A 230686-nucleotide genomic window follows, 5' to 3' on the forward strand; every position below is an offset into this window, starting at 1 on the left:
CTCGAAAGCGACGTCTGCACGCTGATCGAGGCAGCCGAGGACGTGTACCAGATTCGTTTCAAGAACCGCGCGGCGAACGCCTATCTGGTGCGCGGCAGCTCGCGGACCATCATGATCGATGTCGGCCTGTCATCGAACTATCCGCATCTGCTGAAATGTCTGCAACACGTCAATTGTCCGCCCGAGAAAATCGACATGGTGGTGCTGAGCCATGAGCACCTCGACCATATCGGCGCCGCCTATCATTTCAATGGCCGCGCCTTCATCGCCGCGCATCGGCTGGCCGCCAACAAGATCATGCTGCGCGACGATTTCTCGATGCTGCGCAAGATGTTCAACGAACCGAATATCCCGATCAATGTCGACATCTGGCTCGAGGAAGGCAATCTGCTCGACCTCGGCAATTTCCGCCTCAACGTGATGTACACGCCCGGCCATACCTCAGCCTGCATCACGCTGTTCGATCAGGACAAGGGCCTGTTGTTCGCCAGCGACACGCTGATGCCCGGCGGCGTGATGGGCGGCGTATTCGGCTCCGGCAGCATCGCCGACTATATCCAGTCGCTGGAGCGGCTGAAGGGGTTGAACTCGAAGATCCTGCTGTCCGGCCACGGCCGCCTCTCCGACACGCCGCAGGACGATGTACGGGTCGCCATTCAACGTTCGCACAACCTGCTGTCCGACACGGCGCAATTGTTCGACGCGCTGGATGCGCGCTCGAATTTCGAACCGATCATGCAGTCGGTGCGAGACCTCAACAAGCTGGATGATGGCTAGGCAGCCAACGCTGCCGAATAATTGCGCCATCCGGAATTATTTCCCGCCTGACAGATCTTGACGTGATTCCAAATCACGCTCGCCGGCCTTCGGCTGCGATCCATCCATTTGACAAAATTTATGGCGGCCTGTTCAACAACAGCAACAACGACGCCTCCAAGAGGCATGGGGAGAGAGCACCATGAAACTTTACGACTCGGTCGGACCGAATCCGCGCATTGTCCGCCAGTTCATGGCGGAGAAGGGCATCGAGATGCCGAAGCAGACGGTCGACCTGCGCAAGGGCGAAAACCGCGAGGCCGAGCACCTGAAGCGCAATCCGCACGGCCAGATGCCGGCGCTTGAACTCGACAATGGCAGCTATCTCTCGGAAGTCATCCCGATCTGCGAATATCTCGAGGAGAAGAACCCGACGCCTGCGATGATCGGGACGACGCCGGAAGAGCGCGCCGAATGCCGGATGTGGACGCGCCGCGTCGATCTCAACATCTGCGAGCATCTCGCCAATGGCTTTCGCTTCGGCGAGGGTCTGAAGTTTTTCGAGAAACGCATCCTCTGCGCGCCCGAAGCCTCGCCCGGCCTGAAGATGATCGCGGCCAACCGCCTGCAATGGCTCGACGGACAAATGGCCGGCAAGGACTATCTCTGCGGCAAGCGCTTCACGATGGCCGACATCCTGCTCTATTGCTGGCTCGATTTCGCCGGCACGGTCGGCCAGCCGCTGGATCAGACCAACGCCAATATCGTGGTGTGGATGGCGCGAGTTGCGGAACGGCCGTCGGTGAAGGCGTAGGTAAGGCCCGTGTCTTACCCTCCCCTGGAGGGGGAGGGTCGACTCGCATGGAGCGAAGCGAAATGCGAGAAACGGGGTGGGGTGAAGGTCCCTCAACTCGGGCACCGCTCGCGAGGAGAGACTGTCACCCCACCCCGCCGCTTCGCGTCGACCCTCGAGCAAGCTTCGCTTGTCTCGGACCCCTCCAGGGGAGGGTAAGAGCTAAATCACCACCGGCTTGTCCGGCAGCTCATTCATCCCGCCGCCCTGCGGCGGAAAATGCGCTGCCAGTTGCCTCGACACGGCCTCGATCCCCTTGATCACGCCGCGTTCGAAATTTCCCGCCCGAAATTCCGTTTCCATCTCGACGCAGATTTTCTCCCAGCCGGCGGTGCCGACATGTGCGTGGATGCCGCGGTCGGCGACGATTTCGACGTCGCGGTCGGCCAGCAGGAGATAGATCAGCACGCCATTGTTGTGCGCGGTGTCCCAGATCCGCAGTTGCGAGAAAACATCCAGCGCGCGTTCCCGCGCCGGCTGGTTCCGGAACAGCGGCGCGCCGTCGAGCGCGCCTTCCACCACGAATCGGACCTGGCCTGAATGCGTGGCCTCACCCGCCCTAATCGCCGCCTCGATCGCGGCCAGCACCTTCGGCGGAAAGTCGCGCCGCTCTCGCCAGCGGTGTTGGAGCAGATGCCTGCCAATGCGTTTGATGCCCATATCTACCAGCTCCCCGACGCGCCGCCGCCGCCGAAACTGCCACCCCCGCCGCCGCTATCGCTTGAGCTGCTGCTGCTCGAACCACCTCCGGACCATGAGCCGCCGCTGCTGCCGCCAGACCACCCGCCGCTTCCACTACTGCCTGGCGACGACGACACAATGGTGTCGCTGAACAGCACGAAAAACACTGCGATCAGCCCCGCGAATATGGCCGCGGCCAACGAGCCGAACAGGAACCAGGCGATCAGCATCACCACGCCGCCGCCAACGCCCGCCCCGACCAGCCGCCCGAGCATGGTCCGCATCAATCCGCCGAACAGGAACACCGGGATCAGGAGAAACGGATTGAACATGGCGTCGACGTCGAACAGCCCTGACTGATGTTGCCAATGCGGCGGCTCCGGCTCCGGCAGTTTCTCGCCATCGATGATCCGGATCATCTTGTTGAGGCCGGCCGAGACGCCGCCGGCGAAATTGCCGGACTTGAATTTCGGCGTGATCTCCTCGTCGATGATGCGCTTGGTGGTGACGTCGGTCAGCGCGCCTTCGAGGCCATAGCCGACCTCGATGCGAAGATGACGATCGTTCTTGGCGATGACGAGCACTGCGCCGTCGTCGATCTTCTTGCGGCCGATCTTCCAGGCTTCCGCCACCCGGAGTGAGAATTGCTCGATCGCCTCGCCGTCCGTCGTCGGCACAACCAGCACTGCGATCTGGCTGCCCTTTCGCGCCTCGAAACTTCGGATGGTCTGGTTAAGCGAATCGATATCGCCGCTGGTGAGCGTCCCGGTCTGATCGACCACGCGCCCGACGAGCGGCGGCACCGCGACGACGGCCAGGGCTGAAGCAGCCCAGAACACGAGCAGCGCAAGAATGGAAACTCTTGCAGCATTCATTGCGATTGATCTTTGATCCGCTACTTCGCGGGCGCGGCCGGTGTCGGATTGAAATCCACCTTCGGCGCCGTGGATATTTCCTTCTCGTTCTCGACCGCGAAGTTCGGCTTTTCCTTGTAGCCGAACATCATCGCCGTCATGTTGTTCGGGAAGGTGCGGATACCGACGTTGTAGTCCTGCACCGCCTTGATGTAGCGGTTGCGCGCCACGGTAATGCGGTTCTCGGTGCCTTCGAGCTGCGCCATCAAATCCTTGAACAGCGCGTCGGATTTCAGCTGCGGATAGTTTTCGGTCACGACCAACAGGCGCGAAAGCGCGCTGGAGAGTTCACCCTGGGCGGCCGTGAATTTCTGGAACGCGGCGGGATCGTTCAGCAGTTCGGGTGTCGCCTGAATGCTGCCGACCTTGGCGCGGGCGTTGGTGACCCCGAGCAGCACGTCCTTTTCCTGCTGCGCAAAGCCCTTCACCGAATTGACGAGGTTGGGCACGAGATCAGCGCGCCGCTGGTACTGGTTCACCACCTCCGACCAACCCGCCTTGACCTGCTCGTCGGTGGTCTGGATGGCGTTGTAGCCGCAATTGGTCAGGCTCAGCGTCGCCAGCGCCGCCAGCACGGTCCATAATCTGCGCATAAAACACTCCCGGTATTATTTCGTGTCACGGTATCAGAATGTCGTGCTTTCACACAATTATTCCGGGGCTGGGCCTAATGACCCATCCCGGAATGACGGCGGTGATTGAATGAACTTCGGGCCGCTTTCGTTCCGATGGCTCTTGCCTATCGTCGGCTGAAATAGTCACATGGCCGAATAATAATAACGGGAGGGCCCATGACCGCATTCGAAACCATCGTCGTGGAGCGGCCGGAGCCGCGCATCGCGCGGATCGTGATGAACCGGCCCGAGGCGCGCAACGCGCAGAACCTGCAAATGACCTACGACCTCAACGCCGCCTTCGATGCGGCCGTGCAGGACGACGCGGTCAAGGTCATCATTCTCGCAGGGAGCGGCCCTCATTTTTCCGCCGGCCACGATCTGCGGCCGGGCAGCAAAAATGAAGCCGGGGTGGATTTTCCGCCGGTCGGAAATTGGGGTGGCTTTGCCGAACCCAACGCCCATGGCCGCTTCGCCCGCGAACAGGAGATCTATCTGCAGATCACGCGGCGCTGGCGCAACCTGGCGAAGCCGACCATCGCGGAAGTGCACGGCAAATGCATTGCCGGCGGGCTGATGCTGGCCTGGGCCTGCGACATGATCGTCGCCAGCGCCGATGCCGAGTTCTGCGATCCCGTGGTCACCATGGGTGTCTGCGGCGTCGAATGGTTCGTGCATCCCTGGGAACTCGGCCCACGCAAGGCCAAGGAATTGCTGTTCACGGCGGATACCTGGAGCGCGGACGAGGCGCACCGGCTCGGCATGGTCAACCACGTCGTGCCGCGCGCGGAGCTTTCCTCGTTCGTGATGGCGCTGGCGCAGAAGATCGCGGCGAAGCCATCGTTCGCGCTGAAGCTGACCAAGGAGGCCGTCAACCGCTCGGTCGACGTAATGGGACAGCCCGCGGCGATCGACCAGGCGTTCGCGCTGCATCAGCTCTGCCATGCGCATAATCTTCAGGAATTCGGAATGGTGGTGGACCCCGCGGGGCTTCATCCTTCCGTCAGGAAGCAGGCATCGGTGAAGTAGAGCTATGGACCTTACATTGAGCGATGAGCAGCGGTTGGTGCGAGAGAGTGCCGAACGTTTTGTGGCCGGAACTTATAACGCCGAGCATCGCCGCCGGATGGCGAGCGAACCGCTCGGCTTCAGCGCCGAAATCTGGAAGCAGTTCGCCGAGCTCGGTTGGCTGGCGTTGCCGATCGCCGAGGAGCATGGCGGGCTCGGCGGCGGCGCGGTCGAGGTCGGCATCCTGATGGAAGCGTTCGGCCGCGGGCTGGTGTCCGAACCCTATCTCTCGACGGTCGTGATCGGCGCGGAATTGATCGGCGCCTGCGGCAGCGAGGCGCAGAAGCAGGCGCTGCTGCCCAAGGTCGCCGACGGTTCGCTCTATCTGGCATTCGCACATTCGGAACGCGCGGCGCGGTTCGATCTGGCTGAGGTCGCGACCACGGCGTGGAAGACGGCAGAGGGATGGCGCCTCGACGGCCGCAAGACCGCGGTGCTCGACGGTAATGCCGCCGGGCAGATCATTGTTTCGGCGCAGGTCGCCGACGACAATGGGGTGGGAGAGCTCGGCCTGTTCCTGGTGCCGGCGGAGGCGGCTGGTCTCACCAAGCGCGATTTCCCGCGACTCGGCGGCGGCCGCGCATGCAACCTCGAACTTCGCGGCGTCCACGTGAGCGCCGACGCCGTGCTCGGCGACGGCAGCGATGCGCTGCCTGTTATCGAGGCCGTGGTCGACCGCGCAATGGCCGCACTCGGCGCGGAAGCCGTCGGCATCATGCAGACGCTGCTGGATCAGACGCTCGAATACACGAAGATTCGGAAACAGTTCGGCCGGCCCCTGTCGGCCAATCAGGTGATCCGCCATCGGCTGGCCGACATGGCGATGAACTGCGACGAGGCCCGCTCGATGGCGCTGCGCGCCGCGCTGATGATCGATGCCGAACCGGTCGCGCGCGGCCGCGCCGCCTCGGGCGCCAAGGCCAAGATCGGCAAATGCGCGCGCTTCGTGGCCGAACAATCCGTGCAGTTGCACGGCGCGATGGGCGTCACCGAAGAGCTCGACATCGGTTCCTACTTCAAGCGGCTGCTCGCTTTCGACACGTTGTTCGGCGGCAGCGCCCATCATTATCGCCGCCACGCCGCCCTCGGCGGCCGAACCATTCAAGCCTAGCGGGAGCGCCACATGGATCTCACCTTCAACGCCGAGGAGCGCGCCTTCGAACAGGAAGTCCGCGACTTCATCGCGCAGAATCTGCCGGCGGAAATGAAGCACGCGCAGTCGCTGACCCCATCGGTGTTTTCCGATCCCGATATCGGGATCGCCTGGCAGAAGGCGCTGCACGCCAAGGGCTGGGGCGCGCCGGGATGGCCGGTCGAGCATGGCGGGCCGGACTGGACCCCGGCGCAGCGCTGGATTTTTGAAGCCGAATGCGCCCGTGCCGGTGCGCCGAACGTCAATGTGATGGGCGTCAAGATGGTCGGCCCCGTCATCATCGGCTTCGGCTCGCCGGAGCAGCAGAATTTTTACCTGCCGCGGATTCGCTCCGGCGAGGATTATTGGTGCCAGGGCTATTCCGAGCCCGGCTCCGGCTCCGATCTCGCCTCGCTGAAGACGCGCGCGGTGCGCGACGGCGACGATTACATCATCAACGGCACCAAGATCTGGACCACGCACGCCCACCACGCCAACCGCATGTTCGCGCTGGTGCGCACCAACGAGACCGAACGGCAGCAGGACGGCATCTCCTTCATCCTGATCGACATGAAGAGCCCGGGCATCACGACAAGGCCGATCCTCACGATCGGCGGCGACCACGAGGTCAACCAGGTGTTCTTCGACGATGTGCGCGTGCCTGTCGCCAACCGGGTCGGCGAGGAAGGCAAGGGCTGGACCTACGGCAAATACCTGCTCGAGTTCGAACGCGGCTCCGGCATCGCCTCCGCCAAGTTGCGCGAGGCGCTGAAGACGGTATCCGACCTTGCCGAATCCGAGGCCACCGGCCGCGCTATCGACGATCCCGATATTTCGATGCGGATGTCGGAGATCGAGGTCGATATCGACACGCTCGAGATGACCGAATTGCGCGTGCTGTCAGCGCTGCAGACCGGGCAGAGTCCCGGCGCGGTGTCCTCGCTGCTCAAGCTGCGCAACAGCGAAATCCGCCAGGCGGTCACGCGGCTCGGCGTCGATGTGATCGGCCATGACGGGCTCTATGTCGAGCCGATGCGGCCGTTCTACAAGCTCAACGAGGCGCCGGGAATTCCCGAGGAGATGCTGCCGGTGGTGCCGGAATATCTCAACAGCCGGGCGTACACGATCTTCGGCGGCTCGTCGGAGATCCAGCGCGATATTATCGCGAAGATGGTGTTGGGATTGTAGGACGATCAGGCCACTTCCTGCCGCCGGCCGACGATTTCGTGGGCCGTTGAGGCGTTGCCGAGGCCGATTGCCGTGAGCAGCTTCAGCATCTCCAGCCGCGCGGTGACGTGCGACATGGTGGGGCGGCTGCCGAGCGTGATCTCGTCGAGATCGTCGACGGCGGTGAGGCCCCGCGGATAGAATTCGCGGAAGATCACCCGTTCGGCCAGACCGTCGACGCAGCGGAAGTTCAGCCGCTGTGACAGCTGCTGGATGCTCTCGCCAACAAGGCGCTTGTTGCGCGAGCCGAGCGTCGAGAGCCGGTTGCGCAGCACGATCCAGTCGGTGACGCCGAGATAGCGCACGCGGCGCCTGCCGCGCGCTTCTTCCACCATCTCGGCATAATGGCTGGTGCTGGTGACGCGGAAGGATTCCGGATCGACGGTGCCGAGCACATCGAGATCGACGAAGCTGTCGTTGAGCGGCGTGATCAGCGTGTCCGCCATCGCATGCGCGACGTGCGTCAGATAATCGTCGTGACCGGGGGTGTCGATGATGACGACGCCGTAGCGGCCGGCGAGCGTCTCGACGGTCTTCTCCAGCGCCCGGCAGCCGGCGGCTTGTTCGTCGGCCGAGGGATAATCGAGCTGCTGGAAGCAGAAATGCTGGGGCATGCCGAGGTCGCGGCCGACATGACGCGCCCAGGCGCGCCGGTTCTCGATGTGATGGGTGAGGCTTTTCTGCCTGGTATCGAGATCGATGGTGGCAACCGCCTGGCCCGACTTGATCAGGGCGATCGCGATATGCATGGCGACGGTGGATTTTCCCGACCCGCCCTTCTCATTGCCGACGACGATCACACGAGCAGACAGTGCCCGCATCGCACCTTCAACCGACATCGGATCGCCCCCGAGAGTCTGATTACGTTCTTGCTTCTTGCTCTGCGATCATTGGGCTTGATTCGGCGGAATCCCGCAACCGTGAGGGGTGCTGATTTTTGAGGCGTGCTGCTTTGAGTCGCACTCATTTCAAGCCAGCACCTCTAACTGTCATGGCCGGGCTTGACCCGGCCATCCACGTCTTGCTTGTTCGTACACAGTGAAGACGTGGATGCCCGGGACAAGCCCGGGCATGACGACCTTTTTGCCGTTACGCCCCCGCCCTCGCATCCCGGATCGCCTGCCAGACCTTGGCCGGCGTCAGCGGGGTGTTGAGCTGCTTGATGCCGAGCTCACTCAAGGCATCCATCACGCCGTTGGTGATGCAGGGCGGGCCGCCGATGGCGCCGGATTCGCCGCAGCCTTTGGCGCCCAGGGGATTGGTGCGGCACGGCGCGGAATCATCCAGCGTCACCTCGATGGGCGGAATGTCGTCGGCGCGCGGCACGCAGTAATCCTGATAGCTCGCGGTCAGCAATTGTCCTTCCTCGTTGTAGGACACGCCTTCATACAGCGCCTGCCCGATGCCCTGCGCGACGCCGCCATGCACCTGGCCGGTGACCAGCATCGGATTGACGGCGATGCCGACATCGTCGACCGTGGTGTAGCGCACCACCTTGCTGACGCCGGTTTCGGGATCGATCTCGACCTCGCAGATGTGCGTGCCGTTCGGCCAGCTCGGGCCGTCAACCTCGCCCTCGCTGTCGACGCTGAGCCGCGCGCCGTCTTCCTTCTTGGCGATCTCGAACAGGCTGATCCGCCTGTCGGTGCCGACCACCGTGAGAAAGCCGCCCTGATACTCGATATCGTCGATCGAGGTCTCCAGGACATTCGACGCCTTCTCGCGCGCCTTGTTGATCATGTCGTTGGTGGAAACGGCCACCGCCGTGCCGCCGACGAACAGCGAGCGCGATCCGACGCTGCCGAAACCGGTGGCGAGATCGGTGTCGCCCTGCACGACGTCGATCTTGTCCATGGGAATACCGAGCGTATCCGACACCATCTGGGTGTAGGTGGTCTGCAGGCCCTGCCCCATCGCCATGGTGCCGGAATGCAGGATGATGCGGCCTTCTGCCGTCGCGTGCAGTGAGACCTTTTCGGTGTGCGCGCGGCCGCCGGTCCATTCGATGTAGCTGGTGAGGCCGCGGCCGTAGAGCAGGCCCTTCTTCCTCGCGGCTTTCTTGCGCGCATTGAAACCGTCCCAATCGGCGAGATCGGAGGCGCGTTGCATCATGTGCGCGAACGCGCCGGAATCGTACACCTGGCCGGCGGCGTTGGTGTAGGGCAATTGCGCCGGCTTGATGTAATTGACCTTGCGGATAGCGCGCGGGTCCATGCCGATCTGGCGCGCGGCGGCGTCCATCAGCCGCTCGACGATGAACACGGCTTCCGGCCGGCCCGCGCCGCGATAGGCGCCAACCGGCGCGGTGTTGGTCATCACGGATTTGACTTCGAAATGCACCAGCGGAAGATCATAGACGCCGGTCTGCACGAACGGCCCGAGCACCAGCGGGATGATGTTGCCGGCGCCGCTGCTGTAGGCGCCGGTGCCGCCGATCGAGCGCACGCGATAGGCCAGCACGCGGCCCTTGGCGTCGAGCGCGAACTCGCCGGTCGAGGTGAGGTCGCGGCCATGGGTTCCGCCGACGAATTCATCGGTGCGATCGCCGCGCCAGCGGATCTTCTTGCCGAGCTTGGTCGCGGCATAGGCCACCACGCCGTCTTCCGGATAAAGGCTGGTCTTCTGCCCAAAACCGCCGCCGATATCGCCGACCAGCACGCGCACGCTTTCCTTCGGCCGCTTCAAAATCGATTCGGCGAGCAGATCGCGGGTCGAGCCCGGCGTTTGCGATTGCACGTGCAGGATCAGCCGGCCGGATTTCTTCTCGATCTCGGCAATGGTCGAGCGCGGCTCCATCGCCGATGGAATCAGCCGCTGGCTGACCAGGTCGAGCGACACGGTATGCGCAGCGCTGGCGAAGGCCGCTTCGACCTTGGCGGCATCGCCATAGCTCATGGCGCCGACGATGTTGTCGGGCGCTTCGGGCCACACGACAGGCGCGCCGGGCTTGACCGCTTCGACGGGATCGACCACCGATGGCAGCACCTCGTAATCGACCGCGATCGCTTCCGCCGCGTTCTGCGCCAGCACCCGTGAGGTCGCAACCACAGCTGCGACCGGCTCGCCGGCGAAGCGCACGATTTCATGCGCCAGCAGCCGCCGCGGCGGCACCGTCATCGGCGAGCCGTCCGGCCGCTTGAAGATCGCCAGCGTCGGGATGGTGCCGATATCGTCCCTGACCAGGTCGGCGCCGGTATAGATCGCTTCCACGCCCGGCAGCTCCGCCGCGGCCCTGGTATCGATCGAGACGATTTTGGCGTGGGCATGGGGTGAGCGCAGCACGTGCAGCCACAGCGCGCCCTCCTCCGGCCTGTCGTCGATGAACTGCCCCTTCCCGGTAAGCAGCCTCTGGTCTTCCAAACGCTTGACCGGCTGGCTCGCACCAAAACGCATATTGCCGGGAAGAATGTTCATCAGTTGGTCCTTCGATTTTCTTCGCAAGAGTTGGGCTGGTTCTAGCCGATAGATAGGGTGCGAGCCAACCCTATGGAAGCGCCTGAGAAATGGGCAATGGTCTTGCTCAGCTTCGTCCCGGCCTCACTATCGTCGTCCCGGCCTTGAGCTCAGATGCGCAATTGCGCATCGGGGGACCCATACGCCGCGGCGCTCGTTGTTGCGGAAGGTCTCTAACAGTGGCGCTCTCGTTGATGGGCCGCGGCGTATGGGTCCCGGGTCAAGCCCGGGACGACGGCGGTGTATGTTGTTACACCATCCAAACGCAATTTCGCGATCTCGCGGCACAATGCGCCCGAGTTTTGCTATTGAACTTCCCGCCCTCGAAGACAGAGGGCGCAGGGAATGCCGGATGCGCGCTGCACCCGCGGTCCCGTGTGCGATTGTGCTAAGAAAGCTGCACACGAGCATACAGGGCAGCGGAGAACATCCGACATTCCCTGCGCAGTGGCTTTACGGCTTATGACGCGCTCTCCCCGGTGAGACGGCCTCTATTGCCACCGTCGCCCTTCGGGAGCGTTAGCTCCCGAAAGACTTGACGCCGTTACGGGCGCCAGGACCACACGCTTTCGCCGTACGCTTCAGCCGCGACCGTCAATCGCAACCTCAGCGTCCACCGCGACCCGCCCCTCGTTGTGACGATGGCCAACGCCCCTCTGAGTGGGACGGGATGGCCATTGATGTGCCGGTGATTTGGGGTCGAAGGAAAGGGAAATATTTTTGATTTTCGGAAATTCTTGACTTGACACGATTTCCGTAAATCGGAATTGATTTGCCCGTCGGGTTGTTTTGTCGCACCGCGGGTTCCGAACTGTGCTTGCCGGCGGGGCGAAGCAGTTTGCGGTCTGCAACATCAACCTGAAGGCCAAAGCAGATTTGAGCGGGCTGGCGACACGGCGTCGCGCAGAATCACACCCGATTCTGCCGGACGTTATCCACCCCCGGAACCGCATGTCTGTTCCCGGAGGTAATGTCAGTAACCAGATCACGACGCCGATCACATCACCAGAACAGCGATGCGATCATGGAATCCTCTACACCCGCGGTGGCAGATAGATGCACACCGGGAGGTTGGCGACGCAGACATGACAATTACCATCGGGCGAGGCGCGCAGCGTCCATCTCGGAAACGTCCTGTCTCGCCAGCGCCAGCCGTCATCGCCGAGATCGATCACCTCGTTGCACGGCACCGGGCGGCAATGATGATCTTCGCAACATTCGTGCGAATACAGCATGTGGATGAGGATCAGCACCGTCTTCATCTTCGTCATCCTTGGCGATGATAGCTGGTGACGTTCACCATCAGCAGTCGGTTTGTCCGATGGCCGTCCTATCCGCACACCGCAGTTTGCCTTAAATGTGACCTGTGGATCACCGACAGCTATTGTGCACTGAGCGGACGAGATGCGCTCCACGCTTGATGTCAGTTCACGGCGTCAGAGCGGACATCACTGATGCGAGGACCGACTTTCGTTTTTGCCCCGAAGCGGACGTGTCGTCGACGCTACCTTGTGGGTTCGTCAGCCCTCTCGCGGTTGCGAGATGGACAGCCATTCTCTTGATCGTTGGCTCGCGTTGAAAATCAAACGTCTGCAGATGGCTGTTTAAACGTCGAAAGCGAAGAAAGCTCTGGTCGCGGTCATGATTTGCGATAGGGTGCGGAAGCTTGTCCGATGGTTCAGCGATTAGGACGTTACCGGTGCAGTCAGCCGCACCTGTGCAGGAGCCCTGACCCTATCGGTGTGAAGTACATTGCAGACCCGCGCGGTTGGGTATGCTATTAACCATTTCAGTTTCTCGCGATCTTACGTGCCGACCAGTGGACGCTTCGGTTGTCCTTGGGTCGCCTACACCAGTTACATGGAAATAGGGCTGCCTGTAAAACGGGAGGAGAGACTATGGATCGCCGCCAATTCGTTGCGGGCGCGAGCATTGCGGTCGCAGCCGCTTCTGCCTTTCCAGCGCCTGCCATCGCCCAAGGCGCACGCGAACTCAAGATGGTCACCATATGGCCGAAGGGCTTGCCGGGCCTGCAGTCAGGCGCCGAACGTGTCGCACAGTCGATTACGACGCTGTCGGGCGGCCGAATGCAAGTCAACGTCTTCCCCGCCGGTCAGCTGGTCGGCGCAATGGAATCGTTCGATGCCGTCTCCTCCGGACTGGCTGATCTCTACCACGCATCAGAAGTCACATGGGCGGGCAAGTCCGCCACCTTCGCCTATTTCTGCAACGTCCCGTTTGGATTTACCCCGGACGAGATCAACGCATGGGTTTACTACGGCGGTGGTCAGGCGCTGTGGGACGAGCTGAGCGCCGGGTTCGGCCTCAAGGCGTTCCTGTGCGGCAATACCGGTCCTCAGATGGGCGGCTGGTTCACCAAGGAGCTCACAAGCATCGATGCCTTCAAGGGCCTGCGCTATCGCATGCCCGGCCTGGGCGGCGACGTGTTGCGCCGGCTGGGCGCCGTGGTGGTTACCTTGCCGGGCGGCGAGATCATTTCGTCACTTCGATCAGGCGCGATCGACGCGAGCGAATTCGTGGGTCCCTGGGTTGACATGGCGTTAGGCCTGCACAAGGCGGCCAAGTACTACTACTATCCGGGCTTCCATGAGCCGGGGGCGGCGGTCTCGCTTGCCGTAAACAAGAAACTTTGGGAAAGCCTCGGCAGCACCGACAAAAGCATAATCGAGGGTGCCGCCGCGCTCGAGAACACACGTTCCCTTGCTGAGGCCACCGCCGCTAACGCCACTGCACTCGAGGAGCTTGTCAAAGATCCCGCGATCCAGATCCGCAAGGTCGATGACGCGATCTTGCTGGAGTTCGGCAAGATCTCCGGCGAAGTTCTATTCGAGTTAAGCCGCAAGGACGACCTGGCGCGGCGGGTCTACGACAGCTTCATGAAGTTCCGTACCGCGGCCGTTCGCTGGAGCGACGTTTCGGAACGCGCGTTCCTGAATGCGCGGGCGCTGCCGTATCCATTTGGAGGGTGACGGAGGCATTTCGCACCCTCAGGCCAAGGCGAGAACATGGGTCTGGCGAGGTCTAGCCGGTCAACAGCGCTCATGAGTCCGAACCTGCGGACATGGGTGCCATCTCGGCTCGGCGTAGCAAACCGACTGCTATTGGCCTTCCTCGGAATCAGCGGCCTGGGTGTCGTCGGTGCGACCGTTGCAATCTTCTCCTTCCGCGATATCGGCCAGGCTCTCGATCGCATCACGGCACGACGCGTGCCCGCCGCATTGGCTTCAGTGGAAGTATCGCGACGGGTCGAACGGATTGTTTCCGCCGCGCCGGCCCTGCTCTCTGCTGCCACGCCAGCCGATCACAACGAGAGTTCGCAGAGGATAGGCGTCGAGATGCAGGAGCTCGCCGCACTGCTGGAAAGCCTCGAGCACCGTGGAGCCGACAGCGATGCCCTCGGCTCAATGCGATCGGCCGTTGGTCGTCTGCGGACCAATCTTGAATCGCTGGACAAGCTGGTCGCGGATCGCATGATCGTAAGCGCGCTGAAGCGCGGCCATTCGAGCAACGCGCTCAGTACTCACAATGAAAGCCAAAGCCTGCTGGCACCCTGGCTCCAGATTGTCGAGGGGGAGGTCGCGCAATCGCGCCGCGCGTTCGACGACGCCAAGACAAGCGCCCAGGAACGGATTGCGGCCGGCAGCGGGCTGGTCCGCTCCACGGCGTCCTATCATGCACTCCAGCGCGTGCAGTTTCTCATTACGTCGGTAAGTGATAGGTTGCAGCAGATCTCGGCAGCAAGCGATTCAGACAGCGTGCGTGTGCAAATGTTTCGAATCCAGCAATCCCTGCGTGAGACGAGGCAGATAACACCCAACCTGGATCCGAGATTGCAACCGCTTCTGATTGGCAGGCTCGAGGAATTCCGTGCACTTGTCGAGGGGATCAACAGCATTCCCGAGTTGCGGTTGCAAGAGCTTGGCATCGTTGCTCAGGCTACCCGCAACCTGACGGAGAATGCTGCGCTCTCGCGAGACCTCACTCAGGCGGCGAATCGCCTCGTCTCAATTGCAAACCGCGATATCGTGCAGGCTAATGATGAGGCGTTCGCGGTTCAGCGATTCAGTTCGACCGTCCTGATCGCAGCGGTAGCGCTCAGCCTACTCAGCTCTATCGGGATAGTTTGGTTGTATGTGGGGCGCAACATCGTCTCGCGGTTGACCGCACTTAGCCGCAGCATGCTGGCGATTGCCGAGGGCAATCTTGCGACCAGCGTACCGACCGGGGGTAGCGACGAGATCTCGGAGATGGGCAGAGTAGTCGAGGTTTTGCGTAAGAACACGCTCGAACGGAACGAATTGCTGATAGAGAGAGAGCAAACGGCCGTGCGGCTCGAGAAGCAAGTCGAGGCGCGCACCATCGAGCTGGCCCGGTCGGTTGAGGAGCTTCGCGCCCTCGGCGAGGTCAGCCAGGCGGTCAACTCGACCATTGATTTGCAAACGGTGCTGTCCACGATCATCTCGAAAGCGGTCCAACTATCGGGCACCGACGCCGGCACAATCTATGCGTTCGACGATGCCCGTCAGGAATTCCGATTGCGCGCCAGCTACGGCATGGACGAGGCGTTGGTCGCAGCCATAAAGGACCGCAACGTCCGCCTGGGCGAGACCCTGATCAGTGAGGCGGCGATACAGCGCAGGCCCGTTCAGGTTGCCGACATTAGCAAGGATCCTACGTTGGTCCTCGACATCATCAGGCGCGCTGGATTCCGTGCGCTGCTGGCTGTCCCGCTGTTAGGCGCAGACCGGATCGTCGGCGCGCTGGTGGTCCGTCGCAAGCAGCCGGGCGACTTCCCCCAAGGCACGGTTAACCTATTGCAGACCTTCGGGGCACAATCGGTACTAGCCATCCAGAACGCTCGCCTCTTTGACGAGGTACAGTCGCGCACACGCGAATTGGCGAAGTCGCTGGAGGGCCTGCGGGCCACGCAAGACCGTCTCGTCCAGACTGAGAAGCTTGCCTCGCTCGGCCAGTTGACGGCCGGCATCGCGCACGAGATCAAGAATCCGCTCAATTTCGTAAACAATTTTTCGGCCGTTTCCGTCGAGCTTGTCGATGAACTGCGGGAGGCACTTGCAAGGGCCAGCCTTGCTCCCCAGTTGCGAGGCGAGATCAGCGAGATTTCGGATATGCTGCAGGACAATCTTGACAGGGTTGTGCAGCACGGCAAACGGGCCGACTCGATCGTCAAGAATATGTTGCTGCACTCGCGCCAGGGATCCGGGGAGCATCAGCCCACCGATATCAATGCCGTCGTCGAGGAGAGTCTCAATCTCGCATACCACGGTGCACGGGCAGAGAAGCAGGATTTCAACGTCACGCTGGAGAAGTCCTTCGATCCTGCGGCCGGCGAGGTCGATATGTTTCCACAGGAGATTACGCGCGTGCTGCTTAACCTCATCTCGAACGGTTTTTATGCGGCGACGAAACGGAATTTGGAAGCCAACGGACGCGGCTATGAACCCACGCTTGCCGTTCTGACCAGAAATCTGGGTGAGAGCGTCGAAATCAAAATTCACGATAACGGTACGGGAATTCCAGCCGAGGTGAAGGAAAAGATGTTCGATCCGTTTTTCACCACAAAACCCCCGGGCGAGGGGACAGGCCTCGGTCTTTCGCTCAGTTACGACATCATCGTAAAACAGCATGCGGGATCGATTGAGGTCGATACGCAGCCCGGCCAATTTACCGAATTCCGGATTGTCTTGCCGCGGCGCGCTGCGAAGCTCGCCCAATTGGGAGAGCGCTCGTGAACCTTCTTATTCTTGTTGTCGACGACGAACCGGATGTGGAGGCGCTTTTTCGCCAACAGTTTCGGCGCGATATCCGCGCAGGCCGGTTCACGATGGAATTTGCGCAGTCTGGTGACGTCGCGCTCTCGCGCATAAGCGAAGCGCGTGAGCAATCGCTCATTCTGATCCTGTCGGACATCAACATGCCGGGAATGAGCGGCCTGGAAATGCTTCCCAAAGCGAAGGCGATACGGCCGGATGTCCCGATCATCATGATCACGGCCTATGGCGATGCAGAAACCAAACGCCGGGCGCTGGATGGTGGCGCCGAGGCGCTTCTGACAAAGCCGATCGACTTTGGGGCACTCCGTGGCAAGATTGACAGTCGTGTTGAAAGGGCTGCGTGACTGGACGAATGTCCGTTGTTGGGCACGAAGCGGACCCAAGTCATTGTCCGCTCTTCTTTGGCTTTTGGCGGAACGGCGGACATGGGCGCCATCGATCCAGCCCGATTTATGATTGCACGACCTGGCAAGCCAGCTAGCTGACATCCCTTAACGCTGCCTCGACCACCTTGCGCTGCTCCGCCGTCAGCGCCGCCTGCGGCGGGACGGGGTCGCCGACGGCGTAGCCTTGAATCTCAAGGCCGGCCTTGATGCAGGCCGCGAGGTTGAAGCGGGCGAAGGCTTCGTTGATGCGCCACAGCTTGCGCTGCAGTGTCAGCGCCTCATCCCAGCGCTTGGCGTGGCAGAGGTTGTAAAGCTCGACGCTCTGGCGCGGGATGATGCAGGCCGGGCCCGCCATCCAGCCGAGGCCACCGATCAGCATCACCGCCGCCGGAATGTGGGCCGAGGCCGAGAACACTTTGATGCTGTCGCCGCAGCGGTTCATGATCGACAGCAGCCGCCCGGTGTTGGTCGAGGCGTCCTTGATGTAACCGATGCGCGGATGGGCGGCGAGCCGCTCGATCACGTCGAGCGTCAGATCGGAGCGCTGGAATTGCGGGTTGGTGTAGATCACGACGGGAATCTCGACCGCGTCCGCAATGGCGCGGAAATACGATTCGACCTGCGCGTCCGAGATCGGAAAATATGCTTCGAGGATTGCAAGGATGCCGTCGGCGCCGAGCTTCTGGTACGCCTTCGCCTGTGCCACCGCATCCGCCGTCGAGGTTGAGGCGACGCCGGCAATGACAGGCACGCGGCCTTTGGCTGCCTCGATCGTGGTCTGCACCACGGCGGTGCGCTGCTTCTCGTTGAGATAGGCGAACTCGCCGGTCGACCCGAGCGGTGTCAGACCGTGCACGCCTGAGATGATGAGGTCATCGCATAGCCGGCTGAGGACCTCGGTGCGGATGTCGCCTTCGGGGCCAATCGGTGAAACGAGGTAAGGGAAGACGCCGTGCAGATCAGCCATTGAGAGAAACGCCTTTTGAAACCCGGGAACGAATGGAAGCGATCGCCCGTATATCAAACGGGCATGGTCGTTCAAGTTCAGGAAGCCGTAAGCGCCATACCGTCGGTTGCTGGATCAGCGCCACCTTGCAGCCCTTCAGAAGAAATCTTGATACCGTGTACCCAACCGAATGTGTGGCTAAGCGCGGATCGTACCGTCTGATATCCGAGCCCATTCAGCGCGCGCTCAGCGGAGCGCGGGATCCGGTTCGAGAGATCGATGACATCGCTGGTAGCCGAAAAGCGGGGCGCTGAGACCGCCTCCAGCATCGACATTTCGAAGTCGAGGACGTTCAACGATACCTGGAGCACACCCATGGCAATCTGGGTCGCACCAGGCGCTCCGATCACCAGGATGGGCTTGTCATCCCTGAAGACGATCGACGGGCAAATGGAGGAGAATCTCGCCTTTCCGGGCGCCAGCGAGCCGGCTCGCCCGGGCCGCGGATCAAAAACCCCCATGCATCCATTGTACATGAAGCCCAGTCCCTCAGTGATCACGCCAGATGGCAACCCAAGCGAATGGGTCATCGAGATGCAGTTGCCGTCGGCATCGCAAATCGAAACCTGCGTCGTATCCTTGCTCGGGAGGCCGGCATTGAGCCTGACGACGTTGACCTTGTCGCCACGCTTGATGCCTTCAGCGATTTCGGCGCAGTGCTCCTTCGAGATCAAACGGTCGGTCGGAACGTCAACAAAGGAGGGATCACCGACAAACAGATCCTTGTCGCGGGTTGCGGCCTTCATGGCTTCTGCAACGACGCGAATGTATTCGACGCTGTTGTGACCGATGGACTTCAAATCGAAATTTTCGAGCGTGCGAAGCATCTCCAGCAGCATGATGCCGCCGCCGGGCGCCTGATTTGTCGTAACCCGGGAGTTTCGATAGGTGGCGGAGAGCGGCTTGTTCCTTACGGTCTGCAGCTTTTCGAGATCGGAGCGGCGCAACAGACCGCCGTGGGCCCGCATGTCCGCGTCGATGGCATCGGCGATCTCGCCGCGAAAGAACGCGTCGGGTCCGTCCTTCGCGATAATTCGCAGCACGTTCCCATAGTCCCGATTGACGACGCGATCTCCCACACGCTTCGGCGACCCATCCGCTCTGCAATAAAGCGCCTTGGCCGATGGGACGAATGAAATTCGATTGGCGTTGCCCACGCGTCCCATCGTTCCTTCTTCCGACCACCAGCTGTAGACATGCGGCCGGACGTTCCAGCCGCTTTCCGCGTAATCAATGGCCGGGCCGAACAATTCCGACCAGGGCAGTTTGCCGAGATCACGGTGCGCGTCGGCAAAGGCTCTGAGCGAGGAAGGCACGCAGATCGATTGATAACCGATGTCGTTCACGTTCCCTTTGAGAATAAAGCCGTATCCGTCACGCGCTTCGCCCTCGATCAGATCCTGCCACATGTCAGGTCGTACGGCTGATGGCGCAGGGGCATGGAAATCGTAGTAGGTGTGCACCTTCTTCGACGGGAAATAGGCGGCCAGGCTTCCGAAGCCGGCAATTCCGCACATCATGGGGTCAACGACGGTCTGAACCAGCGCGGCCGCGATGGCAGCATCGATCGCATTGCCGCCGGCGACGAGGATGTCCCTGCCCGCCTCTGTGGCCTCGGGTTGCGGAGTTACCACCATGCCCTTGTGCGTCACGTTCTTCTCCCTGGCGCCGTGAGTTGACATCCGGTCGCTGCAAGGAGCGAAGCAGCTAGGAATTCTTTTGGCAACAGATGGATCGGCATGGGCCTCTGCGAGACAAGGCAAGTTGCTGGGTTTGCCCCTTAGCAGAAAATCCACAAGGCTCATTGCTCGGTCGAAATGATCTCCCCAACGTCAGTTGCCCATGCCAGCAACGAGCACGCCATAGCGAAGATCACCGCAAAAACGCCAAATACCCAAGCGCCAGTGAAAAGAGCACACGTCACACCAGATGCAAGGAGGGAAGCAGCTCCGACGCATAAGAGCCGCCCCCAACCTCCCGCATTCCTCAACGCCTGATCAAAAGAGGCGCAGAGAAGGAGCAACAGCAGTTCAGCTAAATTGATGGAGGGGTGGGGCCACCACCATCGCCGGCAGTTTTCGTTGCCAAAATAGACACTCAGGAAGGTGCCTGCAGGGCCGAGCAAACCAAAGATCAAAAATCGCTTCATGCTGCAAAGTCTAGTTTAGCGACATGATCGCCGCCAAGATCGATTCACCCTTAACAGGCGCTGTATTCGATCCTCCGACGGACAGACCTTCGGACATGCCCGGCCATGACGGAATATCAAAACGCCTTCGCGATCGCGGCCCTGGCATCGCTCTGGATTTTGCCCAGATGATCCTTGTCGCGAAAACTCTCGGCGTAGATCTTGTAGACGTCTTCGGTGCCCGACGGCCGTGCCGCGAACCAGCCCTGATCGGTCTCGACCTTGATGCCGCCGAACGGCTGATCGTTGCCGGGCGCCTTGGTCCGGATCGCCGTCACCGGATCGCCAGCCATTTCCTTCAGGCCAAGCTGTTCCGGCCCGAGCGCCTTGAGCGCGTTCTTCTGCTTCGGCGTCGCCGGCACGTCGATCCGCGCGTAGACGGGCGTGCCGAGTTCGGCGGTCAGTCCCGCAAACAGCTCGCTGGGATTGCGGCCGGTCTTGGCGAGGATTTCGGCCGCCAGCAGCCCCATCACGACGCCGTCCTTGTCGGTGGTCCACACCGATCCGTCCCGCTTGAGGAATGAGGCGCCGGCGCTTTCCTCGCCGGCAAAGCCGAATGCGCCGCTGCCGAGCCCCTCGACGAACCATTTGAATCCGACGGGGGTCTCGACCAGCTTGCGGCTCAGCTTTTTCGCGACGCGATCGATGATCGAACTGGAAACGATGGTCTTGCCGATCGCGGCATCCCTGCCCCATTGCGGCCGGTGCTCGAACAGATAGGCGATCGCGGCGGCGAGGAAATGATTCGGGTTCATGAGGCCGCCGGTGCGGGTGACGATGCCGTGGCGATCGGCGTCGGTATCGTTGGCGAAGGCGACGTCGAACCTGTCGCGCATCTGGATCAGGCTCGCCATCGCGTAAGGCGAGGAGCAATCCATCCGGATCTTGCCGTCCCAGTCCGCGGTCATGAAGCGGAAGGTGGGATCGACGACATCGTTCACAACAGTGGCGTTGATGCCGTAATGCTCGATGAGCGGCTGCCAATAGTGCACGGCGGCGCCGCCGAGCGGATCGATGCCGATTTTCACGCCGGATGATTTGATCAGCGCCATATCAACGGCATTGCAGAGGTCGGCGACATAGGGGCGGATATAATCATACAGATGCGTCGTCGGCGCCTTGCGGGCGCGCTCATACGGCATCCGCGCCACACCCCTCATGTCCGCCGCCATAAAGGCGTTCGCGGCTTTTTCCACCCTGGCCGTGACATCGGTATCGGCCGGCCCGCCATGGGGCGGGTTGTATTTGTAGCCACCGTCCTCGGGTGGATTATGCGACGGCGTGATGACGACGCCATCGGCAAGGCCGCTCGTCCTGCCCTTGTTGTAGCTCAGGATCGCGTGCGAGATCACCGGCGTCGGCGTGTAGCCGCCGCGATCGTCGATCATGATATCGACGCCGTTGGCGGCAAACACTTCCACCGCGCTCACCAGCGCCGATTCCGCCAGCGCGTGGGTGTCGATGCCGATGAACAGCGGGCCGGTCAGCCCGGTTTCGCGGCGGTAGTCGCAGATCGCCTGCGTCGTCGCCAGAATGTGGTTTTCGTTGAAGGAGTTTTTCAGCGACGTGCCGCGATGACCCGAGGTGCCGAAAGCGACGCGCTGCGCGGGATCGGCCGGATCGGGCTTTCCGGCGAAATAGGCCGTCATCAGGCGCGGAACATTGACGAGATCAGCGGAACCGACCGGTTTACCCGCGGCAGGATTGGTTGCAGTCACATGGCCTCTCAGGAAGGAGTGGTTTCCTGAGAACATACGCGAAAGGACGGCGGCGACAAAGGCGCTTTCGGCCGCTCACCATGCCGGAAATGCAAGCAGGAACCGCCATGACGATGCCTTGATCGTCACAGCCGCGGAATATTCGCTGTCTTGATCACGTCGGCCCATTTTACGATTTGCGACTGGATCAGCGCGCGCATCTCCTCCGGCGTACTGCCCTGCACGTCGCCGCCGATCGCGGTCTCCAGCGCCGCCCTGGTTTCGGGATCGGCGAGGGTTTCCAGAACAGCCTTGTTGAGGCGCTTGATGATCGCCGGTGGCGTGCCCTTCGGCGCCAGCAGGCCCGCCCAAGTGCGCACATCGAATCCCCTGACGCCGGATTCATCGGCCGTCGGAACGTTTGGCAAGAGTTTGCTGCGCGCAGGTGACGTCACGGCCAGCCCGCGAATGGCCCCGCTCTCGATCTGTGGCGCCAGCAGCACCGGCGTTCCCACGATCATTGGAATCTCGCCGCCGAGCAGCGCGGTGACGGTGAGCGAATCGCCGCGATAGGGAACGTGCACCATCTTGATGCCGGCCGTGGTTTCCAGAAGTGCGCCGGCCAGATGGTGGGTGCTGCCAAATCCAACCGAAGCGTAATTGAGCTCGCCGGGCTTTGCTCTCGCGAGCGCGATCAATTCGCCAAGTGATTTGGCCTCGTAATCGGCGCGAACCGCGATCACGAGCGCGTAGTAGACGGCGGTCGAGATCATCTCAAAGCTGTCGACGGAATCGTAAGGCAGCGACTTGTAGAGTGCCGGGGATATGGCGTGGGCGCCAGTGACGAGCCCGATCGTGTAGCCGTCGGGCTCGGCCTTGGCGATCTGGGCCGCGGCGAGATTGCCGCCCGAGCCAGGCTTGGCCTCGATCACGATCGGCTGGCCCAGCCGCTTCGCGAGCCCGTTCGCCAGGATGCGCGACAGGGTGTCGGCTGCGCCGCCGGCGGCGAAACCGTGGAGCAACCGGATCGGCCGGGTCGGATAATCCTGGGCGCTGGCAGCGCTAATCGATCCCGCGATCGTGGCGATGAACAGCATCGCGAACAGTCGCCCGAACGAATAGCGACGAACTGAACTGCGCGCTGATCCCGCCATTTTCGTCTCTCCCCATATCGATCATTGTGTTCGTGTTAGCCGTGGAAGTTCCGCGCACTTACTTCCCGCCGCGCATCTTCGGCGAGAACTCCGCCGCATCAGGCGAAGGACCCACGCCCCAGATGTCGCGCGGCAATCCGATCCAGGTCTTCGGACGCTGCGGCCGGTCGCGATGCCAGGGACGCGGCTCGAAATAGCCGAGCTCCTCGTCGGCCATGCGGTCCATGTCGTAGAACAGCTCGATGAGATAGCCATCGGGATCGCGATGATAGGTCGCGATGTTGTGCCCGGGGCCGTGGCGCACCGGTCCCCATAGCAGCGGGATCTTTCGTCGTCCGAGCAGGTCGCAGGCCTGCTGCATGTGGGAAGCATCGCGCAGTTCGAACGCCATGTGATGCAGCCGCGCGTCAGTGCCGCGCGCGAAATTGACGGCGTGATGCTCGAACCCGCAGCGCATGAAGACGAAGTTTTCCTCGATCCGGTCTGAATCGCGGAAACCCAAAACGTCGGAATAAAATCTTGCGGTCCGGTCCGGATCGGGCGCGTACATCGCCATGTGGCCGAGCTTGCTGACGACGATGCCCCGCACCTGTTCGCTCGGCGGGGTGAATTGCCACTGCGTGAACAGCTCGATCTGCCGGCCGTCGACATCTGAGAAAACCAGCGTCCGCGGTATTCCCGGCGCGGAATCGGAGCGGATCTCGGATTTGATGCCGAGATCATTGAGCTCTTTGCCGACGTCCGCCAGCTCGACATCGGGGCCGATCTCGAAGGCCATGGCCTTGCAGGAGGAAGCCGTATCCTGCTCCAGAACCAGCGTGAGTTCGCCGGACTCCGAGGCGAACAGCGCGCGACCGGCCTGCCTTTCGACAATGCCGAGACCGATGATCGCTTGATAATATTCGATCTGCTGTTCGATATCGGCAGTCGCGAACGTCGCGTGCCTGATGCGCTTGACTTTTATCATCGCACTCTTCCCCGTCAGTCCCGCGTCATGATGATCTTGCCGAGCGCCTGGCCGGAATCCAGCAGCTCATGGGCCCGGCGCACCTCGGACAGCTTGAAGCGGGCAAAGATCGCCGGCTTGATGGTTCCGTCAGCCAGATGGCCGATCATGCGCTTCATGATGGCGCGCCGGCCTTCGCGGTCGTGGTCGTAGATGTGGAACGAGAAACAGCGGATCGCGGGGCAGACATCGAGATGCTTGCGCATCTCCTCCATCATGTTCTGCGTCGGCAGACCGTCGAACGCGTTGTAGGAAACCACCGTTCCCCACTTGGCCAGCGCGCGCAGATGGGTGAAGAAATCAGGACCGCCGACGTGATCGAGCACGAGATCGACGCCACGTCCGCCGGTCAGTTCACGCACGCGCGCGACGACGTCTTCGCCGCGATAGTAGATGATGCCGTCGGCGCCCATCGCGCTGGCGAAGACCGCCTTCTCCTCCGAGCTGACGGTGCCGATCACGGTCATGCCTGCAAGCTTTGCAAGTTGCACCAGCGACGAGCCGACGCCGCCGGCCGCGCCGATGACGAGCACCGATTTCGGCAGACGCGCCGATCCGCATTCATTCAGCAGCGCCCACGCCACCTGGTAATTGGCAAGGCAAACCGCGGCCTCAAGATCAACCTGCTCGGGCAGCAGATGAACGGCATCCGCCGGGGCTGCGACCATCTCGGCGTAGCAGCCACCGCGCTGCGCCAGATCGCGGGCGCTCAGCAGCACCTTTTGTCCGACCTTGATGTCACGCACTCCGCTGCCGACGGCCTCGATCCGGCCCGCCACGTCGTTGCCGGGGTTGGCCGGCAGCGGCGGCATCCATTTGTAGACGCCGCTGCGGATCAGCTTGTCGGGTTGCCCGACCCCGAAGGTTTCAGCCCGGATCAGCACGTCGGTTTCGCCGGGCACAGGCATCGGAACGTCCTGATACTCCAGGGCGTCCGGCCCTCCCGGGCGGTGTACCAAGACAGCCTTCATGCGCGCTCCCACCCGTCCTCAAGCCATATTTTCGAAAATACTACCGCTTACGAAAATTATTGCAACAGCATTCTCGCCTCGATAGACTCGAAGGACGATCGGAGAGCGATTCCAATATGAACGTCACGGCCTTCAAGCGCCGAAAGGAATTCGGCAAGACGCTGGCGTCCGATATCGCGCACCGGATGCGCAACGAGATCGTGACCTGCCGGCTCAAGCCCGGCGAGGTGCTGAAATTCGACACGCTGCGGCTGGCCTATGGCGCGAGCTTCACGACACTGCGCGAGGCGCTGACGTGTCTGGCCGCCGAGGGGCTGGTGGTGGCAGAGGAGCAGCGCGGCTTCAAGGTGGCGCCGATCAGCCTTTCGGATTTGATCGACCTGACGCGCGCCCGCATCCTGATCGAGGTCGATTTGATCCGCCGCTCGATCGAAAATGGCAATGATGACTGGGAAATCGCGGTTATTTCGTCGATCCACCGGCTTGGAATCATCGAGGGGCGCGAGGTCGAGGACTACGCCGACAATCCGGAATGGAAGCTGGCGCACCGGGAGTTTCACGAATCCCTGGTGGCGGCATGCGGCTCGCCAACCCTACTTGGCATCCGGCAATCACTGTTCGAACGCGCCGAGCGCTATCGCAATATCTCGGCAAGGTTCCGGCCACGTCCGCGCGACAAGGCCGGCGAGCACCGTGCGCTGATGAAGGCCGCCGTCGGCCGCGATGCCGACCGCGCCTGCGAGCTGATCGCAAGGCACATCCAGAACACGACCGACAACGTCATCAAATACGCTTCGGAATTGTTCAGCCAGAATTGAATTGATCGGGCCTCGGCAACCGCGCGAGAATGCGTGCTCCCGAGCCGAAATTGAATTTCGCTTGTATCATTTTCGAAAATAGTGTCTTTTACGGAAATCTCAAATCAGGGTCCGAGGATCGCGTTCATGAAGCTCATATCTTTCCTGCGGCAGCAGACCGAAACATGGGGCACCGTGCGCGGCGACGAGGTCATCGACCTCGGCAAGGTGCTCGGCGGGACGCTGGCGGATTTCATCGGCAGCGCGAAATTCGCCGAGCGGGAGCAGATCGCCGCCGCCCACACGCCGGACCTGAAACTGAGCGAGATCAGTTTTCTGCCTGTGATCCCGCGGCCCGAAAAGATCGTCTGCGCCGTACGCAACTACCTCGATCACCACAACGAGGCTGTCGCATTCGGCATGAAGCGCGAGATCACCGAATTTCCGCCGATCTTCCTGCGGGTCTGGCGCTCGCAGGTCGCGCACAACGCGCCGGTGATCCGGCCAAAAGTTTCCGACAATCTGGACTGGGAGGGCGAACTCGCCGTCGTGATCGGCAAGGGCGGCCGCCACATCAGCCAGGCCGACGCCTGGAATCATGTCGCCGGCTATTCGATCTACAATGACGTCAGCGTCCGCGACTGGCAGCGGCATGCGCAGCAGATCGCATCCGGCAAGAATTTCGTCGGCACCGGCCCGTTCGGTCCATGGCTGGTGACGCCTGACGAGATCGCCGATCCCACCAATCTGAAGCTTGAGACCCGCGTCAATGGCGAGACGGTGCAGTCGAGCAATACGTCGATGCTGATCTTCTCGATCCCGCGGCTGATCGAATACTCCTCGACCATTTTCGACCTCGTGCCGGGCGACGTCATCGCCACCGGCACGCCGGCCGGCGTCGGTTTCACGCGCAAGCCGCCGATCTTCCTCAAGCCCGGCGACGTCGTCGAGGTCGAGATCGAACAGATCGGCGTGCTCCGCAATCCGGTCATCGACGAGTGAACCGATGACGCCATCGTCCGCAGCCTATGAAATCCGCAAGACGTCGCTGAGCGTCGAAACGATCTGGCACGAGCGTGGGCCACGGCTGGCAATGCCGCTGCTCGTCGGCACGGCAATCGCAGTGGTCCGCAATCCCTTTGCCGGCCGCTACGAGCCGGACCTGATGCCGTTCCAGGCGTCGCTCCGCGAACTCGGCCGCGAGCTTGCGGCCGGGTTGATGGAGCGGCTCGGCGGCAGCGCCATGATCGAGGCCTATGGAAAGGGCATCGTCGTCGGCGAGGAAGGCGAGCTGGAGCATGGCGCAGTGTGGCACGAGGCCGGCGGCCAGGGCATGCGCGAGGTACTTGGCCAGCCCAAGGCCATCGTTCCCGCGGCGAAGACGATCGGCGGCCCGGGCACACGCCTGATGGTGCCGCTCGGCCACGTCCACGCCGCCTATGTGCGCAGCCACTTCGGCACCGCCGAGATGACGATGTGGGACGCGCCACGCCGCGACGAAATCGCGTTCGGCCTCGTGATGGCAACCGGCGGCCGGCCGCACGCCCGCATCGGCGGATTGTCGGCCGATGCGATTTCAGTCCACGACGGCCAGCGCTGACTTCACTTGCTGTCCGGCTGTTCGCTCAGCCGCCCTGCAGGCCTGTTTCCTTGATCAGCGGACCCCATTTGAGCCGCTCCCGTTTTTCGAACTGGGTCAGCTCGGCGGGCGTTCCGCCGCCGGGATCAAATCCGAGTTCCAGCAGGCGCTTCTTCGTTTCCGGTTCGGCAAGCGCCTTGGCCAGTTCCTTGTTCAGGAGATCGATGATCGGCTGCGGCGTGTCGCGCGGCGCGTAGAACGCGTTCCAGGCGGTCACCTCGAAATCGGCCACGCCCTGCTCGGCGATGGATTTTACACCCGGCATCAGCTCGGTCGATTTCAGCGAGGTGATCCCGAGCGCCTTCAACTTGCCGCCGGCGACATGGCCGCGCAGTGCCGTCACCGTGTCGATGATCAGCGGCACCTGGCCGCCGAGGACGTCGGTCGTAGCCGTCGCCGATCCCTTGTAGGGCACGGAAAACAACGACGCACCGCTCCGCCCTTTGAGGAACTCGAAGACGATGCGGGCCGTCGTGCTCGGCAGCGCGATGTCGACCTTGTCGGGCGTCGCCTTGGCCGCGGCAACCAGGTCGGCCAGCGAATTTCCTGAAAACGACGGATTGGCCGCGAGCACCATGGGCAGCTTGCCCACCAGGATGATCGGCGCAAAATCCTTGGCCGGATCGAATCCCGGCGATGCGTACATGAACTCGTTCATGCTCTGGGTGGCATTGGTGCCCATCATCAGCGTGTATCCGTCAGCGTCCGAACGCGCGGCCTGCTCGGCGCCGATGTTGCCGCCGGCGCCGGGCTTGTTCTCGACATAGAACCGCTGGCCCATCGTCCGCGACAATTGCTCGGCGAAGTATCGCGCCACCACGTCGGTGCCCTGGCCTGCCTGGTACGGCACGATGATCCGCACCGGCCTCGACGGATAGGTCTGCGCAACCGCCGCGCAACTCCATAGCAAAGCCAGCAATCCTGCGGCCCATTTTGCAAATCTCGGCATGACGGTTTCCTCTCCTGATGATTTTATTTTTTGTTGTCGGTCTTCTTATCGTTGGGTGAGACGATGCCGGTCTCGATCAAACCGTCGATGGCCGTTTGATCGAAGCCGGCCTCGCCCAGGATTTCGCGGACATGTTCACCGAAGCGCGGTGGCCGCCGTCCCGCGCCGCCGGGCGTCTGCGCAAGTTTTATGGGGATGCCGGGCGCGCGGTGGCCTTCGCTTTCGATCAGCATGTCGCGGTGCGCCACATGCGGCTGCGCGAACGCCTGCGCCACATTGTTCACGGGCCCTGCCGGCACGCCCGCGCGCATCAGATCGCGGCAGAGATCGTCGGACTTGAATCCGGCCAGCGTGCGCTCGAGTTCGGCGCGAAGGGATCCAACGTGTTTCAGCCGGTCGGCGTTGGTGCGGAAGCGCGGATCGTCGAGCAGATCTTCGCGCGCCACCTTCTGGCAGAAACGGCGGAACTGGCCGTCGTTGAGAATACCCAGAAAAACCTCACCATCGCTGGCTGCGAATTTGTCGTAGGGCGCGATGTTGGGATGGGCGCTGCCGAGCCGGCCGGGGACGACGTCCGAGCAAAGCCAGTTGGCTGCGTGCGGAACCAGCAAATTGAGTGCGGTGTCGAACAGCGTCACCTCGACGCGCTGCCCCATCCCGGTGCGCTCGCGCGCCGCCAGCGCCAGCAGGACGCCGGTCAGCGCATTATATCCGGTGACGTAATCGACAATGGGAACGCCGACGCGGGTGGCGCCGGATTGCTGTGTGCCGTTGATGCTCATCAGCCCGCACATCGCCTGCAGCACCGCGTCGTAACCGGGCAGCCCGCCAAGCGGCCCATCGGCGCCGAAGCCGGAGATGGCGCAGTACACCAGCCGCGGAAAGCGCGTCGACAGAACATCAAAGCCGATACCCCAGCGCTCCATGGTGCCGGGCAGGAAATTCTCCACCAGCACGTCCGCATCTCTGAGCAGGGCTTCGAGCACGGCGCGCCCCCCGGCACGCGAAAGGTCGAGCGCCATGCCGCGCTTGCCGCGGTTGACGGCGCTGAAGTAGGCCGCCTGCCCGGCCGCATCGAACGGCGGCCCGAGACCACGGGTCTCGTCGCCCGCCGGCGGCTCGATCTTGACGACATCGGCGCCATGATCGGCCAGCATCTGCGTGCACAGCGGCCCGGCGAGCACACGCGACAGATCGACGACCTTGAGGCCGGTCATCGCTCCGCGCGTGAGCTCGTTTGCGGGCATGGTCAGTGGACCGTTCGGTTGTCAGGAACTTCTTCAGGAACGGCTTGGCAATTCCACGATGCCGGTCCCCAGGACCGATACTTCATTGTCCTGATTGTAGGCTTCCTGCTCGATCTCGACGAGGTGACGCCCGCCCTCGACGAACTTGCGCTTCACCTTGCCCTTGATGAACAGCATGTCGCCCTCGGGATTGTGCCGGCGGATCTTGCAAGTCGCGCGGCGCAGGAAGCCATCGTCGCCCATCCAGTTGGTGAGATGATGGGTCAGCCAGGAGCAGCGTTCCGGACCGTAATCGTAGGCGCCGGGCGCGCCGACTTCGAGCGCGAACTCCTCTTCCCAATGCACGCGCTCGGGACAGTCAGGAATATTGAAGCGGTTGGGAATACCGAGACCGCGATGGGCGTCCTGCAGCTTCCAGGCGAGCTTGTTGGCACGGATGTAGAGGCCGCCCCACCCTTGCGCATAGGCGATGAAGCCGGTGACCGTCATCGGCCCCTTGAACATCACGGGCAGCGCCTCGCCCTCGGTGACGTCTTGCCAGTAGCGCTTGCGCGAACCCTGAATCCGCTCCTCGGCATAGAGCTTGTAGGCCTCGGCCAGTTCCTGCTCGCTGTAACGGCGCGGCGCGCGGGCCTTGACCTCCTTGTACTTGGTGCCCTGCTCGCGCGCGTGGTCGCGCTCGGTGCGGAAGCACCAGCTATCCGCCTCGGCGACGAGGTCGCCCTGCTGGTTGAAGAAATCGACGTGATAGGTCTGCTGGATCGCGCGGCCGGCAAAGCGCGTCTGGTGCTCGACGAGGTCCTTCAGCTTGGCCTCGGTCGAAATCACGTCGTTGCGACGGACAGGCTTGTGCCAGGTCCAGTCGGCGCCCGACCACATCGCGTGGACCCCGGGCAAACCGCCGACATAACCTGACACGATGCGGCTGGTCGAGAACAGGAAGCTCGGCAGCGCGATGATGCCGCCATGGTTGGTCTTGGCGGCGTAATCAGGGTCGCACCACAGCGGATTGTCATCGCCGATGCCGTGCGCGTAGTGACGGATGTTGTCGCGCGTCGCCTCGTAGCACCATGGCTCGGCGGTGACGCCGATCGAGACGCCGATGCGCTTGCGCAGATCGTCGAGGCCGTCCTCGGTGATCTTCGGAAATCTGGTTTCAACGGTATCGAGCATGTGACGTTCCTTCCTTCAGGCTCTTGCCTCTATCTGGCTTCTGATTTCGTGATGGCCTGCTCGCGGTCGCGCAGCACCTTGCGGTTGACCTTGCCGGCCGGTGTCTTGGGCAGTTCGGTGACGAAACTGACGACGCGCGGATATTCGTGATGGCTGAGGCGCTGGCGCACGACGTCCTGGATCTCGTGCTGGAACGCCTCATCGCCAGCCCGGTCGGTGACGACGAAGGCTTTCACGACTTGCCCGCGCAGCGGATCGGCGACGCCGATCGCGGCCGCCTCACGCACTTGCGGATGCTTGAGGATCGCATCCTCGATTTCGACGGCACTCATGGTCCAGCCGGCGGAGATGATCACATCGTCGGCGCGGCCGCCGTGATAGAAATAACCATCCTCGTCGATGCGGCCGAGATCCTTGGTCGCGATCCACTGTCCGTGGCGCCAGACCTTCAGTTCGCCGGCGACGCCGGGCGGGCATTGCCGGCCCTCGGCATCGTGGACCTCGACGCGCCCGCCGGGAATCGGTTTACCCAATGAACCGGGCTTGACGACGAAATCGCCGGCGCCGGGATAGCTCACCAGGATCACGCCGATCTCGGTGGTGCCGTACATGCTGCAGGCCGGCCGGCCAAAAATGTCCTCGACGAACGAAGCGGTCTCGCTGTCGATCGGCTCGCCGGTGAAGGACAGTTTCTCGATGGCGTAGCGATAATTCGGCGCCGCGCCGGAATTCCGCATCATGCGATAATGCGTGGCGGCCGCCGAGATGTTGGTGAACTGGTGCTGCTGCAGCGCCGCCAGCAGCCGCTCCGGATTGAACTTGCCGGCATAGGCGCCAATGGTGATGCCGAGCGCCAGCGGCGCCAGCGTGCCGTGCCAGAGACCATGGCCCCATGCCGGCGACGACGGGCAGATGAAACGATCGCCGGGACGAAGGCCGGTGCCGTACAGCGCCGCCACCATCAGCGTCACGATCGCACGATGGGTGTGCTTGACCGCCTCGGGAAGCTCGCGCGTCGTCCCCGACGTATATTGGAACAGCGCCAGCGCGTCGGCCGCCGTGTTGGGCGTAAAGTGCGGCGAGAAGCGCTCAAGTCCTTTCAGGAACGCATCGTCGGCGACCACGATTTTCGCTTCCATGCCGTCCAGGCTTGGCGCCTTTTCGGCGTTCGTCACAATCAGTCGCGGCGTGCAGTCGTTGACGCGCAGCTTGACGCCATCGGGTCCGAACAGCGTGAACAAGGGCACGGCGACGGCGCCCGCCTTCATCGTGCCGAACACCGCCACATAGAACGCCCGCGACGGCTCCAGCATGATCGCCACGCGATCACCGGCCTTGACGCCTTCGCTCGCGAGATAATGGGCGAAGCGCGACGAGGCTTCCGAGATCTCGCGAAAGTTCAACAGTTCATCCGGCCCGTCGGCGTGAACGACAATGACAGCCGGATTGGAGCGCCCGGCATGCCGGTCGATGCATTCATGGGCGATGTTCAGGCGTTCGCGATTGCCCGCGAATAGTTCCCAGAGTCTGGCGGAGGAAAATTCCGCCTGCGCATCCGCGTAGCTCGTGAAGTAGGTCAGCTTGGTCATGGCGGCAAAATACCGAAGTCGAACTAATTGTCAAATAGCGTTTCTGATTGTATATATACAATCAATCTCGCCTCGTTGTTGCGCCGCAATCATTGTTGTACAGAGACAATCATGCCGAATCCCAAATCGCCGCGGGTCCGCGCGGTACCTGCCGTCACCCGCGCCATCGCCATTCTGCGGCTGCTCAGCCGCAGCCGTTCGCCGCAAAGCCTCAAGGCGATTGCGGAGAGTCTCGAACTGGTGCCCAGCACCGCGCTGCACATCGCGCGCGCGCTCGTTGCCGAAGACCTGCTGCAGGTCGATCCCTTGACCAAGCGCTACAGGCTCGGTGTCGGCATGCTGCCGCTGGCGCGCGCCGTGCTCGAGAACAGCGACTTTCCGAACCTGGTGCGGCCGAAGCTGGATGATCTCTCACACCGCTACGGCGTCATGGCGATCGGCGTCGAAGTGCCCGACCTCGACAACATGATCGTGATCGCCCTTGCCCGCAGCCAGGCGCCGGTGCGCCTGCATGTCGATGTCGGGAGCCGGTTTCCCGCGCTGATCAGCGCCACGGGGCGATGCGTCGCCGCGTTTTGCGGGCAACCGCAGAAGGAGATCGAGAAGCGATTTCGCCTGCTGCGCTGGCACAACGCGCCGAGCTACGATTCCTGGCGCAAGGAAGTCGAGCTGGTACGCCGTCAGGGATTCAGCATCGACCGCGGCAATTACATCGACGGTGTCACCATCGTGGCGGTGCCGGTTCTGAACAGCCAGGGCACGATCTCGCACACCATCGCGGCTGTCGGCCTCGGCAGCCAGCTCGATCGTGCACGCTCGCTGGCGCTGGCGAACGACATGAGCATCGCCGCGCGCGAGGTCGCCGCACAGCTGCCGCCGCAGTTTTAGCGACAGTTTACGGAATCATCTGCAGGCGCCCAGATCTGCTGCCTGCGCTCAAGTCCGCGCAGGGCAAACGTGCCGACCAGCTGCAGCGGACGCGCACAGCGTTCGGCGAACGTATCGGAGACCAGCACAGGGCGGCCTGCGTCGTCGCACAGTTCCTCGATCCGGCTGGCTTCGTTCACCGCGCGGCCGATCACCGTGAAGTCGAGCCGCCGGCTGGTCCCGACATTGCCGTAGACCACCTGACCGAAATGCAAGGCCAGATGGACCTCCAATTGTGGCAGTCCCGCCTGGCGACGTCGCTCATTCAAGGCACGGTTGGATGCCAGCGCCCAGTCCGCGGCATCCAGCGCAACGCCACAGGTCGCGCATGGCTGATTCTTCGGATCCGACACCGGAAAGATCGCCAGGAAGCCGTCTCCCATGAATTTCAGGATTTCGCCGCCGCAGCGCGTGACGGGCTCGCCGATGGCATCGAAGTGCTCGTCCAGCCAGCCGACGACCTTCACAGGATCGTCCTGGTCCGTGAGGGTCGTGAAGCCACGGAAATCGGCCAGCAGGATCGCGGCGGCAACCGTCTTGCCTTCACCGCGGCGAATATTGCCTTCGAGCACCCGCGTGCTCGTCTCCGAGCCGAGATAGGTCGCGAGCGCTTCCTGCAATGTCCGCGACAGGCTGAGTTTGCAGATGGCAAGCCCGAGCGCGGGAAGCACTTCGTCCAGCACAGCCATGTCGTCGTTGCTGAAACCGGACGGCGCGTCGGTCGCGAACGAAATGGCGACGCCTTTCAGCGCGGTTCCCGGCGCGAACCAGATCAGATGCAGGACATAATCGGTGCCGCCTTCCGCGCGCAGGTCGAGAAGTTCGGGAACAGCGCTTGCGGCATTCAGATCATCCCCAAGACGCCATCGGGCGAAGGTCCGGCCGTCGGCCAGCAACGCGTGGAGCGGACTACGTTCGAACGCGTCGAAATCCTCGGCGCCATAGCTTGCGGAGGCCAGCGATGCGCCGCGGTCGCTGTGCCAGTCGAAGCTGAACCCGCGCACGGACGGATCGAGCGCGTTGGTCACCACGCTCATGCGCCAGAGCGGCAGCGCCTGATCGCGCAAGGCCTTGCAGAAACCGTCGAGCAAAGCGACGCCGTCATCCAGTACCGTCGCTTGTTCGGTGATCCAGCGAACGATCTGCCGGGTGCACGGCTTCTTGCGGCTATGACTTCCAACGATCATCTGAGGATCTGTGAACCGTCGGGACTGCGTGGCGAATGAAGGAAGCCCGCCGATACGATGTGTCATCATTGCAATTGCGCCATCAGCGCTTCGGCGCCCTTGTCGATCCCGGCCTCCGCCGCCGTCAGCCGTCCCACGCTGGCCTTGACGTCATACGGGCTCGGATATTGCTTGGTGACGAAGGCGCTGAGCAGGCGTGACGTTCCCGCGTCGAAGATTTCGACGGCATAGACGACCGAGCCTGTCAGCGATCCCTCCCCGTCACGCGCGGTCTGCACGCCGTTATAAACCAGGCCGGCAACATCGAACCGCGACAGCGTGCCGAGCACCGGCGTGTTGGTGACGGCCCCCGTCAGCGTCAACCGCACGCGCAACGTGTTTGGCGCACGCTGACTTGTAAGCGTGAAGCGGCCGCCCAGCTCTTTCGCGAACCGCGTCCGCATATAGTTCGCGAGCGTGGTCTTGTCGGTTCCGGACAGCTCGCCGAATTGCTGGTCCGGACCCCGGTAGATCACGACCGGATCGAGAATCACCTTGTTGTAGGGGCGCCAGTCCACGTCGGTCGAGTAGCGATACGGAATTCGCCCGGACGGATCGGATGGATTTGGCGCGAGATAGGACGATGAAGCCATTTCCGAATAAGGGATCGGCGTCACGCTGGCGCATCCGCTCAAGGCAGCAGCAAGGGCCAGGGCCGCCAGACGGCGGTCCGCTCGCGAGAGGGCAGACATTTCAAACTCCAGTTTGGATATGTTGGGTAAGCGTCAGCGAAGCAGATCGAAACGGCGCGAATTGAATCGCCGATTCTATTTTGCGGCTCTTGCCATTGTCGGTGGATTCACCTGCGCCCACTCCCTGTCCGCCCTGGGTCCGGTGGGATCACCGGTCATACCGACCAACTGGCCGGGCAAGGCATTCGTGGTCTGGGTCCAGGTCTGGGTGGCGCACAGAATCGACAGCATGCAGCCGGTGACGTTGAGGTCCCTGGCGCCGCGCGATAGCGAGATTTCGTAGCTCTTGCCGTTCTCGGCATTGTAGATCTGACCGTTGAAACGTCCTTCAGCGACGGGCTTCAGACCCAGGATCAGCTGGTGACCGAGAAGCGGCCTCGACCGCTTCGCGGGGTCCGGATTGTTCTGATCCTTCAGCGGCTGCCCGTTCGCGTCCACCGGCTCCTTCATCCAGACGATAAAGCCGCAAACCTGTTCCAGCCTGGCACCGCAGCGCTCGATGCGAACGCGCGCGCGGCCATCTTGCGTAAGCCAGGTGCCGCTTGGATCGGCCGCACCGGCGGCGTTGCCGGGCCCCGCGATCAGTATCTGAAAGAGTGCGAGCGCGGTGCGCAGTATCGTCCGGGAAATCAACGTCATCAGCTTCATTTCCAGTTCCTTTCGGGGGACGCAGGCGCAGGTTTCCCTTCGCCCCGAAACGGCTGCCGCCGCCCGAAACGTCCTGCGCGATTAATCAAACGATATCGTACTATTATACACTTCCGTAGCCGGGCGCAAGCCGGTATGAGAAGTATCTGACGATGCGACCGCGCAGCCGGACAGGCCGCGCGGGCAAATGCCCCGGAGAGAACCAGCTAGATGAATGTCACCAAGGCCAAGCCGGCCAAGACCGTGCGACGACACAGCGGACGGCCGACCAAGGAGCAGGCCGGACAGATCACCGGGCACCTTGTCGACGTGGCGACACGGCTGTTTTTGGAATCGAGTTTTGAGGCGGTCAGCATCGATCTCATCGCGGCGACGGCGCGGGTCTCGAAGCAGACCTTCTACGCCCGCTTCGCTTCCAAGGAAGAGCTGTTTGCGGCTGTCATCCACAAAGGGGTGAACGATCTCCTGGCGCCCGAAGTCACTGAATCCAACCGCGACGCGCCGATCGAAGCAACCCTGGTCCGGATCGGCATCGAGCTTTCAAAGCGTGCGCTGGCGCCGGCGGCGATCGCGCTGGACCGGCTCATCACCTCAGAAGCGCATCAGTTTCCGGAGTTGGCCCTCGCCTGCCACGAGAACGCCAATCACGCGCGGGAGCTGATTGCCGACATTTTCTCCAACGCCATGCGCGACGGCCAGATCCGATCAACGACGGATGCGCGCTTCGCCGCCGAGCAATTCCTCTACGCGGTGGTCGATGGCCCCGCCCGCACCGCGATCCTCAGCGGCAAGACCGTCAGGTCGGAAAAGGACTTGCGTGAGCGCGTCACGGCCGCGGTCCAATTGTTTCTGGATGGATGTCGCGACTAGAGCCTGTTCCGTTCCGATTGGATCGGAACGGGGGCTCTAGATTCTTTATTTGACGCGTTTTCTTGACGCGAACCGGTGTCCACTTCGCTGGAAAACGCTCTAGAAGGCGCGGCCGTAACTCAGCGGCGCCAGACCTGATCCTCGCTCCAGCCGAGCTCCGCGAACTCGCCTGCGCGCAGCGGCGCCTCTTCCGCGGCAAAGAACTCGTCGAGCTGCGGCGGCTTGACACCGGTCGCGCTCAACATCGCATGCGCCTGGCCGCGATGATGGATCTGATGCTGGAACAGATGAAGCAGCAGCCGGTCCATTCGCTCATGCTGAATGCGACTGCCGCGGTGAACGTTGACGATGCGATCGAGATCTTCAGCGCCGAGGCGCTCGACGAAGGTGATCAACCGGCGGTCCATCTCGCCTTGCGCGTCGCGGAGAATGCTGACGGTTTCGCACGGCTCCTCGTTGGCCCAGGCCGCCGGCCCAAGGGTGCCACCTTCCAGAGCATCGATGTAAAAGCGGTCGATGATCAGGATGTGATTGAGGGTGGCGCGCAGGCTCGGAAAGAAGCCGGTGCGCGGCGCGGTGAAATCCGCCTGCGAGAGCGCTGCACAGGCGGTCAGCAGGCGATGATTGGCCCAGCCATTGTTGTAGGCCATGGTACGAAAAGGAAGCACGGCATCCATCGCATCTGCTCCCGCCTGATGGCTCAGACCTTGACGAGGCGCACGCGCGTGCCCCAGGGGTCGGCGGCCTCGAGGCCACCGGCAACAGATGCGACCTGGACGCCGGCCTGACGCAGGCGTTCTTCTTTTGCCATGAACAAATCCGCCTTCTCGATCTCCAGCGAAAACCAGGCGAGGCCGGTGGCCGCGTCGTCACGGCGGCCGGCACCGGCACTTTGCCAGACGTTGAGACCGAGATGGTGATGGTAGCGCCCCGAGGACAGGAACGCGGCGCCGCTGCGCGCCCGCGTCGGATCGAAGCCGAGCGTGCCGCGGTAGAAGCCGTCGGCCTTGGCGAGATCGCCGACGCGCAGATGCATGTGGCCGATGCGCAAGCCGTCGGGCGCCTTTGCATAATCGCTGACGTTGGTATTGGTGAGCGAGACGAGGTTGTCGATATCGAGCTGGTCGGTCCCCATCGTCACGGTGCCCTCGCTCCATTGCCAGAGCGAGGGATCGCGATCGGCGTAGACCTCGATGCCATTGCCCTCGGGGTCGTCGAGATAGACGGATTCGCTGACGCGGTGGTCGGCAAAGCCCGACAGCGGCACGCGGTGGATCGCGGCATTGACCAGCCAGCGCGCGAGATCCTTGCGCGTCGGCATCAGAAAGGCGGTGTGATAGAGCCCGGCTGCGTTGCGGGCTTCGTTCGCGGCATCCGGGCGAGCCTCGAGCGCCAGCAATTTCACCCCGCCGGCGCCGAGCACCGCGCCGGTGGCCGAGCGTTCCATCACGGCTAGCCCGAGCACGTCGCGGTAATAGTCCGCTACCACATCGAGCTTGCGGACCCGGATCGTCACCGTGCCGATCCGCATCGGCGTGCGGTTGGCGAAAGTCGGCCCCCCGCCGCTACCACCTTCCTCGGCGCGCGCCGCGGCCGCGGCGGCCGCCGCGAGTGAGGATGCGCCGGCGAGATGCAGCAAGGTGCGGCGGGTCATATCGAGGTTCATGGTGAGCGTGTTACCTGTTTTCGGACGGGAATGACGGCGGTCTATCATATTTTCGATCCACGAACTGCCCGCCATGGGCGCGTTTCGATCACATCTACGTCGGCGGAATGGCAGTCACCCGGAGGTGACTAGGCCGCCCCCAGCGCGCGATAAATCCCGCGCTCGAACTGCCGGTAGGCCACCAGCGCCTGTTTGTCGACGAAGGGCAGGATCTGCATCATGATCACGCCCGCAATGCGTTTTTTCGGATCGATCCAGTAATAGGTGTTGAACAGGCCGGCCCAGGTGAGACTGCCGGCGGCGCGGCCCTCACGCACCGGATCGACATTGATCATATGGCCGAGCCCCCAGCGCAGATGGACGCCCGGGAAGAAATCCACGTCGTTTGAAAGCGCCGGATTGGCCGTCTTGAGAATTCCTGCTTCGATATTGCCGATCTGGTTGGTCGACATCATTGCGACGGTATCCGGCCGCAACAGGCTTATGCCACGAAAACGTCCGCCGTTCAGCAACGCCTGCAGCAGGACAAGATAGTCCGGCGCGGTCGAATAGATGCCGCCGCCGCCGGAAAAGGCTGATGTCGGGGCCAGCTTCTCGAACGGTTTTGGGACGAGCTTTCCACCGGCGTCGCGCACATGCAGGCTGGCCTGACGCGCGCGCTGCTGCTCGGTGATGACAAAGCCGGTGTCGTTCATGCCGAGCGGGCCGGTGATGTGTTCACTGAAATAGCGATCGATGCTTTGCCCGCTGGCGATCTCAACCAGCTGGCTGACATTGTCGATACTGCCGCCATAGGCCCATCGTGCGCCCGGCTCGAACATCAGCGGCCGGCGCGGCAGCGCCGGATCGGCCCGCGCCGCTTTCTGGTAGCGAACCACATTCGGATCCCACAGCGGGTAGCTGAAGCCGGATGTGTGCGTCAGCAGGTTTCGCAGCGTGATCGGCTTGTGCGCCGGTCGCAGCTGTGGAACGCCTTTGGCATCGAATCCCTCAAGGACCTGGGGCGCGGCAAGCGTCGGATCGATATTGGCTGATGGTTCATCCAGTTTCAGTTTGCCGCGCTCGACCAGCTGCAATGCCGCCACCGACGTCAGCAGCTTGACCATCGAGGCAATACGAAAAACCGTATCTGGTGACATTGGCATTGCGGCCGCGACATTGCGCGCGCCGAACGCGCCCTGATAGACGACCGAGCTTTCGTTCGCGGCCATCGCGACCACGCCGGGGATTTCCCTCGCCGCGACCTTCGCCTGCAACGCGGCGTCGATCGCCTCGCCGGGAACTTGCTTGCGGGCGGGTGCGGCAAAGCCGGCACCAGGAACCAGGCTTGCTGCCGCAAGCCCTGCGCTCCGCAACAACGCATCACGCCGACTGAGCAGGCCCGCCATTCGTAGTCCCGAATCCCGCGCCGAGATTCGGGCATTCTAGACGCTTCGAAACCGATGACGCCAGTGGGCTAAACCGGCGCGGCGATGCCGCGCCGGCGCCGGCCACCTCTTACTATTTCCATTTCGCCAGATAGAAGCGCGGCAGCTCGTCCGAATAGGGGGTGAAGTCGAGCTGCTTGGAATAGCCGTAGGTCGTCACATAGGTGTGCAGCGGCGCGAAATAGGCCTGCTGGGTGATGCGCTGGATCACGGCCGAGTAGGCCTTGTTGCGCACTTCAGCGTCATTGGTCGATCCGCCCTCGATCAGCCATTTCTGCACGTCCGGATCGCGCGCATAATCGTCGGCGCCGCCGTCAAAGAAGTTCGGCAGGAAGGCCGAGACGTCATTGATCGAATAACTGCCCCAGGTGCCGAGATAGGCGCGCAGTTCCCCTGCCTTCGCGCGCTGTATCAGCGCGCCGACCTGGAGCTGGTTGAGCTTGGCGCGGATGCCGACCGCCATCAGATAGTTCTGAATCGCCGAGCCCCATTGCGGCAATATATAGCTGGCCAGATCGACTTCGAAGCCATCCGGATAGCCGGCTTCCGCGAGAAGCTGCTTCGCCTTGGCGGGATTGTAGTCGTAAAGCGTCGCGGCCTCGCCGTTGCAGCCGAATTGAGTCGGGAAGCAGGGAGCCCCCGGAACGCGGCTTCCGCCGGTGACGAGCTTGTCGGCAATCGTCTGCCGGTCGATCGCGTGCCAGATCGCCTGGCGCACCTTGAGCTTGGTCAAAGGATTGTCGGCGCCGGTGCGGCCGGCGGCGTCAAGCGAGAGATAGCCTACCCGCATTGACTCCTTGCGCACGGCCGCCAGATTCGGGAACTTGTTGACGCTATCGAACTGGTCGGGGTTCAGATTCCAGATCCAGTCCGCACGACCGGAGAGCAGTTCGGTCATTTCGGTGGCGGCATCCGGCACGAAGCGCACGCTCATCTTCTTGATCGCGGCTTTACCCTTGGGGCTGCCGGCCCAATAATCCTCGAAGCGTTCGAAGTCGATGGAGACGCCCGACTCGACCTTGGTCATCTTGTAGGGGCCGGCGCCGACCGGCGCCTTGGCATAGGCTTCCGCACCGACCTTCTCGCGATAGGCCTTGGGGTAGATCGGGACAACCATCGCGAAATAATCCAGCGCCGCCGGCGTCGGCCGCTTGAGTTTGACGCGAACCGACATGTCGCCGGTCTTCTCTGCCTTGTCGATCCAGTTGTAGTTCGCCGGGGTCGACACCTTGCTCGCGGGATCGGATATGAGATTGAGCGTGTAGACGACGTCATCGGCGGTGAACGCGCTGCCGTCGTGGAATTTGACGCCGGGCCTGAGCGTAAACTCGATCGTGGTCGTATCCGGCAGCTTCCACTCGGTGGCGAGCAGCGGCTCGACCTTGAAGGATTCGGGGTTGCGGTAGACCAACCCGTCCCAACCCTGGTGGTGCATCACCACGCCAGTGCGCTCGTTGTTATAGTAGGGGTCGATGTTCGACAACGCGGCGCGCATCGTGATCCGCAACGTGTCGGCGGACTTCTGCGCCAGCGCCGGGGAAGCGCCGGCACCGACCAGTGCCGCCGCGAGGATCGCCGCACCAAATCTCAATTGCACGCCCATGCCGTCCTCCTTTGGTTCCGATCGCAAGACCGATTTCAAGCACACACTATGCCAGATGGCACTCTACCATTCCCTGGGGGGCGCGGACCATGGGCGTTGGTGCCACACGGCGGCAGCGCTCGACGGCGATGCCGCAACGCGGGTTGAACCGGCAGCCCGGCGGAATATTGGCCGGATCCGGCATGGCGTCGCCGAGGCCGATATCGGGCACGCCGCGGCCCGGCTCCGGCGTCAGCACGCTTTGCAGCAACGCCTGCGTGTAGGGATGACCGGGCGCACGAAACAACGCGTCGGTTTCGTTGCGCTCGACGAAACGACCGAGATACATCACCGCGACCTCGCTCGCGACATGCTCCACGACAGCCAGATTGTGGCTGATGAATAGATAGGTCAGTCCGAGATCGCGGCGCAGATCGGCGAGCAGGTTGAGGATTTGCGCCTGCACGGAAACGTCGAGTGCGCTGGTCGGCTCGTCGCAGATCACGATCCGCGGCTCGAGCACCAGCGCACGGGCAATCGCCGCCCGCTGGCGTTGCCCGCCGGAGAGTTGCGAGGGCATGCGCTCGCCCATCGCCGCCGAAAGCCCGACGCGTTCGAGAATTTGAGCGACCCGGCGCTCGATTTCCGCGCGTGAGAAGGTACCCTGGGCGGTCAATGGCAGCGCGACGATGTCCTTGATGCGGTGCCGCGGATTGAGCGAGGCGAACGGATCCTGGAACACCGGCTGGATCAATCGCGCCCGCGCCTTGCGGTCGAGATCGAACAGGCGCTTGCCGTCGACCAGCACGGTCCCCGCGGTCGGCTTCAGCAGCCCGAGGATCAGCCGCGCGAGGGTGGATTTCCCGCAGCCGGATTCGCCGACAATGCCGAGCACGCTGCCCGCCGGCACGCTGAAGGTAACGTCGTCGACCGCGATCACGCGTTTTTCCGCCGCGAACCAGCCGGCGTTGACCCGGAACTCGCACCGCAAATTCTGGACTTCGATCGCGACGCTCATGCGGGCTGCGGCTCCGAGAATTCCGGTGCGAGCCGGCAAAGATAGTCGTGCGCGCTACCTGCCTGACGGCGCGGGATTTCGCGTTCGCAGCTGGCGTCGGCGTGGGAACAGCGCGAACGGAACGCGCAGCCCGCAAAGCCGGGTCCAATCGCCGGCACCACGCCCGGGATCGAGCCGAGCGGCCGGTCGCGCTGCACCCGGCCCGGCACCGGCACGCAGGACAGCAATCCGCGCGTATAGGGGTGTTGGGGGCTGCGGAACAATTCCGCGGTCGGCGCGCGCTCGACCACCTCGCCCGCATACATCACCGAAACCCGGTCGGCGACGCGGGCGACGATGCCGAGGTCATGGGTGATCAGCAGGATCGCAAGGCCGAGTTCGCGCTTCAAGGTCGCCAGCAGCCGCAGGATCTGCGCCTGCACGGTAACGTCGAGCGCGGTGGTCGGCTCGTCGGCGACCAGCAGCTCGGGATCGCACATCAACGCCATCGCGATCATGACGCGCTGACGCAAGCCGCCGGAAAGCTGGTGCGGGAACTGGCCGAGCCGCATCTCCGGCGCGGTGATACCGACGCGGCCCATCAGTTCGACCGCGCGCTCGAGCGCGGCGGTGCGCGAGCCGCCCTTGTGGCGGGTCAGCACCTCAGCCATTTGCGAGCCGATCGTGAAGGCCGGGTTGAGGCTGGTCATCGGCTCCTGGAAGATCATCGAGATCCGATTGCCGCGCAGGCGTGCCATCTCGCGGTCGGACAGCGAAAGGAGGTCCGTGCCGGCAAAGCTCATGCGTTTGGCGGAGCGCCGGCCGCCGCGCGCGAGCAGGTTCATGATCGACAGCGCGGTCACCGATTTGCCGCACCCGGATTCGCCGACCAGGCAATGGGTCTCGCCCTTCTCGACCTGCAACGAGGCGCCGCGTACCGCCGCGCTGCGGCCGCCGAACATCACTTCGAGATCCTCGATGTCAAGCAATGCGCTCATCGCGACCGCTCCGAGCCGAGCAGATTGCGCAATCCGTCGCCGACCAGGTTGATGCCGAGCACCAGGATGAACAGCGCGACGCCGGGCACCATGATCACCCAGGGTGAGAAGAACATGTAATCCTTGCCCTCGGCGATCATCAGACCCCAGGACGGCAGCGGCGGCGGCACGCCGAGGCCGAGGAACGACAGCGCCGCCTCGAGCAGGATCGCGAGCGCCATCTCCAATGTTGCCACCACGGCAAGATGGCTCGCGATGTTCGGCAATATCTCCTTGACCAGCAGATGCAACGTCGAGGCGCCGGCGCAGCGGGCGGCGTTGACGTAATCGAGGCCGCGAATCTGCATCGTGGTCGCGCGCGCCACGACCGCAAAACGGTCCCACAACAGAAGCCCGAGCGTTGCGACGACGAGGCCTAGCCCCGACCCCATCAGCCCGACCACCGCCAGCGCGACCAGCACCACCGGGATCGACAGCCGCGTGGTGATGGCGAACAGCACGGCGTCGTCGACGCGGCCGCCGAAGAAGCCGCCGAGCACGCCGAGCGTGATGCCGATCAGTCCCGACGTGATCACGGTCATGATGCCGATCAGCAGCGAAATGCGCGCGCCGTACACCAGCCGCGCCAGATAGTCGCGGCCGAGCTGATCGGTGCCGAGCAGATGCCCGGCCTGAGTGCCCTCCATCCAGAACGGCGGCTTGAGGCGGTTGCCGAGGTCCTGGGTGAAGGCATCATGCGGCACCAGCTGATTGCCTGTTATCGCGGCCACCGCGATGATGCCGACGATGACGATCCCGACCGTGAAGCCGGCCACGCCGACCCGCGACGTCAGCGGCGCATGGATTGCAATCGGTTCGCTCATCCGGTCCGGAGCCTCGGATCAAGCAGCGCATTGAGGATGTCGGAAAGCAGCGTGAGCCCGATATAGATCGCGGCCAGCACCAGCACCACCGCCTGTACGACCGGAAAATCATTCTTCGCGATGCTCTCCCAGCCAAGATAGCCGACGCCATGCAGCGCAAACACCGTTTCGATAACGATCGAGCCGCCGAGCATGAAGCCGAGCTGGACGGCGGCGATCGACACGACAGGGATCGCGGCATTGCGAAGCGCGTGCTTGAAGATGATGCGCGCGCGCGACAGGCCCTTGGCGCGTGCGGTGCGGATGTAGTCGGACGCCATCGCCTCGATCATGCCGGAGCGCGTGAGCCGTGTAAGGGCGGGGATTGCCGTAAAAGCGAGCACGATGCCCGGCATTACAAAGTGCTGCCAGGTTCCGGTCCCTGAGATCGGCAGGATGCCGAGATTGAGACCGAGCACGATCATCAGGATCAGGGCGAGCCAGAAGCTCGGGATCGCCTGCCCCACCATCGTGAACATGGTGACACCGCGGTCGAGCCAGGTGTTCTCGCGGACCGCCGCAAGGATGCCGAGCGGGATCGAGATGATCAGGGCCAGGCTCAGGCCCACGAGGCCGAGCGTAAGCGTGATGGGCAGGCGTCGTGCGATCAGGTTGGAAACGCTGTCCTTGAAGAAATAGCTCTGGCCGAAATCGCCGACCATGGCGCGGCCGACCCAGCTGAAGAACTGGACGTAGAGCGGACGATCGAGGCCGTAGGCCTTGCGAATGATTTCGACGTCGGCCTGCGTCGCGGAAGGCCCGGCGATTGAAATGGCAAGGTCGCCCGACAGCCGCGTCAGCATGAATGCAAGCGTCATCACCGTGAGCGCGACCAGGAGGCCGAGACCGAGACGCCGGGCAATCAGAAGCAGCATCGAGAAGTCCAATACCGAAACGCAACGAGAGTGTTCAGGTCGGTGTCCCCTACCCGAAGCGACCGCACGGTGTCATCAAACAGACCCTCCATGCAAGAGCACGACTTGCCACATGCAAGAGCCGCGCCGCGGCAACGAGCAAGAGCCGCGCCGCGCCGCGCGCAGGTTTCAGGGTGCGGCCTTGCCCGATGCAGCTTCAAGCGTCGCGTACGGCCACGCGAACTTCGGCTTGATTTGAGACCTTCAGGCGACTTCCGGGCTCATCAACGTCTCCAGCTTCGCCTTCAAGGCCGCGCCGTCGGCGCACTGGCGCAGCGGTGGACGCACCCGCAGCCAGCCGGCGTCGCCGCTCTGCGCGGCGATAATTGCCTTCAACGTCGAGGGGAACGACGGCCCGCTGGCGACGACGTCGATGGCGGCCTGCATGCGCGCTTCCGCGCCGGTCCCGTTGATCATGACCTGAACCAGGCCAGGCACGACATTGCCCATTCCGCAGATCGTGCCGGCGCCGCCGGCTGCGATGGCGCGGGCGATATCGGTTTCGTTGCCGACCGTAATCGCAAGCTCGGGCGCGGCGGCACGAAACGCCTGGAATTGCCTGAAGTCGCCGCTTGAGTCCTTGAGACCTGCGACGACAACGCCGTAGCGCTTGCGCAAACTGGCCGCCACCGCGACCGGCACGGCGACGCCGGACACCTGCGGGATATGATAGAGCGTGGCGCGAAGGCGGTCGTCAGCCACGGCATCGAAAATCGCGGCGAACGCATCCTCGATTCCCTCAGGCGTGACGTCACGGTCGAAATAGGGCGGCAGGATCAGCACATGGTTCAATCCCAGGCTCAGTGCCGAACGCGCCAGTGCAATGCTGTCGGTGATGGCGGGAAAGCCGCCGCCAAGCCCGATGCGCGACGACGCCACGCCGGCCTTGAGCAACGCCTCGACGGTCGCGATCCGCTCGGCCATACCGAATGAGGTGCCCTCGCCGGTGGTGCCGAACAGCACGACGCCGTCTACGCCCTTTTTGAAGAGGTTGAGGGCGTGGCCCGCGAGCTTCGCGTGATCCACGGTCCCACTGGTCGTCAGCGGTGTGGGCGCAGCCGCCCAAAACCCGCGAATTGCTGCTGTCATGACCTCTCCCATTGCATCTGGACGCCCCAAGCGGCATCCGCGTAGAATTCTTGACTTCTGTTGTACCTTACATACAAGAACACCTCAACTCGGTATTGAGCAGGCCGCGCTGCCAAAAACGCATGGACGCGCGACGGACCAACAAAGGCTCCGCCATGGATGCGATGACGAGACCCGAACGACCGCTGGAGCTGCTCAGCGCCTTGCAGCTCAAACTCGGCGCACAGGCGGTGCTGACCGGCGCCGATATTCCCACCCGCAATTGCAACGACTGGAGCGCGAGCCTGCCGCAAACACCGATCGCGGTGGTTCGGCCGCTGGACGCAGCCGGCGTATCGGAGGCGATCGCGACATGCCGCAAGGCGCGGCTGCCGTTCGTGCCGCAAGGCGGATTGACCGGCCTGTGCGGCGGTGCTTCTCCGGAACCGGGCTGGGTCGCCATTTCGCTGGAGCGCATGGTCGGCATTGAAGAGATCGATCGCGCCAGCTCGACCATGACGGTCAAGGCCGGCACGCCGCTGGAGACGATCCAGAAGGCAGCGGATGAAGAGGGCTTCTTCTTTCCGCTCGATCTGGGATCGCGCGGCTCCTGCGCGATCGGCGGCAATCTTTCCACCAATGCCGGCGGCAATCGCGTCATTCGTTACGGCATGACGCGCGAGCTGGTGCTTGGCCTCGAAGTAGTGCTGCCGGACGGCACCATCGTCACCAACCTCAACAAGCTCCTGAAGAACAATGCCGGCTACGATCTGAAGCATCTGTTCATCGGCTCGGAAGGCACGCTCGGCATCATCACGCGCGTCGTATTGCGGCTGTTTCCGAAACCGCGCTCGACCATGGCGGCACTCTGCGCAGTGGCGGACTATCCTGCGGTGCTTGATCTGCTCGACGCGGCACGTGGCGGGCTCGGTCCGCTGCTGTCGGCGTTCGAAGTGATGTGGCCGGACTATTGGGAGGTGATTACGGCGCGGGCCGGCGTGCGCGCGCCGGTCGGCACCGGTCATGGTCTCTATGTGCTGGTGGAGGCGCAAGGCACCAATGAGAGCGTTGATGCGCCGCAGTTCGAAGCCTGGCTCGAAGGCCTGATGGCGCGCGGACTGCTGCTAGACGCCGCCGTCTCGCAATCGGTGGCGCAGACCAAGGCGTTCTGGGCGGTGCGCGACATCTGTTCGGAATTCGGCCAGGTGCTCGGCCCGCACATTTCCTACGATATCGGGCTTGCGGTGGCGCGCATGGATGAGTTCGTCAGCCGCTGCAAGTCAGCGCTGGCCACCGGCATCGCCGGATGCGAGAGCGTCTATTACGGCCATATCGGCGACGGCAATTTGCATCTGGTGTCCTGGGTCGCGGGCCTGCCGGTCGAGCGCCAGCCAAAGGAGGAAATGGACGCGATCATCTACGGCCTGGTGCGCGACCTGGGCGGCAGCGTCTCCGCCGAACACGGCATCGGAACGATGAAGAAAAAATGGCTCGGCCATGCGCGCAGCGAAGCGGAGATCGCGCTGATGCGCACGCTGAAGGCAGCGCTCGATCCCGATCATTTGCTTAATCCCGGAAAGGTGATCTGATCGGGGCGGAGGCAAGAGGGCCCATGAAATCGCTCAAGCTCGATGCACCGAAGTCGCTGTCGCAGCGGGTCATGCTGCGGCTGCGTCAGGCCATCATCGACGGCGAATTCGGACTGGGCGCGGTCATTTCCGAAGAGATGATCGCGCAATCGTTCGGCGTCAGCCGAACGCCGGTGCGCGAAGCGATGGGTCTGTTGCAATCGCAGGGGCTCGTGGTGATAAGGCCGCAGGTCGGCAGCTTTGTCTTTACCCCGAGCGCTGCCGACATCTCGGCGCTTTGCGCGTTCAGGATCATCATCGAACCCAAGGCCGCCGAGCTCGCCTATCGTCATGACCGCGCCGGCGCGGTCGCGGCGATGCAGTCCGCAATCTCGGAGATGGAGCAGGCGCTGGCGGACAAGGACAACGTCGCCTATGGGCGAGCGGATACCGCGCTGCATGAAGCCTTCTTCGCGCACTGCGGCAATCGCTATCTTGTCGAGTCCTATCAATTGGTATCGGGACGCGTGGCCGCGCTGCGCACCAATTTGAGCGCACCGGTCGACGTCCAGACACCGGCCTCGTTCGACGAGCACCGCAAGCTGCTCCAGCTGTTCGAGCGCGGCGAACTCGCGGCTTTCGAGACACTGATGACGTCGCACATCGCCAATTCAGGGCTGACCTACGCGCGGGCGCTGGAAGTGGCTTAAGCGCCCGCCGTTGCGCCGCTCAAGCGATCGGCGGACGCGCGGAGGCCCATGGGCGTGCGGCCTCGAACGCCGCGGACATTTGCAGCACTCCGAGATCGTCGCAGCGCCGGCCGACGATCTGCAGCCCGACCGGCAGGCCTGATGGCGTGAACCCGCAGGGAATGGATGCTGCTGGATTCTGTGCCAGGTTGAAGGGATAGGAAAATTCCGCCCACGACATCCAGTCCCACGGATGCTGCGGCCAGTGATCGGGCTGCAACAGCGTGGCGGGGAATGCCGCGACCGACACCGCCGGTGTCAGGAGAAAATCCCATTCCTCGAAAAAATGGTGGATCTCCGCGCAATAGGCGAGTTTTGCGACCTTCATTTTCAAATAGTCTGACAGCGTGATGTGCTGTCCGGCTTCGAAACATGCGACAAAGCCCGGATCCAGCCGGTCGCGGAATTCAGCGATGCGGTCCGCGTAACGGCTGTAATGCGCCGGCCAGAAGAAGCGCGCCAGCTCCGGGCCCTTCGGTCCCCACGGCGTTGCGACCTGTTCGACGCGCCAGCCGAGCTCGGTTTCGAACGCCTCTGCGGCCTTGCGCACCAATGCCGCCACATCAGGGTCGACGCGGGCATGGCCGAGATCCGGACTGAACGCGATGCGCGGCGCGCGCGGCCGGCTCGCGAGCTGGCCGGGATAGTCGGCCGGCGGCCCTTCAAGGCTCGACTGATCATCGGGATGGCGGCCGGCCATCACTTTTAGCATCAGGGCAGCGTCAGCGACCGTGCGCGTCAAAGGACCGAGGTGCACGGTGTTATCGCTCGGTGTCATCGGCGATTGCGGCACGCGACCGTAGGTCGGCTTGATTCCGTAGACGCCGCAGAAATGCGCGGGCATGCGGATCGAGCCCGCGCCGTCACTGCCTTGATGGAGCGGGCCATAACCAGCGGCGGCGCCTACGCCCGCGCCCGAAGAAGACGCGCCGGCGTTCAAGCCGAGCTTCCAGGGATTATGCGTGACGCCGGTCAGCGGACTGTGGCTGACGCCCTTCCAGCCGAACTCGGGCGTGGTGGTCTTGCCGAGAATGATGGCGCCCGCGTTGCGAAGCCGCGCGACCGCGACGTTATCTGCGGGCGCGACCTCGCCGCGAAACAAATAGGTCCCGCGTTCGAACGGCATGCCGCGCACCGGTTCGAGATCCTTGATGGTTACGGGAATGCCGTGCAGCGACCCAAGCGAATCGCCCTTGGCGAGCGCGCTGTCGGCCGCCGCCGCGGCGTCCATCGCCTGCGCTGCCGCCAGATGCGCGAAGGCATTCAGTTTGGGCTCAAGGGCTGTGATGCGCTCCAGCACCGTCGACGTGATTTCGACGGATGAGAGTTTCTTGGCGCGGATCGCGCCTGCCAGCTCCGTTGCCGGCGTGAAGCAGAGATCGACCTTGTCCATCGCTCAGCTTCCGCGTTTCGCGGTCACGGGCGGATCGTAGGCCTGGATCGGCGGCAGATTGCCGGTGAAGCGTTCCACCTCGGCGGTCGTCAGTTGCCCGGTGCAGCCCTGCGCCAGAGAGGACGTGCCGACGTCCCGCGTCAGCACGTTCGGGTTGCCGTGCACGCAAAGCGAGGCCTCTTCCTGGGGATCGGCGGGATCATACCAGGCGCCGGTGGCCAACTGGATTACGCCCTGCCGGATGCCGTCGGTAACACGCACGCCCGCAAGGCATGCACCACGCTCGTTGAACAATCGAATGATGTCGCCGTCGCTGATCCCGCGCGCGGCGGCGTCGATCGGATTCATGCATGCGACCTCGCGTCCGCGATGCTTGGAGGCTGCACTGTGGCCACCGAAGTCGAGCTGGCTGTGCAGCCGCGTTGCCGGCTGGTTGGCGACAAGGATCAGCGGCGCCGAAGGCGCCGGCACCTGCACCCGCTCCAGCCAGGCCGGATGACCCGGACAGTCGGCCTCGCCAAAGCCCGCGATGGTCTCCGAGAAAATCTCGAGCTTGCCGCTGGGCGTCGGCAGTTTTGCTCCATCCGGATCTTCGCGGAAACGGCGCAGCTGCCCGCCATCGTCGGGGTGTTGCGGCATGACCAGGCCGTCGCCCTTCCAGAATTCGTCGAAACTCGGCGCCGCTAATCCGCGCTCCGCCAGCCCTTTCCGCGTCGGCTCATACAGATACTCCAGCCATTGGCGAACATTGCGGCCTTCGGTGAATTCCTCGCGCTTACCGAGGCGTTCGGCGAGATCGGAGAAGATCGCGTAATCGTCCCGCGCTTCACCATAAGGCGGCGCAATCTGCTGCATCGGCACCAGCAAGGGATCGTTGGCGTTGGCGCCGATATCCTCGCGCTCCAGCGTCATGGTCGCGGGAAGCACGAAATCGGCATGCCTCGCCGTCGCGGTCCAGCCCAATTCATGCACCACCAACGTATCGACCTGCGCGAAAGCCTTCCTCAGGCGATTGATGTCCTGATGATGATGGAACGGATTGCCGCCGGCCCAATAGACCAGTCGGATGTCGGGATAGGTCCTGGTCTTGCCGTTGTAGCGATAGGTGCCGCCGGGATTGAGCAGCATGTCGGCGATGCGGGCGACCGGAATGAATTCGGTGACGCCGTTGCGGCCCTGCGACAGCGTCGGCGTCGGCACGGCGTTGTAGCGCCGTCCGTAATAGGCGATGGCCCCGAGCGCATAGGCGTAACCGCCGCCCGGCAGGCCGATCTGCCCCAGCGCTGCGGCAAGCACCGCGCCCATCCAGACCGGTTGCTCGCCATGTTCGGCCCGTTGCAGCGAGTGCGAGACCACGATCAGCGCGCGGCGGCCGTGGAGCTGTCGGGCGAGCGCCACGATGGTGTCGGCCGCAACGCCTGAAATCGCGGCGGCCCATGCCGCGTCCTTGGGCTGGCCGTCCGTCTCGCCGAGGACGTAACGCTCGAACACCGGCCAGCCAACCGTGAAGCGATCGAGGAAAGCGCGATCGTGCAGTCCCTCGACGACCAGCGTATGCACCAGCGCCAGCATCAAGGCGACATCGGTGCCCGGGATGTTGCTGATCCACTGCGAGCGGGCCTCGTCCGGCAAATCGCCGCGCAGCGGGCTCACATGGACGAACTGGCAGCCGCGAGCGGCGGCGCGCACCATGGCGCCACGCTCGACATGCTTGCTGGTGCCGCCGCCGGCCACCATGCTGTTCTTCAGCGCCATGCCGCCGAAGGCGAGCACGACATCGCTATGCTCGGCAATCTGTTCCCAGGAGACGTTGCGCTTGGTCAAATCCTCGTAGTCGCCGATGATGTGAGGCACCACGACAGTGGCGGCGCCGGAACTGTATGAATTGACCGACTTGACGTAGCCGCCCATCGCGACGTTCAGGAAGCGATGGACCTGGCTTTGCGCATGGTGAAAGCGGCCCGCGCTCGACCAGCCGTAGGATCCACCGAACACCGCGCCCGGGCCATAATTATCCCGCACGCGGGCGAGTTCCGCGCCGAGCAGGTCCAGCGCGTCCTTCCACGACATCGGGACAAATTCATCACGCCCGCGGCGCGCGTCCGGCCCGCGCTTTCCTTCGAGCCAGCCGCGGCGCACCATCGGCTGCGCGACCCGCGCGCGATGACGCAAGGCGCCGGGAAAATTGTCGATGATCTGGTTCGGATCGGGATCGTCAGGATGCGGCCGAACCTCGAGTTCATCACCCCGCCAGCGCGCCGAAAACACGCCCCAATGCGACGAATGCGGCCGGAAAGATGCGTCGGCCGGGGAAGCGGGAGGGGTTTTCTCGGTCACATCGGTCATTCGAAATCTCTCATCGCCATTTGGTGCATGCCAGCACAAATCTGCCGCCGACAGTGTAGACCCATCGGGCGCTGAGAGTATTGCGAAATTAGGGAGAGAGGCCTGCTTGACCCGCGCCCCGGGCGAACGCCGCCGCGCGCGAGTTGCATCGATTCGGTTTACAGCTGACGCCTGTGGGGGTTCATTGGAGCTTCCCCGTGCCCATCAATCCGGAAAGCCAAATAGCCTGGCTGGATTGGTCACCAGAATTTTCTCAAGCTCCGCTTCATCGGGCGCATAGCGATAGAGCAGCTCCAGCAGATCCGCATCGTTGGGCGGCTGGACCACCGAAACCGGGTGCGGCCAGTCGCTGGCCCATACACAGCGGTCGGGCGCCGCCTCGATATAGGCGCGGGCGATCGGAATGACGTCGTCCCACGGAGGGCCGGCCTTCGAGGTCTTCTCGCCGAGCGACAGCATCACCCAGAAATTGCCCTTTGAGAGCAGGTCGAGCACCGCGCGCAAATTCGGGTCGTCCTTGCCGCGCAGCGGATCGGGTCGCCCCATGTGATCGATCAGGACAGGCACGTTCAGCCCGCGGATCTTGTCGAGATTCCCGACGATGCCATCCTTCTCGGGCTGGAACTTCGCGTACCAGCCGAGCTCGCGGATGCGCGCGATGGCGCGCTCGAAATCCTTGTCGGACAGCACCGCGCCAAGCTCTTTTCGGAAACTAAAGCGTGCCCCGCCGACACCTGCGGCATCAAGCCTGGCAAGATAGGAATCATCGGCTTCTGCAAAGACGAGTGCGTTGGCGCAGGCGCGATAGTTCGACCCCATCGCGGCCAAGCCATCCAGCACCACGGAATGATCAGCGCCATAGGTCGTGGTTTGCACAATGATGCCGCGCTCGATGCCGAGCGCCTTGTGGACGCGCAGCGCCGCCTCCCAGGTCGCGGATGGCATCTGGTAGGCCGCCCCTGCCCGGATCGGATATTTTTCCACCGGCCCCAGCACGTGAAACTGGCTGTCGATGCTCTTCGGCGGCGGCAGCCTCAAAGGACGGCGCGGGTTCGGATCGAACGGAAGGTAGCTCGGCATGGTTTGTCCTCTTCTCGATGCCTTCAATCGATCACGGCGGTGAAGTCGCACTGCACCAGCGCGCCGCCATCCATGTTCATCTGCAGCGCATGACGGGCGGGGCGCGAATGCTCGTCGGGAAACATCTTCAGCCACTCCACATTGACCGGCGCGCGCTGGGTGCGATCCTGCAACCACACCGTCATCTTGATGATGTCGTCGGTGCTGCCGCCGCCGGCGTCCACGATGGCCTTCATGTGGGCGAACATGTTGGCGCACTGGTCCTCGATACGATCAGGCATGACGCCGGTTGCGGGATCGCGACCGAGGATGACGCCGGACATCAAGAGATTGCCGATCCGGCATGCATTCGGAATCGGGTTGGCATGCTTGAACTCGCCGATATGGATGCTCTTGCGTCGCGCCATTTACACACCTCGTTTTGAAAAATGTTCGCTCAGACGAATTGGCAGGAAACCGATCCGAACGGACCGTAATCGGCATGAAACGTATCGCCCTTGCTGATTTCGACCGGGCGCGTAAAGGATCCCGCCAACACCACTTCGCCCGCAGCCAGGTGCTCGTCATGGAGAGCCAGCCGGTTGGCGAGCCACGCCACGCCATTGGCCGGGTGGTTGAGGACGCCGGCCGCGATCCCGGTCTCTTCGATTTGCCCGTTGCGAAACAGCAATGCTCCGATCCAGCGCAGATCGGCCTCCAGCGGCCGGAACGGCCGGCCGCCGACCACCAGCGCCGCGTTCGCCGCGTTGTCGGAGATCGTATCGGTGACCTTGCGCGGCGCCTTTGTCTGAGGATCGACCCGGTGCATGCGCGTTTCCAAAATTTCCAGCGCAGGTGTGACGTAGTCGGTGGCGTTGAGCACGTCGAACAGCGTGCAGTCCGGCCCCTCCAGCGGCGCCTTCAGGACGAACGCCAGTTCGACCTCGATGCGCGGGGCGTGAAAGCGGTCGAACGGGATGGTGCCGGCGTCCGAATAGAACATGTCCGCGAACAGCACGCCGAAGTCCGGCTCGGAGATACCCACCGCGTTCTGCATCGCCTTCGACGTCAGGCCGATCTTGTGGCCCTTGATGATGCGGCCGCGGATGAGCTGCAGCCTGGTCCACGCCCGCTGGATCGCATAGGCATCCTCGATCGTCAGTTCCGGATATTCCGACGTGAACGCAGGGATCAGCGATTTGCTGCGTTCGGCCTCGTCGAGACGCTGCGCGAGGCGGTCGATGGTTTGCTGGTCGAGCATGATCTAGGCCTCCGCGGCAACGACGTTGCGCAGGATACCGATGCGGGAGGATTCCACCTCGACCACGTCGCCGGGCTTCAGCCAGCGGGGCGGATCGAACCGCGCACCCGCGCCGGTCGGGGTGCCGGTTGCGATCATGTCGCCCGGCTTCAGGGTCGCGAAGGTGGAGAGATAGGCGATCAGGAAGTCGAACGGAAACATCAGCCGCTCGGTGGAATCGCTCTGCCGCACCTCGCCGTTGACGCGGGTGACGATATCGTGCGGCCCGCGCGGATCGCATTCGTCGGAACTGACAATCCACGGCCCGACGCTGCCGGAGCGATCGAAATTCTTGCCCTGCGTGACGTTGAATTTGCCGTGATGCAGCCAGTCGCGCACGCTGCCTTCGTTGCACAGCGTCATGCCGAAGATGTGGTCGAAGGCCCGCTCGCGCGGGATATGGCGCCCCGCCTTGCCGATCACGATGACGAGTTCGCCCTCGTAATCCAGTTGCTCGGAAATTTTCGGCTTCTCGATCGGCTGACCGGAGCCGACCACCGAGGACGGATTACGGACGAACAGGCTGGGATATTTCGGCAGGTCCGAATTGTCTTTGTATTCAGCGTTGCGATCCCGGTAGTTGACGCCGATGCACCACAGCTTTTCCGGGGCCGGGATCGGCGACCGCAAGGTGAGATCGCCGAGCGCATGGTCCGGCGCTTGTCCGGCGATGGCGGCACGCGCGGCCTCGAGGCCGTCGCCGGCAATCAAGGTCCGCAAGTCGGGAAACTTGGTGCCAATTCGGCTGCTCAGATCGACGACACCGCCGGCAACGGCCGCGCCGAAGCACGGTCGTCCGTTGGCGTGATAGCTCAGGAGACGCATTTGGCTTCCTTCAGGATTCGGATTTCGAGGTCTGGAAAACTGGCTTCAGGGTGACGATCTCGCCGAGCCGCGCGTAGCGCGGACCGCCGATGCGTGCGATGGGGTCCAGCGCCTCGGTCTCGATCTTGCCGTTCTGCAGCAGCCCGTCGCGGACGTGGAACACCAGCACTTCGCCGACAATCAGCCGGCTGCGGGTTTCGCCGAATTCGAGGCATTGCCGAAAGCGGCACTCCATCGCGATCGGTGCTGCGGCCAGATGGGGCACCCTAATGCGCTCGCTCGGCAGCGTCTCGAGTTGCAACTCCTCGACCTCACTGACTTCGGGCGGATGCTCGGTGGAACTCTCATGCACCGCAATCATCAGGCTCGAATCGGCGATGTGGACGACGTATTCCTCGTTGTTGAGAATATTATGTGCCGTGTCCTTGTAGATTCCAGCCTTGCGGCCGACGCTGATCGCCAGCATCGGCGGCTTCGGCGAGACAAAGGTAAAGGCGCTGAACGGCGCAAGGTTGACGGTGCCGCCGCCCGACAGGCTGGTGACCCAGGCGATCGGACGCGGCACCACGATGCCGGTGATCAGCCGGTAGGCCCGCTCGGCATCGAGGTCTGACGGATCGATCCGCATCGCAGGCCCCTCAATCGGACTTGATGTTCGCCTTGCGGACCACCGGGATCCATTTGGCGTCCTCGGCCTCGAGATAGCTCTTGAACGCCGCCGGCGTCATCGTGACGGCCTCGGCGCCGAGCGTATTGAACTTTTCGACGATCGCGGGATCCTTCAGGATCGTCGCCATCGTATCGTGCAGCTTCGTCACGATCTCAGCGGGCGTACCTGATGGTGCGAACAGGCCGGTAAAGGTCTGGCCGTCGAATTCCTTGTAACCGAGTTCGGCGAAGGTCGGCACGTCAGGTATCCACGAGGCGCGGTGGCTGCCGGTGACGGCAAGTGCGCGCACATTTCCATTCTTGATGAAGGGCAGTCCGACCGAAATCTGGTCAAAGGCAAACTGCACCTGGCCCCCGATCAGATCGTTGATGGCGGGCGCGTTGCCGCGGTAATGCGCCGTCACCCATTGGATGCCGAGCGTCGACTGTACGAGTTCGCTGAGCAAATGATTGGTGGTGCCGGCGCCGGGCGAGGCCATCGTCATCTTGCCGGGCTCGCGGCGAGCGAGATCGAAGAATTCCTTCAGATCCTTTGCCGCGACCGACGGATGCACCTCGAGCACCAATGGCGTCATCGAAATCGAGGAGATGGGCAGGAAATCGCGTTTCCAGTTGTAGGCGTCGCGCTTGGCGATCTCGGGGGCGAACAGCACCGGTCCGTTGGCGCCGACAAACAGCGTGTAGCCGTCGGGCGTCGACTTCGCGAATGCCTCGCCGGCAATCAGACCGCCGGCACCGGCCTTGTTTTCCACGATGAAGGGCTGCCCCAGCATCGTTTGCAGCTTGTCGGCGATGATGCGCGCGGCTCCATCGACATTGCCGCCGGCCGGATAGGGCACGATGAGCTTCACCGACCGTGCCGGCCATTGCTGGGCCGCGACCGGAGCGCTCGACAGCGCCGTCATCAATGCCGTGACCGCGATGCCGGCGATGGCGAAAAATCTCATTGCATCCTCCCGAAAGGCCTAAGCAGCTGGAGCAATCCGCTGCCTCGTTGTTGTGGGCGAGCTTCAGCCCGTCCGCCTATACGTTGATCCGATCTTGCCCCGCGGGCTTCCCTTGTCGATGGAATTGTGGTGTTTTTGTCCACATTATGGACATCGGACGAACCTGGATGACGGATGGACGGCGGCGTGACAGACCGGAGCCGCAGCAGGGCGGGCAGGCGATCCGCCGCGCCTTGACCGTGTTGCGGATTCTAGCGGCCGGCCGGGAAACCGGCGTGCCGTTGTCGGAGGTCGTTCGGGCAACGTCCCTCACCCGTCCCACCGTCCACCGGATCGCGCAGGTGCTGATCGAGGAAGGCATTGTCGAGCGCAGCGCCCAGACCGGACGCTACGCGATCGGCCGCCAGGTGGCGGAACTGGCGCTGGCGCGGCAATCGCGCTCGCCGCTGCTGGTCGCGGCCGAGCCTTATCTGGCGCGGGCGTCCGCACAGCTCGGCGATACCTTGTTCCTGACGGTGCGCACCGGGCTCGATACGCTGTGCGTCGCGCGGCGCATCGGCTCATATCCGATCCAGGTGCTGTCGATCGAGGTCGGCGCGCGGCGGCCACTCGGGGTCTCCAGCGCGGGCGTGGCCATTCTGGCCGCGATGCCGGCTCCGGAGGCGCGCGGGATCGTCCTCGCCAACGAGGCACGATTCATGGCCTATCGCACCGACCTGCCGACGGTACTGGGACAAATCCGGCTCGCGCGGCGCCGGGGCTATAATTTGCGCGACGTCGGCCTCGTGCAAGGAACGAAATCGCTCTCGGCCTGGATCAGGAGTCCCGACGGTCAGCCCGCGGCGGCGATTACCCTTTCCGCGGTAAGAAACAGGCTGAGCCCGCGCCGTGCCGTCGAAGTGTCGGATGTCCTCATCGCCGCTGCACGAGAGATCGAGCGAACCATACCGAATGCGTCAGGCGGCTAACGGGCGGACTTCCGAACGAAACACAGCGTAACATCGGACTCTAGTCTAGGACTTGTCTTTCAAAAACACCCGGCTGGCGAGCACGTCCGACGCCTGCAGCGACATCACGTCGTCGGCGTCCAGCATGCGGTCGAGATCGGCGACGAGACGATTGGCCTGCCGCAGCCGCATGCGGTCGAGCGCGTTCCGGATCGAGCGCGCGTTGGAGAACAGCGGCTGGGTGACGCGTGCCGCGATGTAGCGGGTGAACGCCTCCCGCGCCTCGTCGCTGAACTTGTAGTTCATGTCGTGCAGCATCAGCTCGGCGATGGCGAGCAGCTCATCATTGGAATAATCCGGAAAATCGATGTGATGGGCGATGCGGGAGCGGAAGCCCGGATTGCTGGCGAAGAATTTTTCCATGCGGTCGCCATAGCCGGCAAGGATCACCACCAGATCCTCGCGCTGCGATTCCATCACCTGCAGCAATATCTCGATCGCTTCCTGGCCGTAGTCGCGTTCATTGTCCGGCCGATTGAGGTAATAGGCCTCATCGATGAACAGCACGCCGCCCATCGCCTTCTTCAGCACCTCCTTGGTCTTGGGCGCGGTGTGGCCGATATATTGCCCCACCAGCTCATCGCGGGTGACCGAGACGACATGGCCGCGGCGGGCGAAACCCAGCCGGTGGAGAATGCCCGCGATCCGCAGCGCCACCGTGGTCTTGCCGGTGCCGGGATTGCCGGTGAACGACATGTGCAGCGTCGGCGTGTCCGTGGTCAGATTCATGCGCTTGCGGATACGTTCGATCAATAGCAGCGACGCGATCTCGCGAATGCGGGTCTTGACCGGCTTCAGCCCGATCAGCTCGCGGTCGAGCTGGGTCAGGATCTCCTCGATGCCGACGGCCTCGAGCTCTTCGCGGAGATTGACCCGGTCTGTCATTGGTGAGGCATCCAAATCCATGTGCGAACCACCTTTCGAGAAAAAAACTCCGTCGCCACCCTTATGGCGACGGAGCAGTACTTCCGGCTGGGGTCGATGAGGGAGCACCGCCGGCCGGCAGGGTAAAAGGTGAGCTAGCCGTAACGACCGCCTTCCGGGCGATCGACCGCGTAGGACTTCGTGGTGTAGCGAATGTTGCGGCCGGCCATCTCGTGCCGCTCGAGGCGGAAGCCGGGTTCGTCCTTTGGCCGGTTGACGATGAAGGACAGCCGCACCGATTCCCAGCCGTGGCTGTTATCGAACGCCGACATTCGGATGTAGCTGTTGCCATATACCTTGCGGCATTGAGCGAGCTCCATCATCACGCCGGCAGCGTCGCGGAGATCGAACATCGGCAATCCCCACATCTCCCAAAAACTGTTGCGGGGATGGGGGTCGTCGGTGAATTCGATGTTCACCGCCCAGCCCTTCTCCAGGCAATACTGGACCTGGCGGGTGATCTGCTCGTCGGTGAGGTCAGGCAGGAACGAGAAGCAGCCCTGGGTGACACGCATAATATCAGCTCCTTACATTGCGACGCTGGGTGTGGGGACGTAGTCCGGCATGTCGGTCGATTCATAATTGAAGGTGACGTTCTTCCAGACCTCGAGCGCCGATTTCAGCGGCGTGCAGGTCTCTGCCGCCTTGGCGAGAATTTCCGGCCCTTCGCGCAGATAGTCGCGGCCCTCGTTGCGCGCGAGGATCATCGCTTCCAGCGCCACGCGGTTGGCGGTAGCGCCAGCCTGAATGCCCATCGGGTGACCGATGGTGCCGCCGCCGAACTGCAGGATCACGTCTTCGCCGAGATGATCGAGCAGCTGGTGCATCTGCCCGGCGTGAATGCCGCCGGATGCGACCGGCATCATCCGGTTGAGGCTGGCCCAGTTCTGGTCGAAGAACACGCCGTGCTCGAGCCGCACCGGATTGTAGTCCTCGCGGCAGATGTCGTAATAGCCGCGCGTGGTCGCCGGATCGCCCTCGAGTTTGCCGACCACGGTGCCGGCATGAATATGATCGACACCCGCGAGCCGCATCCATTTCGCGATGACGCGGAACGAAACACCATGACTGCGCTGCCGCGTATAGGTCGAATGCCCTGCCCGATGCAGATGCAGGATCATGTCGTTGCGGCGCGCCCATTTCGCCATCGACTGGATCGCGGTGTAGCCGATGACGAGATCGATCATGATGATGACCGAACCGAGTTCCTTGGCGAATTCGGCGCGTTCGTACATGTCCTCCATGGTTCCGGCGGTGACGTTGAGATAGGTACCCTTGATCTCGCCGGACGCGGCCTGCGCCTTGTTGACCGCCTCCATGCAATAGAGGAAGCGCTCGCGCCAATGCATGAACGGCTGCGAGTTGATGTTCTCGTCGTCCTTGGTGAAGTCGAGCCCGCCCTTGAGCGCCTCATAGACCACGCGTCCGTAGTTGCGGCCGGAGAGCCCAAGCTTCGGCTTCACGGTGGCCCCGAGCAGCGGGCGGCCGAACTTGTCCATGCGCTCGCGCTCGACCACGATGCCAGTCGCGGGGCCCTGGAATGTTTTGACATAGGCCACCGGCAGCCGCATGTCTTCCAGCCGCAACGCCTTCAGCGGCTTGAAGCCGAACACGTTGCCGATGATCGACGCCGACAGATTGGCGATCGATCCATTCTCGAACAGGTCGAGATCGTAAGCGATGTAGGCAAAATATTGCCCCGGCGAGTTCGGCACCGGATCGACGCGGTAGCACTTTGCGCGGTATTTCTCCGCCGCCGTCAGCCGGTCGGTCCACACCACGGTCCAGGTCGCGGTCGAGGATTCGCCGGCCACCGCCGCCGCGGCTTCGATCGGGTCGACACCATCCTGCGGCGTGACCCGGAACAGCGCGATGATGTCGGTGTCCTTTGGCACATAGTCGGGCTCCCAATAGCCCATCTTCTTGTATTCCATAACGCCTGACTTGTAGCGTTCCTTGCCGCGAATGGTCATCGAGTGCTGGTTCATACTGGTTTCCTCATGTTGCGTGCGGCGGCTGGTCGGGACCGTGGGGATCAAAAGGTCATGCGGCATTGGTCATCTCCCCGATGCGTGGATCGAGCGCGCCGGAGCGATAGCGTCTCGCCATCTCGGCCAAGGGAACGACCTTGATCTTCGAGGCGTGACCAGCGGTGCCGAATTGCTCGAAGCGCTCACGGCAAAGGTCGCGCAGCGCGTCCATCGCGTGCTTGAGGAATTTGCGTGGGTCGAATTCGCTTCGGCTTTGCGTCGCGACCTTGCGGAACGCCGCGGCCATCGCCAGCCGGCAGTCGGTGTCGATATTGACCTTGCGGACGCCATGCTTGATGCCGCGGACGATCTCCTCGACCGGCACGCCCCAGGTCTGCGGCATCTCGCCGCCGAACTGGTTGAACATGTCCTGCAGCGGCTGCGGCACCGAGGAGGAACCGTGCATCACCAGATGCGTATTTGGCAGCCGGCGATGGATCTCCTCGACCACCCGCATCGCGAGGATATCCCCGTCCGGCTTGCGCGAGAACTTGTACGCCCCGTGCGAAGTGCCCATCGCGATCGCCAGCGCATCGACTTTGGTGGCGCGGACGAAATCGACCGCCTGGTCGGGGTCGGTCAGCAGCTGATCGCGGCTGACCTCACCCTCGACGCCGTGACCGTCCTCCTGTTCGCCGCCGCCATGCTCCAGTGAACCGAGCACCCCCAGTTCGCCCTCGACCGAGGCGCCGATCCAGTGCGCCATGTCGACCACGCGGCGGGTGATGTTAACGTTGTAGTCGTAATCCGCCGCAGTCTTGGCGTCGGCCTTGAGCGAGCCGTCCATCATGACGGACGTGAAGCCATGCTTGATCGCGGTGGCACAGGTTGCTTCCTCGTTGCCGTGGTCCTGATGCAGACAGAGCGGAATCTGCGGATGCATCTCCTCCAGCGCGTCGATCATCTTCGAGAGCATGATGTCGTTGGCGTAGGAGCGCGCACCGCGCGAGGCCTGGATGATGACGGGCGCATCGACGGCAGCCGCCGCCTCCATGATCGCAAGGCCCTGCTCCATATTGTTGATGTTGAACGCCGGCACGCCGTAGCCGCGCTCGGCGGCATGATCCAGCAATTGCCTCAATGTGATCCTGGCCATCGGCCCCTCCGTGTCGTTGTCTGTTTGCAGGCGATCATGTGTCGTTCACCGCCATTCTCGCGCGCGCGATGCAGCGCAGGGCAGCCTTCGCTACTCCGTCAGCGGTGATGCCGAACTCGCGGTAGAGCGTTTCGGCCGGTGCGGAGGCGCCAAAGCCGGTCATGCCGACGAATTCGCCGTCATCGCCGAGCCAGCGCGCCCAGTCGCCTTCGACCGCGGCTTCGACACCGACCCGCGGCACGCGTCCGAGCACCGCGGTCCGATATTCGCGCGATTGCTGGCGAAACAATTCGAAGCACGGCGCCGAGACCACGGCCGCGCGGACGTCGACGCTTGCCAGCAGTTCGGCCGCGTGCATGGCGATCGATACTTCCGAGCCGGTGGCGATCAGGGTGACGTCACGGCCTTCCTCCGGATCGACCACGACGTAAGCGCCGAACGCGACCAGATTCTGCTCGCCGGCTTCGCGGAACGTCGGCATCGCCTGCCGCGACAGGCACAGCAGCGACGGGCTATTTTGGGCGCGCAACGCACAATCCCAGGCTTCTGCGGTCTCAATGGCATCGCCGGGGCGAAACACCAGCAGGTTGGGGATCGCCCGCAGCGATGCCAGATGCTCGACCGGCTGGTGAGTGGGGCCATCCTCGCCCAACCCGATCGAGTCGTGCGTCATCACATGGATGACGCGGATACCCATCAACGCCGCCAGCCTGATCGCGGGGCGGCTGTAGTCGGCGAAGCTGAGAAACGTACCGCCATAGGGAATGAAGCCGCCATGCAACGCGATACCGTTCATCGCCGCCGCCATCGCGTGCTCGCGGACGCCGTAGTGAATGTAGCTGCCGTTGAGACAATCGGCCTGCACCGGCCGATGTGTCTTGGCGCGCGTCAGGTTGGAATGAGTCAGATCGGCGGAGCCGCCGAGCAGGTTCGGCAACGCCTCGGCGATTCCGTCGATCACCAGCTGCGAGGCCTGCCGGGTCGCGATATCAGGCCGCTCGGCGGCGAAGCGATCGCGCAGGCCCGCCATCGCGTCGACGTAGCCGCACGGCAGATTGCGATTGAGGGCATCGTGAAACGGCGAGCGCGCCACGGCACAGCGCTTGGTCCGCTCGATCCAGCTGCGGCGGGCGGCATGCCCGCGTGCGCCGGCGTTGCGCCATTGCGTCGCGATATGCTCCGGAACCTGGAACGGCGGATGCGGCCAGTTCAGCGCATCGCGGGTCTTTGCGACTTCATCGGCGCCGAGCGGCGCGCCATGGGCTTTTTCGCTGCCCTGGCGGTTCGGCGCCCCGAAGCCGATCAGCGTGCGGCAGGCGATCAGCGACGGCCGGTCGCTGGTGCGGGCCCGTTCGATGGCAGCGGCGATGGCTTCGGGGTCGTGGCCGTCCATCCGGCAGGCCGACCATCCGGAGGCCTTGAACCGTGCGAGCTGGTCATCCGAACACGACAGCGAGGTCGCGCCGTCGATCGAAATCTCATTGTCGTCGAACAGCACGATCAGGCGATTGAGCCTGAGATGGCCCGCCAGCGAGATCGCCTCATGGCTGAGGCCCTCCATCAGGCAGCCATCGCCTGATATCACATAGGTGAAGTGATCGACGTAGTCGTCGCCGAAGCGCGCGTTCATCAGCCGTTCGGCGAGCGCCATCCCCACGGCCGTGGCGATGCCCTGCCCGAGCGGCCCGGTGGTGGTCTCGACGCCGGGGGTATGGCCATACTCGGGATGTCCCGGCGTTTTCGATCCCCATTGCCGAAAGGCTCTGAGCTCGTCCGAGGTCACGCCCTCATAGCCCGTCAGGTGCAGCAGCGCATACAGCAGCATCGAGCCGTGACCGGCTGATAGCACGAAGCGATCGCGGTCAGGCCATGCCGGGTCGGCCGGATCGAATTTGAGGAATCGCGAAAACAGAACGGTGGCGACGTCAGCCATGCCCATCGGCATGCCCGGATGACCGGATTTCGCCTGCTCGACCGCATCGATCGCCAGAAAGCGGATCGCATTGGCCATCTCCGCGTGCGAAACATCCGGATAGCCGGCAATACGGGACAGGGGAGCGTTCATGTCGTGCGCCTCTTGCGTTCCATCAGTTGCAGGATCAGCGGGGTGAGAATGAGCTGCATCGCCAGATCGAGTTTCGCGCCGTGGATCACGATCGAATTGGCGCGCGACATGAAGCTGTGCGGAATCATCGACAGCAGGTACGGAAAATCGATGCCGCGCGGATTCCTCAGGCGGATCACCACCATCGATTCATCCGGCGTTGGAATCCAACGCGCGATGAACGGGTTCGACGTATCGACGGTCGGCACGCGCTGGAAGTTGATGTCGGTCTCGGCGAATTGCGGACAGATGTAGTTCACGTAGTCGGGCATGCGCCGCAGGATGGTGTCGGTCACCGCCTCCGCGGTATAGCCGCGGGCGCTGCGGTCGCGGTGCAGCTTCTGGATCCATTCCAGGTTGATGACCGGCACGACGCCGATTTTGAGATCGGCATGCTGTGCGACGTTGACCTTGTCGGTGACCACAGCGCCGTGCAGTCCTTCGTAGAACAGCAGGTCGGAATTCTCAGGCAATCGGCGCCAGTCGGTGAACGTGCCCGGTTCGGCGCCGTACAGTTTCGCCTCTTCGTCGTCGTGGATGTAGTGACGCGTCGTTCCGGTGCCGGACTCGCCGTAGTCCCGGAACACCCGTTCCAGCTCGACGAACAGGTTGGTTTCCGGGCTGAAATGGCTGAAATGCTTGTTGCCGCGCTCTGCTTCCTCCAGCATTTTCGTGCGCATCTCGAAGCGATTGTAGCGGTGGAAGGCATCGCCTTCGATATAGGCCGCAACCACCTTTTCGCGGCGGAAGATCTGCTCGAACGTCTTCTTCACCGACGTCGTGCCGGCGCCCGACGAACCCGTGATTGATATGATGGGATGAGCCCGCGACATGTCGTTCGCCTCGTCAGAGAAACAGACCGCGCCGCGCAAACAGCGGTGCGTCGCTATTGTCGAACATCGGTTCGATCCTGTCGTGAATGGCCGTAACGTCGCGCACGTGGTGCACGGATCCCATGATCAGCGGCACCCGCTGATGCGGGGTTTTCGCAGCCAGTTCCAGAATTCGCCGGCGCCCGGTCGACGCCGCGCCTCCCGCCCATTCCATGATCAGCGCCATTGGATGGGCTTCGTACAGCAGGCGAAGCCGCCCTTCCCGATAGCTCGGGCGGGCATCGGCCGGATAAAGGAACACGCCGCCACGCACCAGGATGCGAAGCGCTTCGGCCACCAGCGAACCGATCCAGCGCATGTTGAAATCCGCCTCGCCTCCGCCGCTGGTGCCGGAGAGGCACTCGTCGATATAGGTGCGGACCGGCCCGTGCCAGTGGCGGTGATTGGACGCGTTGATGGCGAACTCCGGCATATTGCGAGCGATCTGCACGGCCTGCCGGGTCTGCACGAACTCCTGCGCGTGGCGGTCGAGCATAAAGACATCGACGCGCGCATTGAGCGCGAGGACGAGCGTGGTCTGCGGACCGTAGACGATGAAACCCGCGGCGCACTGCGCCGTGCCGGGCTCGAAGAAGGTCGAAAGCAGGTCGTTGCCCCTGGGGCGGATCGAAAAGATGGTGCCCACCGAGATATTGTTGTCGAGGTTGGCCGATCCATCGAGCGGATCGATCGCAACACAGAACGGCGCCGAGGGACGCAAGGTTTCCGGCAGCGCCGCTTCCTCGGAAAGAACCGCCGCCACCGGGGTGCCGCGCAAGGCGCGCCGTATCATTTCATCGGCGGCGACATCGATATCCTTTTGCTGATCGCCGTCAGGATTGATGCCGCCGTTCTGCCCGGTGATGCCTGCGAACGGTCCATCCGCGATCACCCCGGCAAGTTCGATGGAAGCGGCGGCAATCGCCTTGATCACGTCGGCAAGCGCAGCGCCATGCAGCGGCGTCTGCAACGCGGACCGATCGAGATGTGAACGCAGCGTCACGCGCTCGTCCATGGCCGTCTCCCCTGTGCCCTCTTTCGGGGGCTCTCAAGCGTCTCGCCGGTTTGGCAATCCGCGATGTCAAAGGAAACGCAGTTTGCCGAATTAGTAAAATTTTGTTATCTTTGGTCTGAGCAAAGTTTTTGTTATAAAGGGTGCGGCGATGGCAGGCCGGTTATTGCGAGAAGTGACGATCCGCCAGTTGCGTGCACTGGCCGCTGTTCAAAAAAGCCGATCGGTCACATCAGCGGCCAAACAGCTCCATCTCACCCAGCCCGCGGTCACGCTGCAGCTTCGTAATTTGCAGGCACTCGCCGGGCTGCCGCTGATCCAGCGCACCGGCGACGGCATGCTGCTGACGGATGCCGGGCGCGAAGTGCTGGCGCTGACTGAGCGGATCGAGGCGGCGATATCAGATTGCGAAACCACGATGGCGATGATGGCGGGGAAGACGGCCGGCCGCATCTCGATCGGCGCCGTCAGCACCGCGAAATATTTCGTGCCGTTCATGATTTCAGGATTTTCGAAGCGTCACCCGGACGTCGAAGTCACGCTCTCGATCGGTAACCGGCAGGAGATCGGCACGGCGCTACGCGGCTACGATCTCGACTTTGCGATCATGGGCCGCCCGCCGGCCGACATCGACATGAACGTTCACCTTATCGGCGATCACCCCCACGTCATCATCGCGCCGACGGGACATCGGCTGGCGCGAAAATCCCGCATCGCGCCGGGCGAGCTTGCGAGCGAGACTTTCCTGACGCGCGAACCCGGATCCGGAACGCGCGGCCTGATGGAGCAGCTGTTCGAATCCGCCGGCATTCGTCCCAAGATCGGCCTTGCCATGACCAGCAACGAGACCATCAAGCAGGCCGTGATCGCAGGTTTGGGCATTGCATTCATTTCCGCGCACACGGTGGCTACCGAACTCGATGAACGGCGATTGACTGTGCTCGACGTTGACGGCCTTCCCGTGGTCCGGCAATGGTTCGTGCTCGCCCGCAAGGACAAGGTCTTGCTGCCGCCGGCGCAGGCGATGCTCGATTTCCTCAGCACCAGGGGCAAGCAGTTTCTGCCGCGCACCTATGGCCGCCTGCGTCTCACCCGGTCGTCAACCCGCAAAAAGCGCGGCTGAGATGCGCCGCAAGTTCTGCTCACGCTGCTACCTTGGCCAAGGAATCCGGTACACTGGAAGGCGCAATGCTCTCTCGTATCAAATCGTGGGCCAAGGGCCTGAAACGCGACGCTCACGCGATCTATCTCGCGTCCCGCGATCCGCGCGTGCCGTGGTACGCGAAGGCGCTCGCCATTGCCGTTGCCGGATATGCGCTGTCGCCGATTGACCTCATTCCGGACTTCATCCCCATCATCGGTTATCTCGACGAGTTGATCCTGCTCCCTTTGGGCATCTGGCTCGTGGTGACGCTGATTCCCGATGAGATCATGGTCGAGTATCGCGCCAAGGCGAACGCGGCCGCGCAGCGTCCGACCAGCCGGGCCGGAATGGCTGTTATCATCCTGTTGTGGATTGCAGGCGCATTGGTGTTGGGATGGATCGGCCATGCCTGGTGGAACCGGCCGTGAAGGCCGGCTTTGATCGGCATCCCGTGACGCGCCGTTCGTTTAGAACGTCGCCTTCAGGCCTGCGTAGAAGGCGCGCGGCCGCGCCGGGCTGAGCGAACGCGCATCGGTGAAGGGCGCACCGCCATTGGCGAAGTTGGGCACGTCGCCCGTATCGAAGAAGGTGCCGAAGGTCGCATAGCGGTTGTCGAAGATGTTGTCCGCACGGGCGTAGATCTGGAACGTCTTGTTGATCTGATACGAGGTGTGCAGGTTGAAAACCGCATAGGACGGCAGGCGCTGCGCCTGATTGGATTCGTCGCCCGCAAAGTACTGGTTGCCGACGAACAGCGCATCGCCTCCGACCTTGAAGGCGTCTGTGACCGAATAGTCGATGCCGAACTTGATCCGGTTGCGGGGGATCGCCGGAATTCGATTGCCCGGCAGGATCTGGACATTGCCGTTGTCGTCGGCGAACGGGCTGTTGGAGCCGACCTGCAGCACATCGAGGAAGCGCGCATCCACGAGGGCATAGCTGGCATAAAGTTGCAGTGTCTTCGACGTCAGATTGACCTGGGCCTCGATGCCCTGGCGCCGTGTCGAACCCACGTTCTGGAAGTAACCAAATCCCTGCAGCTCCGGGCTCGGAATCGCGAGGATATCATCGGCATTGGTGGCGCGGAACGCACCAACTTTCCAACTCAACGTTCCGATATTCAGCTCCGACGTTCCGCGGAAGCCTGCCTCGATGGTGCGGGACACGACTTGTTTCAGCGGCGGGTCGGCGATGAGGAATGCGGCAATGAGACAGGGGCGCAAGGGGTCGGCGCACGCAAGCTCCAGCGGGGTCGGTGCTCGATTGGCCTCGGAATACCCCGCATAGGCAGTCAAGGCGGGTGTGATCTTGTAGGTGCCGCCGATCATCGGATTGAAGCGGGTAAACGTATGCTCGCCGTTGAGCGCCGTACCGATCTGATCCTCCAGCTTAATATGCGCATGGTTGAACCGGCCGCCGCCCGTGATCGAAAATCTATCGGTAACGTCGAACGTGTCTGACGCGTAGAGCCCGGTGTAGCGGTTGGTGGCGCGAAGCGAAACCGGGCCGATCGCGATCGGCTCGCCGGATGGTCCGAGATAGATGCCGCTGCCGTTGACGACGTAGTTCGAACCGATGGTGCCGAGTTCGGCGCTGGCCCCGAACCGGGTGACGCCGGAGTCGATACTGGCGCCGACCATGAACTGATTGTTGTGCCCGAACAGCTGATCGGTATTGGTTGCCTGCAGGGTTGCCCCCGTCGTGACCGAACGGGTTGTGGTCCGGTCGATCTGTCCCAGCACGGCGTTGTCAGGGAAGGGATTGGCAAGCTGGACGCCGTTCAGGCCATTCGCCGGGACGTCGTCGTCGTTAAAGCAAAGCAGGCCCGGATCGGCCGCGCATCGCTCCGTCTCGGTCGGATTGCCATCCACCGTTTTTTGCCTGAAAGCGCGGACGCGCGCCGAGCCTTCGATCGTCCAGGTCGGCGTGGCCTCGACCTTTCCGGTCAGATTGGCATATGCAACCTGGTTGGATGTCGTCTGCGGCGTGGTGTAGGTGGCGCCCCAGTAGTTCTGCAGCAGTTCAGCCGGCACCGTCGCAGCCGCGCCGAAATTGTTCTTGGCGACGCCCACATTGAGGTGAAATTCACTGCTATCGGTCCGGTAGCCGACATCGCCGTAGAACCGGCGAATGGCCGACTCCGAAAAATTGCGAAAGCCATTGTCACGCACGCCTTCCAGCGCGCCATAGACGGAAAAATTGTCGATCTGCTTGCCATACTGCGCCGAACTCTGGATGCGCCCGAACGAACCGCCCATCGTGTTGATTTCGGCGCCGCGATAGTTGAAGCCATCCTTCATCTGAACGTTGACGGCGCCGCCCAGCGCATTGAGACCGAAGGCGGGATTGTTGGTGACGACGGTGACCGACCTGATCGCGGCCGTCGGGATCAAGTCCCAGTTGACGGTGTCGCCGAACGCTTCGTTGACGCGCACGCCGTTCTGGTAAACCGCCAGTCCCTGAGGCGTACCGGCGACCGGAGATGCGACGAAACCCCGAAACTGAATATCGGGCATGAACGGATTTCCGGTCGTATCACTGATGATGATACCCGGCACCTGTTGCTGTAATGCGTCCGCGATGTTGAGCGAGCCGGTGCGCGTAATCTGTCCGGCTCCGACCGCATTGACGCTTGCCGCCACCTTGTCGACATCCATTCCAGAACCCGCCGTCGGCGTGGGCGCGGTCGGATAGACGAAAACCCTGCGGACGTTCCTGGTCGCCCGGGGCGCATTTCTGCTGCGGGCGGGCCTGGCAGCTGTCCCCGGCGAAACCACCTCGATCGCGGGTAGGACCTCGGTCGCACCGGGCGCGTCCTGGGCTTGAGCACAGTCACTCCCGGGAACCAGACACAGTGATATTGTCCCGATAAACAGGAATCGCGCGCCCATTTTACTTCGTCCCGTCCCAATCCGGCTGCATTGATGTCTGCCGGTACGCCGCCGGCGATCTTAGGGCGTCAAAAAAAGTTGCGCACCATACAAAACGTCCCGAACGAGTTCGGGAAAAATTCCCGAATTAGCGCCCCACGTCCCGGGGAACCAAGGCCTCGACCGTTACCCCGCTATCTCCTGATGCAATCGTAAGCGAGCCGCCCAGCGCCAAAATGCGCTCGCGCATGCCGGTTAACCCGAAGCCCAGCTTGTGATCGGGCCCCAATCCGTTGCCATTGTCACGAACCCGCACCAGCGCGCCGCCGCGGCCGGTACGCGCAAGGCCCACAGGCAGTTCGGCCGGTTCAACGCTTACCTTGATGCTGGTGGCGCCGGCGTGGCGAAATACATTGGTCAGCGCTTCCTGGATGGTGCGGTAGATCGTCAGGTCAGCCGTCTCGCCGGTGTCGCCCAACGAGGGCGAGATCGCCGTTTCGATAGCGACTTCGGGGTGAGACTCTCCCCACAGGCGCAGCAGCGCGCCGAGCGCCTCGCGAAGGCCGAGTTCCGTCAGTCCCACCGGACGCAATTTTTCAAGAACCCGGCGATTGGACTGCTGCAAGGCATTCAGCTGTTCCAATATGGCACTGCCGTGCCTTCGCGTGGCCTCCGCGCTCGGATCTCCCGCATCCGCAATCCGCGTCAGGGCGCTGGCGTGCACCCGCAAAGCGAAGAGATAGGGTCCAAATTCATCATGCAGTTCGCGGGCAATTTCCTTGCGTTCGACATCCTGCAGCGAGACGACGCGCTCGGCCAGGCGCCGCTTGTCTTCAACCGCATCGCCCAGAGTGGCCGCAAGGTGATTCAACTTGTCGCAAATGGCAACGAGTTCCGGCGGCCCGTCCGGTTTCACGCGCGTGTCGTAACCGCCGGCCTCGATCTTCGCCATCGCACCCGAAAGGGTCTGGATCGGCGCGAGCGCCCGGCCAACGACCCTGCTGGTAATGAGGAAAAGAACGATCGCAATCGCGGCGCCGATCAGGAGCTGGGTGAATATCCCGTCCCAGATTTCGGCCACCTCGTCGTTCGGATGCGACGTGATCAGCAGCGCGTCCGGTTTTCCCTTGATCGAAATCGGCACGTTCACCGTGGTCTGTTCGGGGTGAACAAGCCTGACAAACCATGCCGGCGGCGAGCGTACGTCGGCATTGTCGTCCGGCTTGTCCGCGATCCCGGATCTTGCGATGGCTTCGCTCTGTCGCGTGATGCTGACGTGACGCAGCTTGTTGAGGTCGTGGACAATCTGGTTCAGTCGCGCTTCGGGATCCGGCGCCTCTTTTAGTCCTGCAACGATCGTATCGATGAACTCGCGCGCCAATCGTATGACGCTTTGATCTTCAGCCTGAACCCGGGGCCCGGCCTCGAGCACCAACCGCGCAACATTGATGGCCAGACCAAGCGTGAGGACGAGCGCGAGCAGCAGGTTGATCCGGGCACGTAACGAAAGCTTTTGCCACATATCATTTGTCCAGGAGTGAAATCGCCTTTGCCTGAGAGCGAACTCGTCTTCAATTCATCATCGAGCAGAGCGTTGACAGATAAAACCGGCGTCTATCTAATCGAAGCGTATAGCAACATCGCCCGGGTTGCATGACCATCGACGGCAGGTATCGCCCCGAAGTCTGCGCCGGTGTTTCACCTGATGCGGTGCACAACGGGATTGACGCGGCTATTCGGGACCAATGCCAATGCGCGTTCTGATCGTAGATGATCATCGCATCGTCGCTTCGGGCTGTCGTGCCTTGTTCGCGGACGAGCCGGAGATCGATGTCGTGGAAGCCTCCGACGCGGAGAGCGGCGAGCGCGTGTTCGGCGAACTGCATCCCGATATCTGCGTGCTCGATATCAACCTGCCGACGGTGTCCGGCTTCGAACTGGCGCGACGCCTGCTTGGGCGCGATGCGTCGGCGCGTATCATCATGTTCAGCATGAACGATGACCCGGTATTCGCCGTGCGCGCCATCGACGTCGGCGCCAAGGGTTTTGTCTCCAAGACCGGAGATCCCCAGGATCTTGTTGACGCCATCCGCGAGGTAGCAAAGGGCGGGGTCTATTTGCCGCCGGCGATCGCGCAAAGCATTGCATTCGCCGGACCCTCGTACGCAAGGAGCCCGCTTTCAAAACTGACGGCGCGCGAGATGGAGATACTTCGCCTGCTCAGCGCAGGCAAATGCCTGTCCGAAATCGCGTGGCTGATCCATTCCTCCTACAAGACCGTCGCCAATACATCCTCGATCATGCGCCACAAACTCGGCGTGCGCACATCCGCCGAACTGGTGCGGTTGGCCATCGACAACGGCGTGGCCTAAAGACGGCGCGACGCGGCACGGCAACGGAGAGTTCATGACAATTCAAACGGTTTCGCTCAACAAGTCGCATGGCGGCACGCAAGGCGTTTACAAGCACGCCAGCGCCGAGACCGGGACCGACATGACGTTTTCGGTCTATGTCCCTCCCCATCAGGATGGCGCAAGGCTGCCGGTGGTCTGGTATCTGTCGGGACTGACCTGCACCCACGCCAACGTCACGGAAAAAGGCGAGTTCCGCAGCGCCTGCGCTGAACTCGGACTGGTCTTCGTCGCGCCGGACACCAGCCCGCGCGGCGACAAGGTGCCCGGTGATCCCGCCGGTGCCTACGATTTCGGGCTCGGCGCCGGCTTTTATGTCGACGCAACACAGGCGCCGTTCGCGCGTAACTACCGGATGTGGAGTTATGTCACGGAAGAACTGCCGAAACTGGTCGCCGCGAATTTCCCCGTCGATGCCGGGCGGCAATCCATCCTCGGTCATTCGATGGGCGGCCATGGTGCACTGACCGTCGCACTGCGCCATCCCGACCGGTACCGCGCCGCCAGCGCCTTTGCGCCGATCGTTGCTCCCTCACAAGTACCGTGGGGCATCAAGGCGCTGGGAGGCTATCTCGGCGGCGACGGGCAGGCCTGGCGCAAACATGATGCGGTTGCGTTGATCGAGGACGGCGCCAGATTCTCCGATCTACTGGTGGATTATGGCGACGCCGATTCGTTTCTTGCCGAACAGCTTCGTCCCGAGTTGCTGAAAAGCGCCTGCGAGAAGGCTAACATTCCGCTCACGCTGCGCCGCCAGGGTGGTTACGACCACAGCTATTTCTTCATCTCCAGCTTCATGGGCGACCATCTGCGCTGGCACGCCGCGCGCCTGAGAGCCTGAAATTTTGCGCAGTCCATTATGGCTGGGGCCTGCCATAATTGGGCGCCAGCAGCCGGTTGCGCACGAGATAGCTCGTCGCCCGTGTCCAGGATTCATCGGTGTTGCCGCGAAAATCGGCATTCATTGCGGTGATGAGCTGTCCGGTGTGGGCGTCGCGCACGAAGATGGTCAGGTTGAGAATAAGGGTCGAGATCTTCTTCATGACACCTGTGATGACGAGATCCGCGCCGATGCGCTGCGCATACTGGACGTCGCAACCACCGCATGCCTGCAGATTGCTGCCCTCAGCGGCAGCTTTCACCGGCGAGATGTCCAGAAGCTCGAACTTGCTGGATTCCGTCAACTGCCGGCGCACCAGATCGCTGATGCGGATCAGTCGATCATGCTCGTCGGCCTGAGGCCCCCTCATTTCGCCTTCGAGGCTGGTGTCCAACAGCTCGAAATCGAAAATCGCGAGCTTCGGCGGATCGGCACGCGCCGGCACCGACACCAGCAGCATCAGCGCGGCAAAGACAAACTGCGCTCTCATGATCGTGATCCCTCACATCGACGGTCGAACAACGACGAAATGCGGACTTGCAAGCTAGAACAATTCAGTCAAGTTTCAAGTCGAGTGTGCTTGCGAGACAAGTATCCCTCCATCGTCGTCAAGTCGAGGAGGAGAATTCAGGGAGCGTCCATGATCCGATGGCTGATCGGCGCAATCGGACTAAGCATCGTGGCCAGTTCCGCGTTCGCGGCCGACCCGATCGACATCCGCGTCGGCTATCTCGGTCAGGCCGGCATCAAATCGAAACTGTCCCTTGTCGAGCAACCGTCGGAAAATGACGGCATCGCCGGTGCGCGGCTGGCGATCGAGGACAACAACACCACCGGCAAATTCCTCAATCAGCGTTTCTTCCTTGAGGAAATTCGCCTGAAAGATGGCGAGGATGTCGCCAAGGCGGCGATGGCCCTCGCCGACCGCAATGGCATCATCATCGCCGATCTGCCCGCCGACGCGCTGTTAAAGGCGGCCGATGCACTGCGCGATCGCAAAACCGTGCTGCTCAACGCCGGAGCGATCGACGACCGGCTGCGTGAGCAGGATTGCCGTGCCAATGTGATCCATGTTGCCCCGACCCGCTCGATGCTCGCTGACGCACTGGCCCAGTATCTGGTGTGGAAGCAGTGGAAGCGCTGGCTGCTGGTGGTGGGCTCACACGAGCCCGACAAGCTTTACGCCGATGCGCTGCGGCGCGCGGCGACCCGCTTCGGCGCCAAGATCGTTCAGGAGCGGGTCTTCGAGGATACCGGCGGCGCGCGGCGCACCGACAGCGGTGTCACGCTGATCCAGCGCCAAATGCCGGTGTTTACGCAAGCTGCGCCGGCCTATGACGTCCTCGTCGCGGCGGACGAAAGCGAAGTGTTCGCATCCTATCTGCCCTACCGGACCTGGGACCCGCGTCCGATCGCCGGCTCGGCCGGCCTTGTGCCGACGAGCTGGGACGCGGCGCACGACCAGTGGGGCGCGATCCAGATCCAGAACCGCTTCGTCAAACTGAATTCGCGGCGCATGACGGCGCGGGACATGCAGGCCTGGACCGCCGCGCGCATGATCGGCGAAGCGACATCGCGCACCAACTCCGGCGACCCGAAATCGGTGTTTGATTTTCTCAAGCGACCGGATTTTTCGGTTGCGGCGTTCAAGGGACAACGGCTGACGCTGCGGGACTGGAACCTGCAACTACGCCAGCCGATCCTGCTGGTCGACGGCCGCATGATCGTCTCGGTTTCGCCGCAGGAGGGTTTCTTGCATCAGTACTCCGAACTCGACACACTCGGCGTCGACCGGCCCGAAACCAAATGCAAACTGAACTGAAAACGGAGGAATGGCGGATGTGGCGTCGGTGTCTGCTTTCCGGAATGGCAGTGTGGCTCGCGGCCACCAGCCCCGCTTTGGCCTTCGTCGCCTATGTATCGAATGAGAAAAGCAACACCGTATCGGTGATCGATACCGACAAATGGGCCGTCACCCATACCATCAAGGTCGGTCAGCGCCCGCGCGGTATCGAATTCACGAAGAACGGCAAATTCGTGATGGTCGCGGTCGGCGATGACGACAAGATCGAAGTGATCGATACCGCGACCCATCAGGTGGTGGACAGCCTGCCCTCCGGTCCCGATCCGGAACTGTTCACCCAGGATGCCGCCGGCAAACTCCTCTATGTCGCCAACGAGAACGACAACACGGTGACCATCATCGACCTGGAAAAGCGCGTCCGCCTGGGTGACATCCAGGTCGGCGTCGAGCCGGAAGGCATGGCCCTCAGCCCGGACGGCAAGATCCTGATCAATACTTCAGAGACCACCAACATGGCGCATTTCATCGACACCGCCACGCGCGAGATCGTCGCCAACGTGCTGGTCGATGCGCGGCCGCGCTATGCCGAGTTCAAGCGCGACAGCTCCGAACTGTGGGTGTCGTCGGAGATCGGCGGCACCGTTTCCATCCTCGACCCCGCCAAGCGCACCATCACCGGCAAGATCGAGTTCAACATTCCCGGCCTGCGGCGCGAAGCGATCCAGCCCGTCGGCATCGCCATCACCAAGGACGGCAAGACCGGCTTCATTGCGCTCGGCCCCGCCAACCGCGTTGCCGTCGTCGATGCCACCACGCACAAGGTCACGAAGTATCTTCTGGTCGGTCAACGGGTCTGGCACATGGCCTTCACGCCGGACGAAAAATATCTGCTGGTGACCAACGGCGTATCCAACGACGTCTCTGTCATCGACGTGCCGGCGCAAAAAGTGATCAAGACAATCCAGGTCGGCGAGCTGCCCTGGGGGATTACGTTTGCTCAGCCATGACAGCAATCGACGCACACAGCACAGGACCCGTCTTGCCGGACCCCCGTCCCCGGGACGATCCAGCGGCTACTCCCGCATTGTCGATCGAAGGCATCAGCCATTCTTACGGCACAAGGCGCGCTTTGATCGACGTCAGCTTCGCGGTTGCACCGGCAAGCTTCACGGCGCTGCTTGGCCTCAATGGCGCCGGCAAGAGCACGTTGTTCGCGCTGATCACGCGGCTGTTCGGAACTCAGGCTGGACGCATCGGCATTTTCGGCCACGACATCAGCCGTGCGCCAGGCGAAGCGCTGCGGCTGCTCGGCGTGGTATTCCAGTCACGGACGCTCGATCTCGACCTCTCGGTGACGCAAAACCTGCTCTATCACGCCGCCCTGCATGGCATCGCCAAGCGCGAGGCACGGCTGCGCAGCGACGAAGTGCTGACGCGCATCGCCCTTGCCGACCGTGCCGGCAGCAAGGTTCGCGACCTCTCGGGCGGCCAGATGCGACGGCTGGAAATCGCACGCGCCTTGCTGCATCGCCCGCGCTTGCTGTTGCTTGACGAGGCGACCGTCGGGCTCGACGTCAAGGCCCGCGCCGACATTCTGGGCCACGTCCGGCAGCTCGTTATCGAGCAGGATATCGGCGTGCTATGGGCCACCCATCTGTTCGACGAGATCGTGCCCGGCGACGACCTCGTGGTCCTGCATCAAGGCCGGGTCCTTGCGCATGGCCCGGTCGAGGATATCATCGCCGACGCCGGAGCCCGTGACATCAATTCCGCATTCATGCGCTTGACCGGCGCTGCGGTGGATTCCGGGAGCCCCGCGTCATGAGCTCCACGACCGTCAGCCGACACCACAGCGGCTTCTCGCTCGCGCAATATGTCACCTGCCTGAACGGCATCGTGTGGCGCGAGGCGCTGCGCTTCGTGCACCAGCGCGAACGTTTCGTTTCGGCGCTGGTCAGGCCGCTGGTGTGGCTGTTCATCTTCGCCGCCGGCTTTCGTCAGGTCCTCGGCATCTCCATCATCCCGCCATACGAAACCTACATTCTCTATGAGGTCTATATCGCGCCGGGATTGATGGCGATGATCCAGCTGTTCAACGGCATGCAGTCGTCGCTCTCGATGGTCTACGACCGCGAGATGGGCAATATGCGCACTCTCCTGGTGAGCCCGTTGCCGCGCTGGTATCTCTTGTTCTGCAAATTGGTTGCGGGAACCGCAGTGTCATTGCTCCAGGTCTACGCCTTCCTCCTGATCGCGTGGTTCTGGGATATCGCGCCGCCGCCGATCGGCTATCTCACGGTGCTGCCGGCGCTGATCGTTTCGGGCTTGATGCTCGGCGCGCTCGGCATGCTGATCTCCTCCGGCATCAAGCAGCTCGAGAACTTTGCCGGTGTGATGAACTTCGTGATTTTTCCGATGTTCTTCGCTTCGTCCGCGCTCTACCCGCTGTGGCGGGTGCAGGAGGGAAGCCCCTTGCTCTACTATGTCTGCCTGTTCAATCCATTTACCCATGCCGTCGAACTGATACGCTTTGCGCTGTACGGACAGATGAACTGGATTTCACTGGCCGTCGTGGTTTGCTGCACAACGGCTTTCATGATCGGTGCGATATACGCCTATGACCCATCGCGCGGCCTGGTTCGCCGCGGGCCCGCCGGAGGCGAAGCATGAGATGGCAGATCGCAATCGGGACGCTCTTCCTTGTCGCGGCATCGACCAAGGCCGGCTTGGCCGCCGATCCGCGCTATCCGGACTGGCCGTGCACCCAGGCCAAAGTCCCGGAAATCTCGCTCACCGCGGTGTGGGCCGGTCCGCCGCTCGACGACGTCAAGGACAAATGGAAGGACGATGCCAAGGTGAGCCCGCTGGTGTCGAGGCTGGCCGCAAGACGGACTTCCCTTGACGACGCCCAGAAACTGATCACGGAATTTCTTGGCAGCCCGGCGACCGACAAGGCCACGACAGGCAAGCTGCTGTTCGCCGGACTGTTCGACAGCCTCAACGCGCAGCGCGCGTCGGTCATGAACGGATTGGAACGGATCACCCGCAAGCAGCGCGAGGCCGCCGACAAGATCCGGTCCGACGTGTCCGCCCTGCATGCCCTGCAGGGTGCGTCCCCGCCCGATCAGCCCAAGATCGACGAACTCAGCAATCAAATGGTCTGGCAAACCCGGATCTTTGAGGACCGGCAGCGCGTGGTCAAATTCGTCTGCGAGGTGCCCACCGCGATCGACCAGCGGTTGTTCGCGCTCGGCCGCATGATTCAGCAGGAGATCGAGTAACGAACGCGCCGCCCATTCTACTTTGCATGGGGTTGTTTTCGCAATTTTGCGTCAGGCCCTTCATCTGCCCCCTTCCTCATCGGTTCTGGGCTCAGGCGTCGCTTCGGCGACCGGCAGGCTGGCGCGCTCCCAACCTTCGGTTCCGTCCGGGTACCAGGCCACATTGGGATAGCCGTAGGACAGGACCCGCTTCGCCGCGTTCCACGACATCCAGCAATTCTCCTGACAGTAGATCACAAGCAACGCGGCCTTGTTGCCATGAGACACCCGCTCTAGCCCGCGCCGCAGATAGGCCTCGGTTGGCTCTGCCAGTTTGCCGTACCCCGTATCGGGCAACCAGATGCTGCCGGGGATGTTGGGCCGCGGCTTGTCACGCCAGACCGTGCCGGCGGGAAGATTTGGCGGCTTCGGCGCACGCGGCAGCACGTCGATAAACACACCGCTGCCGGCGCGCCAGATCGCTTCGGCCTCTGCCGTCGTAAGGACGCGTACGCCGGCGAGGGTCGCTGGAACAGCCGCGCGATAATTATCCGTGCGATATCCGTCCGGCTCCGGCACATTCTGCTGCGCGAGAACGTTGGCTGCGAGGACAAAGGTAGCAACGACCGCGCACGCCAGCGTTCGTATCACGGTGACTTCTTCGCCGTCTCTGCGCCGATCGGCCGGTCATTCTCGTCGAGCAAGGGAACGCCGAAGTCGAGCAGTATCCTGTTGATGGCCGGCTGGTTCTCCTGGATCAGACGGTTGAGCATCCGCTTCCAGTTCTGGTCGGCCGGCCGGACGCCCATGCCGATGCGATAGACGAGCCGAGGCCCCGTGGTTTCCTTGACGAGCGGCGTGACGTGAAGCGGCGGGTTTGCCTTCCCGGCGTAAAAGCCAGCGAGCGGTCCCCACAGAATGGCGGCGTCGATCTTTCCCGACGTCAGATCCTTGATCATGACTTCTGCCGATGAATCGATCCGCGTATCGACCATCAGTGGATAGGACTTGGCTTCCGCCATCAAACCATTTGCTGTCATGTTGGTGGCGGGCGGCGTGCCGGCAACAATGCCGATATGCTTGCCCTTGAGGCGCGCGTCACCCAGTGTCGCGACCTCGTCAAGGCCGCTGCCTTGCCTGACCACCAGCGCGTAGGCGGTCCGGTAGTAGGGATTGGTGCCCTGCACCAGGTCGTCGCCTTGCGGATAGCCCATGATGACGTCGCAACGATGAGCGGCAAGCGTCATCCGGACAAAGCCGGCCGCCTGCGGGTAGTAAGCATAGTCCAGCTTTTTCTGCAGCTTTTCGGCGAACAGCTCACCGAGCTTGTTTTCGATTCCCTCGCCCTTGTCGTTCGAGAACGGCAAATTGCGCGGGTCGGCGCAAACCCGCAGCACCTTGGGATCGATGAGCTCGATGGACAGGTCGGTGCTGTCGTTGGTCTGCGCTCCGGCGATATCGCGGCCGGCGAATACTGCTGTGATCGCCAGCAGCGAGACCAGCAAGCGGCGGCGTTGTCCCCAATCTGTCATCATGCATTCCCTTCTTGATCGAACGCCCGCTATCCATCAATTGCTCAGCGTGCCAGAGCGTGCAACAGGAATATCCCCGTGCTGGATTTGCGTTGCATGCTGCGACGCAAACCAGCTCGACGAAACCCGAGATCGCTTCCGGACGAGACTGAGGCAGAAACATGGCTCATGGCGTTTCGGTTCTTGCCTTGCTCGTGGTTTTCGCGACGTCGACCCTAGCGCAGGCGAAGGCGCAAGAATTGCCTGTGAGCGAAGTCGCTCCCGGAATATTCGCGCACCAGGGCCAGACCGCGCTGATGACGGGCGAGAACGAAGGCGCGACCGCCAACATCGGATTTATCATCGGCGAGAGCGCGGTGGCGGTCATCGACACCGGGGGCAGCGTTCGCGAGGGTCAACGGCTGCTTGCGGCGATCCGTGCGCGAACCGACAAACCGATCCGCTACGTCATCTACACACACGGCCATCCGGACCATGTCTTTGGCGGCGCCGCATTCGCAGGCGATGGAACCGAGTTCGTCGGTCATCGGAACCTGCCGCGCGCGCTGGCGGCGCGCGGACAATTCTATCTAGACGCATTTCGCCGGATCATGGGCGAGAAGTCCATGGATGGGGTGCGCATGATACCGCCCACGCTCCTTGTCGATGGCACGGTCAAGCTCGACCTCGGCTCGCGAATCCTGACCTTGAAGTCGTGGCCGGCGGCGCACAGCGACAACGACGTTACTGTGCTCGACGAGCAAACCAAAACCCTGTTCGCGGGCGATCTGGTGTTCCTTGGCCACATTCCGGTGCTGGACGGCAGTATTCGCGGATGGCTCGCCGTGACCGACGAACTCGGCACGCTTCCCGCGCAACGCGTGATTCCCGGTCACGGACCTGTGAGCGAATGGCCGGGCGCCCTCGCCGACCAACGCCGTTACCTCGAAACGCTGGCGGCCGATGTCCGCAAGCTTATCGCCCGTGGCGCTCCGATCACGGTCGCCGCCGACACCGCCGCGGCCAGCGAGCGACCGCGATGGCAACTGTTCGACGACTACAATGCACGCAATGCAACAACCGCATTTTCGGAAATTGAATGGGAATAGCCCGCCCGATGACGTATACTGGCGACGCTACGTTCCATCCCAGCGAAGGGGTGCCGCCATGCCCGGACGTCGTTTCCACCTGCTCTGCATCGCCAGCCTCCTGAGCGTCATGCTCGTCGGCGCGCGCATTGCGCCTGCGGCAACGCCCGAGGCTAACGATCCGTGGCCCGGACTGGTACAGGACATCTTCAACAACCGCCCGATGAACGACGGCGCAGACGTGATCGCCATCGAGATGCCGTACCGCGCCGAGGATGCAGCGATCGTTCCCGTCACCCTGCGCACCAAGCTCCCGCCTGGCGACAGCCGCCGCGTGTTGAGAATCACGCTGGTGATCGACCAGAATCCGGCGCCGATGGCGGCAAAGTTCGAACTGGGGCCGGACGCCAATGTGACGGAAATCTCGACGCGCGTGCGCGTCAACAACTACACCGATGTTCATGCCGTGGCCGAACTGAGCGACGGCAAGCTCTATATGACGAAGACTTATGTGAAGGCCTCCGGCGGCTGCTCCGCACCGGCCACCAAGGTCGCCGACGAAGCCAAGAGCCGCCTTGGGCAGATGCGATACCGGCAATTCGCGCGTGCTGGTCAAGGATCTGGCCAGGGACCCACCAGCGGCACCCGCGAGGCGCAGATCATGATCGGTCATCCCAGCCATTCCGGCCTTCAGATGGATCAGGTGACCCAGCTCTACATCCCGGCCTTCTTCGTCGACCAGTTGCGGCTGTGGCAGGACGATAGTCTGGTGCTGGCGATGGAAGGCGGAATCTCGATCTCGGAAGATCCTAACATCCGCTTTACCTATGTTTCGAACGGCGCGACGCGCTTCCGTGCCGAAGCCAGGGATACCAAAGGCCACGTATTCCAGAAGGAATGGAAGGTCGACGATTCCGGGATCTGACGCAACGCGGCGGGGCAATACCGCCAGCACATCGCGACGACGTCTAGAAACATCGTACTTCTAGAAACATCGCACTTCCGCTTCGGCCTGTGCGCGCCTGAGATCATTGAGCGCGTTCGCCGCCTGCTCTGACGTGCGGAACTGCCCGCCCAGATTGCCCCTGACCTGCGCCATGCTCAGGACGGTTTCAGCCGAGACATAGCGCTCATAGGGTACGATCGACGCGATGATATCGATCGAGCAGGAGCATTGTTCGATCGCCTGCCGCGTCTCGCCATTCGCCTTGAGACAACCAAAGACGTATTCGGCGCGCGCCGACGTCGGATAGTCGTTGATCACTTCGGCCCGCGCCATCGTTGCCATCGCCGTCAACGCTGACAACGCGGCGACAATACGTCGTACCGATCCGACAGCTGTCATGATCTTCCTCCCGCTACGAAGCGTGGAAGCTATGCTATGACAGTCCTCAAGAAAAGATGCGCGCGGAAACGGCTCACCATGACAATTTGCATTCGCATGCTGCTGGCTGCGGTTATTTTGGCCCTTGCGCAGGTCGGTACATGCCACAGCGCCGAGACCGTGCGGGTTGCGGTGCAAAAAACCGGAACATTTGCCTGGGAACTTGCTGTGATCCGCGCCCATGGTCTGGACAAACAGGCCAATCTCTCGGTGGGAGTCGTTGAGCTCGCGAGCCCGGAGGCGGGCAAGATCGCGCTTCGCGCCGGCAACGCCGACATCATCGTCTCCGACTGGCTGTGGGTATCGCGCGAACGCACACTTGGCGCCAAGCTGACATTCTATCCCTATTCGAGCGCGCTCGGCGCCGTCATGGTACCGGCCGCGTCGCCGATCCAGACCTTGGCCGACCTCAAGGGCCGCAAGCTCGCCGTTGCCGGCGGCCCGATCGACAAGAACTGGCTGCTGTTGCAAGCGTGGCTGAAACAGGGCGGCATCGACCTGAAGTCGGAGGCGACCATTGCTTACGGCGCGCCGCCGCTGCTGACGGCAAAGACGCTCAGCGGGGAAATGGATGCCACCATGAACTACTGGAATTTCTGCGCCGTGCTGGAAGCGAAAGGCTTCCGCCGCGTCGCCGGCGTTGAGGATCTGCTGCCGAAACTTGGCGCCACCGGCCGCACCGCGATGATCGGCTACGTCTTCGACGAAGCATGGGCGAACGCCAACCAGGACACGGTGGCCCGCTTTATCGCCATGACCCGCATGGCGAAAGAGATCCTGTCGACCTCGGATGCCGAGTGGGAGAAAATTGCGCCGCTGACCGGCGCCCCCGACACCGCAACGCTCCGCGTCTATCGCGATCGCTACCGGGAGGGAATTCCACGTCGCCCGATCGCCGACGAGGAAGCCGACGCGCGCATCCTCTACCGCGTGCTGGCTGGGATCGGTGGCCGCGAACTTGTCGGGGCGGCGCCAGAACTCGCTTCCGGCACCTTCTATCACGCGATCCCGGGAGACTGAGGTGCCGCGTCTGTTTTCATTCGCCGTGTTTTTCGCAACCTGGTGGATCGCCTCGCTGCTCGCCGGCGATGCGAAGCTGCCGCCTCCGCCCACCGTGCTCGCGGCCATGCTTGCGGAAGCGAAGTCGGGCGCCTTGTTCCTCAACCTCGGCGTGACATTGGCGCGCGTGGCGCTCGCCTTCACCCTGGCGATGACGCTGGGTGCCGCCATCGGCTACCTGATGGGCCGGGTGCGGCTTGCCGATCGGCTGGGTGACCCCTGGCTGATCCTGCTGCTCAATCTGCCGGCGCTCGTGGTCATCGTGCTCGCCTACATCTGGGCCGGATTGACCGAAGTCGCCGCAATTGCGGCAATTGCCATCAACAAGCTGCCGACCGCCGTCGTTACGCTGCGTGAGGGCGCGCGGGCGCTCGACGCGGCGCTCGACGAAATGGCGACAGTATTTGCGTTGCCGCGCGGAAGGACGTTCCGGCACGTCATCTTGCCGCAACTGGCGCCCTATATCGCAGCCGCTGCGCGATCGGGACTTTCCCTGGTCTGGAAGATCGTCCTTGTTGCGGAGTTGCTTGGACGCCCGAACGGCGTTGGCTTCGAGATTGGCGTGGCGTTCCAATTGTTCGACATCCCGCTTTTGCTGGCCTATTCACTGAGCTTCGCGGCTGTCGTGCTCGTCATCGAAACCGTGTTGGTGCAGCCATTTGAGGCCCGGCTATCCCGGTGGCGCCCCCGTGCGGCTTGAGGTTGATATCGCCAGCAAGAAGTTCAGGAACGCGGCGGGCGAACAGCACGACGTGATCGCCGGCGTGGCCTTTGCGCTCGATGCAGGAGAGGTTGGCGTGTTCGTCGGTCCATCCGGCTGCGGCAAGAGCACCATGCTGAGGATTCTCGCCGGCCTTGACCACGACTTTCAAGGGCGCGTCGTGCGTCCCGCCGGCGCACGGATCGGCGTCGTGTTCCAGGAACCTCGGCTGCTGCCATGGCGATCGGTCGAGGAAAACGTGCGGCTTGTCGCACCTCTGGCCGACGAGGCGAAGCTATCAGCGCTGTTCGAAATTCTGGAATTGGGCGCACATCGCAAGCATTTTCCCGGCGAATTATCACTCGGCCTTGCCCGGCGCGTCGCGCTCGCCCGCGCATTCGCCATCGAGCCGGATTTCCTGATTCTCGACGAACCGCTGGCCTCGCTCGATGACGCGCTCGCCGTCCGTCTGCGCGATCAGATTGCCATGCTGGTCGACGGCCGTTCCGTGATGACGCTGCTGGTGACCCATGACGTGGACGATGCGGCTCGTCTCGGCGACCGCCTGTTCCTGCTGTCGCCGCGACCGGCTCGGGTTGTTGCCGAGCTACCCATCCGCACGCCCCGTCGCGCACGGGACGACGCCGAGATCGCTGCGATCAAGTCCGACATCATGCGGCTGATCAACGGTGGTCTCACCGAGCGGGATGCCTGATAGGTGCTTGATCTCAGCGAGATTGAAGGCACCAAAATTTCGAGACGGCGAAAAACCGGAAACGTCTGATAAGGTAGGAAGAGCTTGAGGTTGCCGCGGGAGGATCTGATAATGCGATGGATACTGGCCTTGGTCGTGCTGTTGTCGGCGGGCGCCGGCGAACTCGCCGCGCAGAGCAAGGGCAAGGGCATCCGGCTCTGGAACCTGACCACCTCGACGATATCGGGTTTCCAGCTGTCGCCGGCCGGGAAGGACACCTGGGGACCTAACCTGACCCTGAATGACAAGGACAAGGAGGTCGATCACGACGAACGCCTGCGCATCACGGGCGTGGAGCCCGGACGCTACGATGCCAAGGTGAGCTATCCCGACGCAAGGCAATGTCTGGTGAGAGATATCGAAATCAAGGCGGATGCCGTATTTTCGATTGCCGACAAGGATTTAAAGGACTGCAACAAGTAGACCTTGCGACGCCCTGACAAGATGGCTTCAGCCTGCGGGCGCAGCTTCGCCCTTATCCGCCCGGTCGTTGGGGCGCGGATATTCGCAACGCCACTTCACCGCGGTCCATTTCGGATGCTCGCCGACCCATTGCGCGATATAGGGCTGCGCAGCCATGACGCATTGCCGCGGGGAAACATCCGAGGAAAACACAAGGTGCCTCTCCTCGCAGGTGGCCGGCGACAGCACGGCACACACTGTCAGTACCAAATCGATCGCATTCATGCCCGAGATCCCAGAGCTAGTGCGTTGAATAGATAACACAAACAGCTACGTAACAGGCAGCGAAAAGTTTCACCACACCGCCAAAATCCGGTACCCGGCGACCTCGTGTCAGCCGCACAGGCTCAAAAGTTAACGCCGAAAATCAGCCGCGCGTGATGGCGTTCGAAGTTGACGAGATCGAGCGCCGCATTCGATCCGGCCGGACGTCCCCATGCCTGAACGCTCCAGGCCGCGGTCAATCGTGAGCGCGGCGACAATTGAAAATAGGCCGTGGGCCCGACAAACAGTGCCTGGCCTGCGAGTTCCTGCAACCCGATCCCTTCATATTGCCGCAGGTAGCGTGCTTCACCGCCGAGAAAGAAACCCGGACGTGTTTGCACCATCAAGGCGAGCGCAGCGCCGAAGGTTGATTCCTGGTCTGCGGCTCCGGTGCCGACAACGCGCGTCCATTCCGGCTGGTAGATCAGATTGAGTGCAGCGACGGCGACGTTCGGAACTATCTCGCGGTCGAACGCCAGCGTCAGTCCGCCCCCGTAGCTTCGCACCGCCGCCGCCGTAGTCTCGTCAATGCGGCTGGCGTGGCTTTCTACCGCGACGGTAAAGCCAAATGGGGCCGCGTCCCGATCGAGAAACCGGTAGCGCAGGTCCACCGACACGCCTTCCCACGACAACTGGCGCCGATCCTCCAGACCTGGAACGCCGCGGATGTAATGGGACGCAAAGCTGGTTCCCAACTCCACCCGAACATTTTTGGCAGGCACGAATTCCAATTCGAATTCCTGGCCGATCGCGCGATACTTTCCGCCATTCTTGGAAAATCGTCCGGTGGTCTCGCTCTGCAGCTCGCGCTCGCCGACGCTGCCGATATCCGTGCCGATCATGAAGCCGAACAGATGCTCGGTATCAATCCCCTCCGCGCAAACACCACCCGGAAGCAGCACGGAGAGACAGACGAGTACCGCCCGGCAGGTGTTCGAACGAATTGGCATCCACAAGCCACAGGAATGAAAACGACGGGAATGAAACGAGGTCTCACTGCCGGCACCCTAGCATGGCGCAGAGGGCGGCGGCCAAGGAATCGGAATCCGAAATCCCTGAATTCCGGACCATGGCAGCGGGTGCCGACGCGAGGGCGCCAATGAGGGAAACTCGAATGGCAAAGCTTCTTCTGCCAGAAGGCAGACGGCTTCGAGCCTTCGACACAAGCCGGTCAATGAAGGGAAGTTTGGGGGCTGCGTGATTTCGCGAGGCGATGCTCTGAAATACTGAGCCGGACTAAATCTCGAGCAGGACTCAATCTCGAGCCGGACTGGATCTTGAACCGGACGCCTGCCGCGGCTCGTAGCAGCAGAGTGCAGCCAGAGCCGGGCAGAACGTTTCGATGCAGTCTATTTGCGCGATGCGCAGGCGTACATGTTGATTTCCATGCCCACCGACACTTCGACGATTTTCGGAGTCTTCCAAGTCATTCGGGGTCCTCCCAACTAGTTTGGCGCGACGTTCACGCCGGGGCAGAACCTAGGGCGGCCCCGGACGCAGCGCAAGTACGGAACATCGACCGCACAACGCTGGATTGCCGCACTTACGCTCGAAATTTCTCTCTCGGACAAAGTTACTTCCCTCTTGGGCAAATGCGAAACACCGGATCGTCTCGCGGCATGAGCGCAATAGCGCACGGGCCGTGAAAGACCTTGTGCCCAACGGAAGCTTGAATCGACATTTGACGAATTCGGTTTGCCTGCCCATGCGACATGTGGAAGGTTGGCGTTCTCTTGGGTCGAGGTTCTTGGGTCCAGGTTCTTGGGTCGAGGTGTCCGGATGCCAACGGCGAGTGGCGATCTTGATTCTTTTGGTGACCGCGGGCCTCTGTTGCGATGGCTGGTCTTCACCGGGCTGTGGATTTTTGCGTTCTTTCTTTTGTGGCGCTTCGGCCTCGTTCGGCAGATGGTCGCTGGCGATCGTACCTATCTTTCGCCGATCATCGCTCTGCTCTATTTTGCGACGTCGCTACACTGCCTGTGGCGCACGATCGTGATCGCACGCGAGGGCGATGCGGCGCGCCGCACCGGCGCATTGATCGCGTCTGGATCGGGTCGCTTTGATCTTGACGGCGACGCCGTCGTCGTCGAAGGCGCCGGCCAGCTTCCAACCGGTCTGGTCGCGGCTCACATTCGCGACCTTGCCGTCAAGGCACGCCTGCAGGGATCCCGGAAGCTCGATCAGACGCTGCTGCTGCGCGGGCTGGCCAGCCGGCTCCGCGGCTCCAACCAGTTTGGCGCCTTCGCCAGCGACACGCTGATGAAGCTGGGCCTGCTCGGCACGATCATCGGCTTCATCATGATGCTGGCGCCAATTGCAGGGTTAGATCCCAGCGACCGCAGCACGGTCAGGTCTTCGATGAATCTGATGAGCGACGGCATGGCGGTTGCCATGTACACGACGCTCGCCGGTCTCGTCGGTTCCATCCTCGTCAGGATCCAGTACTACATGCTCGACGATGCGACCGCGAAGCTGTTTGCCTTCGCCGTCGGGCTGACGGAAGTCCGCGTGGTTTCGATCCTGGAGAATCGACCCGAGGCGGCGGAATGATCGACGAATATGACCTCATGCCGCAGGAGGAGCCGTTCGATCCGTTCGCGGTCATGCTGTTCAAGGCGTTACAGGTCCTCGCCTTCCTGTTCTTCGTCGCATTGCTGGCCATCGCGCCCGAGGCAAAGGATGGCAAGATCGACAGCAAGGCGGAATTCCTCGTCACGATGGCCTGGCCCGACCAGCATCCTGATGACTTCGACATGTTCGTCCAGGACCCGCTTGGCAATATGGTCTGGTATCGGCGGCGCGAGGCTGGATTCATGCTGCTCGACCGCGACGATCGTGGTGGCGCCAACGATTTCATTCTGGTCAATGGCCGCAAGGTCCTGTCGCCGATCCGCCAGGAGACGGTCAGCATCCGCGGCATCGTCGCCGGCGAATACACCGTGAATATCTACCATTTTATCGCGATGGGCCGCGAACCCGTGCCGGTCTCGGTGAAGGTCGAGAAGCTCAATCCGACGGTTCAGGTCGTCCACTACGACAAGATGGTGATGCAAAGCGCGGGCACCGAACGCACCGCCGTCCGCTTTTCGATCGACGCCAGCGGCGGCATCGTCGACGTCAACCATCACGAAAAGTCGCTGCTGCAGACGCTGCGCAACCGGCTCAGCAAGAGTGGCTGACCATGGAATTGCAGAAGGAAATCCTGGGTCTGTCGATCGCCTACGCGCTGCTGGCGGCGTTGTTGCTGATATTTGTGCTGCGCGCCCGCGTATCCTGGCAGCTCAAGGCCGCGGCCGTGCTTGTCACCAGCGTCTACTACTGCGTGGCGTTCTTCCGCATCGAAGGCCTGGCCGGCTGGTCGGCGCCCGCACCGCTGCCGTCGCAGTTCCAGTTGTTGTGGGCGCGGGTCGTCGAGCCGAACCCGCTCGATCGCGATCCCGGCGCGGTGCATATCTGGGTCGAGGAACTCGATGCCGCCAATCTTCCGAGCGGTCAGCCGCGGGCCCATCGCCTGCCCTATTCCGCGGCACTCGCGCACAAGGTGACCGCGGCGCGCGACGAGATCATGAAAGGCCATCCGCAGGGCGGACGCGCGGCCGATTACGGATCCGGCAATGGACAACCCGCGCCTGAGGGACCCTCCGATGTCTCGACACTTCGCCCGACGGCTGCACCGGGCGGCGATCCGATGAGCGGCGGTCCGCTCGATCTATCGTTCCTGACCGGTGAAGCCGGCAACATCGAATTCGCGCCGCTACCCGCTCCGATTCTTCCACCCAAGGACGGGCCCTGAAGCTGATCGACGCGGCGGCGTGCCGGTCAGTGAGCACGCCGAACACCTCTGTTCTGTCGCGGCTAGCCGCGGCCGATCATGATCGGCGGTCCCGGCTTAATTACAGCTGGCCTAATCGCAAGCCTTTTCGGCCATTTGCTGATCAGACTTGTGCTGATCAGACTTGGCGCCTTGGGCCTGCTGCGCCGCCGTCGGCTGACCTTGCATCTGCTTTTGCGTATCCTGCGAAGACGCTGCGACATCGCTGGCTGCACGATTCATCGTGCTGGTTGGCGCGTGTTCCTTGGCATCGGAAGCCATGCCGGTGGTCTGGCCGGTGCCAACCGATGCGGGTCCGGAACCCGCGTCCTTCAGATTTGCGGCGCGACCGGTGGTGTCGCAGGGGGCTGCCAATGCGGTGCCGATGCTCAAAACAGCGATCGAGCAAGCCGCGAGAATGAGTCGTTTCGTGTTCATCTAATCCTCCTTGGACCTGCCGCGCGCCCCAGCACGTCAGGACGGAGGAGCAACCGGCTCGGAGGCCACGGGTTCCGGGTGGCGGGTCGAATCTCGCTGTTGTTTAATCGGGCACACCTCATGTTTCCGATATCAGTGTCTACAATTTGCGAGGCTAATCACATGCGACCATTGATCTGCGGAACGCTCGGAGCCCTCCTCGCGATTTGCCTCGTGCCAGCGGTCGACGCCCAGGACAACTCGCAACTCAAGCAGCCGGCACCGGGCTCGGCAAACCCGCCTGCAACGCTGACCGGCAAGGAACGGCTCGGCAGGAAATGGATGGACGAGCAGCGGATCGACGATTGCAATGTGCCTATCGACAAGCGTGGGTCCCAGAAGCGGTCAAGCATCTGTCCGCATGTTCCTATGGGCTGATCAAGCGCTCATACGCCGCCGGGCTGGACGTAACAGAACACGTGACCGTTGCGGTTCATGAAAACGATGCCGTGACCCGTGGGATTCGACTGGTCCCATTTGAGCTTGTAGTGCGGGATTTCGATTTCCGTTCCGTTCTTGACGTGGGGCCGGCCGAGCGGTTCATCCGGCCGGTCATCGGTGATGCGCACGTAGGTCTTGCCATCCCGGACGTGGATTTCATCGGCCCAGTAGGCGTCAGCTTCGCCGCAGCACGATGCGCTGGGAGCGTCGGGCTGCATCAGCGATTGGTACCACTGCCGGATCGCAGGATCCGCGTTTTCCCATTGACCAAGGTCGCGCGCGCCGAGCGCTGTAACGGAACAACCGAAAATTCCGAGAAAAAGGATGATTCGCTTCATCCGTCCCGCTCCTGTGTTCTCCGGCGGGATGATCAAAGCAATGTTCGTGCCGCCAAAAGCCCGTATGGAACCGGGCCAAGCAAGGCTCCGACTGGGCGACGAGCCGCTGCGCTATCGGAGCTTCGATCTACGGATCGGGTTCAGATCAGGAGAGTTGAGGAACTCAGGAAGCGTCTGGAGCCGGGCTGCTGTGCTGCGCCTTCTGGATCGAAGACGGAACAATGCCGAAATACCTGCGGAAGACCCGGCTGAAGTGGGACGAACTCGAAAAGCCCCATGAGAATGCGACATCCGTGACGGTCTTGCCGCCGTGCGTCTCCAGTTCATGGCGGCAGTTCTGCAACCGTGCCTGCCAGATATAGTCGCTGACGGTCATGCCCCGGTCGCTGAACAGCATGTGCAGATAACGCTTGGTGCAGCCCAGCGCCGCGGAGATCTGATCGATGCAGAGATCAGGGTCGCGCAGATGTTCGCGGATGAAGGCCTGAGCGCGAATATACATCGCCTCGGGGCCACCGCGATCGAAACTCGCGTCCGCCTCGCGCAGCGGCAACAGCAACAGATCGATCAGCGAATCGGCGACGACGACCGCGTTGTTCGGCGACAGTCTCGCAGCCTGGTCAAATGCGGCATGAACGAAGTCATAGGCGATCCGGCCGGTGCCTGTGCGCGCTGAGAGCTTGCACGCCGACATCCGCGCCGTATGGAAGCCGCGCTCCTGCAGCAGCGCCTTCGGCACGATGACGACTTCGTGCCGCGTCAGCGCCGGGCTGACGATCGTATGCGGACAGGATACATCGTAGGCAAGACAATCGCCGGGCATCAGATCGATACGCCGGCCCTCCTGCTCGAAATAGGAAACGCCATGCGTCTGAAACAATATCTTGACGTAGGGATGCTCGCTGGCTTTTGAACGGGACACGGTGTGCGCGATGCGATGCTGGCTGACCTCGATCTGACAGAGCTTCAGCTTTGAGACCGTCGTATAGTTGACACGCGCTTCGAGCGACGAAGCCTTCAGCGGATCTATGTCAAATTGGCCGCAAAGATCCGTCAGCGCATCCGACCAGCACTGGATCTGCTTCTTCGGCGACAATCCCGAAGTGGTAAGCGAGTGGAGCGTATCAACCATTTCCAGCCACCGATTCGAGAAACGTAACTGTTGCCGCGGGAGACTCGGTCACGGTGAAGTTTGATTTACCTCAATTTAGAACGGTCGTTGTTGCCTAAGCAACGTATGTCCCGGCATCCACTTGACAATCCTCCGACTTAGTTTCTGCGCCGTCAAGGGGAAGGTTCGCCTCGATCGTGCGACATCCGTCGTAGTGCGCCGCACAGCGGCGGTCAAAACCACTGCCTTATGTGTGGCAACGCCCCAGGCGATCGGCAGGAAAACAGAAATCTCGCCGAGGTTCGCTTTGGAGCAAATGCCCTTCCCTCTTGGGCAAGTTTCCCATTCCCGAACGGGATAAAGATACGGGACAAAATCGAAAAAGTGGACCGCCACCTCGGCGGTACCTGGGCTTCATCAGTGGGAGGACGCAATGCGCAGACTGCTATTTGCAACTTGTCTTGGTTCCATGGCGGCGTTCGCTGTGGGCAGCGCCGTAGCCAACGAGGAATTGATCAAAATGTCGCAGAACCCGAAGGATTGGGTGATGCCGGCAGGCGACTACGCCAATACACGCTACTCGAAACTCAACCAGATCACGGCAGCCAATGTCGGCAAGCTCCAGGTCGCCTGGACCTTCTCGACCGGCGTGCTGCGTGGCCACGAAGGCGGACCGCTCATCATCGGCAACATGATGTATGTCCACACGCCGTTCCCAAACAAGGTCTATGCCCTTGACCTATCCAAGGACCAACAGATCGTCTGGAAGTACGAGCCGAAGCAGGATCCGAACGTCATTCCGGTGATGTGCTGCGACACCGTAAACCGTGGCGTGGCCTACGGCGACGGCAAGATCTTCCTGCACCAGGCCGACACCACGCTGGTCGCTCTCGACGCCAAGACCGGTAAACTTGAGTGGTCGGTGAAGAACGGCGATCCCGGCAAGGGCGCAACCGGCACTTCCGCACCGCTCGTCATCAAGGACAAGGTCCTGGTTGGCATCTCCGGCGGCGAGTTCGGCGTGCAGTGTCACGTCACCGCCTACGATCTCAAGTCAGGCAAGCAGGTGTGGCGGGCGTTCTCCGAAGGGCCGGATGATCAGCTCTTGGTCGACCCCGAGAAGACGACCGATCTCGGCAAGCCGATCGGCAAGGACTCGAGCATCAAGACCTGGCAAGGTGATCAGTGGAAGATCGGCGGCGGCTGCACATGGGGCTGGCTGTCCTATGACCCCGCGCTCAACATGGTCTACTACGGCTCGGGAAATCCCTCGACCTGGAACCCGAAGCAGCGCCCGGGCGACAACAAGTGGTCAATGACCATTTTTGCGCGCAATGCCGATACCGGGATGGCCCGCTGGGTCTACCAGATGACGCCCCATGATGAATGGGACTATGACGGCGTCAACGAAATGATCCTGAGCGATCAGCAGTTCAATGGCGCGGAGCGCAAGCTTCTCACCCATTTCGACCGGAACGGGCTCGCCTATACGCTCGACCGCGTCAACGGTGAATTGCTGGTGGCCGAGAAGTACGACCCGAAGGTCAACTGGACCACCGGCGTCGACATGAACAAGAGCTCGCCGACCTACGGTCGTCCCAAGGTCGTCAGTCAATATTCGACAGAACAGACCGGCGAGGACAAGAATACCAAGGGCATCTGCCCGGCCGCGCTCGGTACCAAGGACGAGCAGCCGGCAGCCTACTCGCCGGACACCCAGCTGTTCTATGTGCCGACCAACCACGTCTGCATGGACTATGAGCCGTTCAAGGTGAGCTACACCGCAGGCCAGCCCTATGTCGGGGCGACGCTCTCGATGTACCCGCCCCCCGGCGAATCCCACATGGGCAACTTCATTGCCTGGGACAACAAGACCGGCAAGATCGTGTGGTCGAACAAGGAGCAGTTCTCGGTGTGGTCCGGTGCGCTCGCCACCGCCGGCGGCGTGGTGTTCTACGGAACGCTCGAAGGTTACCTCAAGGCGGTCGATGCCAAGACGGGCAAGGAACTCTACAAGTTCAGGACCCCGTCCGGCATCATCGGCAACGTCACGACCTATGAGCAGGGCGGCCGGCAGTATGTCGCAATTCTGTCCGGCGTCGGTGGCTGGGCAGGCATCGGCCTTGCGGCCGGTCTGACCGATCCGACCGATGGTCTCGGCGCGGTCGGCGGCTACGCTGCGCTTAGCAACTACACGGCGCTTGGCGGATCACTGACCGTATTCGCCCTGCCGCAATAAACTGAACGATCTACCCTTCCGGCGCATGGACTGGCTCCATGCGCCGGAGCACTTCCCAACAAATCCCGAGGACAAGCTCTTGCGTACAATCTGGTTTGTGGGTGCCGCGATGATCTTCGTGGTATCTGGCGGAATTACTCTCGCTGCAGACGCGGTCGATCCGACTGCCGTCAAGTCCGAGGACGGAAAGTACTTCGACAAGGAAGGCACCCCGACCTTCAAGGTCGCCCCTGACGGCACGGTGGATTGGTACACCTACTCCGGATACCGCCGCTATCACTCGGAATGCCATGTCTGCCATGGCCCCGACGGGATGGGATCGACCTACGCCCCCGCCCTCACGGATTCGGTCAAGACCATGAGCTACGGAGACTTCGTCGGCGTTGTCGCGAGCGGCCGCAAGAACGTGAGTTCGTCGCAGGAGAACGTGATGCCGGCGCTCGGCGATAATCCGAACGTCGCCTGCTACATGGACGACCTCTACATCTATCTGCGCGCCCGCGCCAATAACGCGGTCGGACGCGTGCGTCCTGCCAAGAAGGAAGACAAGCCTGACGCCTACACCGAGGCGGAGAATTCCTGCATGGGCAAGAAATGATCATCCGGAGTGAGCGCGGGGGACAGGTGTCCTTGCAGCGCCCTCAAGACGAAAAGTGGAGTTGAGAATGAAGACGCGCGCTGCTGTGGCTTTCGAAGCAAAAAAGCCGCTGGAAATCGTCGAGGTCGACCTCGACGGGCCGAAGGCTGGTGAGGTCCTTGTCGAGATCAAGGCGACCGGGATTTGCCACACCGACGCCTACACGCTTGACGGTTTCGACAGCGAGGGAATCTTTCCTTCGATCCTCGGCCATGAGGGCGCCGGCATCGTTCGCGAGGTCGGCGCGGGTGTCACGTCACTGAAGCCGGGCGACCATGTGATCCCGCTTTACACACCCGAATGCCGCCAGTGCAAAAGCTGCCTGAGCGGCAAAACCAACCTCTGCACCTCGATACGCGCCACGCAGGGCAAGGGCGTGATGCCCGACGGCACGTCGCGGTTCAGCTACAAGGGCAAGCCCGTCTTCCACTACATGGGCTGCTCGACGTTTTCGAACTTTACCGTGCTGCCGGAAATTGCACTGGCGAAGATCCGCGAAGACGCCCCGTTCGACAAGAGCTGCTACATCGGCTGCGGCGTGACGACCGGGGTCGGCGCGGTGGTCAACACCGCCAAGGTCACGCCGGGCGCCAATGTGGTGGTGTTCGGACTTGGCGGAATCGGGCTCAACGTGATTCAGGGCGCCAAAATGGTCGGCGCCGACAAGATCATCGGGGTCGACATCAACGACAGCAAGGAAGCATGGGGCCGCCGCTTCGGCATGACCCATTTCGTCAACCCGACCAAGGTCGGCGGCGACATCGTTGCGCATTTGGTCACGCTCACCGACGGCGGCGCCGACTACACCTTCGACTGCACCGGCAACACCACCGTGATGCGCCAGGCGCTGGAGGCGTGCCATCGCGGCTGGGGCGTCTCTGTCGTGATCGGGGTGGCGGAATCCGGCAAGGAAATCGCGACCCGGCCGTTCCAGCTGGTGACCGGCCGGGTTTGGAAAGGTACTGCGTTCGGCGGCGCGCGCGGCCGTACCGATGTCCCGAAGATCGTTGACTGGTACATGAACGGAAAGATCGAGATCGACCCGATGATCACCCACGTTCTCACGCTGGAGGAGATCAACAAGGGTTTCGATCTGATGCACGAAGGCAAGTCGATCCGTTCGGTCGTCGTTTTCTAAAGCCAAAGAACGTCAAACATAAGGAGGATAGGCCCATGACTGTTCACATCCACCCATCGGTCGACAACGGCGTCAAGAAAGGATCGGGCAGCTTTGCCGGCGGCACCCTTGTCTGCAAGTGCGCGGACAAGGCGGTCAAGGTCGGCATCAAGGGTGATGTCGCCCACAACCACGCCTGCGGCTGCACCAAATGCTGGAAGCCGGCAGGGGCAACCTTCTCGGTGGTGGCGGTCGTGCCACGCGAGAATGTGTCGGTGCTGGAAAACGGCGACAAGCTGCAAATCGTCGATGCGTCGGCGGCGATCCAACGCCACGCCTGCAAGGCCTGCGGCACGCATATGTACGGCCGGATCGAGAACAAGGGACATCCCTTCTACGGCCTCGACTTCATCCACCCCGAACTATTCCAGGAAGCCGGTTCGGCGGCACCAGGGTTTGCCGCGTTTGTATCGTCCGTGATCGAAGCCGGCGTCGCTCCGTCCGACATGTCGGGGATCAGATCCCGCCTCACGGAGCTAGGGCTGGAGCCCTATGATTGCCTGTCTCCGCCGCTGATGGATGCGATCGCTACCCACGTGGCGAAATCGAAACCCAAAGCGGCCTGACCTCACAATCGTCTGCGACCGCCGGTGAGCTTACTGCCACCGGCGGAGCCGCGATCAGCCGCGCAAGATTCGGCCTCGCCGAAGACCGTAGTTTGGCTCAGGAAATCGCAGGCTTTTGGTAGCGGGGGAGCGCCACACCCCCTCTGCTGCATGAATTCCTCGTTCGTAAGCTGTACCAGCGAGGCTGCGCGAGTGCGCCGTGGCGGGTGACCTTTCTCGACCTCCGATAACCTACCTGCCAGCAAGTCAAGCCCTCTCGAAGTCGGCTGAAACGCATACTGAAGATGCATTTCTCGAGATTTGATGGCATAATCATCAAGGGCTGCTGAGGCTCCGAGTCCGAGGATTGCGCGTACGCGATCAATCCCGGCCAAAGCGATGCGCCCAAAGAGATGCACTCCAGAATCCAGCGAACGATCGCGGCTGCGGTCAGACGGCGAGAGAAATGGAGGACCCTATGGCGTCGTGGCGTGACGACAAGGCCCGGGCGACCCTGATCCGCGAAGCCGCGGGCAACGTGCAGCCGGGCAAGGCGCCCCGATCCTTTGCCGAGCATCTGTTCGGCCATACCAACCTTGAGGACCTCGCCAACTACGATGCGGCCTCCCTGGCCTTCCTGGCGGAACAGGCCTGGGAGCATGTGCAGCAACGCACGACGGGCCGTGCCGACATCCGTGTCGTCAATCCGATGATGCCCGACGGGCGCGAGATTTCCGTGCTCGAAGTTCTCAACGACAACATGCCCTTCCTGTTCGATTCCACCATGGCGGAGCTCGCCGAGCGGGGCATCGAGGTCACGCTGGTTGCCCACCCGATCATCGCCGTGGAGCGCAACGAGCAAGGCAAGCTGGTGCATTTCTACGGCGAAGCGCTGCCCGAGGGAGCAAAGGGCGAACGCGAAAGCCTGATTCATTTCCACATCGCGCGCCTGGACGCCGATGCCGACCGCCAGAAGCTGATCGAGGGCCTGACCAGGACGCTTAACGACGTGCGCGCCTGCGTCGCCGACTGGCGGGCCATGCGCGCCCGGGTCGAGCAGGCGATCATGACCTTCCGCTCCAATCCGCCGCCGCTGCCGATCGACGAGGTCGCCGAAGCCAACCAGTTCCTGCAATGGCTGTGCGCCGACAATTTCACCTTCCTGGGCTTGCGCGAATATCGATTCTCGCCCGACGCCGATGCGCCGGACGACATCAGCACGGGCGAAGGCCTCGGCATCCTGCGTGATCCCGATGTGAAGGTTCTTCGCCGCGGCGCCGAAATGGTAGTCATGACGCCGGAAATCCGCGAATTCATGCGCGAGCCGACCGTCCTGATGGTGGTCAAGGCCAATGTGAACAGCCGTGTTCATCGGCGCGTCCGCATGGACTATGTCGGCATCAAACTCTATGCGCCCGACGGGCGGCTCGAGGGCGAGTTGCGCCTCGTCGGCCTGTTCACCTCGGGTGCCTATACCCGCTCGGCGCGGCAGATCCCCTATGTCCGCCACAAGGTCGAACAGGTGTTGCAGCGCGCCGGCTTCGACCCGGCCAGTCATTCAGGCAAGGCGGTCCTGCATATCCTCGAAGAGTATCCACGCGACGAACTCTTCCAGCTCGATGCCACAACGCTCTACAATTTCGTCATGGAAGTCCTGACGCTCTATGAGCGTCCCCGCGTGCGGGCGCTGACACGGGCCGACAAGTTCGACCGTTTCGTCTCCATCCTCGCCTTCATTCCGCGCGAGAAATACGACACCGATGTGCGCACGCGCGTCGGGGACTTCCTGGCGCAGGTCTATAAGGGGCGCTTGGCGGCCTCCTACGCTTCCTTCCCCGAGGGATCGCTTGCGCGCGTCCACTACATCATCGGGCGCTATGAAGGCAAAACACCTGTCGTCGAGCGCGCTGCGCTGGAAGCCGAGATCAGCACCATCGCCGCGACCTGGGGCGACAAGCTGAAGGCGGCGCTCGCCGCCTCCACCGACGGCATGCGAGCGCGCATGCTCGCCAACCGTTACGCCCAGGCGTTCACTGGCGGCTACACCGAGGCCTTCGGCACCTCGCAGGCGATTGCCGATATCGCCACCATCGAAAAGCTCACCCCGGCGCGACCGGTGGCGATTTCGGCCCACCGCATCGAGGGCGAGGACGATCCAACGCGCTTCGGTCTCAAGGTCTTCTCGCTTGGCGCGCCCCTGTCGCTGTCGTACCGGGTGCCGGTGATCGAACACCACGGCCTGCGCGTCGTCAACGAGCGCACCTATCAGATCGTGCCTCGCGCCGTGCCGGCGCCGGCGCCGGTATGGCTGCACGACATGACGATCGAGGCCAACGACGGCAAGCCGATCGTGATCAGCTCGGAATTCGGCCATCGCCTGGAAGCCTCCATCATGGCGGTGGTCGGCGATCGGGCCGAATCCGACGGATACAACGCCCTCATCCTGCGTACGGACCTGAGCTGGCGCGAGGTTTCAACCATCCGCGCGCTCTCCCGCTACCTGCACCAGATCCGCGCGCCGTTCAGCCAGGACTACATGTGGGAGACCTTGCGCAAGAACACCGCGATCACCGCCAGCATGGTCGCGCTGTTCCAGGCCCGCCTCGATCCGCGCCTCGCCGCCACCGAAGCCGAGCGCTCGGCACGTGAGGCGACCCTCCTCACCGAGATCGAGGAGCAACTCCAATCCGTCGCTTCGCTCGACGAAGACCGCATCCTGCGCCGCTTCACGAATCTGGTGCAGGCAACCATCCGCACCAATCTGTGGCAGATCGGCCAGGACGGACATCCGCGTCCGGTGATCTCGTTCAAGTTCGACGCGCGCAAGATCGAGGACCTGCCGGCCCCGCGGCCGCTCTACGAGATCTTCGTCTATTCGCCGCGTGTCGAAGGCATTCATCTGCGCTTCGGCAAGGTCGCACGCGGCGGGTTGCGCTGGTCTGACCGGCCGCAGGACTTCCGCACCGAGATCCTCGGCCTGGTCAAGGCCCAGCAGGTCAAGAACGCCGTGATCGTGCCAGTCGGCGCCAAGGGCGGGTTCGTGCCAAAACGCCTGCCGCCACCCGCCAATCGCGACGCCTTCATGGCCGAAGGCACCGAAGCCTATCGCATCTTCGTTCGCTCCATGCTCGAACTCACCGACAATTTCGACGGCGACGTCATCGTGTCGCCCGACTCCACCGTGAGGCACGACGGCGACGACCCCTACCTCGTCGTCGCCGCCGACAAGGGCACCGCCACCTTTTCCGACATCGCCAACGCGATCTCGACCGAGAAGAACCATTGGCTCGGCGATGCCTTCGCCTCCGGTGGCAGCCAGGGCTATGACCACAAGAAGATGGGGATCACGGCGCGCGGCGCCTGGGAGGCGGTGAAGCGCCACTTCCGCGAGCTCGGCACCGACATTCAGACCATGCCGTTCACCGCCGCCGGCGTAGGCGACATGTCCGGCGATGTGTTCGGCAATGGCATGCTGCTCTCGCCGGCGACCAGGCTGGTCGCGGCTTTCGATCACCGCGACATCTTCATCGATCCCTCGCCCGACCCGGCCGTCAGCCACGCCGAACGCCTGCGCATGTTCAACCTGCCGCGGTCGAGTTGGCAGGATTACAACAAGGGGCTGATCTCGCAAGGCGGCGGCGTGTTCTCGCGCTCTCTCAAGGCGATTGCGCTCGCTCCGGAAGTGCGCAGCCTGCTTGATCTCGACAAGCCGCTAGCCACGCCGTTCGAGGTGATGACGGCGATTCTGAAAGCGCGCGTCGACCTGCTCTGGTTTGGCGGCATCGGCAGCTATATCCGCGCGTCGGGGGAAAGCGACGATCAGGTCGGCGATCGCGCCAACGATCCGATCCGCGTCACCGGCTCCGATATCCGCGCCCGGGTGATCGGCGAGGGCGCCAACCTTGGCGTGACCCAGCGCGGCCGCATCGAAGCCGCGCAGAAAGGCGTCAAGCTCAACACCGACGCGATCGACAATTCGGCCGGCGTGAACACCTCCGACGTCGAGGTCAATATCAAGATCGCGCTGGCGCGCCCCGAGCGCGAGGGACACCTCAGTGCGGCTGACCGCAACACCCTGCTGGCGGCGATGACCGACGAGGTCGGCGCCCTGGTGCTACGCAACAATTATCTGCAGACGCTGGCGCTTTCTCTGGCCGAACGCAAGGGCTTGGCAGAGACCGGCTTCCTCGCGCGCCTGATGCAGTCGCTCGAGCAGCGCGGCCTTCTCAGCCGCGCCGTGGAATTCCTGCCCGACGACGCGGCGATCGCCGAACGCGCCCGGCGCGGCCAATCCCTGACCCGGCCGGAACTTGCCGTGCTGCTCGCTTACGCCAAGCTGACGCTTTACGACGATCTGCTCGCCGCCAGCGTGCCTGACGATCCGTATCTTGCCCGCGAATTGTCTCAGTACTTCCCGCGCGAGCTTGAGGACAAATTCCCCGCTGCAGTGGAGCAGCATCGCCTTCGGCGGGAGATTATCGCCACCAGTCTCGCCAATGCCGTCATCAATCGCGGCGGCCCGGCGTGTGTCGTGCGCCTGATCGACGAGACGGACGCCGAGGTGTCGACCATTGTCATGGCCTTCGTGGCGGTGGATGAATCCTACGGTCTGAAGCGGCTGAACGACGCAATCGATGCGCTCGACACCCGCATCGACGGGCAATTGCAACTTACCCTCTACGCGGCGATTCAGGATCTCCTGCTCTCCCGAATGGTCTGGTATGTGCGCAACGTCGATTTCAAGGCCGGTCTGGACCCGGTCATCGCGCGCTTCGGCCCGAGCATCCGCGAGATCGTCGCTGGACTCGACAAGACCCTTCCGGAGGACATGCAGGCCGGACGCAGTAAACGACGGCAGGACCTGATCGATGCCGGCGTCCCAGCCGACCTCGCAGGCGAGATCGCCGATCTCGACGCCTTGGTCTCGGCACCGGATATCGTGACGGTAGCGGAGCGCACCAGCCGGACCATCGGCGACGCCGCCGCTACCTTCTTCGCCGCCGAGGCTAATTTCCGTCTCGATCGCCTTATCGCCGCGGCACGCAGCGTCCCGGCCAACGATAATTACGAACGTCTCGCCATTGATCGCGCCATTGACCAGATTGCAGCCGCCGAAAGAAGACTGGCTGCGGACATGCTGGCGACCGGCCAATGCGGCCAGGAGGCAGCCGGGAACTGGCTGGCGGCTCACCCTGAAGCGACGCGCATCCGCCGCTCGGTCGAGGAGATTGTGGCCAGCGGCCTGACGCTCGCGAAGCTGACGGTGGCGGCGAACCTGCTCGGGGATATGGTGAAGGGCTGAGTAAGGCGCTCACGATGAGCGATTCGGGATATGAGAACTCGTAGATATATGAGCACTCGTAGAGCGTCGGTGCGTGTGGGAAACCGGGTTTCGCCAGCAGACGCTTAGCGATCGGGCCCCTCGCGCTCCCCGCGCTGGAGCGGCCTCACATCCTCACCGCGCCTCATGGTGTCCAGCCGCCGTCGCACGACTGCAAATCACTTCGAGCGCAAAACTTCACTCATCCAATTTCTTGCTCAGTTCAGGATCGAGCTTGTTCCGGTCGACAGACTGATAGAACGTGATGGGTCTGCATTTTCCCTCGAAATCGGCCAGGACGATGGCCGTCCACGGATTCGTGGTCTCGCCCGAATTGTCGCGGAGGTCCGGCATGACCTTGCGAGCTGCGATCACATACCAAGCGCGACCAGTCGTTGCGGCCTTCGCAGCCGCAGCGAACTCATCCAGTATTCCGCGCAGGTTTTTGCGCATTTCTTCTTCAGTGTCTCCGCGGAGGTATTTTCGAGACGACTTTCCCGCTTCTCCGTACTCATGATGAATGTTCAACTGCAGTCGGGCATCGTCCACTTCGATCTTGGTCACCCGTATCGCCGCGCCGCCTTCGCGAAGATAGTCTCGCACCCGGACATCGCAGGCCAAAAATCTGTCCGCGGGCGGCTGAGCGACGCTCCCTGCAGGGTTCTTTTTTCGAGGAGCAGCATCCGCAGGCGTCGTGGCGATGGCGGTGCTGAAGAGCGCCGCGGCAAGCACGACTGGAAGAGGGATACTCATGAGTGCGCTGCCAATATGGTATTTTTAGAACGACTGGCCGCAGCGTTGGTTCCGTGGCCCGGCCAGGTCGGAGCGGTGCTGAAGGTCCGGAAAAGCGGACGGCGGCGCCTCGGGAACTTTTTCCTCAACACAGCCTTGTTTATAATATCGTTCTACAAGAACGGGACCTTACGGAGGCGGCTGTCTCGACCGTCGGCAGGTCATGGACACGATTCTCATCAAGATCTTCGCCACGGCGCTGGCCTTCAGCCAGGTCACTACCCGGCCGGATGCAGTCAAGACCGAGTTCGATGCGGTGCGTGACCGCTTCGAGGTGGCGCAGCTTTTGAATGCCGGCTGCGCCCACATGCGCAAGGCTTTCGACATCGAGGACATCAACCTCGACGATCTGATTGCCACTGCCATGGATGACAAGGAGGCACTGAGCAGCGAGATCAAGGCGCTCAAAGGACTGAACCTGGCCGACCTCCACGTGACCTACAAGGAGTTCTGCAAAGTCGAAAAAGTTGAACGATCGCCGGTCGATCTCGGTCAGGTCATCGCTTTCTACAACAGCGCGGTGAAGGATCTGCCCGACGCCGTGCAGCTCAAGCACCTCAGGCTTCCTGGCACCAGCGTAGTCCTCGACAACAAGCGCGAACGCCTTGCCGAGATTTACGAACCGAACAATCGCCGCGTCTGGGTCACGCTTGCGGATATCCCAGAAGAGGTGCGCAACGCATTCATCGCCGCGGAGGACAGGCGTTTTTTCCAACACGCGGGCATTGACGAGCGCGGACTGGTCCGCGCCTTCATCGGCAACTTCACGCAGCCGGGCCGGCCGCAGGGCGGCTCAACCATTACACAGCAGGTCGCGAAGAATCTGCTGGTGGGCAACGACATCACTTACGAAAGAAAACTGCGCGAGATGATCGTCGCCTCGCGGATGGAGCGCGCCCTGACCAAGGCGGAAATCCTCGAGCTCTATCTCAACTCGATTTATCTCGGTCGCGGAGCCTGGGGCATCGAGATGGCGGCGCGCAGCTATTTCGGTAAACCAGCCAAGGCGCTCTCCGCCGTCGAGGGCGCGCTACTCGCCGGGCTCGCCAAGGGACCGAACTACTTCAATCCTGACCGCCACCCTGAGCGCGCGCGCGAGCGCCTTGCCTACGTGCTTGGCCGCATGCAGAACGACGCGATGATCGACGCCGCCGCGGCGCAAGCAGTATTGCCGCAGCTTGTCGAGTACCGGCCGACGCGACGGGACTTCGGCTTTCACTTCGTCGATCAGATCGCCCGCGAGGCAAAGGTGGTCGCAGGCCTCGATACTCTCACCAAATCCTCCTACACGGTGCGCTCGACCGTCAACTCGGCCTTGCAGCGCACAGTCGAAGTAACATTGCAGGAGGGCCTCGCGCGGTACGAGCTGAACACCAATCGGTACAAATTTGAGGGACCCGAGGCGAACATTTCCAATGCTGTCCGTCTGAGTGCGGCTGACCTGAGGGCCACGGAACCGGCCTGGCTCGTGGCGTTGAAGACGACGCGGCTACCTCTCTATGACGTTCACTGGGAATCGGCGGTCGTCCTGGAGAATACGCGTGGCAAAAGCGGCCATGCGATCAACGTCGGTCTGACCGATGGAAGCATCCTGCCGCTGAACACCTGGAGCGCCGCGATCCGGCGCAGTCTCAAGCCGTACGACGTGATCTACGTGCAGGTGCGCAAAGCCAATGCTAAGCAAGCGGCGCGTGCCGATCTGCGCATTCGACCGACCGTGCAGGGAGCGGCACTCGTACTCGAGAACGAAACCGGCCGCATTCTCGCGATGGCGGGCGGCTTTTCCTATCCGGCGAGCCAGCTCAACCGCGTCGTTCAGAGCCTGCGGCAACCCGGCTCCACCTTCAAGCCGCTGACCTACCTCGCCGCCCTTCGGAAGGGATTGCAGCCGAACACGCTGGTGCTGGACGAACCTCTGACGCTGGCACCGATCGGGGCGGCGGCCTCCGGCCAGCGCGGTTTCTGGTCGCCGAAGAACTATGACGGCGGCGCTTCGGGCGCCATTACACTGCGGAGTGCGCTGGAAAACTCCCGGAATCTCGCCACCGCGCAACTGCTCGCGACCGGTCTCGCCGACAGCGCCGAGCGAGGCCTCGACCAGGTCTGCTTGCTCGCGATGGAAGCGCAGCTCTACAAAGAATGCATGCGCTACTACCCGTTCGTGCTCGGTGCCCAATCGGTGCGGCTCATCGACCTTGCGGCGTTCTATGCAGCGATCGCCAACGAAGGCGCACGACCCCAGCCCCATGCGATCGAAACGATCGAACAGGACGGCCGCCCAATCTACCGGCACGATCCGCATGCGCTGTCCTGGATCGGCTTCGCCGACCGCGCATCATTTTACCAGTTGAAATCAATGCTGCAGGGCGTGCTCGCGCGCGGAACTGCGCGCGGAGTGAAGCATCTCTCGCCCTATGCCGGCGGCAAGACTGGTACCACCGATAATTCGGCCGATGCCTGGTTCGTCGGTTTCACAAATGACGTTACCATCGCCATCTGGGTCGGCTACGACAATGGCGACGGCGGGCGCCGCACCCTTGGGCGCGGCCAGACCGGAGGAAAAGTGGCGCTGCCGATGTTCGAGCCGATCGTGCAGGCAGCCTGGGAGCTGCACGCTCCCAAGACGGCGTTGAACGGCCCTTCGCGCGAAGCTTTGCATCAGCTCGTTGCTCTGTCGATCGATCCCCATACCGGCGATCCTGCACCGGCCGGCTCCGGGCGCGCTTTCACCGAGTACCTCAAGAGGGATCCGTCGGGCAGAATCGATGATACGCAATTTCGGATCGTCTCGCGTGCAGAAAGCTACGCCCATCGTGGCAGTCATGACGGAGACGACGGGCCATTCCAGCCGTGGTCCTACGATAATCGCCATTACGGCGATAACCGGCGGCCCTTTCAATTCCCGAACTGGCGTCTTGGTCCGCGCGAGTATCCCTCCTGGCGCGGATATCCCGATGACGAGGACCGCCTCCCGCGACCGCCGCTCCGAGTCGATCCCGATTATTTCTCGCGGCGGCTGAATTGAGTATTGATGCCATGAGACTGCATCGTGCCGCTGCCCTCATCGCCGCCTGCGTGGCCACTTGCGCGGGCGCGGCCGCGCAGGAATTCCAGCTGGAGGACGTGCCCGCAGCCGCCAGCATTCCGATCGCCCAGATCAAACCTCGCACAGTCATCTTCGCTGACCAACGCAACGACAAACTCGCCGATTCCGCGACGGGACTTATTCCTTTCGACGATTGGGCCCGCTCGCGTCCGGTTCAGCGGCGCTTCCTCTCGCTCTTCCCGAGCTTCGTTGAGCCCACGCTCAACCAACAAACGAAGCTGACGCTCTCGGTCTACCAGGCGGAGGCGCGGTTTCGACTTCCAAGACCGGCAGCGGCACTGGATCTGTCGCGGTATGCGAACGTCGCGTTCCTCGAGCAGATCGATCCGGCGGTCAAGCACCGGCCGATCACGGCGGGCGATGCTGTTCCCAACAAGGACACGGGTGTCGCCGCGCACAACCGTCCGCCGAATCGCCGCTGGTGCGAGGACGCGAAGGCGATCTGCGTGCAGTCCCGCTACATGTTCGAAGGGAAAATTCCGGCGGGCATTCACCTTGCCAACAAGCTGCGCGAGGAGAGCAAAAGGCCCATTCCAGATTTCATCGAGTTCCAGAGTGAGATCGGGCTGGTCACGCAGCCGCACCTTGCCGAGCTGCCGAGCCTGACAGGACTCGACTCCACAGTCACCGGTGGGCTCGAGCAGAACATCTTTTGGGTGAACCAAGTCATCCAGTTCGGCAAGCTGCTTGCGATCCTGCAACAACATCCGACCGAGCGGGACGCCGCCATCGCGACGGTCTACATCCTGATTGTGGTCAGGAACGACGTGCTGAACAAGCAAAGGGAGTACAGCAAAACACCCGTTCTGCGAAACCTCGTGCCCGCGCAACTGCTCATGGGCAACAGCTCCTTCAACAGCGGCGATTCGCTGAGCGCCGGCCTACCGAAATACGCCAGAAGCCGCATCAAGGCGATCGCCGACATGATGGAGCGGGAATGAGCAGATCGTGTGCGGCGACGAATGGACGCCGGTGTGGTGAAGGACTGAGTAAGCGCGCTCACAAGCGTTTCGTGCGTTGCGATGACACTCTTGGTTAGCCCGACCACTCCTCGCCCCAGACCTGGACGACGTGGCCCGGGCTGACCTCGCGGTACTGGCGAACCGGAGGCTGGTAGTCGGGGGCGCGCACCGGACTTTTGATTTCCTCGTTGGATACACCGCGCTTCTCGGCGCGGCGCGCAGGATCAGGGATCGGTACGGCCGCCATCAGCTTCCTGGTATAGGGATGCTGCGGATTCCCGAACACCGCCGCGCGGGGTCCAATCTCGACAATTTCGCCGAGATACATGACGGCGACACGGTGGCTCATCCGCTCGACCACCGCGATGTCATGGGAGATGAAGAGATAGGCCAGACCCATGCTCGCCTGAAGGTCGAGCATCAGATTAACCACCTGCGCCTTGACCGAGACGTCGAGCGCCGAGACCGCCTCGTCGGCGATGATCAGCCTGGGCCCGAGCGCCAGCGCGCGGGCGATGCAGATGCGCTGGCGTTGCCCGCCGGAGAACTCGTGCGGAAAGCGCGACGCCATATCTGCTGTCAGTCCGACGCGAGCCAACAGATCGGCAACCTTGTCGCGCGCCTGCGACGAAGAAGCCAGTCCATGGGCATAGAGCGGCGCGGCGACCGCCGAGCCGACCGACATGCGCGGATTGAGACTCGCGAACGGATCCTGGAAGACGATCTGCATGCGCTTGCGCAACGCACGCAGGGCCCAGGCGCCCATGCCGAGGACATCCTCGCCATCGACCAGCACGGAGCCGCTGTCCGGCTCGACGAGCTTGAGGATGGATCGGCCCGTCGTCGACTTGCCGCAGCCGGACTCACCGACAAGCGCCAGTGTTTCGCCGGCGTGCACGCTGAAGGATATGTTCTCCACCGCATGGACGCGGCCCGAGACCTTGCCGAACAGGCCGGAACGGATCGGAAACCGCGTGGTCAGGTTGGCGACGTCGAGCACCGGCCGCTCTGATGCGGCGACCGTATCGGGCGTCTCCGTCGGTTCATCCGACGTTCCCGTCACCTTGTCGACGATCGGAAATCGCATCGGCCGCGCCCGCCCTTCCATGGAGCCGAGACGCGGCACGGCGGAGAGAAGCGCGCGGGTATAAGGATGCGAAGGCGCGGCGAAGATCCGTGCGGTGCTGTCAGCCTCCACCGCCTGTCCGTCATACATCACCACGGTGCGGTCCGCGATCTCGGCCACCACGCCCATGTCATGGGTGATGAAGAGGATCGCCATATCCTCTTCTTCCTGCAGAACCTTGAGCAGCTCGAGGATCTGCGCCTGGATCGTGACGTCGAGCGCGGTGGTCGGCTCGTCGGCGATGAGCAGCTTCGGCCTGCAGGCCAGCGCCATGGCGATCATCACGCGCTGGCGCATGCCGCCGGAGAAGCGGTGCGGATGTTCGTGGAAACGCGACTTCGCCGCCGGGATGCGGACCCTCTCGAGCAGACGAACGGTCTCGGCCTCGGCCGCCGCGCGCGACATGCCCCGATGGTAGATCAGCGCTTCGGCGATCTGGAAGCCGATGGTCAGCACCGGATTGAGGCTGGTCATCGGTTCCTGAAAGATCATGGCAACTTCATTGCCGCGCACATCCTGCATGGTCTGTTCAGGCAGCGTCAGGAGATCGCGGCCCGCGAGCTTGATGCTGCCCTCGATGCGGCCGCTTTCCTGCGGAATGAGCCGCATGATCGAGAGCGCGGTGACGCTCTTGCCCGAGCCAGATTCCCCGACGATCGCCACCGTCTCTTTCGCGGCAACGTCGAACGATACGTTGCGGACGACGGGAATCCATTGCCCATCGCGGATGAACGAGGTGGTCAGACCCGCGATCGACAGCACCGGGGCCTGTGCTGCTGCGAACGAACCCGTTGCCTGGGGCGGCTTTGCGCCGGTGGCGAGAGGGTCAGGTCCGCTTGGGCCAATACTCATCCTGAAGCTTTCAATGCACGGTTTCAGTAGCCGCGTTTACGATCGACACGACCCGGCAAGGTTTCACCGCGGCGGTGGCGACCGATGGTTTCGAGTACGAATTCAACCGCCGTTTCCGGCGTCGTCATGCTCGCAATATGCGGTGTGAGGAGAATGCGCGGATGGCTCCAGAACGGGTGGCCTGCCGGCAGCGGCTCCTGTTCGGCGACGTCGAGAACGGCTGACGACAACAGGCCGCGCTCCAGAGCCGCAATGAGGTCTGCCTCGACCAGATGCCCGCCCCGCCCGACATTGACGAGTTGAGCACCACGCGGCAGCGCCTCGAACAAACCAGTATTCAGGATGCCGCGGGTTTCATCGGTCAGCGGCAGCAGGCAGACAAGGATGTCGGTCTGCGCGAGGAAATCGGGCAATGTCTCCCGGCCGGCATGGCAAGTGACACCCTCTATGCTGCGCAGGGAGCGGTTCCAGCCGGCAAGCGGAAAACCGAATGGCTTGAGCCGTTCAAGCACCGCCTGACCGAGCAGACCGAGGCCCATCACGCCGACGCGCCGTTTCGCCGCCGGCGTGATCCGGATCTCGCGCCACGTCTGCTGCCGCTGCTGGGCGATGAAGTGCACGAGATCGCGGTGCAGCGCGAGCACGGCCATGGTGGCGTATTCAACCATGCTCTCCGTGATGCCGGGCTCCAGCATGCGGATCAGCGGAACATGGGGTGGGAGCTGCGAGAAATCGAATTGATCGACCCCTGCTCCGACCGAGAAGACGAGCTCGAGATTGCGAAAGGTTGCGGCGATGTTTTCCGGCGGGCTCCACACCGCCAGATAGCGCACCTCTGCCGGATCGCCGACATCGGGCCAGAGCCGGAACGGCAGCTCCGGGGCGCGCGCCGCAAAATGGCGGGCCCATTCGAGGCCGCGGGTCGCGTTCGCCTTGTAAAGGAATGTCATGGCGCGGGCCCGATCCGATACCACTAGAACAGGCTGACCGGCGCCAGCGGCCGGCCGTCGATCAGGCGCGTATGGCTGTAGGCCGCCGGATCGACCAGTGGCGTTTCGCCCGTGACGAGGTCGGCAGCGAGCTTGCCGGCTGCCGGGCCAATGCCAAATCCATGACCGCTGAAACCGGTCGCGAGAAAAAAGCCCGGCAGGGAGTCGACGGGAGAAATCACCGGAATGGTGTCGGGCGTCGTATCGATTGTGCCTCCCCAGGCCTCCGCGACTTCGATGCCCTTTAAATCAGGGTTTGACTTGATCAGCGCCGCGAGCGCCGAAGTGACCAGCGACATATCAGGCGCGGGATCGCGCACCCGCTCGGTCTCGAACGGCGAAGGCTTGTCGAGGCTCCAGTTGGTGCCGCGCATGATCTGATCGAAGAACGACTTTCCGAACGACAGCTTCAGTCCCTTGCGGCGCTGCTTGTAGGTCGGCCAGAAGGTTTTGGCATAGCGAAACAGATCCGGCGACACTTCCACCGTGCCGCGCCCGCGCAGCGCCAGCGTGAAGCCGCCATCGAGGCGGCGGCGAATGCAATAGAAGTCGGTGCCGAGCGCGCCCATCGTGATTTCCGGCGCCGGCGTGGTGCGGCACGCGGTGGCGTTGACGAGGCCGATCGGCAGCTCGATGCCGTGGCGCCGGCAGAACAGCGACGACCACGCCCCTCCCGCCAGCAGCACGGACTGCGTGCGAATGGCGCCCTTCTCGGTGACGACCGCGCTCACCTGTCCGCCCTGGGTTTCGAGCCCGCGCGCGGCGCAGCCCTGGTGAATCGTCACACCGTGCTTGCGCGCGGCGGCCGCGAGCGCCGGCACCGCCATCGAAGGCTCGGCGCGCCCGTCACTCGGCGTGTGCAAACCGCCGACCCAGCTATCTGCATTGCCGGGCACGCGCTCAGCGACCTCGGCCGCCGACAAGACGGTTGAATGAACCTGCTGTTCGCGGGCGATCTCGGCCCACTTCTCCCAAGCGGCCAGTTCCTGCGGGTTCTTGGTCAGGAACAAGACACCGGTGCGCCGAAAGCCGGCATCGACGCCGGCGTCGTTCTGCATGTCCTCCCACAACCGCAGCGCCTCGCGGGCCAGCGGGATCTCGGCGCGGGCACGGCCCTGCTGGCGGCACCAGCCCCAGTTGCGGCTCGACTGCTCCGCGCCGACATACCCCTTCTCGATCAGCGCGACGGAGTGTCCTTTCTTCGCCAGATGATACGCCGCCGAAACGCCGATGACGCCACCGCCGATGACGACAACATCGGCTTGCGCCGGCAAGCGTTCGTCGCTCGTGATGCGGCTGAGTGGCGGGGACATGAGACTCTCCTGACAGTAAAGTTTATGGACGCCCGTACGGGCTTCATGGGATGTTCATGCGCGGATCGAGCGCGTCGCGCAGTCCGTCGCCGAGGAAGTTGAAGCTGGTCACGGCCAGCGTGATGGCAACGCCCGGCGCAATCGCAAGCCAGGGCGCACTCGTCATATAGATTTGCGCATTGTTGAGCATGTTGCCCCAGCTCGCGGCCGGCGGCTGAATGCCGAATCCGAGGTAGCTGACATAGGATTCGAGCAGGATCGCCTTGGCGACGTTGAGCGTGGCCGCAACCACGATCGGCGCCATTGCGTTGGGCACGAGTTCGCGGAACATGATCCGCAGGTTAGACGACCCGAAGGCGACGGCGGCGATCGCGAACTCGCGTTCGCGAAGCGAACGGACCTGCGCTTCGACAACGCGGGCGACGCTCATCCACGCCGTGGCCGCGATCAGCAAGGTGGTGGTCATCAAGCCCGGCTCGGTGAGCGCCGCGAGCGCCAGCAGCAGAAAGATCGCCGGAAAGCACAGCACGGCATCGACGAACCGCATCAGCACGGCGCCGATGACGCCGCCATAGAAGCCCGCGAAAGCGCCGACAAGGATCCCGACCGCCATGGCGATGGTCATGGCGACGATGCCGATGGAGAGCGACACGCGACCTCCCATCATCAGCCGCGCCAGCACGTCGCGGCCAAGTTCGTCGGTGCCAAGGATGTGGGCCCCCGACAACGGCGGCGCGAACCGCTTCATGATGTCGATAAAGGTGTCGTCGAACGGCAAAAGATAAGGGCCGAACGCCGAACCCAGCACGAGGATGACGATGGTCACCGCACCCGCCAAGGCCAGCTTGTGACGCCGGAAGCGCTGCCAGGCGGCTTGGCCAGGAGCAAGTTGGACGGTCTGCAAGGCTGCGGTGCCCATCGCCTATCCCACCCTGATCCGAGGATCGACGACGGCATAGAGGATGTCGGCGAGAAGCGAGCCTATCAGCACCATCATGGCCGAAAACATCAGGATGCCCATCACGACCGGATAATCGCGATAGCCGATGGAATCGAGGAACAGCCGGCCCATGCCGGGCCAGGTGAACACGGTCTCGGTGACCAGCGCGCCGCCGAGCAATGTCGGAAACTGGAGGCCCGCAACTGTTATCATCGGCAGCAGGGCGTTGCGCAAGGCATGCACGGTCAGGATGCGCCACTCCGGCATCCCCTTGGCGCGCGCCGTGCGGATGTAATCCTGGTTGATGACCTCGAGCATGGAGGAGCGCATGAAGCGTCCCCAGATGGCGGTCTCGACAAGCGCCAGCACGACGGCCGGTGCGATCAGATGATGCAGGAGATCGAGAAATGAGCCGTCACCGATCGTATGCCGGTTGCCGGACGGCAACCAGCCGAGCTTCACCGAAAACAGATAGATCGTGACGAGCCCAAACCAGAACGTCGGAATGGAGAGCGCGATCATGGCGCCGACAGTTGCCAGCGAATCGAACAATGAATAGCGGCGCACGGCGCCAAGCACGCCGATCCAGCAGCCGAGCAGAACCGCGATGAGGGTCGCGGTCGCCATCAGTTCGAGCGTGGCGCCGAGATGCGAGCCGATGACGGACAGCACCGCCTCGCCGTCCCGATAGGAACGGCCCCAGTCGCCCCTGACCATGCGGCCGAACCAGTCGAGATACTGGATCGGAAGCGGACGATCGAGGCCCAGCTGCTTGGTGACGCGATCGAGATCCTCCTGCGTCATTTGCGCCGAGGCGGCGAATTGCGAGAGCGGGCCGCCCGGCGCCAGATGGAGGATCGCAAAGCCGAGCGCCGAGACGATCACCAGCAACATGATCGCCTGCATCAGGCGATTGGCGACGTAACGGGCCATTCAGGCAGTCCCCCGGATCAGACGCGTCAGGTCCAGTACCATTCGCGGATGTTCCAGCAGTTGGACGAAGCGTTGATGTTGTGCCGGAAGCCTTGCAATCCGTCCTTGACGCCCTCGGTGATGGTGCCCTGGAACAGCGGCAGCACCGCGAGGTCGTTGCGGATCAGCTTCTGAAGGTCGCCATAGATCGCCTTGCGCTTTGCAAGATCGAACTGCTTGGCACCCTCGGCGAGCAGCCGGTCGGCCTCCGGGCTCTGGTATTGATAGGTGTTGAAGCCGCGTCCGCCTTTGGCCGGAATGGCGCCCGAGCCGAAGCGCGGCGTCACGTCCGGATCGCTGCCCAGCATGAAGTTCACCGACACCAGGACCGAGTTGAACTTCGACTGCTGCCAGAACTCGCCCCAGATGACCGCAGCCGGCATGTTGTTTACGCGCATCGCAGCGCCGATCGCGCGCCAGTCCTGAATCAGCAGTTGCTGGGTTTGTTCGCGCACGGCGTTGCCGGACGTGGTCGAATTGGTGAATTCGAGCTTGACGCCGCCCTTCTCGCGGATGCCGCCTGCGCCGCGGACCCATCCCGCCGCATCGAGCAGCGCATTTGCCTTCGCCGGATCGTAGCTGTGCTGCGGCAGGCCCTGCTGGAACGACCAGGCCTGTTGCGGCACAAAACTCTCGGTCTGCGTCGGCAAGCCGTAATTGAGTGCGTCGATGATCGCCTTCTTGTTGATCGCGAGATAAAGCGCCTCGCGCACCGTGCGGTCGGTGAACGGACCGAAATCCAGGTTCGGCGCGACATGCTCCACCGAGGCCGTCGACGACACGAAAATCTTGCGGCCACGCAGCGTTTTCGCCTCTTGCACGAAGTTCGGCAGGATTCCCTGCAAGCCCGTGTAATCGACCTGGCCGGTGCGGAACTGGGTGTACAGGACGGTCAGGTCCGGGATGTATTTGAAGACGACGCGCTCCAGATAAGGCCCTTTGCCATGGTAGCCGGTGTGGGCGTGCAACAGAATGTGGTCGCCAGGCACGCGTTCGCCCCAACGGAACGGTCCGGTCCCGACCGGCGCATTGTGGAACGGCGAGCTGTTCGGATCCGACACCTTCTCCAGAATGTGTTTGGGCACCATGCAGGTCAGCGACAGGATCGACATATAGGGCGAATACGGCGCCTCCATGCGCCAATGAACCTCGTCGGGCGCGACGACCTTGATGTCCTTGACCAGGTTATGGCCGACGCGGTTGCGCGCGCGGAAATCCGTGTTGTTGATCAGCTCAAGGGAGAACTTGACGTCATCAGCCGTAAACGCCGTGCCATCATGCCACTTGGCGTTACTGCGCAGCTTGATCTTCCAGGTCAGACCGTCGGCCGACAGCCCGCCGTTCTCGATGGTGGGGACTTCGCGGGCCAGGTCAGGAACGAAGTTGCCATCAGGATCGATGAACCACAGCGGCGAGAAGACTTGCCACCAAACGCCCTGATCGACCTCGATACCGGGCATCAGGGGATGAAAGACGGTCGGCTCCTGCGACAGGGCCGCGATCACCTGCCCGCGTGGCTTGGCGGGCGGATTGCCTGGACGTTCCGTCTGCGCAAATGCCGAGGCCGTAGCACTCAGTCCCGCTGCAGCGCTCGCGCCAAGCAGCATGAACTGTCGGCGGTTCGGTATGCCGAAGGCCGAGTTGCCCAATGCGGGAATGTCGAATTTGCCCGTTTCGTCCGCCATGACCGTCTCCGTTTTCGCGCGCGGCACCGATCCCCCGTGCCCGATCTCGAAAACCCGGCAACGCAGAGGTTAGCTGAGCTTTAGTACGTCTAATTATTTGCATCCAAATTTCATCATAGCTAAATAAACGAGTCAATCCTATTGATGGTATGCTCCGATTATTCGATGCAATTGATCGCCGCTTGGGACGGTGGGTGAGAAACGGTGGGCTGCGAGACGATGCACGGGAGAGCGACATGGGCCGCGTGAGCGTTCCGAAGAACGCCCAGACGATCGAAAACGATGACGCGGTCGATCAGCGGCGGCTTGGCGAGACCGTACGGCTGCTGCGCCAGCGCGCAGGCTTCTCGATTCAGGACGTCGCCAAACGTACCGGCCTGTCCACCGGCATGATCAGCCAGCTCGAACGCGCGCTCGCCATGCCGTCCGTGCGCACGCTGCGTCTTCTCAGCATCGCTCTCGATGTGCCGATCTCCTATTTCTTCGGAGCAACCGACGCCGGCGAACCCCAGCGCTATATCGTGCGGAAGAATGATCGGCGGCTGCTTCGGCTCACCGCCAGCGGCGTCGTCAAGGAAGCGCTCACCCCTGCCGAGGAGGGTGAACTCGAACTCTATGAACTCACGCTCAACCCCGGCGGCTCGTCGGGCACCGACTTCTTCCAGCACACCGGTGAAAAGGCTGGCTACATATTGTCGGGCAGCCTGCGTCTGTGGCTCGACCACGAAGCCCATGTCCTGGAGGCGGGCGATAGTTTCCGCTTCCCGAGCATCGTGCCGCACATGTTCGACAATCCGACGCAGCAGGTAGCGCGCGTCATCTGGGTAACGACGCTGCGCCGAACCGATCCGCCTGCCGGTTGAAGTTCGGTGCGGCCGCTTACGTCGCGCGGTCCGCGACGCCTCACGCGATTTTGCGCAAAATGGAAAACCAGCATGGCGTGGCGAGCTGCTGATGCGGCCTGTGATCAGCGGCATGGCGCTCCCTAGGGGAATCGAACCCCTGTTTCAGCCTTGAGAGGGCTAATACATACAGCTCGCCGCGTTCGCTGGCGTTCGCCCACGTTCGTACAAGCCTCAGTAATCACTCGTTTAACTGGACACTGGCGTCCTTACGCGTTCGTGGGCGTTCGCTGGCGTTAGCGCACGTCAACTGGACACTTACTGGATACGCGGCTAGACTTGTTTGCAACCGCAATGAGAGCAGCCGCCATGGTTAGACGTTTGAAAAGCGCAGCGCTGGATTCACGCAATGCGCGCTTGGACCTAAAGCAGAGCAAGAAGCCGCGTTTCGAGTCGGTCGGACAGGGGTTGTCCGTGGGTTACCGCCGCACCAAGACAAACGGCACGTGGATCTTCCGCAAGTCCGACGGCAAAGGGGGAATGAGTACGAAGGCAATCGGAGTTGCCGATGACTACGTCGAGGCCGACGGTGAGACGGTGTTGAGCTACTGGCAGGCAGTCGACAAAGTCAGAGAGTTGGGGAGACCCAGCGGCTCAGCGCCCGGCTCGATCACCGTCAAGGAAGCGTTCGACAACTATCTTCCGACCTTGGAAGCAAAGAACGCACGCAGCGCGCATACCACCAAGGGTCGCGTCAACAAGCATATCCTCCCGCGTTTGGGCACGTTCAGGGTAGTGGATCTCACGAAAACCCAACTGGACGGCTGGAAGGCGTCGCTCGTGAAGAAATCGGACGACAAGGAAGCCGTCCGAAAATCGAAGGACTCGGCCAATCGGGTTCTCAGCATGCTGAAGGCGTTTCTCAATCATGCCTGCGATGACGAGGCCAACGCGATTCCCAGCGATCAGGCGTGGCGCAAAGTGAAGCCATTCAAAGACGTCGCCCGTCCCCGGGAAGTCCGATTTTCCCCGCCTCAGGCTCAGAAACTGATCAATACGATCGAGGATGCCAAATTCGCCAGACTGGTCGAAGGCGGATATGCAACAGGCGGTCGCTACGAAGAGTTGACCGGCGCGAAAGTCGCGCACTTCGACGGGGCCGGCGGGTTTCTGACCGTTTCGGGTAAAACCGGATCGCGCCCCATCATCCTCCAGACGAGTGCCGTAAAGATGTTTTCCCACATCACTGCCGGTCGTCCTGCCGATGCATTCATCTTCGAAAAGAAGGACGGAGCGCGATGGAAACCGTCCGATCAAGTCCGCCCCATGAAGAAGGCCATCCAAAAGGCGAAGCTCGATCCGAAGGGCTGTTTTTATGCGCTCAGGCACGCATATATCTCGGAGGCCATCGAAGAAAACGTTCCGCTCACCATTATCGCCGACAATTGCGGAACCAGCGTCAGGATGATTGAGCAAACATACGCGAAGGTTCTGTCCGAAAAGAAACGCAAGTATATCGAGCAAGGCGCTCCCAAGCTGCAATCCCAGGGCTTCTAATATGGACGAAATAGAAAAAGCACCGAACATGATCCCGCAGGGGGCGATCCGGCTGAGCGAGGCGTTTGAGGACTTGTATCGGCATCTTACCCCGGACTGGAGAGACCTGGCGGAGCGAAGCGTTCAATGGGAGGAAATACCTCCCGATCCGCAAGAGGAATCCTCTTTGGAAAATCCTTATCCAGCCGTGGTCGTAGCGGCCGATCGCGCGGAGAGCATTTTTCGATGGGCTCTCAGGGACGGCGATTTACGTGCATACATTCACAACATTCAAACCGGCGTTGACCTCGAGCTCGATCCTCGAGAGTGGGCAAAATCCGGAGAGCAAGTGGGAATCAATTTCGACTACACCGGTTCGCAAATGCCTGGTCCAGACTGTTCGCTCAATGGAATGCGGCAACCCGTCTTCCTCCTGCGAGAGGCCTTCGAGCGGTGGATGGCGCAAACGGTGGGTGCCGGGTCACTCGATTCACCTGGAACGCTCGGCCGGCTCAGCCGGGATGATACGGGCAGGGTATTAGCGACCCGTGCGTTCTCTGTCGAAGACGTGATGGAGCGGACCGGCTTGTCTAAGACCAAATTCTACGAGGAAAAAGATCGCGGCAGACTGCGCGCAAGAAAATGTGGTACCCGCACGTTGATTTTGGAAACAGACCTAGACGAATTTCTCAATAACCTTGAAGAAGCTCCCACTGGGTCAAGCTGATGACAACCCGTTAGGTAAGCTCAAAGCTCGCGTTGACTTGCGCGCCACTCGATCGTCCAAGTGCGCGCTATGTGGCGCTGAACGAAATGCCCCACAGCGGACAACAGAAATAAAGCGCGGTGATTGTCGGCGAAGGGTGGCAAAACCGGTCATGGGCCGACGCATACTCCGTTCTGCCCTCCTAAGGGACATCCCAGCGAGCGGCTGCTTTGCGCCAACAGCGGTCATTCGCTCATCGGACGTTCTGGAACTTGCATGCACGCTAACTGATAAGGTCTCTACTCTTTCCTACTCAGTCCAGCAGCGGTTCACGGTTTCGGCTCGAACCGCATGGACTTGACGATGCGGTCCCTGACGGGGCCGGCGAGATCGACCTTGACGGCCCAGTCGCCGTGCATCTCAAGCAGGATGCGCGCGCGGTAGGTCCCCGCCGCGCTGTCGGGAACGGCCTTGACCGGCTTGACGTTGTGGGCCATCGGCATCGACGGCATATCGGCGCCGACCGTCACATCGACGCCGGTCAGCGCCGCCCCGCTTCGCTGGTCCGACAGCTTGATGGCGCAGTCGTATTCGAGCGACTTTGCGGTGGCCGCGCAACTCACCTCCGCCTTGGCCTTGACGCCGGCGGCCAGTCCGCTCCCGGACAAAACCATCGCGACGAGCAGCGAAAGCAGGAAACCCGGTACGGCGATCATGACAGCTCCTTTCCGAGGACAGTGTCGTTTGCGGGCGAAGGCCGCGGCCGGCGGCGAACCGCGCGCCGGATCCGGTGCACCAGCTGCTCGTCAAGCAGCCCGCGCGGGCGGACGATCAGCAGCACCGCCACCAGACCGCCGAACACGATCATGCGATAGCCGGCAAACCAGCGCGTCGACTCCAGCAGCCCGATATCGATGACGACGCCGAGCAGCGGCCCGAACGCGGTGCCGAGGCCGCCGATCAGGCCATAGGCAAGGCTGTGCACGCCGAGCATCACGTCGAAGATGGCGGGCTCGACATAGGTGGTGAGATGCGCATAGAGCCCGCCGCCGAGACCGGCGATGGTGCCGGCAAGGCAGGCCGCCGTCAGCTTGACCGGGACCACCGCGACGCCCTGCGTGGCGGCGAGCAGATCATCCTCCCCGATCATGCGAAAGGCGGTGCCAAGCCGCGATCGTTCGAGCAGAAAGAGGCCGAACAGGGTGGCGCCGAGCAGTCCGTAGATGATCAGCATGAACTCCGTCGCGCTGACGTCGTTCTCGAAGATGTAGCGGATATTGCGGAAACCCTCGATGCCATTTGGTCCGACCAGTTCGCCGTCGCGTACGATTTGATAGCGGAACAGTTCGAACAGAATCCGCACGGCCTCCGCGAACGCCAGCGTGGCGATGGCAAACTGCAACCCGTGCAGCCGCAGCGTCGGCAGCCCGACCAGCAAGGCGGCGGCCGCACCCGTCGCAGCGCCCGCGCCGAGCCCGAGGGCGAACGGCAACTGCCACATCGCCGTGACGATGCCGGAGGTGTAGGCGCCGATGGCGAAGAAGGCCTGCTGGCCGAAGGAGATTTCCCCGGTCAACAGCAGCAGATAGGCCGACAGCGCGACAAAGGAGATCACGCCGATGTTGGAGACGATGCCGATCAGGTGGTCGTCCATCGATCACCTCCGCGCTGGCCCATACCCCTGCGGACCGCCGTGGTGCCGAGGATGCCGCCCGGCCGCAGCACCAGCAGCACGAACAGAACGGCATAGGCGGCGAGATCGCGCACCTGCGGCCCAAACAGGTTCTGGCTGTGGGCCTCGATGACGCCGAGAGCGAGGCCGCCGACAATCGCCCCGGGAATCGAGCCGAGCCCGCCGATCATCATGGCGATCAGCCCCTTCAGCGTCGCCCACATCCCGAGCATCGCGGTGACCTGCTGATTGGCCGACAGCACGAGAAAGCCGGCGACGCCGCCGATCGCCGACGCCAGCGCAAAAGCCTTGAGCATGGTGCGCTCGACATCGATCCCGGAAAGACTCGCCGCGAGGCTGTTTTCAACGATCGCGCGCAAGCCCAGACCAAACCGGGTGCGATACAGCAGCAGAGTGAGGGCAGCCGACATCGCAAGCATCGCGGCCAGCATGATGAGGTAGTCGGGGCGCACCACGAATGGACCCAGCGACCAGAGTTCGCCGCCGGTCAGCGACGGGAACGGATAGCTGTGACGCGGCAGCATCAGCAGGCTCGCCTGCTCGAGCTGCATCCAGATCGCGAAGCTCGAAACCATCGAGGCAACGCCGGCGCCGACGCCGAGCGGCGCGAAACAGAGCCGCTCGACATAGATTCCGGCCATCACCGAGCCTGCGACCGCGACGATCGCCACGACATAGGTCGGCGGGCCGAACTTGATGTAGAGCAGCGTACCGAGATAGGCCCCGATCATGATCGAGGGGCCATAGCTCAGGTTGAGCCGACGCATGACGCCGAAGATCAATGCGAAGCCGAGCGCCAGAAGCCCGTAGGAGGAACCAACCATCAGACCGTCCAGCGTGGTCTGGATGAAGGGGATCATGCGCGCGCCGATCCGATCAACCGGCCGAACGGCGCGTGCCGAGATAGGCGCGCTTGATGACTTCGTCCTCCGCCAGTTCGCCGGGATTTCCGGAGAATGTCACGCGGCCCTGTTCCATGAGATAGAAATGGTGCGCGACCTGCAGCGCCAGATGGGCGTTCTGCTCGACCAGGAAAATCGTCACGCCTTCCCGGTTCAGTTCGGCGATGATGCCGAAGATCTCCTTGACGACAATGGGAGCGAGGCCGAGCGACGGCTCATCCATCAGCAGAAGCCGCGGACGCGACATCAGCGCGCGCGCCACCGCCAGCATCTGCTGCTCGCCGCCGGACAGCGTTCCGGCCAGCTGCTCGCGCCGCTCCTTCAGGCGCGGAAAGCGCGCATACATCCGCTCGATGTCGGCGGTGACCTCACCGGAATCGTTGCGCTGGTAGGCGCCGGCCAGCAGGTTCTCGCGCACGCTCATCTGCGGGAACACCAGCCGGTTCTCCGGGACCAGCGCGACGCCGTTGCCGACGATGCGGGCCGGCGAAAGGCCGACAAGTTCGCTCCCCTCCAGCCTGATCGAGCCCTGGCGCGGCTTCAGGGCTCCGGCGATCGACATCATCAGCGTGGTCTTGCCGGCGCCGTTCGGCCCGAGCAGGCAAGTGATGCGGCCCTTGGCGGCGCTGAGCGAGACGCCCTTCAGCGCCTCGATCTTGCCGTAAGCCGTGACGACGTCGGCAATCTCGAGCATCGCCTCCATCACGCCGCCTCCGCCACGCCGAGATAGGCTTGCTGCACCAGCGGATTGGTCTGCACTTCGTCCGGCGTTCCCTCGGCGATCTTCTGGCCGAAATTGAGAACCGCAATTCGATCCGTCACCGCCATCACCAGCTCCATGTGATGCTCGATCAAGAGGGTCGTCAGGCCATCCTGCTTCAGCTTGCGGATGCGGGCGTCGAGCTGGTCGATCTCCTCGGCGTTCATTCCGGCGGCCGGCTCGTCGAGCAGCAGCAGCGCCGGCTTTGCCACGACCGCGCGGGCGAGTTCGAGGCGGCGCTGTTCGCCGAACGCGAGATTGCCCGCGAGTTCGTCGCGCTTGCCCGACAGATCGGAAAACTCGAGGATCCGGTCGATTTCCTCGCGCGCGCGGCCCGGACCGCCAAGCCAGCGGCGCAGGAAGCCCTCGCTGCGGTGTTCGGTCGAGTTCTGCGCCACCCATAAATTCTGCCAGACGCTGAGCTGGCCGAACAATCTGATGTTCTGAAATGTGCGGGTAACTCCGCGCGCCACCCGCACATGCGAGGCCAACCCGGTGATGTCCTCGTCGCGCAACAGCACCTCTCCTGCCGTGACTGGAAACAGGCCGCAAACGAGATTGACGACCGTCGACTTGCCGGAGCCGTTCGGCCCGATCAGGCCAAACACCTCGCCCCTGGGAACACGGAGGTCGAGGCCGTCGACGGCGCGCACGCCGCCGAAATGTTTACTCAGCCCCTTGAGTTCGAGCATTGCCCGGCTCCTTGTTGCTAGTCCGCATGCGCTTGACCGCGGCGATCGTCGCCGCATCGATAAGTCCGCGCGGCCTGACATTCATGGCGAGCAGAATGAGGCCGCCGAACAGCAGGTTGCGCCAGTCGCCGAGGAAGCGCAGCCCCTCGATCAGAAAGCCCTGTACGAAGACCACGGCGATCAGGGTCCCGAACACGCTCGAGAGGCCGCCAAGGATGGGATAGGCGATGGCGAAGGTGGCGAGCGCGACGCCGAACTGGGCGTGCTCGATATGGGCGGTGTAATGGGCGAAGATTCCGCCGCCGAGCCCGGCAATGAAGCCGCCGACCGTCATCGCCGCCACCTTGACCGCCGTCACATTGATCCCGGCGCTCTGGGCGGCGACTTCGTCCTCACCCACGGCGCGCAGCACGGCGCCGGCGCGCGAGCGATCCATCCACCACAGGCCCGCCATGACGAGCGCGACAAACAGCCAGATGAAGATCAGAACGTCGAGCGTCGACCAGCCATTCTCCGGGAAGAATCTGATCTGCCGGAAGCCTTCGCCGCCGGCGGGGCCGATCTTCACTTCGCCTTTCGCAACCTGATAGTCGAAGTTGAAGAAGAACAGTCGCACCGCCTCGCCGAACGCCAGCGTCGCGACCACCAGCATCAGGCCCTTGACGCGCAGCGCGGGGAAGGAGACCGCGCAGGCGGTGGCGCCGGCGACGAACGATGCGGCGGCGATCGCGGGGACGATGTGCCAGCCGGCCAGCACCGTCAGCATCGCCGCGACATAGGCGCCAATCGCGAAGAAGCCGGCCTGCGCCAGGCTGACCTGTCCGGTCAGCAGGACGCAATAGGCGGAAAGCCCCAGCAAGGTGTGGACGCCGACGATCTGGGCAAGCCCGAGATAAAAATCCATCCGGTCCCCTCAGTCCCGCCCGGCGGCGGGGGAGAAAATGCCGCCCGGCCGGAACACCAGAAACCCGAACAGCAGCAGCATGACATAGAGGTCGCGTTCGGTGACGCCGCGGAAGTACTGAAACAGGTTTTCGAATCCCCCGACCAGCAGGCCGGCGATGATCGCGCCGGGTATTGAGCCCAGTCCGCCGATCACGGTGACGATCAGGCCCTTGGTGGTCAGCGGCAGCGACAATAGCGGCGACAGCACGCCGATGGCGGCCCCGATCATGGCGCCGGCGATGCCGCCGACCACGCCGGTGATGACGAAGGTCAGACCGTTGATGCGTGGAATCGAAATTCCGCACAGCTGCGCCGCAACGGGCTGCTGCGCCACCGCGCGCGTCGCGATGCCGAGCTTGGTGCGGTAGAGCAGAACAAGTAGCAGCAGCATAGACAGGCAGCCCAGCGCGAACATGAACATCAGATCGCCGCGCAGGGTGAAAGGCCCGGCATTGACGATCACGTCGGAGAACAGCGCGGGATAGGGCACTGGGATGCCCACCGTCGCATGCACGATGATCTCGTCGATCAAGAGCAGCGCGCCTACCGTCGACATCAAAGTGGCGAGCGGATTGGCCTGGGGAATGAAGCGGAAGCAGACGACATAGATCATGAAGCCGATGATGCCACCGGCGAGGCCGGCCAGCAGAAATATGAAAATCGCCGGCGCCTTAACTACTGACAGGACGATCAGGCTGGCGTAGGCGGCGCCGATCGACGCCGCCGCGTAGGACAGGTTGATCTTGTGCATGACGCCGAACACCAGCGTGAAGCCGATCCCGAGCAGGGAATAGGTCGCGCCGAACAGAACGCCATCAGCAACCGATTGCAGCGTGTCGATGACGTCGAGATAGGACATGCCTTGGGTATCCAGGGTGGAGTTGAGCCATTTCGCGCCGAACAATTGGTCGCGCCGAACGACGGGCGTTCCCGATCCCGGAGCGGATCGCTCGCTCGTCGGGCCGCCGGCGAGACGAACCGGGTCAAGACCGGTTCGTCCCGCGTTACAGCGGTCAGGATGCTGGCCGGTGCAGAACCTTCCAGGTGTTGTCCTTGGCATGGACGAACAGGAACGGCTTGATCGCCTCGCGATCAGCGGTACGGCCGACCTTGCCGAGCAGACCGTCGGTCTCCTTCAATGCCGCGAGCCCCGCGCGCATCTTCTCCCGGTCCGCGGCAACCGTGTCAGGCTTGCCCATGACCTTCTGGGATTCGATCACGTTCTTCAGGATGAACGCGATCTCATAGGCCGCCGCACTGTGCAGATCGGCGCTGCCGCCGAACTTCGCAACCAGTTCGGCCGCCTTGGTGGCTTCCGGCGTGACCGGCGCAAAGCTGGTCGGGATCACGATTCCTTCGGCCTGTACGCCACAGCCCTGCAGCGTTTCGATCGACGACGACGAGGTGAGGCCGATCAGCAGTTTCGGCTTGACGCTCTGGCGCTGCATTTCCTTGAGCACGCCGCAGGTCGTGAACGGATGGGCTGATATCGCCACCACGTCCGGATTGGCGCGCTTCATCTCGCGCACCTGGGTCGAGAACGTCGTGTCATTCAGAAGCCACTCGCCCTGCCCCAGCAGCTGGAGCCCGCTGGCTTCGGCCTGCGTCTTGATCACGCCGAAGGTGGCGTTGGAATGCGCGAAATCCTTTTCCACGCCGCCATAGATCGTCTTGACGTCCGGGTACTGCGTCTTCACCCAGGCGAACAACGACTTGTACATCTCGAACTCGCTCGGCACATTACGGAATGCCCACTCCGAAATCTTGGCAAGTCCGCCTTTCGCCGCGACATCGGCGATGATCGGAAATTGAAGCCCCGAGTCCGAGCTGTCGCCGACTTTCTTCTGCAGAATGCCGAACAGCGATTCAGCCACGTTCGAGCAGGTCGGCCCGACCGCAATGATCGCTTCCGTGGATGCGATGCGGCGCACGACCGAAATGCCTTCTTCGGCGTTGCAGCGGTCATCGTAATATTCGAGGGCGATTTTGCCCTTGGTGCCGTCACCGAGCGTGACGCCGCCGCCATTGTTGATTTGCTCGAGCGCCGCCTTCAGCGCCGCTTCGCTGTTGATGCCGAAGACGCGCACCACACCCGACTTGGCGCCGAAGCCCGCGATCTTGACCGCACGCTCCTGGGCCTCCGCGGCTGAAGCAGCGACCATTCCGGCAATGGCGCCCGCAGCCGCAACTAGAGTCAGAGATTTCTTGATCATGACGTTTTCCCTCCCGATCGGCGACCGCATCGTAGGCGGCGAAATCTGCAATTGTCCGGGACTTGGCGCCCGGTTTTAGTGCGGGAATATCGTCGTATAGCGATACCATGGATGGTTTCGCGAAACGATCGAATTGAGTGTCCGACACCGTAGTCTAACCTGTCAAGCCAATTGGCCGGGCGGGCCGGACCAAACGAGCACCTCTTTCCAGGTCTATTCCCGCCAGATCCCGAACTGCTTCTCGCGCATTACCGAACGATCGGCAAAGCTAACCGCATTGCGCAAAAGGATCTTGGGCACAGCATCGACAGGTGGCAGATTAGAACCGACACTGCGCCCTTCCAATTGCAGATCACTCCCGCGATGGCTCGTACCCCGGCCGAACTGATCGACGCCGCCGAATTCTGCCTGCAGCATTTCCGCACCGGTGGCTCCGCGATCACGACGTGAGCACCTTTCGCGGCGAACAGCCTTGCGGTGGCCAACCCTATCCCGCATGCAGCGCCGGTTACAATGACGATCTTATCTCCAAGGGACATGCCAGAATGGCTCCAAGGCTCTATCGATGTTTAAGAAGACGTGGCGGGGCGCCGAGAATTTCATCTATCGAATCGATGCTTCGCGCACCGAACCCCGGCCACCTCCGTGTCTCCAGCCAGGCCGCAGCTAACGAGATCTAACGTCTGAACGTCAACGGCCGCTTCGCGCCGTAAGCGGCCGATCACAAACGGCCGCTTGGGTGAGATCAACGGTCAAGACAGGTTTTGACGCTATAGTCTTCGGCTCGCTATATAGCGACGCGGAGGGCGGGATGGCGGAGAAACTGTCATGCCTACTCCTATCGGCAAAGACCGGCCACAGCCTTGGAATAAGGGGTTGCTCGTCGGCCAGAAAAGACCTCTCGAACCGAAGCATGTTTGGTCCATTCGAGTTCGCCTAGAGATCGCACGATCAAGGCGCGACCTTGCAATCTTTAACCTAGCGATCGACAGCAAGCTTCGCGCCTGCGACTTAGTCAAACTGAGATTGGACGACGTTTGCTCTGGACTAAAGGTGCGGCATCGAGCAACGATCGTCCAAAAGAAGACAGGACGGCCAGTCCAATTCGAGATCACGGAGCAATCGAGAAATTCCGTTGAAGCCTTGCTACTAATGCTCCGGACCACTGGTTCCCGATATCTGTTCCCAAGCCGACTTCATGCCAGCCCTCACATATCAATCCGCCAATATGCTCGGCTGGTGCATCGCTGGGTTAAAAGCATCGGCTTAGATTCGGCCTCTTATGGCACGCACTCGATGCGGCGTACAAAGGCCGCCCAGATTTATCGTAAGACCGGCAACCTCCGCGCGGTGCAACTCCTCCTCGGCCATACGAAGCTGGAGAGCACCGTCCGATATCTCGGGATTGAGGTAGATGACGCACTGAATATTGCAGAGCAAGTCGAGCTTTAATCACCCTACCACCGGCATCACGCCGGTGGTCGTTTCCGCGCCAATAGCTGCCCTTCGGAGTTTCGAGGTCCAACTTCCGGTTTACACCCGAAAGCAGACTCAACTCAGAAATTGGGGCATGTCCGAAAAGAGCCAACAGCGGACTCGTGCACCGCAGCAAATAGCACAATTGTTCGCTTAGTCCCGTTGGCGCGTCGATCCGCGTTACGGATCGATGAGCACTCCCGGGTTGAGCATGCCTTGTGGATCGAGTTCTCTTTTTGCTGCCCGAAGCGCGGCCGCGAAAAGTTCCGGGCGCTGGCGATCGTACCAAGGCCGATGATCACGGCCAACAGCGTGATGATGCGTGATCGTACCACCCGCCTCAATCAGCGCGTCGCTGGCCGCACTCTTGATCGCCTGCCACTGCTCCAGAAGCGCACCGTGGCGGCCGAGTGCGTGGAAAGAAAAATAGGGCGCGGGCCCGTCCGGATAGACATGGGTGAAGCGGCATGTGACCTCGCCTTTCAGGCCAGTCGCTTCGAGGATCGCACGCTCCGTCGCCGCCTTTACTTTGTCGTGGAAACTTTCGAACCGATCCCAGGTGATAGCGGTCTCAAACGTGTCGTTGATGAGACCGGCCGGTGTCAAAAACTCGCGCGCATATGGCATGCGAATAAATGCGTTCCGCCATATTCCTGCCGCGCCTTCGAGATGTGCATCGCCGGCTTTTGCGGCCTCCGGCGTCCCGCCATGGTCGGCGCAGCATTCGAGCGCACGTGCCATCCAGGCATCCGGCGAATGGTCGCCGGATTCAAAGCCGAGCACCATGACCGCGACACTACCGTCGGCCGCACCGGTGTTGAACGCCTCTTGCGCGTCAAGGATGCGGCAGTTCGATGGATAGAGGCCGGCCTGTGCGATGGCGCGCAATGCGCGTGCCGCACCGAAGAATGAATGGAAACGAACCGATGCGCCGGCACGGAATTTCGGACGTGGCTGCAATCGCATCCAGGCGCGCGAAATCACGCCGAGCGTGCCTTCCGAGCCTATGAGCATGCGGTCGGGGCTCGGTCCAGCACCCGATCCCGGCAATCGACGCGTTTCCAGTATGCCGCGCGGTGTCACGACGCGCAGGCTTTCGACGAAATCGTCTATATGCGTGTAGAGACTGGCGAAATGACCGCCCGATCGTGTCGCGATCCAGCCGCCAAGGGTTGAATATTCGAAACTCTGCGGAAAATGCCGCAACGTGACGCCGTGCGGCTTAAGCTGGTTCTCCAACGATGGACCATAGGTACCGCCCTCGATCAGTGCGGCGCGCGATATCTGATCTATCTCGACAACCTTACCGAGATTGCGTAGGTCAAGTGTGACGGCCGCCTTATAGCGAAGCCCATCGACTCGCGGCTCGACGCCGCCGCAGACGCTCGACCCGCCCCCGAACGGCGTCAGCGAGGCGCTGACACCACCGGCCCAGTCCATCACAGCGGAAATCTCTGCTTCGTTGCGTGGATATGCGACCACGTCGGGCGCGCTATCGTAGTCGCCGAGCATGGCTCGCACGTAGTCTGGATAGGATTTGCCGTAGGTGTGCGCGACCCGGTCGTAGCGTTCGCTCGTACAGAAAGCGGCAAGTGAGGTCGTCAGCGCAACGCGCGGCGCCCGCAGTGCTAGGTCCTCAAGACGCGGCACGGCTTTTGTCTCAAACGCATCGCACGCGAATTTCGCGTGGTAACGGCCGAGCACGAAAGCCTGCTCCTCAGCAGTCATGCCTTCGTCTTCGCGGCCCCAGCCGTAATGTTTTAACCTTGTACCGCTCATGGCATTCTTCCTGCTTTTTTTTGTCTGTGATTTCCGAGATAGCCGCGATATTCAGCACGCCGCTGCAGTTCTGAACATTACCTCAACGCGCGCTGAAGGTGAGGCCGGCGCGCTCCCTTAGACGCTTGCGCAATGCCGGACCCATCAGCGCGCCCGGCGTCCAGATGCCGCCCTCGCCCTGCACGTCGCGCACGAGACAGAGAGCGCTCTCGGCGATCATCTTGCTGGTCGAGCCGTAGCCCGGATCGCGGTCGCCCGTGACTACCACCTCGACCCGTCCGCCATCCGGCAGTTCGCCCAGGAAGAGGATGTCGTAGGAGCCCTTCTCGCGCTCTTCCCGAGTCGGGCCTGCGCCGGGTTTGAGACCGCCGGTCGCGACCAAGGAAACCATCGTGGCGAACGTCTCCGTCGTCACGCGAGCGAGTTCCCCAAATCCCGGCGCGACCATCATCTCGTCGTAAACAAAGTCCATGCCGTAGGGATGACCCAACAGCAAATTCGTGCGGTGCACGTTCTTGGTGTTGATCGGCGCCATGGGGAACGGCACGAGCCACACGTTCATGCGCGGGTCGTATTCGGGGATGAGGCCCGACGGCTGAGACGGCCCGGTGAACCCCGGCGTCAATGCGAAGGGATCGGTCAGCAGCCGCATCAGGGCCGGGTCGCGCGCGGCGGCGGCCAACGTCGCCCGAGCGCTCGCGGCGGTGCCGCCAGACATGCCGCCTTTCACGTTGCGCAGGCGGGCTTTGACCCGCCGCGCCGGGCGTCCGAATTTCTCGCGCGCCTTCTCCTGCAACGTGAGCACGCCGAGATCGAACGGGATGGAATCGAAGCCGCAGGAGAAGACGATGCGCGCGCCGGTCCGTTTCGCCTCTTCGTGATGGGCGTCGATCATGCGCCGCATCCAAGCCGGTTCGCCGCACAGATCAACATAGGCCGTGCCCGTGGCCGCGCAGGCCGCCACAAGCTCGGGACCGTGGAGCTGATAAGGCCCGACCGTCGTGATGATCACGGCCGCACGCGCGCACATCGAACGCAGGCTGGCCGGCTCGGCGGCATCCGCCTTAACCAAAGGCAAATCGTCCGGTGCGCCGATGTCGGCACGCACCTTCTGGAGCTTGTCGGTCGAGCGTCCCGCGATCGCCCAGGACGGAGCATCGTCGCCGCAATAGGACGTCGCCAGATATTCGGCGATGAGACGGCCAGTGTAACCCGTCGCGCCATAGACGATGAGGTCGAAGTCCCGCTTCACGACGTTGGTCCTCCTCGAGACCCGGGAGAGCTATCTTCAGTTCCGTGTGCAATCGCAGGACACGGGGACGCTCAGCACGAGCAGCAAGTGCCATTTGAGGGTCCGCCGCTTCATTGAACCGTCCCATCGCGTTTGATGGAGGATACCACAGTTCCTGCCTTGGGGCGCGCAACATCCGGTTGGGGTCAAACTCCGAAGTCCGGAGGTGCAACCGGGAAGTCGGCTTTACCCTCAATAACGGACAGCGTCAGCCGCGTCAGTCAGGTCCGAAAAGTGCCGTGGACCGGACGGCGTTGGGCGTCCCTGGACTTCGCGGCAGCCGTCACGTCCTATGGATTGGCTGGGGCAACCTGTGGCGCTACGTACGGCTCCATTCGGTGCACGATACCTTCCGCGTACAGTCCGTCTATTTCAGCCGGCGAAAGACCCAGCATCGTCGAGAGGACGTCCGTGGTGTCGTCGCCGATCGACGGCGCACCGCGCCAGATGCGGCCGGGTGTCAGCGACATCTTCGGCACCACGCCGAAGACTCGGATCGGCACACCAGACTGACGATCGAGTACGGGGACGGTCATTTCGCGAGCCGCATAGTGCTCGTCGTGATACTGGTCGCGCACGTTGAACACGCGAGCGCAGCCAATCTGAGCCGCGTTCACCGCGGTTTCCACCTCAAGTGCCGTATGCGCAGCGCAATAGTCGCGCAGCCGACGGTCGAGTTCGCGCCCCTTCTCCGAGTTGACCGCGACCGCGTCCTTCGAGCACTCGTCATAGCTGTACTCGACGGGATCAAGCCCGAGGAATCTCGGCACCCGATCGTAGATTGCGCCGCCGAGCGCGCCGATATAGACCCAGCCGTCGCTGCATTTGAACGTATCGTAGGGCTGGAAGCCCGCCGGCCGATTACCGGTATGCCCGGAGACCGCACCCTCGCCAGTGAAGATCGGCAGTGTATTGCCGTTGGTCTGGGCGACCGCTTCATATTGCGCGAGGTCGATCACCTGTCCCCGCCCGCTCTTCTTGACCTCCCACAGCGCCATCATTGTTGACGCCCACCCGGTTAGCGCGGTGACATAGTCGCCGGTATAGGATTTGGCGCGCTGCGGCGGACCAGCGGGGTCGCCGGTCAAATTCATCATGCCGCCGTAGGCCTGTGCGATCGCATCGTAGCCCGGTCGCCCAAGATATTCCTGCTTTCCGTACTGACCGTAGGTGCTGACGCGCACGATCACGAGACTAGGGTTGACCGCCAGCGCCAGCTCGTTGGTGATTCCGTTACGTTCGCATGTGCCGGGGGCAGACGATTCCATCCATACGTCTGAAATCTTCCACAGCGCCATCAATAGCTCGATGCCGCGCTCCTTCTTGAAATCGAGTCCCATCGACAACTTGTTCTTCGTGACTTCGGCCTCATCGCCTCCGTGGGGGCGCGGCCCGCGCACCAACTGCGGCGCGGTGAAGCGAAAAATGTCACCGCCCGGCTTCTCGACGTGAATCACCTCAGCGCCGAACTCTGCGAGCTTGGTGCCAATGTAGGGCTGGGCGATCAGCTGCCCGGTGCCGACCGCACGAATGCCCTCCAACGGACCGAATGCGGGCGTGACACACGGCGTTTTCGGTCGCTGAAGCTTCTTGATCCACTCCGGGATGGTGCTTCGAAGTTGCTCGATCTTGTCTTCGTCCTTCACAAGCCTTGGATCGTGCGGCATGCAACACCCCCCTGTTGTGGGCATCATGCAATCGAAAATCCCGGTTCAAATCAAGCTCATTCACAAGCGGCACGCGATGTCCGCCTTGGGTCATTCGCGTCGGTTTGGCCGAACCACGGCTACTTCCGGTCTACCCCGGTGACCGGACATTCTCAGGATAGGCAAGCATGTCTCAAAAGTGCCAACAAGAGACTCATGCATCGCAGCAAATTCGAGGATTCGATAGGCTATCCGATCCGCTCGACGCGAGGCTAGGTTTCACTAAGCGGAGTTGCCGCGCGAAGAATGGTCTCACCAGGCGGAAAAGCTATTTCCGAACGGCGAGCGCCAAAACGGCGAGCTGCGTGGGCGCGCGTAGCGGAATCCAGTCCCCGGACTGCGCCGCCGTTTATCGATGCCGCCTTGGGGCTCGCCGCTCAACAGCACCACGAAATCCGTGCCCTTGCCGGTTTCCGTGCTCAACGGCTCGTCCGTGACGATCAGGGAAGATCTCGGCGCAATATTGCCGATGCGATCCAATGCGTCCTGCGGAATGCTGATGCGGTCGAGCGCAGCCTTTGCGGTGCCGGGGTCCGTCGGCACCGGCTCAGCGTCGCGACCACGCTTCGCGCGCGCCCGGTCGTCCGGCTCAAGCGTGGCGCCGGGCGGACGACCGCCGCCCATTGAGACGGCGCTCCATCGCAACTTGGTATCGTCGCCCGAGTGTTCGACTGCGGTGAAGACATGCGTGCCGAATGGACGATCGGGATCTGCGATCGTGACCGGACTTTCAAGGATGGGCTTGAATGCCTGACGGACATAAAGCCGCTGGGTCTTGCGGCTGATCACCACCGATACCGGCTGCATTTCGCGTTCGACCTGGCGGGCCGCCTCGGCTGCCGCGGCCCGCGCCGTCTCCGCCGCGGCGGCAGCTTCACGCGCAGCAGTGACTGCATCGAGCCTCAGTTGCAGATCCGCGTTGGCGGCGTTCGATTGCAGCTGCAGCTCCGCGACCTTGACAGCGGCCTTTGCCTTGTCATCCTCGGCCTGCTCCTTTGCCTCCGCCGAGACAAGAGCGCCAAGTCTGGTCTCGGCAGCCGCCAATTGCGCCCCGGCTCTGCGCTTCAGATTTTCCGCCGCGCGAACCGGCTCCCTGGCGCGCGAGGCCTCCCGGAACGCCGTCTCCGCGGCCAGCCTCGCCTGCGCCGCTTTCCTCGCCGCCTCTTGTGCCTCTGCGGTGCGGGCGGCGGCCATGGCGCCGGCACCCGGTTTGGGCTGGAGCAGCAGCGGATGGACAAGCTCGACGGGCGTCACATCGCTTGGCGCCACGATCACCCGCATGCCCATCTTGGTCACGTCGAACAGCCGTTCGGCGAAGTCGAATGGCAGCCGGATACAGCCATGGGACGCCGGACGCCCCGGCAGGACACCGCCATGCAGTGCGATACCTGACCAGGTGATGCGTTGCATGTGCGGCATGAAGGCATCGTCATACAGGTTCGAGTAATGCTCCTCGACCTTCTGGATGACGCTGAATATCCCGGCGGGCGTCTCGCGTCCCTTCGAGCCGCTCGACACCGGCGCCCGCAGCATCCACCCCTTGGCGTCGTAGACGGTGATCCGCTGGTCGCGGAGCGAAACGATGGCCATGAGCGGCTCGCCCGCGCTGCGCGTCTCGATGGACTCGATCAAGCGTTCGCCGCTTCTCGCGTCCGCATCGTTCCCGGCCGCGATCAGCATGGCCAGACTCGCAACGGCAAGACACATGGGCCGCAGCCGCGTCTGCCTGCACTTCGAATTCGCACCACGAGACGTCATGCGCGCCCCATCTGATCTGGTCTACGCCACCTTGTATTCAGGTAGATTCACAACGTGGCGATATCAGGTCGGACTTGCCAACCTAGAACCGGCAAAAGCCGATGGCGCTCAAGCTCTGCGTGGCTTCATCTGCGGACCTGAGCCGCAACGCGCATCTTCACTTTAGGCCGCTCAGCCGAGGTGGTCCGCTTCGCGCTGGTATCTGCGCGCGCTGCCAGCCGGACGCGCTGCATCACCGACGATTCCGCTTGCTGAGTTTTCGCGCCCCCGCGGCGAGAGACATATTCCTTGCCGTCGACCGGCGCCACATGCGGCGGATCTCTACCGAGATACGGCCGCCCGATTCCAAACTCCTTGCCGTGTTCATCGATCCACTTCCAGAGCTTTTCGGTGGAGACCCATCGCTGCGCCCGGGTCGCGCCTTTGACGCTCACGATATCGGCCGCAAGTCCGTGGCCATAGCCGCCACGGAAACTGCCACCATGAAAGGATCTATCGGTCGCGGCCTTCAGGCCGCTTGCAATCGATTGACGATAGTCATCGCGGAACGCGCTGGTGATGCCGGGCGACAGCCCGGCCTGCTCCGCCGCGTGGAGCGCGTGAAAAAGCTTTAACCTGAAGCTCCGGTCCATGCCTCCGATCACGTAGTCCATCATCGGCATGCTGACTCGTTCCGCCGCCTTCGGATCCTTCCACGTGAAGTCCTGATCGACGAGCCTGGTGAAGGTTCTGGTGACGATCACGGTTTTGCGCTTCTTCTTGACCGTCACTTTCCTCTGCTCATGGACCTTGATGGTGTCCTCCTTGCGCGTGCGTTCGTAGAGCGCCCACAGGAATCGGTCGATGCAGATTTCCGCGGCCAGGCACTCTTCGCGAATTTCGAGGGTGCTCCCGGCGTTCTTGGGTTCGGCGAGCGCAGGATCTTGCTTGGGTTCGTCCAGCACGGGATCAGGCGTGTTCGCAGTTGCGACTTGCACGGGCGGTGCTTCGGGCGGCGGCACCCGCGTTGAATCGGGTAACGCGGCCTCGACCTTCGGCGGTTGATCCGAAATCGATTTCGGTTGATCCGGGGCCACTATCTTGCCGGCGTCCGTGCCCATCACCAATTCGGCGACCGTCGCCGTATCGGCGCTTGCGACATCGATGTTGCCCAATGCGGTTGCTTGCGGTGCGTCAACGACCTCGGCGGTGAGAGATGGTGAGCGGCGGTCCTCGATTGGCACTGCGGCGACTGGCATTGCGGCGCCGGCGAGCTCGATGCGGGTCGAACCGGGTCCCGCAAGCGAGGCGACGACCCAGCTGGCGAGACCGACCGTTCCGCACAGGGCCAACGCCACGTGTGCTCTTCGCCGCGGGTTCATCATCCGGTCGCCTCCACCAGAGCCAGGCCGCACGGCCAAGCATGCGACGACGATGAACCTTTGCATCAATTGTGGACGTGCAATGACGCAAACTGCGGCGTATCGATTTTCCCGGGAGGTGTCGCCGGAATGCAACGCGATGGAACATCGTATTTTAGCGAAAACTGATCAGCTTCGGGAACCCGCGACGGGCCCTAACCACGCACTCCGGCCCGGCGGGAGGACAACGACGATCGCGCCCGGCTTCACCCGATCCACGAGATCGATGACATCCTCGTTGGTCATACGGATGCAGCCGGACGAGATGGCATGGCCGATATATTCCGGCTGGTTGGTGCCGTGGATACGGTACAGCGTGTCCTTGCTGCCCTCGTAAAGGTAGATCGCCCGCGCACCGAGCGGATTAGCCGGACCGCCCGCAACGCGCTTGGGGTAAGGACCGAGCCGGGCCTGGATCTCCGCCGTGGGGATCCAGTCCGGCCATTCAGCCATACGGCCAACCGTGGCGACGCCGGACCACGCCTGCGCTTCCTCCCCAACCGTCACGCCGTAGCGGATCGCCTTGCCTCCCGGCAAAACGTAATACAGATAGCGTGCATTGCTATCGACCAGGATCGTGCCCGGCTGCTCCTTGCGCATGTAGTCGACAATATGCCGACGATAGGTCTCTGGAATGCTCGCCTGCGCATAAGGCGGGTGGGCCAGCAACTGCCGGTCCCTCGGGGTCAAACTGGCATTCGAGGACGGTGCGAGCGTCGATTGCATGCAACCGCCGAGGACAAACCCGAGCACCCCAAAAAGCAACAACGCCAGTCCGGACCTCGGCATGGCCTGTCCTCCAAAGCGTTACATTGGACCATCTGCTTCTCGAAAAGTGCAGAAATCAAGGCGTCGCTGGAAAGTAACGCAATAACGAGATCAGGTTGTTTGTCCATCGAACCGCGCTCAGCTCGTGCACTTGCGGACTGCAAAGCCGAGTCCTTCCAGACTCTCTTCAAAGACTTTCGAATGCTCCGCTTGAAGATCGGCAATGTCCAATAAGGGGTCCCGTTCGCGTCCGCTTGCCGGTCGGCCAACTACTTCCGGTCTAATCCGTCAACGGACATCGTCAGAGCCGGCCATCAAGTCTCAAATGTGCCAGAACCGGACGATGGCACGAAACGGACCACCAGCCGGGCCGCCCTGCTGATGTCCGACAATCATGCAAGCATTCTCTCCATCATACGGCCATTCTTTGAATAAGACTGAACGCAGTGTTGGCGACTGGCCGACCCGACGAATGGTCGACCGACCTCGACCTTGGGATGACGTTGGACGAAAAAGGGAAGCGCCAATGAACTCCACACCCACTTCGAAGGCAAATGACCTCCCCGATGCGCCGGTCCCACGCGCCGATGAACGACTCGCCCACGCCTACGGACAGATCACACGCGCGGGTGAAGAGCTTGCGCGTGTGAGTGAACAGGTTGCAAAAATGGAGCACGATGCGGCGCGCCCACCTTCGGGGGGAACACCTTCGGCCGGACCTCGCCCGCAATCACCGACTGGAAGGCCGGCGCTCCGGGCGCTCATCGGCTTGGTGCTGACGGCGTGCATCGTTGTCGCTGCTCTGGTTTTGCAGTCGTCCTATGGAGCCGGGGCCAAGCTGGTTGTCGCCCGTTGGGCCCCGCAGCTCGTTTCAACATTGCCGTCGGAAAACCCGCCCGTACCCGCCCAGCCGGCGCCATCTACCGTTCAAGTGGCCGCGGCGGAGGCAACACCACCGCAAGCAACGCCCTTGCCTCAGACCGCACCGCAAGACGCCGCGCCGACAACTACTGCAGCGCTTCCTGATCACACAGAGTTGCTGCGATCGATGGCGCGCGATCTCGCGAATCTGGAGCGGAACATCGAACAGCTCAAGGCGAACCAGCAACAGATAGTCCGCGACAGTTCAATGGCCATTGAGGAGTTCAAGGCGAACCAGGAAGAGATGAAACGCGTACTAGCGAAGGTTTCGGAGCAGAACCCGCCCAAGACGTCGCCGCCGCCGGCGCAGCCGACTCCGACCTTGCGCAAGCCCGAGCGGACGCTTCAGCCGCCGCACGCAAGAGCGCGACCTCGACTCCCAAGAGAGTGGATCTACGACGAGGATTGGTAGCCGTCGATGCAGTGTCCATCGAAGTTTTGTGCTGAAACAGCTCTTTGATCCGATACAGCGCGCTGTGCGTCGGTGGCTTGAACGCGTAGAACGCCTGCTTTTTCTGGTAGTGGTCAGAGTGAGATTAGAAGCCAGCATTAACGGCCGCTTTGCGCCAATAGCTGCCCCTTGCCGAACGGCAACAGGCTGAAAATGGCTCTCAAACGCTGGCGCGCCCTGCGATTTGGCACATTTCTCTGTCATCAATCGCGGTCTAGACGTTTATAGGAATGTTATTGAGATGCTCAGGCCTGAGGTGGATATGGATAACTCGGATTTCTGCGGGAAGGCACAGTGACTAACCCTTCGGACGGTTTGCCTGGATCATCACTTGTAGATCTGGGATGGTCTGATTTCTTCGGCGACCAGCTCTTACCGGATGAGGCACGCGCCCTGCCGGTACGCATCGCCAACATTCATCGAACGCGTATTTCGGGGATTTCGCAAATTGGTTTGATCAGACTGGTGCTGCCGGCCCGTAGCAACACTGGTGATTTTGCCGTCGGTGACTGGGTGCTCGCCGACCCGCAGACGTTCTCGATGCAACGCCGCCTAGCGCGGAAGACGGTGCTGAAGCGGCGCACCGAGGGGAATGCGGCACCTCAACTCGCCGGCGCCAACATCGACACGTTATTTATCGTCACATCATGCAACGCGGAGTTCAACGTGGCCCGGCTGGAACGCTACGTAGCACTGGCCAATGAAGCCGGTATCACGCCGGTGATTTTGCTAACCAAAGCCGACCTTACCAAGGATGCTGGGTCATATCTTGAGCAGGCAGTTGCTCTGCAACGCGGGCTGCCGGTGGTAGTCTGCAATCCCCGTAATGGTCACGCCGCCGGTGACCTGCATGCCTGGTGCGGTGGAGGACAGACGGTGGCGCTGGTCGGCTCATCGGGAGTGGGGAAATCCTCCATGGTCAACGCGCTGGCGGGTGTGGCACCGGACCAGCTTCAACAGACCGGGAGCATTCGAGAGCATGATGCCCAAGGCCGTCACACGACCACCTCACGCTCGCTTCATGCGATGTCGAGCGGGGGCTGGGTAATCGATACGCCGGGAATGCGGACACTCCATGTCAGTGACGCCGCAGCGGGTATTGATGAGTTGTTCGCAGAAATCACCGAGCTCGCGCCGCTCTGCAGGTTTCGCGATTGCACGCACGCTCACGAACCGGGCTGCGCAGTCAGCACCGCGGTATCCGGCGGCACACTGAACCCGGAGCGTGTGGCCCGCTGGCGCATGATGGTGGCGGAGAACCGCATCAATACGCCTAAACTGATAAAGCCGGGCGGCAGCAGGCCCACCGTCCTCCGCCATAGCAAATCGCACCTAGAAGACGACTAGCTGACGTCTAACCTGAACGCCCTGTTTGGGTCGAATTTCTTGCGAACAAGCCGGTTTGTTCATTTCCTTGTCGAAGCAGTGAAGGGCGATGAGGCCGTGGCTTAGAATTCGTTCAGGTAGGTCTTGTCGCGATCGAAGATGTGGACGATATGACGGCTCACTGAACGAACCCGCGCCATGAATTCGATGTCCTGGTGTACCGACAGGAAAACGTCGCGATAGACCTTGACCTCATCGGGGAGGACGGGAACGAGCGTCGGGTTCGACTTGGCGGAGAACAGGGGTAGCAATGCGATGCCTGCGCCCGCCGCCACGGCGTTCTGCTGCGCGTGCATGCTCGAGGATCTGAAGGCGACGTTCGTCGGATCAAGTACGTCCAGCAGCCAATGCACCGGCTGGATAGCGATGAGGTCCTCAACATAGTCGATGAAGGTATGAGACGCGAGGTCGGCCCGACTGGCCGGCATCCCGCGAAGGGCGAGATAGGCCTGGCTCGCATACAAGGCGAGACGAAACGATCCGACCTTCTTGACAACGAGCCGCTGCCCGTCCGGATGCACGAAACTGATAAAGATGTCCGCCTCGCGTTTGGTCAGGCTGATCAGGTGCCGCTCCGTCACAAGCTCCACTGTTATACCCGGGCTCCGCACCACCAATTCCGTAAAGCGTTCCGCCAAAAAAAAGGCGGCGATCCCCTCCATGGTTGCGACGCGCACCCGCCCCGTGGCGGTGCTCGCGTCCGAGCCCAAGGCCTGTTGAACGGAAGAAGCTTCCTGTTCGATTCGTTCGGCGATCGAGAACAGGCGATGGCCATGTTCGGTAAGGACGAAGCCGTCCGGCTTGCGATCAAACAGCTTGACCGAGAGGCTCTTCTCCAGCTCGGCGATACGCCGGCTGACAGTGGTGTGATCGACTTTCAGCCGCCGAGCGGCTGGCATGAGGCGACCTTGGCGTGCCAGTTCCAGAAAATAGACCAGATCGTTCCAATCGAACACGGATAGTCCTAACAGGCCTGAGCAACCGACTTGGCAAGCAATGGACTTGCGTGGTCCATCTTGCGAGATTGGCGCTCCGAACGCCAGTCCGACGATGACGCAGTTGTGCATCGCGCCGATGGCGGCGCGAGCTGGATACCTGTCGCCCCCGGACCGGCGTAACGGCCGCCGATGACCTACTCCAGGTCGATCCGCAGATCATGGCGCGTCTTCTCTCGGCCTGAATTGCCTTCCTGTAGGATCAAGAATCCAGACTGCCGCCGTTATGGAATGCGATGGCCTCAGCCGTCGCGCCCTGCTCGGCCAGCTCGGGCGCGATATCGGTCGTAACAGCATCGATGAACGTCGCCGAGATCAGCCGCTTGCGATTGACCTTGAGATCGAAGACATCGAAGCGGTTGTAATAGCCAACAACGTCGTGGAACTGTTTTGGCTCGACACAACGCTGCAGGTCGCATTCCGCATAGGCGATGCCTTCCTGATCCTGCAGGGTGTCTCCGAACACCTCCCCTGTGGGATCAACGAAGAAGCTCGCCGCCCGCTGCGTGCGATCGATCACGTCGATGACCGATGAATCGCGCGCGATCAGGAAATCGCGCATCGCCGCATCCATGAAGCCAGCGGTGATGATGCCGAACGCCTTCGCCTCGAACGAATGTGCACTGGCGCGGATACGGTTGGCAGCGACATTGTTGAAATTTCCGCCCGCACTCGGCCGCCGCGTTGGCCACATCGGCGGCCAGCTCGAGATGTGGATCTGCTCGGCCTGCGCCATCAGGGCATAGCGCGCCAGCGGATTGGTGTTCTCGCCGCAGATCAGGTTGCCGACGCGGCCGACCGGCGTGTCGACGACGCGGAGTCCGGCACCATCGCCCGCGGCCCAGATCAGCTTCTCGTAGAAGGTCGGCACCAGCTTGCGGTGATGGTTGAGGATGGCGCCATCAGGGCCGATCAGGACATTGCTGTTCCAGATCAGTCCGACACTGGTCGGCGAGCTCTCGCTGATGCCCATCGAGATGGTGACGCCGAGGGACTTCGCTTCACGCCGCAGCGCCGCGATTTCAGGCCCTGTGATAGCGACGGACTGCTCGGCCATCAGCACGAACAGATCGTGGTTCTCGATCGGCGCCCACAGCGCCGCCCAGACCGGAAATGCCGGAATATAGGTCTCGGGAAACGCGACCAGCTGCGCGCCGCCGCGGGCCGCCTCGCGGATGATCGAGATCGCCTTCGCCGTTGTCGCCGCGCGATCGAGAAATACCGGTGCTGCGTGGACGGCAGCAACCTTTACGGATGACGTCATTATCACAAACCCTTCTTATGATTGCAGCCGGACATCAGCGCGCCGTTTCCGGCCCGCCCGGCACATGGCCGCACGGCATCCTGCAGGCGTCTGGCGCGGCGCGATCACAAGCGTTCGCCCGCAAAATAACCCGACAACCCGGTGCCCGGCGCACAATTGACGTATTCGAAGATCTGGCCTTGCTCCGGCAGCACGAACACCTCGTGCCAGGTGCGGAGCTGATTGGCCTTGCCGAACTTACGATAACGCGCGATCGCGGCCGTGAAGATCGCCTCATGCGAGGCATGGCGCTCGGCCCAATTCTCCATGTGTTCCAGGGACAGAAAGTAACCGAGTGCGTGGGTCTCGAGTTCCGGCTGACCTTCGGCATCGCAGGTCTGCTGAAAGCGGAGCGAGCAGCAGCCGGTGGCCTCGGGACTTTCCTTCAAGTAAGCCATGCCGCGTTCCAGCGGTGCGCGCAGATCGCGCATGTAATCCTCGGTCTGCGCCGGGTCGCAGCGACCCCAGAACGCGGCGGAGCGGATGACGGTGAAATTCAATGGCGTGATGATGCGCCAGCGTGCCGACCGGGTATCGCGGGCGACCGCCGCCGGCAAATCTTTCATCACAGGCGCCAGCGCATCCACGGCAGCCAGCGGAATCCGGTCCCGCATGGCGCCGTAATAGCCGCAATAGGGCGTCGGATAGACCGCCACCTCAGGCGATCGGCTGAGCGCGGCCGGATAGTCTTTCCAATACAGCGTCTCCTGCCGCTCCACCGGCACGGTGAGGCTTTCACGGAAATATCCATTCGGCTCGGCGAGACGCGCGGCGTCGGTCCACCAGGCCGTCAGGTGCGGATTGGCGAGCCAGTCATCGCGGCGCCCCTGATCAACCCAGTAGGTTGCGACGATGTGGGTATAGAGACCGTTCTGGTCGATAAACCAGGCATGGTCATGCACCGTCGGTCCGCTCGGAAGGCCGATCGCCGTCTCGATCCAGGGGAAGAACGGCGACGCGTAGACGCTCTCGGCATCGCGCCCCTGAATGCCGTGGAACGCCACGCACAGCGTCTCGCACTTGTTGGCGAAGCCGGCGGACCAGCGCTGCACCACGGGTTCAAAGCCCTTGGGCTTGCGCAGCGGATTGACGCGATCGAAAACCTGAAGTCCCATTTTGTTCTCCCCTACTTTTCTTTGTTAGTGAACGCCGAAATACGCCTTGTGCAGTTCGGCATTCTGCTTCAGCGATTCCGCATCGCCCTCCGCCACGACCTGGCCCTGCACCAGCACATAGCCGTAGTCGGCGACGTCGAGCGTCTGGCGCACATTCTGTTCGACCAGCAGGATCGACAATCCGGCCGTCTTCAGCCGCCGCACAATTCCGAATACCTCGGAAACGAACAGCGGCGACAATCCAAGTGACGGCTCGTCGAATACCACCAGTTCGGGATCGGTCATCAGCCCGCGCGCAATCGACAGCATCGAGCGCTCGCCGCCGGAGAGCGTGCCGGCCAACTGACCTCGCCGCTCCCGCAGCCGCGGAAATGTCTCGAACAGTTCTTCCATGCGCGCAGCCACACGCCTGGAATCGCGCATCAGGAGACCGCCGACCTTCAGATTGTCCAGCACCGTCATCCGCGGCAGGACGCGGTTGCCTTCGGGCACCGTGGCGATACCAAGCGCGGCGATCTTGTGTGTCGGCATATTCGCGATCGAATCGTTGCCGAAAAACACCTCGCCCTTGCGCACGCGGTTGAGGCCGAGAATGGTGCGGATCAGCGTGCTCTTTCCGGCGCCATTGGCGCCGAGGATACAGGTCACCGTGCCCGGCTTGACCTCGACCGTGACTCCCTTCAGCACATCGGCGCGATCGTAACCGGCGGTAATGCCGAGTGCCGAGAGTTTGCGCGTTGCCGTGCCGCCGGCGATCATTGGCTCACTCCCAGATAGGCGGTCTGGACATCGGGATTGGCGATCAGCGCATCGAAGGTGCCTTCGAAGATCTTGCGGCCGAAATTCAGCACGACGCAGCGGTCGGAGACGCGGCGGATCACATCCATTTCGTGCTCAACCAGGATCACCGCCAGATCGGGCATCTCCTGACGAAACGCCAGCAGATCGTCCATCAACTGGCGCGTCTCGTCATGCGTCATGCCCGCCGACGGTTCATCCAGCAACAGCAGCCTCGGCGCCCCGATCAGCGCACGGCAGATTTCGATCCGCCGGCGGTCGATCATCGTGAACGAACCGGCAGGCTGAAACAGCCGGTCGGCAATGACGGGGTTGAAGCGATGCGCCAGCGCGCGGGCGCGATCGACCATTCCGCCGAGCTCGTCGCACCAGCGTCGGCGGCGAAACAGGTTGCTAAACAGCCCGAGATCGAGCCTGCACAAGGCGCCGACCACGATATTGTCGAACACGCTCTGGTCCAACATCAGCCTCGAACGCTGAAAGGTTCTGGCGACGCCTGCCCTGCCGATCATTTGTGGCGGCTTGGCGAACAGATCGCGCGCGTCGAGGCGCACCGATCCGGCCGACGGCTTGTAGAGCCCGGTCACCACGTTGAAGAACGTGGTCTTGCCCGATCCGTTGGGGCCGACCAGCCCGACCGTTTCGCCCTTGCCGACCTCGATATCGAGACCATCAAGTGCGACGAGACCGTCGAAGCGCATCGTGAGGCCGCCGCAGGCCAGCAAGGGAGCGTTCATGCGCCCGCTCCCGGCCGCCCGATGAAACGCGACAGATCGCGGATCGGGCGCGGCAAGATGCCCGACGGGCGGAACAGCAGGATGGCCAGCACCAGCAACGCGAAGATCAGCAGCCGGAATTCCTGAATGGCCTGCAGCTTTTCGGGGATGACGAGGATCACCATGGCGGCGACCACGGCACCCCAGAAATTGCCGAGACCGCCGAGCACGATGATCGACAGCATCAACAGGGAGTCGCCGAGCCCGGACCCGTTCGGCGTCACGAACCCGTTCATCATGCCGTAAACCGCCCCGGCAACCCCGATCACGGCGTTGCCGATCAGGAACGCGACCACCTTCCAGCGGGCAATCGACAGGCCGAACACCGAGGCCGCGGTCTCATCGCTGCGCACGGCGTCGAGCGCGATCCCGATCCAGGACCGCTCGATGCGGCGGATCAGCGTGAAGGCCACGGCGAAGATGCAGATCGAAAGTACGGCGTAGGGCAGATAGAATGACACGTCCCATGGACCGATCGACGACACCCGGTTGAAGTCGAGGCCGAGGATCGAAAAACCCTTGATCTTCATGCCCTGCGGGCCGCCCAGCGTGTCGTTCACCTCCAGCAGGCTACGCAGCAGCAGGCCGAATGCGATGGTCACAAGGGCGGCATAGTGCCCGCGGGTCCTCAGCACCGGCAGTAACAAAATGACCCCGATCGCGCCGGTCACAATGCCGCTGACAACGAGAATCAGCAGATGCGGAATCCCGGCATACGCCGTCATGACGGCAGCCGTGTACGAACCGAGCACAAAGAACGCCGCACCGGCGAAGTTGGCAATTCCGGCGAATGCCAGCTGAAGATTCAGCGCGATGCAGGCCGTGGAAAACAGCGCCACGGTCGCCAGCATCAACAGCGTGTAATGCTCGCCGCGAAAGACGACGATCAGGCCCAGCGCGCAGACGAAAGCGACGCCGTTGGCGAATCCGCTGTAGTCGCCGCAGATCGCCGAGATATCCTGACCGAGCGGCGTGCGATCGGCGATCGCGAACATCACCAGAAAGGCCGCGAGCAGGCCGAGCACCTGAATCTGTGATTCCGCGTGCATCATCAGGCCGCCGCCTGCAAACAGCAACGCTACCGTGAGCACGACCACGGCCCGCGGATGACGCTGCATCCGAAGCGGCGATAATACGGGAATCGGGGAAGGAATGCTACTCATCACACCCGCTCGCTGCGGCGCTCGGCGATCAGGCCGGTTGGGAAGATCGCAATCAGGATGATGATTGCCGCGAACGCGATGACGTCCTTGTATGCGCTTGAAACCGGCAGCGCGACCACGACCAGGGTCTGTACGCCGGCAAACAGGAAGCCGCCGATGATCGGCCCGAGCATGCTGCCGAGCCCGCCGACGACGGCCGAAGCGAAACCGATGATGCCGAGCAGGACGCCCATGTTGAAGTTGATCTCGCGGTAGTAGAGCCCGAGCATGCAGCCGGCGAACGCCGCGAGCGCGGAGCCCAGCGCAAACGTTCCCAGAACCACCGTCTGGAAATCGATCCCCGACAGCCTTGCTACCTCGCCGTCCTGCGCCACCGCGCGAATGGCCAGCCCAAATCGCGTGCGGGTGATCAGAAGATGCGTGCCCAGCACCAGCAGCAGGCCGGCGGCGAGGATCATCACGCTGTCGACGCCGACACTGAACGAACCGGCTTTGATGACGCCGCCCGGCAGCAGCGCCGGAAACGGCTTTGGATTGCCGCCGTTGGGCACGCCGAGCCGGATGGCTTCGCGCAGCACGGTGCCCGCCATCAAGGTGGCGAGCAGCACATTGACACCGGGTGCATGGCGCAGCGGCAGCACCAGAACGCGGCCGATGATCACCCCGGCCAACGCACCGATGGTCACGGCCGCGGCTATTCCCGAGGCCAGCGCCAGCACCGGCGGCAGCGCAACCAGCCCTCCCGCAAGCCCGACCGCACCGAGGCTGGAGAATGCGCCGACGGTCACGACATCGCCGTGCGAGAACTTGATGACGTCGAGCACGCCGAAGAACAGCGAGAAGCCGACCGCGATCATCGCGTAGATCACGCCCAGCATCAGGCCGTTGAAAAGCTGCTGGGCAAGGATGCCGACGTCCATCGCGGAGTCCTGATTGTAAGGAAGATTTGTCGATGCGGTGGGAGCGGCGAGCCGAAGCTCGCCGCAATCAAGCTGGTGCTCGGCTAGTTCCTGGCGAGCTTCTTCTTGCCGGCGGCATAGTCGCTGTCCGGCCAATAGACCCACTTGCCGTCCTGGGCCACGTAGACATTGGCGTTGACGATGTTCTGGCGGTGATCGTCGAAGTTGATCTCGCCGACCAGTGCCTTGTAACCCTTGGTGACGTTGAGTACTTCCTTCATCTTCTTGCGATCGGGACCGGTCTTTTCGATCGCATCCATCACCAGGTTGGTGGCGGAATAGGCGAACGGGCCGTAGGCGTCGGGGTCCTCGCGGAAGCCGGCCTTGGCGTAGGCCTCGAGAAAGGCCTGGCCTTGCGGATATTTACTGATCGGCGCGCCGTTGTGGAACGAGATCGTGCCCTCGCCGGCGCTACCTGCGCCTTCGAGGAAACCAGCCGTCATGATGCCGGAAACACCGGCAAGCTGGGCGGCGACGCCGACGCGATCCATCTGCGCGCGCAGGCGGACGCCGAGCGGCGTCAATCCGCCGATCAGAATGAGGTCAGGCTTCAGCTCCTTGATCCTGGTGAGTTCCGCCGTGAAGTCCTGCTGGTCGGGGCTGACCGGGAATGTCGCAACGATCTCGCCGCCGGTCGGCTTGAGATATTCAGTGAAATACTTGTTCTGGCCCTTGCCGTAATCCGTGGTGTCATGGACGACGACAAACTTCTTGTAACCCTGCTTGGTGAGGAAATCCGCAGCCAGCTTGCCCTCGTTGATCATGGTGCCGTTGACGCGATGGATTTCGCGGTAATCGTTGCCGTAGGTGATCTCGGGCAGGATCGCACCCCACACCACCACAGGCAGGCCGAAGCGCGAATAGGTGTCGACCGTGGCGATGCCGACGGCGGAGCAGTAATGCGTAATGCCGGCGATGATGGAGTTGTCGGAAGCCGCCTTGGTTGCGACCTGAATGCCGACATTTGGCTTGCACTCATCGTCAAACGTCACGAGTTCATAGCTGTATTTCGCCGCCGGATCGGCATTACGCAGCTGAACCGCCAGCTGCGCGGAGTTGCGGCCGCCGAGGCCCGGCGCGGAATTGCCGCCTGACAGCGGGCCGATGAATGCGAGTTTCACGGTATCCTTGGCAAGTACCGCGGAAGGGAACGGCGCGGCCAGAGCCAGCGTTCCGCTCAGCAACAGCAACAAACTGGATTTTGGATTCATGACCACCCCACTCCTCTGTGTCGGGAGAAGTGTAGAGCGGCCCTTTCGGGTGTGGACAGTGCACATTTTTGCAGAACGACGTGCGCCGAGCGGCAAGCCCGATGAAGTTTGCGCCCTGCACTGCCACTTTCTGCCGCAAGCTGCCGTCACTTTGGGCTAAAGCACCGTGTCGCCGGGCAAATCCGTGCATCCGAACTCGCCCACCGCCATACCAACGAGGGGATTCGCTAAGTGCCTCAGGCTCCGCGCAAGTGGCATTCGAACCGGCCACTTGGTTTGATATCTAGTATGTATTTACAATTCAATTTCACGGCGCGATCCAATCTCATCACCCTCTCGAAATGATTGATCCATCGCCAATCTTCAAGCCGAACTCATTTCAATCCTGCTCACGTTGCTTGTGGCTAGATTTATTGTGAGCTCCCGGGTTGCACACATCGTGCACATGCCGCCTCCTAACTCACGTCATGAGGAAGTTTGAGCTAGATCCAGGGAGCCGAAGATCGCCAAATCTAGCATGGGGCGACAACGCCCGCTTTGCGCCAGAAGCGGTCCTCTGGACCGCCTATTTTTTTCAGTCAACTCAATACCGATTGACCGCCGGCTTGAGCTGGCCTCAATGCGTCACATGAGTTCATCTCTATATCAATTGCCGAAAGGTCGCCCGCCGCTGGTTGTTAGGGAAGCGAATGGCCGAGGAAAAAACGCAACATTTCCCTCGTTGCGTCCGGTCCCTGCGGATCGGTGTAGGAGCCCGCAGGGCTACCGCCCGACCAAGCGTGGGCGCCGCCGTGGATATTCCAATGCTCCAGGATTTCGTGTCCGCCGGCATAGGTATGGGTCGTGCGGGTGTATTCATGGCCTCCAGGTATCTGCCCGCGATGCACCGTTTCTTGCGTGCGCGTTGTACCGATGGCCTGTTCAAGAACTTGACCGCCATTGTTTGGATGCACGGTGGTGTCGCGGTCACCGTGAAAAATAATTGTCGGCACAGGCGGCCCATTACCGGAAATGACCCTGCGACCCGCCACGCCGCCTTGTCGCATGGCAGCAAATGCGGAAGGCACGTCAGTAGCGGGCCCGCAGGCGAGGCCGGAATGGATCCCGACAGCCGCATACAGATCACTGTAGGTTGCCCCCATGATAGCGGCAGCGGCCGCCCCGGCAGAGAGCCCGGCGACATAGGCCCGTTTTGGATCAATCGAATAATCGCGCATGACCTGGCGGGTGATGCCTGCGATTAGCGAGGGCTCGCCTACGGCTCGTTGCTGGTCGGCTGTGCGAAACCAGTTCCAGCATTTCGACTGGTTAGCGTCGCTGCTCTGGGTAGGATAAACCACGAAGCACGTTTGTTCTTCTGCGACGAAGTTCATTCTCGTACCGGCGGCGAAATCATCCGGCGACTGGGTGCAGCCGTGAAGCATTACGACCAAGGGACGCGGCTGGCCCTTGTAGCCGCTGGGGACGAAAAGCTTGTAAACTCGGCTTCCCGCCGGATTGCTGTAAGCTGCTTCCGTGAACTTCCTACCTTCCGGCACGATTTCCGATGGCGACGGGGGAGTGCGCTTCACGCCTCGCATTCCGAGCCAAGAACCATCCTTCGTTCGATCGAATAACGGCTGGAGTCTGCGAGGTGTCTGCGCCCGGTGCGCGCTACCGACCTCCACGTCATTGGCCTTCACGTCGATGGTAAGGGGCTCGCGGCCCGGCAGCGCGGCGCGCCCGGGGGTGCGCGGTGTCACGTCCGGCGCGCGCTCCCCGCGAAGCATGCGCTGAAGGAGCGCGGTGGCTTCGGCAAGTTGGCCCGCATGCGTCAGCCGGGTGGCTTCGCGAATGGTGTCCTGGTTCAGCATCGGGTTTACCTCGTTCTGTCGGCCAGAGCAGCCTTGACCGCCGGACTGGCGTGCAAAGCTCCCAGCACTGAGACTGAGCCGATCGTGGCGCGGGCGAGATCGGCCGTGACGTCTTGGGCTATGCTGGCAAGGCCCAGAACATTGATGTGCAACATCTCACCGGCCCGCCGCGCCGCTTCGAGATCCGCTCGGCTATAATTTCTCAAACCCAAGTCCAGCCCTTTGCGGAGCGTTGACTGCTTGACCACGTCGGCGTGGCGTTCGAGTTGGTTGCGGATTGCCGTTCGAATAAAATCAGTGCGGTTCGAATAGAAACCTTCCTGCACCATTAAATCCACATGTCCAAGATCGACATACCCGAGATTGACCGTGATTTTCTCCGTCTCAGCGGCCTTTGGTCGAAGTTCGTTGACATTAGAGGGCATGTTATACCATCCGCAAACCATCTGCATGGATGGTATATGGATGGCGCGGTATTCAAGGGCGCGCCGGCTAAATGATCGTCCGTCGTCGCCGTCGACCATAGGTGAATGGTTTGGGTGCATTGCGGTGACGGCCGCATTTGAGGCTCTTAGGTCGGCTGTCTGCACTCAATCGGCAGATTGGCGAAGTCCGCCTTGCGAGCCATAAGCGGTTGTCCGCTTTTCTAAACGGACCACGCTTTGAAAGACCAAGTGCGAGGGGACGACTTGATTGGTCCCAATATCAGGCAGCCGCGAGCCCGCGCCGGCGTTGAACCCTATGACCCATCATCTGAACGACATTAGGCGGAAGGTCGGTCGGGTCGGAAACGACCGGCGGGGGAAGAGCGACCGGCGTGAGCGCCGGTTCGGCCGACGGCGCTTCAATCAAGATTAAAAACTCACGGCCCTTCTGCGTGATCTGCCACCCGCTGGGCTCTCGCAGCACGTAGCCGCTGGAGAAAATGTCCAATTCAGGCGCGCGTGCCGCCAGCCGCTTCATCCTTTGAGACCAATCTGCGCCGCTACAAGTCAGAACCGCAACGTAGCGCTTGAGGTCCGCAAGCGATGCACGCCCTTCAGGGTGTCCCGCCAAAACTTTCAAGACTGTGATCTGAAAACTCACGCCACGCCCGCCACCGCGACTGAAAACAGTGGTGAAGCTAATGGCAGGATCAATTTCGGTCTATCTGGTGCGATCAAAAAGCAACCCGACTTCTCAGATTTTTCCCGTGAGCGTCAAATTCGCAACACGAATGGAACTTTCCTGTTTCGTTTGTTGATCTACATTACTTTGTCGGAAATCTTCTGGGGCACCGGGACGCTGCCCTTGAAAGACGGCCGCTGCTCGACGCGTGCACTGAAGGCGGCGAGGTTCGGATACTGGCTCTGCCAGTCGTAGTCCGGCCAGCGCACCGCGAGGTAGCCGATCACGGTACCAACGGCGATATCGCCGAGGCTGAATTCGCGCCCCACCGCAAAGGTGCGGTCCCCGACCAGACGCGCCATCTCGCGCATGCCGCCGTCGATCTTGCGGCGCTGGCGGGCCATCCACTCCGGGCTTTTTGCCGCTTCCGAACGCTGGCGTTCGAAGAACATCAGCACGAAGGCGTCACAGATACCGTCACACAGCACTTCCAGCCGCCGCGCCGCGATCTTGCCGTCGACATCCACCGGCAGCAGCGGCGTCTCCGGATATTTCCATTCGAGATATTGCAGGATGAAATTGGACTCATAGACGCTGGAACCGTCTTCCAGAATCAGGACCGGCAGTTTTTCCAGCGGATTGTATTTCGGGGTCGAGGTCGTGCTGTCCCAGGGCACTTCCGTGATGAGTTCGAACGGCAGGCCTTTTTCAGCGAGCGCAATGCGCACCTTGCGTGCATAAGGACTGGGGGTCGCGCTGAGCAATTTCAACATCATGAACTCCACTGGATGGATAGTGGGGCAATGGCGGCGCGCCGGTCAAGGCGCGCCGTTGGGGTTGTTCACTCGGCGGGGATGGCGTGCCCGCCTAACGCCTGGGCGGCGCTGCGACGCGTGACGAACATTCACGTAGAAGCTGCAGCGCAATCAATCAGATCCGACAATTCTCGCCATCGAATCGCGGTGCGTGACACACGACCAGTAACCGAACGGTAACCGCAATCGTCAGAATTTGACGCTCTTGCTCATGGATAGTGCTTCGCAGTGTTGTTGGTGTCAGCGCTTCACGTAGCTTTCGCAACGTGAAGCACTGCCTGATGATGATGTAATCCTGATCATTGAGTGTCTCCCGCCCTTTAACGGCCAAAATCTATATTGAGGCTACACCGGTGATACCGGTCTAGGGCAGAAGATGATCAGGACGGTCTGGCTTGCGATTGTATGTCTAGCGCTGGTAAGCGCCTTGGCTGCCGGCAAGGCGCTTAGGACGCCCGCCGGCCCTAGAGCCACAGAGATATCGGCAGACGAGTCGACGGTTGGTATTGCTAACGCTCATGATACGCTCAGCAAGGCCGATCGGCTTGAGTTCAACTACGTGCGTCAGGAAACCCCGCCTCAAGCTGTCTTGCAGTCAATCGAGCCAACCGCACCTGTCGTCACTCCGCCTAGCCCGCCGGCGGAAACCAACATCATAAGCCGACACTGGCGGGATCCCAATGCTTTTTCATCTTCGTTCAAAGATTCCCAACGGACCAAATCCAAAACGACAAGCAAGAACGTCAACCGCAAACGTAATCAAGCCGTGGATCGATCCAAACCATCTGAGCTGGTGAAGCTGTGCAGCCGGCCTGGTCCTTTTGGGGATCTATTAAGGGCTGTGAATCTGTCGCCCGCATGCGCATCGTAATTTCATGCGCGAGTACCGCAATAATATCACTCGTCGTCAGCTGATCCGCCAGGAACGCGGTCCTCCTCGATATTGGAATCCAGGTCGTCGCCCGTGGCGGCAGTTCCTCTTCCAAGGGAGAGCTCGGGTGTCCACCGACCGGCCCAACGGCCGTCCCGAGGCGCCTTCGACCCCGAGGGACCAGACCGAACGAGGCGGAGTCCAGCTTTTCTGATCGCACCGACCCGCGTTTTGCGAAGCGTTCGCTCGGCGGAGGCTCCGAGCCGCAGTCCGACGAGAGGTCTGAGACGCGCTTTCCCTCTGAGGACGTGGCGCCAGGTGGCGCGGAAGCTGGCCTTGAGCCCTAGCACGGCAAGGACCCACGTCGAGAGCATCTTCCGGAGGCTTGATTGCTCGACACGGGCGGCGGCCACACTGAAAGCCATAACTCGGGGGCTGTGAGTCGCAAGACCGTTCCGCCGAGATCTGATGGTTGAGTCACGGGACGCATGTATTCCGCGGAGCAACGATCGTGCGATCCCGGCAATGACTGACTCGGCACCCTGTTGGCAGCAACAACGTTGAGGCGGCTGCTGCCGCAGTAGCCGGAGACACGGAAAATCCTAGCAGCAAAGACGCGCAGTACGGGACGAACGGCGCAGCAAACTGGCCGAAGAAGGAAGCGGCTATCACGCTCCCGATCATCCGCTCCTGGATGCAGCCGTGGAACGATTCTCGCATCATTTCGAAGACAGCGGGCATGATGTGGCTGAACGACAGACCCGCAAGTACGAGGCATGGCAAAACAGATGCTGTTCCTTCGGACTCCGAGAGACCAACCATACTAACGAAGGATGCGATCAATGCAACGCGGATATGTGAACTGACACTGCCGATCCACGAAGCAAAGACACGATAGATGACAGCGCCGAATAGCTGACCACCCAGATAGAACGTCATCGCTGCAGCGCTCCTGATCTCGATCAGGCCAACGGTCAGAGCTATTTCCCCGATCTGCAAAAAGACGAGAATCTGAGCCAACATGTGTACGGCGACAAGCCAGATCAGCCTCGGCCGATCCAGGGTCGACGCGCCTTCATAGTACGGCGCGATTGGTCGCTGCAAACGATGCGCCGAGGTCAGAAACCTCGTGAGTACGAACATGCCGAGCAACAGCAACGGAAGGGAAAATGAGAAGTGAACATATCGCCAGTTGATAGCTGCAAGCCATGTGGTCGCCGCTGTAACAAGCAGGCCATAACAGCTGGTGGCCGGGCTCTGGTAAGTCAGGAGCCACGTTGAAGTTGGACCATCAAACCCGCGACTGGCAAGAACGTTGAACGGCATGATGATGAGCGCCGCCGACGCACCCACACCTGCCCTGGTCAGCATGGCACCCTCGCCGCTGCTGACGAAGCCACTGCTGACGCCAAACGCAGCGAAGCCAGCAATACCGACGGCCAAAAGTCTTCGCTGGTCAATTTGAGCCAGGCGCCCTCGGAGCATGAGGGCCATCATGGCCGTCATCAACGTCGGTATAACGAAGTAGATCTGCGCAATTAATTCGGGGCCGGGCCAGTCCGAAAACCAGACCACAGTGTTTGGTAGAATCGGCAACACTGCAACGGATGTGGTGATTGGCGAAGCGCCGATAAGGAGCAGGACGGCGGCGGACGGGTCGCGCATCAGCCTCATCGGAGGTTCACCTTTTGGCAATCCGCATTGCAACATTCCGGGCTCCGCGCCGGCCGCCTGATCCGCTCACGCTTGACCGTCGCCTCTCACACCGACGGCGAAGGGTTCACGCCACTGCTTCAGTCGCTGGCCAGAATCGACAAAAATGGTTTGGCCAGTGACCGCGTCAGCCTCCAGGAGAAACAAGACGGCTTTTGCAACATCTGCTGGTGCTACGGGACGACGTAGCGGAGTTCGATGGACCGCCTTGTGGAACGCGGCGGCATGGCCCGGAACATCAAGTGGAAGGGTTGGGCCGGGAGCGACTGCGTTGACCCGATACGGCGACCAGAGCAGCGCAATGCGGGGAATAGCCGCATACATCGCAGTCTTCGACAGACAATACGCAACAAAGTCCCCGTGCAAATTCTCAACATTCTGGTCGAGAATGACAACTGCCTGCCCCGCCGAGTCCCTTGACGTTGCAGCGGCCTGCATTAGCAGGACTGACGCCTCAAAATGTATTGCCATCATTCGCTGCAGCATCGCCGATTCAACTCTATTCACCGATTCATTCTGAAAAATGCTCGCATTAAGAACGAGGGCGACTGAGGGATAGGCTGGAAGGATATCGTTCGAAAACGATGCCAGCGCTCCATCAACCTGCGTCAGGTCTGATCGCCAGATCGGCATCGGACGGTCATTAAGCTGCATCGATATTCGACGGGCCTCCCCCTCGTCGGTTGACGTGTGAACGATGATTGACCATCCGTGCGCCGCCAGCAGCTGCGCGATAGCAAGGCCTATGCGCGACCTCGAGCCCGTGACGAGCGCCACCTTTGTCGGATCGATCACGGCCGGTTGGCGGTCAGGTGAAACCCAACTCCCTCCGTGTTTGGGTAGCGCTGTACTTTTATGGTGTGAACCTCAACTTTGATGACCCGGGGATGGGCCAGAATGCGATCAGCGATCGCCTTCGCTAACGCTTCCTGCAGAATCCAGTGCCCTTCCTGGAAGGCGCTATCCAAGACATCCAATGCGATCTGGTAGTCGTAGGGCATGCTTCTGATGTCTTCGAAAATATCGTCGTCCGGATCTACGAAAACGGCCAGATGAATGACGACCTCCTGTCGAATGCCCTGCTCTTCCTCAGCGCAACCGATAGCTGCCTGCCCCCGATAGCCATGGACCAGATACTTTGCTTCCATGGACCCACTCACAAGGAAAAACTCATTTCTGGCGACGCACGGCGGCGAGATGGACGACGCTGGCTCCTTCGTAAGTCAGGCGAAGGCAATCCGAGCTCGTGTCCCGATTGCCTAGTTGTCGGCCGCAATCGTTGCGCCACGGCGCAGTGATTGTGCTGGACAAGCGCAAGCCAGCCAGCTGCGCGCCTCCCTCGACCTTGCATTTGCGTCTGTCCTCGACGAATAGCGATGGCGGGGTCTCTCATTATCAATCACGCAGCAGCCTGAGTGTCTCGGCTCGTAACCCGTCATCCGCTTCTAGAACGCCGCGGGACACCACCGTTATCGTTCGACTGTCGGGGGAGCGCACACCGCGCATTGCCATGCACATATGGTCGGCTTCGACCCGAACGAGGACTCCCCGCGGCGCGAGCGAGTCCCAGATTGTATTGGCGATCTGGGAGCTGAGGCGCTCCTGCAATTGTGGTCGCCGCGCCAAGGTTTGCACGACGCGAGCGATCTTGCTCAATCCCGTAAGACGTCCGCCTTCCGGAAGGTAGGCTACATGCGCTTTCCCATGAAAAGGAAGCAGGTGATGTTCGCACATGGAAAAGAATGAAATGTCCCGCACGATCACAATGTGCTCATGCTGATCTGCAGTGAACTGAGTCTTTAGATGCACGCCAGGATCGTCATAAAGGCCTCCAAGAACCTCGAGATACATTTTCGCTACCCGAGCCGGCGTGTCGCGCAGTCCCTCACGATCTGGACTCTCTCCGATCGCGAGCAGAATATTGCGGACCGCCTCAGCGATCCTTTCTCGTGCATCAGGAAGTGGCTTGACGGATGCTTGCGATTGACTTTTCTCAACCGCAACCGAATAGAATTGGGTCATCTCTTCTCCGGATGGAATGTGCCGTTAGCGGTGCGTGACTGATTGAGTCGCGAGCTCCGCCGATGATCGACTGAGAACGCGGTTTTGCTGACCTTCTATTTAGAGCATCCGACGACGGTCTTGGCCGCCAGCACGCGTTATTTCGGCGAGAGCAACGCAACCAGCTTCATGATTGGAAATCACGCTAAGCACAGTATGCTCTTTTCTGCGCACAGCCGGTATCGGTCGTACAACCGATCCAAACACCATGTCGAGTGAGCTCGCCGGGCCGCAATTAGCCGGCCAAATGAGACCGGTGTTCGCATGGCCAGAGCCTGCCGCGGCCGACGAAATAGGGACCGTCCGGCGCCACCGGATGATTCACACGCTCCGGGCCGACAAGGTGACCGAGGGGAATAACGAACAGGGTGGAACCCTTACCCCGTCAACGAAAGATCATCCACGGACGCTTTCTATGCGTCCGTAGAGCAGCGGGACGATCCGGATCTCCGCGGCAAACCGGTCGCAGTCGGCGGATCTCGCATCCGCGGCGTCGTAGCGGCCTCGAGCTACGAAGCACGCAAGTTCGGCGTACGATCAGCGATGCCGTCGGTGACGACCAAGCCTGCCGGGCGGCGATAGCCATTCGCGGCTATGCTTGGCTCCCTAAAAACGAGTCGATCAGCCACGTTTATTGCTCACTTCAGCGTGATCTGGTATTCTAGATGAATGGATCAGATCGTAGACCTCAGCGCGCAAGCAGAAATATCGATCCGCGACGCGATCATCCGGGCCAAATTCAGCTTTGGGCAGAAATTATCGGATCGTGCGCAGGAGCCGACGTGACCGGACTCTCACGCTGACACTAGGTCTTTGACGTCCGCTTTACGCCCAGAAACGGCAGCGCAGGCCCGTGAGACTCCCCAAAAGTTACCTCCACAAATCGCCTGGCGAATTCCAACTGCCCGAAAAACGAGGAGGTTTTCTGATTTGGGGATTCATAGAGTGAATACTCCCGCGTGCGTTACGTCAGGCTGCCAGTTCCCGCGTCGGAGCTACTTGAGGCAGCCGTAGTCAGCGTCGAATAACCGCCGGTCAAGGGTACGAGGTCCGGGTTGGCAAGACTGGACGGAGGATCACGCTCAATGGCGCCGAAAAACCACCCCACCGCTGTATGCGTTGGCACTCGCAATGCTGGCTGAACGGCCGGTGTGCCAAAGGCTTGTTCTTGGTGATTGCCGGAGAGATCGCGGATGCAGCCCTCTCCTAAGCCGAGCCGCCGGAAATGGTTGAGTGCCGAAGAACCGGTCGTAGATCCAGCAGGCGACGAGTGCCATCGCCAGCAACATAGCGGCCAGCGCGCTATATCAACTGCCGATAAAATCTAAATCTCGGGAATTCGCGATCCTTGCCCCACATAGATCCCGAATCCGGCCGCTGATGTCCAACTTCAGCGCCACGGACAATCGGCCATCGATTTCGCGAGGATCGCCTAGGCGCTCGAAGCAGCACCCTGAAGCGCGCAAAATTCTCTCCATACCAAGATAGGAAAGCGAAACGTAATGCGAGAGACCCAGAGCTAAGCCGTAATTCTGGAGCGCCCATGCAAGTTGCGATACAACTCCACTACCGCTTACCTGGCGGTCTCGGCATGGGTCCAGCACAAGCCGAGAAACCTCGACCACCTTCGAATCACACGGCGACGGCCCGTCCACGAAGCTGCTAAAATGGCTGCCGAGCAGGTACTGCCCAGTTGTTTCCAGTAATCGAAGCCCTGCGATTACGTTGCCCTTGATGTCTCGGACGACCATATACACGGTATCGGCGCGATCGAATTCATCAACCTCGATTCCGATGGGTAGCCCGTTGTTCCTAGCGGGCCAACCCAACCTTTGGCTAAATACCCGATAACGTAGCTCAAAGAACGATATCAGCGACGACGTGCACATTTGGCGATTGCATTTTGAGATCACTTCGATCATGGGCTCACTCCCGCGTTATCATTTTCAGGATGAGGCGGGAGGCGCGGTTCTTCCATCTGGGAGGTTACCCCTAGGAAATTTCCGGGTGGTAAGCCGTTGGCGAAGGCGATAAGCAGTTGTGTCGAATGCATTCGCAGGCGTCGCCCCACCGGCGAAAACTCGGACGGAATCGGGTGTAGATTGCCCGGAAGCTTACGAATCAGGCCATGGATGCTCGATCGGATTGATCGAACGCCCCGTCCGCACGAGTGCTTCATCGATCGCCGTCGAACGCCCCGCGAAACGCCTGCTAAAGCCAAGTGGTCAGTGCACTCCCGCTCATGCGCCGCTCCGAATGCCCGAGAACCACGCCTCCCTAAACTGGTCAATGCGCAGCTCGTCTGATGCCGGAGCAGTTCTCCCGGTAGCAAGACGGTCAGCTTCCGCCCGCCCCAAATCGCCTGGCTTCGGCTCAACTCTATCCGCCGTTGTCCACTCCACGCAATTCCACGTAAACGTCCACCGCAATCGCCTTTGCGGCGGCTGACATCATCATGAGCGAAACCGGTGATCGGTCCTCTCTCGTCCGGCTTGCCTATCGCGCTCTTTCGGCGTCTTCTCTCAAAATGAGCCAAGCAGCTGCTTCTACGTCGAGAAGCTTGTTTGATGCTTCAAAGGATTTGTTGGATAACAAGCGGAAGATGTCACCCAATATGCTCGGCAACCGCCTACACCGACCAGTAACATAGCACTGAAACATCGCGGCCCCCGTTGGCTCAGCCACGGGTAAATTTACTGGAACAAACGCCCAAGCAAGCACCCTGAGTAGATTTTTCGCAGTCTCATCTAGAGAGCGAACGGCCACCAAATTTGCCAACGTATCCGCAAGACCAATTACGAGATCAACTGTTGAACCTCGACCATCGCCAAGTCCACGCCACCCTTCACCGGTGTCGTCCGTGAGCCCTATCGACGAGCTCGCGACGTCATCAGGAACATCTATCTCCGGCACCATTTCACGCAAGCGTTGAGTACCGGCTTTGGTGAGGATGTTTCCCGTATTGCGGGCGGCGAGAATACGGGTGCAGGTGTCCTCGAACCAAGTATCATTGCTGATTGACTCCCGCGGAAGATGCCCAATCAAATCGCGCCTCAGTTCCAGCACTGGCCACGCGCGATCTGCCACGTACGGTAGGCCCTGTTCCGCAATCCACTTCAGCGTATTCGCAAGCACGGCTACCGGCACCTGCAACGGCAACGCCTTTTCGTCGGAGCTATCCATCGCAAAACAATAGAACATCGTCGCGCCTACAGTTCGGGATTCGCGACTGCTTATTCTCTGGATGAGTATCCCATTACGTTCGACCGCCGATTCAGCGACTATTGCTATAGATGATGCAGATGCCGGATTTGTCGCAGACACGCGTTCGTCTTGAGCATTTTGCTCAATTCCGGCATGGCAATACATAGGAGCGAGCCTTGGACCAAAAACCCTCGCGCGCGTGTTCGGCCACGCGTCCATATTCTCGCTCGCCCATCGTGCTCCGAATGAATTCGCGCGCTTAAGATCCGTGAAAAGCGAGACCCGTTTCTCAGGCGATGCCCAGTAGTCAAAAACGGTCTCGCGAATTTGCTGCCGCGTGGGCTGCGACTGGCCGAACCTCGCCAGAGAATACCTCAGCAATGTTTGGTGCAAAAAGCCCAATGGATGATCGATCTCAAGATCACGAACTGTCATCCTTTCTAGATACCGTTTGTGCGCGAGAAGAACGTTAGCAAGTCGGCCATGGTCGTCATCCGTCATAGTTATACAGCTCATCTTGGTCCCAGTGGCGTACGGCGATACTGCCGCAGACTGCGTAAATAGGGAGCGCGACAAGATCACAGACGGCAATGTCCCAAATAGCTGAGCGCGATGGCGGCCTGCCAACGTGCACTAGCGCTCACCTCCTCTCCCCGCCCGTTAAGTGTCGCGGTGACTTGAGAGGGAACCTCGAAAGCTTCCAGGCTCGACTTCTTTCCCACAACGTCGTTCTGTACGACTATTGCGCCGAAATATATCTGGTAGATTTCCTAGGGTCTTTCGTTCTCTGACAAACCGCATGAGATGTGACGATATTCGAGGCGGAACGCGATCGCCGTCTACTGATCCGGCAGAGTCAACTCCGGAAGTTTTCCGAATGGTCTCGTTACCGCTTCACAGTATCGCTTGCACCGCTCCACCCACTATCACTCGAGGTGGACAGATGGAGCGTCAACCCTGAAAGGAGTTTTACGATGCCGACTATCTCCCAAGCGATCCGAACGAAAGACGATCTGTCCAGCATTGAAGCACGCCCCCTGGCGGCAGCGAAGAGATCTCTAGTCGCCACAGCTTGCGCATCGGTTGCGCTCATTGCACTCATCGCCTCGGCTCCCACTTCCGCAATGTCGGTCGGTTCCGTAACGCTCGATCAGCGCGTATCCGGAAAGATTGCAGGCCGAACGGTGATCGCAAGACACGTAAAGGACGAAGCGCGGTTGGAGTATATGAGGACAGACCGAAGAGAGCTGAATGGCGTCGTCCTCGCAGGCAGCTGTTACAGGTGCCAAAACAATTTATTTTGACCTAGTCAAGGCAGTGGCGCTCGCAGTCGCGCCACTGCCCTTCGTTGATCAGGATCGAGAACAGCAATTTCACGGGCGCGAAGAGGCGTTTTGCGCGCGTAATGAGGTGAAGTCGCATTTATGAATCGTCGCTTAGGCTTCGGCAAGCCAGAAAGCTTGCGCGCTCGTCGAGCAACCGTCAATCGCGGCCGCTAAATCGAATTTAGTTTAGGTCCCGCTGCGACAATTTGGTTGTCACGGCGTTTCAATCGACTTACTCAAGCGTCCTCGGAGATGTTGGAGAGTGATCACGATCAATCGTGCCAAGCTGAGCGCTCAATTCTGACGACTTCGGCTTGCCGGCGAGCGCTCGGTTCTCGACACAAACCTCAAGTGCAACGAAATCTCCTCGTACGCTGAGCTTATGGCGTTTTCGGGATACGGTTCGGGTCAGCCACAAGTTAACGAACAAGTCGGCTATTGTCGCCATCCGTCATACTTCTATAGCTCATCTTGGTCCCAGTGGTGTACGACGATGATGCCGCAGATTGCGTGAATATGGAGCGCGAACAAGATCGGAGACGGCGATATCCCGAATGGCCGACTTTAATGAACGGCTTATCGGCGCGCGCAGGCACTCATGTCTATCTTGCCGCTGGTCGTTCTGCACGGCCATTGCGACGGAATGTATCTGCCACATTTCCCAACGATTCTCGCTTCGTTAAAGAACCGCATGAGAGAGACGACACTCGAGGCGGAACGCTATCGCCGGCCACTGATCTAGAAGTGTCAACTCGGGAAGTTTTCCGAATGGTACCGTTACCCCTTTTCAGCTTCGTTTGCACCGCTCCACCACCTGCTACTCAAGGTGAGTGGATGGAGCGTCAACCCTGAAAGGAGTTTTACGATGCCTACAACTTCCCAAAAGATTCGAACGAAAGACGGGCTATCGAGCGTTGCATCACGTCCCCTGGCCGCGGCGAACAGGTCTATGCTTGCCACGGTTTACGGATCGGTTGCGCTCATTGCACTAATCGCCTCGGCGCCCACTTCCGCAATGTCGGCTGGTCGCGTAACGCTCGACCAACCGGGATCTGGAAAGATCACGACAGCAGCGGTAGCATCGGTTGTCGCGGCATCACCTGGCCTCGTCTCCAACGATAGGATGCTCGTCAGCCGAAGCGATGGCGTCCGCGCTACGAGGCTTGTCGAAGGCAAGAACCTGGTGTCTTCCAGGCCCCTCGGCGCAAGTGCCGACGACCTCACGAAAACGCAGTCGGTCTTCGCAAGGCTGATTCCTAGGGGCACACTTTGTATGTGCTGGTGAATGACTTTCAATAGGTTGTCCATTTGTTCCCAGTCGGAGAAGCCGCAGCTGTCGAAGCTTTAGCACTCCCAAGAGGGACCGAATGGATATCCATGAGAATGCCCGGCTTACGCCGCGTGGTCGAGAGCATATTGTTCGGCCACTGCAGAGCGGGCAGACGCCGAAGGCCGCACAAACCACAGGCGTCTGCCCGCGCACCGTACTGAAGTGGATTGATCGCTATCGGCGCGGGGGGCCTGCAGGGACTGAGAAACCGTTCCTCCCGGCCATACCCGGCAACGAGGTGTATGACTGGCACCTCGGCGACGAAGCCGCAGCGAAGGACGCCTTCAGCAAGGTCGCCAATGTGGTGAGCCTGGAGCTGACGAACAACCGGTGCCGAACGCGATGGAGCCGCGTGCCGTGATCGCGTAATACGACCAGGCCGAGGAGCACTTCACTCTCTACACGACCTTGCAGAACCCGCATCTCGCTCGCCTCGTGATGTCGGCGTACGGCGGGGACGGCGGGCCAGTGTGTAACTCCGGCGAACTACGCCGAGGTAATGGGTGTCTACACCGGCATCACACCGGTAGACGCCGATTCCGGTGCTGGCCCTCCCGAGGCGAGCTATCCCCTCGCACGGATGATGACGACCGCGGCGCGGCAATTGCGGGTCGATTCGGCTGAGCTGCCCAGTAATAACTTCATCACGCTGTTACCGTGTCAGACGCCGGTGATCATGCGTATGACATCGGCGACTTCCACGCCGCGATAAAAAGCCATTGACTATGCCGCCTTCCGTGTCCGCAAGCCAAACCAAAGGCGGGCGGCAAGCTTCGCGGCATCGGCGTGTCCTGCTGCATCGAGGCCGGCGGCCGCACCGTAAACGGCGGTCGGCAGCCTCGGCGCTGGCGTACCGTGGGAATCCGCGGAGATCCGCGGCACTATCGAGTTGCTCACTGGCACCCACAGCCACGGCCAGAGTCGCGAGACCACGACCGTGCAGATCATCTCGGATCGTCTCGGCATTCCGCTCAGCCAAGTCTCGATCATTCACTGCCCCTAGAATTTTTCCGAAATTCAAGCAGCAGATAAGCAGTCGTACTCTTTGAATGGAAGCCGGGTCAGGTCGTTCGACCGACACCGGCTCTGCGCCAAATTTGTTTGAGTGAAAGGATACTCATGCCAGTCATCAACGAGCTAACAAAAGTAATCGCACTTGCTACATCGACCATTACTCCAAATGGTGTCGATGACGACGACATACTTGCACGATACATTGAAAGTCGCGGGCACGAATATCGAATTGTGGTTTGGAACGACCCATCAGTCGATTGGCACATCTTTGACATGGTGGTCATTCGCTCCACTTGGGACTACCATCACAGTATAGAAGAGTTTTTCCTATGGATTGAACGTGTAAGTCGTCAAACGACCATTGTGAATTGTCCTCAAACGATCAAATTTTTAGTTGATAAACGATACTTGCTCCATTTCCTGTCGTTGGGTGTACCGGTTGTACCGACCTCTATCGGAGCTGCGGGCGAAATCCTGGACTTTGGACGAGTGTGCAATGAGAGGGGCTGGTCGGACGTGATTGTGAAGCCAGCAGTATCTCTCGGATCGTTCAAGGTAAGGCGATTCGCTTATCCAGCCGATCGTAACGCCGGCCAAGCGCACATCGATGCGCTAGACGCCTATGGCGGTGCTGTAATACAGCCGTTTGTAGAGGACCTCGTGACGAAGGGCGAGCGGTCGTTGATCTACATCGAAGGTCGTTATAGCCATGCCGTGTTGCGGGGACCGATGACGCCAGGATCCGAGACGCCGTTGGCTCAACTTCACGAAGCGAGTGAGACAGAGAAGTCCGTAGCCGGTCAAGTACTTGGTGCCTTGCCGGCCGCTACCATCTTCGCTCGCGTCGATCTTGCAGCAACGCCGCAAGGACCATTGTTAACAGAGTGCGAGGCGGTTGAGCCGCGGCTCTTTTTTGGCCTGCGTCCCAAGTGCGCGGAGCATCTCACCGATGCCCTCTTCCGTCGCTTGAGTAACGTGAAGGCGAAAATCAATCAAGATTGTCGCGCAGCTCTGACCTCTCATACCCCTTCGAATCGGCCAGCTCGCGAACACTTGAAGTATTTCCCGCAAAATGGCGGTTATCCGTCAAGGCCGCCTTCACGCACGCCAGATACCTTATACGCTGCATCGGGACTCGTTGATGACGAGTTGGAGGTAAATTGAGGCTGCTGAGTATGGGCTACTGCCTTGATCCCGGCTTCGGCCCCTCCGGCCGAAGATGCAAAGTTATCCTACTTCCTTTTGGGAGACGATGTGTGCGGTGGGCGACGATCTCATACCCGCGCCGTGTATTCCTTCACAAGGGACGCTGTCAACGGGACCGCATGCGCAAGGCCAGCGAGGCTACTGACCCACTAAGCACGGGGACCCGTACCGTTCTGGAAACCTTGCGGACCTTCGGCGATCTCAAGTCAGAGTGACGACAGGGACATGGTCGGCCTAGTCTTTCACGACTCGCTTGGTGACTGGGGGTGCGTCCGGTAGCGGCCGCGACGTGGCGGGTCTCTCCGTCATCGTCGTCTCCTCGATGGGAGCGGACGCAGACTGTGAGTGCCATTGACGTTCACTCGCTCAAGTGGCGAGGTTGTCACAGGCATCTACGTTCTCCTGTCGACTTCGAGACCGATGGCGGCCTAACCGGGAGGAGATACACGTTCCGCTAGACATCCTCGGACGCGCGAGAAATCACAGGCTAACCCTCGACTGAAAGACTTGCGAGATCACGGAATAACGAGAGGCTCGGAAGAAACCGTGCTGATGTCTCCTTCTTATGGAGTCTTCGAAACACGAGCGTATGCGACCGGCAGCTTCCAGTGTGGCATTTGCCCAGAAATCGCCCCTCATCCTAGCCAGATTCGATGTCCAAGGTCATGGAGCTAGGGTCAATATCTAGCAAGCCCAGCTTCGCTGCCTTGACCGCCGCTTGGGTACGATTCACAGCATTCAGCTTCTTCTTCACAGACTCTAAGTAGAATTCAACGCATTTGGCCGAAATATTCAGGATTTTGGCTATCTCCCAGGCGGACTTGCCGCGCGCCGCCCAAAATATGGACTGCGTCTCTCGTCGAGAAAGAAACGACTTCCGTCGCCGTGAGTGCCCCTTCAAATGCTCTTCGTCGACGATGCGAAGCGCCCGAGAGTGGAAGAACTCGCACATCACATGCAATTCGCTGTAGTTAGTCAATGCGGCTTCGATCGCCCGGGCACGACCTTCGTGGACGAGGCTTACGGATGCCTTTTCTCCAGTTCGCGATACGAGTGGAATGGTCAGTCCATCTCGAATTCCAAAATCGGAGGCCTCATCCATTAGGCGCTTCTGCTGACATGACATTCGATCGGGAACGGCTATCTTACTCCAAACAAATGGAACTCTGCAGCGAAAGAGTTCGTCCACTATCGGATCGCAGTTGACGTAGTCGTTGCCGATGTAATGAGAAAGCCAGTGCTCCGGATAGTTGGTGATGCCGAGCATCTGCCTTGACGTGTTCTCGAACAGTACCTCGTTTTGCACAACGTGATACGCGAAGTAGCGATACCCCATCGGTTCGATTGCTTCCTGAAAAACGGACCGAATCTGGGATGTGCAGGTCGCTCGATCGAGCTGAACCAAAAATTCCGAAACGGCGCTATCCCCAGCAACGTCCGCTGCTCTTGACGGTTCCGTCATGATTTCCCCCCAAAAATGTAACATGTAGACAGGTCGAACGGTTGAATACGAGTGATTTAGGGCTGTGCTGACAAGACGAAAATGTCCGAATTCGCTGCGTAGCCGGCCTATTCGATCTGTCGGGACATCGTTTTAGAATCAAGCAAGCCACCAGCACATGCTCCCTGTTTCGGCCACGAACGATGCCGCAAAGATGTGGGGTGTCGATAGCGGTAGATGAGGGAACGAGATGCCGAAGCGATTCCGATCGGTAGCGCAGATCGCTGGATCCTTCGTGGGATGCGCAAGATTGTCGTGAGCGCTTTGCTGCGCGAGTCGCCGCAGACTAACGACCGGGATCGTTGGTACAGACATCAAAGGATTCTGGACGGCAACGACGTACAGGTTCTTTTCCGAGCAATGGAATCAAGTTTTTCCAGTTCGACTATCTGCGAAGACGAGGCTCGTTGCTTTGGGCATATCGAATGCAATGGCCGTCCAAAGGGTACCGAGGACGAGGGCAGCCAATAGCGATTTCTACGCGAGGCTTTCATTCGGCGCTCCCATGCGGAAAGCAATAATTGCTCAGCATGCCCAACAGCGTTGCTGGCCGATATCGGATAAATGTCCGATCCAATGCGGCGCGCGTCAGCTGTAAGCTTCTCGATGTAGAAGCAGCTGCTTAGCGCGGTTTGAGAGAAGAGGCAGAACGACGCGATAGGCAGACCGAGCGACGGAGATCGCCGCTTTCGTTCATGACAATGGTAGGTCCCACAAAGGCGATTGCAGTGGACGGGTTTGCGCAGAATTGCTTCGTGCACTCCAATCGAAACGACGGATCCTCGCTTCCTTGATAAGCCTGATCTCTCCATACATTCACCCGCGGAGCCGGCGCCGAAGCGTCGCCGCTTCAGGCCATGTACTCGGTCGTTCTCTATCATCTCTGGTCGAGATGAGTGTGATCTGATCTAATAATTGTTCAGTTTGGAGTTGTGCTGCTATCCAGCGTTGTGGGCGATCACGTCTCAGTCGACAAGCCGTGGAGTGAGCATCAATCGAATTGGAATCGCTTCATGCTGAAAATGTTCAAAACAACCCGGATGAAGGCTCTGATTGCATCGGCAGCTGAAACGCCGGCTGCTCAGCTCGATCTCGAATCGAGCGATAGGATATCCAATGACGGAAACGATGGCGTCCGCGCTGTGAAGATGCAATGCAATATCAATGCCTGACGCCGGCTGTTCGAGGCTGACATATCAATGCGTGTTCTGATAGTTGATGATCATCGCATCGTAGCTTCGGGTTGCCGCGCCTTATTCGCGAACGACCCCGACACCACCATACTGGAGGCTTCCGACGCCGAGAGTGGCGAGGGGGCTTTTGTCGACGAGAATCCCGAAATCTGCGTTCTCGATATCAACCTGCCGACCGTATCTGGGTTTGAACTGGCGCGGCGCATCCTCAGTCGCGACGCGTCAGCGCGTATCATTATGTTCAGCATGAACGACGATCCGATCTTCGTCGCCCGCGCGATCGAAACCGGCGCCAAAGGCTATATTTCCAAGACCGGGGATCCATACGACCTGGTCGAGGCCGTCCGCGAAGTGGGCAAAGGCGGAACCTATTTGCCGCCCGCCATCGCCCGAAGCATTGCATTTTCAGGGCCCGCGTTCGCGAAGAGCCCGTTGTCGAAGCTGACGTCACGCGAGATCGAGATCTTGCGCCTGCTCGGCGCCGGCAAGAGTCTGTCGGAGATCGCTTGGCTAGTTCATTCGTCATACAAAACGGTAGCCAATACGGCCTCGATAATGCGCCAGAAGCTCGGCATGCGCAGATCGGCCGAACTGGTTCGGTTGGCGATCGAGAACAGCATCCTTGCAAATAGATATTGAATTCCTTCATTGCGGTGGAGTCGAGGAGGCGTGTCAGGAGGATGTATGATCCAATGGTTGGTCGGTGCGATCGGTTTGAGTCTCGTTGCTACTCACGCGCTCGCGGCTGACCCTATCGAGATCGGAATCGGCTATCTCGGCCATACCGGCATCAAATCGAAATTGTCGCTCGTCGAGCAGCCCTCGGAAGATGACGGCATCGCCGGTGCGCGTCTCGCGATCGAGGACAACAACACCACCGGCAAGTTCCTCAATCAGCGCTTCTTCCTGGACGAAATTCGCCTGAAGGATGATGAGGATGTCGCCAAGGCGGCGACGGCCCTCGCCGGCCGCAATGGTTTCATTATCGTTGATCTGCCTGCCGACGGGCTGTTGAAAGCGGCCGATGCGCTGGGGAATCGCAAGACCGTGCTGTTGAACGCCGGAGTGACCGACGACCGGCTGCGCGAGCAGGATTGCCGTGCCAGTGTGATCCATGTTGCCCCGACCCGCTCGATGCTCGCCGACGCGCTGGCCCAGTATCTGGTGTGGAAGCAGTGGAAGCGCTGGCTGCTGGCGGTCGGCTCACATGAAGCCGACAAGCTCTACGCCGATGCGCTGCGGCGCGCAGCGACCCGCTTTGGCGCCACAATTGTCGGGGAACGGGTGTTCGAAGATACCGGCGGCGCGCGGCGCACCGACAGCGGTGTAACGCTGATTCAGCGTCAAATGCCGGTGTTTACGCAGCAAGCGCCGGCCTATGACGTTCTCGTCGCCGCGGACGAAGGCGAAGTGTTCGCTTCCTACCTACCCTATCGGACCTGGGACCCCCGACCGGTCGCCGGCTCAGCGGGCCTGGTGCCGACGAGTTGGGATGCCGCGCAGGATCAATGGGGCGCGATCCAGATCCAAAACCGCTTCATCAAACTGAATTCGCGGCGCATGACGGCACGGGACATGCAGGCCTGGACCGCGGCGCGCATGATCGGCGAGGCCACATCGCGGATTAACTCCGGTGACCCGAAATCGGTATCCGATTTTCTTAAGGGGCCGGATTTTTCGGTTGCGGCATTCAAGGGACAGCGGCTGACACTGCGGCCCTGGAACCTGCAGCTTCGCCAACCGATCCTGCTGGTTGACGGCCGCATGGTCGTTTCGGTTTCACCGCAGGAGGGCTTTCTGCATCAGGTCTCGGAACTCGATACGCTCGGCGTCGACCGGTCAGAAACCAAATGCAAGCTGCATTGAGAATAATGCAAGCTGTATTGAGAATGGAGAGATCGCCGATGTGGCGTCGGTGTCTGCTTTCCGGAATGACCATGTGGCTCGCAGCCACAGCACCCGCGATGGCCTTCATCGCCTATGTATCGAACGAGAAAAGCAACACGGTATCGGTGATCGACACCGACACGTGGACCGTCACCAAGACCATCAAGGTCGGTCAGCGCCCGCGCGGTATTGAATTCACGAAGACTGGCAACTTCGTGCTGGTCGCGGTCGGTGATGACGACAAGATCGAGATGATCGATACCGCGACCCAGGAGGTGGTGGACAGCCTGCCCTCCGGTCCCGATCCCGAGCTATTCACCCAGGATGCCGCCGGCAAGATCCTCTACGTCGCCAACGAGAACGACAACGCGGTTACGATCGTCGACCTCGAAAAGCGTGTGCGGGTCGGTGACATCCAGGTTGGCGTCGAACCTGAAGGCATGGCCATCAGCCCGGACGGCAAGATCCTGATAAATACCTCCGAGACCACCAACATGGCGCACTTTATCGACACCACGACGCACCAGATCGTCGCCAATGTGCTGGTCGATGCGCGGCCGCGCTTCGCCGAATTCAAGCGCGACGGCTCCGAATTGTGGGTATCGTCGGAGATCGGCGGCACTGTGTCGGTCATCGACCCCGCCAAACGCACCATCACCGGCAAGATTGAGTTCAGCATTCCCGGCCTGCGGCGCGAGGCGATCCAGCCGGTCGGCATCTCCATCACCAAGGACGGCAAGACCGGCTTCATTGCGCTCGGCCCCGCCAACCGCGTTGCCGTCGTCGATGCCACCACCCATAAAGTCACGAAATATCTTCTGGTCGGCCAGCGGGTCTGGCACATGGCGTTCACCCCGGACGAAAAATATTTGTTGGTGACAAATGGCGGATCCAACGATGTCTCCGTGATTGATGTGTCCGCGCAAAAGGTCATCAAGACCATTCAGGTCGGCGAACTTCCCTGGGGCATCACACTGGTTCAGCCGTGACGGCAACCGACGCATCCGCCGCCGGCCACGCGCCGGACGTCCATTCCCGCCCCGATCCCGCTGGGATATCGGCGTTGTCGATCAGCTGCGTCAGCCATTCCTACGGCCCACGGCGCGCCCTGATCGATGTCAGCTTTGCGGTTGCACCGGCAAGCTTCACGGCGCTGCTTGGCCTCAATGGCGCCGGCAAGAGCACGTTGTTCGCGCTGATCACGCGGCTATTCGGCATTCAGGCCGGCCGCATCGGCATTTTCGGCCACGACATCAGCCTTGCGCCAGGCGATGCGCTGCGGCTGCTCGGCGTGGTGTTCCAGTCCCGCACGCTCGACCTCGACCTCTCGGTGACGCAAAACCTGCTCTATCACGCCGCCCTGCACGGCATCGCGAAACGCGAAGCACGCCTGCGCAGCGACGAGGTGCTGACGCGGATCGGGCTTGCGGACCGCGCCGGCAGCAAGGTTCGCGAGCTCTCGGGCGGCCAGATGCGGCGGCTGGAAATCGCGCGCGCCCTTCTGCATCGCCCGCGGCTGCTGCTGCTGGACGAGGCCACCGTCGGGCTCGACGTCAAGGCCCGCGCCGATATCCTCGGCCACGTCCGGCAACTCGTCATCGAGCAAGCCATCGGCGTGTTGTGGGCCACCCATCTGTTCGACGAGATCATGCCCGAAGATGACCTCGTGGTCCTGCACCAAGGCCAAGTTCTTGCGCATGGCCCAGTCGAGAATATCATCGCCGACGCCAGAGCCCGTGACATCAATTCCGCATTCATGCGCCTGACCAGAGCGGCGGCGGATCCCGGGAGCCCCGCGCCATGAGCTCCACGACCGTCAACCGAGACCAGAGCGGCTTCTCGCTCGCGCAATACGTCACCTGCCTGAACGGCATCGTGTGGCGCGAAGCCTTGCGCTTCGTGCACCAGCGCGAACGTTTTGTTTCGGCGCTGGTCCGGCCGCTGGTGTGGCTGTTCATCTTCGCCGCCGGCTTCCGGCAGGTCCTCGGCATTTCCATCATCCCGCCATACGAAACCTACATCCTCTACGAGGTCTATATCGCGCCCGGATTGATGGCGATGATCCAGCTCTTCAACGGCATGCAGTCATCGCTCTCGATGGTCTATGACCGCGAGATGGGCAACATGCGCACCCTGCTGGTGAGCCCGTTGCCGCGCTGGTATCTGCTGTTCTGCAAGCTGGTCGCGGGAACCGCGGTCTCGTTGCTCCAGGTCTACGCTTTCCTCTTGATCGCGTGGTTCTGGGACATCGCGCCGCCAACGATTGGCTATCTCACGGTGCTGCCGGCGCTGGTGCTGTCGGGCCTGATGCTCGGCGCGCTCGGCATGCTGATCTCCTCCGGCATCAAGCAGCTCGAGAATTTTGCCGGCGTAATGAACTTCGTCATCTTCCCGATGTTCTTTGCCTCGTCGGCGCTTTATCCGCTGTGGCGGGTGCAGGAAGGCAGCCCCCTGCTTTACTATGTCTGCCTGTTCAATCCATTTACCCACGCCGTCGAACTGATACGCTTCGCGCTGTATGGACAGACAAACTGGATTTCGCTGGCGGTTGTCTTTTGCTGCACGACCGCCTTCATGATCGGTGCGATTTACGCCTATGATCCATCGCGCGGCCTGGTCCGCCGCGGGCCCGCTGGAGGCGAGACATGAACCGCCGGAGGCAAAACATCAGATGGCAGATCGCGATCGGGGCGCTCCTCTTCATCGCAGCGACCGAATGCAGCGTTGCCGCCGATCCACGCTATCACGAGATCCGCGATGCGTCCCCATGCCTCGGCGCGACGACCCGCTGCGCAGTTGACACAGTCGACTCCAAGTAGAGCGACATTGTGCAAGATGGAAAGGGAATACAGACGTCGACGAACAAAGGGCCTTCAAGTCTTGAGCAGTCCCATCACTTGAGTGCCGTCATTTCCTTGGCAATGAAGGAACTGGTTTCTCCAATTCGGTAAGCTGCTTGGAGGTTAGGATCGAGATGAACCAATATCCCGCAGCAACTACGCCAGCACCACTAACAGCGTTACCGAGACTTACCCAGAACAGGTTGTACAGCGCGCCGGAAGCCGTGATCGTGTCGGGGTGCTTCGACATAAGCGCGACCGAGAATACCGTCATGTTTGCGACGGAGTGTTCGAAGCCGCTCGCGATGAATGCAAACAGGCACCAGAAGATCACGATGCATTTGGCTGCGTCGCTTTTTGTCCTAGCAGCCATCCAGACCGACAGGCACACGAGCCAGTTGCAAAGCATTCCGCGACATATCAGTTCGACCGGCGTCGAATGGATCTTGTGTATAGCTGTTTCGAATAACAATGCCGCGCCCGGCTTCAAAATATGTCCTCCTCCACCCGCGACGAACAATCCCGACAGGACGGCTGCACCAGCGAGGTTTCCTGCCCAGCTCAGCAGCCAAGCCTTAGCGAGTCCGGCAAGATCGACAACCCCCGCCAGTCTTCCAATGGTCATGTACATGGTATGACCTGTATATAGTTCCGATCCTGCGAAGATGACCAGAATCAGCGCGATCGCGAAGCTGGCCCCCATGACGAGCGGTCGCCACGGTGGGTCGACAACTTGGCCTACCGAAAATATCAGGATGATCCCTATTCCTACATAGGCACCCGCGAACATCGCTCCAACTACAAAGCTCAATGGCCTTTGGTTGATCACCCTTGTCTTTTCTTCCGCAAGGCGCGCGAAGTACATGCATGTCTCGCAAGACATCATTCGCGACCTCCCGACCCAATTGGGGTGGCTGATTTTCTGCGGACGATCGTCGTTGTTCCGCAAAACAACGAACCTCCGAACAGGCAGCCTAGCCCAATAGCAAGTACGGCTACTATCTGGCCGAGCATATCCTGTTCATCACGCAGGTAACTGTTGCAGAGCCTGCTCGGCGATGTCGTATAGATCCAGGACAATACGAGCATCATGGAGACAAGATTACACTTCAGGATCCCGATAGCTAAGGGGGGAAGCTTCGGCCAGCTTAGAGCTAGACTGGCTCCGGCGAATGGCAGGGTTACAAATTTCGCGAATTCGTACAGTGGATTTTGAACCGATCCATCAACGGAACGAGGAAGCATCCAGAAAGAGAAGACAATCAGCGCAAATGACAGGCCAGTGGCACCACCGACATTAAAGCTTTCTCTGCCGCGATTGATCGCGTCCCTATGGCGTCGCGCTATGGTCCAACCGCAAAGGACCAACGCAGGCATTTGGATTAGAAGGTGGCTGACGAGACTTTGCTCTAGGAGCAAACGCACTGGCGAGCTCGAGACGGTAACGAGGATTAGCACAGCTGCATAGAAAGCGAGACGCTCAGTCATTTGATAAAACTCCGCAGAGCCAAAAATGCCGCGTTGTGCTGGTCCAGATCATAGATCCCGGTTAGCTTTCCATCGGGTCCCACGACGTGCAAAGCGGCATTGTGTACAAAGCCCCCGATACCGTCCGGCAGAACGATAACCGCATAAGCTTCAAGCAACAGGCGCAACTCTCCCGCGTTACGAGGACGCGCAAGTTTCCAGATACTTGCGTCGGCGCCGTGCACTCTCGCATATTCAGAAAGCTCTCGCGGACCATCTTGGGCGAGGTCGAAGCTGATGCTGAGTAATTTGGCAGGCACGCCATCCGCCTTGATCCTCTCCTGCAGCCGACCAAAATTATCACCAAGAGACACGCAAATGGTGGGACACTGAGTATAGATGAAGTCCACGATTACCGCTTGGCCAGTGTAGTCTGAGAGACGGATCGACCGTCCGCTACCATCAACGAGCTCGACGTCCGGGATGGGTTCTGGCGATGCCAAGACCGCAATTCGGCGTGCCGTCTCAGCGGTAAACGCTCTGAGCCCGCTGGTAGCCCACCACAGCACAGCGGCACCGAAGGCCAGCACCAAGCAGGTCGCGAATAGCGTGCGCCGCATGATTCAGCCTCTCATCGACAAGACCAACCGCTTTGTTATCGGAAGGACGATGATTCCGACCCCAAGAATCGCCGCCAAGGCGAACAAGCTGCCGACCTGATCCTGCAAATGCCATTCCGGGAGGTGTGTCGCCCAACGCCGCGGTATACTGCTCGCGCCAGAGACAAGGAACACGATGGCAAAGCCCATTCCACCGAGCAGGTATATGGTGAAGCCACGAGCATTCCACCCAGAAAGCGATGCGTGAACCCCCGTCCTCGTCAGCCACGCCGAGAAACCGAGCGTCAACGCAACCTGGCCAAGCAGAAGGTAAAGGTGGAAGTGACCCGGAACCCATTGGGTATTATGCATGATGTTGTTGACTGAAATCATTCCATCGATGATCGCGGGTACCGCACCGATTGACCAACCGAAGATTCCCGTGACCAGGAGCGCCGATGCGAGATCCCAGCGAATGCCAGATCTGTATAAATAGGTGAGAAGCGAGAACGTCGTGATAACGAGTAAGGGAATCCCGCTCGCATAGGAAATAATCTGCCCCATGACCAACGCCCACGCAGGCATAACGCCATCCTGAAAGAGATGATGCGTGTATACTGCCATCACCAGAAACACTACTGCGTTCCAAGAGGCGACAAACGATCGAGAGACCTTCCATTGTTGCTGTGTGTATTCGGGTACGATCTCATACACCGCAATGACGGCCATATAGATCGACGCATTGATAAAGACGTGGCCAAAGAAATAGATCATGTTCTTCGCCAGCAGCGCGTCCAATGTAAAGCTGGGGAGATAGAGATTTATCAGACTGATGATAAGGACCGCAGCACCCACGACCGTGCTTATTCCGTTGAACACGACGATTGCGGCGGCAGCTATTACAGTCGGGGGCGGCACATCATCCTGCTTCCCTGAGAAGAGGAGCGGCCATCCGAGCGCGTTCGCGAAGTTGCCGTAACGCTCAATTACAGCTCTACCGACCTCAACCAAGTAGACGAGAAAACCAACTCCGACGAGTATTACCCCAATGAGATAAGTCGCGGCCGCACCCACGTCCCAGACGCCACCGGATATCGCCGGAAGGGGGAACAAGAACGTCCAGGCTCCGGCGTATCCGCCGATGAAGATTGAGCCTAGGATCGCCACGACACCGACGACGAATAAGCCAAGGTGAATCCAAAACACCCACCCAGCTAATGAGACGTGGCGACTCAAGAAATACCACATGATCGCAGATCCGGACATTCCGGCGATCCCAACCATGCCGATTCCATGCGCCGTCATAAGGCGATAGAATATCGTTGGATCGATTTGGATAAGCGCCCCTTGAGCCATGCGCATGGTCAGCCCGAATGCCATCATCAACAGGAGCACGGCAACTGTCAGCAGCATCGTCAGCTTGACAGCCCCATCGGCCGGACAAGAAGGTGCAGAAATCGTACCAGGTGCATTCGCTTGAGCCATTTTCAGATTCCCTATTGCGCGACCACAAGTATTTCGTCTGTCATGTCGTGATGAGCGACCCCGCAATACTCCATGCAGAAGATCCGGTACTTTCCCGCCGTCCGAAATGTGTAACTGACTCGATTGATGTAGCCCGGCATGGCCTGGCTTTGGACGAGGAGCTGATCGCCAGCGTCGTAGACTGCGAATCCATGCGATACGTCGGTCGTCGCAATGTTGAAGGTAACTGGCTTGCCTACGGGGATTGTCTTGCGGTCAATCTCCCAGCTCCATTGCGAGCCCGTTACCTTGACGCTGACCACATCCGCGCCGGCAGCTACCGCTCTCGGCCACGGCCTCAACGAACCAATTGATACGGCAGCGCCAAGCACGAGAGCGCCGATGAACAGCACGAAGCGAAGCGCCCCGAGCTTGGGCGCCTTTTTGCTACCGTCCCCCGCGCCGGATCGACTCAACGAGAAGAGAAAGATGGCGGCCACCGCCATCATTAGAACCAAGCTCGTGAAGAGAACTGTTTGATGCATGCCGCCTGCCTCCAAAACTCGATTAATCATTCCGCTAACACGCACCAAGCGATCGTCCAGAGTTGCGCCGAAGACATTGGTGTGGCGTGGCCGTATGGTTGCAACCTCGATAACCCCGGGTCGCGCCGCTGAACGTTCAGGCTATACTCTGACGACCGTTCGGCCACGTACCTGGCCGGCGAGAATCGTATCGGCGAGTGCCGGCAAGTCGTCGAGTTGGACTTCTTGCGTTACGCGCGCGAAGTCCTCTTCCGTCAAGAGATCCGCGATGCGTCCCCAGGCCTCCGCGCGACGACCCGCTGGGCAGTTGACGGAGTCGACTCCGAGCAGAGCGATATTGCGCAAGATGAAAGGGAAGACAGACGTCGGAAGATCGCCGCCGCCGGCCAGGCCGCAAGCTGCTACCGCCCCGCCATAAGCGGTCGAAGCTAAGACATTAGCGAGAAGCGCTCCACCGACAGTATCCACCGCCCCATGCCAAACCTCGCTTTGCAACGGTTTACCCGGCTGCTGATAGGCATCACGGGCCACGATGTCCGTGGCGCCAAGGGATTTAAGGAACGTCTCCTCGGACGCACGTCCGGTGAGGGCATGCACGCGGTAGCCGAGCCGAGACAAGAGACGCACCGCAACGCTGCCAACACCACCGGCTGCACCTGTCACGAGGACGTCCCCGCCTTTCTTGATGCCATGCCGCTCAAGCGTGATAACGCACAACATTGCAGTGAGCCCTGCCGTACCAACGGCCATTGCGGTCCTAGTCGACAGTCCCTTCGGTAGCTTGGCCAGCCATTCACTCTTCACTCGGGCGCGCTGAGAGAATCCGCCCGACCAACTCTCTCCGACACCCCAGCCAGTAAGCACCACCTTGTCGCCGGGCCGGAACGACGGGCTGGCGCTTGCGCGCACAGTTCCAGCGAAATCGATGCCAGGGATCATCGGAAATGTGCGCAGGATGCGGCCCAGCCCCTTCAGTGCAAGGCCATCCTTGTAATTGAAGGAGGAGAACTCCACGTCGACAGTGACGTCCGCCTCGGGGAGATCGCGCTCGGTGATCTCTTCGATGCCAATGGCGTGTCCACTATCGCGCTTTCTTGCCACAAGGGCGCGGAAGGTGTTGCTCACTCGCTAACTCCTGTTCTTGGTCAACGCACGGAGGCGCGTCGGCGGCGCCCGGACACGCGCGCTGCTCGGCCCTTGCCTATTGCTCGTGGACGTAGTGATCGAGTTCGGTCAGTGCCGCGACTGCGCCACCTTCATGCTGTGCCCGCGCCCAGTCCGGATCGTCCGGAACGGATCCGCTCCGTCCCGCCTTTGCAGGCATTTTCATGCCGCAGAGGCATCCAGCTTGGCTCCCCTTTGAGTGCTCCAATTGTGTATTGTTTTAAATAGACCGATCGTCTCAAAAATACAAGCAAGATTGTCGACCCGATCGGCGCGTTTGTGAACTGATCACTGATCGTAGGCGCATATTGCTCCGCCGCGTGCTGCCTCTCGATGGCGGAAGGCGCCGCTCGGCAACCCGCGAACCGCAATTCACAGGCGCCACCGGGACCCGCGGAAGCGAATAATGGACTGGACACTAGGCTGCGCGCGTGGGGCTGCACTGGGGTTGGCCCGTCAGGAGCGCTACGAGCCGACTACCCAATCAGGCGCCCGCCGCGTCGTCGGAAGTGACCTCTTTTGGCAATGTGGTCAGATTCCGATCCCGCGAGCTCTCAACGTCTCGGCGATCTCGTCGAAGACGGCTGGATCGTCAACAGTGGCGGGCAGTTTCCATTCCTCATCGTCGGCGATTTTCTGCATGGTCCCGCGCAGTATCTTGCCGGAACGAGTCTTGGGCAAGCGCTTGATGGTCACGACCGTCTTCAATGCCGCCACTGCGCCGATACGGTCGCGCACCATCTGCATGACCTCATTTTCAATCACCGCCGCATCGCGCGACGCCGCAGCGCTCAGCACGACGAATCCAAGGGGGATCTGGCCTTTCATTGCGTCGGCGACGCCAATCACCGCGCATTCGGCAACGTCCGGATGCTCCGCGAGAACCTCCTCCATTGCCCCAGTCGAAAGGCGATGGCCGGCAACGTTGATGATATCGTCTGTACGGGCCATGATGAACACGTAACCGTCCCCGTCGACGAGGCCGGCGTCGGACGTTTTGTAATAACCGGGGAATTCATCGAGGTAAGCTTGCCGGAAGCGGCTGTCGGCCCTCCAAAAAGTCTGCAGGCAACCAGGCGGCAGAGGGAGCTTCAACACCACATTGCCGAGGGTCCCGGGTGGCGTCTCGTGCCCCGCATCGTCAAGGATTCGGATTTCATACCCAGGCATGGGGACGCCAGGGGAGCCGTATTTTATCGGCAACGCGCCGAGCCCTAGCGGATTATGGGTGATTGGAGCGCCTGTTTCGGTCTGCCACCAGTTGTCGATGACCGGGACCCCTAGTTGCTTTTCCGCCCACTTGATTGTCTGGGGGTCGGCGCGCTCGCCCGCCAAGAAAAGCGCCCTCAGCGTCGAGATGTCATATTTTCGGATGTGATCGCCGGCGGGATCCTGCCCCCTGATGGCGCGGAACGCTGTTGGCGCGGTGAACAGCCCTACCACGCCGTGTTCAGCGATGACTCGCCAGAACGTTCCAGCATCCGGCGTTCCTACGGGCTTTCCCTCGAACAAGACTGTCGTGCACCCGTGCACGAGCGGCGCATACACGATGTACGAGTGTCCGACGACCCAGCCGACGTCCGAAGCCGCCCAGAATACCTCTCCCGGTTTGATCCCGAATTCGTTTTGCATCGACCATTTCAGTCTGACCATGTGTCCGCCGTTGTCACGAACCACGCCCTTTGGCTGGCCAGTCGTCCCTGACGTGTAGAGGATATAGAGGGGGTCGGTCGATGCGACCGGAACGCATTCTATGTCGGTTCGCGCCGCTTTTTCCTGGGCGACGGCCTTGGCGTAGTCGATGTCGCGATCATCAATGAGGTCACAGCTCAGCTGCTCACGTTGGACGACGATGCAATGCGAAGGCTTATGTCGGGCAAGGTCGATTGCGCCATCCAGCAGCGGTTTGTAGGCGATTGTGCGGTTGGGCTCGAGGCCACAGGAAGCCGAGATGATCGCCTTAGGTTGCGCATCGTCGATGCGGGTCGCGAGCTCGCGTGCGGCGAAGCCACCAAAAACGACCGAGTGGATTGCGCCCAGACGCGCGCACGCGAGCATGGCGAAAACAGCCTCAGCGATCATCGGCATGTAGATGACAACTCGATCACCTTTGCGAACACCGATGCGCCTCAGCACCGCTGCAAGCGCGGTCACCTCGTCCTTCAACTGCGCATAGGTAAATTTTTGGACGGTGCCGGAAATAGCGCTGTCGTAGATAAGGGCGATCTGGTCTGCTCGCCCTGCCTCCACGTGCCGGTCCACGGCGTTGTAGCAGGTATTGCAGGTTCCTCCTGGAAACCAGTGCCCGTAAACGCCGACCCCAGGTTCAAAAACCCTGTCATATTGGGTGAACCAGTCAACTCCATGCGCCGCCTCGGCCCAGAATGATTCAGGACCAAGCTTCCAATTGGCGTAGAGCTCATGATAGTCCGATGCCATGCCCCTCTCCTCCCCAGTCATTCTTTGCACGGCGACATCGTTGTCGGCGGTTGGTGCCATGCGGCATCTGCCCAGCCGCTTGCCGGCTGGGATGCCTTTGGTTGGACATTGAGCGCCGCATGTTTCGATTAAAGTCTCGGGCTTTGGCCAAACGAGCAGCCCTGATGGCGTCGAGCGCCCATTCCCGTCTACGCCTCACGTGACCGGCCGATACTCGCTTCCATCCCAGTTTTTCCGACCAACCGTTTTCATGAATCCGTCGACGAACTTGTCTAGAGGGACGGCGTTGCGCTCCAATTTCGCCCGCAAAATCGCGCCCTCCCACCCGATCCAAAAAAACTCGGACATCTGGCGGCAGTCGACTCGCTGAGGAATCTCGTCGCGCAACCGAGCCTCGTCCAGGCATTCGGCTATCCTCTTCTGCCATAGCTCGAACACATCTATGAGCCTTTGACGGAAGGAGCCTGGGAGCGATGCCATTTCTTGGCCAAGATTCCCGACAAGGCATCCGCGACGAAAATCGTACTTCGCCATACCGTCGCGCGCAGATCTTATGAAGTTATCGAACCTCTGCATCGGAGGTAGGTTTCGATCCTTAAGGTATTTTTCCAGCCTCGAAACAAAGAAGCTGTTGTATTCGTCGACCAACGCCAACCCGAATGCCTCTTTGCTGCTGAAATAATGATAGAATGATCCCTTAGGGATATTGGCCGATTTCAGAATTTCGTCGAGACCGACGGCAGAGAAGCCGAACTCGCACAGCTTTTCGACACCTGCTCTCAGCAGCACGGCTTTCGACTCGTTCGAAACGCCTTCGTTCTTTGGTGGTCGTCCCGGGCGACGCTTAATGTGTACGACTGATCCCATCAGGCAACAATAGACCGGTCGTCTCGCGGATACAATAGGAGCGTTGGGCGAAAGCCGCAGCGCGCGGCTTCTCAAAGAGGAGCAATGAGCCGAGGCGGTCGCTCAGTAGCGTCCGTTCCGCCGATGTCGTTTTTCAACAGCCTGGCCCGCCAGCGAGATCCCAAGCCATGGCACCGCGATTCGATGGCGAGAATTGTCGGATTTGATTGACTGCGCTGCAGCTCATACGTGAATGTTGGCACGCGTCGCAGCGTTATGTGATGCTGGTTCTCACGATGGTCGCGCCACGCTGTAGTACCTCGATTGCTTGCGCGATGATGTGCTCGACGATGTCGCCGGCGGGCAATCGATCGCGCACCAAGTCGACGCCCTCGCCGGCCCAGACGGCACGGATGGAGAGATCATCTGGTGCAGCATTCATATAAATCTTTTCTTCCTCGGGCCGCGCCAAGCGGAGTTCCTCTTCCCGTTGTTGCCATTTGTCTAGGAACGCATTCTTAACGGCGCGGCCGGGATACTGTTGCGGCCAGGCAGAGCCGCGCACGATATCGAATATCCTGGTCTGCTCCGTCTCATCTCCGGAGGCCGCGATCAGCCGGTCCTTCATGGCACCGTTCCAGAGTGACTCGTCTGACGCCGCAAAGCGCGTGCCCATCAGTACCCCAGCGGCGCCTAAAGCGAGGACGGCTGCAAGTCCGCGGCCGTCTGAAATTCCGCCAGCGGCGACAACAGGGATGGGGCCGACTGCATCCACAATCGCTGGAACGAGACCCATCGTTCCTCGCGTCATGCCGGCGTGGCCGCCGGCATCGCGGCCTTGGGCAATGATAATGTCAGCTCCAGATACGGCAGCTTCCTTGGCCTGAGCCAGCGTTTGGACCTGACACATCAATAGACAGCCGGCTCGCTTTATAGCGTCGGCAAAGGGCACGGGACTGCCGAATGAGAGCATGAGCACTGGCGGATGCGCTGCCAAGGCCGCATCGAGGGCCCCCGGCCTCTCATCGAGCGCCCAAGTGACGAGACCAATACCAACGCGCGCATTGCCGGCTTCGGTGAGTCCTTTCTTGATGGCTACGCTGTCGGCATATCCAGAACCGATAATCCCCAAACCGCCGGCGTGCGTTACGGCGGCTGCGAGCCTGCCTCCCGATGCCGAGCCCATGGGAGCGAGCAGGATCGGATGCTTGATCTGCAGCAACCTTGTTAGGGCTGTCTCGATTACGGCCATTATTTTCTCCTTCGGTTCCGTAGCTGACAGGAAGTCAACCTTTGTAGGCGTCACGGGTCAACGCGAGAGGAGCCGTCCGGGTGCCTCACCTCGTCTACGGCTTTCACGCAAGCTAGGCAGAAAAAATCATCCGATGTGAGTCGGCCCAATATTCTGGGGCTTTGGTCGGGGCGATGGACAGCGCCGCACGGTCAGGCGACTTCGGAGACGGCCCTGCGGATGGCCTGCTCGAACGCCTCCGGCGGCTGGGCCCCTGTGATTAGGTAGCGATCGTTGACCACCACGGCGGGAACGCCGCTTATCCCCGCTCGATGCCACTTCTCTTCGGCGTCGCGCACCTCGTCGGCGTAGTGTCCTGAGGTGAGCACATCGCGCACAGCAGCGCCATCAAGGCCAACAGATTCAGCAGCGGCCACGAGCACATCGTGGTCACCGGGATTCTGCATCTTGGTATGGTAGGCGGCGAGCAGCGCGCGCTTCAGCTCTTCCTGTCGTCCCTCGATCCGGGCCCAGTGCAGCAGTCGGTGCGCGTCAAATGTGTTGTAGAACCGGCTTTCGTCGGTAGTCACCATGTCGAAGCCCACTTGCGCGGCCAGGACGCGTAGGCGTTCACGGTTCGCGATCGCCTGCTCGCGCCCGACGCCGTATTTGCGTGCCACGTTGTCGAAACGGCTCTCACCCTCCGGCGGGATGCCCGGATTGAGTTCGAAGGGCTGAAAATGGATGTCGGCCGTCAATCGCCCCTCGAAGCGCTTCAGCGCAGCATCCAGGTTTCCCAACCCAATGACGCACCAGGGGCATGACACATCAGATATAAAGTCGATTTTGACCGTATTTGTCATGGAAAGGCTACTCGCTTGGTGACGTTTGGGCACGCCAGGCACCCCCTAAACTTATGGGGAAGATGGGGCGACTTAACCACCGGATGAACAGCCGCTGGCAGGAAGGCACTCTTTCGCATATCGGAACAATCATGCGGCTCGCGGCCTCACTGTCGGCCAGCTTGACACTGACCTTGCCCCCAAGTTTTGCTGGCGCGGAGCCCTCGGCATAGCGCAGCGCCAGCTCCCGGCGCGGGTGGCACGTGAAGGCGAACTCGGACGGCGTATTCCATCCGAAATGAGGTGGACTACCCTGCTCTATCGCGGCCATCAAACGTGACTGCGACACCTGCGAGCTCAAGCCACGTTGTCGCCGAAGATGCTCGCCCGGAAGGTCCCGCGCTCGATCCACGAAAGCGCCCGCGACATCGCCAGACCGAAGCCTGGATCAATCGAACGCCGACCAGTGAGTTGCAAGATGTCGCCAAGTGGCCCCGAACGTCTGACGACTCAACGAAGCGGTCGATCGTGAGAACTCATAGACAGCGCCACCGGGTCAACCTCCGGCTCCATCATCGATTCCAACCTCCTGCCCGACGGGATGGAATGAATCAGCGATCCATCCCGATTTCAGCAGCCAAGTTTTTCAACATAATCGGCCAGTAGCGGAAATACTCCGAACGTTCGGCCTTGATCCGTTTCTGACATCGCCCGTGGTGTTGCGGCTAAGCCGCGCGGATATTCGCCATAAAGCGGTCGAGCTCTTCGCGGAGTCGCGTGCTTTCGGCGGACAAAGAACGCGCCGAATTCAGCACTTCCTCCGACGCCGAGCCGGTCTGGGTGGCGCCACGATTGACCAGCATGACGCTGGTGGCGGCCTCCTGCGTGCCTTGCGCGACGTTTTGCACGCTGCGAGTAATCTCCTGCGTCGTAGAACTCTGCTGTTCTACTTCGCGCGCGATAGTCGTCGCAATGTTAGAGATTTGGCCGATGGTGCCCCCGATCTCCTTGATGGCGGCAACTGAATCCTGGGTTGCCGCCTGCATGCCTGAGATATGATTGGAAATCTCATCGGTTGCCCGCGCTGTCTGGCTGGCAAGCGATTTCACCTCCGATGCCACCACGGCAAAGCCGTGCCCTGCCTCGCCGGCGCGCGCGGCCTCGATCGTCGCGTTCAGTGCCAGCAAATTGGTTTGCTTGGCAATCGCCGTGATAAGCTTGATCACGTCGCCGATTTCCTCCGCTGCCCCCGAGAGCTTGCCGATGCGCGCATCGGTCTGTTCCGCCTGTCGCACGGCCTGATCCGCAATCCGACTTGATTCGTTGACACGCCGCCCGATCCCGTTGACGGACACGGAGAGCTCCTCGATGGCGGAAGCCACCGACTGCATGTTGCTGGAGGCCTTCTCGGAAGCACCCGCCAGCTGGCTTGATAGAGTCCGTGTGGTGTCCGCGGTCTGCGTCAATGTACCGGCCGCACCCTCGATCCGCACGGCCGAAGCCGACACGTTAGTCACGATCGAGCCTACCGCTGTATCGAACTCGTCAGCAAAGCGGATCAATTCGGCACGGCGCGCCGCGGCGCTTGCCTTATTCCGCGCCTCTTGATTTGCGGCGTCGCGCTCGGCCTTCGCCACCGCCTGGAGCTTGAACTCCTCGACCGCGGCTGCCATCTCGCCCAGCTCATCCTTACGGCCTAGACCGGGCAGGACGACCTCGAAATTGCCGGCCGCGAGCTTGCGCATCGCAAGGCACATGGACGCGATTGGCCTGGAGATACCATTGCCGAGCAGGAAGGCCCAGATCAACCCGAGCACGAAGGCGCCCGCAGCGAGCATCAAAATCAGGTCTTTTGTTTCTCTGATTGTCCCCTGCGACTCCGACTCAAGGCGCTTCTGGTCGGAGAGCAAGTCGGACTTTATCGCGATCGAACCTTGACTGATGGTAGCGGCGGCTCCCGTCATTTCGACGCTCAGCCGGTCGATTTCCTTCGCATTGTCGATCAGTTTGTCGAGGGCCTGCCGGTAATCCTCCAGCATAGCTGAAGTTTCGTTTAAACCTTGATTGATCCCCTCATTCTTTGACGAGACGGCGCGTAGTGACTTTTCGACGAACTTAAGACGCGCCATTGCGCTGGTCGCGACGGTCTTGTCGGCATTTGCCACGAACATGTTGGCAAGCGCCGTGGCTGCTTGGAATTGGTCAGTTACCTTTCTGACGCCATCTTGAATCGTCTGTAGTTCCGAATCGTCGGCCTTACTGGAGAGATCGTCCAGCTTGTAACGCAATGAAAAAGCGCTGCGAGTGAGTTTGTTCTGCGCGATCTGCGCGCTGTCTTCCCTGATGCTCACGATTTCGGCAAAAATCTTGGAGAAAGTGCGGAATTCCCACTCTAGCTTGGTAAGCTGGTCGAGCCGCGCCGGATTGACCGTAATCTTCATGGATTGGAGAATGGCGTCTCTCAGGCTTGCCTCGGCTGCCAGCGCCGCTTTGCTATCTTCTTGCTTGCCTGTTTCCTGGAAGTAACGCGCCAGCAAGCGATAGGAGACTAGCTCGCGGTCAATGTTGCGCGCCAGATCCGCTTCCGTCACTCTCTGTTGGTAGGATGCGACGCCCGCAGAGATTCGTTCGAAGCCCATAAAGGCAAAGCCCATGCTGGCTCCCGAGATCGCCAATGTGACGGCAAAGCCGAGCATGATCTTTGCACGGAATCGGAGGACGGGTAGGTTCAATAGCCACGACCCGGAACGACGTTTAAGCCCCACAGTATCCTTGCGATCCTCAAGTAGGCTACTCTTCAACGCCGAATGACCAACGCCGGCTACTGAAATGGTGTCCACTATCGGGAGGCCAATTATTGACATGAGCTTCAGCGAGATTTTGAATTTACCGAGCATCGTGAAACCTTTGAGATCATAGCGCGCCGACTGATCCGGCTCGGATGTTAGTTATCGCACAATGATAAAGATTGCCTTCACGCGCCTCGGTGCATGCGCTGCGCATGTTTGGCAGCGTCACTGATAGACTCAAGATTTGAGAAAACGAGCACGCTCGAAGCGTGCGTAACACACCACACGGCTTGATCGTATACGAAGAAACGAGCGAGGAATAATTACTTATTCAGATGATGGTCATCTCCAAACACGATGACCAGCCGATGCAGGAGCGGCTGACATTAGCGTTTGGCTAAACGGAACCGTCCTCCGCAGATCATAGTTTTACCAATACGACGTATCATGCCAAACGTAGCTGCACGGTTTTGTGAACGTTGGGTACATTCTTAATCGCTCCTTGCGCGATCGGATTCCTGGATCACGTTGCAGATCGGTGCCGGCTTCGTAAAGCGCCAGGATGTCGGCAATTGCACGGTTGACCACACTCGCGGGATCGCACGTGCGGCATCATCGCTAATGCCGCTCCCGCATGACGGCTTAACTCTGACCAACCTCGGCAAGCAGCGCCTTAGCGGCCGCTTTGCCGACATTGTTGGCCGCGAACGGACTATCGCCGGTAATCAATCTTCTGTCCTGAAACGTCTGGCCATTAATTTCGGTGTTCAGAATCTCGACACCCAGCTTCTTAAGCTCCTCGCCAAACATCCATGGAATCTGGCCTGGCATGTAACCGAGTTCCGGAGTCTTCTTGTCGATGGCATCAGGGAATGCGCAAATCTTGTAGCCCTTAAAGATATAATCATCTTTCGCTTCATTCACGCCTGGAGCGAGAAAGGCAGCTGGGCCATGGCAGAGCGAGATGATATATTTGTTCCGGCTCATCGCCCACTTCAGGGTTGTCTTAACGTCCAGACTCTTCGGAATTCCGATCAGCGCGCCGTGGCCACCAGGAATAAAGACCGCAATGTAGTTCGAATTGTCACCGAGATTCTTCTCAACGACATCCGACAGTTTGAGCGGACTCATTAGCTTGTTGATGTACTTCTGATAAAAGCCGATAACAGCTTCGTCCTGCCGGGGTAGCGCCCAGAGTTCGAATTTGACCGGGTTGCCCGATAAAGTGGCAATATCAAACTCAAAGCCAGCCTTATCGAGATGATACATCGGCAACAGCGTTTCGACGGGATGATTTCCAGTCGAGAACATCGTTCCATTGTCCATCAGAAGATAGCGTTCGTCGGCAGCAATCATCAATATCTTCCACTTGCCGCCGCGGTAAGCATTCGGATAGTCCGCTCCGTCGAGGTCCGACTTGGCCGACGTAAATTGGCTCAATGAGTAAGGCGAAGGAAAGAATGCATTATTTTCAGCAACATCCGGTGTTGGGCGCTTGTCTTCCGTTTTCTCAGCCATTGTGATGTCCTCCATCGTTTTCCACTTGCGATAGTCCGATCCTACAAGCCCGTTGAAATCCCACGTATGAGGCGTTTCCCTCAATCAATTCGGATGCGCGGCCCCAACAATCAGAGCCGCTCGAAATCATGACCCGCTGCCGGTACGGCGAAACGCGCCTTTTGCCTCACCCTCCTATTTCTCCATCTCGTAAACGAAAGCGATACGATCGGGAGTCTCTTTGGCCCAGTAGCGCTGTCGCTCACAGATTGCGGCTCCTTGATCATCAGAACCTCGTCCTCCGACATCTGCCTTCTTGCTTCAAGAGGAACGCTAAGCAATAGACGGTATCGATCACTTTTAGGACTTCAGATCCGCGTTTCATTAAGGCCTTGCACCTTGCTAGTATATCGGCTCGCTCGCCATGAGCTGCGTAGGTACAAACAGTTTAGGTCTAACCGCCCATTAGGAGAATGATCGACGACTGGAAGACACTCAACCGCCGCTCGGTATGATCAAATGAGCTTCCAGAACTCATTGAGCCAGATTGCCTCGCACATCTCGTCGCGGCTCAGTGATTAGACGCGGCTTGCAGCATGTTAGATGCCGCATCCACGGCACGTTTCAAAGCCTGCCATATTGAGCTTTGCGAGGCCAACAACGAGCTTAACTGGCAAATCCCAGCAGGCGCGCGAAGCGGCCGGTGACGCGGGGCTCCGGCCGACTACGCTCATTGATGCTGACCAAAACGAACTGATTAATCAATTCAATGGTCAGAGAAAACTCCTCGCCGGCGGGATCTCGATAATCGATGCGCGTCAGATGATCTTCCGAAGAGCTGTTGATCCCAGTCCAGTGCAAGCCGTTGCTGATGAACCGAATCATTTCTCCGACCGAATGAAACTCGTTGGTGCCCCTGTCCTGCTTCAAGATCTGCCGGGCCTTTGTGTTCATGGTCAAAATGCGGGCATCATCGGTCTTGTTGAGACCGTTCCTAATCGGGACCGCTGCAACGATGCCGACCGGAGATCGATCATAGAGGATTTGAAGGACGTCAACCTGTTCACTGAGACACGCCATGTAGCACTTGGTGAACACCGGTTCGCAGTGCGCTTCGGCAGCAAGTGGCAGGATCAGCGTCTCCCAATAAACGTTCCTTTCGGACAGCGACGAGATATAGCGCGCATAAGTCGGCTGCATTCTGGCGAGACAGTCGTCGAAAAGCTCGCGCAGACTATTGGCGGTAGCGAACTTGAGTTCGGAAGCTAACGTTCCGCGCAAGTCTCTTCCTAAGTTTGCGATGTAGCTTTCACTCTGGGCGACGACGAGATGGTCGTTCCCGACCCTGAGATTCAGCAGCGTGTCGACGAACGCATTCGACGACTGCACGAACATATCGCGTAAGCGTGGTTGCCGACTTGCCTTATGGAAAAGCCACTGCCGATAGGCCGCATTAAGCGCCTTCGAATGAATTTGCTCGCCGATAGCCCTCCCCGTCCAGGTCTGAATAGCTGCGCGGCTTGTCGCCCCGACGTCCATCGACCTCCCGGGAGGAGGAGTGATAGCGTGAATCGACGACGCTGACTCGTCACCAACGTGCAGTGGTTTGGCGGACTGACTCATCATGATTCCTTTCTCTCATTCCCATGGCATTTGGTCCAATGGAGTTCGATTATCGAGAAAAGCAGATGTCGTTCTTCAGATTCTGAATATCTCGCAAGCCATGCACCAACGTGGCTAGGATATTCGGCTAGAGCTTAAAGCCGGCTTAAACGGCGCAAGCTCTTGTATCACTGAGGAGTCCGTGCACTGCATTTGCAAGTTCGGAGAAGCGAGGGTCGGAAGCAACAATTGAGCAGTGACGTTCTCTGGAGGAACAGGCTTGCTGATCAGAAAGCCCTGAATTTCGTCGCAAGCCTGCTCGCGTAAGAACTCCATCTGTTCTATCGTCTCAACGCCTTCTGCAACAATCGTCAGCCCGAGAGCTTTGCCCATATTGATGATAGCCCGTGCGATGGCCCTGTCTTCCGGGTTGTGGGGCAACTCACGAACGAAAGAACGATCTATTTTGATCGTATCGATGGGAAACCGCTTCATTGCGGACATCGAAGAATAACCCGTGCCAAAATCGTCGATTGCGAGCCGCACGCCGCGACTCCGAATCGACTCAAGCAAGTGAACAGCTCGTTCAATATTGAGCATGACCATGCTCTCCGTGACCTCAATCTGCAACAGTTGTGGCTCCATTCCACTGGCAGCAAGGGCGTCATCGATATCCCGCAGAAGATTCTCGTCGCAGAACTGCCGTGGCGAGACGTTGATAGCCATGGAAATCGGAGGAAGCCCCTCACGTTGCCAAGCGACGTTCTGAGCACAAGCCGTTCGCATAATCCATCGGCCAATTGGAACGATCAGGCCAGTCTCCTCCGCCAACGGAATGAAACGTAAGGGAGGCAAGAGCCCGAAATCCGGATGCATCCACCGCAGCAGCGCCTCGACGCCGACAACGCGTCCTGCCGCAATGTCTAGTTTCGGCTGGTAGTGCAGACAAAGCTCATTCCGATCGAGCGCGCGGCGCAGGCCTGCCTCCATCATCAGGCGATCGACAGACTGTGTTTTGATTTCGTTCGAAAAATGCCGTACATGATTTTTGCCCTCTTGCTTGGCGAGATACATTGCGCTGTCGGCATTCTTCATAAGATCGCGCTCATCGTTGCCATCTTTAGGAAAGATGGCAACCCCGATACTCGCGGTTACTCGACACTCATGTCCACCAAGTTCTAGAGGCTCACTGATGATCGATAAAAGATGATGCGCCACCGTTGCAGCATGTTGTTGCTCGGCAACTTCGTTCAAAAGGATCACAAACTCGTCACCGCCGAGCCGCGCAACGACGTCGTTCGCACGCAAGCCGCCGCGAAGCCTCTTGGCCATTTCCACCAGCAACGCGTCCCCCGCTTCATGGCCGAGCGAATCATTGATAATTTTGAACCTGTCGAGATCAATGAAGAGAAGAGCGAATGGTCGCTGTTGACGTTCTGCCACCTTTACTGAGTGATTCAGCAGTTGGCTGAACATCGTACGGTTCGGCAAATCCGTTAGGCCATCGTGCGTCGCCAGGTGCTCGATCCGTTCTTCGGCCATTGCTTTTTCATCTGCTCGATCGAAATTCTCCAGTGCAAACGAGATATTCGTGGCCATCCGTTCCAAGAGCTCGACGAATTCCGAGGTGAATATCCCCTCCTCCGCCGCCATGAAAAGGAGCACGCCGGCCGCGTGACCGCGGCTAAGCAACGGCAAGGCTGCTCCGGATTTAGAGCCGGCGCGGCGAACGATGTCATGAAAGGCACCCCGTTCCTGGTCCGCCAGATAATTGTTACTGATACATGCCTGCTTGGTACGAAATGCCGTACCCGTCAGTCCCCGACCTTCGGGGTACGCGGGGGAAACCGCGACCTTCAACGCCCTTGCCGCTTTCGCCCTTGGTCCGCTCGCCGCGACGACGCGAAGAAAGTCGCTTCCAGGCTCAGCCAACGCGATGGTCGCGCAAGTGAATTGGGCTCCATTCGCGGCAGCTTCGCAAGTCAGTTCAAACAGTTCGGTCCGGGTCTTTGCTCGAACAATGGCTTCATTCGTCGCGCTGAGCGCGGCGAGCATTCTCGTCAGGCGCTCCTTGGATGCCATCAGAGCATGGTCCTCGTCAGAACGCGTCTCCAATCTCGCCTGCATGACGGCAAGAGATCTCAATAATTGACCAAGTTCGTCGCGTCGCCGCACTTCGATCCTGTCGACGAAGTTGCCCGCAGCTACTCGTCCCGCAACCTGCATCGCCGCGGAGATCGGTTTGGTCATAGAGTACGCAAAAACTGCTGCGACAATTAGGCTGATGAACGTCACGCTGGTAGCGAGAGCAAACATGTTGGCAGTCGTCGACGCCACAGAGGCCTCGGCAGCCATTCGAAGCTTGAAGCCATATGCGGCAACGGTTTCCACGAGGTCGTCTAGCGCCGCAGCCGCAGCATCTTCTTTCTGTCTGATAGAGAAGGCTGTTGGAACCATCGTAAGCCCGCCGGATGGAGGCCTGAGGATACTCATCTCAGTTTCCGACCAATCGCGAAGCCGGCTTTCGGCTCGCTGTAGCGCCAACCTCACGTTACCGTCATCGACCCGCTCGCGGACCACTTCCAACTCATCCGCGATACTAGCAAGTATTCTTTCAAATTTGGCGCCGCTGTCCCTCGGCATCCGGTCGACGAGGCTGAATTGCATGAGCCGGCGCGCTTCGTTCAATTCCGCATGCGCCGAACGCGCATGATTGACAGCTTGGAGAGGCCCGTCGTAGAGGCGTATAACGTAATTCCCCATCACGGAGATGCTACACATTCCGTACAATGCCAGTGCGCAGGCGATAGCAATGACGACGCTGAACACACCGAAGAACTTGTATCGAATAGACACTGCGTGTACTCCGAACATCACATCTGCTGTAAAGACTAATCTCTCACACTAACCATCATTCTCATCCGCGGATGGATCGCGCAAATCACTTGTACCTCTCCAGCTTCCGTGAAAGTCACGTCCGTTGACGCACCAGGCGGTTGCGATCCGAGGTCAAACTCGTTCCCTTTGGTGGTCGACGCCACGTTGTGGGGCACGGTGTCGTCGTTCACGAAAGTGAGTGGCGTACCTTTCTTGATGATGGCACTCTGAAAGGAGAATTTCCGTCCTTGTTGGTGAACCGTATGGTCTGCAACAAGTGCCACGGCCGAAAGGGCGCCAAGAGCCACGCCAGCAATTGAAAGGGCGACCAGAGCAAGCCTAGGCATTGGATAATCCCTGTTACCTGACTTCAGCGAGGAAGGACTGGCACGGTGGTCGCAGCGGCATTGCTGGTCAATGTGCTAAGGAAGGCGACCAAATCGACTTTTTCCTGCGACGTAAGCCCGAGCGGCCCAATAAGGTCGGATCGACTGGGCCGATCGATTCCTCCTTGATCATAGTGTTCGACCACTTCTTCGAGTGTTGCGATCGAACCGTTGTGCATATACGGACCTCGCCGAACGATTTCACGCAACCCGGGCGTCTTGAAAGCGTGATTCATCTTGGTGATTTGAGGCAGCTGTCGTGCACGTCCAGGATCGTCACTAGGAATGCCAATGTCATGAAAGCCGTCATTAGTGAAGCTCCAGCCCTCGTGACAAGATGCGCACCGTCCCTTGGTATTAAAGATGACAAAGCCACGCTTGGCCTGTTCGGGTATCGCCCCTTCGGCTCCCTCGATCCAAGCGTCGAAGGGCGCATGATCTGAGACGACCGTCCGCTCGTAGGTCGCGATTGCATCTGCGAGCGTTTTCGGATTCATTCCCTCGTCGGGAAACGCTGCCGCGAAGAGAAGCTTGTAACCCGCGACGGATGCGAGTCGATCCATGAGCCGCTCAATCGGCATATTCAATTCGCCAGCAGACTGAATCGGATCGAGCGCCTGCTCCTCGAGGCTTTCCCACCGGCCGTCCCACATGAAAGTCGTTGCCCATGCTGTATTGACGATGCTGGGGGATCGACGCCCGAGTTTTACCATTCCGTGACCAACGCCAACCGACAACCCGTCGCCCCAGCTAAAACCTGGACTATGACAGCTCGCGCAAGATTGCGATGAACTGAGAGAGAGACGCGTATCGAAAAAGAGACGTTTTCCGAGCGAAGCCTTCTCTGGCGTGTACGGATTTTCTCGAGGAAATGGGATAAACGCAGGACGTCGATACTTAGCCTTCAGTACATCCAACTCCATTGCCGGTTGCGGGTTCAACCCGACGTGGCGGGTTCGTCCGACGATTGCAGCACCGAAGGTGATGCTTGCACAGCCGATGATCCCGACGAAAACCGTCGCGGCCGCGGAACTGAATAGGACTGACCGGCGAAACCCGCGCGCGCTCGCACCTCGCGAATGCTCACGAACTGACGATTGCAGCGCTCCGATCATCATGGTTAGAACGCCCCGCACGCTGCTGCGCGCCAACACGGAGGCTCCTCTGCTTTTCGACATAGCGAAACACCCATTTAAATTCGGTGCAGCGATCTGCAACCAAAATCAATTGCCGCTACAACAGTTCGAGCATTCTGATGTCCGTCACCGCAGCATACGAGAATGATAGAGGAGGCGGACAATGCGTGCTTAAGACTGATAGAAAAAGGTAAAATGATTGTGGTTGGGTGGCAGCAGTGGAGCCTACGCCAGAGGTCAATACGACAATTACTGTGCGATTATCGCACAGCAGAGTCCGCAGCTACGCCATACTTCCGCATGCGTCGCGGTGACGTTTGCGCCCGAGCCAATCTAGTTCTGGGTCCCACTTAGGAGACGGCGCCTGACCGGGTCGCTTCTAAGCGTTCAGAATGGGGCTCCGACAAATAGCCGTCCATCGACGATCGCTTGCGCAAACGCCTGTGGAGGCCAGCTCAACGACAGAGCCGAAGATGGAACGCATCGGCAAGATCTCTTATGGCGATGTTCATTATCATGATCATCGTCATAGTTGCCTACGTTACTAGTCCTTCCTGTCGGCGCCGTGATTTTTTGTTTCTTAAGTTTGTGATCCTGAGGTGGGACAATGTAAGGACAGCGCTATTTTCCTCAAAATGAGGACGTCAGTCTGACGGAAACTTTCGGTGCGATAATCGAACCAACTGACGAGGCGGGGCGGATCGACAAGGACAAGCAGAGCGAGGAGCTCATATCAGCGCACGAGCATTCCGACTTCCACCGCAGCTTCTTTTAGCACCGGCAGGAAGCTATCAATCAAATCCGCTACCGAAACCCGCGCGGTGTGAACTCCAACGCTCAAGCCAGCGATGGCCGCACCAGCCTCATCGATGACCGGAACGGCGAGGGATCGAAGACCTATCTCCAATTCCTCGTCGACTATGCAAAATCCTTTTTGACGGATCTCTATCAACTCCACCCTTAACGCAGCTACGTCGACGATTGTCTTCGATGTGTGGGCGACCAACTTGACCGAGTCGAGGTAGGAATCGATAGCCTCGTCTTTGAACTGGCTGATTAGTACGCGTCCTATCGATGTGCAGCTGGCGGGAAGGCGGCCTCCGGCGTCAAGGTTGGTCGTCATCAGACGATTGGCAGGTGAGCGAGCGATGCAGAGAATTTGATCACCGTCGAGCACACTTATGGATGCGGTCTCCTGTAGCCGATTGCGTACGTTCGAGAGGATCGGCTGCGCGACCTTGCCGAGCGGCGATGAAGCTAGATATGCATACCCCAATGACAAGACGCGAGGCCGTAGAGTATAGCAGCGCTCGTCCTCCGATGCCACGAAGCCAAGATGCATAAGAGTAAGGAGACAGCGGCGAACCGCGGCACGCGGGATCCCGGTCCTTTGACTGATCTGCGAAGCCGAGAGTGCGCGACGCTGCTGGTTCAACGCCTGGATAACGATGAGCCCTCGCGCGAGCGACATCATGAAATTCGGATCTGCAGCCTGTCTTTTGCGCTCTTCTGGCGGACCGCTTTTGGTCAAGTTCGCTGCGTTTTCGTCGTCTCCACCCGGCAATATCGTTCCTCGCATCAAGATGGAGTAATCCAGCTGAACCCGGGCCCAGTCATGGAACTAGAATTGACACGTGGAGCAGGAGGCGACGTTGACACCATGATCGCCACTTTCCATTTTGAGTTGATCACAATGAAAACCAATCGACTCGATCGCCAGGACGCACAATTCCAAGATTTGAGCTAATGACGGCAAACCCGTCAGCCTTGGCAAGAAGCCGAAGCATCCCTGAATTGGTGTCTGACAACAGGGCGATCCGCGGCGCAGCATTCCTATTGTATCCCTGACGACGGCCGGCAAATAGGTTTGTTCGACCAAGCCGGTCGGTCCAGGAAAATCCCGCTACAGCCGGATGTGAGCGAGACGCACGCTGCTTGAGGCCGACACGTGCCCACAGCAATTCCTGCACGACGACACTGAAAGTTACGAAGTGCCGGTGGCCGAATCTGATCCACATAGCTGCAACTGCTCTTAGGTCTTTAACTACGCGAGCAGGAGCGATCATAGCTCCGGTTGATCCAAAATGAATGGTACCAGACAGACAAAGAACTCCAACTCACCGTGACTCTTCCTTCTCGATAGCGCGTGCCCAACGTTGTGCAGGTCGGAAGTTCGACCGATAGCAGCAAGATATTCGACCGAATCGAGCGTCAGGGGAGAGAGCGCGACCACGCGAGCCGTCGCGTTGTTGCGGTGATGCGCACATACACTTTTCACCGCTCGCCGAACGGGCGCCCCGACCATGCGCTCCGAGTCCACACGTATCTCGCCATTTCTTTGTTGCGCGGAGGAGCATCTGTCGCGTCGTCTCCCCTTCTTTTTTAGGGGGGTGACAGCTCGGCGGTGCACAGGCTGGCTATCGGTACCGCGGAGCTGGCGATGCGTTGGCGTGCATGGTTATCCGGCACGGCTGCCCTAAAATTTCCCCGCAGGTGTCATCAACATCGTGACCGGCTATGGCGAGACAGGGGGCGCCGCGCTCGCCGCGCACCCCCAGGTCGATAAGATCGTGTTCACCGGATCGACCGAAGTGGACAAGCTGATCGTGAAAGCGGCGGCCGGCAGCCTGAAGCGCGTCACGCTGGAACTCGGCGGTAAAGCGCCGACAATCGTTTTCCCGGACGCCGATCTCGACCGTGCCATCCCCGGTGTCACACTTGGCAGCTTCTTTGCCCAGGGCCAAGTCTGCGTGGCAACAACCCGCATCTATGCGCACAAGAGCATCTTCGACAAGCTCATCGAGGGCGTGAGGGATGCGGCATCGAAGATCAGGGTGGGACCCGGACTCGATACCTCAACCCAGATGGGTCCACTCGTCAGTGCCACGCAGTTAAAGCGTGTTACCGGTTATGTGCAGTCCGGCCGCGACGAAGGCGCCCATGTCCAGGCTGGCGGCGAAGGGGTCACCGGCAGCGACGGCTACTTCCTTAGGCCCACAATCCTGACCAACGCCAATCCGGCGATGAAAGTCGTGCGGGAGGAGATCTTCGGGCCGGTCGTCGTAGCGCAAGCGTTTGACGACTCCGAGCTCGACAAATTGGCGGCTGAAGCCAACGACACTGAGTACGGCCTGGCCGCGAGCCTCTGGACGCAGAACGCCAGCGTCGCGCACAAGATGGCAAAGCGCATCAAGGCGGGCACCATCTGGCTCAACTGCCACCATGTGTTCGATCCCGTCCTGCCGTTCGGCGGTTACAAGCAGTCCGGTTGGGGTCGCGAGAATGACGCCGAGGCGATCGAGAACTATCTTGAGACTAAGGCCGTCACTATGGCCCTCTGACTTCTCGGAACTGATGGGGCGGACTCCGCAAGGGTCCGCCCCTGATGCGCGCGCGCAGGATGAAGAGAAGCGCCGGACGGACAATCAACGAGATGCCATGGGTCCAGCTTCGCGAGTCTAGTATGATTCATTCGCGCGTCGCAGGACCGAAGCCTGCGTCAGGGCGGGTATCCAAGATTTGCCAATCCAATCGATCCTGAGCCATCGCTCGCAGCATGGCCCCGCAACCATTGTGGTCGCGCTTCCAAATCATTCCCTCTGGCGTATTTGGTGTTTCCTCTCGGCCAGAGTTACTAGGCCCAGCCAGAGGCTGGGCCCCTTACCGAAAATGGACCAGGATTCCGGTAAGCACGTTGAGCGTCAGCAAATGCGCCGCGATCAGACCCAACGAATCTTCAGCGGCGGCGATGATGAAAGTGAGACTTCGTAAGCCGATCTCAAACCGGGATCAGTAACTGTCAGCAGGAAGGGGGACATCACAAAACTGCGACCCTCCATCCGCAACCATGATTGTCGGCGTATTGGTGTTGCCTGAGGTGATCGCTGACATCTGGCCGCACCAACGCCTCGTCCTCGCCGATCGAGTAGTGCGGGTCGCTCACCCTCTAGACGCGATGGGCTACGCAAAACTGCGTCAGTTCGCGAATTCACGACGGGCGGAGCGCACGGTCGCGACGATGTGCGCATGCACCTCCGACACTCTGCGCGTATGATGGGTGTCGGGATGCGAAACCAGCCAGTAGTTTCGCACGAAGCGAATCTCTGGCAGCAACCGCTTGAGCTCCGGGAATCGCCGTGCGGCGTAGTCGTGTAGTATTCCCACGCCGTGGCCAGCCCTCACCGCCTCCATCTGTGCCACCACGCTCCCGCACTCGTAGTGTCTGCTCATGAATTTTCCGAGCGCGGACGCGTAGTCGAGCGCTCGGCTATAGACGTAATCCTCGACATGCGTGACGAAGAGATGGCCGGCGAGATCGGCCTGTTTCCTGATTGGTCCCAAGCGCTTCAGATAACTTTCTGCGCCATAGACGCTGAGGGTGTAGTCGGTAAGCTTTTTGACAATAAGCCGGCCCTGCTTCGGACGGTCCAACGTAATCGCAATGTCGGCTTCCCGCCTCGACAGCGAGAATGTCCGCGGCAGGGGAACAAGCTGAATGAGCAAGTCGGGATGCCGCGCGGCAAGCGCACCGAGCTGGCTGGCGAGAAAGTAGTTCCCCAGTCCGTCGGGAGCGCCGACGCGAACAGTGCCTGAGATTGCCTCCGACGATCTGCCAAGGTGAGCGCCGACCTGGAGGAACTCCGATTCCGCCCGCTCCGCTGCGGCAACGAGGGCTTCGCCTGCGCTTGTCAGGACGCAGCCCGTCGTACGCCGTTCGACCAACTGGGTTTTCAATTCCTGCTCGAGGGCGGTGAGTTGCCGCGCCACGGTCGCATGGTTCACGCCCAGACGCCGAGCGGCACCGAGAATCTGACCGGTGCGGGCGACCTCCAGGAATATGCGGATACGATCCCAATCCATCGACTTCAATTTCTGCACAACAAATCCGCGATAGTTCTCGTTGATGTGCAGACTTTAACATTTCATACCAGACTTGTGCAAACAAGGAGATAGTCGTGGTCACGCAAGTCAAGCATTACATCAATGGCAAGCAGGAGCCTGGTCGCAACGGGCGGACGTCGTCCGTCTTCAATCCCGCGACCGGCGAGCAGACGGGGTTAGTGCCGATCGCGAACGCCGCGGATGTCGCGGATGCTGTCGCTGCGGCAACAAAGGCGGCGCCGGGCTGGGCGGCGACGACCCCCTTGCGGCGAGCCAGGATACTCAACCGGTTCCTCAGGATTCTCGAGGAACGTATCGACGAACTCGCGGAAGTCATCGTCGCCGAACACGGAAAGGTCCATTCGGACGCCGTCGGTGAAATTCAGCGTGGTATGGAAGTCGTGGAATTCGCGACCGCTGCCCCGCAGCTATTGAAGGGCGAGCTTACCGAGAACGTCGGAACTCGCGTCGATAGCTATTCCATGCGTCAGCCTCTCGGCGTGGTCGCCGGCATTACCCCCTTCAATTTCCCTGCGATGGTGCCGATGTGGATGTTTCCTGTCGCGCTTGCTTGTGGAAACGCGTTTATCCTGAAACCCTCGGAACGAGATCCCTCGGCGTCACTGATCGTCGCGGAGTGGCTAAAGGAAGCGGGCCTTCCTGATGGCGTATTCGGGGTGGTCCATGGCGACAAGGAAACCGTCGACGCGCTGCTACATCATCCCGACATCTCGGCGATCAGTTTCGTGGGATCCACACCAATCGCACGGTACATCTACGAGACGGCCGCGACGACAGGAAAGCGCTGTCAGGCGCTGGGCGGTGCCAAGAACCACATGATCATCATGCCCGATGCCGACATGGACCAGGCAGTCGACGCTTTGATGGGCGCCGCTTTTGGTTCCGCCGGCGAACGTTGCATGGCGATCTCCGTCGCGGTCCCGGTGGGGGAAACGACGGCGAACAGGTTGATCTCCGCGTTGGAGCCGAAAATTCGGAGCCTCAAAATCGGACCTGGCACGGATTCGGAAGCGGAAATGGGCCCGCTCGTCACGAAGCAGCATCTGGACAAGGTCCGTGGCTACATCGACGCAGGTGTCGCGGAGGGTGCAAAATTGCTCGTCGACGGTCGTGGCTTCAAAATGCAGGGCTACCAGGACGGCTATTTCATCGGCGGGTCGCTGTTTGACCATGTCACTCCGAACATGAAGATCTACAAGGAAGAGATTTTTGGGCCCGTCCTGTCTGTCGCCCGTGCTCCCGACTACGACACCGCCGCACGGATGATCAACGAGCACGAATTCGGCAACGGTACATCGATCTTCACGCGCGATGGCGACGCGGCTCGGGAATTCGCGCACCAAATCAAGATCGGTATGGTCGGAATCAACGTTCCGATCCCCGTGCCGATGGCATTCCATTCGTTCGGTGGATGGAAAGCGTCGATCTTTGGCGACCACTACATGCACGGCCCGGAAGGCGTTCGCTTCTATACCAGGTTGAAAACGATCACGAGTCGCTGGCCAACCGGCATTCGAGCTGGCGCCGAATTCGTAATGCCTACCATGTCTTGATCGCAACGACGCGCCCGCTGCGCACCTACGCAGCGGGCGCTGGCCGCCAAAAGTAGCGATAAACTCGTCGGTACTTCGACAAATCGACTTACGGCCTCGGCCTCGCCTTCGCCTGGCGAACAGAACAGGCGACATCCTTTGGGTCACGCGGAGAATGACGATGCCACTTTTGTGCTTCGATCTAATTCAGGGCCGTTCGGAAAACCAGATCAAAAGGATATTGGACGTCACCCATGAGGTGATGGTCAACGCCTTCAATGTGCCCGAGCGCGACCGGTATCAGATCGTCAGAGAACATTTACCTTCCAGAATGGTCGTCGAGGATACGGGTCTCGGCATCGAGCGAACTCCGAACAGGATGGTACTTCAGGTCACGACCCGTCCTCGCAGTCGAGCAATGAAGCAAGCGTTCTATAGATCGCTGGTGGAGAGACTTGCCGATGCATGCGGTATTGCACCAAGCGACGTTGTCGTCACTTTCGTAACGAACACCGATGAGGATTGGTCATTTGGGCTCGGACGCGCTCAGTTCCTGACCGGAGAACTCTAGCTGTCAAACCCCAACGCTTGCCTTGGGGAAAGAAATATACGGCTCCACAAGAGCCCGTCAGAACTCGGCGACGGCCGGCCGAAAACCTCTCTGGGCCTCCAACCCGTCACGGATGCACTTTGGACCGAGACGCAGAATTTATAGGCCTAGGACTCAGCGCAGGCGCGCGGGACGTGTCGTCGGGCCGGCAGAACCGCCCCGACGACATACGACCGATCCGTGAACTCCGGCCGGCGTCAATCTCCTACCGGCCGTTTTCCGCGGTGATTGGCGATCGATAGGTCTCACGAACCGCCCCGGCGGCGCGCCTGGTCCACAGGTCTCAGTCGATGCGGAGGCTTTGCTCCATCGCGAAGCACTGGTCCCAAATATAGACGTCGTACCCCGCGAGCCGCGACTGCCACTTGGGCGTGAGGCTGCGCACGCACTGCCCTGCCACCCGATCGATGTAGTTGTCGAAACCCGCCCAGGGGTTGCCTTTGTCAGCCGGGTTCATCTCTGCACCGAACGGCGTCGTCTTCAATGCCGTCGCGGCCGCAGCCTTGATATCGTTCATGAACTCAAGCTGCAGGCGAACATCCGCGTGGGTTCCAACCCGGCTCACGTGCCCGCCGACCAAAGTCTCGAAGGGTACTTTGTCGATGTCAGCCACCTGCTGGAAGTATCCGGGAACGTCCTTAGCGAGCGCGAAACGCCTCCAGGGCATCCATCCGGGAAAGACCACGTCGACCACCATTAGAGTTTTTTGGGCCGGTGCATAGATGAAGATGTTGCCGGGTTCGTGGGCGACGCCGTGGTAACTGAGCTCCAGGACTTGGCCGCCAACTTTGAGCGTGTATTGATCCTTGAACGTCAGCGTTGGAATGGGGCGATTGGGGTCGTTGTCCCGGAGCAACAAGCGCTTTGTTTCCTCCTGCGCGATGATGACCGGATGGCCGCCAAGACCACCGGCGCCGCCGATATGATCGGCGTGGGAGTGGCTATAGACGATGTGGGTGATCGGTTTGTCAGTGACTTCAGCGATAGCCTTTTTGAGATGGGCCGCATACGCAGGCGGCGCATCGACCACGACTACGCCCGTCTCGCAGACCATGAACATCGACTGATAGGCGTTGTCCGTCACCATGTAGAGGCCTCGGCCAAGGTTCTGGATACGATAGCCCTTTGCGGCATCCACGGGCGGCGCGAGGGCATCCTCCGGCAAGGGCAGGTAGCGATCTACGCGCACGCCGGGCGGGGCTATCGTCGGCATTTGTTGGTAGGGCGCCCCAGCATGGCCCGGGAGAGCCTCGGTTTGCGCTTCGACGCGCTCCGATGTCCCCACCGAGAAAAGAAGACTGACGGCGAGCGCGACTGTGGTCATCCTTGGAAAGGTTTGGCCGCTGTCGGGTTTCTGCTTGTTGTTCATGAGGTAAATCCTCGTACCATTTGCCTCGATCGCACCGCGTGCGTCGGCCACCGTCGCTTGACGCTGGACCGACGTCACTACCTACCTTAAGAGCTCGCGTGAATTGCCGCTGGCCGGTACACACCCATTCGAATATCGGCATAATAAGTGTCGGCGAACGAGCGCGAGGTTGGCGCAACTCGGCGGGCGGCTGATCGATTCGACGGCGAAGAAACTCGCCGACGAATTCTTCACGAAATTTGGCGCGGTCGTTTCCGCCCCGTGACGCCCGGCGCAGAGCGCCAATACCTGCGCGCAGGAACCGTCTGGTCGACCATGGCGAAGCGGCAGGAAGTCCGCTCCCGTTGCGCCATCCCGTGGCCTACGACGCGGCGGCCGATGCTCTGGCGTCTTCGCGTCGGCATCCGCAGCAGCGCTCCACTACTCGGACGTGCCGGGCGGTTCTCAACATATGAGACAATGGCTCCTTATGCCGCGCGAACGCCTTCGAGGAAGCGATCAACATCTGCTCTCAACACGGCCGATTGATGGCTGAGGTCGCCGGCTGCCGAAAGAACATGGCCCGCTGCCGCCCCAGTCTGACCAGCGGCTTCGTTAACTCCGACGATATTGTGCGAGACCTGTTCGGTGCCTTGCGCGACCTGCTGGATGCTGCGGGCAATCTCGCGGGTCGCCACGCCTTGTTCTTCCACAGCGGAAGCAATCGCGATCGCGATCTCGTTCATGGAGGATATCGTGCCGCTAACGGCCTCGATTGCTTGCTCCGCATCCCGCATCGCACCCTGCATGCCTGCGACCTGGATGGAGATTTCGTCCGTCGCTTTTGCTGTCTGGCTGGCCAACGACTTGACCTCGCTCGCTACCACCGCGAACCCCTTCCCGGCCTCGCCGGCGCGCGCAGCTTCGATTGTTGCATTGAGCGCCAACAGGTTCGTTTGGCTGGCTATCTCGCTGATCAGTTGGACCACGTCGCCAATTTTCGCGGTCGCGGCGACAAGCCCCTGGACTGTGAGATTGGTACGCCGCGCTTCGTCGACGGCGTCGCCTGCGACTTTTGTCGACCGGGTCACCTGATTACCGATCTCCGAAATTGAAGCCGATAACTCTTCCGTTGCCGATGCCACCGACTGAACGCTTGCGCTCGCCTCCTCGGCTGCGGCGGCAACCACGTTGGATCGGTAGCTCGCTGCCTTCGCAGTGTCCGACATGCCTTGGGATGTAGCCCGCATCGCGGCGGCCGACTGCGACAACGCTTCAAGCGAAGCTCTAACCCCTTGCTCGAAATCATCGGCCAGCTTAGCCACCAGCTCTCTCTTTTCCGCCTCCACCTTTACCTTCATGCCGTTCTGCTCCTGGCGCAGGCGGCCGGATTCGATCATCGCGTCCTTGAACACTTGGACCGACTTCGCCATCGCTCCGACTTCATCCGTGCGATCAAGTGCCGGAATCGGGGACGCAGTATCGCCGCCTGCGAGCTTGCGCGTCGCCGCGGTGAGACCGGCAATTGGCCTCTCGATACTGCGACTGAGAAGTACTGACATAGCAACTACGACCGCGAGCGCGACCAGAATTAGCAAGCCGATCTGCTTCACCTGCGACATGAATATCGCATCGATATCATCTACATAAATGCCGCCGGCGATAGCCCACTCGTAAGGCTTGAACCCAATCGCGTAGGCGATCTTGGGCAAAGGTTCGCCATTTCCAACCCGGGGAAAGCTAAATGTAACGAATCCAGCTCCCACGGACTTGACCAATTCGACCTGGAGTCGAGCGAATAGGACGCCGTTGGCATCCGCGGCATCCATCATATTCTTGTTCTGGAACTTGGGATTTGGATGCGCGACCAGAACAGCGTTCATGTCGAGCGCATAAAAATAGTCATCCTTGCCGAAGCGCAACGACTGCAGCAGTTGATTGCAACGTTCCTTGACTTGCGCGTCGGACAGTCCCGCCTTTCGAGACGCCTCATAGTCCAGTTCAAGTGCCTGCCTTGCCAAGAGGACAAGTTGCTGGAGTTTGTCTTTCCGATCCTCAAGCAGGCTACTCTTCAACGCCGAAAGACCCACGCCGGCTACTGAAATGATGCCTACTATCGAGAGGCCAACCATCAACATGAGCTTCGACGAGATTCTGAATTTACCGAGCATCGCGAACCTTTCAGATCATGGAGCGCCGACTGATCCGGCTCGGATAGCAATTATCGCGTATTGATAAAGATTGCCTTTAATGCGCGCTTGGAAGCTTACGCTACGCATGTTTTGCAGCGTCACTGACAGAATCACGATTTGAGAAAAGGAGCGCGCGAAGAAGCGCAACGCACGCATCTTTCGATTGTACACGAATTAACGTACGATGTGTCATTACTTGTTCAGATGATCGTCATCTTCAAATACGATGAGACGCCGGACGCCGTGCTACCAGACGAGCGTACTCATAGGATCGGACGAGGTTCTCGTTGGAACCACCGTGCGCTACGACACCTACGATCCGACAACCTATCTGAATCTTTTTCTTGATGCCGTGCGAACTTACAAGGGGACAGGGGGCTGATCACGCCCTGCGCGCTCACGCTCTACGCGCTCCGTTACGTCCCGCGCCATTGCGACAGAGCCCAGCACTTTTTCGTTATCGCTTTTGACGATAGCAAAGGTGAGCTCGACGTACAGTTTTCGTCCGCTTTTGTGCGCCGCCCGGGTCAGCGTGGGTCGACCCTGAAGCTTTAATGCGCCCCTTGTTACCGCGGCGTTGAAGCCGCCCCAGTGCGATGCTCGCAAATGCTCCGGAATAATCAGATCGAGGCTTTGACCAAGGGCTTCCTCTGGTGAGTAACCAAATAATGTTGCAGAAGCGCGATTCCACCGGATGATCGCTCCCGAACAGTCTGTATAGACAACAGCGTCAGCAACCTGATCGAGAATTCTCTCAGCCAGCCTGGATTTACCCTCCATGGATACGCCTTTCGGTTCGGAACAAGGCCCCCTAACGGCCACCCCTTCGATTTCGTTGACTTAGTCCAGTCGCACGCGTCCACCATGTTGACGCAAAACCTCGTCGGAGAAACAGGCAAGTTATAAAGATGGTTAGAAACCATGCGAGCGGAAGGTCAAAAGTAGGCCTGTGCGCCACTATCAGGTCATGCAGCGGAATAGGTCTGCGCTAGAGGACTAATTTCTTAACCACCAACGAGCGAGTCAACCCTAGCAATCTTCGAGCAGCTGAGGCCAGCGTCGTTGTAGAGGCGAAGCCATACGATATCTTCGATCTGGGCTGGACATCCAGGCACGAGCTGTAATCCATCAACAGCAACCAGCCAAGGTAAGCCGGATCTTTGCCGTGCGACGCGAACAGCGTCACCTGGGCCATGGCCGGCGTCGACGTACCAGCCATGGGGTCCGAATGATCGGCCACTCGATATCGAGAAGTTCGAGGAGCTATTGTGAAGAAGCGAAGGTCATTGAAAACTCCTGCGGCTATATCAATCTGCCGCCGAACGCTTGTGTCGACGGCTTGGTGGCATTGACGCGCGTGCAACTCCTCTCGGAGAACCACCAACCGAGGTCGCGTCAGCTCCAGCCGGTCGTCACCTGGCAGTCGACGACGCTCACCCAGTCGTTCGAACAAGCACGTGACCGGAACAAACCGTGCTAAGGCGAGAGGCAGTGCTCAGACGACACTGACCTCCACGTCGATGTTGTTGCGGGTAGCGTTCGAGTACGGGCAGACCTCGTGCGCTTTGGCGACGAGGGCCTCGGCTTCGGCGCGGTCGAGACCTGGTACGAAAACTTCCAACGCGATCTCAAGGCCAAAGCCGCCTTCGGAACGCGGTCCGATGCCGACGGTCGCAGTAACAGCCGTGTCTGCGGGAACCTTAGGTCCGCCCTGCGAAGCGACGAACTGCATTGCCCCGATGAAGCAAGCGGCATAGCCGGCGGCGAAGAGCTGCTCAGGATTGACGCCGCTTCCACCGCCGCCGCCAAGTTCCTTCGGCTTGCTGAGTTTGACGTCGAGGGCGCCGTCGAGGGTAGCGGAGTGACCATCGCGGCCGCCGGTGGCGCGCGCCGAGGTGCGATATCTAACGTTCACGGACATTTGGCATTTCCTTTCTGGGAAAGATAAGTCGTTCGAGTATGCGGTCCCGAGGAGCATGTAAAGGCACTACGGTTGGCTGACCCAGAGCAACATCGACATGAGCGCGATGGCGAGTGGTTATGGTAATCGAAGTGAGTAGAGGGCTAAGCACGAGCGAAGGCGCGCAGGCACTCTGACGTCGCTTCCGCAAGAGAGTCGACGAACGCGCCAGCAGTCGTGTCTCTAGTAGCAAGCGCTGCGGATTGTCCGGCAAAGAGTGCGGTAAGTTCTCTGTCTCCCGTCTTTTCAAGCGGCGCGGTGAGGCTGAGCTGCGCGGGAAACGCTACCGGCCGTAGGCCGGAAGCCAAGAGGTCCTCAATGAGTTCGTTCTTCACATAGCGCGCTGGTCGGCCGGTAATCACGTCTGTGACGACCGTGCAGGCGTCAGTGGGCTCGCGCAGGGCCGCGCGGTGAGCATCGAGGACGTTGGCCTCTGCGCAGCGCAGGAACGCCGTGCCTACCTGTACAGCGCTTGCGCCAAGGACAAAGGCCGCAGCCACCGTTCGCCCATCCGCCACGCCCCCTGCGGCAATGACGGGAACTTTCACGGCATCTACCACTTGTGGCAAGAGCGCGAACAGGCCCGGTTGCAAGCTAATGTCGACACCGGTGAAAGTGGCACGATGTCCGCCGGCCTCGGTACCCTGCGCGATGATAGCGTCGACACCCCGCTCCTCAAGCAGCCTCGCCTCGGCCACGGTCGTCGCGCTGGAAATGATGAAGATCCCGGCATCCTTTAGGGCACTAATGATCTCCCGATGAGGCAGACCAAAATGGAAACTTACCATTTTTGGCTTGGTCCGCACCAGCATCGACAGGTGTTCGCGGCTTACCTCACCAGCCGCACCGCTTGGCTCGGGTACCGCTCCCAGGCCCTTGGCGTCGAAGTGCCCTTGCAGACGTGCCCGCATCGGCTCGCTGATATCGGGGGTAATCTTGGGCTCCGGCCAGAGTGGATAGTTCGCGTTGAGACCGCCGCCGCTCATCTGTTGGAAGCCAGCGATCCGCCGCTCTGCCTCCTCGGCTGAATAACCCCACATGCCCAGACCCCCTAGACCACCAGCGTTACTGACGGCGGCGGCAAGTGTGGGTGTGCTGAGCCAGCCCATCGGCGCCTGAAGGATCGGCCACTTGAGATTGAGCCTGTCAGTGAATGCATTTCTGGACCACATGAACCTTCTCCTTTTCCCTTGGCATGGACAGGCTCGACTGCGAGTCCGAAGGAATCTTGAAATTCCGGGGTCGATGCTTTGCATCGCCCCGGAATGATAAACAGAGCATCAAGCCTTCGAGAACAGCTCGTCGACATAATCCCAGTTCACCAGGCTATCGACGAACGTCTTCAGATAGTCCGGACGGCGGTTGCGATAGTCGATGTAATAGGAGTGTTCCCAGACGTCGCAGCCGAGGATCGGCGTTGCGCCATGGACCAGCGGGCTTTCGCCGTTCGCGGTCTTGGAGATTTCGAGCTTGCCGTTCTTGACCGACAACCAGCACCAGCCGGAACCGAACTGGCCGACGCCGGCGGCGGCGAAGTCGGTCTTGAACTTGTCGAGCCCACCGAGATCCTCGGTGATCTTCTTTTCCAGACGGCCGGGCAGCTTGCTGCCGCCGCCATTCGGCTTCATCCAGTTCCAGAAGTGCAGATGGTTGTAGTGCTGGCCGGCGTTGTTGAACACGGCCGGATTCTTGCCGAACGAAGCCTTGACGATCTCCTCGAGGGACTTGCCCTCGAATTCGGTGCCCTTGATCGCATTGTTTCCGTTGGTCACGTAAGCTTGGTGATGCTTGTCGTGGTGGAATTCCAGCGTTTCCTTGGACATATAGGGGGCCAGGGCGTCGTGGGCATAGGGCAGATTGGGCAGCGCGAAGGTCATGAGGTGATATCCTTAAATGATGGGAGACATGGTGAAGGTTCGAGGAAACTAAACTACTCTGCCGCCGCGCGATCGCTCGCATGCAATGCCAGGGAGCGCTCGATCACAGCGACCGGCGTAAGTAATGCGCAATCTCTCCGATTACGCCGCGGCGGAAAGTGAGCACGCAAAGCACAAAGATCACACCCTGAATCACCGTCACCCACTGCCCGAAGCCGGCCAGATACTGCTGCATGGCGATGATGACGAATGCACCGACCACAGGTCCGAATACGGTGCCGAGACCGCCAACCAGCGTCATCAGCACGATCTCGCCTGACATCGTCCAATGCACGTCGGTGAGCGAGGCGTTTTGTGCGACGAATACTTTCAGTGAGCCGGCAAATCCCGCCAGCGTGCCGGACAGGATGTAGGCGAGGAGCTTGTACTGGTCGGTCTTGTAGCCGAGCGAGATCGCACGCGGCTCGTTCTCGCGGATCGATTTCAGCACCTCGCCGAACGGCGAGTTGATGGTGCGATAGATCAGCAGAAAGCCACCGAGGAACCCGACCAGGACGACGTAATAGAGTACTGTCGGCTTCGCGAGATCGAAGATGCCGAACAGGTACCCTGGCGGAATGCCTTGGATGCCGTCTTCGCCATGCGTGAACGGTGTCTGCAGGTAAACGAAATATAGCAGTTGTGACAAGGCGAGAGTAATCATCGCGAAATAGATACCTTGCCGGCGAATGGCAACGGCGCCGGTAATGACACCAAGCCCCGCAGCGCCGGCGGTGCCCATCAGAATGCCAAGCTCCGGCGACAGTCCCCAGACTTTCAGCCCATGCGCCGTGAAGTAGCCCGCGGTGCCCAGAAACATCGCGTGGCCGAACGACAGCAGGCCGCCATAACCGATCAGCAGATTGAACGCGCATGCCAAAAGCGCGAAGCACAGCGCCTGCATGACAAAGAACGGATAGATGCCGGTCAACGGCACGATCATCAGCGCTGTCGCCATCACCGCGAATACGATCATCTCGTCGCGGATCGCGCGCGGTGGTGCCGGCAATGAATCGGTTATCGCTGTCATATCAAGCCGCCCTTCCCGTCAATCCGGTCGGCTTCACCAGCAACACCAGAACCATCAGAACGAATACTACGGTGTTGGAAGCCTCGGGATAAACGTATTTAGTCAGGCCCTCGATCACGCCGAGCGCAAAGCCCGTGATGATCGATCCCATGATGGAACCCATGCCGCCGATCACCACCACCGCGAACACGACGATGATCAGGTCGGCGCCCATCAGCGGCCTCACCTGATTGATCGGCGCCGACAACACGCCGGCCAGTGCGGCAAGGCCGACGCCAAGCCCGTAGGTTAGCGTGATCATTCGAGGGACGTTGATGCCAAACGCGCGCACCAGCGTCGGGTTTTCAGTCGCGGCGCGCAGATTGGCGCCAAGCCGAGTCTTTTCGATCAGGTACCAGGTGGCAATGCAAACCACGAGCGAGAACACCACCACCCAGCCGCGGTAGATCGGCAGGAACATGAAGCCGAGATTGATGCCGCCTTTCAACTCGTCGGGGATCGCGTAAGGCAGGCCGGACGATCCGAAATAATTCTGGAAGAGGCCCTGCACGATCAGCGCGATTCCGAACGTCAACAATAGCCCATAGAGATGATCGAGCCCGGAAAGCCATTGCAGCATGGTCCGCTCCAGGATCATGCCGAAGATGCCCACCACGATCGGCGCCAAGATCAGCGCCGGCCAGTATCCGATGCCCGCGAGATTCAGCAGGAAATAGGCGCAGAAGGCGCCCATCATGTAGAGTGCGCCATGCGCGAAATTGATGATATTGAGCATCCCGAAGATGACGGCGAGCCCAAGGCTGAGCAGCGCATAGAACGAGCCGTTGATGAGCCCCACTAGGAGCTGCGCGTAGAGAGCTTGCATCGATCAATCTTTCGCACTCAATCCAATTGTGACGCCAGGGAGAACCCGCCGGCACAAGGCCGGTGGGTTATCATCGTTACTTCTTTACTAGCGGACAGGCACTTTCCGAAAGCGGCCTGAAAGCCTGGTCGCCGGGGGTCGTTCCAATCAGCTTGTAATAGTCCCACGGTCCCTTGGACTCGGCCGGCGTCTTGACTTCGAACAGATAGGCCGGATGAATCTTGCGGCCGTCCGCGCGAATGGAGCCCTGGCCGAACAGCGGATCGTCAGTCGGCATTTCCTTCATCTTGGCAACGACCTTGGCGCCGTCATGCGGATTGCCACCGAGCTGTTCCAGCGCCTTGAAATAGTGGAGGAGTCCCGAATAGACACCGGCCTGCACCATCGACGGCTGCGCCTTGCTCTTCATGCGCACCGAAAAGCGTTTTGCAAATGCGCGGGTTCCGTCGTTCAGATCCCAGTAGAACGTTTCGGTGAAACTCAGGCCTTGCGCCACCTTCAAGCCGAGCGAGTGAACATCGGTGATGAACAGCAGAAGGCCCGCAAGCTTCTGCCCGCCCGCGACAATGCCGAATTCCGATGCCTGCTTGATGGTATTGGTGGTGTCGCCGCCGGCATTGGCCATGCCGATGATCTTGGCCTTGGAAGCCTGCGCCTGCAGCAAAAATGAGGACAAGTCCGGCGAATTTATCGGATGCTTGACGGTACCGATCACTTTGGCGCCTGCCTTCACAACGACTGCGGTGGTGTCACGCTCCAGTGCCGTGCCGAACGCGTAGTCAGCGGTTAGGAAGTACCAGGTGTCGCCACCGGCCTTCACCAGCGCCTGACCGGTGCTGTTGGCGAGCATGTAGGTATCGTAAACCCAATGAATCGTATTCGGCGAGCATTGCGCATTTGTGAGATCTGACGTCGCCGCGCCGGCATTGATCATCACGGAATTTTTCTCTTTCACGAGATTGTTGACCGCGAGCGCGACGCCGGAACTCACCACGTCCATGAAGATGTCTACCTTTTCAACATCGACCCATTGCCGCGCAATGTTGACAGCGATGTCGGGCTTGTTCTGATGATCGGCGGAGATCACGTCGATCTTCCAGCCCTTGGCCGCCATACCGGAATCCTCGACGGCCATCTGGGCAGCCAAGGTAGAGCCCGCTCCGCTCAAATCGGAGTACAGCCCCGAGTTATCGGTCAGCACGCCGATCTTGATGTTCTTGTCCTGCGCAAAGGCGACGCTGCCAGCGGCAAACGCCAACGCGGTGCCAAGCAGAAGTGCCGAAATAGCATTTTTCATGTTGTCTCCTTCAAATCCTTGTTTGAAACTCTGCTCAGACGCCGAGATAGGTGTGCAGCTTGTCCATATTCGCTTCCAGTTCCGAGTTCGCGAATCCGTCGATGATCTTGCCGTGCTCGACGATGTAGTAACGGTCCGCCACCGTGGCCGCGAACCGGAAATTCTGTTCGACCAGAAGGATGGTGAAGCCCTCCTTCTTGAGCCGCGCGATGGTGTGGCCGATTTGCTGGATGATAACGGGGGCAAGGCCTTCGGTCGGTTCATCCAGCATCAAAAACCGCGCACCGGTACGCAGGATCCGGGCGATCGCCAGCATCTGCTGCTCGCCCCCCGACAATTTGGTGCCCTGGCTGTTGAGCCGTTCCTTGAGGTTAGGAAACAGGTCGAAGATCTGATCCAGCGTCAGCCCGCCGCTGCGCACGATCGGCGGCAACAACAGGTTTTCGCGAACGTCGAGGCTGGCGAAAATGCCGCGTTCTTCGGGGCACAACGCAACGCCCATGCGCGCAATCTTGTCCGACGACGCCCGCGTGATGTCCTGATTGTCGAAGCGGATCGAACCGGTACGCTTGCCGATAATCCCCATTACCGATTTCAGCGTGGTGGTCTTGCCGGCGCCGTTGCGTCCGAGCAACGTCACCACCTCGCCTGCGTTCACCTTGAAATCGATGCCGTGAAGGATGTGGGACTCGCCGTACCAGGCCTGCAGATTCTCGACCGTCAACACATTGGCGCCGGCGGTTGCCAGCGCGGACTTTGCGGCTTCGGCCATTTTCAGATCAGGCATGACCAGCCCCCAAATAAGCTTCCTTGACGCGTTCATCCTTGGACAGGTCGGTATAATTGCCTTCCGCCAGCACCTGGCCGCGCGTCAGCACCGTGATGATGTCGGAGAGGTTGGCCACCACGCTCAGATTATGTTCGACCATCAGGATGGTATATTTCGCGGAAATTCGCTTGATCAGCGCTGCGATCTTGTCGATGTCCTCATGTCCCATGCCGGCCATCGGCTCATCGAGCAGCATCATCTCCGGATCGAGCGCCAGCGTGGTCGCGATTTCGAGCGCGCGTTTGCGCCCATAGGGCATTTCGACCGCCGGTATGTTGGCAAACTCGCTCAGGCCCACATCGTTGAGCAGTTCGTGGGCGCGGCCATTGAAGCGGTCGAGCACGGATTTGGAGCGCCAGAAGTCGAAAGAGTGCCCGTGCTGGCGCTGCAGCGCCACCCTGACATTCTCCAGCGCGGTCAAATGCGGAAACACCGCAGAAATCTGGAATGAGCGAACCAGGCCCAGGCGCGCGACATCGGCCGGCGCCATCGCCGTGATGTCCTGTCCCTTATAAAGGATCTGGCCCGCCGAGGGCTTCAGGAACTTGGTCAAGAGATTGAAGCACGTCGTCTTCCCGGCCCCGTTTGGACCGATCAACGCATGAATGCTGCCACGGCGGACTTTCAGACCGACATCGCGTACGGCAAAGAACCCCGCGAACTCTTTGGTCAATCCGTGGGTTTCGAGAATGAACTCATCAGCCAAACTAATTTCCTCGATCAGTGAGTGTCGCACTTCGTAAGCGGCTTTGTGTCTGGTCGCGAACGCCTTTGGTAGGGCAGCGACGGGCTGCTCCCAGAACCGATGGCCGATCGGGACGGCTTCACGTCTCTTCCCGGTTCGACGACGGACCCCCTCATGCATTTTCGATCCAGCCCCCCACCCACTCGATAGCGCCGTTCGCTACGGCAGGCTCTCAGCGCCCGCCACAAATTTTGGTTAGCCACGGCCTTCCGCTGAAGCCATCGCGTCATAGGTGCTGGAGCGCAACATCGCGTGCAGCTGACGTCGCCGCACCCCCATGTTGCCTCCGTCATAAAGAGGAAAGCAAAGCGCGTCCTGCATCAGACCGGCGAGCGGAAACATGTCGGTGTAACTGTTGACGCCGACCACGCGCATCGCGTCGTAGACCACTTGCACGCATAGCTCAGAGCAATGAACCTTCGCCATGACGGCAAGCTCTTGGCTGCGTCCATCGGTGACATCGAGTTGATGGCACGCCTTCCAGGTCAGATATCGCGCAGCCTCGATGCGCATCTTGATGTCCGCCAGCATGTAACCGACGCTCTGGTGCTCGATCACGGGACTCGTCCCCAAGCGCTTGTCGGTCTTAGCAAACTGCAGGGCGGTATCGAAGGCCGATCTCATCACGCCAACGCAAGCCGCACCAATAAGCGCAGCCGACCACGAGAACGTCGTCTCTACGATGCCGATGCCATCGCCAGGTTTTCCTATGATGTTGTCAACCGGCACCCGCACATTCTCGAAAATGATGCGAGGCGAGTTCGCCGCGCGATGCCCTACCGTATCCAGAAGTCCGTCCACCCTTATGCCCGCCGCATTCCCGGGCACCACGATAACCGCCAGAGCGTCTTGAGGGGAACGCGACGGATCGGTCCTGCAGACAACGCTGAACAAATGCGCGCCGTTGCCGTCCCACCCGGATCCATTGGTAGTGTAGTGTTTGCGACCGTTGATGACCCACTCATCTCCTTCTCGGCGCGCAAAGGTCTGTACGCCGGCCGCCGGGTCTGGGCAATCAAAATTGGCTCCGCCAGCTACCTCGGTGAACGCGAATGCAGCCAAGCGCGATCCATCTTCGATAAAGTCCGGCAGAAAGCGCTTCTTTTGCGTCAGCGTCCCGAAGCGCATCAACGGCTCCAGGCCGAGGCCCGTGGCCACCAGCGCGGTAGGCACGTTAATGTCGACGGCCGCCAATTCCTCGGTTGCCAGCGCCAGGTCAACTACACTTAAAGCCGTGCCGCCGAATTCCGTGGGAAGAATTGCCTTGATGAAGCCGGCGTCGGCCATCGCCTGGTAGAAAGGCCGCGTCGCATAGAAGCGCTGTTCCGGACGGGAGAGCGGCGAAATAACTGATGCAACCTTACCGAGAGTTCCTGCGGCGAACGCCCGAGCCCCCGCCTGCAACTCTTGTTGGGGCTTGCTTAGCGTGAAATCAATTGCCATCGGATCGCCCTTTCACAAAAGAAACATTCGGACTTAGACCTTCACGAGGTCGACACGCGTCTCGCGCGGCGCCCTCGAATCTTTTGGCGGCCAATTGACGATCTACGTCAACGCCGCATCTGCGCTCGCGCAGACACATCTGCATGTCACAAGTATTTTCGATGTAGGTCGCCGCAATCAAAGCGGCTCAAAGCTCCTCTCGTTTCCAGTCCCTGTGCATCTCGCGAGCTTGTCCCCGCGTGTAGATCCTCAGCGCAAAAAACACGCTTAGACACTCGTTAACTTTAAATTAGACCGGTCGTCTATTAATTGCAAGCGATTTTGTTTTCGACTCGGGTTGCTTTACGAAAGTTGATGCCACGCTTGCAGCGGAACGCCGATTCCAGAATTTTGTGAGCCAGCTTTACTGCAGGCAAGCGATCGGTACGCCAATCTCAACGGCTAAAGATGCTGACGCGTCAGAGGCCGTGAACCAAATTGGATCACCCCATACAAACAAAGCGACCTGAATGCACCGTTTCCCGGATCGACCTCGCCCATCCGACGGAGACGAGGCAACGGAACACTGACGAATTTTCGAGCCTCATGGAGTCCAATGGTCCTCTCCCACAAGAATTGAATGACACAACCGCAAGTTACATGTCGAAGAAGCTGATCGAACGCTTACGATGTTTGGCGCCTCAAATAGGTCAGTCGTAGAAGGCAGGCAACAACTTGAGGCCGCTACTTTCGCTTTTGTCATGGTTGATGAAAAATTTCGCTTGATACCGTTTGATCATCTGCCTGATCCTCTCCATGGATGCGATGGACGCTTCTTTGTCGGTATTGAGTGAAGGAACCCTATTCTTAGCGAAGTTCTCTTCCAAATGAACGACATCGCCCGACAGGATGATAAAGCCGGATTGTTTGAGGCGAACGAGCATTGATTGGCTGCCAGGCGTATGTCCGGGCGTCGATACCAGCGTGACGCTTCCGTCGCCGAATACGTCAAAGTCTCCATCGACCAATTGGATGTGCCGAGGATTTCCCATGAGTTTGCGGGCAAGCGCCATCAACTGTTTCACATTCTCGTTCGGTGCGTTGTCTCCATAGATCCACTCGTGCTCTGCGCGCTGGATCAAGACCCGAGCGTCGGGAAACAGGCCGACATTGCCTATGTGGTCTCCATGAGTATGGGAGATCGCGACATGGGTGACGTCCGCTGGCTTGAGACCGATCTCGGCAAGCTGATCCGTCAAGGTCTTGTCCAGGTGGTAGACAATCAACTTAGGAAGGGTCGACCAGCCCTTTGGATCTTTAAAGGTAGCTTCCGGGACGCCGGTGTCCCAGATCAGCCAGTCCTTCCCCCGCTTCGCCAGCCAGCACGTCGATGAGAATTCGATGCTTCGTCCCTGGTTTTCTCCCGGAGTCCACACCGATTCATCGTTGGCGAGCGAACGACCGCAATCCAATCTGTACAGCTTCTCGACGAACCCTGCGCTATTCGGGTCCGGCAACTCGCCAGAGGCCACAGTCGTGGCGCAGGCCAAAAGCGAAAGCCCGCAGGCGAAAACAAACTTCAGTGCGCGCGTCATGGTCTAAATGTCCATAGTTGGAAACACTGCAGATATCTCACATCTCAAGAGAAGTCCGGGACCGCAGCGCAACCGGCGGTTTCCTTCGGCATTCGCGTTGTCTGTCCTATCATCGACGGATTCTCGGTTTCAAATCGTCGCAAGTCGTTTGACCTTCGCTTCGTCCCAGATTATTCCGCTGCCGGGTTGTTCCAAGGTGATCACCTTGCCGCCAATGACCTTCAGGGGCGTTTGCAGGAACGCGTCGGCCCAATCCACGTACTCGAGCCAATGGGCTGTCGGGGTAGCGCAAAGAAGCTGCGCACTCACTTCAGGCATCAAATGGGACGACATCTCGATTCCGTGAGCTGCGGCGATGCCGGCGGCCTGCATCCAGCCAGTTACGCCTCCGATGCGGGCCACGTCGGGCATAATGTAATCGCTGGCGCGAGCAGTCGTGGCGCGAAGCAGGCCTTCCGGACCGTTGAAGTTTTCGCCGATCTGAATAGGTACCCGCAATTCCCTGGCGATCGCTGCACTAGCTTCGTAATCATCATGGGCAATCGGCTCCTCCAACCAGTATATCTGCTCCTTTTCGAGCTCCCGTCCCCTCGATATCGCCTCGGCGCAACTTAAGGCTTGATTGTAGTCGACCATGATTTCAACATCGCTTGAAACGCGCTCGCGCACTGCTTTCAACGCGGCAATATCCTGCCCCAGCGTTTCGTATCCGAGCCTGAGCTTTACCGCCTTCAGTCCGCTGGTGAGCAGCGCGTCCACCTCCTTGGCCAACTGGTCTGGCTCCATCAAGCCCAACCCGCGGCTGTCATAGGCCGGAAGCGGTCGCGGCCGTCCACCGAGCAGCGAAGCAAGCGGTAGCCCCTGACTTTGCGCCATAGCGTCCCACATCGCCATGTCGAGCAAAGCAAGAGCCATACGGACCGTGCCAGTTACTCCCAACAGCGCGAATTGCCGCGAGAGGACCTGCGTGGCGTCCATCGGAGTCAAGTTGCGATTCTTCAACACTTCGACCGCATCATCGAGAATGCCGGCAATCGCACGCGCGCCCGAGGGCCGGTAACAAAACGCGTATGCCCGCCCGGTGGCGCCGAGATCAGTGATGAGGTCAACCAACAGCATTGGCACCGCGCGGACGACTGCTGCGCTTGTACCAAGCGTAAAAGCCAGGGGGACCAGCACCCCTCTTGTCGTCACCGAGCGTATTTGAAGGCCACCCGCGCGTTGAACATTTGTCATTACACTTCTCGCAGGCCAGTGGAGCGTCCCAAGGCCATCTTCCCGAGCGCATGCCAGTGCATCCGTGCGGAACCAAGTAGACTGTCTCATTTAATGTGATTTCAAGACCGGCAGAACACCCACTCGTCGAGAGGCACTCTTCCTTCCAGCGGAAGAATGCCCGTCAAGAAACAGCATGCCGGCCTGATTACCCGTCCTGAAGTTCAGTGAGCCATTGCGAGTGTCAATCCGCCATCGGTAAAAGAGAACGCTGCATTTTTTTCAGGGCTCCCGACCGAACGGACCAAGAACGAGTTTGTTCGCTCAGCTGAAAAAGGACAACAAGACGGAAGCAGCGGCGACGCCAGCCCACGAGAAACGACGGAACGTGACTACGCTAAAGAGTTACCGGGTTGGACCCTTTGACCACATCTGCAAAGCGCGAAAAGAACTCGTCCGCGATCTTCTTTGCCGACCCGCTGATCAAACGCTGGCCCAACTGCGCGAGCTTCCCACCTATCTGCGCCTCCACACCATAGGATAGCAATGTACCCTCCTCGTTCGTCACCAGCGCGACCGTGGCCACGCCCTTGGCGAATCCTGCGATCCCACCCTCACCTTCGCCCGAAATCCGGTAGCTACTCGGGGGAACGAGATCACTCAGAGTGACTCGCCCCTTGAATCTCGCTGAGACGGGGCCGACCTTCATCTTTGCAACGGCACTAAATTGATTGTCCGCAGACCTCACCAGTTCTTCGCAGCCGGGAATGCACGCTTTCAGAACATCCGGATCATTGAGTTTTTCCCACACAGTTTCCCGGGTCGCGGCAAGTTGGATCTCTCCGGCCATCGTCATCGACATAAAACGTAAGCTCCAATAAAGCGGCCGTCGGGCCGTCTGGCAACGCGCGGGCCTGCCGTGATGCAGACCCAGCAGCTTTCTTCCAGGGAATTTCAGGAATGAACGGGCAACAATGACGTGCCGGAAGGCTCACACCTTCCACGCGTCGAAATCCACGTGCCCTCTATTCCGCGGCGACTAGTCTATGACTTTTCGACGACCCGGTGTTCTCGACGACCAGCCTCTCGACTTGCACCAAGTTGTCCGAGAATGTTGGACAGCGTCCCATGCCGCCGAACCGGGCGGCCGAAACGCTGTTGACAGTGCCCGTTTCATTCAGCGAGCGCCAATATCCGACCGTTGTGACAACAACTCCGAGCGGCACATCGTCCGTAATCTTGGCTACCCCCAAGAAGCTGCCCGTCCTGTTATAAACCCGAACCTGCTCACCCTGCATAATCATGCGTTCGCCAGCATCGGCCGGATTGATCAGCAGAAACTGATCACCTTGGAGGATCTGCTTCTTGGCTTCATTTCCATAGTTGGCGTTCAGAAAGGCGTGACTTTTCGGTGCCACGATATTGAGCGGATACAGCTTTGCGAGTTCGGGTTCGTAATCGGGGCTCTCGTAAGGTCGGGTGAACCCGGGCAAAGGCTCAATCGGCGTTTCGCCCTGCATTGCTTCATACAGTTGCCGGAAAGGCGGCGCGACGAAATCAGTCGCTCCCACCAGAAGGATTTCGCACTTACCAGAAGGCGTCTTGAAGTTGCCTTCCGCGTGTGGCGTCCTAGTATCTGCCGCACCCAAATTCAGCTTCGCAAAGCCCTTCTCACGAAGCACATCGAGCGTTATTCCATCTACCTCCGGAGCGGCCCAGTTTATCGTCCTCTCGACAAGTTCTTTGTCCGAGAACCGGAATTGCGGGTCGTCAAAGCCCATCGTCGCCGCCAAGCGGCGGAAGATCTCGGCATTGGAGCACGCTTCTCCCGGCGCCTCGATCGCCTTCTGATTCAAAGTCAGATAGTAGTGCCCCCATGAAAACATGAGGTCGTCATGCTCTCCCGCCATCGTTGCCGGCAAGACGATGTCGGCATAGGCGGCCGTGTCGCTGACGAAATGATCCGCGACGACCGTAAAGAGGTCCGTACGCTGCAAACCGGCGACGATCTTGTCGACATCCATAGCTTGAGTAACAGGGTTGGTATTGTACACCATGATGGATTTGAGCGGGGGATCCAGGGCTGCCTCACCCGTGAGCGCCTCGCCGAGCTTCAGTATGTTGACGACGCGGGTTCCGGGCTTGATCCAATCCGGCCGGCAAATTTCTCCGAAATTGACCGGAAACTCCCAGAGTGGAGCGTGGTAGATGCCGCCAGCGACCTGACGCCAGGCTCCGGTAAGCGCCGGAATGGCGATGATCGCGCGAATGGCCTGCGTTCCACCGGCCGAACGTTCGAGCGCAACACCGACGCGGATGGACGCATTTGCGCTCGAGGCATACTCCCGCGCCAGCTTGCGAATATCGTCAGCGCGCACGCCGCAGATCTTCTCTGCCCACTCTGGGGTACAGTCTACGGCGTGGTCCTTTAATTCCGGATACCCTAGCACATAACGGTCGACATAGTCTTGGTCGACGAGCCCCTCGCTGATGATCGTGTGGATCATCGCCATCGCAAGCGCCCCGTCCGTTCCCGGCTTCGGAGCGATATGCCAGTCGGCTTGCTTTGCCGTTCGGGATTTGTAGGGGTCGATCACCACGACCTTTGCGCCCTTTTGACGTGCTTCCACGACAAATGGCCAATGGTGAAGGTTGGTACTGAGCGTATTGCACCCCCAGATGATGATGTACTTTGAGTGCGCAAAGCTTTCCGGATCGAGACCGTTCGTCGGACCCACCGTGAGAAACCAGGCTGTCAAGGAACCGGAAGCGCAGTAGGTCCTCTCGCAAACAGTCGCTCCCAAGCGATTGAAGAACGCATCTCCGACATTAAGGCCCTGAACGAGTCCTTCATTGCCGAGATAGCTGACAGGCATGATCGCTTCGGCCCCATCGCTCTCGATGATCCCGCTCCATTGCCGCTTGATCTCCGCAAGAGCCTCTTCCCAACTGATCCGAATGAACGAGCGGCTTCCTTTGGGCCCGTTCCGCTTAAGCGGGTAGAGCACCCGATCCGCATTGTAGTGATGATCCGCAAAGTCGTTCAATTTTACGCAAAGACCGCCCCGGGTGATCGGATGAGCGGGATTGCCTCGGACGTTCGAGAGCCGCCCCTCCTCGACCGTGTAGATCATCGCGCATGTATCCGGACAATCGTGGGGGCACCCGCCAAAGAAAACTTGCTTATCCCGGGTCTGCTCAGTCATGGCCAATCCTGATCAAATGGGTTGCGGAACACGCCAATGGTATCTGACGGTTCTTCCTGTTTGGAGTGAATACCGGAAACCGCCTATGTCCGAGTACCGGTCGCCGCAATTCCTTTGGTGCCGGTACGGCTGGCTCCAGAAGTTTATTGGGGACCGGTACTTTACGCTGTCGGGCGGAGCCGGAATTATCGTGCCAAAGGACGCCGGTCCACGCGGAGACGGCGAGCGGGAAAAACAATGTTGTTGGCCAAGTCCTCTCCGAATGCACAGCCACTCCTCACCGACAATTTCGGCCGATCGATCGAGTACTTACGCATCTCTGTGACAGATCGGTGCGACCTGAGGTGCACCTACTGCATCCCCAAGGGCTTCCGAAACTTCAACGAACCCGCATCGTGGCTTACCTTCGAGGAGATTACGCGACTCGTCTCGGTGATGGCGCATAACGGACTGAGGCGCGTCCGTCTGACCGGCGGCGAACCGCTGCTACGCCGGAACTTACCATCCTTGGTCCGGCGCCTCGCTCAGATCGATGAGATTACCGACATCTCGCTGAGCACAAACGGTACCAGGCTCGCCGCATTGGCTGCAGAATTGCGGGATGCCGGCGTCTCGCGAATCAACGTCAGCTTGGACACCTTGAAGGCCGAACGGAACGAAGCCCTGAACGGGCGTGACGTCTTTCGCCAGGTTCTAGATGGATTGCTGGCAGCAAAGAAAGCCGGCTTCCATCCGATCAAGATCAACATGGTCGCGCTAAAGGGGCAAAACGACAGCGAGATCGACGACATGGTAGAGTTCTGCGCCGGGCACGGCTTCGTGCTGAGGCTTATCGAAGCCATGCCAATGGGCGTGACGGGACGAAATGCGAGCCATCTCGATCTCCAGCCCGTCCGCGAGCGGCTCAAACAAAAGCACGGACTGGTCGAATCGCGAATCGAGGGCGGCGGACCCGCACGCTACCTTGCGTCGAAGGACGGTAGAGTTCGCATAGGATTTATAACCCCTATCTCCGAGCACTTCTGTGCGACCTGCAATCGCGTGCGTCTTGCCGTCAATGGCACGATGTATCTCTGTCTCGGACAGAATGAGAAATTTGAATTCGCACCGCTCTTGCGGGACGGCGCGTCAGATGCGCAGCTCCTAACGGCACTCGCAGACGCGATGGCTCTCAAGCCGGAGCGTCATGAGTTCCTGGAAAAGCCCGATCAGATCGGGCGGATTATGTCCGTAACTGGCGGCTGAGCACCGCCTCGAACAGAAGGCCAACGCCGTGCCCCATATCGTAACCCAAAATTGCGATGAATGCCGCTTCACGGACTGCGTCACAGTTTGTCCCGTCGCATGCTTTCACGGCGACGAACGTCGCGTCTATATCGACCCGGTGGCCTGCGTTGATTGCGGCGCATGCATCCCAGCTTGTCCGGTCGGAGCTATCGTCGAAAGCAACGACTTGGAAGATAGCCAAATGAGCTGGATTGAAACCAACGCAGTGCGCGCGGCAGAGACGCCCGTGATCCGCTCTAAACAGACACCTTTGCCAGGTGCGGAGGCCAGGCGGGCAGTCCTGGGGAATTGAAAGACACACTACCGGGACAAGGACCGCTATCATGAACTATCCAATGCGCGTGGCGATCGTTGGCAGTGGTCCAAGCGGCTTTTATGCCACCGAGGCGCTTCTTACTGCGGGGATCGACGTCGAAGTCGATATGTTCGAACGCCTCCCAACGCCATTTGGTCTCGTCCGCCACGGAGTAGCTCCCGATCATCCGAAGTTGAAATCGATAGTCGCCACGTACGAAAGCATCGCAGCAGATACCCGCTTCTCGTTTTTCGGCAACGTCGAAATCGGCAAACAGATCGAGATAACCGACTTATTGCGATGCTACCATTCCGCCATCATCGCCGTTGGGGCGGCAAGCGACCGCAAGCTCGGGATACCGGCCGAACACCTACCAGGGGTTCATGGCGCCACTGCATTCGTCGGCTGGTACAACGGCCATCCCGATTTTCGCGACTTGCATTTCGACTTTTCGCATGAAGCTGCCGTAGTCATCGGCCACGGCAACGTGGCAATCGACGTCTGTCGAATACTGCTGAAGCCGGTGGATGATCTCCGCCACACGGACATCGCCCAGCATGCCTTGGAAGCACTGTCCCAAAGCCGCGTTAGAGAGGTTCATCTAATCGGACGTCGTGATCCATCCCAGGCTAAGTTCAGTCCAAAGGAACTTCGCGAACTGACTGAGCTAGACAATTGCACGGTGTCAGTCGACCCGACTGATCTTGCCGACCATCACAACGATGGCCTGACCCGCGGATCGACCCCCGCCAAAAACATCGAGATCCTACGCTCCACGTTGACTACCCGCCGCGGATCCGGCCGGCGTTGCCTGATCGGTTTCAACATGAAGCCTGTTGAAATTTGCGGATCGGACCGAGTGGAAGCAGTGCGTTTCTTGCGCACGCGCTGTTCGATGAGTGCATCATCAACAGCGCCAAAAGTCGAAATTCCCGCTGGATTGGTCATTCGGAGCATCGGATACCAAGGCTCCCCTCTACCAGGCCTGCCGTTTGACAATCAGTCAAAAATCATTCCACACGTAGAAGGACGAGTTCAGTTCAACGGGGAAAGCGCACTCCCCGTTTACGTGGCTGGTTGGATCAAACGAGGGCCCACCGGAATCATTGGCACGAACCGGGTCGACAGTCTTGCTACGGTTCAACGATTGATCGAGGATAGCCCGTCCTTTTACCTCGGGCCCAAACCCGGCTTCGACGGCCTCAAGTCACAGATCGTAGATCATGCCACGAATGCGATCTCGTTCGACAAATGGCACGACATCGACGCGGCAGAGCGGGTCCGCGGCGAGGCTATCGGAAAGCCCCGGGAGAAATTTACGAGAATCGAAGATATGTTGCGAGTTGCCGGTCGTTGAGAAATGCAACGCGCTCGGAGCAGGTGGACGAAAAGACGCTGGACTGTCCGGGGTACCCGTCAAGTCCAGCGCAAGTACTGGCCAGTCGCCCGAGGGAGGAAACAATGGCGGGCCAGATCAGGCGTGGAGATGGAAGACCTTGTTGATGATCTTCCACTCGCCGTCGACCTTTAGAACAGTGAAGAAGTCAGAGAACCGATAACCGGCCCAGTTCTCTGACTCCACACGCACGGAGGCGATCGTTCCGGCAATGTCGATGGTGACGACCTTGCCCACGATGTCAGGTGCTGGGCCTGTTTTGTCGGTCCAGTCAAACAGGGTCTGGATCGGTCCCGCCCAGAGATCAGGACCGACGTAGCCGTAAATCGCCGCATCCTTGTGAAAGGCAGGCTTCATCAGCGCGCCCTTTCCGTTCTTGGCTCCATCCAGGTAGTGCTGAACGGTTTGGCCGATAGCTTTGTAGTCCGAGATCTGATTGGCGGTCACCTTTGAACTCCGTATGCAGCTCGTCTCCGGCGACAATCGGCAAGCTGCAAAGGACGACCGAATACATCGATGCGGGCCTTACCGAGCTTGCGGCCTCCATGAAGCAGGAGACCCCGGAGCGGGACTCCAGATACCGCAAGCTGCCGGACTAACCGAGAACCGGTCACCAGCTTAGTGATGGTGCCGGTTCTGCCATCGGATGATCGCACCCGCGCTCGCCTCACCCACAACTTTCTGCGATCAACTGCACGGCAGGGCCGATGGCCGCGGGCTTCATGGAGGCAAAGCCGAGTAGAACGTACCTGTCCCAATCATCCAGATAGTCCGCATCCGCGATCGTCCGGTCTTTGAGGGTGTAGATTGCCACTCGATTTCTGAGCGCTCTCTCCTGCAGTTCCGCTGCATGGGGAAACTCGTCGGGGATCCGCCATACGATATGTGTCCCCGAGTTCATGCCCCTAAGATCCGGCCGACCGAAATGTCGCCGAAGTTGATCTGCGAGACAGTCCCGGCGTTCCAGATATGCGCGACGCAAACATCGGAGATGGTTGTCGAAGCCTCCGCTTCCGATGAAATCGGTCAGCACTGCTTGATCGAGCCACGGCACACCATAACAGGGAAATCCGTAGTCTAGGAGGGATACGGACTGTATAGCCGCGTCGACCAGGTTCGGCGGCAGCACCATGTAGCCGATCCGCAGACCAGGACCGATCGACGTGGCGAAAGATCCCGCGTAGATTACACGTTCGTTCTTATCCAATGTTTGAAGGGCTGGTTGAGGCGACCCCTCGTATCGAAAATCGCTGTCGAAATCGGCTTCGAGAACATATGCTCCAAACTTGGCTGCCCATTCGACGAGCGCAATCCGCCGATGATTCGGCAATGCTCCACCCATCGGAAACTGTCTTGCAGGTGTAACGAAGGCGACCCCACCCTCAACTTGAGGCAAGTATTCTACAATGAGCCCCTCATGATCGACCGTCGCTGGATGAATCTTTCCGCCGTAGCTCTTGAACAAATCCGCCGTTGAGCTGCATCCGGGCGCCTCCATCACAACAGGCGTACCATCCTGCACACAAAGTCGCGCGACAATGTTAAGGGCCTGTTGAATTCCCGTAACAATAACGATCTGATCCGGGCTCGCCATGATGCCGCGAGATGCCGCTAGGTAGCGGGACAGGACTTCGCGCAAATGACGTGATCCGTTGGGCGCCCCGTTGTCCGTCAGGTTGAAGTGAGAAGATTGCATGTGACGGGTCGTGAGGCGTCGCCATACATTGCGCGGAAACAGATCTGGATCGTTGCTTTCAAGCTCAAAATCGAACCTTGGCGACACGATCTCGGACCTGGCGGAGGCGTGTGCTGTCATCACCCGAGCGCGTAGCGCGACCGAGCGTTTCGCCGAACCGCTAACCTTGGCCTCACCTACGAACTGATGCTGCTCTGGCGAGACTTGGCTGACGTATGTTCCGGCCCCCTCCCTGGTTTCCACGTAGCCTTGCGCGACAAGACTCTCGTAAGAGAGAAGAACGGTGTTCCTGGAGATACCGATCTGTTCGCTTAGTGCGCGGGTGCCAGGCAGCCGCTCGCCGGGTCTGAAGCGCCCACTCATGATCGACGCTTTGATCTGCTCGATGAGTTGGGCTTGCAAGGAGACCCCCGTATTCGGGTCGATATCCAAGGAAATCTGCATGTGATCCTCCCTTTTAGACGATAGTGTCAGTCCGACTACTCCATATTCCGGTTTGCAAAAGCCATACCAACGCGTGTCAGGGGTAAGATAGGCCGCCTGGCTTACCTCCGCGAATCCTCGAGCAGCATTCTCGAACCCATTTCTGCGATCATGGCCGTCGGAGTGTTCGTATTCCCCGACGTTATGGTCGGCATCACGGACGCGTCGATCACCCGCAGCCCGACGATACCATGGAGTCGCAGGCGCTCGTCGACGACTGCCAAGGAATCGCTGGCCAATCCCATCTTGGCGGTCCCCACCGGGTGGAAGATCGTCGTCCCGATCTCCCCGGCGGCCTGGGCCAGCGAGGTATCGTCGTCTCCGACCGATTTTCCAGGGAGGTACTCATCCGGTCGATATGGCTCCAAGGCTGCTTGCGCCATCAAGCGGCGGGTGACCCGAATTGCGTCAGCTGCCACCTTGCGATCGTCGTCGGTTGAAAGGTAATTCGGCGCTATAAGAGGCGCTTGATCTGGCTCGGCGGATCGTAGGTGCACGATCCCCCGCGATGATGGGCGTAGATTGCAGGCGCTCACAGTAACCGCCGGAAAGCGGTGCAGCGGTTCGCCGAATTTGTCGAGCGACAGCGGTTGGGCATGAAATTGAATGTTGGCGCGCTCACGTCCGGGATCCGAACGGGTAAATATACCGAGCTGCGAGGGCGCCATGGTCAAGGGGCCCCGCCTGCGCAACGCATAGTCGACAGCCATCAGGCCCCGCCGGGGCAACGAGTAATAAGTCTCGTTGAGCGTCTTGACCCCCTGAACCTTGTAGATGGCGCGCTGCTGCAGATGATCCTGCAGATTGCGCCCCACGCCTCGCCGATCCAAGACGACTTCTATGCCCAGCGGTTTTAGCCAATCGGCAGGACCGATTCCGGAACGCTGCAAAATGGCAGGCGATCCGATCGAGCCGGCACTGAGAATCACTTCGCCCCGCGTCCGTACTTCGAACGACTTTCCGTCTTTGATGAATCTCACGCCGACAGCCCGTCCGTCTTCAATGACGAGGCGATCCACCAGTACTCGAGTCTCAACATGCAGGTTGGGCCGCTTCATGGCAGGTTTTAGAAACCCGCGAGCTGAGGACCACCGACGGCCTCGTTTTTGATTCACGTGAAAGTAGCCGACGCCTTCGTTGTCGCCTGTGTTGAAATCCGGGATTTTCTCGATGCCCATCTGGACTGCCGCGTCGCCGATGGAGTCGAGGATCTTCCATGAAAGGCGGGGAGCCTCGACGCGCCACCCGCCGCCCGTTCCATGATGCTCACTCTCTCCGAGGAAATGGTCTTCCAGCGCTCTGAACGCCGGGAGTACGTCCCTCCAGCCCCACCCCTGCAGTCCAAGTTGTCGCCAATGGTCATAATCGGCAGCCTGGCCACGCATTGAAATCATTGCGTTGATCGCGGACGAGCCACCGATCACTTTGCCCCTCGGATAATTCAAGGAGCGTCCATTGAGCCCAGGTTCGGCTTCGGTCCTGAACATCCAGTCTGACCTAGGATTGCCGATCGCAAAGAGGTATCCCACCGGAATGTGAAACCATATCCAGTTGTCATTGCCGCCCGCTTCGAGCACGAAGACGCGGTTGGCAGGATTCTCTGAGAGCCTATTAGCCAGGATGCACCCGGCCGTTCCCGCGCCGACAATTATGTAGTCACTGCTATCGCTAAGCACGGTGACAGCCACATCGTTCTCCTTAGGTCGGCGTCCGCGACCATGCCACTCGATGGCGACGGACATTTTGCATGGAAATCACCGATGCCGGAAAACCGGAGCTCGCTTGTTCACGAAGGCATTCATGCCTTCCTTTTGGCCTTCCGTCGCGAATGCCGCCTGGAACAGGAGACGTTCATGTCGAAGGCCCTCTGAAAGGGATCCCTCGAACGCTCGGTTGACTGCCTCTTTGGCCATCTTGACCGCCGGCGCGTTGTAGCCGGCAATCGTATGCGCGGCTTCTAGAGCGGTCTGCAGCAAATCCGGACCGGGCACTACCCGCGCAACCATTCCGGCAGCCTTGGCTTCGACGGCCCCGATGGTGCGGCCTGTTAGCACCAAATCCATCGCCAGTGCTTTTCCGACAGAGCGGGCCAGCCGTTGCGAGCCCCCGATACCGGGCAATATACCGAGCTTGATCTCAGGTTGACCAAACTGAGCATCTTCGGATGCTATGATAAAGTCACAGAGCAGGGCCAGTTCGCAACCACCCCCCAGAGCAAACCCGCTTACCGCTGCGATGATCGGCTTCGAAATAGAGCTAACCTCGTCCCAGGACGCTAGAAAATCGCGCATGTAGAAGCTTCCGAACGACTTCTCCGCCATCTCGGCAATATCTGCGCCGGCTGCGAACGCCCGCGAACTACCCGTTATGACGATTGCGCCGATATGATCGTCGGTATCGAAGGTCTTCAAGGTCGTCAGCACTTCGACCGCCAACTGACTATTGAGAGCGTTCAGACTTTTGGGCCGGTTTAGCGTTATCAATCCGACGCGCTCTCGACGCTCGACGACGATGGTCTGCGGCTCGGGCAGCTTGGCAAGAAGCGCCGGTTCGACCGGCGGAAGAAGTGCTGCGTCGCCGCCAGAAATGGATGCGAGAGTGCTGGTCATTTGCCGTTTCCTTCTTTTCATTCTCGTCTTGTTCACTCGGCAGCGCTGAGCATCGGATCCGACAGCTCAGAACCGGTAACCGGCACTTCCTCAACGGAGGCCGTCGAATAGCCCGCACGGCCTGTCACCAATTTTCTCAGGATGGATTCTCGATGTTGGTTCAGGCCCGGGGCCAAGGCGGCCGACGTGACATCGTTCTCAGGATACCCTCCGATGCGGATCGGGCTACCCGCAGTTCGGATTGTGCGCTCCCCCTCGCCCTTGACCTTGATGATCATGTTGCGGGCCTTGAGCTGCGGGTGATCGAACAGTTTATCGATGGTGTTTATCGGCGAACACGGGACGCCAGCCTCGTTAAGACGTTCGATCCAATAGTCCATGGGCTGTGTTTTCGTGATCGCTTCGATGGCATCAATCAGAGACGGCCGGTTTCTGCAGCGAAGATCATTGCTCACGAATAGAGGATCGAGCGCGAGCTTCGGCCTACCGAGTGCGTCGGCCATTAGCATGAACAACGTGTCGTTACCGGCCGCGATAATGAACCGAGCGTCCTTGGCGGCGAAACTTTCGAACGGCGCAAGTGATGGGTGACTATCGCCCGTGCGGGTTGGCACCACACCCTCGACATCGAACCTCGCGAGCGCAGTCTCCATCAGGGCCGCTTGACAATCGAGCATGCCGATATCAACCCGCGTTCCTTGAGCGTTTTGGGTACGGCGGTAGAGTGATGCAATGATGCCTATCGTGGCAAACAGCGCAGCACCCAGGTCGCCGAAACTGGTACCGACACGCGCCGGTGGACCGTCGGGCCATCCGGTGAGGCTCATCACTCCTCCCATCGCCTGGACGACCATGTCGTACCCGGGTAAATCGCTGAAAGGACCGGTATGACCGAATCCAGAAATCGACGCATAAACGAGATGAGGGTGCGTTTTGGCGAGGCGGTTCGCGCCGTATCCCAAGCGATCCATGACTCCCGGTCGGAAATTCTCCACAAGCACATCCACTTCGTCGAGGAGCTGCTCTAGAAGATCCCTGTCGCGGGGAGATTTAATGTCGAGGACGATACTTTCCTTGCCCCTATTGAAGCACAGGAAGTATGCGGATTCGCCGTCAACAAAGGGACCGAATGCGCGCGTATCGTCCCCAGTGCCGAATTTTTCGACTTTTATGACCCGGGCGCCGAGATCTGCGAGAACCATCGTGCAATACGGACCGGCGAGCACGCGGGAAAAGTCGAGCACCGTGATCCCTTCGAGTGGACCTTTCTTGAGAGATTCAGAATTCGAGACGTGCATGATTTCGCTCCGAAGTGTTCTCGTCCCACGCCAGGTTCTTTACCCTACCTGAGTACGCTATTCGGCAGATTCGACTGCACGCTGAGCCATTACCTTGACCAAGTTGGCGCGGTACTCGGCTGTGCCGTGAATGTCCTCGAGAAGGCCATCCGGTGAGATTTTGACGCTGTCCAATGCTGCGGCGGACCAATTTGCTTTTAGCGCCTTCTCGATCTCGCCGACCCGCATCACGCCGCTCTGCGATGCTCCGGTGGCGACAGCTCGGACGTCGCCACCCTTGGACTGCGCCACGAAGACGCCCGTTAGTGCAAAACGAGACGCGGGATGACGAAACTTCGAATACCCGGCCTTGGCGGCAAGCGGGAACAACACTGCCGTGATCAACTCGCCGTCCTGCAGGGCGGTGGTGAAAATCCCCTTGAAGAAGTCATCAGCAGCGATGTCTCGCTTGTTCGTCCTGATTGTGGCGCCGAGCGCCAGCACGGCTGCCGGAAAGTCCGCCGCAGGATCGTTGTTGGCGATCGAGCCCCCGATGGTACCGCGTGCGCGCACCTGCGGATCGCCGAGCATGGAGGTGAGGCGGGCGATCGCGGGTATCGACTGCTTCACCTGCGTGCTGCTCATGATGTCGTAGTAGGTGGTTGCAGCCTTGATCATAAGTGTGCCGCCGGCGGCTTCGATGCCGATCAACGCCGGAATGCGGCCGATGTCGATCACGTTCGACGGCGCAGCCAGCCTCGATTTCATGACGGGGATCAACGTATGCCCCCCGGCAAGATACTTTCCATCTTCATTCTTCGCGAAGAGCGCGGCCGCCTCATCAATGCTCGATGGACGATGATAAATGGTCTCGTACATGACCTCTCCTTAAAAGTGTTCGTGCTGGGGGGCAGTCTGACCGTAACCACGCACGGACTTCATGCGCGGCCGCTTTGGATTGCATGCCACACGCGATCTGGGGTCGCCGGCATTTCGAGGCTGTTGTTGCCGATAGCATCGGTGATGGCGTTGATCACCGCGGCGGGCGCGCCGATAGCACCGGCTTCACCGCATCCCTTGATTCCGAGCGGATTGCCTGGGCACAGTGTCGTTGTGTGCTGCAGCTTGAACGAAGGAACGTCCTCTGCACGCGGCATCGCGTAGTCCATGTAGGAAGCGGTGACGAGCTGACCACTGTTGTCGTATACGGCCCTCTCAAGCAGCGCCTGACCGATGCCCTGAACAAGACCACCGTGCACCTGGCCCTCGACGATCATGGGATTGATCAAGCGACCGAAGTCGTCCACGGCAACGAAATCCACGAAGCTGGTTTTGCCCGTGGCTGCGTCCACGTCGACTTCGCAAACATAGGTGCCTGACGGAAAGGTGAAGTTGGTAGGGTCGTAAAATGCGCCTTCCTTCAGGCCAGGTTCCATACCGTCCGGCAGGTTGTGGCCCGTGTAAGCCGCCAGCGCCACGCTCGCGAGCGGCATCAATCTGTCGGTACCCGTCACCTTGAATGTGCCGTTCTCGATTACGATGTCGCTCTCCGAGGCCTCGAGCTGATGTGCCGCGATCTTCTTTGCCTTGGCCTCGACTTTCTCCATCGCTTTCACGATCGCGGATATTCCTACTGCACCCGATCGCGAACCATAGGTTCCCATCCCGAACTGCACCTTGTCGGTGTCGCCGTGCACGATCTGGATCTGGTTGGCAGGGATACCGAGGCGATCCGCGACAACCTGCGCGAAGGTCGTTTCGTGGCCCTGGCCGTGGCTGTGCGAGCCCGTGAGGACTTCGATGGTGCCAACCGGATTGACCCTGACCTCCGCGCTCTCCCACAGACCGACGCCAGCGCCAAGACTGCCGACCGCTTTTGACGGTGCGATGCCGCAGGCCTCGATGTAGCAAGAGAAGCCGATACCGCGGAGCTTGCCTTCCTTCTTCGCCTTCTCCTTGCGCGCAGGGAATCCGGCGTAATCGATCTCCTTCAGCGCGGCATCGAGCGAGGCATTAAAATCGCCGATGTCATATGCCATGATCACCGGTGTCTGGTGCGGGAACGAGGTGATGAAGTTCTTTCGGCGCAGTTCCGCCGGATCGACCTTGAACGTGCGTGCGGCAGTTTCAATTAGACGCTCTAGCAAATAGCTCGCCTCGGGCCGCCCTGCTCCGCGATAAGCATCGATTGGTGCGGTGTTGGTGTAGACGCCCGTTACTTCCGCGTAGATATTCGGGATGTTGTACTGGCCAGACAGAAGGGTGGCGTAAAGATACGTCGGCACCGAGGATGAGAAGAGTGACATGTAGGCGCCAAAATTGGCGTGTGTGTCGACGCGCAGCGCCAAGATCTTGTGATTCGCGTCGAAGGCCATCGTCGCCTTGGTTAGGTGGTCGCGGCCATGCGCATCCGTGAGAAAAGCCTCGGTGCGGTCCGAAGTCCATTTAACCGGCCGACCAACCTTCTTCGATGCCCAGAGAGCCACCATTTCTTCCGGATAGATGAAGATTTTGGAGCCGAAGCCGCCGCCGACATCCGGGGCGATTACGCGCAGTTTGTGCTCCTGAGCGATGTTGTAGAACGCCGAAAGCACGAGGCGGGCGACATGCGGGTTCTGAGAGGTCGTGTGCAGCGTGAAGTGCTCTTCTGCCTCGTTGTATTCGGCCAGCGCTGCACGCGGCTCCATGGCATTGGGAATCAGACGGTTGTTCTCAAGTTCGAACGTGACCTTGTGGGCCGCCTTCGACATCGCCGCGTCAACCGCCTTGTCATCGCCGATCGACCAATTGAAGACGGCGTTGCCCGCCGCTTCGGGATGGAGCTGTGGCGCGCCCGGCGCGATCGCCGCCTTGATGTCTGCAGCGGCAGGAAGCACTTCATAGTCGACGATGACGGCTTCCGCTCCGTCACGGGCCTGATTGCGCGTCTCGCCGATTACAACGGCTACCGCTTGGCCGACGAACCGCACTGTCTCCGGCGCCATTGCCGGCCAAGCTCCCATTTTCATTGGCGAACCGTCCTTTGAGTGGACCATCCAGCCGCAGATGAGGTTGCCGATCTTGTCATCGACCAATTCCCTGCCAGTGAGCACGGCAAGTACACCGGGCCGACCCATTGCTTCGGAAATATCGATGCCTTTCACCCTTGCGTGCGCGTGCGGGCTGCGAACGAAGTGCGCATAAGTCATGCCATGCACCCGTACGTCGTCGACATAACGGCCCTTGCCTGTGATGAAGCGCTTGTCTTCCTTTCGTGCGAGCCGTGCGCCGATTCCATCCGCTTTCATCGCGTTTCTCCTTGTCGTGCCGGCTTGCGAGGCTGCCCAATCATTGAGCGTTCACGAGGCGCGCCGGCTATTGGTTGAGCTTCAAGTTGCGTATGACGCCGACCATCATTCGGCGGCGCTTGCCATTTCCATGCGGCCGGCGGCGTCGAGCACTGACTTGACGATGTTGTGATATCCTGTGCAGCGGCAGATGTTGCCCTCAAGCTCCTGCCGCACGGTGGCTTCATCCAGCTTACCGCCATGCCGACGCACCATATCCACTGCAGCCATGATCATGCCGGGCGTGCAATACCCGCATTGCAAACCATGGTTGTCCCGAAACGCGGCCTGCATCGGATGAAGTTCGTTGTGCCCGGCAAGCCCTTCGATGGTTGTGACGTTCGAGCCATCAGCCTGACCGACAAGCACGGTGCAGGATTTTACGGCCCGCCCGTCAATGTGTACGGTGCATGCGCCGCACTGGCTGGTGTCACACCCGACGTGGGTACCCGTAAGCCCAAGGTTATCTCGGAGGAGATGAACCAGCAGCGTCCTATCTTCAACGTCGGCTGACACTGCCTTGCCGTTGACCGTCAAGCTGACTTTCCTGGTCACTATAGTCATCCTCCCGCTCCCTTTTATTAGACCGATCGTCTACTAACGTGCAAAAAAAACTACTTCCGAAGCATCTGGAAGAACCCATCGGAAAAAATTGTCAAAGGAAGTACGCTGCGTTCGAGTTTCGAACGGAGCACGGCACCTTCCCACCCGATCCAGAAAAACGAAGCCAACTGATCGCAGTCCAA

202 protein-coding genes, 1 tRNA gene and 6 pseudogenes (2 of these 209 only partly in view) are annotated in these 230686 nt (G+C 60.9%); 66 read left to right on the plus strand and 143 right to left on the minus strand.

What is annotated here, in order from left to right:
- Together JQ600_RS08560 and JQ600_RS08565 are read left to right on the plus strand one after the other, a co-directional pair.
- A protein-coding gene (locus JQ600_RS08560; protein WP_212391402.1) for an MBL fold metallo-hydrolase crosses the window boundary here: on the plus strand, positions 1-777 show its 3' portion. 36 nt of this gene lie to the left of the window's left edge; only the last 777 of its 813 coding nucleotides appear in the window; its start codon lies off the left edge, out of view; the stop codon is at positions 775-777.
- Positions 778-958: 181 nt separating this feature from the next.
- Positions 959-1570 (plus strand): glutathione S-transferase family protein, encoded by a 612-nt coding sequence (locus JQ600_RS08565; protein WP_212391404.1) that lies wholly within the window; start codon positions 959-961, stop codon positions 1568-1570.
- Positions 1571-1771: 201 nt separating this feature from the next.
- Here the strand turns inward: JQ600_RS08565 and JQ600_RS08570 are convergent, their stop codons facing one another.
- Genes JQ600_RS08570 through JQ600_RS08580 form a run of 3 tightly spaced genes read right to left on the minus strand, consistent with a single transcriptional unit; the run spans position 1772 to position 3797 of the window.
- Positions 1772-2269 (minus strand): TPM domain-containing protein, encoded by a 498-nt coding sequence (locus JQ600_RS08570; RefSeq protein WP_212391406.1) that lies wholly within the window; start codon positions 2267-2269, stop codon positions 1772-1774.
- A 2-nt stretch (positions 2270-2271) separates the two neighbouring features.
- Complete coding sequence (locus JQ600_RS08575; protein WP_212391408.1) at positions 2272-3165, minus strand: YgcG family protein; 894 nt, start codon at positions 3163-3165, stop codon at positions 2272-2274.
- A gap of 20 nt (positions 3166-3185) precedes the next feature.
- The gene (locus tag JQ600_RS08580) at positions 3186-3797 is read right to left on the minus strand and encodes a LemA family protein (protein ID WP_212391410.1); all 612 of its coding nucleotides are present in this window, start codon (positions 3795-3797) and stop codon (positions 3186-3188) included.
- A gap of 198 nt (positions 3798-3995) precedes the next feature.
- Between JQ600_RS08580 and JQ600_RS08585 the strand changes: the two genes are divergently transcribed.
- From JQ600_RS08585 to JQ600_RS08595, 3 genes are read left to right on the plus strand one after another with little or no spacing between them, the layout of a single operon-like run.
- Positions 3996-4847 (plus strand): enoyl-CoA hydratase, encoded by an 852-nt coding sequence (locus JQ600_RS08585; protein ID WP_212391412.1) that lies wholly within the window; start codon positions 3996-3998, stop codon positions 4845-4847.
- Between the two features lie 4 nt (positions 4848-4851).
- Positions 4852-5997 (plus strand): acyl-CoA dehydrogenase family protein, encoded by a 1146-nt coding sequence (locus JQ600_RS08590; RefSeq protein WP_212391414.1) that lies wholly within the window; start codon positions 4852-4854, stop codon positions 5995-5997.
- Between the two features lie 12 nt (positions 5998-6009).
- On the plus strand, positions 6010-7206 hold the full coding sequence (locus JQ600_RS08595; RefSeq protein WP_212489778.1) for an acyl-CoA dehydrogenase family protein: 1197 nt from the start codon (positions 6010-6012) through the stop codon (positions 7204-7206).
- Between the two features lie 5 nt (positions 7207-7211).
- On the opposite strand, the gene JQ600_RS08600 is transcribed toward JQ600_RS08595, so the two are convergent.
- The 3 genes from JQ600_RS08600 to JQ600_RS08610 form a co-directional block, all read right to left on the minus strand.
- A complete protein-coding gene (locus tag JQ600_RS08600; RefSeq protein ID WP_212391418.1) occupies positions 7212-8084 on the minus strand; it encodes a division plane positioning ATPase MipZ in 873 nt (290 codons plus the stop codon).
- 250 nt (positions 8085-8334) lie between these two features.
- The gene (locus JQ600_RS08605; RefSeq protein WP_212391420.1) at positions 8335-10659 is read right to left on the minus strand and encodes a xanthine dehydrogenase family protein molybdopterin-binding subunit; all 2325 of its coding nucleotides are present in this window, start codon (positions 10657-10659) and stop codon (positions 8335-8337) included.
- 1073 nt (positions 10660-11732) lie between these two features.
- On the minus strand, positions 11733-11960 hold the full coding sequence (locus tag JQ600_RS08610) for a hypothetical protein (RefSeq protein ID WP_212032756.1): 228 nt from the start codon (positions 11958-11960) through the stop codon (positions 11733-11735).
- 636 nt (positions 11961-12596) lie between these two features.
- Between JQ600_RS08610 and JQ600_RS08615 the strand changes: the two genes are divergently transcribed.
- The 3 genes from JQ600_RS08615 to JQ600_RS08625 all read left to right on the plus strand — a co-directional run bounded on the left by JQ600_RS08615 (position 12597) and on the right by JQ600_RS08625 (position 16858).
- Positions 12597-13688 carry a TRAP transporter substrate-binding protein gene (locus JQ600_RS08615; protein WP_212263445.1) on the plus strand — a complete coding sequence of 364 codons (1092 nt, stop codon included), beginning with the start codon at positions 12597-12599 and terminating at the stop codon, positions 13686-13688.
- A 72-nt stretch (positions 13689-13760) separates the two neighbouring features.
- Positions 13761-16472: an ATP-binding protein gene (locus JQ600_RS36770; protein WP_212390486.1), complete on the plus strand. Its 2712-nt coding sequence runs from the start codon at positions 13761-13763 to the stop codon at positions 16470-16472.
- Entirely contained in the window at positions 16469-16858 is a 390-nt protein-coding gene (locus tag JQ600_RS08625) for a response regulator (protein ID WP_212032754.1), read from the plus strand. Before JQ600_RS36770 ends, JQ600_RS08625 begins: the two co-directional genes overlap by 4 nt.
- Before the next feature lie 133 nt (positions 16859-16991).
- On the opposite strand, the gene JQ600_RS08630 is transcribed toward JQ600_RS08625, so the two are convergent.
- The 7 genes from JQ600_RS08630 to JQ600_RS08660 all read right to left on the minus strand — a co-directional run bounded on the left by JQ600_RS08630 (position 16992) and on the right by JQ600_RS08660 (position 24922).
- Complete coding sequence (locus JQ600_RS08630) at positions 16992-17867, minus strand: dihydrodipicolinate synthase family protein (RefSeq protein ID WP_212390487.1); 876 nt, start codon at positions 17865-17867, stop codon at positions 16992-16994.
- Positions 17868-17944: 77 nt separating this feature from the next.
- On the minus strand, positions 17945-19711 hold the full coding sequence (locus JQ600_RS08635; RefSeq protein WP_249135767.1) for a gamma-glutamyltransferase family protein: 1767 nt from the start codon (positions 19709-19711) through the stop codon (positions 17945-17947).
- A complete protein-coding gene (locus JQ600_RS08640) occupies positions 19708-20055 on the minus strand; it encodes a hypothetical protein (RefSeq protein WP_212390488.1) in 348 nt (115 codons plus the stop codon). Before JQ600_RS08640 ends, JQ600_RS08635 begins: the two co-directional genes overlap by 4 nt.
- Before the next feature lie 116 nt (positions 20056-20171).
- Positions 20172-21848: a phosphoglucomutase (alpha-D-glucose-1,6-bisphosphate-dependent) gene (pgm, locus tag JQ600_RS08645; RefSeq protein ID WP_249135768.1), complete on the minus strand. Its 1677-nt coding sequence runs from the start codon at positions 21846-21848 to the stop codon at positions 20172-20174.
- 89 nt (positions 21849-21937) lie between these two features.
- Positions 21938-22945: a tripartite tricarboxylate transporter substrate binding protein gene (locus JQ600_RS08650; protein ID WP_249133147.1), complete on the minus strand. Its 1008-nt coding sequence runs from the start codon at positions 22943-22945 to the stop codon at positions 21938-21940.
- 58 nt (positions 22946-23003) lie between these two features.
- The gene (locus JQ600_RS08655) at positions 23004-23912 is read right to left on the minus strand and encodes a VOC family protein (protein ID WP_212390490.1); all 909 of its coding nucleotides are present in this window, start codon (positions 23910-23912) and stop codon (positions 23004-23006) included.
- Between the two features lie 14 nt (positions 23913-23926).
- Complete coding sequence (locus tag JQ600_RS08660) at positions 23927-24922, minus strand: zinc-dependent alcohol dehydrogenase family protein (RefSeq protein WP_212390491.1); 996 nt, start codon at positions 24920-24922, stop codon at positions 23927-23929.
- 116 nt (positions 24923-25038) lie between these two features.
- Between JQ600_RS08660 and JQ600_RS08665 the strand changes: the two genes are divergently transcribed.
- The 3 genes from JQ600_RS08665 to JQ600_RS08675 all read left to right on the plus strand — a co-directional run bounded on the left by JQ600_RS08665 (position 25039) and on the right by JQ600_RS08675 (position 27319).
- A complete protein-coding gene (locus tag JQ600_RS08665) occupies positions 25039-25740 on the plus strand; it encodes a GntR family transcriptional regulator (RefSeq protein WP_212390492.1) in 702 nt (233 codons plus the stop codon).
- 126 nt (positions 25741-25866) lie between these two features.
- Positions 25867-26721 (plus strand): fumarylacetoacetate hydrolase family protein, encoded by an 855-nt coding sequence (locus JQ600_RS08670; RefSeq protein WP_212390493.1) that lies wholly within the window; start codon positions 25867-25869, stop codon positions 26719-26721.
- 4 nt (positions 26722-26725) lie between these two features.
- Positions 26726-27319 carry an amino acid synthesis family protein gene (locus tag JQ600_RS08675; RefSeq protein WP_212390494.1) on the plus strand — a complete coding sequence of 198 codons (594 nt, stop codon included), beginning with the start codon at positions 26726-26728 and terminating at the stop codon, positions 27317-27319.
- A 25-nt stretch (positions 27320-27344) separates the two neighbouring features.
- Here the strand turns inward: JQ600_RS08675 and JQ600_RS08680 are convergent, their stop codons facing one another.
- The 4 genes from JQ600_RS08680 to JQ600_RS08695 all read right to left on the minus strand — a co-directional run bounded on the left by JQ600_RS08680 (position 27345) and on the right by JQ600_RS08695 (position 32316).
- On the minus strand, positions 27345-28307 hold the full coding sequence (locus tag JQ600_RS08680; RefSeq protein WP_212390495.1) for a tripartite tricarboxylate transporter substrate binding protein: 963 nt from the start codon (positions 28305-28307) through the stop codon (positions 27345-27347).
- 23 nt (positions 28308-28330) lie between these two features.
- Positions 28331-29524 (minus strand): CaiB/BaiF CoA-transferase family protein, encoded by a 1194-nt coding sequence (locus tag JQ600_RS08685; protein WP_249135769.1) that lies wholly within the window; start codon positions 29522-29524, stop codon positions 28331-28333.
- Between the two features lie 63 nt (positions 29525-29587).
- Positions 29588-30727, minus strand: a complete 1140-nt coding sequence (locus tag JQ600_RS08690) for a MaoC family dehydratase N-terminal domain-containing protein (protein WP_212390497.1) — start codon at positions 30725-30727, stop codon at positions 29588-29590.
- 29 nt (positions 30728-30756) lie between these two features.
- On the minus strand, positions 30757-32316 hold the full coding sequence (locus JQ600_RS08695) for an acyl-CoA synthetase (RefSeq protein ID WP_212390498.1): 1560 nt from the start codon (positions 32314-32316) through the stop codon (positions 30757-30759).
- Between the two features lie 111 nt (positions 32317-32427).
- Between JQ600_RS08695 and JQ600_RS08700 the strand changes: the two genes are divergently transcribed.
- Entirely contained in the window at positions 32428-33204 is a 777-nt protein-coding gene (locus JQ600_RS08700) for an IclR family transcriptional regulator (RefSeq protein ID WP_212390499.1), read from the plus strand.
- Here JQ600_RS08700 and JQ600_RS08705 read toward each other — a convergent pair.
- The 3 genes from JQ600_RS08705 to JQ600_RS08715 form a co-directional block, all read right to left on the minus strand.
- Entirely contained in the window at positions 33201-34430 is a 1230-nt protein-coding gene (locus JQ600_RS08705; RefSeq protein ID WP_212489780.1) for an adenylate/guanylate cyclase domain-containing protein, read from the minus strand. The genes JQ600_RS08700 and JQ600_RS08705 overlap by 4 nt on opposite strands.
- 65 nt (positions 34431-34495) lie before the next feature.
- The gene (locus JQ600_RS08710; protein WP_212390501.1) at positions 34496-35161 is read right to left on the minus strand and encodes a DUF3313 domain-containing protein; all 666 of its coding nucleotides are present in this window, start codon (positions 35159-35161) and stop codon (positions 34496-34498) included.
- Positions 35162-35236: 75 nt separating this feature from the next.
- The gene (locus JQ600_RS08715) at positions 35237-35809 is read right to left on the minus strand and encodes a DUF2147 domain-containing protein (protein ID WP_312011069.1); all 573 of its coding nucleotides are present in this window, start codon (positions 35807-35809) and stop codon (positions 35237-35239) included.
- Positions 35810-36019: 210 nt separating this feature from the next.
- Here JQ600_RS08715 and JQ600_RS08720 point away from each other — a divergent pair, with 210 nt between their 5' ends.
- The gene (locus JQ600_RS08720; RefSeq protein ID WP_212390502.1) at positions 36020-36679 is read left to right on the plus strand and encodes a TetR/AcrR family transcriptional regulator; all 660 of its coding nucleotides are present in this window, start codon (positions 36020-36022) and stop codon (positions 36677-36679) included.
- 119 nt (positions 36680-36798) lie between these two features.
- Here the strand turns inward: JQ600_RS08720 and JQ600_RS08725 are convergent, their stop codons facing one another.
- The 9 genes from JQ600_RS08725 to JQ600_RS08765 all read right to left on the minus strand — a co-directional run bounded on the left by JQ600_RS08725 (position 36799) and on the right by JQ600_RS08765 (position 46254).
- Entirely contained in the window at positions 36799-37356 is a 558-nt protein-coding gene (locus tag JQ600_RS08725; RefSeq protein WP_212390503.1) for a DinB family protein, read from the minus strand.
- Positions 37357-37379: 23 nt separating this feature from the next.
- Positions 37380-38345: a VOC family protein gene (locus JQ600_RS08730; protein WP_212390504.1), complete on the minus strand. Its 966-nt coding sequence runs from the start codon at positions 38343-38345 to the stop codon at positions 37380-37382.
- Between the two features lie 128 nt (positions 38346-38473).
- Entirely contained in the window at positions 38474-39733 is a 1260-nt protein-coding gene (locus tag JQ600_RS08735; RefSeq protein ID WP_212390505.1) for a serine hydrolase, read from the minus strand.
- Between the two features lie 112 nt (positions 39734-39845).
- Positions 39846-41375: an ABC transporter substrate-binding protein gene (locus JQ600_RS08740; RefSeq protein ID WP_212390506.1), complete on the minus strand. Its 1530-nt coding sequence runs from the start codon at positions 41373-41375 to the stop codon at positions 39846-39848.
- A 46-nt stretch (positions 41376-41421) separates the two neighbouring features.
- Positions 41422-42372 (minus strand): ABC transporter ATP-binding protein, encoded by a 951-nt coding sequence (locus JQ600_RS08745; protein ID WP_212032730.1) that lies wholly within the window; start codon positions 42370-42372, stop codon positions 41422-41424.
- Complete coding sequence (locus JQ600_RS08750; protein ID WP_212390507.1) at positions 42369-43349, minus strand: ABC transporter ATP-binding protein; 981 nt, start codon at positions 43347-43349, stop codon at positions 42369-42371. The genes JQ600_RS08745 and JQ600_RS08750 overlap by 4 nt, the downstream gene beginning before the upstream one ends.
- Positions 43346-44212, minus strand: a complete 867-nt coding sequence (locus JQ600_RS08755; RefSeq protein WP_212263425.1) for an ABC transporter permease — start codon at positions 44210-44212, stop codon at positions 43346-43348. The genes JQ600_RS08750 and JQ600_RS08755 overlap by 4 nt, the downstream gene beginning before the upstream one ends.
- On the minus strand, positions 44209-45126 hold the full coding sequence (locus JQ600_RS08760; RefSeq protein ID WP_212263424.1) for an ABC transporter permease: 918 nt from the start codon (positions 45124-45126) through the stop codon (positions 44209-44211). The genes JQ600_RS08755 and JQ600_RS08760 overlap by 4 nt, the downstream gene beginning before the upstream one ends.
- A gap of 243 nt (positions 45127-45369) precedes the next feature.
- Entirely contained in the window at positions 45370-46254 is an 885-nt protein-coding gene (locus JQ600_RS08765; RefSeq protein ID WP_212390508.1) for a dihydrodipicolinate synthase family protein, read from the minus strand.
- 155 nt (positions 46255-46409) lie between these two features.
- On the opposite strand from JQ600_RS08765, the gene JQ600_RS08770 reads away from it, so the two are divergent.
- The gene (locus tag JQ600_RS08770) at positions 46410-47822 is read left to right on the plus strand and encodes an FAD-binding oxidoreductase (protein WP_212390562.1); all 1413 of its coding nucleotides are present in this window, start codon (positions 46410-46412) and stop codon (positions 47820-47822) included.
- A 23-nt stretch (positions 47823-47845) separates the two neighbouring features.
- Entirely contained in the window at positions 47846-48511 is a 666-nt protein-coding gene (locus JQ600_RS08775; RefSeq protein ID WP_212390509.1) for a GntR family transcriptional regulator, read from the plus strand.
- Between the two features lie 19 nt (positions 48512-48530).
- On the opposite strand, the gene JQ600_RS08780 is transcribed toward JQ600_RS08775, so the two are convergent.
- The 8 genes from JQ600_RS08780 to JQ600_RS08815 form a co-directional block, all read right to left on the minus strand.
- A complete protein-coding gene (locus JQ600_RS08780) occupies positions 48531-49943 on the minus strand; it encodes an amidase (RefSeq protein ID WP_212390510.1) in 1413 nt (470 codons plus the stop codon).
- 3 nt (positions 49944-49946) lie between these two features.
- Positions 49947-52289 carry a molybdopterin guanine dinucleotide-containing S/N-oxide reductase gene (locus JQ600_RS08785; protein WP_212390511.1) on the minus strand — a complete coding sequence of 781 codons (2343 nt, stop codon included), beginning with the start codon at positions 52287-52289 and terminating at the stop codon, positions 49947-49949.
- Positions 52290-52493: 204 nt separating this feature from the next.
- On the minus strand, positions 52494-53369 hold the full coding sequence (locus JQ600_RS08790) for an amidohydrolase (protein ID WP_212263419.1): 876 nt from the start codon (positions 53367-53369) through the stop codon (positions 52494-52496).
- A 23-nt stretch (positions 53370-53392) separates the two neighbouring features.
- Positions 53393-53776, minus strand: coding sequence for a RidA family protein (locus JQ600_RS08795; RefSeq protein ID WP_212263418.1), 384 nt, complete (start codon positions 53774-53776; stop codon positions 53393-53395).
- A 29-nt stretch (positions 53777-53805) separates the two neighbouring features.
- Positions 53806-54609 carry a 2-oxo-hept-4-ene-1,7-dioate hydratase gene (hpaH, locus tag JQ600_RS08800; protein WP_212390513.1) on the minus strand — a complete coding sequence of 268 codons (804 nt, stop codon included), beginning with the start codon at positions 54607-54609 and terminating at the stop codon, positions 53806-53808.
- A 3-nt stretch (positions 54610-54612) separates the two neighbouring features.
- Positions 54613-55473: a fumarylacetoacetate hydrolase family protein gene (locus JQ600_RS08805; RefSeq protein WP_212263416.1), complete on the minus strand. Its 861-nt coding sequence runs from the start codon at positions 55471-55473 to the stop codon at positions 54613-54615.
- A 10-nt stretch (positions 55474-55483) separates the two neighbouring features.
- Positions 55484-56101 (minus strand): flavin reductase family protein, encoded by a 618-nt coding sequence (locus JQ600_RS08810; RefSeq protein WP_212390514.1) that lies wholly within the window; start codon positions 56099-56101, stop codon positions 55484-55486.
- A 10-nt stretch (positions 56102-56111) separates the two neighbouring features.
- Positions 56112-57089: a tripartite tricarboxylate transporter substrate binding protein gene (locus tag JQ600_RS08815; protein WP_212390515.1), complete on the minus strand. Its 978-nt coding sequence runs from the start codon at positions 57087-57089 to the stop codon at positions 56112-56114.
- Between the two features lie 167 nt (positions 57090-57256).
- On the opposite strand from JQ600_RS08815, the gene JQ600_RS08820 reads away from it, so the two are divergent.
- Positions 57257-58057 carry an IclR family transcriptional regulator gene (locus JQ600_RS08820; RefSeq protein ID WP_212390516.1) on the plus strand — a complete coding sequence of 267 codons (801 nt, stop codon included), beginning with the start codon at positions 57257-57259 and terminating at the stop codon, positions 58055-58057.
- A 45-nt stretch (positions 58058-58102) separates the two neighbouring features.
- Here JQ600_RS08820 and cbbX read toward each other — a convergent pair whose 3' ends face one another.
- From cbbX to JQ600_RS08855, 7 genes are all read right to left on the minus strand, one after another.
- Positions 58103-58981, minus strand: a complete 879-nt coding sequence (cbbX, locus tag JQ600_RS08825) for a CbbX protein (RefSeq protein ID WP_212489781.1) — start codon at positions 58979-58981, stop codon at positions 58103-58105.
- 134 nt (positions 58982-59115) lie between these two features.
- Positions 59116-59535, minus strand: a complete 420-nt coding sequence (locus JQ600_RS08830) for a ribulose bisphosphate carboxylase small subunit (RefSeq protein ID WP_192736655.1) — start codon at positions 59533-59535, stop codon at positions 59116-59118.
- Between the two features lie 12 nt (positions 59536-59547).
- Positions 59548-61008 carry a form I ribulose bisphosphate carboxylase large subunit gene (locus JQ600_RS08835; protein ID WP_192736926.1) on the minus strand — a complete coding sequence of 487 codons (1461 nt, stop codon included), beginning with the start codon at positions 61006-61008 and terminating at the stop codon, positions 59548-59550.
- Between the two features lie 55 nt (positions 61009-61063).
- The gene (gene fba / locus JQ600_RS08840; protein WP_212390518.1) at positions 61064-62146 is read right to left on the minus strand and encodes a class II fructose-bisphosphate aldolase; all 1083 of its coding nucleotides are present in this window, start codon (positions 62144-62146) and stop codon (positions 61064-61066) included.
- A gap of 34 nt (positions 62147-62180) precedes the next feature.
- Positions 62181-64211 (minus strand): transketolase, encoded by a 2031-nt coding sequence (gene tkt, locus JQ600_RS08845; protein WP_212390519.1) that lies wholly within the window; start codon positions 64209-64211, stop codon positions 62181-62183.
- Positions 64208-65083 carry a phosphoribulokinase gene (locus JQ600_RS08850; RefSeq protein ID WP_212263409.1) on the minus strand — a complete coding sequence of 292 codons (876 nt, stop codon included), beginning with the start codon at positions 65081-65083 and terminating at the stop codon, positions 64208-64210. The genes tkt and JQ600_RS08850 overlap by 4 nt, the downstream gene beginning before the upstream one ends.
- A gap of 13 nt (positions 65084-65096) precedes the next feature.
- Positions 65097-66137 (minus strand): class 1 fructose-bisphosphatase, encoded by a 1041-nt coding sequence (locus JQ600_RS08855; RefSeq protein ID WP_212390520.1) that lies wholly within the window; start codon positions 66135-66137, stop codon positions 65097-65099.
- Positions 66138-66285: 148 nt separating this feature from the next.
- Here JQ600_RS08855 and JQ600_RS08860 point away from each other — a divergent pair, with 148 nt between their 5' ends.
- Positions 66286-67257, plus strand: coding sequence for a LysR substrate-binding domain-containing protein (locus JQ600_RS08860; RefSeq protein WP_212390521.1), 972 nt, complete (start codon positions 66286-66288; stop codon positions 67255-67257).
- 65 nt (positions 67258-67322) lie between these two features.
- Positions 67323-67706 carry a YkvA family protein gene (locus tag JQ600_RS08865; protein ID WP_212263406.1) on the plus strand — a complete coding sequence of 128 codons (384 nt, stop codon included), beginning with the start codon at positions 67323-67325 and terminating at the stop codon, positions 67704-67706.
- 39 nt (positions 67707-67745) lie between these two features.
- Here JQ600_RS08865 and JQ600_RS08870 read toward each other — a convergent pair whose 3' ends face one another.
- Both JQ600_RS08870 and JQ600_RS08875 read right to left on the minus strand, forming a co-directional pair.
- Positions 67746-70169 (minus strand): TonB-dependent receptor domain-containing protein, encoded by a 2424-nt coding sequence (locus tag JQ600_RS08870; RefSeq protein WP_212465733.1) that lies wholly within the window; start codon positions 70167-70169, stop codon positions 67746-67748.
- Between the two features lie 127 nt (positions 70170-70296).
- Positions 70297-71670: a histidine kinase gene (locus JQ600_RS08875; RefSeq protein ID WP_212390523.1), complete on the minus strand. Its 1374-nt coding sequence runs from the start codon at positions 71668-71670 to the stop codon at positions 70297-70299.
- 229 nt (positions 71671-71899) lie between these two features.
- Between JQ600_RS08875 and JQ600_RS08880 the strand changes: the two genes are divergently transcribed.
- Entirely contained in the window at positions 71900-72520 is a 621-nt protein-coding gene (locus tag JQ600_RS08880) for a response regulator transcription factor (protein WP_212263403.1), read from the plus strand.
- Positions 72521-72554: 34 nt separating this feature from the next.
- Positions 72555-73400 carry an S-formylglutathione hydrolase gene (gene fghA / locus JQ600_RS08885; protein WP_212390524.1) on the plus strand — a complete coding sequence of 282 codons (846 nt, stop codon included), beginning with the start codon at positions 72555-72557 and terminating at the stop codon, positions 73398-73400.
- Positions 73401-73416: 16 nt separating this feature from the next.
- Here fghA and JQ600_RS08890 read toward each other — a convergent pair whose 3' ends face one another.
- Positions 73417-73929, minus strand: a complete 513-nt coding sequence (locus JQ600_RS08890) for a DUF3280 domain-containing protein (protein ID WP_192736665.1) — start codon at positions 73927-73929, stop codon at positions 73417-73419.
- A gap of 150 nt (positions 73930-74079) precedes the next feature.
- Here JQ600_RS08890 and JQ600_RS08895 point away from each other — a divergent pair, with 150 nt between their 5' ends.
- Genes JQ600_RS08895 through JQ600_RS08915 form a run of 5 tightly spaced genes read left to right on the plus strand, consistent with a single transcriptional unit; the run spans position 74080 to position 78524 of the window.
- Entirely contained in the window at positions 74080-75261 is a 1182-nt protein-coding gene (locus JQ600_RS08895; RefSeq protein ID WP_212390525.1) for an ABC transporter substrate-binding protein, read from the plus strand.
- A 44-nt stretch (positions 75262-75305) separates the two neighbouring features.
- Positions 75306-76250 (plus strand): YVTN family beta-propeller repeat protein, encoded by a 945-nt coding sequence (locus JQ600_RS08900; RefSeq protein WP_249135770.1) that lies wholly within the window; start codon positions 75306-75308, stop codon positions 76248-76250.
- Entirely contained in the window at positions 76247-77068 is an 822-nt protein-coding gene (locus JQ600_RS08905) for an ABC transporter ATP-binding protein (protein WP_212390527.1), read from the plus strand. Before JQ600_RS08900 ends, JQ600_RS08905 begins: the two co-directional genes overlap by 4 nt.
- Positions 77065-77913, plus strand: a complete 849-nt coding sequence (locus JQ600_RS08910) for an ABC transporter permease (RefSeq protein WP_212263397.1) — start codon at positions 77065-77067, stop codon at positions 77911-77913. The genes JQ600_RS08905 and JQ600_RS08910 overlap by 4 nt, the downstream gene beginning before the upstream one ends.
- Positions 77910-78524 carry a hypothetical protein gene (locus JQ600_RS08915; protein ID WP_212263396.1) on the plus strand — a complete coding sequence of 205 codons (615 nt, stop codon included), beginning with the start codon at positions 77910-77912 and terminating at the stop codon, positions 78522-78524. The genes JQ600_RS08910 and JQ600_RS08915 overlap by 4 nt, the downstream gene beginning before the upstream one ends.
- 60 nt (positions 78525-78584) lie before the next feature.
- On the opposite strand, the gene JQ600_RS08920 is transcribed toward JQ600_RS08915, so the two are convergent.
- Together JQ600_RS08920 and JQ600_RS08925 are read right to left on the minus strand one after the other, a co-directional pair.
- Positions 78585-79154 (minus strand): PQQ-dependent catabolism-associated CXXCW motif protein, encoded by a 570-nt coding sequence (locus JQ600_RS08920; protein WP_212390528.1) that lies wholly within the window; start codon positions 79152-79154, stop codon positions 78585-78587.
- Positions 79151-80035 carry a substrate-binding domain-containing protein gene (locus tag JQ600_RS08925; RefSeq protein WP_212390563.1) on the minus strand — a complete coding sequence of 295 codons (885 nt, stop codon included), beginning with the start codon at positions 80033-80035 and terminating at the stop codon, positions 79151-79153. The genes JQ600_RS08920 and JQ600_RS08925 overlap by 4 nt, the downstream gene beginning before the upstream one ends.
- 161 nt (positions 80036-80196) lie before the next feature.
- Here JQ600_RS08925 and JQ600_RS08930 point away from each other — a divergent pair, with 161 nt between their 5' ends.
- Both JQ600_RS08930 and JQ600_RS08935 read left to right on the plus strand, forming a co-directional pair.
- Complete coding sequence (locus JQ600_RS08930; RefSeq protein WP_212390529.1) at positions 80197-81123, plus strand: quinoprotein relay system zinc metallohydrolase 2; 927 nt, start codon at positions 80197-80199, stop codon at positions 81121-81123.
- A 58-nt stretch (positions 81124-81181) separates the two neighbouring features.
- Positions 81182-82027, plus strand: a complete 846-nt coding sequence (locus tag JQ600_RS08935; protein WP_212390530.1) for a quinoprotein dehydrogenase-associated SoxYZ-like carrier — start codon at positions 81182-81184, stop codon at positions 82025-82027.
- A gap of 60 nt (positions 82028-82087) precedes the next feature.
- On the opposite strand, the gene JQ600_RS08940 is transcribed toward JQ600_RS08935, so the two are convergent.
- Positions 82088-82447, minus strand: a complete 360-nt coding sequence (locus tag JQ600_RS08940; RefSeq protein ID WP_212390531.1) for a hypothetical protein — start codon at positions 82445-82447, stop codon at positions 82088-82090.
- Between the two features lie 78 nt (positions 82448-82525).
- Between JQ600_RS08940 and JQ600_RS08945 the strand changes: the two genes are divergently transcribed.
- The 4 genes from JQ600_RS08945 (at position 82526) to JQ600_RS08960 (ending at position 85422) form a co-directional block, all read left to right on the plus strand.
- Positions 82526-83506, plus strand: a complete 981-nt coding sequence (locus tag JQ600_RS08945; RefSeq protein ID WP_212390532.1) for an ABC transporter substrate-binding protein — start codon at positions 82526-82528, stop codon at positions 83504-83506.
- Position 83507: 1 nt separating this feature from the next.
- A complete protein-coding gene (locus JQ600_RS08950; RefSeq protein ID WP_212263389.1) occupies positions 83508-84245 on the plus strand; it encodes an ABC transporter permease subunit in 738 nt (245 codons plus the stop codon).
- Complete coding sequence (locus JQ600_RS08955) at positions 84235-84960, plus strand: ABC transporter ATP-binding protein (RefSeq protein WP_212390533.1); 726 nt, start codon at positions 84235-84237, stop codon at positions 84958-84960. Before JQ600_RS08950 ends, JQ600_RS08955 begins: the two co-directional genes overlap by 11 nt.
- Positions 84961-85071: 111 nt before the next feature.
- Positions 85072-85422 carry a hypothetical protein gene (locus tag JQ600_RS08960; RefSeq protein ID WP_212390534.1) on the plus strand — a complete coding sequence of 117 codons (351 nt, stop codon included), beginning with the start codon at positions 85072-85074 and terminating at the stop codon, positions 85420-85422.
- Between the two features lie 27 nt (positions 85423-85449).
- On the opposite strand, the gene JQ600_RS08965 is transcribed toward JQ600_RS08960, so the two are convergent.
- The 3 genes from JQ600_RS08965 to pqqA all read right to left on the minus strand — a co-directional run bounded on the left by JQ600_RS08965 (position 85450) and on the right by pqqA (position 87155).
- Positions 85450-85686 (minus strand): hypothetical protein, encoded by a 237-nt coding sequence (locus JQ600_RS08965; protein ID WP_212032699.1) that lies wholly within the window; start codon positions 85684-85686, stop codon positions 85450-85452.
- Between the two features lie 122 nt (positions 85687-85808).
- Positions 85809-86675 (minus strand): hypothetical protein, encoded by an 867-nt coding sequence (locus JQ600_RS08970; protein WP_212390535.1) that lies wholly within the window; start codon positions 86673-86675, stop codon positions 85809-85811.
- Positions 86676-87074: 399 nt separating this feature from the next.
- Positions 87075-87155, minus strand: coding sequence for a pyrroloquinoline quinone precursor peptide PqqA (gene pqqA / locus JQ600_RS08975; RefSeq protein WP_192736930.1), 81 nt, complete (start codon positions 87153-87155; stop codon positions 87075-87077).
- Between the two features lie 349 nt (positions 87156-87504).
- On the opposite strand from pqqA, the gene JQ600_RS08980 reads away from it, so the two are divergent.
- From JQ600_RS08980 to JQ600_RS08990, 3 genes are read left to right on the plus strand one after another with little or no spacing between them, the layout of a single operon-like run.
- Positions 87505-88275 carry a MotA/TolQ/ExbB proton channel family protein gene (locus JQ600_RS08980; RefSeq protein ID WP_212390536.1) on the plus strand — a complete coding sequence of 257 codons (771 nt, stop codon included), beginning with the start codon at positions 87505-87507 and terminating at the stop codon, positions 88273-88275.
- Positions 88272-88904: a hypothetical protein gene (locus tag JQ600_RS08985; protein ID WP_211998808.1), complete on the plus strand. Its 633-nt coding sequence runs from the start codon at positions 88272-88274 to the stop codon at positions 88902-88904. Before JQ600_RS08980 ends, JQ600_RS08985 begins: the two co-directional genes overlap by 4 nt.
- 2 nt (positions 88905-88906) lie before the next feature.
- Entirely contained in the window at positions 88907-89518 is a 612-nt protein-coding gene (locus JQ600_RS08990; RefSeq protein WP_212263384.1) for a hypothetical protein, read from the plus strand.
- Positions 89519-89629: 111 nt separating this feature from the next.
- On the opposite strand, the gene JQ600_RS08995 is transcribed toward JQ600_RS08990, so the two are convergent.
- Complete coding sequence (locus tag JQ600_RS08995) at positions 89630-89974, minus strand: hypothetical protein (RefSeq protein WP_212263383.1); 345 nt, start codon at positions 89972-89974, stop codon at positions 89630-89632.
- Positions 89975-90136: 162 nt separating this feature from the next.
- Here JQ600_RS08995 and JQ600_RS09000 point away from each other — a divergent pair, with 162 nt between their 5' ends.
- Entirely contained in the window at positions 90137-90391 is a 255-nt protein-coding gene (locus tag JQ600_RS09000) for a hypothetical protein (protein ID WP_249133150.1), read from the plus strand.
- 8 nt (positions 90392-90399) lie between these two features.
- Here JQ600_RS09000 and JQ600_RS09005 read toward each other — a convergent pair whose 3' ends face one another.
- Together JQ600_RS09005 and JQ600_RS09010 are read right to left on the minus strand one after the other, a co-directional pair.
- Positions 90400-90792, minus strand: coding sequence for a hypothetical protein (locus JQ600_RS09005; protein WP_212390537.1), 393 nt, complete (start codon positions 90790-90792; stop codon positions 90400-90402).
- A 163-nt stretch (positions 90793-90955) separates the two neighbouring features.
- On the minus strand, positions 90956-91924 hold the full coding sequence (locus JQ600_RS09010; RefSeq protein WP_192736685.1) for a helix-turn-helix domain-containing protein: 969 nt from the start codon (positions 91922-91924) through the stop codon (positions 90956-90958).
- A gap of 412 nt (positions 91925-92336) precedes the next feature.
- On the opposite strand from JQ600_RS09010, the gene xoxF5 reads away from it, so the two are divergent.
- The 5 genes from xoxF5 (at position 92337) to JQ600_RS09035 (ending at position 101803) form a co-directional block, all read left to right on the plus strand.
- Positions 92337-94142, plus strand: a complete 1806-nt coding sequence (xoxF5, locus tag JQ600_RS09015) for a lanthanide-dependent methanol dehydrogenase XoxF5 (protein WP_212390538.1) — start codon at positions 92337-92339, stop codon at positions 94140-94142.
- A 109-nt stretch (positions 94143-94251) separates the two neighbouring features.
- A complete protein-coding gene (locus JQ600_RS09020) occupies positions 94252-94740 on the plus strand; it encodes a c-type cytochrome, methanol metabolism-related (protein ID WP_211998883.1) in 489 nt (162 codons plus the stop codon).
- Positions 94741-94807: 67 nt separating this feature from the next.
- A complete protein-coding gene (locus tag JQ600_RS09025; RefSeq protein WP_212207741.1) occupies positions 94808-95917 on the plus strand; it encodes an S-(hydroxymethyl)glutathione dehydrogenase/class III alcohol dehydrogenase in 1110 nt (369 codons plus the stop codon).
- 35 nt (positions 95918-95952) lie between these two features.
- Complete coding sequence (gene gfa, locus JQ600_RS09030) at positions 95953-96522, plus strand: S-(hydroxymethyl)glutathione synthase (RefSeq protein ID WP_212390539.1); 570 nt, start codon at positions 95953-95955, stop codon at positions 96520-96522.
- Between the two features lie 445 nt (positions 96523-96967).
- Positions 96968-101803 carry an NAD-glutamate dehydrogenase gene (locus tag JQ600_RS09035; protein WP_212390540.1) on the plus strand — a complete coding sequence of 1612 codons (4836 nt, stop codon included), beginning with the start codon at positions 96968-96970 and terminating at the stop codon, positions 101801-101803.
- Positions 101804-102019: 216 nt separating this feature from the next.
- Here the strand turns inward: JQ600_RS09035 and JQ600_RS09040 are convergent, their stop codons facing one another.
- Positions 102020-102574 (minus strand): hypothetical protein, encoded by a 555-nt coding sequence (locus JQ600_RS09040; RefSeq protein WP_212390541.1) that lies wholly within the window; start codon positions 102572-102574, stop codon positions 102020-102022.
- Between the two features lie 202 nt (positions 102575-102776).
- Here JQ600_RS09040 and JQ600_RS09045 point away from each other — a divergent pair, with 202 nt between their 5' ends.
- Together JQ600_RS09045 and JQ600_RS09050 are read left to right on the plus strand one after the other, a co-directional pair.
- The gene (locus tag JQ600_RS09045) at positions 102777-105638 is read left to right on the plus strand and encodes a penicillin-binding protein 1A (protein WP_212489782.1); all 2862 of its coding nucleotides are present in this window, start codon (positions 102777-102779) and stop codon (positions 105636-105638) included.
- On the plus strand, positions 105635-106660 hold the full coding sequence (locus tag JQ600_RS09050; RefSeq protein WP_212390543.1) for a hypothetical protein: 1026 nt from the start codon (positions 105635-105637) through the stop codon (positions 106658-106660). Before JQ600_RS09045 ends, JQ600_RS09050 begins: the two co-directional genes overlap by 4 nt.
- Positions 106661-106754: 94 nt before the next feature.
- Here the strand turns inward: JQ600_RS09050 and JQ600_RS09055 are convergent, their stop codons facing one another.
- The 6 genes from JQ600_RS09055 to JQ600_RS09080 are packed head-to-tail and all read right to left on the minus strand — an operon-like array spanning position 106755 to position 114558.
- Positions 106755-108659 (minus strand): ABC transporter ATP-binding protein, encoded by a 1905-nt coding sequence (locus tag JQ600_RS09055; protein WP_212489783.1) that lies wholly within the window; start codon positions 108657-108659, stop codon positions 106755-106757.
- Between the two features lie 23 nt (positions 108660-108682).
- Positions 108683-109609, minus strand: a complete 927-nt coding sequence (locus JQ600_RS09060) for a glyoxylate/hydroxypyruvate reductase A (protein WP_212390545.1) — start codon at positions 109607-109609, stop codon at positions 108683-108685.
- A 23-nt stretch (positions 109610-109632) separates the two neighbouring features.
- Entirely contained in the window at positions 109633-110961 is a 1329-nt protein-coding gene (locus tag JQ600_RS09065; protein WP_212390546.1) for an FAD-binding oxidoreductase, read from the minus strand.
- A 43-nt stretch (positions 110962-111004) separates the two neighbouring features.
- Positions 111005-111880, minus strand: coding sequence for an ABC transporter permease (locus JQ600_RS09070; RefSeq protein WP_212390547.1), 876 nt, complete (start codon positions 111878-111880; stop codon positions 111005-111007).
- 3 nt (positions 111881-111883) lie between these two features.
- A complete protein-coding gene (locus tag JQ600_RS09075; RefSeq protein WP_212390548.1) occupies positions 111884-112834 on the minus strand; it encodes an ABC transporter permease in 951 nt (316 codons plus the stop codon).
- A gap of 26 nt (positions 112835-112860) precedes the next feature.
- A complete protein-coding gene (locus tag JQ600_RS09080; protein WP_212390549.1) occupies positions 112861-114558 on the minus strand; it encodes a peptide ABC transporter substrate-binding protein in 1698 nt (565 codons plus the stop codon).
- Positions 114559-114794: 236 nt separating this feature from the next.
- Here JQ600_RS09080 and JQ600_RS09085 point away from each other — a divergent pair, with 236 nt between their 5' ends.
- Positions 114795-115421 (plus strand): cupin domain-containing protein, encoded by a 627-nt coding sequence (locus tag JQ600_RS09085; protein ID WP_212390550.1) that lies wholly within the window; start codon positions 114795-114797, stop codon positions 115419-115421.
- A 113-nt stretch (positions 115422-115534) separates the two neighbouring features.
- Here the strand turns inward: JQ600_RS09085 and JQ600_RS09090 are convergent.
- Positions 115535-115633, minus strand: a tRNA-Glu gene (locus tag JQ600_RS09090).
- Between the two features lie 136 nt (positions 115634-115769).
- Here JQ600_RS09090 and JQ600_RS09095 point away from each other — a divergent pair.
- Both JQ600_RS09095 and JQ600_RS09100 read left to right on the plus strand, forming a co-directional pair.
- Positions 115770-116957: a tyrosine-type recombinase/integrase gene (locus tag JQ600_RS09095; RefSeq protein ID WP_212489784.1), complete on the plus strand. Its 1188-nt coding sequence runs from the start codon at positions 115770-115772 to the stop codon at positions 116955-116957.
- Position 116958: 1 nt separating this feature from the next.
- Positions 116959-117663: a helix-turn-helix domain-containing protein gene (locus JQ600_RS09100; RefSeq protein WP_212263322.1), complete on the plus strand. Its 705-nt coding sequence runs from the start codon at positions 116959-116961 to the stop codon at positions 117661-117663.
- 308 nt (positions 117664-117971) lie between these two features.
- On the opposite strand, the gene JQ600_RS09105 is transcribed toward JQ600_RS09100, so the two are convergent.
- The 10 genes and pseudogenes from JQ600_RS09105 to JQ600_RS37215 all read right to left on the minus strand — a co-directional run.
- Positions 117972-118358, minus strand: a complete 387-nt coding sequence (locus JQ600_RS09105) for a FixH family protein (protein ID WP_212263321.1) — start codon at positions 118356-118358, stop codon at positions 117972-117974.
- The gene (locus JQ600_RS09110) at positions 118355-119296 is read right to left on the minus strand and encodes a branched-chain amino acid ABC transporter permease (protein WP_212489785.1); all 942 of its coding nucleotides are present in this window, start codon (positions 119294-119296) and stop codon (positions 118355-118357) included. Before JQ600_RS09110 ends, JQ600_RS09105 begins: the two co-directional genes overlap by 4 nt.
- Entirely contained in the window at positions 119281-120195 is a 915-nt protein-coding gene (locus tag JQ600_RS09115; protein WP_212263319.1) for a branched-chain amino acid ABC transporter permease, read from the minus strand. Before JQ600_RS09115 ends, JQ600_RS09110 begins: the two co-directional genes overlap by 16 nt.
- A gap of 16 nt (positions 120196-120211) precedes the next feature.
- The gene (locus tag JQ600_RS09120; protein ID WP_312017245.1) at positions 120212-120940 is read right to left on the minus strand and encodes an ABC transporter ATP-binding protein; all 729 of its coding nucleotides are present in this window, start codon (positions 120938-120940) and stop codon (positions 120212-120214) included.
- Positions 120940-121689, minus strand: coding sequence for an ABC transporter ATP-binding protein (locus JQ600_RS09125; RefSeq protein ID WP_212489786.1), 750 nt, complete (start codon positions 121687-121689; stop codon positions 120940-120942). Before JQ600_RS09125 ends, JQ600_RS09120 begins: the two co-directional genes overlap by 1 nt.
- Entirely contained in the window at positions 121664-122593 is a 930-nt protein-coding gene (locus JQ600_RS09130) for a branched-chain amino acid ABC transporter permease (protein WP_212263317.1), read from the minus strand. Before JQ600_RS09130 ends, JQ600_RS09125 begins: the two co-directional genes overlap by 26 nt.
- A gap of 9 nt (positions 122594-122602) precedes the next feature.
- A complete protein-coding gene (locus JQ600_RS09135) occupies positions 122603-123493 on the minus strand; it encodes a branched-chain amino acid ABC transporter permease (RefSeq protein ID WP_212263316.1) in 891 nt (296 codons plus the stop codon).
- Positions 123494-123647: 154 nt separating this feature from the next.
- Positions 123648-124847, minus strand: coding sequence for an ABC transporter substrate-binding protein (locus tag JQ600_RS09140; protein WP_212263315.1), 1200 nt, complete (start codon positions 124845-124847; stop codon positions 123648-123650).
- A gap of 213 nt (positions 124848-125060) precedes the next feature.
- Entirely contained in the window at positions 125061-125264 is a 204-nt protein-coding gene (locus JQ600_RS36775; protein ID WP_249135772.1) for a hypothetical protein, read from the minus strand.
- Between the two features lie 17 nt (positions 125265-125281).
- A pseudogene (locus tag JQ600_RS37215) lies at positions 125282-125386 on the minus strand (SDR family NAD(P)-dependent oxidoreductase); the annotation flags it as partial.
- Positions 125387-125675: 289 nt separating this feature from the next.
- Between JQ600_RS37215 and JQ600_RS09150 the strand changes: the two are divergent.
- Complete coding sequence (locus JQ600_RS09150; RefSeq protein WP_212263313.1) at positions 125676-126299, plus strand: tyrosine-type recombinase/integrase; 624 nt, start codon at positions 125676-125678, stop codon at positions 126297-126299.
- A 204-nt stretch (positions 126300-126503) separates the two neighbouring features.
- On the opposite strand, the gene JQ600_RS09155 is transcribed toward JQ600_RS09150, so the two are convergent.
- The 6 genes from JQ600_RS09155 to JQ600_RS09180 all read right to left on the minus strand — a co-directional run bounded on the left by JQ600_RS09155 (position 126504) and on the right by JQ600_RS09180 (position 135046).
- Positions 126504-128102 (minus strand): FAD-binding oxidoreductase, encoded by a 1599-nt coding sequence (locus JQ600_RS09155; protein ID WP_212263312.1) that lies wholly within the window; start codon positions 128100-128102, stop codon positions 126504-126506.
- 82 nt (positions 128103-128184) lie between these two features.
- Positions 128185-129354, minus strand: a complete 1170-nt coding sequence (locus tag JQ600_RS09160; RefSeq protein WP_212263311.1) for a trans-acting enoyl reductase family protein — start codon at positions 129352-129354, stop codon at positions 128185-128187.
- A 329-nt stretch (positions 129355-129683) separates the two neighbouring features.
- Positions 129684-131060: a CaiB/BaiF CoA-transferase family protein gene (locus JQ600_RS09165; protein ID WP_212263310.1), complete on the minus strand. Its 1377-nt coding sequence runs from the start codon at positions 131058-131060 to the stop codon at positions 129684-129686.
- Positions 131061-131351: 291 nt separating this feature from the next.
- Positions 131352-132857, minus strand: coding sequence for a L,D-transpeptidase family protein (locus JQ600_RS09170; RefSeq protein WP_312017246.1), 1506 nt, complete (start codon positions 132855-132857; stop codon positions 131352-131354).
- Positions 132858-132982: 125 nt separating this feature from the next.
- Positions 132983-134353 (minus strand): peptidase M15, encoded by a 1371-nt coding sequence (locus JQ600_RS36780; RefSeq protein ID WP_249135773.1) that lies wholly within the window; start codon positions 134351-134353, stop codon positions 132983-132985.
- Positions 134354-134386: 33 nt separating this feature from the next.
- Complete coding sequence (locus tag JQ600_RS09180) at positions 134387-135046, minus strand: L,D-transpeptidase (RefSeq protein WP_212263308.1); 660 nt, start codon at positions 135044-135046, stop codon at positions 134387-134389.
- A 505-nt stretch (positions 135047-135551) separates the two neighbouring features.
- Here JQ600_RS09180 and JQ600_RS09185 point away from each other — a divergent pair.
- Positions 135552-136358: a hypothetical protein gene (locus JQ600_RS09185; protein ID WP_212489788.1), complete on the plus strand. Its 807-nt coding sequence runs from the start codon at positions 135552-135554 to the stop codon at positions 136356-136358.
- 333 nt (positions 136359-136691) lie between these two features.
- Complete coding sequence (gene rsgA, locus JQ600_RS09190; protein WP_212263306.1) at positions 136692-137744, plus strand: ribosome small subunit-dependent GTPase A; 1053 nt, start codon at positions 136692-136694, stop codon at positions 137742-137744.
- Positions 137745-137845: 101 nt separating this feature from the next.
- Here rsgA and JQ600_RS09195 read toward each other — a convergent pair whose 3' ends face one another.
- The 16 genes from JQ600_RS09195 to folE form a co-directional block, all read right to left on the minus strand.
- Entirely contained in the window at positions 137846-138739 is an 894-nt protein-coding gene (locus JQ600_RS09195) for a LysR family transcriptional regulator (RefSeq protein WP_212263305.1), read from the minus strand.
- A 241-nt stretch (positions 138740-138980) separates the two neighbouring features.
- On the minus strand, positions 138981-140042 hold the full coding sequence (locus JQ600_RS09200) for a carbon-nitrogen hydrolase family protein (RefSeq protein ID WP_212489789.1): 1062 nt from the start codon (positions 140040-140042) through the stop codon (positions 138981-138983).
- 104 nt (positions 140043-140146) lie between these two features.
- Positions 140147-141196, minus strand: coding sequence for a phenylacetaldoxime dehydratase family protein (locus JQ600_RS09205; protein WP_212263303.1), 1050 nt, complete (start codon positions 141194-141196; stop codon positions 140147-140149).
- A gap of 24 nt (positions 141197-141220) precedes the next feature.
- Complete coding sequence (locus tag JQ600_RS09210; RefSeq protein ID WP_212263302.1) at positions 141221-141955, minus strand: ABC transporter ATP-binding protein; 735 nt, start codon at positions 141953-141955, stop codon at positions 141221-141223.
- Positions 141952-142731: an ABC transporter ATP-binding protein gene (locus tag JQ600_RS09215; RefSeq protein ID WP_212263301.1), complete on the minus strand. Its 780-nt coding sequence runs from the start codon at positions 142729-142731 to the stop codon at positions 141952-141954. Before JQ600_RS09215 ends, JQ600_RS09210 begins: the two co-directional genes overlap by 4 nt.
- Entirely contained in the window at positions 142728-143933 is a 1206-nt protein-coding gene (locus JQ600_RS09220) for a branched-chain amino acid ABC transporter permease (protein WP_212263300.1), read from the minus strand. Before JQ600_RS09220 ends, JQ600_RS09215 begins: the two co-directional genes overlap by 4 nt.
- A complete protein-coding gene (locus JQ600_RS09225; protein WP_212489790.1) occupies positions 143933-144853 on the minus strand; it encodes a branched-chain amino acid ABC transporter permease in 921 nt (306 codons plus the stop codon). The genes JQ600_RS09220 and JQ600_RS09225 overlap by 1 nt, the downstream gene beginning before the upstream one ends.
- A gap of 83 nt (positions 144854-144936) precedes the next feature.
- Positions 144937-146103: a branched-chain amino acid ABC transporter substrate-binding protein gene (locus tag JQ600_RS09230; RefSeq protein ID WP_212263298.1), complete on the minus strand. Its 1167-nt coding sequence runs from the start codon at positions 146101-146103 to the stop codon at positions 144937-144939.
- Positions 146104-146780: 677 nt separating this feature from the next.
- On the minus strand, positions 146781-147956 hold the full coding sequence (locus tag JQ600_RS09235; protein ID WP_212489791.1) for a PHB depolymerase family esterase: 1176 nt from the start codon (positions 147954-147956) through the stop codon (positions 146781-146783).
- Positions 147957-147961: 5 nt separating this feature from the next.
- Positions 147962-148381, minus strand: a complete 420-nt coding sequence (locus tag JQ600_RS09240; RefSeq protein WP_212489792.1) for a CopG family transcriptional regulator — start codon at positions 148379-148381, stop codon at positions 147962-147964.
- A 280-nt stretch (positions 148382-148661) separates the two neighbouring features.
- Complete coding sequence (locus JQ600_RS09245) at positions 148662-149042, minus strand: hypothetical protein (protein ID WP_212263296.1); 381 nt, start codon at positions 149040-149042, stop codon at positions 148662-148664.
- Between the two features lie 158 nt (positions 149043-149200).
- Complete coding sequence (locus tag JQ600_RS09250) at positions 149201-149836, minus strand: glutathione S-transferase family protein (protein ID WP_249135774.1); 636 nt, start codon at positions 149834-149836, stop codon at positions 149201-149203.
- Between the two features lie 1390 nt (positions 149837-151226).
- Positions 151227-152423, minus strand: a complete 1197-nt coding sequence (locus JQ600_RS09255; RefSeq protein WP_212489793.1) for a hypothetical protein — start codon at positions 152421-152423, stop codon at positions 151227-151229.
- Between the two features lie 66 nt (positions 152424-152489).
- Positions 152490-153257, minus strand: a complete 768-nt coding sequence (locus JQ600_RS09260) for an SDR family oxidoreductase (RefSeq protein WP_212489794.1) — start codon at positions 153255-153257, stop codon at positions 152490-152492.
- On the minus strand, positions 153254-153610 hold the full coding sequence (locus JQ600_RS09265) for a dihydroneopterin aldolase (RefSeq protein WP_212489795.1): 357 nt from the start codon (positions 153608-153610) through the stop codon (positions 153254-153256). Before JQ600_RS09265 ends, JQ600_RS09260 begins: the two co-directional genes overlap by 4 nt.
- A 247-nt stretch (positions 153611-153857) precedes the next feature.
- Entirely contained in the window at positions 153858-154484 is a 627-nt protein-coding gene (folE, locus tag JQ600_RS09270; protein WP_212489796.1) for a GTP cyclohydrolase I FolE, read from the minus strand.
- 444 nt (positions 154485-154928) lie between these two features.
- On the opposite strand from folE, the pseudogene JQ600_RS09275 reads away from it, so the two are divergent.
- Positions 154929-155087: pseudogene (locus JQ600_RS09275) on the plus strand (DNA polymerase IV); the annotation flags it as partial.
- A gap of 743 nt (positions 155088-155830) precedes the next feature.
- On the opposite strand, the gene JQ600_RS09280 reads toward JQ600_RS09275, so the two are convergent.
- Positions 155831-156445 carry an acyl-homoserine-lactone synthase gene (locus JQ600_RS09280; RefSeq protein WP_212489797.1) on the minus strand — a complete coding sequence of 205 codons (615 nt, stop codon included), beginning with the start codon at positions 156443-156445 and terminating at the stop codon, positions 155831-155833.
- Between the two features lie 574 nt (positions 156446-157019).
- A complete protein-coding gene (locus tag JQ600_RS09285; protein ID WP_212489798.1) occupies positions 157020-158228 on the minus strand; it encodes a hypothetical protein in 1209 nt (402 codons plus the stop codon).
- Between the two features lie 750 nt (positions 158229-158978).
- Between JQ600_RS09285 and JQ600_RS09290 the strand changes: the two genes are divergently transcribed.
- From JQ600_RS09290 to JQ600_RS09305, 4 genes and pseudogenes are all read left to right on the plus strand, one after another.
- Positions 158979-159155, plus strand: coding sequence for a hypothetical protein (locus JQ600_RS09290; RefSeq protein WP_212489799.1), 177 nt, complete (start codon positions 158979-158981; stop codon positions 159153-159155).
- A 1264-nt stretch (positions 159156-160419) separates the two neighbouring features.
- A pseudogene (locus JQ600_RS36785) lies at positions 160420-160542 on the plus strand (IS481 family transposase); the annotation flags it as partial.
- A gap of 57 nt (positions 160543-160599) precedes the next feature.
- Positions 160600-161376: pseudogene (locus JQ600_RS09300) on the plus strand (molybdopterin cofactor-binding domain-containing protein); the annotation flags it as partial.
- A 125-nt stretch (positions 161377-161501) separates the two neighbouring features.
- On the plus strand, positions 161502-162560 hold the full coding sequence (locus JQ600_RS09305; RefSeq protein WP_212489801.1) for a RimK family alpha-L-glutamate ligase: 1059 nt from the start codon (positions 161502-161504) through the stop codon (positions 162558-162560).
- Positions 162561-163242: 682 nt separating this feature from the next.
- Here the strand turns inward: JQ600_RS09305 and JQ600_RS09310 are convergent.
- Entirely contained in the window at positions 163243-164064 is an 822-nt protein-coding gene (locus JQ600_RS09310; protein WP_212489802.1) for a LuxR family transcriptional regulator, read from the minus strand.
- Positions 164065-165116: 1052 nt separating this feature from the next.
- Between JQ600_RS09310 and JQ600_RS09315 the strand changes: the two genes are divergently transcribed.
- From JQ600_RS09315 to JQ600_RS09340, 6 genes are all read left to right on the plus strand, one after another.
- A complete protein-coding gene (locus tag JQ600_RS09315; protein ID WP_212489803.1) occupies positions 165117-165275 on the plus strand; it encodes a hypothetical protein in 159 nt (52 codons plus the stop codon).
- 27 nt (positions 165276-165302) lie between these two features.
- Positions 165303-165935: a response regulator transcription factor gene (locus tag JQ600_RS09320; protein ID WP_212489804.1), complete on the plus strand. Its 633-nt coding sequence runs from the start codon at positions 165303-165305 to the stop codon at positions 165933-165935.
- 45 nt (positions 165936-165980) lie between these two features.
- The gene (locus JQ600_RS09325; RefSeq protein ID WP_212489805.1) at positions 165981-167162 is read left to right on the plus strand and encodes an ABC transporter substrate-binding protein; all 1182 of its coding nucleotides are present in this window, start codon (positions 165981-165983) and stop codon (positions 167160-167162) included.
- A 23-nt stretch (positions 167163-167185) separates the two neighbouring features.
- Complete coding sequence (locus tag JQ600_RS09330; protein ID WP_249135775.1) at positions 167186-168172, plus strand: YVTN family beta-propeller repeat protein; 987 nt, start codon at positions 167186-167188, stop codon at positions 168170-168172.
- Between the two features lie 65 nt (positions 168173-168237).
- Entirely contained in the window at positions 168238-168987 is a 750-nt protein-coding gene (locus JQ600_RS09335; protein WP_212489909.1) for an ABC transporter ATP-binding protein, read from the plus strand.
- Positions 168984-169832, plus strand: coding sequence for an ABC transporter permease (locus JQ600_RS09340; protein ID WP_212263287.1), 849 nt, complete (start codon positions 168984-168986; stop codon positions 169830-169832). Before JQ600_RS09335 ends, JQ600_RS09340 begins: the two co-directional genes overlap by 4 nt.
- A gap of 258 nt (positions 169833-170090) precedes the next feature.
- On the opposite strand, the gene JQ600_RS09345 is transcribed toward JQ600_RS09340, so the two are convergent.
- The 18 genes from JQ600_RS09345 to JQ600_RS37550 all read right to left on the minus strand — a co-directional run bounded on the left by JQ600_RS09345 (position 170091) and on the right by JQ600_RS37550 (position 192973).
- A complete protein-coding gene (locus JQ600_RS09345; RefSeq protein ID WP_212489806.1) occupies positions 170091-170888 on the minus strand; it encodes a formate/nitrite transporter family protein in 798 nt (265 codons plus the stop codon).
- Between the two features lie 619 nt (positions 170889-171507).
- On the minus strand, positions 171508-172110 hold the full coding sequence (locus JQ600_RS09350) for an SCO family protein (protein ID WP_212263285.1): 603 nt from the start codon (positions 172108-172110) through the stop codon (positions 171508-171510).
- Between the two features lie 3 nt (positions 172111-172113).
- Positions 172114-173574 carry a cbb3-type cytochrome c oxidase subunit I gene (locus tag JQ600_RS09355; protein WP_212489807.1) on the minus strand — a complete coding sequence of 487 codons (1461 nt, stop codon included), beginning with the start codon at positions 173572-173574 and terminating at the stop codon, positions 172114-172116.
- Between the two features lie 11 nt (positions 173575-173585).
- A complete protein-coding gene (locus tag JQ600_RS09360) occupies positions 173586-174098 on the minus strand; it encodes a hypothetical protein (protein WP_212263283.1) in 513 nt (170 codons plus the stop codon).
- Between the two features lie 141 nt (positions 174099-174239).
- Complete coding sequence (locus tag JQ600_RS09365; protein ID WP_212489808.1) at positions 174240-175223, minus strand: MDR family oxidoreductase; 984 nt, start codon at positions 175221-175223, stop codon at positions 174240-174242.
- Between the two features lie 76 nt (positions 175224-175299).
- Positions 175300-175428 (minus strand): hypothetical protein, encoded by a 129-nt coding sequence (locus tag JQ600_RS37220; RefSeq protein WP_283815726.1) that lies wholly within the window; start codon positions 175426-175428, stop codon positions 175300-175302.
- A gap of 365 nt (positions 175429-175793) precedes the next feature.
- The gene (locus JQ600_RS09370; protein ID WP_212489809.1) at positions 175794-177701 is read right to left on the minus strand and encodes a propionyl-CoA synthetase; all 1908 of its coding nucleotides are present in this window, start codon (positions 177699-177701) and stop codon (positions 175794-175796) included.
- 195 nt (positions 177702-177896) lie between these two features.
- A complete protein-coding gene (locus JQ600_RS09375) occupies positions 177897-178490 on the minus strand; it encodes a TetR/AcrR family transcriptional regulator (RefSeq protein ID WP_312017247.1) in 594 nt (197 codons plus the stop codon).
- Positions 178491-178821: 331 nt separating this feature from the next.
- A complete protein-coding gene (locus JQ600_RS09380; RefSeq protein ID WP_212263280.1) occupies positions 178822-179799 on the minus strand; it encodes a nitronate monooxygenase family protein in 978 nt (325 codons plus the stop codon).
- Between the two features lie 191 nt (positions 179800-179990).
- On the minus strand, positions 179991-180641 hold the full coding sequence (locus tag JQ600_RS09385) for a DsbA family oxidoreductase (RefSeq protein WP_212263279.1): 651 nt from the start codon (positions 180639-180641) through the stop codon (positions 179991-179993).
- A 704-nt stretch (positions 180642-181345) separates the two neighbouring features.
- Positions 181346-183316 carry a methyl-accepting chemotaxis protein gene (locus tag JQ600_RS09390; protein WP_249135818.1) on the minus strand — a complete coding sequence of 657 codons (1971 nt, stop codon included), beginning with the start codon at positions 183314-183316 and terminating at the stop codon, positions 181346-181348.
- Positions 183317-184051: 735 nt separating this feature from the next.
- Positions 184052-184927, minus strand: coding sequence for a glyoxalase III HchA (hchA, locus tag JQ600_RS09395; protein ID WP_212489810.1), 876 nt, complete (start codon positions 184925-184927; stop codon positions 184052-184054).
- 645 nt (positions 184928-185572) lie between these two features.
- The gene (locus tag JQ600_RS09400; RefSeq protein WP_212489811.1) at positions 185573-186529 is read right to left on the minus strand and encodes a hypothetical protein; all 957 of its coding nucleotides are present in this window, start codon (positions 186527-186529) and stop codon (positions 185573-185575) included.
- Between the two features lie 114 nt (positions 186530-186643).
- A complete protein-coding gene (locus tag JQ600_RS09405) occupies positions 186644-189364 on the minus strand; it encodes an EAL domain-containing protein (protein WP_312017248.1) in 2721 nt (906 codons plus the stop codon).
- Between the two features lie 35 nt (positions 189365-189399).
- Entirely contained in the window at positions 189400-189732 is a 333-nt protein-coding gene (locus tag JQ600_RS09410; protein ID WP_212489812.1) for a plastocyanin/azurin family copper-binding protein, read from the minus strand.
- Between the two features lie 23 nt (positions 189733-189755).
- Positions 189756-190922, minus strand: a complete 1167-nt coding sequence (locus JQ600_RS09415) for a cytochrome-c peroxidase (RefSeq protein ID WP_249135776.1) — start codon at positions 190920-190922, stop codon at positions 189756-189758.
- 718 nt (positions 190923-191640) lie between these two features.
- The gene (locus tag JQ600_RS09420; protein ID WP_249135819.1) at positions 191641-192486 is read right to left on the minus strand and encodes an IclR family transcriptional regulator C-terminal domain-containing protein; all 846 of its coding nucleotides are present in this window, start codon (positions 192484-192486) and stop codon (positions 191641-191643) included.
- Positions 192487-192595: 109 nt separating this feature from the next.
- Positions 192596-192973 (minus strand): hypothetical protein, encoded by a 378-nt coding sequence (locus JQ600_RS37550; protein WP_409410651.1) that lies wholly within the window; start codon positions 192971-192973, stop codon positions 192596-192598.
- A gap of 429 nt (positions 192974-193402) precedes the next feature.
- Between JQ600_RS37550 and JQ600_RS09430 the strand changes: the two are divergent.
- Positions 193403-194248, plus strand: a pseudogene (locus tag JQ600_RS09430) (aldehyde dehydrogenase family protein); the annotation flags it as partial.
- A 634-nt stretch (positions 194249-194882) separates the two neighbouring features.
- Here the strand turns inward: JQ600_RS09430 and JQ600_RS09435 are convergent.
- Positions 194883-195767 carry a LysR family transcriptional regulator gene (locus JQ600_RS09435; protein WP_212489914.1) on the minus strand — a complete coding sequence of 295 codons (885 nt, stop codon included), beginning with the start codon at positions 195765-195767 and terminating at the stop codon, positions 194883-194885.
- 95 nt (positions 195768-195862) lie between these two features.
- Here JQ600_RS09435 and JQ600_RS09440 point away from each other — a divergent pair, with 95 nt between their 5' ends.
- Both JQ600_RS09440 and JQ600_RS09445 read left to right on the plus strand, forming a co-directional pair.
- Positions 195863-197362 (plus strand): CoA-acylating methylmalonate-semialdehyde dehydrogenase, encoded by a 1500-nt coding sequence (locus JQ600_RS09440; RefSeq protein ID WP_212489815.1) that lies wholly within the window; start codon positions 195863-195865, stop codon positions 197360-197362.
- A gap of 160 nt (positions 197363-197522) precedes the next feature.
- A complete protein-coding gene (locus JQ600_RS09445) occupies positions 197523-197912 on the plus strand; it encodes a tautomerase family protein (protein ID WP_212262990.1) in 390 nt (129 codons plus the stop codon).
- Between the two features lie 322 nt (positions 197913-198234).
- Here the strand turns inward: JQ600_RS09445 and JQ600_RS09450 are convergent, their stop codons facing one another.
- Positions 198235-199320 (minus strand): MBL fold metallo-hydrolase, encoded by a 1086-nt coding sequence (locus tag JQ600_RS09450; RefSeq protein WP_249135777.1) that lies wholly within the window; start codon positions 199318-199320, stop codon positions 198235-198237.
- A gap of 166 nt (positions 199321-199486) precedes the next feature.
- Here JQ600_RS09450 and JQ600_RS09455 point away from each other — a divergent pair.
- Positions 199487-199585 (plus strand): annotated as a pseudogene (locus JQ600_RS09455) (carbon monoxide dehydrogenase); the annotation flags it as partial.
- A 202-nt stretch (positions 199586-199787) separates the two neighbouring features.
- Here the strand turns inward: JQ600_RS09455 and JQ600_RS09460 are convergent.
- The 15 genes from JQ600_RS09460 to JQ600_RS09530 form a co-directional block, all read right to left on the minus strand.
- The gene (locus JQ600_RS09460; protein WP_212489816.1) at positions 199788-201470 is read right to left on the minus strand and encodes a methyl-accepting chemotaxis protein; all 1683 of its coding nucleotides are present in this window, start codon (positions 201468-201470) and stop codon (positions 199788-199790) included.
- Positions 201471-201851: 381 nt separating this feature from the next.
- Positions 201852-202271 carry a PAS domain S-box protein gene (locus JQ600_RS09465; RefSeq protein WP_212489817.1) on the minus strand — a complete coding sequence of 140 codons (420 nt, stop codon included), beginning with the start codon at positions 202269-202271 and terminating at the stop codon, positions 201852-201854.
- Between the two features lie 715 nt (positions 202272-202986).
- Positions 202987-203412 carry an organic hydroperoxide resistance protein gene (locus tag JQ600_RS09470; protein WP_212489818.1) on the minus strand — a complete coding sequence of 142 codons (426 nt, stop codon included), beginning with the start codon at positions 203410-203412 and terminating at the stop codon, positions 202987-202989.
- Between the two features lie 143 nt (positions 203413-203555).
- Positions 203556-204623, minus strand: a complete 1068-nt coding sequence (locus JQ600_RS09475) for a nitronate monooxygenase family protein (protein WP_212489819.1) — start codon at positions 204621-204623, stop codon at positions 203556-203558.
- Between the two features lie 108 nt (positions 204624-204731).
- Positions 204732-205328: a superoxide dismutase gene (locus tag JQ600_RS09480; protein ID WP_212489820.1), complete on the minus strand. Its 597-nt coding sequence runs from the start codon at positions 205326-205328 to the stop codon at positions 204732-204734.
- Between the two features lie 103 nt (positions 205329-205431).
- The gene (locus tag JQ600_RS09485; protein ID WP_212262996.1) at positions 205432-206397 is read right to left on the minus strand and encodes a branched-chain amino acid ABC transporter permease; all 966 of its coding nucleotides are present in this window, start codon (positions 206395-206397) and stop codon (positions 205432-205434) included.
- A gap of 1 nt (position 206398) precedes the next feature.
- Entirely contained in the window at positions 206399-207262 is an 864-nt protein-coding gene (locus tag JQ600_RS09490) for a branched-chain amino acid ABC transporter permease (RefSeq protein ID WP_212489821.1), read from the minus strand.
- 76 nt (positions 207263-207338) lie between these two features.
- Complete coding sequence (locus JQ600_RS09495) at positions 207339-208559, minus strand: ABC transporter substrate-binding protein (RefSeq protein ID WP_212262998.1); 1221 nt, start codon at positions 208557-208559, stop codon at positions 207339-207341.
- A 34-nt stretch (positions 208560-208593) separates the two neighbouring features.
- Entirely contained in the window at positions 208594-209346 is a 753-nt protein-coding gene (locus JQ600_RS09500) for an ABC transporter ATP-binding protein (protein WP_212262999.1), read from the minus strand.
- Positions 209339-210094 (minus strand): ABC transporter ATP-binding protein, encoded by a 756-nt coding sequence (locus tag JQ600_RS09505; RefSeq protein ID WP_212489822.1) that lies wholly within the window; start codon positions 210092-210094, stop codon positions 209339-209341. Before JQ600_RS09505 ends, JQ600_RS09500 begins: the two co-directional genes overlap by 8 nt.
- A 234-nt stretch (positions 210095-210328) precedes the next feature.
- Positions 210329-211576, minus strand: a complete 1248-nt coding sequence (locus JQ600_RS09510) for an acyl-CoA dehydrogenase family protein (RefSeq protein ID WP_212263001.1) — start codon at positions 211574-211576, stop codon at positions 210329-210331.
- Positions 211577-212265: 689 nt separating this feature from the next.
- Entirely contained in the window at positions 212266-213150 is an 885-nt protein-coding gene (locus JQ600_RS09515; RefSeq protein WP_212489823.1) for an N-acyl homoserine lactonase family protein, read from the minus strand.
- Positions 213151-213279: 129 nt separating this feature from the next.
- Positions 213280-214386, minus strand: coding sequence for an enolase C-terminal domain-like protein (locus JQ600_RS09520; RefSeq protein ID WP_212489824.1), 1107 nt, complete (start codon positions 214384-214386; stop codon positions 213280-213282).
- Between the two features lie 376 nt (positions 214387-214762).
- Entirely contained in the window at positions 214763-215227 is a 465-nt protein-coding gene (locus JQ600_RS09525; RefSeq protein WP_212489825.1) for a carbon monoxide dehydrogenase subunit G, read from the minus strand.
- A gap of 163 nt (positions 215228-215390) precedes the next feature.
- Complete coding sequence (locus JQ600_RS09530) at positions 215391-217571, minus strand: molybdopterin-dependent oxidoreductase (RefSeq protein ID WP_212489826.1); 2181 nt, start codon at positions 217569-217571, stop codon at positions 215391-215393.
- Between the two features lie 237 nt (positions 217572-217808).
- Here JQ600_RS09530 and moaA point away from each other — a divergent pair, with 237 nt between their 5' ends.
- From moaA to JQ600_RS09545, 3 genes are read left to right on the plus strand one after another with little or no spacing between them, the layout of a single operon-like run.
- Complete coding sequence (gene moaA, locus JQ600_RS09535; protein ID WP_212489827.1) at positions 217809-218816, plus strand: GTP 3',8-cyclase MoaA; 1008 nt, start codon at positions 217809-217811, stop codon at positions 218814-218816.
- A gap of 28 nt (positions 218817-218844) precedes the next feature.
- Entirely contained in the window at positions 218845-219150 is a 306-nt protein-coding gene (locus JQ600_RS09540) for a 4Fe-4S dicluster domain-containing protein (RefSeq protein WP_212263007.1), read from the plus strand.
- 31 nt (positions 219151-219181) lie between these two features.
- Positions 219182-220510 (plus strand): hypothetical protein, encoded by a 1329-nt coding sequence (locus tag JQ600_RS09545; RefSeq protein ID WP_212489828.1) that lies wholly within the window; start codon positions 219182-219184, stop codon positions 220508-220510.
- A 117-nt stretch (positions 220511-220627) separates the two neighbouring features.
- On the opposite strand, the gene JQ600_RS09550 is transcribed toward JQ600_RS09545, so the two are convergent.
- The 9 genes from JQ600_RS09550 to JQ600_RS09590 form a co-directional block, all read right to left on the minus strand.
- Positions 220628-220996: a nuclear transport factor 2 family protein gene (locus JQ600_RS09550; protein WP_212489829.1), complete on the minus strand. Its 369-nt coding sequence runs from the start codon at positions 220994-220996 to the stop codon at positions 220628-220630.
- 220 nt (positions 220997-221216) lie between these two features.
- Positions 221217-222689, minus strand: a complete 1473-nt coding sequence (locus JQ600_RS09555; RefSeq protein WP_212489830.1) for a PLP-dependent aminotransferase family protein — start codon at positions 222687-222689, stop codon at positions 221217-221219.
- Between the two features lie 101 nt (positions 222690-222790).
- Positions 222791-224416: a GMC family oxidoreductase N-terminal domain-containing protein gene (locus JQ600_RS09560; protein WP_312017249.1), complete on the minus strand. Its 1626-nt coding sequence runs from the start codon at positions 224414-224416 to the stop codon at positions 222791-222793.
- A 66-nt stretch (positions 224417-224482) separates the two neighbouring features.
- Positions 224483-225337 carry an enoyl-CoA hydratase gene (locus JQ600_RS09565; protein ID WP_212489832.1) on the minus strand — a complete coding sequence of 285 codons (855 nt, stop codon included), beginning with the start codon at positions 225335-225337 and terminating at the stop codon, positions 224483-224485.
- A 32-nt stretch (positions 225338-225369) separates the two neighbouring features.
- Positions 225370-226635 (minus strand): CaiB/BaiF CoA-transferase family protein, encoded by a 1266-nt coding sequence (locus JQ600_RS09570; RefSeq protein ID WP_212489833.1) that lies wholly within the window; start codon positions 226633-226635, stop codon positions 225370-225372.
- A gap of 57 nt (positions 226636-226692) precedes the next feature.
- Positions 226693-227493 carry a xanthine dehydrogenase family protein subunit M gene (locus JQ600_RS09575; protein ID WP_212263013.1) on the minus strand — a complete coding sequence of 267 codons (801 nt, stop codon included), beginning with the start codon at positions 227491-227493 and terminating at the stop codon, positions 226693-226695.
- Between the two features lie 59 nt (positions 227494-227552).
- Positions 227553-229901, minus strand: coding sequence for a xanthine dehydrogenase family protein molybdopterin-binding subunit (locus tag JQ600_RS09580; RefSeq protein ID WP_212263014.1), 2349 nt, complete (start codon positions 229899-229901; stop codon positions 227553-227555).
- A 105-nt stretch (positions 229902-230006) separates the two neighbouring features.
- Positions 230007-230504 (minus strand): (2Fe-2S)-binding protein, encoded by a 498-nt coding sequence (locus tag JQ600_RS09585; RefSeq protein WP_212263015.1) that lies wholly within the window; start codon positions 230502-230504, stop codon positions 230007-230009.
- A 50-nt stretch (positions 230505-230554) separates the two neighbouring features.
- A protein-coding gene (locus JQ600_RS09590) for a TetR/AcrR family transcriptional regulator (protein ID WP_249135779.1) crosses the window boundary here: on the minus strand, positions 230555-230686 show its final stretch. It continues 501 nt past the right edge of the window; the window shows 132 of its 633 coding nt (coding positions 502-633); its start codon lies beyond the right edge, outside the window; the stop codon is at positions 230555-230557.

Origin of the sequence: Bradyrhizobium sp. AUGA SZCCT0176 (assembly GCF_018130145.1) — a bacterium.
Lineage (GTDB): Bacteria > Pseudomonadota > Alphaproteobacteria > Rhizobiales > Xanthobacteraceae > Bradyrhizobium.

Excerpts from the sequence above, each read along its gene's own strand:
- JQ600_RS08855 (WP_212390520.1), bottom strand. The coding sequence starts at position 66,137 with ATGGACGAGCGCGTGACGCTGCGTTCACATCTCGATCGGTCCGCGTTG.
- JQ600_RS09500 (WP_212262999.1), bottom strand. The coding sequence starts at position 209,346 with ATGCCTGATCTGAAAATGGCCGAAGCCGCAAAGTCCGCGCTGGCAACC.
- JQ600_RS08940 (WP_212390531.1), bottom strand. The coding sequence starts at position 82,447 with ATGACAGCTGTCGGATCGGTACGACGTATTGTCGCCGCGTTGTCAGCG.
- JQ600_RS09100 (WP_212263322.1), top strand. The coding sequence starts at position 116,959 with ATGGACGAAATAGAAAAAGCACCGAACATGATCCCGCAGGGGGCGATC.
- JQ600_RS08900 (WP_249135770.1), top strand. The coding sequence starts at position 75,306 with ATGGCAGTGTGGCTCGCGGCCACCAGCCCCGCTTTGGCCTTCGTCGCC.
- JQ600_RS08710 (WP_212390501.1), bottom strand. The coding sequence starts at position 35,161 with ATGTCTGCCCTCTCGCGAGCGGACCGCCGTCTGGCGGCCCTGGCCCTT.
- JQ600_RS09040 (WP_212390541.1), bottom strand. The coding sequence starts at position 102,574 with ATGAGTATCCCTCTTCCAGTCGTGCTTGCCGCGGCGCTCTTCAGCACC.
- JQ600_RS09060 (WP_212390545.1), bottom strand. The coding sequence starts at position 109,609 with ATGACATTCCTTTACAAGGCGAACGCGACCCGCGGCCTCGAATGGGCC.
- JQ600_RS08735 (WP_212390505.1), bottom strand. The coding sequence starts at position 39,733 with ATGGCGGGCCTGCTCAGTCGGCGTGATGCGTTGTTGCGGAGCGCAGGG.
- JQ600_RS08830 (WP_192736655.1), bottom strand. The coding sequence starts at position 59,535 with ATGCGTGTCACCCAGGGCTGCTTCTCGTTCCTGCCTGACCTCACCGAC.
- JQ600_RS08615 (WP_212263445.1), top strand. The coding sequence starts at position 12,597 with ATGGATCGCCGCCAATTCGTTGCGGGCGCGAGCATTGCGGTCGCAGCC.
- JQ600_RS08960 (WP_212390534.1), top strand. The coding sequence starts at position 85,072 with ATGCGATGGATACTGGCCTTGGTCGTGCTGTTGTCGGCGGGCGCCGGC.
- JQ600_RS09305 (WP_212489801.1), top strand. The coding sequence starts at position 161,502 with ATGCCAGTCATCAACGAGCTAACAAAAGTAATCGCACTTGCTACATCG.
- JQ600_RS08805 (WP_212263416.1), bottom strand. The coding sequence starts at position 55,473 with ATGCGTCTCCTGAGCTATCACGCCAACGGACGACCGTGCTTCGGCGCG.
- JQ600_RS08925 (WP_212390563.1), bottom strand. The coding sequence starts at position 80,035 with ATGACAGATTGGGGACAACGCCGCCGCTTGCTGGTCTCGCTGCTGGCG.
- JQ600_RS08905 (WP_212390527.1), top strand. The coding sequence starts at position 76,247 with ATGACAGCAATCGACGCACACAGCACAGGACCCGTCTTGCCGGACCCC.
- JQ600_RS09095 (WP_212489784.1), top strand. The coding sequence starts at position 115,770 with ATGGTTAGACGTTTGAAAAGCGCAGCGCTGGATTCACGCAATGCGCGC.
- JQ600_RS08880 (WP_212263403.1), top strand. The coding sequence starts at position 71,900 with ATGCGCGTTCTGATCGTAGATGATCATCGCATCGTCGCTTCGGGCTGT.
- fba (WP_212390518.1), bottom strand. The coding sequence starts at position 62,146 with ATGGCCAGGATCACATTGAGGCAATTGCTGGATCATGCCGCCGAGCGC.
- JQ600_RS08655 (WP_212390490.1), bottom strand. The coding sequence starts at position 23,912 with ATGATAAAAGTCAAGCGCATCAGGCACGCGACGTTCGCGACTGCCGAT.
- JQ600_RS09055 (WP_212489783.1), bottom strand. The coding sequence starts at position 108,659 with ATGAGTATTGGCCCAAGCGGACCTGACCCTCTCGCCACCGGCGCAAAG.
- JQ600_RS09315 (WP_212489803.1), top strand. The coding sequence starts at position 165,117 with ATGCTGAAAATGTTCAAAACAACCCGGATGAAGGCTCTGATTGCATCG.
- JQ600_RS08565 (WP_212391404.1), top strand. The coding sequence starts at position 959 with ATGAAACTTTACGACTCGGTCGGACCGAATCCGCGCATTGTCCGCCAG.
- JQ600_RS09210 (WP_212263302.1), bottom strand. The coding sequence starts at position 141,955 with ATGATCGCCGGCGGCACGGCAACGCGCAAACTCTCGGCACTCGGCATT.
- JQ600_RS09070 (WP_212390547.1), bottom strand. The coding sequence starts at position 111,880 with ATGGGCACCGCAGCCTTGCAGACCGTCCAACTTGCTCCTGGCCAAGCC.
- JQ600_RS09220 (WP_212263300.1), bottom strand. The coding sequence starts at position 143,933 with ATGAGTAGCATTCCTTCCCCGATTCCCGTATTATCGCCGCTTCGGATG.
- JQ600_RS09155 (WP_212263312.1), bottom strand. The coding sequence starts at position 128,102 with ATGAGCGGTACAAGGTTAAAACATTACGGCTGGGGCCGCGAAGACGAA.
- JQ600_RS09165 (WP_212263310.1), bottom strand. The coding sequence starts at position 131,060 with ATGCCGCACGATCCAAGGCTTGTGAAGGACGAAGACAAGATCGAGCAA.
- JQ600_RS08945 (WP_212390532.1), top strand. The coding sequence starts at position 82,526 with ATGACAATTTGCATTCGCATGCTGCTGGCTGCGGTTATTTTGGCCCTT.
- JQ600_RS08660 (WP_212390491.1), bottom strand. The coding sequence starts at position 24,922 with ATGAAGGCTGTCTTGGTACACCGCCCGGGAGGGCCGGACGCCCTGGAG.
- JQ600_RS37220 (WP_283815726.1), bottom strand. The coding sequence starts at position 175,428 with ATGAAAATGCCTGCAAAGGCGGGACGGAGCGGATCCGTTCCGGACGAT.
- JQ600_RS09110 (WP_212489785.1), bottom strand. The coding sequence starts at position 119,296 with ATGGACGACCACCTGATCGGCATCGTCTCCAACATCGGCGTGATCTCC.
- JQ600_RS08755 (WP_212263425.1), bottom strand. The coding sequence starts at position 44,212 with ATGAGCGAACCGATTGCAATCCATGCGCCGCTGACGTCGCGGGTCGGC.
- hchA (WP_212489810.1), bottom strand. The coding sequence starts at position 184,927 with ATGGCTGAGAAAACGGAAGACAAGCGCCCAACACCGGATGTTGCTGAA.
- folE (WP_212489796.1), bottom strand. The coding sequence starts at position 154,484 with ATGACCCAATTCTATTCGGTTGCGGTTGAGAAAAGTCAATCGCAAGCA.
- JQ600_RS09350 (WP_212263285.1), bottom strand. The coding sequence starts at position 172,110 with ATGCGGCGCACGCTATTCGCGACCTGCTTGGTGCTGGCCTTCGGTGCC.
- JQ600_RS09485 (WP_212262996.1), bottom strand. The coding sequence starts at position 206,397 with ATGACAGCGATAACCGATTCATTGCCGGCACCACCGCGCGCGATCCGC.
- JQ600_RS08585 (WP_212391412.1), top strand. The coding sequence starts at position 3,996 with ATGACCGCATTCGAAACCATCGTCGTGGAGCGGCCGGAGCCGCGCATC.
- JQ600_RS09290 (WP_212489799.1), top strand. The coding sequence starts at position 158,979 with ATGGCGTCGTCCTCGCAGGCAGCTGTTACAGGTGCCAAAACAATTTAT.
- JQ600_RS08835 (WP_192736926.1), bottom strand. The coding sequence starts at position 61,008 with ATGAACCAGCACTCGATGACCATTCGCGGCAAGGAACGCTACAAGTCA.
- JQ600_RS09045 (WP_212489782.1), top strand. The coding sequence starts at position 102,777 with ATGGACACGATTCTCATCAAGATCTTCGCCACGGCGCTGGCCTTCAGC.
- JQ600_RS08675 (WP_212390494.1), top strand. The coding sequence starts at position 26,726 with ATGACGCCATCGTCCGCAGCCTATGAAATCCGCAAGACGTCGCTGAGC.
- JQ600_RS09385 (WP_212263279.1), bottom strand. The coding sequence starts at position 180,641 with ATGACAAATACGGTCAAAATCGACTTTATATCTGATGTGTCATGCCCC.
- JQ600_RS08680 (WP_212390495.1), bottom strand. The coding sequence starts at position 28,307 with ATGCCGAGATTTGCAAAATGGGCCGCAGGATTGCTGGCTTTGCTATGG.
- JQ600_RS08780 (WP_212390510.1), bottom strand. The coding sequence starts at position 49,943 with ATGGACAAGGTCGATCTCTGCTTCACGCCGGCAACGGAGCTGGCAGGC.
- JQ600_RS08910 (WP_212263397.1), top strand. The coding sequence starts at position 77,065 with ATGAGCTCCACGACCGTCAGCCGACACCACAGCGGCTTCTCGCTCGCG.
- JQ600_RS09490 (WP_212489821.1), bottom strand. The coding sequence starts at position 207,262 with ATGCAAGCTCTCTACGCGCAGCTCCTAGTGGGGCTCATCAACGGCTCG.
- JQ600_RS09185 (WP_212489788.1), top strand. The coding sequence starts at position 135,552 with ATGAACTCCACACCCACTTCGAAGGCAAATGACCTCCCCGATGCGCCG.
- JQ600_RS09280 (WP_212489797.1), bottom strand. The coding sequence starts at position 156,445 with ATGATCGAAGTGATCTCAAAATGCAATCGCCAAATGTGCACGTCGTCG.
- JQ600_RS09380 (WP_212263280.1), bottom strand. The coding sequence starts at position 179,799 with ATGGCCGTAATCGAGACAGCCCTAACAAGGTTGCTGCAGATCAAGCAT.
- JQ600_RS09005 (WP_212390537.1), bottom strand. The coding sequence starts at position 90,792 with ATGAAGCGAATCATCCTTTTTCTCGGAATTTTCGGTTGTTCCGTTACA.
- JQ600_RS09285 (WP_212489798.1), bottom strand. The coding sequence starts at position 158,228 with ATGACGGATGACGACCATGGCCGACTTGCTAACGTTCTTCTCGCGCAC.
- JQ600_RS09020 (WP_211998883.1), top strand. The coding sequence starts at position 94,252 with ATGATCTTCGTGGTATCTGGCGGAATTACTCTCGCTGCAGACGCGGTC.
- JQ600_RS09025 (WP_212207741.1), top strand. The coding sequence starts at position 94,808 with ATGAAGACGCGCGCTGCTGTGGCTTTCGAAGCAAAAAAGCCGCTGGAA.
- JQ600_RS09080 (WP_212390549.1), bottom strand. The coding sequence starts at position 114,558 with ATGGCGGACGAAACGGGCAAATTCGACATTCCCGCATTGGGCAACTCG.
- JQ600_RS08875 (WP_212390523.1), bottom strand. The coding sequence starts at position 71,670 with ATGTGGCAAAAGCTTTCGTTACGTGCCCGGATCAACCTGCTGCTCGCG.
- JQ600_RS08935 (WP_212390530.1), top strand. The coding sequence starts at position 81,182 with ATGCCCGGACGTCGTTTCCACCTGCTCTGCATCGCCAGCCTCCTGAGC.
- JQ600_RS09115 (WP_212263319.1), bottom strand. The coding sequence starts at position 120,195 with ATGATCCCCTTCATCCAGACCACGCTGGACGGTCTGATGGTTGGTTCC.
- JQ600_RS09360 (WP_212263283.1), bottom strand. The coding sequence starts at position 174,098 with ATGCATCAAACAGTTCTCTTCACGAGCTTGGTTCTAATGATGGCGGTG.
- JQ600_RS09215 (WP_212263301.1), bottom strand. The coding sequence starts at position 142,731 with ATGAACGCTCCCTTGCTGGCCTGCGGCGGCCTCACGATGCGCTTCGAC.
- JQ600_RS08995 (WP_212263383.1), bottom strand. The coding sequence starts at position 89,974 with ATGAACACGAAACGACTCATTCTCGCGGCTTGCTCGATCGCTGTTTTG.
- JQ600_RS09140 (WP_212263315.1), bottom strand. The coding sequence starts at position 124,847 with ATGATCAAGAAATCTCTGACTCTAGTTGCGGCTGCGGGCGCCATTGCC.
- JQ600_RS09480 (WP_212489820.1), bottom strand. The coding sequence starts at position 205,328 with ATGACCTTCGCGCTGCCCAATCTGCCCTATGCCCACGACGCCCTGGCC.
- JQ600_RS08730 (WP_212390504.1), bottom strand. The coding sequence starts at position 38,345 with ATGAACCTCGATATGACCCGCCGCACCTTGCTGCATCTCGCCGGCGCA.
- JQ600_RS08860 (WP_212390521.1), top strand. The coding sequence starts at position 66,286 with ATGGCAGGCCGGTTATTGCGAGAAGTGACGATCCGCCAGTTGCGTGCA.
- JQ600_RS08765 (WP_212390508.1), bottom strand. The coding sequence starts at position 46,254 with ATGACAGCAGCAATTCGCGGGTTTTGGGCGGCTGCGCCCACACCGCTG.
- JQ600_RS08810 (WP_212390514.1), bottom strand. The coding sequence starts at position 56,101 with ATGCGGATCGATCCGTCAGACCTCGATGCCGAGCGGGCCTACCGGCTG.
- JQ600_RS08670 (WP_212390493.1), top strand. The coding sequence starts at position 25,867 with ATGAAGCTCATATCTTTCCTGCGGCAGCAGACCGAAACATGGGGCACC.
- JQ600_RS08740 (WP_212390506.1), bottom strand. The coding sequence starts at position 41,375 with ATGGGCGTGCAATTGAGATTTGGTGCGGCGATCCTCGCGGCGGCACTG.
- JQ600_RS08815 (WP_212390515.1), bottom strand. The coding sequence starts at position 57,089 with ATGAGATTTTTCGCCATCGCCGGCATCGCGGTCACGGCATTGATGACG.
- JQ600_RS08630 (WP_212390487.1), bottom strand. The coding sequence starts at position 17,867 with ATGGCTGATCTGCACGGCGTCTTCCCTTACCTCGTTTCACCGATTGGC.
- JQ600_RS09035 (WP_212390540.1), top strand. The coding sequence starts at position 96,968 with ATGGAGGACCCTATGGCGTCGTGGCGTGACGACAAGGCCCGGGCGACC.
- JQ600_RS09150 (WP_212263313.1), top strand. The coding sequence starts at position 125,676 with ATGCCTACTCCTATCGGCAAAGACCGGCCACAGCCTTGGAATAAGGGG.
- JQ600_RS09390 (WP_249135818.1), bottom strand. The coding sequence starts at position 183,316 with ATGCTCGGCTTTGCCGTCACATTGGCGATCTCGGGAGCCAGCATGGGC.
- JQ600_RS08980 (WP_212390536.1), top strand. The coding sequence starts at position 87,505 with ATGCCAACGGCGAGTGGCGATCTTGATTCTTTTGGTGACCGCGGGCCT.
- JQ600_RS09555 (WP_212489830.1), bottom strand. The coding sequence starts at position 222,689 with ATGCAGATTTCCTTGGATATCGACCCGAATACGGGGGTCTCCTTGCAA.
- JQ600_RS08650 (WP_249133147.1), bottom strand. The coding sequence starts at position 22,945 with ATGGCGGGATCAGCGCGCAGTTCAGTTCGTCGCTATTCGTTCGGGCGA.
- JQ600_RS09465 (WP_212489817.1), bottom strand. The coding sequence starts at position 202,271 with ATGGAGGGTAAATCCAGGCTGGCTGAGAGAATTCTCGATCAGGTTGCT.
- JQ600_RS09240 (WP_212489792.1), bottom strand. The coding sequence starts at position 148,381 with ATGCCCTCTAATGTCAACGAACTTCGACCAAAGGCCGCTGAGACGGAG.
- JQ600_RS09525 (WP_212489825.1), bottom strand. The coding sequence starts at position 215,227 with ATGTCGATGACGATGGCCGGAGAGATCCAACTTGCCGCGACCCGGGAA.
- JQ600_RS09105 (WP_212263321.1), bottom strand. The coding sequence starts at position 118,358 with ATGATCGCCGTACCGGGTTTCCTGCTTTCGCTGCTCGTCGCGATGGTT.
- JQ600_RS09460 (WP_212489816.1), bottom strand. The coding sequence starts at position 201,470 with ATGCTCGGTAAATTCAGAATCTCGTCGAAGCTCATGTTGATGGTTGGC.
- JQ600_RS08985 (WP_211998808.1), top strand. The coding sequence starts at position 88,272 with ATGATCGACGAATATGACCTCATGCCGCAGGAGGAGCCGTTCGATCCG.
- JQ600_RS09250 (WP_249135774.1), bottom strand. The coding sequence starts at position 149,836 with ATGTTGAAATTGCTCAGCGCGACCCCCAGTCCTTATGCACGCAAGGTG.
- JQ600_RS08715 (WP_312011069.1), bottom strand. The coding sequence starts at position 35,809 with ATGAAGCTGATGACGTTGATTTCCCGGACGATACTGCGCACCGCGCTC.
- JQ600_RS09565 (WP_212489832.1), bottom strand. The coding sequence starts at position 225,337 with ATGACCAGCACTCTCGCATCCATTTCTGGCGGCGACGCAGCACTTCTT.
- hpaH (WP_212390513.1), bottom strand. The coding sequence starts at position 54,609 with ATGCTCGACCAGCAAACCATCGACCGCCTCGCGCAGCGTCTCGACGAG.
- JQ600_RS08850 (WP_212263409.1), bottom strand. The coding sequence starts at position 65,083 with ATGTCGCGGGCTCATCCCATCATATCAATCACGGGTTCGTCGGGCGCC.
- JQ600_RS08635 (WP_249135767.1), bottom strand. The coding sequence starts at position 19,711 with ATGAGCCTTGTGGATTTTCTGCTAAGGGGCAAACCCAGCAACTTGCCT.
- JQ600_RS08820 (WP_212390516.1), top strand. The coding sequence starts at position 57,257 with ATGACGGATGGACGGCGGCGTGACAGACCGGAGCCGCAGCAGGGCGGG.
- JQ600_RS08695 (WP_212390498.1), bottom strand. The coding sequence starts at position 32,316 with ATGACCAAGCTGACCTACTTCACGAGCTACGCGGATGCGCAGGCGGAA.
- JQ600_RS08895 (WP_212390525.1), top strand. The coding sequence starts at position 74,080 with ATGATCCGATGGCTGATCGGCGCAATCGGACTAAGCATCGTGGCCAGT.
- JQ600_RS36770 (WP_212390486.1), top strand. The coding sequence starts at position 13,761 with ATGAGTCCGAACCTGCGGACATGGGTGCCATCTCGGCTCGGCGTAGCA.
- JQ600_RS09065 (WP_212390546.1), bottom strand. The coding sequence starts at position 110,961 with ATGTCCCCGCCACTCAGCCGCATCACGAGCGACGAACGCTTGCCGGCG.
- JQ600_RS09135 (WP_212263316.1), bottom strand. The coding sequence starts at position 123,493 with ATGTCCTATCTCGACGTCATCGACACGCTGCAATCGGTTGCTGATGGC.
- JQ600_RS09075 (WP_212390548.1), bottom strand. The coding sequence starts at position 112,834 with ATGGCCCGTTACGTCGCCAATCGCCTGATGCAGGCGATCATGTTGCTG.
- JQ600_RS08610 (WP_212032756.1), bottom strand. The coding sequence starts at position 11,960 with ATGAAGACGGTGCTGATCCTCATCCACATGCTGTATTCGCACGAATGT.
- JQ600_RS08870 (WP_212465733.1), bottom strand. The coding sequence starts at position 70,169 with ATGGGCGCGCGATTCCTGTTTATCGGGACAATATCACTGTGTCTGGTT.
- JQ600_RS36775 (WP_249135772.1), bottom strand. The coding sequence starts at position 125,264 with ATGCTGCAGGCAGAATTCGGCGGCGTCGATCAGTTCGGCCGGGGTACG.
- JQ600_RS09180 (WP_212263308.1), bottom strand. The coding sequence starts at position 135,046 with ATGCCGAGGTCCGGACTGGCGTTGTTGCTTTTTGGGGTGCTCGGGTTT.
- JQ600_RS09410 (WP_212489812.1), bottom strand. The coding sequence starts at position 189,732 with ATGCCTAGGCTTGCTCTGGTCGCCCTTTCAATTGCTGGCGTGGCTCTT.
- JQ600_RS08760 (WP_212263424.1), bottom strand. The coding sequence starts at position 45,126 with ATGCTGCTTCTGATTGCCCGGCGTCTCGGTCTCGGCCTCCTGGTCGCG.
- JQ600_RS37550 (WP_409410651.1), bottom strand. The coding sequence starts at position 192,973 with ATGATCGCTCCTGCTCGCGTAGTTAAAGACCTAAGAGCAGTTGCAGCT.
- JQ600_RS08590 (WP_212391414.1), top strand. The coding sequence starts at position 4,852 with ATGGACCTTACATTGAGCGATGAGCAGCGGTTGGTGCGAGAGAGTGCC.
- JQ600_RS08775 (WP_212390509.1), top strand. The coding sequence starts at position 47,846 with ATGAAATCGCTCAAGCTCGATGCACCGAAGTCGCTGTCGCAGCGGGTC.
- JQ600_RS09125 (WP_212489786.1), bottom strand. The coding sequence starts at position 121,689 with ATGCTCGAACTCAAGGGGCTGAGTAAACATTTCGGCGGCGTGCGCGCC.
- JQ600_RS08685 (WP_249135769.1), bottom strand. The coding sequence starts at position 29,524 with ATGACCGGCCTCAAGGTCGTCGATCTGTCGCGTGTGCTCGCCGGGCCG.
- moaA (WP_212489827.1), top strand. The coding sequence starts at position 217,809 with ATGTTGTTGGCCAAGTCCTCTCCGAATGCACAGCCACTCCTCACCGAC.
- JQ600_RS08725 (WP_212390503.1), bottom strand. The coding sequence starts at position 37,356 with ATGGATGCCGTGCTTCCTTTTCGTACCATGGCCTACAACAATGGCTGG.
- JQ600_RS08570 (WP_212391406.1), bottom strand. The coding sequence starts at position 2,269 with ATGGGCATCAAACGCATTGGCAGGCATCTGCTCCAACACCGCTGGCGA.
- JQ600_RS09530 (WP_212489826.1), bottom strand. The coding sequence starts at position 217,571 with ATGACTGAGCAGACCCGGGATAAGCAAGTTTTCTTTGGCGGGTGCCCC.
- JQ600_RS09585 (WP_212263015.1), bottom strand. The coding sequence starts at position 230,504 with ATGACTATAGTGACCAGGAAAGTCAGCTTGACGGTCAACGGCAAGGCA.
- JQ600_RS08595 (WP_212489778.1), top strand. The coding sequence starts at position 6,010 with ATGGATCTCACCTTCAACGCCGAGGAGCGCGCCTTCGAACAGGAAGTC.
- JQ600_RS08605 (WP_212391420.1), bottom strand. The coding sequence starts at position 10,659 with ATGAACATTCTTCCCGGCAATATGCGTTTTGGTGCGAGCCAGCCGGTC.
- JQ600_RS09420 (WP_249135819.1), bottom strand. The coding sequence starts at position 192,486 with ATGCGAGGAACGATATTGCCGGGTGGAGACGACGAAAACGCAGCGAAC.
- pgm (WP_249135768.1), bottom strand. The coding sequence starts at position 21,848 with ATGTTCTCAGGAAACCACTCCTTCCTGAGAGGCCATGTGACTGCAACC.
- JQ600_RS09580 (WP_212263014.1), bottom strand. The coding sequence starts at position 229,901 with ATGAAAGCGGATGGAATCGGCGCACGGCTCGCACGAAAGGAAGACAAG.
- JQ600_RS09345 (WP_212489806.1), bottom strand. The coding sequence starts at position 170,888 with ATGTACTTCGCGCGCCTTGCGGAAGAAAAGACAAGGGTGATCAACCAA.
- JQ600_RS09225 (WP_212489790.1), bottom strand. The coding sequence starts at position 144,853 with ATGGACGTCGGCATCCTTGCCCAGCAGCTTTTCAACGGCCTGATGCTG.
- JQ600_RS09200 (WP_212489789.1), bottom strand. The coding sequence starts at position 140,042 with ATGACGTCATCCGTAAAGGTTGCTGCCGTCCACGCAGCACCGGTATTT.
- JQ600_RS09330 (WP_249135775.1), top strand. The coding sequence starts at position 167,186 with ATGGAGAGATCGCCGATGTGGCGTCGGTGTCTGCTTTCCGGAATGACC.
- JQ600_RS09475 (WP_212489819.1), bottom strand. The coding sequence starts at position 204,623 with ATGTGGTCCAGAAATGCATTCACTGACAGGCTCAATCTCAAGTGGCCG.
- JQ600_RS09370 (WP_212489809.1), bottom strand. The coding sequence starts at position 177,701 with ATGGCATCGGACTATCATGAGCTCTACGCCAATTGGAAGCTTGGTCCT.
- cbbX (WP_212489781.1), bottom strand. The coding sequence starts at position 58,981 with ATGACAGACCGGGTCAATCTCCGCGAAGAGCTCGAGGCCGTCGGCATC.
- JQ600_RS09515 (WP_212489823.1), bottom strand. The coding sequence starts at position 213,150 with ATGACGCGCGCACTGAAGTTTGTTTTCGCCTGCGGGCTTTCGCTTTTG.
- JQ600_RS08970 (WP_212390535.1), bottom strand. The coding sequence starts at position 86,675 with ATGCCAATTCGTTCGAACACCTGCCGGGCGGTACTCGTCTGTCTCTCC.
- JQ600_RS09170 (WP_312017246.1), bottom strand. The coding sequence starts at position 132,857 with ATGACGTCTCGTGGTGCGAATTCGAAGTGCAGGCAGACGCGGCTGCGG.
- JQ600_RS08700 (WP_212390499.1), top strand. The coding sequence starts at position 32,428 with ATGCCGAATCCCAAATCGCCGCGGGTCCGCGCGGTACCTGCCGTCACC.
- JQ600_RS09520 (WP_212489824.1), bottom strand. The coding sequence starts at position 214,386 with ATGACAAATGTTCAACGCGCGGGTGGCCTTCAAATACGCTCGGTGACG.
- JQ600_RS09130 (WP_212263317.1), bottom strand. The coding sequence starts at position 122,593 with ATGGATTTTTATCTCGGGCTTGCCCAGATCGTCGGCGTCCACACCTTG.
- JQ600_RS08580 (WP_212391410.1), bottom strand. The coding sequence starts at position 3,797 with ATGCGCAGATTATGGACCGTGCTGGCGGCGCTGGCGACGCTGAGCCTG.
- JQ600_RS09265 (WP_212489795.1), bottom strand. The coding sequence starts at position 153,610 with ATGGAAGCAAAGTATCTGGTCCATGGCTATCGGGGGCAGGCAGCTATC.
- JQ600_RS08890 (WP_192736665.1), bottom strand. The coding sequence starts at position 73,929 with ATGAGAGCGCAGTTTGTCTTTGCCGCGCTGATGCTGCTGGTGTCGGTG.
- pqqA (WP_192736930.1), bottom strand. The coding sequence starts at position 87,155 with ATGACTTGGAAGACTCCGAAAATCGTCGAAGTGTCGGTGGGCATGGAA.
- tkt (WP_212390519.1), bottom strand. The coding sequence starts at position 64,211 with ATGAACGCTCCCCTGTCCCGTATTGCCGGCTATCCGGATGTTTCGCAC.
- JQ600_RS08640 (WP_212390488.1), bottom strand. The coding sequence starts at position 20,055 with ATGAAGCGATTTTTGATCTTTGGTTTGCTCGGCCCTGCAGGCACCTTC.
- JQ600_RS09340 (WP_212263287.1), top strand. The coding sequence starts at position 168,984 with ATGAGCTCCACGACCGTCAACCGAGACCAGAGCGGCTTCTCGCTCGCG.
- JQ600_RS09495 (WP_212262998.1), bottom strand. The coding sequence starts at position 208,559 with ATGAAAAATGCTATTTCGGCACTTCTGCTTGGCACCGCGTTGGCGTTT.
- JQ600_RS08575 (WP_212391408.1), bottom strand. The coding sequence starts at position 3,165 with ATGAATGCTGCAAGAGTTTCCATTCTTGCGCTGCTCGTGTTCTGGGCT.
- JQ600_RS09545 (WP_212489828.1), top strand. The coding sequence starts at position 219,182 with ATGAACTATCCAATGCGCGTGGCGATCGTTGGCAGTGGTCCAAGCGGC.
- JQ600_RS09205 (WP_212263303.1), bottom strand. The coding sequence starts at position 141,196 with ATGGGACTTCAGGTTTTCGATCGCGTCAATCCGCTGCGCAAGCCCAAG.
- JQ600_RS09255 (WP_212489793.1), bottom strand. The coding sequence starts at position 152,423 with ATGAGGCTGATGCGCGACCCGTCCGCCGCCGTCCTGCTCCTTATCGGC.
- JQ600_RS09010 (WP_192736685.1), bottom strand. The coding sequence starts at position 91,924 with ATGGTTGATACGCTCCACTCGCTTACCACTTCGGGATTGTCGCCGAAG.
- JQ600_RS09235 (WP_212489791.1), bottom strand. The coding sequence starts at position 147,956 with ATGCTGAACCAGGACACCATTCGCGAAGCCACCCGGCTGACGCATGCG.
- JQ600_RS08930 (WP_212390529.1), top strand. The coding sequence starts at position 80,197 with ATGGCTCATGGCGTTTCGGTTCTTGCCTTGCTCGTGGTTTTCGCGACG.
- JQ600_RS09310 (WP_212489802.1), bottom strand. The coding sequence starts at position 164,064 with ATGACGGAACCGTCAAGAGCAGCGGACGTTGCTGGGGATAGCGCCGTT.
- JQ600_RS09355 (WP_212489807.1), bottom strand. The coding sequence starts at position 173,574 with ATGGCTCAAGCGAATGCACCTGGTACGATTTCTGCACCTTCTTGTCCG.
- xoxF5 (WP_212390538.1), top strand. The coding sequence starts at position 92,337 with ATGCGCAGACTGCTATTTGCAACTTGTCTTGGTTCCATGGCGGCGTTC.
- JQ600_RS08915 (WP_212263396.1), top strand. The coding sequence starts at position 77,910 with ATGAGATGGCAGATCGCAATCGGGACGCTCTTCCTTGTCGCGGCATCG.
- JQ600_RS09325 (WP_212489805.1), top strand. The coding sequence starts at position 165,981 with ATGATCCAATGGTTGGTCGGTGCGATCGGTTTGAGTCTCGTTGCTACT.
- JQ600_RS08795 (WP_212263418.1), bottom strand. The coding sequence starts at position 53,776 with ATGGCGCGACGCAAGAGCATCCATATCGGCGAGTTCAAGCATGCCAAC.
- JQ600_RS08790 (WP_212263419.1), bottom strand. The coding sequence starts at position 53,369 with ATGCCGAGCTACCTTCCGTTCGATCCGAACCCGCGCCGTCCTTTGAGG.
- JQ600_RS08785 (WP_212390511.1), bottom strand. The coding sequence starts at position 52,289 with ATGACCGATGTGACCGAGAAAACCCCTCCCGCTTCCCCGGCCGACGCA.
- JQ600_RS08750 (WP_212390507.1), bottom strand. The coding sequence starts at position 43,349 with ATGAGCGCATTGCTTGACATCGAGGATCTCGAAGTGATGTTCGGCGGC.
- JQ600_RS08720 (WP_212390502.1), top strand. The coding sequence starts at position 36,020 with ATGAATGTCACCAAGGCCAAGCCGGCCAAGACCGTGCGACGACACAGC.
- gfa (WP_212390539.1), top strand. The coding sequence starts at position 95,953 with ATGACTGTTCACATCCACCCATCGGTCGACAACGGCGTCAAGAAAGGA.
- JQ600_RS08745 (WP_212032730.1), bottom strand. The coding sequence starts at position 42,372 with ATGAGCGTCGCGATCGAAGTCCAGAATTTGCGGTGCGAGTTCCGGGTC.
- JQ600_RS09320 (WP_212489804.1), top strand. The coding sequence starts at position 165,303 with ATGCGTGTTCTGATAGTTGATGATCATCGCATCGTAGCTTCGGGTTGC.
- JQ600_RS08665 (WP_212390492.1), top strand. The coding sequence starts at position 25,039 with ATGAACGTCACGGCCTTCAAGCGCCGAAAGGAATTCGGCAAGACGCTG.
- JQ600_RS09450 (WP_249135777.1), bottom strand. The coding sequence starts at position 199,320 with ATGAACAACAAGCAGAAACCCGACAGCGGCCAAACCTTTCCAAGGATG.
- JQ600_RS09085 (WP_212390550.1), top strand. The coding sequence starts at position 114,795 with ATGGGCCGCGTGAGCGTTCCGAAGAACGCCCAGACGATCGAAAACGAT.
- JQ600_RS09570 (WP_212489833.1), bottom strand. The coding sequence starts at position 226,635 with ATGCACGTCTCGAATTCTGAATCTCTCAAGAAAGGTCCACTCGAAGGG.
- JQ600_RS08770 (WP_212390562.1), top strand. The coding sequence starts at position 46,410 with ATGGATGCGATGACGAGACCCGAACGACCGCTGGAGCTGCTCAGCGCC.
- JQ600_RS09510 (WP_212263001.1), bottom strand. The coding sequence starts at position 211,576 with ATGGCAATTGATTTCACGCTAAGCAAGCCCCAACAAGAGTTGCAGGCG.
- JQ600_RS09470 (WP_212489818.1), bottom strand. The coding sequence starts at position 203,412 with ATGTCCGTGAACGTTAGATATCGCACCTCGGCGCGCGCCACCGGCGGC.
- JQ600_RS09000 (WP_249133150.1), top strand. The coding sequence starts at position 90,137 with ATGCGACCATTGATCTGCGGAACGCTCGGAGCCCTCCTCGCGATTTGC.
- JQ600_RS09435 (WP_212489914.1), bottom strand. The coding sequence starts at position 195,767 with ATGGATTGGGATCGTATCCGCATATTCCTGGAGGTCGCCCGCACCGGT.
- JQ600_RS08865 (WP_212263406.1), top strand. The coding sequence starts at position 67,323 with ATGCTCTCTCGTATCAAATCGTGGGCCAAGGGCCTGAAACGCGACGCT.
- JQ600_RS08705 (WP_212489780.1), bottom strand. The coding sequence starts at position 34,430 with ATGATCGTTGGAAGTCATAGCCGCAAGAAGCCGTGCACCCGGCAGATC.
- JQ600_RS09230 (WP_212263298.1), bottom strand. The coding sequence starts at position 146,103 with ATGAATCCAAAATCCAGTTTGTTGCTGTTGCTGAGCGGAACGCTGGCT.
- JQ600_RS09575 (WP_212263013.1), bottom strand. The coding sequence starts at position 227,493 with ATGTACGAGACCATTTATCATCGTCCATCGAGCATTGATGAGGCGGCC.
- JQ600_RS09400 (WP_212489811.1), bottom strand. The coding sequence starts at position 186,529 with ATGAGTCAGTCCGCCAAACCACTGCACGTTGGTGACGAGTCAGCGTCG.
- fghA (WP_212390524.1), top strand. The coding sequence starts at position 72,555 with ATGACAATTCAAACGGTTTCGCTCAACAAGTCGCATGGCGGCACGCAA.
- JQ600_RS08965 (WP_212032699.1), bottom strand. The coding sequence starts at position 85,686 with ATGAATGCGATCGATTTGGTACTGACAGTGTGTGCCGTGCTGTCGCCG.
- JQ600_RS09120 (WP_312017245.1), bottom strand. The coding sequence starts at position 120,940 with ATGGAGGCGATGCTCGAGATTGCCGACGTCGTCACGGCTTACGGCAAG.
- JQ600_RS09445 (WP_212262990.1), top strand. The coding sequence starts at position 197,523 with ATGCCACTTTTGTGCTTCGATCTAATTCAGGGCCGTTCGGAAAACCAG.
- JQ600_RS08600 (WP_212391418.1), bottom strand. The coding sequence starts at position 8,084 with ATGTCGGTTGAAGGTGCGATGCGGGCACTGTCTGCTCGTGTGATCGTC.
- JQ600_RS08990 (WP_212263384.1), top strand. The coding sequence starts at position 88,907 with ATGGAATTGCAGAAGGAAATCCTGGGTCTGTCGATCGCCTACGCGCTG.
- JQ600_RS08690 (WP_212390497.1), bottom strand. The coding sequence starts at position 30,727 with ATGCTCGATACCGTTGAAACCAGATTTCCGAAGATCACCGAGGACGGC.